General features: G+C 58.2%; 156 protein-coding genes, 2 tRNA genes, 1 other RNA gene and 62 pseudogenes (2 of these 221 running past the window's edge). 92 read left to right on the forward strand and 129 right to left on the reverse strand.

The genetic code is table 11. The features are described 5' to 3' along the window. On the reverse strand, window positions 1-1,017 hold the beginning of the coding sequence (gene lysX / locus MLPF_RS09110; RefSeq protein ID WP_082082372.1) for a bifunctional lysylphosphatidylglycerol synthetase/lysine--tRNA ligase LysX. The gene continues 2,340 nt to the left of window position 1, outside the view; 1,017 of the gene's 3,357 nt are visible here — the first part of the coding sequence; it begins with the start codon at window positions 1,015-1,017; the stop codon falls past the left edge of the window. A gap of 477 nt (window positions 1,018-1,494) precedes the next feature. Between lysX and infC the strand changes: the two genes are divergently transcribed. Genes infC through MLPF_RS09130 form a run of 4 tightly spaced genes read left to right on the forward strand, consistent with a single transcriptional unit; the run spans window position 1,495 to window position 3,627 of the window. Further along, window positions 1,495-2,103, forward strand: a complete 609-nt coding sequence (gene infC, locus MLPF_RS09115) for a translation initiation factor IF-3 (RefSeq protein WP_082082373.1) — start codon at window positions 1,495-1,497, stop codon at window positions 2,101-2,103. A 50-nt stretch (window positions 2,104-2,153) separates the two neighbouring features. Next, the gene (gene rpmI, locus MLPF_RS09120) at window positions 2,154-2,348 is read left to right on the forward strand and encodes a 50S ribosomal protein L35 (RefSeq protein ID WP_045843124.1); all 195 of its coding nucleotides are present in this window, start codon (window positions 2,154-2,156) and stop codon (window positions 2,346-2,348) included. Between the two features lie 55 nt (window positions 2,349-2,403). Further along, window positions 2,404-2,793 carry a 50S ribosomal protein L20 gene (gene rplT, locus MLPF_RS09125; protein WP_045843125.1) on the forward strand — a complete coding sequence of 130 codons (390 nt, stop codon included), beginning with the start codon at window positions 2,404-2,406 and terminating at the stop codon, window positions 2,791-2,793. 54 nt (window positions 2,794-2,847) lie between these two features. Next, window positions 2,848-3,627, forward strand: coding sequence for a TrmH family RNA methyltransferase (locus MLPF_RS09130; RefSeq protein WP_045843139.1), 780 nt, complete (start codon window positions 2,848-2,850; stop codon window positions 3,625-3,627). Window positions 3,628-4,003: 376 nt separating this feature from the next. Here the strand turns inward: MLPF_RS09130 and MLPF_RS16335 are convergent, their stop codons facing one another. Beyond that, window positions 4,004-4,204 carry an oxygenase MpaB family protein gene (locus tag MLPF_RS16335; protein WP_337588822.1) on the reverse strand — a complete coding sequence of 67 codons (201 nt, stop codon included), beginning with the start codon at window positions 4,202-4,204 and terminating at the stop codon, window positions 4,004-4,006. A gap of 40 nt (window positions 4,205-4,244) precedes the next feature. Next, window positions 4,245-4,676, reverse strand: a pseudogene (locus tag MLPF_RS16340) (oxygenase MpaB family protein). Between the two features lie 249 nt (window positions 4,677-4,925). Between MLPF_RS16340 and MLPF_RS09140 the strand changes: the two are divergent. The 5 genes and pseudogenes from MLPF_RS09140 (at window position 4,926) to MLPF_RS09160 (ending at window position 10,677) form a co-directional block, all read left to right on the forward strand. Then, window positions 4,926-5,897 (forward strand): annotated as a pseudogene (locus tag MLPF_RS09140) (adenylate/guanylate cyclase domain-containing protein). Between the two features lie 438 nt (window positions 5,898-6,335). After that, the gene (locus tag MLPF_RS09145; RefSeq protein WP_045843126.1) at window positions 6,336-6,752 is read left to right on the forward strand and encodes a hypothetical protein; all 417 of its coding nucleotides are present in this window, start codon (window positions 6,336-6,338) and stop codon (window positions 6,750-6,752) included. Continuing rightward, window positions 6,745-7,797 carry a phenylalanine--tRNA ligase subunit alpha gene (gene pheS / locus MLPF_RS09150; protein ID WP_045843127.1) on the forward strand — a complete coding sequence of 351 codons (1,053 nt, stop codon included), beginning with the start codon at window positions 6,745-6,747 and terminating at the stop codon, window positions 7,795-7,797. The genes MLPF_RS09145 and pheS overlap by 8 nt, the downstream gene beginning before the upstream one ends. Further along, window positions 7,797-10,304 carry a phenylalanine--tRNA ligase subunit beta gene (gene pheT, locus MLPF_RS09155; protein WP_045843128.1) on the forward strand — a complete coding sequence of 836 codons (2,508 nt, stop codon included), beginning with the start codon at window positions 7,797-7,799 and terminating at the stop codon, window positions 10,302-10,304. Before pheS ends, pheT begins: the two co-directional genes overlap by 1 nt. Before the next feature lie 151 nt (window positions 10,305-10,455). Next, window positions 10,456-10,677, forward strand: coding sequence for a PE family protein (locus MLPF_RS09160; protein WP_045843129.1), 222 nt, complete (start codon window positions 10,456-10,458; stop codon window positions 10,675-10,677). A 1,186-nt stretch (window positions 10,678-11,863) separates the two neighbouring features. Here the strand turns inward: MLPF_RS09160 and MLPF_RS09165 are convergent. Beyond that, a pseudogene (locus MLPF_RS09165) lies at window positions 11,864-13,082 on the reverse strand (IS256 family transposase); the annotation flags it as partial. Window positions 13,083-13,291: 209 nt separating this feature from the next. Between MLPF_RS09165 and argC the strand changes: the two are divergent. From argC to MLPF_RS09220, 12 genes and pseudogenes are all read left to right on the forward strand, one after another. Then, a complete protein-coding gene (gene argC / locus MLPF_RS09170; RefSeq protein WP_045843130.1) occupies window positions 13,292-14,335 on the forward strand; it encodes an N-acetyl-gamma-glutamyl-phosphate reductase in 1,044 nt (347 codons plus the stop codon). After that, a complete protein-coding gene (gene argJ, locus MLPF_RS09175; RefSeq protein ID WP_045843131.1) occupies window positions 14,332-15,546 on the forward strand; it encodes a bifunctional glutamate N-acetyltransferase/amino-acid acetyltransferase ArgJ in 1,215 nt (404 codons plus the stop codon). The genes argC and argJ overlap by 4 nt, the downstream gene beginning before the upstream one ends. 7 nt (window positions 15,547-15,553) lie before the next feature. Beyond that, on the forward strand, window positions 15,554-16,447 hold the full coding sequence (gene argB, locus MLPF_RS09180) for an acetylglutamate kinase (protein ID WP_045843132.1): 894 nt from the start codon (window positions 15,554-15,556) through the stop codon (window positions 16,445-16,447). A gap of 50 nt (window positions 16,448-16,497) precedes the next feature. Further along, window positions 16,498-17,724 carry an acetylornithine transaminase gene (locus MLPF_RS09185; RefSeq protein ID WP_045843140.1) on the forward strand — a complete coding sequence of 409 codons (1,227 nt, stop codon included), beginning with the start codon at window positions 16,498-16,500 and terminating at the stop codon, window positions 17,722-17,724. Window positions 17,725-17,785: 61 nt separating this feature from the next. Further along, window positions 17,786-18,706, forward strand: a complete 921-nt coding sequence (gene argF, locus MLPF_RS09190; protein WP_045843141.1) for an ornithine carbamoyltransferase — start codon at window positions 17,786-17,788, stop codon at window positions 18,704-18,706. A gap of 2 nt (window positions 18,707-18,708) precedes the next feature. Further along, window positions 18,709-19,209, forward strand: a complete 501-nt coding sequence (locus MLPF_RS09195) for an arginine repressor (RefSeq protein WP_045843133.1) — start codon at window positions 18,709-18,711, stop codon at window positions 19,207-19,209. Between the two features lie 16 nt (window positions 19,210-19,225). Continuing rightward, window positions 19,226-20,422, forward strand: coding sequence for an argininosuccinate synthase (locus MLPF_RS09200; protein WP_045843134.1), 1,197 nt, complete (start codon window positions 19,226-19,228; stop codon window positions 20,420-20,422). A 70-nt stretch (window positions 20,423-20,492) separates the two neighbouring features. Continuing rightward, window positions 20,493-21,905: an argininosuccinate lyase gene (argH, locus tag MLPF_RS09205; protein ID WP_045843135.1), complete on the forward strand. Its 1,413-nt coding sequence runs from the start codon at window positions 20,493-20,495 to the stop codon at window positions 21,903-21,905. A 168-nt stretch (window positions 21,906-22,073) separates the two neighbouring features. Continuing rightward, window positions 22,074-22,361: a PE family protein gene (locus tag MLPF_RS17530; protein WP_050039115.1), complete on the forward strand. Its 288-nt coding sequence runs from the start codon at window positions 22,074-22,076 to the stop codon at window positions 22,359-22,361. Between the two features lie 339 nt (window positions 22,362-22,700). After that, window positions 22,701-22,946: a beta-ketoacyl-[acyl-carrier-protein] synthase family protein gene (locus tag MLPF_RS17535; RefSeq protein WP_052696446.1), complete on the forward strand. Its 246-nt coding sequence runs from the start codon at window positions 22,701-22,703 to the stop codon at window positions 22,944-22,946. 488 nt (window positions 22,947-23,434) lie between these two features. Then, window positions 23,435-24,586 (forward strand): annotated as a pseudogene (locus MLPF_RS09215) (beta-ketoacyl synthase N-terminal-like domain-containing protein); the annotation flags it as partial. Window positions 24,587-25,026: 440 nt separating this feature from the next. Beyond that, window positions 25,027-25,817, forward strand: a pseudogene (locus MLPF_RS09220) (CDP-diacylglycerol diphosphatase). A 355-nt stretch (window positions 25,818-26,172) separates the two neighbouring features. On the opposite strand, the gene MLPF_RS09225 reads toward MLPF_RS09220, so the two are convergent. The 4 genes and pseudogenes from MLPF_RS09225 to MLPF_RS09240 form a co-directional block, all read right to left on the reverse strand. Continuing rightward, a complete protein-coding gene (locus MLPF_RS09225; protein ID WP_045843136.1) occupies window positions 26,173-26,721 on the reverse strand; it encodes a thioredoxin family protein in 549 nt (182 codons plus the stop codon). Between the two features lie 1,010 nt (window positions 26,722-27,731). Further along, window positions 27,732-28,477: pseudogene (locus tag MLPF_RS09230) on the reverse strand (SAM-dependent methyltransferase); the annotation flags it as partial. A gap of 95 nt (window positions 28,478-28,572) precedes the next feature. Continuing rightward, window positions 28,573-29,355: pseudogene (locus tag MLPF_RS09235) on the reverse strand (SDR family mycofactocin-dependent oxidoreductase). Window positions 29,356-29,409: 54 nt separating this feature from the next. Then, window positions 29,410-29,724 (reverse strand): annotated as a pseudogene (locus MLPF_RS09240) (putative quinol monooxygenase). A 92-nt stretch (window positions 29,725-29,816) separates the two neighbouring features. On the opposite strand from MLPF_RS09240, the gene MLPF_RS09245 reads away from it, so the two are divergent. Further along, window positions 29,817-32,384, forward strand: coding sequence for an FtsK/SpoIIIE family DNA translocase (locus tag MLPF_RS09245; protein WP_236684920.1), 2,568 nt, complete (start codon window positions 29,817-29,819; stop codon window positions 32,382-32,384). Between the two features lie 50 nt (window positions 32,385-32,434). Here the strand turns inward: MLPF_RS09245 and MLPF_RS09250 are convergent, their stop codons facing one another. Continuing rightward, complete coding sequence (locus tag MLPF_RS09250; RefSeq protein ID WP_045842820.1) at window positions 32,435-32,959, reverse strand: amino-acid N-acetyltransferase; 525 nt, start codon at window positions 32,957-32,959, stop codon at window positions 32,435-32,437. A gap of 84 nt (window positions 32,960-33,043) precedes the next feature. Between MLPF_RS09250 and pgsA the strand changes: the two genes are divergently transcribed. The 4 genes and pseudogenes from pgsA (at window position 33,044) to pspM (ending at window position 35,916) form a co-directional block, all read left to right on the forward strand. After that, window positions 33,044-33,625 carry a CDP-diacylglycerol--glycerol-3-phosphate 3-phosphatidyltransferase gene (gene pgsA, locus MLPF_RS09255; protein WP_045842823.1) on the forward strand — a complete coding sequence of 194 codons (582 nt, stop codon included), beginning with the start codon at window positions 33,044-33,046 and terminating at the stop codon, window positions 33,623-33,625. Window positions 33,626-33,816: 191 nt separating this feature from the next. Beyond that, entirely contained in the window at window positions 33,817-33,957 is a 141-nt protein-coding gene (locus tag MLPF_RS09260; protein WP_236684922.1) for a hypothetical protein, read from the forward strand. A 240-nt stretch (window positions 33,958-34,197) separates the two neighbouring features. Continuing rightward, window positions 34,198-35,028, forward strand: a complete 831-nt coding sequence (pspA, locus tag MLPF_RS09265; RefSeq protein ID WP_045842821.1) for a phage shock protein PspA — start codon at window positions 34,198-34,200, stop codon at window positions 35,026-35,028. A gap of 37 nt (window positions 35,029-35,065) precedes the next feature. Next, window positions 35,066-35,916, forward strand: a pseudogene (gene pspM, locus MLPF_RS09270) (phage shock envelope stress response protein PspM). A gap of 6 nt (window positions 35,917-35,922) precedes the next feature. On the opposite strand, the pseudogene MLPF_RS09275 reads toward pspM, so the two are convergent. Together MLPF_RS09275 and MLPF_RS09280 are read right to left on the reverse strand one after the other, a co-directional pair. Next, a pseudogene (locus MLPF_RS09275) lies at window positions 35,923-36,243 on the reverse strand (DUF5313 family protein). An 84-nt stretch (window positions 36,244-36,327) separates the two neighbouring features. After that, window positions 36,328-36,726 carry a limonene-1,2-epoxide hydrolase family protein gene (locus MLPF_RS09280; protein WP_420329587.1) on the reverse strand — a complete coding sequence of 133 codons (399 nt, stop codon included), beginning with the start codon at window positions 36,724-36,726 and terminating at the stop codon, window positions 36,328-36,330. 104 nt (window positions 36,727-36,830) lie between these two features. Here MLPF_RS09280 and MLPF_RS09285 point away from each other — a divergent pair, with 104 nt between their 5' ends. The 6 genes and pseudogenes from MLPF_RS09285 to MLPF_RS09310 all read left to right on the forward strand — a co-directional run bounded on the left by MLPF_RS09285 (window position 36,831) and on the right by MLPF_RS09310 (window position 43,218). Continuing rightward, complete coding sequence (locus tag MLPF_RS09285) at window positions 36,831-37,997, forward strand: glycosyltransferase (RefSeq protein WP_045842825.1); 1,167 nt, start codon at window positions 36,831-36,833, stop codon at window positions 37,995-37,997. Between the two features lie 22 nt (window positions 37,998-38,019). Then, window positions 38,020-38,214 carry a DUF3046 domain-containing protein gene (locus MLPF_RS09290; protein ID WP_045842843.1) on the forward strand — a complete coding sequence of 65 codons (195 nt, stop codon included), beginning with the start codon at window positions 38,020-38,022 and terminating at the stop codon, window positions 38,212-38,214. A gap of 153 nt (window positions 38,215-38,367) precedes the next feature. Then, complete coding sequence (gene recA / locus MLPF_RS09295) at window positions 38,368-40,500, forward strand: intein-containing recombinase RecA (protein WP_045842826.1); 2,133 nt, start codon at window positions 38,368-38,370, stop codon at window positions 40,498-40,500. After that, window positions 40,466-40,981 (forward strand): recombination regulator RecX, encoded by a 516-nt coding sequence (gene recX, locus MLPF_RS09300; protein ID WP_045842827.1) that lies wholly within the window; start codon window positions 40,466-40,468, stop codon window positions 40,979-40,981. Before recA ends, recX begins: the two co-directional genes overlap by 35 nt. 78 nt (window positions 40,982-41,059) lie before the next feature. Next, the gene (gene miaB / locus MLPF_RS09305) at window positions 41,060-42,592 is read left to right on the forward strand and encodes a tRNA (N6-isopentenyl adenosine(37)-C2)-methylthiotransferase MiaB (RefSeq protein ID WP_236684926.1); all 1,533 of its coding nucleotides are present in this window, start codon (window positions 41,060-41,062) and stop codon (window positions 42,590-42,592) included. After that, a pseudogene (locus tag MLPF_RS09310) lies at window positions 42,589-43,218 on the forward strand (Rv2732c family membrane protein). The gene miaB and the pseudogene MLPF_RS09310 overlap by 4 nt, the downstream one beginning before the upstream one ends. Here the strand turns inward: MLPF_RS09310 and MLPF_RS09315 are convergent. Further along, window positions 43,215-44,391: pseudogene (locus MLPF_RS09315) on the reverse strand (DUF349 domain-containing protein). The pseudogenes MLPF_RS09310 and MLPF_RS09315 overlap by 4 nt on opposite strands. A gap of 1,471 nt (window positions 44,392-45,862) precedes the next feature. Here MLPF_RS09315 and MLPF_RS09320 point away from each other — a divergent pair. Continuing rightward, window positions 45,863-46,228, forward strand: coding sequence for a hypothetical protein (locus MLPF_RS09320; RefSeq protein ID WP_162196902.1), 366 nt, complete (start codon window positions 45,863-45,865; stop codon window positions 46,226-46,228). 68 nt (window positions 46,229-46,296) lie between these two features. Further along, window positions 46,297-46,449: a hypothetical protein gene (locus MLPF_RS09325; protein ID WP_156147034.1), complete on the forward strand. Its 153-nt coding sequence runs from the start codon at window positions 46,297-46,299 to the stop codon at window positions 46,447-46,449. 74 nt (window positions 46,450-46,523) lie between these two features. Here the strand turns inward: MLPF_RS09325 and MLPF_RS09330 are convergent, their stop codons facing one another. Further along, a complete protein-coding gene (locus tag MLPF_RS09330; protein ID WP_162196903.1) occupies window positions 46,524-46,715 on the reverse strand; it encodes a hypothetical protein in 192 nt (63 codons plus the stop codon). A gap of 321 nt (window positions 46,716-47,036) precedes the next feature. Between MLPF_RS09330 and MLPF_RS09335 the strand changes: the two genes are divergently transcribed. From MLPF_RS09335 to MLPF_RS09355, 5 genes and pseudogenes are all read left to right on the forward strand, one after another. After that, entirely contained in the window at window positions 47,037-47,735 is a 699-nt protein-coding gene (locus MLPF_RS09335; protein WP_045842830.1) for a class III extradiol dioxygenase subunit B-like domain-containing protein, read from the forward strand. Further along, on the forward strand, window positions 47,732-48,667 hold the full coding sequence (miaA, locus tag MLPF_RS09340; protein ID WP_045842831.1) for a tRNA (adenosine(37)-N6)-dimethylallyltransferase MiaA: 936 nt from the start codon (window positions 47,732-47,734) through the stop codon (window positions 48,665-48,667). Before MLPF_RS09335 ends, miaA begins: the two co-directional genes overlap by 4 nt. A 60-nt stretch (window positions 48,668-48,727) precedes the next feature. Further along, window positions 48,728-49,618: a diaminopimelate epimerase gene (dapF, locus tag MLPF_RS09345; protein WP_045842832.1), complete on the forward strand. Its 891-nt coding sequence runs from the start codon at window positions 48,728-48,730 to the stop codon at window positions 49,616-49,618. A 52-nt stretch (window positions 49,619-49,670) separates the two neighbouring features. Then, window positions 49,671-51,137, forward strand: a complete 1,467-nt coding sequence (hflX, locus tag MLPF_RS09350; protein ID WP_045842833.1) for a GTPase HflX — start codon at window positions 49,671-49,673, stop codon at window positions 51,135-51,137. A gap of 155 nt (window positions 51,138-51,292) precedes the next feature. Next, window positions 51,293-52,450: pseudogene (locus MLPF_RS09355) on the forward strand (acyl-CoA dehydrogenase family protein). Window positions 52,451-53,413: 963 nt separating this feature from the next. On the opposite strand, the gene MLPF_RS15810 reads toward MLPF_RS09355, so the two are convergent. Beyond that, window positions 53,414-53,545, reverse strand: coding sequence for a hypothetical protein (locus MLPF_RS15810; protein WP_282435807.1), 132 nt, complete (start codon window positions 53,543-53,545; stop codon window positions 53,414-53,416). 1,066 nt (window positions 53,546-54,611) lie between these two features. Between MLPF_RS15810 and MLPF_RS09360 the strand changes: the two are divergent. Then, window positions 54,612-54,917: pseudogene (locus MLPF_RS09360) on the forward strand (type VII secretion protein EsxI). Between the two features lie 167 nt (window positions 54,918-55,084). On the opposite strand, the pseudogene MLPF_RS16345 reads toward MLPF_RS09360, so the two are convergent. From MLPF_RS16345 to MLPF_RS09370, 3 genes and pseudogenes are all read right to left on the reverse strand, one after another. Then, window positions 55,085-55,261, reverse strand: a pseudogene (locus MLPF_RS16345) (ATP-binding protein); the annotation flags it as partial. Continuing rightward, on the reverse strand, window positions 55,203-55,412 hold the full coding sequence (locus MLPF_RS16350; RefSeq protein ID WP_050039025.1) for a hypothetical protein: 210 nt from the start codon (window positions 55,410-55,412) through the stop codon (window positions 55,203-55,205). The gene MLPF_RS16350 and the pseudogene MLPF_RS16345, both read right to left, overlap by 59 nt. 1,155 nt (window positions 55,413-56,567) lie before the next feature. Next, window positions 56,568-56,873 (reverse strand): hypothetical protein, encoded by a 306-nt coding sequence (locus MLPF_RS09370; RefSeq protein WP_045842835.1) that lies wholly within the window; start codon window positions 56,871-56,873, stop codon window positions 56,568-56,570. Between the two features lie 371 nt (window positions 56,874-57,244). Between MLPF_RS09370 and MLPF_RS09380 the strand changes: the two genes are divergently transcribed. Next, window positions 57,245-59,296 (forward strand): LGFP repeat-containing protein, encoded by a 2,052-nt coding sequence (locus MLPF_RS09380; protein WP_175266375.1) that lies wholly within the window; start codon window positions 57,245-57,247, stop codon window positions 59,294-59,296. A 38-nt stretch (window positions 59,297-59,334) separates the two neighbouring features. On the opposite strand, the gene lexA is transcribed toward MLPF_RS09380, so the two are convergent. Then, window positions 59,335-60,054 carry a transcriptional repressor LexA gene (lexA, locus tag MLPF_RS09385; protein WP_045842837.1) on the reverse strand — a complete coding sequence of 240 codons (720 nt, stop codon included), beginning with the start codon at window positions 60,052-60,054 and terminating at the stop codon, window positions 59,335-59,337. A gap of 279 nt (window positions 60,055-60,333) precedes the next feature. Here lexA and MLPF_RS09390 point away from each other — a divergent pair, with 279 nt between their 5' ends. The 3 genes and pseudogenes from MLPF_RS09390 (at window position 60,334) to MLPF_RS09400 (ending at window position 61,935) form a co-directional block, all read left to right on the forward strand. Further along, window positions 60,334-60,828: a LysM peptidoglycan-binding domain-containing protein gene (locus MLPF_RS09390; RefSeq protein WP_045842838.1), complete on the forward strand. Its 495-nt coding sequence runs from the start codon at window positions 60,334-60,336 to the stop codon at window positions 60,826-60,828. A gap of 162 nt (window positions 60,829-60,990) precedes the next feature. Next, window positions 60,991-61,449: a transcriptional regulator NrdR gene (nrdR, locus tag MLPF_RS09395; protein ID WP_045842839.1), complete on the forward strand. Its 459-nt coding sequence runs from the start codon at window positions 60,991-60,993 to the stop codon at window positions 61,447-61,449. Window positions 61,450-61,459: 10 nt separating this feature from the next. Next, window positions 61,460-61,935: pseudogene (locus MLPF_RS09400) on the forward strand (heme-binding beta-barrel domain-containing protein). Between the two features lie 92 nt (window positions 61,936-62,027). On the opposite strand, the pseudogene MLPF_RS17540 reads toward MLPF_RS09400, so the two are convergent. From MLPF_RS17540 to MLPF_RS09410, 3 genes and pseudogenes are all read right to left on the reverse strand, one after another. Continuing rightward, window positions 62,028-62,694 (reverse strand): annotated as a pseudogene (locus MLPF_RS17540) (PhzF family phenazine biosynthesis protein). 54 nt (window positions 62,695-62,748) lie between these two features. Beyond that, a pseudogene (locus tag MLPF_RS18210) lies at window positions 62,749-63,784 on the reverse strand (alpha/beta fold hydrolase). Between the two features lie 22 nt (window positions 63,785-63,806). After that, complete coding sequence (locus MLPF_RS09410) at window positions 63,807-64,784, reverse strand: proteasome assembly chaperone family protein (RefSeq protein ID WP_045842840.1); 978 nt, start codon at window positions 64,782-64,784, stop codon at window positions 63,807-63,809. A 592-nt stretch (window positions 64,785-65,376) separates the two neighbouring features. Between MLPF_RS09410 and MLPF_RS09415 the strand changes: the two genes are divergently transcribed. Then, on the forward strand, window positions 65,377-65,886 hold the full coding sequence (locus tag MLPF_RS09415; protein ID WP_050039026.1) for a hypothetical protein: 510 nt from the start codon (window positions 65,377-65,379) through the stop codon (window positions 65,884-65,886). On the opposite strand, the pseudogene MLPF_RS09420 reads toward MLPF_RS09415, so the two are convergent. Continuing rightward, window positions 65,839-67,257, reverse strand: a pseudogene (locus MLPF_RS09420) (FAD-dependent oxidoreductase). The gene MLPF_RS09415 and the pseudogene MLPF_RS09420 sit on opposite strands and share 48 nt — an antisense overlap. 118 nt (window positions 67,258-67,375) lie before the next feature. Here MLPF_RS09420 and MLPF_RS09425 point away from each other — a divergent pair. Continuing rightward, window positions 67,376-68,336 (forward strand): annotated as a pseudogene (locus tag MLPF_RS09425) (DUF4192 domain-containing protein). 44 nt (window positions 68,337-68,380) lie between these two features. On the opposite strand, the gene MLPF_RS09430 reads toward MLPF_RS09425, so the two are convergent. From MLPF_RS09430 to MLPF_RS09440, 3 genes are all read right to left on the reverse strand, one after another. Beyond that, entirely contained in the window at window positions 68,381-69,073 is a 693-nt protein-coding gene (locus MLPF_RS09430; RefSeq protein ID WP_045842841.1) for an iron-dependent transcriptional repressor DtxR, read from the reverse strand. Window positions 69,074-69,226: 153 nt separating this feature from the next. Continuing rightward, the gene (gene sigB, locus MLPF_RS09435) at window positions 69,227-70,186 is read right to left on the reverse strand and encodes a sigma-70 family RNA polymerase sigma factor SigB (RefSeq protein ID WP_045842845.1); all 960 of its coding nucleotides are present in this window, start codon (window positions 70,184-70,186) and stop codon (window positions 69,227-69,229) included. 190 nt (window positions 70,187-70,376) lie between these two features. Continuing rightward, on the reverse strand, window positions 70,377-70,790 hold the full coding sequence (locus MLPF_RS09440) for a DUF3099 domain-containing protein (protein WP_236684928.1): 414 nt from the start codon (window positions 70,788-70,790) through the stop codon (window positions 70,377-70,379). 67 nt (window positions 70,791-70,857) lie between these two features. Between MLPF_RS09440 and MLPF_RS09445 the strand changes: the two genes are divergently transcribed. After that, the gene (locus MLPF_RS09445; protein WP_045842863.1) at window positions 70,858-71,097 is read left to right on the forward strand and encodes a DUF3039 domain-containing protein; all 240 of its coding nucleotides are present in this window, start codon (window positions 70,858-70,860) and stop codon (window positions 71,095-71,097) included. Here the strand turns inward: MLPF_RS09445 and MLPF_RS09450 are convergent, their stop codons facing one another. The 3 genes from MLPF_RS09450 to ppgK form a co-directional block, all read right to left on the reverse strand. Continuing rightward, the gene (locus MLPF_RS09450; RefSeq protein WP_156147037.1) at window positions 71,098-72,075 is read right to left on the reverse strand and encodes a YihY/virulence factor BrkB family protein; all 978 of its coding nucleotides are present in this window, start codon (window positions 72,073-72,075) and stop codon (window positions 71,098-71,100) included. It abuts the gene before it with no gap. Between the two features lie 2,040 nt (window positions 72,076-74,115). Next, complete coding sequence (locus MLPF_RS09455; RefSeq protein ID WP_237817278.1) at window positions 74,116-75,726, reverse strand: RNA polymerase sigma factor; 1,611 nt, start codon at window positions 75,724-75,726, stop codon at window positions 74,116-74,118. 177 nt (window positions 75,727-75,903) lie between these two features. Further along, window positions 75,904-76,725, reverse strand: a complete 822-nt coding sequence (ppgK, locus tag MLPF_RS09460) for a polyphosphate--glucose phosphotransferase (protein WP_045842866.1) — start codon at window positions 76,723-76,725, stop codon at window positions 75,904-75,906. Window positions 76,726-76,833: 108 nt separating this feature from the next. On the opposite strand from ppgK, the gene MLPF_RS09465 reads away from it, so the two are divergent. Beyond that, window positions 76,834-77,706, forward strand: coding sequence for an inositol monophosphatase family protein (locus MLPF_RS09465; protein ID WP_045842847.1), 873 nt, complete (start codon window positions 76,834-76,836; stop codon window positions 77,704-77,706). Between the two features lie 3 nt (window positions 77,707-77,709). Here MLPF_RS09465 and cei read toward each other — a convergent pair whose 3' ends face one another. Then, window positions 77,710-78,360, reverse strand: coding sequence for an envelope integrity protein Cei (gene cei / locus MLPF_RS09470; protein WP_045842848.1), 651 nt, complete (start codon window positions 78,358-78,360; stop codon window positions 77,710-77,712). Between the two features lie 171 nt (window positions 78,361-78,531). Here cei and MLPF_RS09475 point away from each other — a divergent pair, with 171 nt between their 5' ends. Further along, the gene (locus MLPF_RS09475) at window positions 78,532-78,834 is read left to right on the forward strand and encodes a DUF4193 domain-containing protein (protein ID WP_045842849.1); all 303 of its coding nucleotides are present in this window, start codon (window positions 78,532-78,534) and stop codon (window positions 78,832-78,834) included. Window positions 78,835-78,838: 4 nt separating this feature from the next. Here the strand turns inward: MLPF_RS09475 and MLPF_RS09480 are convergent, their stop codons facing one another. Further along, entirely contained in the window at window positions 78,839-79,312 is a 474-nt protein-coding gene (locus tag MLPF_RS09480; protein WP_045842867.1) for a DUF3093 domain-containing protein, read from the reverse strand. Window positions 79,313-79,337: 25 nt separating this feature from the next. Here MLPF_RS09480 and dut point away from each other — a divergent pair, with 25 nt between their 5' ends. Beyond that, window positions 79,338-79,802, forward strand: a complete 465-nt coding sequence (gene dut / locus MLPF_RS09485) for a dUTP diphosphatase (RefSeq protein ID WP_045842850.1) — start codon at window positions 79,338-79,340, stop codon at window positions 79,800-79,802. Between the two features lie 46 nt (window positions 79,803-79,848). Then, a complete protein-coding gene (locus MLPF_RS09490) occupies window positions 79,849-80,613 on the forward strand; it encodes a DUF3710 domain-containing protein (protein WP_045842851.1) in 765 nt (254 codons plus the stop codon). A gap of 46 nt (window positions 80,614-80,659) precedes the next feature. On the opposite strand, the gene MLPF_RS09495 is transcribed toward MLPF_RS09490, so the two are convergent. Continuing rightward, window positions 80,660-81,358 (reverse strand): hypothetical protein, encoded by a 699-nt coding sequence (locus MLPF_RS09495; RefSeq protein WP_045842852.1) that lies wholly within the window; start codon window positions 81,356-81,358, stop codon window positions 80,660-80,662. 157 nt (window positions 81,359-81,515) lie between these two features. Here MLPF_RS09495 and MLPF_RS09500 point away from each other — a divergent pair. Further along, window positions 81,516-81,809 (forward strand): annotated as a pseudogene (locus MLPF_RS09500) (OB-fold nucleic acid binding domain-containing protein). Between the two features lie 709 nt (window positions 81,810-82,518). On the opposite strand, the pseudogene MLPF_RS09505 reads toward MLPF_RS09500, so the two are convergent. Both MLPF_RS09505 and MLPF_RS09510 read right to left on the reverse strand, forming a co-directional pair. Then, window positions 82,519-83,200: pseudogene (locus MLPF_RS09505) on the reverse strand (potassium channel family protein). A gap of 50 nt (window positions 83,201-83,250) precedes the next feature. After that, window positions 83,251-83,935 (reverse strand): annotated as a pseudogene (locus MLPF_RS09510) (potassium channel family protein). Between the two features lie 135 nt (window positions 83,936-84,070). Between MLPF_RS09510 and MLPF_RS09515 the strand changes: the two are divergent. The 4 pseudogenes from MLPF_RS09515 to MLPF_RS09530 all read left to right on the forward strand — a co-directional run bounded on the left by MLPF_RS09515 (window position 84,071) and on the right by MLPF_RS09530 (window position 89,096). Further along, window positions 84,071-86,064, forward strand: a pseudogene (locus MLPF_RS09515) (APC family permease). A 62-nt stretch (window positions 86,065-86,126) separates the two neighbouring features. Then, window positions 86,127-87,168: pseudogene (locus MLPF_RS17555) on the forward strand (class I SAM-dependent RNA methyltransferase). A 275-nt stretch (window positions 87,169-87,443) separates the two neighbouring features. Next, window positions 87,444-88,300, forward strand: a pseudogene (locus MLPF_RS09525) (ATP-binding cassette domain-containing protein). An 89-nt stretch (window positions 88,301-88,389) separates the two neighbouring features. Then, window positions 88,390-89,096, forward strand: a pseudogene (locus MLPF_RS09530) (ABC transporter permease). 31 nt (window positions 89,097-89,127) lie between these two features. Here the strand turns inward: MLPF_RS09530 and MLPF_RS09535 are convergent. Both MLPF_RS09535 and MLPF_RS09540 read right to left on the reverse strand, forming a co-directional pair. Beyond that, a complete protein-coding gene (locus MLPF_RS09535; RefSeq protein ID WP_045842855.1) occupies window positions 89,128-90,417 on the reverse strand; it encodes an ArsB/NhaD family transporter in 1,290 nt (429 codons plus the stop codon). Between the two features lie 52 nt (window positions 90,418-90,469). Then, window positions 90,470-90,913: a CBS domain-containing protein gene (locus MLPF_RS09540; RefSeq protein ID WP_045842856.1), complete on the reverse strand. Its 444-nt coding sequence runs from the start codon at window positions 90,911-90,913 to the stop codon at window positions 90,470-90,472. Window positions 90,914-91,104: 191 nt separating this feature from the next. Between MLPF_RS09540 and dxs the strand changes: the two genes are divergently transcribed. Continuing rightward, window positions 91,105-93,036 carry a 1-deoxy-D-xylulose-5-phosphate synthase gene (gene dxs, locus MLPF_RS09545; protein WP_045842857.1) on the forward strand — a complete coding sequence of 644 codons (1,932 nt, stop codon included), beginning with the start codon at window positions 91,105-91,107 and terminating at the stop codon, window positions 93,034-93,036. Between the two features lie 1,129 nt (window positions 93,037-94,165). Continuing rightward, on the forward strand, window positions 94,166-94,354 hold the full coding sequence (locus MLPF_RS09550; protein WP_050039031.1) for a hypothetical protein: 189 nt from the start codon (window positions 94,166-94,168) through the stop codon (window positions 94,352-94,354). 786 nt (window positions 94,355-95,140) lie between these two features. Here the strand turns inward: MLPF_RS09550 and MLPF_RS09555 are convergent. From MLPF_RS09555 to MLPF_RS16355, 3 genes and pseudogenes are all read right to left on the reverse strand, one after another. Beyond that, window positions 95,141-96,430: an HRDC domain-containing protein gene (locus tag MLPF_RS09555; RefSeq protein ID WP_045842858.1), complete on the reverse strand. Its 1,290-nt coding sequence runs from the start codon at window positions 96,428-96,430 to the stop codon at window positions 95,141-95,143. Window position 96,431: 1 nt separating this feature from the next. Further along, window positions 96,432-97,066: pseudogene (locus tag MLPF_RS09560) on the reverse strand (DUF3000 domain-containing protein). A gap of 134 nt (window positions 97,067-97,200) precedes the next feature. Continuing rightward, window positions 97,201-97,976, reverse strand: a pseudogene (locus MLPF_RS16355) (enoyl-CoA hydratase-related protein); the annotation flags it as partial. Window positions 97,977-98,136: 160 nt separating this feature from the next. Between MLPF_RS16355 and hemE the strand changes: the two are divergent. The 5 genes and pseudogenes from hemE to MLPF_RS09590 all read left to right on the forward strand — a co-directional run bounded on the left by hemE (window position 98,137) and on the right by MLPF_RS09590 (window position 102,392). After that, a complete protein-coding gene (gene hemE / locus MLPF_RS09570; protein ID WP_045842859.1) occupies window positions 98,137-99,210 on the forward strand; it encodes a uroporphyrinogen decarboxylase in 1,074 nt (357 codons plus the stop codon). Beyond that, the gene (locus MLPF_RS09575) at window positions 99,207-100,562 is read left to right on the forward strand and encodes a protoporphyrinogen oxidase (protein WP_045842860.1); all 1,356 of its coding nucleotides are present in this window, start codon (window positions 99,207-99,209) and stop codon (window positions 100,560-100,562) included. Before hemE ends, MLPF_RS09575 begins: the two co-directional genes overlap by 4 nt. 5 nt (window positions 100,563-100,567) lie before the next feature. Continuing rightward, complete coding sequence (gene hemQ / locus MLPF_RS09580) at window positions 100,568-101,263, forward strand: hydrogen peroxide-dependent heme synthase (RefSeq protein ID WP_045842861.1); 696 nt, start codon at window positions 100,568-100,570, stop codon at window positions 101,261-101,263. Continuing rightward, a pseudogene (locus tag MLPF_RS16360) lies at window positions 101,260-102,040 on the forward strand (class I SAM-dependent methyltransferase). The gene hemQ and the pseudogene MLPF_RS16360 overlap by 4 nt, the downstream one beginning before the upstream one ends. A gap of 91 nt (window positions 102,041-102,131) precedes the next feature. Further along, the gene (locus MLPF_RS09590) at window positions 102,132-102,392 is read left to right on the forward strand and encodes a hypothetical protein (RefSeq protein WP_045842862.1); all 261 of its coding nucleotides are present in this window, start codon (window positions 102,132-102,134) and stop codon (window positions 102,390-102,392) included. 41 nt (window positions 102,393-102,433) lie between these two features. On the opposite strand, the gene MLPF_RS09595 is transcribed toward MLPF_RS09590, so the two are convergent. The 3 genes from MLPF_RS09595 to MLPF_RS09605 all read right to left on the reverse strand — a co-directional run bounded on the left by MLPF_RS09595 (window position 102,434) and on the right by MLPF_RS09605 (window position 106,575). Next, window positions 102,434-102,586 carry a hypothetical protein gene (locus MLPF_RS09595; protein ID WP_237755961.1) on the reverse strand — a complete coding sequence of 51 codons (153 nt, stop codon included), beginning with the start codon at window positions 102,584-102,586 and terminating at the stop codon, window positions 102,434-102,436. Window positions 102,587-103,110: 524 nt separating this feature from the next. After that, window positions 103,111-103,248 (reverse strand): hypothetical protein, encoded by a 138-nt coding sequence (locus MLPF_RS09600; protein ID WP_175266300.1) that lies wholly within the window; start codon window positions 103,246-103,248, stop codon window positions 103,111-103,113. A 1,611-nt stretch (window positions 103,249-104,859) separates the two neighbouring features. After that, entirely contained in the window at window positions 104,860-106,575 is a 1,716-nt protein-coding gene (locus MLPF_RS09605) for a diguanylate cyclase (RefSeq protein WP_045843144.1), read from the reverse strand. 838 nt (window positions 106,576-107,413) lie between these two features. Between MLPF_RS09605 and MLPF_RS09610 the strand changes: the two genes are divergently transcribed. Then, complete coding sequence (locus tag MLPF_RS09610) at window positions 107,414-107,830, forward strand: beta-ketoacyl-[acyl-carrier-protein] synthase family protein (RefSeq protein WP_050039117.1); 417 nt, start codon at window positions 107,414-107,416, stop codon at window positions 107,828-107,830. Between the two features lie 1,346 nt (window positions 107,831-109,176). Here the strand turns inward: MLPF_RS09610 and MLPF_RS09615 are convergent. Together MLPF_RS09615 and MLPF_RS17560 are read right to left on the reverse strand one after the other, a co-directional pair. After that, a complete protein-coding gene (locus MLPF_RS09615) occupies window positions 109,177-109,491 on the reverse strand; it encodes a hypothetical protein (protein ID WP_156147111.1) in 315 nt (104 codons plus the stop codon). 654 nt (window positions 109,492-110,145) lie between these two features. Beyond that, window positions 110,146-110,268, reverse strand: a pseudogene (locus MLPF_RS17560) (alkaline phosphatase family protein); the annotation flags it as partial. Window positions 110,269-110,686: 418 nt separating this feature from the next. Between MLPF_RS17560 and MLPF_RS17565 the strand changes: the two are divergent. Continuing rightward, the gene (locus MLPF_RS17565; protein ID WP_427901935.1) at window positions 110,687-111,034 is read left to right on the forward strand and encodes a hypothetical protein; all 348 of its coding nucleotides are present in this window, start codon (window positions 110,687-110,689) and stop codon (window positions 111,032-111,034) included. 340 nt (window positions 111,035-111,374) lie between these two features. Here MLPF_RS17565 and MLPF_RS09625 read toward each other — a convergent pair whose 3' ends face one another. The 14 genes and pseudogenes from MLPF_RS09625 to MLPF_RS09680 all read right to left on the reverse strand — a co-directional run bounded on the left by MLPF_RS09625 (window position 111,375) and on the right by MLPF_RS09680 (window position 130,322). Then, entirely contained in the window at window positions 111,375-111,545 is a 171-nt protein-coding gene (locus tag MLPF_RS09625) for a copper amine oxidase (RefSeq protein ID WP_337588824.1), read from the reverse strand. 454 nt (window positions 111,546-111,999) lie between these two features. After that, window positions 112,000-112,254 (reverse strand): hypothetical protein, encoded by a 255-nt coding sequence (locus MLPF_RS09630; RefSeq protein WP_236685031.1) that lies wholly within the window; start codon window positions 112,252-112,254, stop codon window positions 112,000-112,002. 816 nt (window positions 112,255-113,070) lie between these two features. Next, the gene (locus MLPF_RS09635) at window positions 113,071-113,451 is read right to left on the reverse strand and encodes a universal stress protein (protein WP_050039118.1); all 381 of its coding nucleotides are present in this window, start codon (window positions 113,449-113,451) and stop codon (window positions 113,071-113,073) included. A 416-nt stretch (window positions 113,452-113,867) separates the two neighbouring features. Then, window positions 113,868-114,648 (reverse strand): annotated as a pseudogene (locus MLPF_RS09640) (DUF3097 family protein). 96 nt (window positions 114,649-114,744) lie between these two features. Continuing rightward, on the reverse strand, window positions 114,745-115,743 hold the full coding sequence (locus MLPF_RS09645) for a patatin-like phospholipase family protein (protein WP_420329605.1): 999 nt from the start codon (window positions 115,741-115,743) through the stop codon (window positions 114,745-114,747). Between the two features lie 68 nt (window positions 115,744-115,811). Beyond that, window positions 115,812-116,882 (reverse strand): ABC transporter ATP-binding protein, encoded by a 1,071-nt coding sequence (locus tag MLPF_RS09650; RefSeq protein ID WP_045843149.1) that lies wholly within the window; start codon window positions 116,880-116,882, stop codon window positions 115,812-115,814. A gap of 2 nt (window positions 116,883-116,884) precedes the next feature. Next, window positions 116,885-117,736 (reverse strand): carbohydrate ABC transporter permease, encoded by an 852-nt coding sequence (locus tag MLPF_RS09655; RefSeq protein WP_045843150.1) that lies wholly within the window; start codon window positions 117,734-117,736, stop codon window positions 116,885-116,887. Beyond that, window positions 117,723-118,586 carry a carbohydrate ABC transporter permease gene (locus MLPF_RS09660; protein ID WP_175266416.1) on the reverse strand — a complete coding sequence of 288 codons (864 nt, stop codon included), beginning with the start codon at window positions 118,584-118,586 and terminating at the stop codon, window positions 117,723-117,725. The genes MLPF_RS09655 and MLPF_RS09660 overlap by 14 nt, the downstream gene beginning before the upstream one ends. A 92-nt stretch (window positions 118,587-118,678) precedes the next feature. Then, the gene (locus MLPF_RS09665) at window positions 118,679-120,016 is read right to left on the reverse strand and encodes an ABC transporter substrate-binding protein (RefSeq protein ID WP_045843181.1); all 1,338 of its coding nucleotides are present in this window, start codon (window positions 120,014-120,016) and stop codon (window positions 118,679-118,681) included. Between the two features lie 742 nt (window positions 120,017-120,758). After that, window positions 120,759-121,640, reverse strand: a complete 882-nt coding sequence (locus MLPF_RS17570) for a PEP-utilizing enzyme (protein ID WP_420329603.1) — start codon at window positions 121,638-121,640, stop codon at window positions 120,759-120,761. Then, the gene (locus tag MLPF_RS17575) at window positions 121,603-122,064 is read right to left on the reverse strand and encodes a hypothetical protein (RefSeq protein ID WP_420329604.1); all 462 of its coding nucleotides are present in this window, start codon (window positions 122,062-122,064) and stop codon (window positions 121,603-121,605) included. The genes MLPF_RS17570 and MLPF_RS17575 overlap by 38 nt, the downstream gene beginning before the upstream one ends. A 422-nt stretch (window positions 122,065-122,486) precedes the next feature. Continuing rightward, window positions 122,487-123,359, reverse strand: a pseudogene (locus MLPF_RS17580) (NAD-dependent epimerase/dehydratase family protein). 19 nt (window positions 123,360-123,378) lie between these two features. After that, a pseudogene (locus MLPF_RS09675) lies at window positions 123,379-129,635 on the reverse strand (type I polyketide synthase); the annotation flags it as partial. Between the two features lie 308 nt (window positions 129,636-129,943). Beyond that, window positions 129,944-130,322, reverse strand: a pseudogene (locus MLPF_RS09680) (hypothetical protein). 240 nt (window positions 130,323-130,562) lie between these two features. On the opposite strand from MLPF_RS09680, the gene rbpA reads away from it, so the two are divergent. Continuing rightward, a complete protein-coding gene (rbpA, locus tag MLPF_RS09685) occupies window positions 130,563-130,898 on the forward strand; it encodes an RNA polymerase-binding protein RbpA (protein WP_045843157.1) in 336 nt (111 codons plus the stop codon). On the opposite strand, the gene MLPF_RS17585 is transcribed toward rbpA, so the two are convergent. The 7 genes from MLPF_RS17585 to MLPF_RS17610 all read right to left on the reverse strand — a co-directional run bounded on the left by MLPF_RS17585 (window position 130,855) and on the right by MLPF_RS17610 (window position 135,448). Then, window positions 130,855-131,688: a polyprenol monophosphomannose synthase gene (locus MLPF_RS17585; protein ID WP_045843158.1), complete on the reverse strand. Its 834-nt coding sequence runs from the start codon at window positions 131,686-131,688 to the stop codon at window positions 130,855-130,857. The genes rbpA and MLPF_RS17585 overlap by 44 nt on opposite strands. Further along, window positions 131,685-133,616 (reverse strand): apolipoprotein N-acyltransferase, encoded by a 1,932-nt coding sequence (gene lnt, locus MLPF_RS09690; RefSeq protein ID WP_045843183.1) that lies wholly within the window; start codon window positions 133,614-133,616, stop codon window positions 131,685-131,687. The genes MLPF_RS17585 and lnt overlap by 4 nt, the downstream gene beginning before the upstream one ends. Window positions 133,617-133,618: 2 nt before the next feature. Further along, complete coding sequence (locus tag MLPF_RS17590) at window positions 133,619-134,083, reverse strand: amidohydrolase family protein (RefSeq protein WP_236685034.1); 465 nt, start codon at window positions 134,081-134,083, stop codon at window positions 133,619-133,621. Further along, window positions 134,080-134,289: a hypothetical protein gene (locus MLPF_RS17595; protein WP_236685035.1), complete on the reverse strand. Its 210-nt coding sequence runs from the start codon at window positions 134,287-134,289 to the stop codon at window positions 134,080-134,082. The genes MLPF_RS17590 and MLPF_RS17595 overlap by 4 nt, the downstream gene beginning before the upstream one ends. 444 nt (window positions 134,290-134,733) lie before the next feature. After that, the gene (locus MLPF_RS17600) at window positions 134,734-134,916 is read right to left on the reverse strand and encodes a hypothetical protein (protein WP_237755985.1); all 183 of its coding nucleotides are present in this window, start codon (window positions 134,914-134,916) and stop codon (window positions 134,734-134,736) included. Window positions 134,917-134,999: 83 nt separating this feature from the next. After that, window positions 135,000-135,191, reverse strand: coding sequence for a hypothetical protein (locus MLPF_RS17605; RefSeq protein ID WP_050039129.1), 192 nt, complete (start codon window positions 135,189-135,191; stop codon window positions 135,000-135,002). 20 nt (window positions 135,192-135,211) lie between these two features. Next, on the reverse strand, window positions 135,212-135,448 hold the full coding sequence (locus tag MLPF_RS17610; RefSeq protein WP_236685037.1) for a hypothetical protein: 237 nt from the start codon (window positions 135,446-135,448) through the stop codon (window positions 135,212-135,214). A 63-nt stretch (window positions 135,449-135,511) separates the two neighbouring features. On the opposite strand from MLPF_RS17610, the gene MLPF_RS09720 reads away from it, so the two are divergent. Beyond that, on the forward strand, window positions 135,512-136,210 hold the full coding sequence (locus tag MLPF_RS09720) for a dienelactone hydrolase family protein (protein ID WP_045843159.1): 699 nt from the start codon (window positions 135,512-135,514) through the stop codon (window positions 136,208-136,210). 779 nt (window positions 136,211-136,989) lie between these two features. On the opposite strand, the gene MLPF_RS09725 is transcribed toward MLPF_RS09720, so the two are convergent. Together MLPF_RS09725 and MLPF_RS09730 are read right to left on the reverse strand one after the other, a co-directional pair. Then, window positions 136,990-137,376: a PPOX class F420-dependent oxidoreductase gene (locus tag MLPF_RS09725; protein ID WP_045843160.1), complete on the reverse strand. Its 387-nt coding sequence runs from the start codon at window positions 137,374-137,376 to the stop codon at window positions 136,990-136,992. Continuing rightward, window positions 137,373-137,762, reverse strand: a pseudogene (locus MLPF_RS09730) (cobaltochelatase subunit CobN); the annotation flags it as partial. The gene MLPF_RS09725 and the pseudogene MLPF_RS09730, both read right to left, overlap by 4 nt. A 93-nt stretch (window positions 137,763-137,855) precedes the next feature. On the opposite strand from MLPF_RS09730, the pseudogene MLPF_RS17615 reads away from it, so the two are divergent. Both MLPF_RS17615 and MLPF_RS09735 read left to right on the forward strand, forming a co-directional pair. Then, window positions 137,856-138,389: pseudogene (locus MLPF_RS17615) on the forward strand (precorrin-8X methylmutase); the annotation flags it as partial. Between the two features lie 72 nt (window positions 138,390-138,461). Beyond that, window positions 138,462-139,944, forward strand: a pseudogene (locus MLPF_RS09735) (SAM-dependent methyltransferase). Between the two features lie 27 nt (window positions 139,945-139,971). On the opposite strand, the pseudogene bla reads toward MLPF_RS09735, so the two are convergent. Beyond that, window positions 139,972-140,847: pseudogene (gene bla / locus MLPF_RS09740) on the reverse strand (class A beta-lactamase); the annotation flags it as partial. Between the two features lie 272 nt (window positions 140,848-141,119). On the opposite strand from bla, the gene sigC reads away from it, so the two are divergent. Beyond that, a complete protein-coding gene (gene sigC / locus MLPF_RS09745; RefSeq protein WP_045843184.1) occupies window positions 141,120-141,674 on the forward strand; it encodes an RNA polymerase sigma factor SigC in 555 nt (184 codons plus the stop codon). An 806-nt stretch (window positions 141,675-142,480) separates the two neighbouring features. Here the strand turns inward: sigC and MLPF_RS09750 are convergent. After that, window positions 142,481-143,218 (reverse strand): annotated as a pseudogene (locus tag MLPF_RS09750) (SAM-dependent methyltransferase). A 100-nt stretch (window positions 143,219-143,318) separates the two neighbouring features. On the opposite strand from MLPF_RS09750, the pseudogene MLPF_RS16375 reads away from it, so the two are divergent. After that, window positions 143,319-145,584 (forward strand): annotated as a pseudogene (locus tag MLPF_RS16375) (MMPL family transporter); the annotation flags it as partial. On the opposite strand, the pseudogene MLPF_RS09770 reads toward MLPF_RS16375, so the two are convergent. The 12 genes and pseudogenes from MLPF_RS09770 to MLPF_RS09825 form a co-directional block, all read right to left on the reverse strand. Next, window positions 145,570-146,238, reverse strand: a pseudogene (locus tag MLPF_RS09770) (DegV family protein). The pseudogenes MLPF_RS16375 and MLPF_RS09770 overlap by 15 nt on opposite strands. Before the next feature lie 146 nt (window positions 146,239-146,384). Then, window positions 146,385-147,128, reverse strand: a complete 744-nt coding sequence (gene octT, locus MLPF_RS09775) for a diglucosylglycerate octanoyltransferase (protein WP_045843164.1) — start codon at window positions 147,126-147,128, stop codon at window positions 146,385-146,387. Next, a complete protein-coding gene (gene gpgP / locus MLPF_RS09780) occupies window positions 147,118-147,792 on the reverse strand; it encodes a glucosyl-3-phosphoglycerate phosphatase (RefSeq protein ID WP_045843165.1) in 675 nt (224 codons plus the stop codon). The genes octT and gpgP overlap by 11 nt, the downstream gene beginning before the upstream one ends. Next, window positions 147,792-148,181: a ribosome silencing factor gene (gene rsfS / locus MLPF_RS09785; RefSeq protein ID WP_045843166.1), complete on the reverse strand. Its 390-nt coding sequence runs from the start codon at window positions 148,179-148,181 to the stop codon at window positions 147,792-147,794. The genes gpgP and rsfS overlap by 1 nt, the downstream gene beginning before the upstream one ends. Continuing rightward, window positions 148,178-148,852 carry a nicotinate-nucleotide adenylyltransferase gene (nadD, locus tag MLPF_RS09790; protein ID WP_082082375.1) on the reverse strand — a complete coding sequence of 225 codons (675 nt, stop codon included), beginning with the start codon at window positions 148,850-148,852 and terminating at the stop codon, window positions 148,178-148,180. Before nadD ends, rsfS begins: the two co-directional genes overlap by 4 nt. Window positions 148,853-149,596: 744 nt before the next feature. Further along, complete coding sequence (locus tag MLPF_RS17620) at window positions 149,597-149,917, reverse strand: VWA domain-containing protein (protein ID WP_236685040.1); 321 nt, start codon at window positions 149,915-149,917, stop codon at window positions 149,597-149,599. 765 nt (window positions 149,918-150,682) lie between these two features. Beyond that, complete coding sequence (locus tag MLPF_RS17625; RefSeq protein WP_236685041.1) at window positions 150,683-150,838, reverse strand: hypothetical protein; 156 nt, start codon at window positions 150,836-150,838, stop codon at window positions 150,683-150,685. 119 nt (window positions 150,839-150,957) lie between these two features. Beyond that, window positions 150,958-151,802, reverse strand: a pseudogene (locus MLPF_RS09805) (AAA family ATPase). 128 nt (window positions 151,803-151,930) lie between these two features. Continuing rightward, window positions 151,931-153,002 (reverse strand): annotated as a pseudogene (locus tag MLPF_RS09810) (aldehyde dehydrogenase family protein). A gap of 1,358 nt (window positions 153,003-154,360) precedes the next feature. Beyond that, on the reverse strand, window positions 154,361-154,786 hold the full coding sequence (locus MLPF_RS09815; RefSeq protein ID WP_236685042.1) for a hypothetical protein: 426 nt from the start codon (window positions 154,784-154,786) through the stop codon (window positions 154,361-154,363). A gap of 660 nt (window positions 154,787-155,446) precedes the next feature. Then, window positions 155,447-155,617, reverse strand: a complete 171-nt coding sequence (locus MLPF_RS09820) for a hypothetical protein (protein WP_156147114.1) — start codon at window positions 155,615-155,617, stop codon at window positions 155,447-155,449. Then, window positions 155,607-156,125: a hypothetical protein gene (locus tag MLPF_RS09825; protein ID WP_237755986.1), complete on the reverse strand. Its 519-nt coding sequence runs from the start codon at window positions 156,123-156,125 to the stop codon at window positions 155,607-155,609. Before MLPF_RS09825 ends, MLPF_RS09820 begins: the two co-directional genes overlap by 11 nt. Window positions 156,126-158,692: 2,567 nt before the next feature. Here MLPF_RS09825 and MLPF_RS09830 point away from each other — a divergent pair. Continuing rightward, complete coding sequence (locus MLPF_RS09830; protein ID WP_045843169.1) at window positions 158,693-158,887, forward strand: hypothetical protein; 195 nt, start codon at window positions 158,693-158,695, stop codon at window positions 158,885-158,887. A gap of 570 nt (window positions 158,888-159,457) precedes the next feature. Here the strand turns inward: MLPF_RS09830 and MLPF_RS09835 are convergent. The 17 genes and pseudogenes from MLPF_RS09835 to clpX form a co-directional block, all read right to left on the reverse strand. Next, a complete protein-coding gene (locus MLPF_RS09835) occupies window positions 159,458-161,500 on the reverse strand; it encodes an NAD(+) synthase (RefSeq protein ID WP_045843170.1) in 2,043 nt (680 codons plus the stop codon). 217 nt (window positions 161,501-161,717) lie between these two features. After that, the gene (proB, locus tag MLPF_RS09840) at window positions 161,718-162,821 is read right to left on the reverse strand and encodes a glutamate 5-kinase (protein WP_045843171.1); all 1,104 of its coding nucleotides are present in this window, start codon (window positions 162,819-162,821) and stop codon (window positions 161,718-161,720) included. 6 nt (window positions 162,822-162,827) lie between these two features. Further along, window positions 162,828-164,264, reverse strand: a complete 1,437-nt coding sequence (gene obgE / locus MLPF_RS09845; protein ID WP_045843172.1) for a GTPase ObgE — start codon at window positions 164,262-164,264, stop codon at window positions 162,828-162,830. A 111-nt stretch (window positions 164,265-164,375) separates the two neighbouring features. Beyond that, on the reverse strand, window positions 164,376-164,642 hold the full coding sequence (rpmA, locus tag MLPF_RS09850) for a 50S ribosomal protein L27 (protein ID WP_045843173.1): 267 nt from the start codon (window positions 164,640-164,642) through the stop codon (window positions 164,376-164,378). Window positions 164,643-164,653: 11 nt separating this feature from the next. Beyond that, window positions 164,654-164,965 (reverse strand): 50S ribosomal protein L21, encoded by a 312-nt coding sequence (gene rplU / locus MLPF_RS09855; RefSeq protein ID WP_045843174.1) that lies wholly within the window; start codon window positions 164,963-164,965, stop codon window positions 164,654-164,656. Window positions 164,966-165,192: 227 nt separating this feature from the next. Next, window positions 165,193-167,949, reverse strand: coding sequence for a ribonuclease E (rne, locus tag MLPF_RS09860; protein ID WP_045843175.1), 2,757 nt, complete (start codon window positions 167,947-167,949; stop codon window positions 165,193-165,195). A 339-nt stretch (window positions 167,950-168,288) separates the two neighbouring features. Then, window positions 168,289-168,699, reverse strand: coding sequence for a nucleoside-diphosphate kinase (gene ndk / locus MLPF_RS09865; RefSeq protein WP_045843176.1), 411 nt, complete (start codon window positions 168,697-168,699; stop codon window positions 168,289-168,291). A 57-nt stretch (window positions 168,700-168,756) separates the two neighbouring features. Further along, the gene (locus MLPF_RS09870) at window positions 168,757-169,134 is read right to left on the reverse strand and encodes a DUF4233 domain-containing protein (protein WP_045843177.1); all 378 of its coding nucleotides are present in this window, start codon (window positions 169,132-169,134) and stop codon (window positions 168,757-168,759) included. Next, a complete protein-coding gene (gene folC / locus MLPF_RS09875) occupies window positions 169,131-170,588 on the reverse strand; it encodes a bifunctional tetrahydrofolate synthase/dihydrofolate synthase (protein ID WP_045843178.1) in 1,458 nt (485 codons plus the stop codon). Before folC ends, MLPF_RS09870 begins: the two co-directional genes overlap by 4 nt. Continuing rightward, entirely contained in the window at window positions 170,585-173,245 is a 2,661-nt protein-coding gene (locus tag MLPF_RS09880; RefSeq protein WP_045843179.1) for a valine--tRNA ligase, read from the reverse strand. Before MLPF_RS09880 ends, folC begins: the two co-directional genes overlap by 4 nt. Before the next feature lie 338 nt (window positions 173,246-173,583). Beyond that, on the reverse strand, window positions 173,584-173,727 hold the full coding sequence (locus MLPF_RS09885; protein ID WP_156147116.1) for a hypothetical protein: 144 nt from the start codon (window positions 173,725-173,727) through the stop codon (window positions 173,584-173,586). Window positions 173,728-174,001: 274 nt separating this feature from the next. Continuing rightward, window positions 174,002-174,196, reverse strand: a complete 195-nt coding sequence (locus MLPF_RS09890; protein ID WP_237817155.1) for a hypothetical protein — start codon at window positions 174,194-174,196, stop codon at window positions 174,002-174,004. A 216-nt stretch (window positions 174,197-174,412) separates the two neighbouring features. After that, window positions 174,413-174,784, reverse strand: a complete 372-nt coding sequence (locus tag MLPF_RS09895) for a hypothetical protein (protein WP_050039138.1) — start codon at window positions 174,782-174,784, stop codon at window positions 174,413-174,415. Between the two features lie 297 nt (window positions 174,785-175,081). Beyond that, on the reverse strand, window positions 175,082-175,309 hold the full coding sequence (locus tag MLPF_RS09900; RefSeq protein WP_175266417.1) for a hypothetical protein: 228 nt from the start codon (window positions 175,307-175,309) through the stop codon (window positions 175,082-175,084). Between the two features lie 1,630 nt (window positions 175,310-176,939). Continuing rightward, a pseudogene (locus tag MLPF_RS09905) lies at window positions 176,940-177,945 on the reverse strand (thiamine pyrophosphate-dependent enzyme); the annotation flags it as partial. Window positions 177,946-178,096: 151 nt separating this feature from the next. After that, window positions 178,097-179,929 (reverse strand): annotated as a pseudogene (locus MLPF_RS09910) (2-oxoacid:acceptor oxidoreductase family protein). Window positions 179,930-180,242: 313 nt separating this feature from the next. Beyond that, entirely contained in the window at window positions 180,243-181,523 is a 1,281-nt protein-coding gene (gene clpX, locus MLPF_RS09915; protein ID WP_045843185.1) for an ATP-dependent Clp protease ATP-binding subunit ClpX, read from the reverse strand. Between the two features lie 277 nt (window positions 181,524-181,800). Here clpX and mmuM point away from each other — a divergent pair, with 277 nt between their 5' ends. Further along, entirely contained in the window at window positions 181,801-182,676 is an 876-nt protein-coding gene (gene mmuM, locus MLPF_RS09920) for a homocysteine S-methyltransferase (protein WP_162196927.1), read from the forward strand. On the opposite strand, the gene clpP2 is transcribed toward mmuM, so the two are convergent. From clpP2 to MLPF_RS09940, 4 genes are all read right to left on the reverse strand, one after another. Then, entirely contained in the window at window positions 182,673-183,317 is a 645-nt protein-coding gene (gene clpP2, locus MLPF_RS09925) for an ATP-dependent CLP protease proteolytic subunit ClpP2 (protein WP_045843187.1), read from the reverse strand. The two genes, mmuM and clpP2, sit on opposite strands and share 4 nt — an antisense overlap. Next, window positions 183,314-183,916, reverse strand: a complete 603-nt coding sequence (gene clpP1 / locus MLPF_RS09930; RefSeq protein WP_156147118.1) for an ATP-dependent CLP protease proteolytic subunit ClpP1 — start codon at window positions 183,914-183,916, stop codon at window positions 183,314-183,316. The genes clpP2 and clpP1 overlap by 4 nt, the downstream gene beginning before the upstream one ends. Before the next feature lie 119 nt (window positions 183,917-184,035). Continuing rightward, entirely contained in the window at window positions 184,036-185,436 is a 1,401-nt protein-coding gene (gene tig / locus MLPF_RS09935) for a trigger factor (RefSeq protein ID WP_045843188.1), read from the reverse strand. 32 nt (window positions 185,437-185,468) lie between these two features. Continuing rightward, window positions 185,469-185,545, reverse strand: a tRNA-Pro gene (locus MLPF_RS09940). A 135-nt stretch (window positions 185,546-185,680) separates the two neighbouring features. Here MLPF_RS09940 and MLPF_RS09945 point away from each other — a divergent pair. Further along, a tRNA-Gly gene (locus MLPF_RS09945) sits at window positions 185,681-185,751 on the forward strand. Between the two features lie 658 nt (window positions 185,752-186,409). After that, window positions 186,410-186,768 (forward strand): annotated as a pseudogene (locus MLPF_RS17630) (esterase); the annotation flags it as partial. A 75-nt stretch (window positions 186,769-186,843) separates the two neighbouring features. Here MLPF_RS17630 and MLPF_RS09955 read toward each other — a convergent pair. The 3 genes and pseudogenes from MLPF_RS09955 to MLPF_RS09965 all read right to left on the reverse strand — a co-directional run. Continuing rightward, a pseudogene (locus MLPF_RS09955) lies at window positions 186,844-187,633 on the reverse strand (Fpg/Nei family DNA glycosylase); the annotation flags it as partial. A 37-nt stretch (window positions 187,634-187,670) separates the two neighbouring features. Next, a complete protein-coding gene (locus MLPF_RS09960; protein ID WP_045843191.1) occupies window positions 187,671-188,150 on the reverse strand; it encodes a ribose-5-phosphate isomerase in 480 nt (159 codons plus the stop codon). Window positions 188,151-188,199: 49 nt separating this feature from the next. Next, entirely contained in the window at window positions 188,200-188,823 is a 624-nt protein-coding gene (locus MLPF_RS09965) for a mycothiol-dependent nitroreductase Rv2466c family protein (RefSeq protein ID WP_045843189.1), read from the reverse strand. Between the two features lie 134 nt (window positions 188,824-188,957). On the opposite strand from MLPF_RS09965, the gene pepN reads away from it, so the two are divergent. Both pepN and MLPF_RS09975 read left to right on the forward strand, forming a co-directional pair. After that, the gene (gene pepN, locus MLPF_RS09970) at window positions 188,958-191,537 is read left to right on the forward strand and encodes an aminopeptidase N (protein ID WP_237817162.1); all 2,580 of its coding nucleotides are present in this window, start codon (window positions 188,958-188,960) and stop codon (window positions 191,535-191,537) included. 146 nt (window positions 191,538-191,683) lie between these two features. Then, window positions 191,684-191,854 carry a hypothetical protein gene (locus MLPF_RS09975; RefSeq protein WP_237817104.1) on the forward strand — a complete coding sequence of 57 codons (171 nt, stop codon included), beginning with the start codon at window positions 191,684-191,686 and terminating at the stop codon, window positions 191,852-191,854. On the opposite strand, the gene MLPF_RS09980 is transcribed toward MLPF_RS09975, so the two are convergent. From MLPF_RS09980 to fdxA, 4 genes and pseudogenes are all read right to left on the reverse strand, one after another. Further along, window positions 191,851-192,081, reverse strand: a complete 231-nt coding sequence (locus MLPF_RS09980) for a hypothetical protein (RefSeq protein WP_237817102.1) — start codon at window positions 192,079-192,081, stop codon at window positions 191,851-191,853. The two genes, MLPF_RS09975 and MLPF_RS09980, sit on opposite strands and share 4 nt — an antisense overlap. Window positions 192,082-192,628: 547 nt before the next feature. After that, a pseudogene (locus MLPF_RS17635) lies at window positions 192,629-193,053 on the reverse strand (hypothetical protein); the annotation flags it as partial. A 143-nt stretch (window positions 193,054-193,196) separates the two neighbouring features. Beyond that, window positions 193,197-194,282, reverse strand: a complete 1,086-nt coding sequence (gene dapC / locus MLPF_RS09990; RefSeq protein WP_045843193.1) for a succinyldiaminopimelate transaminase — start codon at window positions 194,280-194,282, stop codon at window positions 193,197-193,199. 53 nt (window positions 194,283-194,335) lie between these two features. Continuing rightward, window positions 194,336-194,662 (reverse strand): ferredoxin, encoded by a 327-nt coding sequence (gene fdxA / locus MLPF_RS09995; protein ID WP_045843202.1) that lies wholly within the window; start codon window positions 194,660-194,662, stop codon window positions 194,336-194,338. A 238-nt stretch (window positions 194,663-194,900) separates the two neighbouring features. On the opposite strand from fdxA, the gene MLPF_RS10000 reads away from it, so the two are divergent. The 3 genes and pseudogenes from MLPF_RS10000 to MLPF_RS10010 all read left to right on the forward strand — a co-directional run bounded on the left by MLPF_RS10000 (window position 194,901) and on the right by MLPF_RS10010 (window position 197,004). Then, entirely contained in the window at window positions 194,901-195,089 is a 189-nt protein-coding gene (locus MLPF_RS10000) for a hypothetical protein (RefSeq protein ID WP_045843194.1), read from the forward strand. A gap of 109 nt (window positions 195,090-195,198) precedes the next feature. Continuing rightward, window positions 195,199-196,609: pseudogene (locus tag MLPF_RS10005) on the forward strand (FAD-dependent oxidoreductase). Window positions 196,610-196,812: 203 nt separating this feature from the next. After that, window positions 196,813-197,004, forward strand: a complete 192-nt coding sequence (locus tag MLPF_RS10010; RefSeq protein ID WP_045843195.1) for a hypothetical protein — start codon at window positions 196,813-196,815, stop codon at window positions 197,002-197,004. Window positions 197,005-197,149: 145 nt separating this feature from the next. Here MLPF_RS10010 and MLPF_RS10015 read toward each other — a convergent pair whose 3' ends face one another. Beyond that, window positions 197,150-199,711: a bifunctional FO biosynthesis protein CofGH gene (locus MLPF_RS10015; RefSeq protein WP_045843196.1), complete on the reverse strand. Its 2,562-nt coding sequence runs from the start codon at window positions 199,709-199,711 to the stop codon at window positions 197,150-197,152. Window positions 199,712-199,956: 245 nt separating this feature from the next. Between MLPF_RS10015 and MLPF_RS15820 the strand changes: the two are divergent. Continuing rightward, a pseudogene (locus MLPF_RS15820) lies at window positions 199,957-200,392 on the forward strand (PE family protein). Here the strand turns inward: MLPF_RS15820 and MLPF_RS10025 are convergent. The 3 genes from MLPF_RS10025 to mshB all read right to left on the reverse strand — a co-directional run bounded on the left by MLPF_RS10025 (window position 200,369) and on the right by mshB (window position 202,368). After that, window positions 200,369-200,590 (reverse strand): hypothetical protein, encoded by a 222-nt coding sequence (locus MLPF_RS10025; RefSeq protein ID WP_156147123.1) that lies wholly within the window; start codon window positions 200,588-200,590, stop codon window positions 200,369-200,371. The pseudogene MLPF_RS15820 and the gene MLPF_RS10025 overlap by 24 nt on opposite strands. 313 nt (window positions 200,591-200,903) lie before the next feature. Continuing rightward, window positions 200,904-201,389 (reverse strand): hypothetical protein, encoded by a 486-nt coding sequence (locus MLPF_RS10030; RefSeq protein WP_045843203.1) that lies wholly within the window; start codon window positions 201,387-201,389, stop codon window positions 200,904-200,906. Between the two features lie 52 nt (window positions 201,390-201,441). After that, complete coding sequence (gene mshB, locus MLPF_RS10035; RefSeq protein ID WP_045843197.1) at window positions 201,442-202,368, reverse strand: N-acetyl-1-D-myo-inositol-2-amino-2-deoxy-alpha-D-glucopyranoside deacetylase; 927 nt, start codon at window positions 202,366-202,368, stop codon at window positions 201,442-201,444. Window positions 202,369-202,645: 277 nt separating this feature from the next. On the opposite strand from mshB, the gene MLPF_RS10040 reads away from it, so the two are divergent. Further along, on the forward strand, window positions 202,646-202,954 hold the full coding sequence (locus tag MLPF_RS10040; RefSeq protein WP_052696449.1) for a hypothetical protein: 309 nt from the start codon (window positions 202,646-202,648) through the stop codon (window positions 202,952-202,954). Window positions 202,955-202,980: 26 nt separating this feature from the next. Here the strand turns inward: MLPF_RS10040 and MLPF_RS10045 are convergent, their stop codons facing one another. The 7 genes and pseudogenes from MLPF_RS10045 to MLPF_RS10110 all read right to left on the reverse strand — a co-directional run bounded on the left by MLPF_RS10045 (window position 202,981) and on the right by MLPF_RS10110 (window position 214,391). Beyond that, window positions 202,981-204,807 (reverse strand): ABC transporter family substrate-binding protein, encoded by a 1,827-nt coding sequence (locus MLPF_RS10045; protein ID WP_162196928.1) that lies wholly within the window; start codon window positions 204,805-204,807, stop codon window positions 202,981-202,983. Window positions 204,808-204,912: 105 nt separating this feature from the next. Next, on the reverse strand, window positions 204,913-206,787 hold the full coding sequence (gene typA, locus MLPF_RS10050; RefSeq protein WP_045843198.1) for a translational GTPase TypA: 1,875 nt from the start codon (window positions 206,785-206,787) through the stop codon (window positions 204,913-204,915). A 180-nt stretch (window positions 206,788-206,967) separates the two neighbouring features. Further along, window positions 206,968-207,643 (reverse strand): annotated as a pseudogene (locus MLPF_RS17640) (respiratory nitrate reductase subunit gamma). A gap of 49 nt (window positions 207,644-207,692) precedes the next feature. Further along, a pseudogene (gene narJ / locus MLPF_RS10060) lies at window positions 207,693-208,230 on the reverse strand (nitrate reductase molybdenum cofactor assembly chaperone). 43 nt (window positions 208,231-208,273) lie between these two features. Continuing rightward, a pseudogene (locus MLPF_RS10065) lies at window positions 208,274-209,958 on the reverse strand (4Fe-4S dicluster domain-containing protein). 7 nt (window positions 209,959-209,965) lie between these two features. Continuing rightward, window positions 209,966-213,563 (reverse strand): annotated as a pseudogene (locus MLPF_RS16390) (molybdopterin-dependent oxidoreductase). A gap of 493 nt (window positions 213,564-214,056) precedes the next feature. Further along, window positions 214,057-214,391: pseudogene (locus tag MLPF_RS10110) on the reverse strand (NUDIX domain-containing protein). Between the two features lie 53 nt (window positions 214,392-214,444). On the opposite strand from MLPF_RS10110, the gene MLPF_RS10115 reads away from it, so the two are divergent. After that, on the forward strand, window positions 214,445-214,729 hold the full coding sequence (locus MLPF_RS10115) for a 4a-hydroxytetrahydrobiopterin dehydratase (RefSeq protein ID WP_045843199.1): 285 nt from the start codon (window positions 214,445-214,447) through the stop codon (window positions 214,727-214,729). Here the strand turns inward: MLPF_RS10115 and MLPF_RS10120 are convergent. Next, window positions 214,689-215,990, reverse strand: a complete 1,302-nt coding sequence (locus MLPF_RS10120) for a mannosyltransferase (protein WP_045843205.1) — start codon at window positions 215,988-215,990, stop codon at window positions 214,689-214,691. The two genes, MLPF_RS10115 and MLPF_RS10120, sit on opposite strands and share 41 nt — an antisense overlap. Before the next feature lie 118 nt (window positions 215,991-216,108). On the opposite strand from MLPF_RS10120, the gene MLPF_RS10125 reads away from it, so the two are divergent. Next, a complete protein-coding gene (locus tag MLPF_RS10125) occupies window positions 216,109-216,651 on the forward strand; it encodes a hypothetical protein (protein ID WP_237817165.1) in 543 nt (180 codons plus the stop codon). Between the two features lie 49 nt (window positions 216,652-216,700). Beyond that, complete coding sequence (locus MLPF_RS10130; RefSeq protein WP_156147124.1) at window positions 216,701-217,744, forward strand: Rv1157c family protein; 1,044 nt, start codon at window positions 216,701-216,703, stop codon at window positions 217,742-217,744. 119 nt (window positions 217,745-217,863) lie between these two features. On the opposite strand, the gene MLPF_RS10135 is transcribed toward MLPF_RS10130, so the two are convergent. The 4 genes and pseudogenes from MLPF_RS10135 to MLPF_RS10150 all read right to left on the reverse strand — a co-directional run bounded on the left by MLPF_RS10135 (window position 217,864) and on the right by MLPF_RS10150 (window position 219,384). After that, window positions 217,864-217,971: a DUF1059 domain-containing protein gene (locus MLPF_RS10135; protein WP_082082380.1), complete on the reverse strand. Its 108-nt coding sequence runs from the start codon at window positions 217,969-217,971 to the stop codon at window positions 217,864-217,866. Further along, a pseudogene (locus MLPF_RS10140) lies at window positions 217,940-218,521 on the reverse strand (HhH-GPD-type base excision DNA repair protein). The gene MLPF_RS10135 and the pseudogene MLPF_RS10140 overlap by 32 nt, the downstream one beginning before the upstream one ends. A gap of 217 nt (window positions 218,522-218,738) precedes the next feature. Next, the gene (locus MLPF_RS10145; RefSeq protein ID WP_162196929.1) at window positions 218,739-218,885 is read right to left on the reverse strand and encodes a DUF5302 domain-containing protein; all 147 of its coding nucleotides are present in this window, start codon (window positions 218,883-218,885) and stop codon (window positions 218,739-218,741) included. Between the two features lie 55 nt (window positions 218,886-218,940). Further along, window positions 218,941-219,384: pseudogene (locus MLPF_RS10150) on the reverse strand (pyridoxamine 5'-phosphate oxidase family protein). 92 nt (window positions 219,385-219,476) lie between these two features. Between MLPF_RS10150 and MLPF_RS10155 the strand changes: the two are divergent. Beyond that, window positions 219,477-219,941, forward strand: a pseudogene (locus MLPF_RS10155) (DUF1697 domain-containing protein); the annotation flags it as partial. Between the two features lie 294 nt (window positions 219,942-220,235). On the opposite strand, the pseudogene MLPF_RS10160 reads toward MLPF_RS10155, so the two are convergent. Further along, window positions 220,236-220,605: pseudogene (locus MLPF_RS10160) on the reverse strand (GntR family transcriptional regulator); the annotation flags it as partial. 39 nt (window positions 220,606-220,644) lie between these two features. Here MLPF_RS10160 and MLPF_RS10165 point away from each other — a divergent pair. Further along, window positions 220,645-221,358 carry an NAD-dependent deacylase gene (locus MLPF_RS10165; RefSeq protein ID WP_045843207.1) on the forward strand — a complete coding sequence of 238 codons (714 nt, stop codon included), beginning with the start codon at window positions 220,645-220,647 and terminating at the stop codon, window positions 221,356-221,358. A gap of 823 nt (window positions 221,359-222,181) precedes the next feature. Continuing rightward, on the forward strand, window positions 222,182-222,319 hold the full coding sequence (locus tag MLPF_RS10170; protein ID WP_175266300.1) for a hypothetical protein: 138 nt from the start codon (window positions 222,182-222,184) through the stop codon (window positions 222,317-222,319). 1,556 nt (window positions 222,320-223,875) lie between these two features. On the opposite strand, the pseudogene MLPF_RS17645 reads toward MLPF_RS10170, so the two are convergent. Beyond that, a pseudogene (locus MLPF_RS17645) lies at window positions 223,876-224,306 on the reverse strand (DUF4267 domain-containing protein). Between the two features lie 61 nt (window positions 224,307-224,367). Continuing rightward, window positions 224,368-225,253 (reverse strand): annotated as a pseudogene (locus tag MLPF_RS10180) (DUF808 family protein). Between the two features lie 98 nt (window positions 225,254-225,351). Between MLPF_RS10180 and MLPF_RS10185 the strand changes: the two are divergent. The 4 genes from MLPF_RS10185 (at window position 225,352) to MLPF_RS10200 (ending at window position 229,319) form a co-directional block, all read left to right on the forward strand. After that, the gene (locus MLPF_RS10185) at window positions 225,352-225,600 is read left to right on the forward strand and encodes a hypothetical protein (RefSeq protein ID WP_237817170.1); all 249 of its coding nucleotides are present in this window, start codon (window positions 225,352-225,354) and stop codon (window positions 225,598-225,600) included. A gap of 1,689 nt (window positions 225,601-227,289) precedes the next feature. Beyond that, a complete protein-coding gene (locus tag MLPF_RS10190) occupies window positions 227,290-227,865 on the forward strand; it encodes an RNA-dependent RNA polymerase family protein (protein WP_237817177.1) in 576 nt (191 codons plus the stop codon). A gap of 507 nt (window positions 227,866-228,372) precedes the next feature. Next, the gene (locus MLPF_RS10195) at window positions 228,373-228,546 is read left to right on the forward strand and encodes a hypothetical protein (protein WP_237817179.1); all 174 of its coding nucleotides are present in this window, start codon (window positions 228,373-228,375) and stop codon (window positions 228,544-228,546) included. A gap of 272 nt (window positions 228,547-228,818) precedes the next feature. Continuing rightward, window positions 228,819-229,319 (forward strand): hypothetical protein, encoded by a 501-nt coding sequence (locus MLPF_RS10200; protein ID WP_045842637.1) that lies wholly within the window; start codon window positions 228,819-228,821, stop codon window positions 229,317-229,319. 519 nt (window positions 229,320-229,838) lie between these two features. Here MLPF_RS10200 and ssrA read toward each other — a convergent pair. After that, window positions 229,839-230,207: a transfer-messenger RNA gene (gene ssrA / locus MLPF_RS10205) on the reverse strand. Between the two features lie 299 nt (window positions 230,208-230,506). Then, window positions 230,507-230,686: the 3' portion of a hypothetical protein gene (locus MLPF_RS10210; protein WP_156146978.1), read on the reverse strand. 30 nt of this gene lie beyond the right edge of the window; the window shows 180 of its 210 coding nt (coding positions 31-210); its start codon lies beyond the right edge, outside the window — the gene reads right to left on this strand; it ends in the stop codon at window positions 230,507-230,509.

Here is a 230,686-nt window from a genome sequence, read left to right on the forward strand (position 1 = left end):
TGCGCCCTGCGAACTGGCCCCCATCACACCGGGCGCCCAACCATAAGTCTGGCAAAGCCCTAACCACGCGTCGACGGCCTGCGGCCACGCCCTGGGATCGCCTACTGGGTCGCCGCTGGCTAGGCAGACTCCGATCTCAACTCGATAAGTTATGGCCGCGCGGCCATTGTGCGCGAAAACCACCGACTTATCGCGCCGGGTGGCGAAGTAGCCCAGCGAGTCGTTCTTGCCATACAGCTCGAGTAGTCCGCGGATGGCGGACTCATCCTCGCCGGTCAGGGCGTTATCCGCACGCTGGGACTGAAACAGTACGATAGTGGTCATGATCAACGCGAGGGCGCCGAACAAGCCGAAGATTGCGTTGAGCAAGACGTGCGGTTTGCCGCTGAACAGGTCGGGATCGGCAAGTGCGAATCCGACCACCCGATTGGCCACATACGGCAGGCGGTCCTGCCGCGCTAGCGATCCGGGGAACAGCTCGACCAGTCCCAAAGACAACAGGATCCCGATCACGTCTCCGGCAATCAGCACAGCAGCCGCTTTGAACAGCGCGCCTCGGCGGACTTTGGCCCAGAATTCCCGATAGCTCAAAATCAGCAGCACGATCGCGATAACGTGCATTGCGAACCCGAGATTTTCGCCGAACGTCTCGGCTGGAGTGTTGCCATCCGCTGCCATATCCACCGCGTTTAACACGGCGGCGATCACCATATTGCCGAGCAACAGCAGCCAGGCGATGCGTTTGCGCGTGGTTAGCGCGGCAGCTAACAGCGCCAGCACGAACGACCAGGCGATGCTGGTGTCTGGAAAGTTAAAAAGGTAGTCATTGATGAATTCACGCGGGATCCTGATGAGCCACCTGATCAGGGGTGACACACTTGCTATCAGTGACAGTGTGGCGATCACACCGACAGTCCAGCCAGCTGCTGCTGGTACCCAATGATACCGGGAGTGCGACCGGCTGCCTGAATAAGGGCCCGAACGAAGTGTAGCCGCTGTCACAGACCGCGAGGATATTCCTTCAAACCGTGAAATGCCTGGTGAATCGTCCACAGTGGTCAAGAGTGATTATCTACCTGCCGGGCTTAGTGTAACTCACGCGCCAGAGGCCGGTTGACCTGGCCCTCGCTTCGAAGTGTCGGGCGACGCTTCGTGGCTGCTAGACTAATTTCTGCGATCATACCGGCGAAGGTCGGGAACAGTTAAGTGGAGTCCCACTCCCACCGCTAGCCACGAGGTTATTTCAAGGCTGAGCGGTCCGGTCACAGGCATATCGTAATGCCTGCTCCGCACGTGACGCGGACGGCTTGCATTGTTTCAAGCCGTGATCGGTCGGCATTGGGCCCTGCTTGTGTGGCAGGGCTTTTTGCCGATGTTGTGGCTTCTACTGCTGACTCCCTGATCAGCCAGGACCTGGTCGCGGCTGGAAGACAACCTGGAGGATGGCTAAGTAGATGGCTAGTACGCCCACCATGGCCCAACGAGGGAGGCCCCATCAGCACTGAGACCCGTGTCAACGAGCGCATACGCGTACCTGAAGTCCGGTTGATTGGTCCAGGGGGGGAGCAGGTAGGCATCGTGCGGATTGAGGATGCACTTCGCGTGGCTGCGGACGCCGATCTCGACCTTGTCGAAGTTGCCCCAAATGCCAGACCACCGGTCTGCAAGATCATGGACTACGGCAAGTACAAATACGAAGCGGCACAGAAGGCGCGCGAATCCCGCCGCAACCAGCAGCAGACCGTCGTCAAAGAACAAAAGTTGCGACCAAAGATCGATGATCATGATTACGAGACCAAAAAGGGCCACGTGGTCCGTTTCCTGGAGGCTGGATCCAAGGTCAAAGTCACCATCATGTTTCGCGGACGCGAGCAATCGCGACCCGAGCTAGGTTACCGATTATTGCAGCGGCTGGGTGCGGACGTCGCCGATTACGGATTCGTCGAAACATCAGCCAAACAGGATGGGCGCAACATGACGATGGTGCTGGCACCGCATCGCGGCGCGAAGACTCGCGTCAGCGCGCGGCATCCAGGAGCACCGGGGGCTGGGGCAGAGCAGGATCTCGAGGGAACCGGCGACACAGACGGTTTACCGTACTAGCGCGCTAGCCGGCGCAGCTAGAACAGTAGAAACAGCAGAATTGAGGAAACATGCCCAAGGCCAAGACTCACAGTGGGGCGTCGAAGCGGTTCCGGCGCACCAGTACCGGGAAGATCGTCCGCCAGAAAGCCAATCGTCGGCATCTGTTCGAGCACAAGCCGAGCACTCGTACCCGGCGACTGGATGGCCGCACGCGGGTTGCCGCAAGCGACACCCAACGCGTCAATTCGCTGCTGAACGGCTGACCAGATTGCGCCAGGCCCATGACTAGATACGTAACGAACGAGAGTAGGAAACACCATGGCACGCGTAAAGCGGGCAGTCAATGCCCATAAGAAGCGGCGCACTATCCTAAAAGCTTCGGAAGGCTATCGCGGCCAGCGTTCCCGGCTCTATCGCAAAGCCAAAGAACAGCAGCTGCATTCGTTGGGCTATGCTTACCGCGACCGTCGCGCGCGTAAGGGCGAGTTCCGCAAGTTGTGGATTTCGCGAATTAACGCGGCTGCGCGCGCCAATGACATCACTTACAACCGGTTTATCCAGGGCTTGAAGGCTGCGGATGTCGATGTGGATCGCAAGAATCTCGCCGATATTGCGATCAACGATCCGGCGGCGTTCACTACGCTCGTTGAGGTAGCCCGGTCGGGGCTACCCGAAGATGTCAACGCACAATCCGGAGAAGCTGCTTAGCCCACCAAGATGCGTATCGATGAGCGGGTAAGTCGAACCTTGCCGGGGCCTGCCGTGCTCACTGAACGTTCCGCCCGGGTGGTCGCGGCAGTCAAGTTGCATCGCCAAGTCACGCGGCGGCGTGTCAGACGATTTCTCGCTGAAGGCCCTAACCTCGTCGAAGCCGCCACAGTACGCGGGCTGGTTCGAGACGTATTCGTCACAGAAGTCGCGGCCCAACGGCATGCCGCAGTGCTAGCTACGCTGAAGTGTCCGGTCCATCCCGTAAGCGAACGTGCCGCAAAAGCGCTTTCCGACACGATCACTCCGACAGGTTTGATCGCGGTGTGCGAAATGCCGACGACCCGGCTAGCGACTGTGCTGGCTGGCTCACCCCAGCTGGTGGTGGCCGCTGTCGAGATCAGCGAACCGGGCAATGCGGGTACTGTAATCCGCATCGCCGATGCCATGGGTGCTGCGGCTGTGCTCTTCGGCGGGTACACCGTGGACCCGTACAACGGTAAATGTCTGCGCTCCTCTGCCGGCAGTATCTTTTCGATAACGGTTGTCGTGGCGTCTGATGCCTACGCCGCCGTGACCGAATTGCGCGCCGGCGGGCTGCAAGTGCTAGCCACCACGGTCGACGGTGAGACATCCCTCGACGAAGCCGAGCCGCTGCTTGGCAAGCCGACAGCTTGGCTTTTTGGGTCCGAACCACACGGTTTGTCAACCGCAATCGCAGAAGCGGCGGACTATCGGGTCCGTATTCCGATGGTCGGCGGTGCGGAAAGCCTGAACGTGGCTGCGGCCGCAGCGATTTGCCTCTATCAGAGCTCGCGTGCATTGCGTCTTTAGCCATCTGGCGGTGACCTCGCCGCTCCCGGCTTCGCCACGCTGGCGAATCACCATTAGCGCGCCGATTCTCGGCCTTAGGCAGCTCTTTCTAGGGCTTCGCCCCAGCCGTAAGCTGGCCAGCGAAAAGGTGGTCCGCACGCAGCGACCCACACCGCTCCATCAGGGTCCGAGCGGGGCTGCGCAAGGGATGGCCAAAGGTGTGGCGACAGAGGTGGTACTGAGGAAGAAAATAATGCATCGGTAGCCCGCGGCGGTCATGTGGTGGCGTCATGAAGCCCGGTGCTTCGATCAACGGAGCGTCGACGGGTAAGTCGCCCTTGTGCCCCGGCGGTAAGCCAGCCAGCGCGCGGGTGCAGTCGGATTTCGTCGGGAACCGCTAAGAACGCCACTTCGACAAACTTGCCGATAGCCGCAGCAACATCTCGTCGCTTGGCTTCCAGTGCATTCCCACTTTTTCGTTAACGACCGGGTCAAATAGTCCAGCCGCGATCCAGCATTGACCCGACATCAACGGCTTGAACAGTTCATCCCAGATCGGTGTTGGCATGAGCACAAACTTCGGTTTGGGAATCCGCATCTGGAGAATGCCCAGGGTGGCCTGGTCAGTCTCTAGCTTCTCACGACCCGGTACTCAGTACTGTTTGAAACTCCTTCCATGATTCGGGCACCGGCCGCATGCTCATCCCATACATCGGGTACCACCGGACGTTCTTGTCGAACAACTGCCGCTCCTCGGCCTTCTGTCAAGCCGCCACAACAATATTCGGCCACCTTAACTTAACGACCAGCATGAAAAACGTTGTGTGCGCCCAGTAAAACGTCTTCAGATTCAGCGCGTGATAACGACGCTCAGAGGTATCAACGCCCTTGATCGCGTTGTGGTATTTTTCACCGGTCTGAGCCGCTCGATCGTCGTCGTAGACCACGCCCATAATGGGATCCACTGACCGAGCCACCTGCTGCAACGGCTCGCGCAGTAAGATCGAATGCTCTTCCGACCCCAGCGCCGAGCTCTGGATACATGTTCTGGATCGCACTGATCCACACACTCATCATTCCGATACGCAAATCATCGAAATACTTCCAGGTGAGCGCATCAGGCCCGAGCGACTCAGCGGATGTCTTCGAAGTGGCAGTCATCACGGCTTCCTACGCAATGATTGTGCCCAAAAGCAATGTTGACAACACACGTTGTCTACATTTTCGGCACCTAATGATATGGGGGGGTATCGATTGTTCACATTGGTGGCGCAACGGTATGATCAACTCGTTTATTGTGCGTTGTGACATAAAAGTCATTGCCCCCGTCCGCAAAATCTACCTACCACTGGCCAAGTGGAGGGCGCGCCTCCCGATGGAATCCCTTCCGCGGCTAGGGAACCAGACGAGGACACGGTCACCGTGCCGGCCTTGATACGACGTTATTCGGTGTCGATGCACAGCGCCGCGCAGTGGCTACACACCACAAACCGTAGCCCCAGGCTAGTGGTGATGGTCCGGCGGACACGACGACTGTTGCCCGGCGATCCTGACTTCGGCGATCCTCTGTCCACCGCGACACGCGGGTGGCCCACGTGTCGCGGCGCGAGCTGCCGACCGGTTGCTAGGGGATCGCGGTGCGGCGTCGCGTGGAGGTGAGCCTGAGTGTGCTACAGGTGTGGCAGGCATTGAATGAGGCCATTTCCCGACGGCCGGCAAATCCATGAGGTGACGCTGGTATTCACCGACCTAGTCGGCTTCTCCGGTTGGTCATTGCAAGTTGGTGACGAAGCGATCCTGGCACTGCTGCGCCAGGTGGCGCGCGCTGTTGAGTCGCCGTTGCTCGATGCCGGTGGGCAGATCGTCAAGCGGATGGGGGACGGGATCATGGCCGTGTTTAGCAATCCTCCAATCGCCGTACAGGCCGTACTGGCTGCCACGGAAGCGATGAACTCAGTCGAGGTCGAAGGCTACACACCGCGAATCCGTATCGGAATACACACTGGCCGGCCACAACGACTGGCCGCGGACTGGCTTGGTGTTGATGTCAATATCGCCGCGCGCGTTATGGAGCGCGCGACAAAAGGGGGGTATCAGGATATCTGGCCCTACTCTGGAACTGATACCGCAAAGTGAGCTGAAAGAGCTGGGCATATTACTAGGCGCGTCCGAAGACCCATGTTCACCAGCAAACTCACTGGTCTTCCCCCGGATATGGCAATTTATCGCATCAAGACTCGTAGGGCATGACAACTTCAGATGAAACAGCTCAAACAAATTCCCTGCCGTAGTGGATGTCTATAATTTACACTATTGTAGTCTTGGTGCTCCGGGCCGGTTCACTGTTGGGTAGGCGACCATTTTGGCCACAGTCAGCTTCGCAATCTTGACACCGGGTCAGCACGCGCAGGCAATTGGTCATTGTGCGCTCCAGCACCAATCTGCACAACCCTGTCCCACGGACACCTGGGGGCCCCTTTTAGCCAGCCTTGTCTACACGACATTTAGGGGTGGTCGCTGCTCTTGCGACTGCGGTCAAGTTAGGTTAGCTGCCCGTGTCGATCTACCCAGGCCAGTGCCATCGGGGTGTGTTATGATGCCCTCGGTGCGCTAGCAGCAGTGATTTCGCGGTGGTGGCCGAGCAGCTTGGATCAACTGGTGGATATCTGCGGCCGTTGTCACTGGGGTCATGTGTGTTCATCTGACCATATGCAGGGCACGCCGTAGCTATGATTCTGGGGGGTGCTGGTGACGGTCCGGTTCCGTCGGCTGATCCGCTTGACACCGGTGCGGTGTCTGATGTTGACGGCATCGTTGCGGTTCGGATTCCTGAGGCTAGCCCCCCATTGGGGTCAATGGCTGCTGAGCTGGTATTCAGTGTGCTGGGCTCCGTACTGGCCTACTGGTTAGTCTGGCTGATCGCAGCGCGTAACTTCATTGCCGGCGGACACGCTGACCGGTCTTCAGCCGGTGGTCACTGTCTGACCTTGCGGTCGGCGTTTGTCGGTCTCGCCGTTATGATCGGCACTTGCGTCAGGCCGATGCAGCGGACCGAAGAGAAGCCGCGCAAGTCCAGCCCAACCCAGCGCCGATATGGGCCAGTCCGACCAGCCTCGTCAGCAAGGAGAGTGTCGCCGCGTGGGTGATCAACCCGTTGATCTGTCGATGTTATCGTCGGAAGCACTGGCCAAGGCAGTTAACGCTGCCCGCCAAGCCATCGCGCTCGCCGTCGATCTCGATGCGTTGGCGCGCACCAAGGCCGAGCACCTCGGTGACCGCTCGCCGCTGGCGCTCGCACGACAAGCGCTTGCTAGCCTGCCCACGGTTGACCGAGCTGACATCGGCAAGCAGGTCAACTCTGCCCGCAGTGAGGTCCAGCGCGGCTACGACGAACGACTGGCGACGTTGCAGGCCGAGCGCGACGCGGCCGTGCTGGTCACCGAACGTATCGACGTCACCCTGCCGTCAACACGGCAGCCGACCGGCGCACGGCACCCGATCACGATATTGGCCGAGCACATCGCCGATACCTTCATCGCGATGGGATGGGAACTGGTCGACGGACCCGAAGTCGAGACTGAGCAGTTTAACTTTGACGCTCTCAACTTTCCTGCAGACCACCCCGCGCGCAGTGAACAGGACACCTTCTATGTTGCGCCGGACGGTTCACGGCAGCTGCTGCGAACCCATACCTCACCAGTGCAGGTGCGGACTTTGCTCGAGCGTGAGTTGCCGGTCTACGTCATTTCGATCGGCCGGGTCTTCCGCACCGACGAACTCGATGCCACCCACACGCCTGTCTTTCATCAAGTCGAAGGCCTGGCAGTGGACCGCGGTCTGTCCATGGCGCATCTGCGGGGAACGTTGGACGTCTTCGCACGCGCCGAGTTCGGGCCGTCGGCGCGCACCCGGATCCGGCCACACTTTTTCCCATTCACCGAACCGTCGGCCGAGGTCGATGTATGGTTTGCGAGCAAAAAGGACGGCGCTGACTGGGTGGAATGGGGCGGTTGCGGAATGGTGCATCCAAACGTGTTGCGGACAACAGGAATTGACCCGGATATCTACTCCGGTTTCGCATTCGGGATGGGCCTGGAACGCACCCTCCAGTTCCGCAACAGCATTCCTAACATGCGCGACATGGTCGAAGGGGATGTTCGGTTTTCATTGCCGTTCGGGGTGGGGGTCTGATGCGCGTTCCGTATAGCTGGCTGCGCGAAGTGGTCACGGTTGGTGCGCCGGATTGGGATGTCGCCGCGGGCGATCTCGAGCAGACGTTGGTACGCATCGGCCACGAGATCGAGGAGATGATCACGGTTGGCCCGGTCGATGGCCCGCTGACTGTGGGGCGAGTCACCGATATCGAGGAACTCGCCGGATTCAAAAAGCCGATTCGGGCCTGTGTGGTCGATGTCGGCGACGGTCAGCAGCACGAAATTATTTGTGGTGCAACAAATTTCGCTGTTGACGATCTGGTCGTGGTGGCATTTCCAGGAACCACTCTGCCTGGCGGGTTCGCCATCACGGCGTGCGAGACCTACGGTCGTTATTCTGCTGGAATGATTTGCTCAGCGGCCGAGCTCCGTTTGAGTACAGATCATTCGGGGATTTTAGTATTGCCACCTGGAACCGCCCTACCAGGTGCCGACGGCGCCGACGTGCTTGGGTTGGGCGATGTGGTTTTTCGTTTGGCGACCACTCCCGACCGCGGGTACTGCATGTCGGTGCGGGGCTTGGCCCGTGAGATCGCATGCGCCTACGACCTAGCCTTCGTTGACCCGGCCAGCGACCAAGTGGTGCCGCCGTTGCCGGTTGAGGGGCAGGCGTGGCCGTTGACGGTGCAGCCCGAAACGGGAGTTCGTCGGTGCGCCCTGCGTTCGGTCACTGGGATCGACTTTGCCGCCGTGTCGCCGTGGTGGTTGCAGCGCCGGCTGCTGTTATCCGGAATTCGTACGACCTCACCGGCAGTGGATGTCACCAACTACGTGATGCTGGAACTCGGCCACCCGCTGCACGCCCACGACCGCAATCGCATTACCGGAGGCTTCACAGTACGATTCGCTCGGCCCGGCGAGACCGTCGTTACCATCGACGGGATCGAGCGTCAGCTCGATCCCGTCGATGTCCTCATCGCCGATCACGTCGCTACCGCCGCGATCGGCGGCGTGATGGGTGCCGCAAGCACCGAAGTGCGCTCCGATTCCACCGATGTGCTACTCGAGGCCGCGGTATGGGACCCCGCCAAGGTATCACGCACCCAGCGGCGGCTGCACCTGCCTAGCGAAGCAGCCCGCCGTTATGAACGGGCAGTGGATCCGGCTGTCTCGGTAGCTGCTTTAGATCGGTGTGCGATGCTGCTTGCCGATATCGCCGGGGGAACGGTTTCAGAGACTCTGACCGATTGGCGGGGCAGCTCGCCGCGAGCTGACTGGTCGTTGCCGCCGATCCAGATCGCCGTCGACCTGCCGGACCGGATCGCTGGGGTGGCCTATAACCAAGGCGCAACCACCAAACGGCTGACCCAAATCGGTGCTGTAGTGGTCGACACGGTGTCCTCAGAAGGTCACACGCTCACCGTCACGCCACCGAGTTGGCGCCCCGATTTACTGCAGCCTTCCGATCTTGTCGAGGAGGTGCTGCGCCTCGAAGGGCTAGAGGTCATTAGATCGGTGCAGCCGCTCGCACCCGCGGGTCGGGGACTCACCGCAGTACAGAAGCGCTACCGTGCAATTGGCAAGGCGCTGGCACAGTCCGGTTACGTCGAGATCTTGCCAACACCGTTTTTGCCGGCCGATGTGTTCGACCTTTGGGGCTTGCCGGCCGATGACCCGCGACGGACGACGACGCGAGTGCTCAACCCGTTGGAGTCCAACCGTCCACAACTCGCCACCACACTGCTGCCGGCGCTGCTGGAAGTCTTGGGAAGAAATGTATCTCGAGGTCTCATCGATATCGCTTTGTTTGCCATCGCGCAGGTTGTCGAACCGACCGAGCGAACTGGCGGTGTAGGGTCCATCCCCGTCGACCGTCGACTGACCGATGCTGAAATCGCCTTACTGGACGCATCCTTGCCTCGGCAGCCACAGCATGTCGCCGCGGTGTTGGCTGGGTTGCGGGAACCGCGGGGTCCGTGGGGTCCTGGCCGTCTAGCCGAGGCATCCGACGCTTTTGAGGCAGTGCGTATCATCGCCCGAGTCAGTGGAGTCGACGTGGTTTTCCGGGCTGTCCAATATTTGCCTTGGCATCCGGGTCGGTGCGCTGAGGTGTTTGTTGGTGAAATGCCTGTCGGCCATGCAGGGCAGCTGCATCCGGCCGTGATCGAACGTGCCGGTCTGCCGAAGGGTACCTGTGCTCTCGAGTTGGACCTTGCTGCCATTCCTATCGTCGAGGAGTTGCCCTCACCTCAGGTGTCGCCGTTTCCGGCTGTGCTGCAGGACGTCAGCCTGGTGGTGTCCACGCAGGTTCCTGCTCAAGAAGTGCAGGATGCCATTCGTGATGGGGCCGGGGAATTGCTCGAGGAAATTCAATTATTCGACGTCTTCACCGGTTCGCAGGTTGGCGAGGACCGCAAGTCGCTGACATTTGCGCTGCGGTTTCGCGCACCTGATCGCACGCTAACTGAAGACGACGCCAGCGCGGCTCGCGATGCTGCGGTACGACACGCCGCCGAGCAGGTCGGTGCGACATTGCGCACTTAAATCACCCCAATTGCGGGTTCGCGTCGCTCGTACATCGGCATGATGTGCTCGGGCTAAATCGCAGCCTAAATGCAGGTTTTCCTGCGAGAAGTGAAATATTTCATATTGTCGGTCTGCCTTAATTGTCGTAGTAAGTCGAGGGGAACTAGATATGTCGTTCCTGAGTGTGCTGTCGGAGCAGATTGAATCTGTGGTTCAGGGTTTGGCGGGTATTCGCTCGACGCTGTTCGGTGACTTCGGCTGGAGTTTGCAAGTTTTCAACGCCCAAGTGACCGTGTTTCATGACGAGTTTGTCACCTTGCTATGGCCGATATGGACAGCGTATCTCAGCTCCGAAGCGGTCAACGCTGCAGCTGAAATCGCTGTGCAGTAGAGTGACGCTGTCCACCTCGTTCAAGGTACTGTAGTCATTATACTGACTCAGGAAGTGCGTTGTCTGGACCTGGTCTGCCGGGTAGTGCAGTTGTGCAGCTTTTTCGCCTGTCGTTTGCGTCGGCTAGACAGAATGCCCTAGGAGGGCCTGGTCTGCTTGGGACCACCGGTGTTGAGTTCGTGCCTGGTGTTAACCATCTGATGTTTGGTTGCGTCGGCTGTTATTATGGGGTTTGCTGTTTGTTCCGGCTGTCCGCGACGTCAAGATCGCCGCAGATGATACTGGTGCAGCGATTAGGGTTATAGGTCGGCAATTGTCCGCGTGTGGCACGCGTACCGGATTGTGCTTGGCGGCTCGAACGGCGAAATGACGCAATACCGCTTCTCCGGGACCATCCGATACGAGGGGAATTGTGAAATCCTGTCGGTTGGATGTTAATGCTTATGTGCAGCCGATTGATATTGATGGGTCATTGAACGTTGTGGGAAGTCTTGGCGGGTGGCTGTTAACGCGAGTAGAATTGGCTTATTGAGGCACCAGACGTGGCTGAGGTTGTGCAGGAGTGAGGTTAGCCACCAGTGTTAATCGTTACTCGAGTTTTTGCGTTGATTACCAGGCCAACTGGGTTGGGTCATTAACTATGTTGTCAAATGTGGTGAAGCCGTCCGATTGCCTGAGTGTGAAGGACACTAAATATCTGACCAATCTTGCGATAGTAGCGATATGAAATTAACTGTGTCAGTTGGGTCAGTTCAGTTCCCTTGCATCACATACGTCCCGTAGTAGTGTTCACTTTCGGACAATATGGCATACATTCCGTTGTCGTAATACAGCAGCACCGAGTCGAAGAATGGCTTCTTCTCGTATAACTGTGTGTACTCGAATTATTGTAATTTGGTGGGCTTCCCGAACCGGACTATCACAGCACCCACGGTCTTGGCTTTCCATGACGTGGACCGGGTGGCAGTAACCACAGTGATGACGGCAGCATGCAGAACGAGAACGCAAATCCGGCCAAGCCATGTCGTCTTGAACTCGGGCTAGGTGCGGCAACAGCACGGACCGGAAACACTCCATTCTGGGGGTATCTCACACCGCTGGTTTTCAGCCAAAAGACTGTTAATCGGGTAGACTTGTTATTAGCTAGGAAACTCCTGATCCGGTGTTGTATGGTTTTGGCGACTAATGTGATGTTGTGGGGCCATTCGAGTAGCTTTGCTCTGCGGAAGGACAGCGTTGGTGCGGGCCAGGGTGGCCTGGTGAACTTGTAGCTTGTAGGCCATGGCGATTCCCGCGGCGCGGGAGCCAAGCGCTTTGGTGACCTTGGTCCATACACGGACAGTGGCGAAGGTGTTTTCAAGGGGGTTGGTGGTTCGTAGATGGATCCAGTGCTTGACAAGGTATCTGCAGAATTCCAAGAACACGTCGCGTCCTCGGCTACCGCTTTGGGATACTTACCGTCGTAATCTATGGCGAAGGTCTTGATCGCGATGTGCGGTTTTGTCGATGTCTTTCGGCGTTGTAGATATTTTTGAACGCCGCCGACGTTGTCGTATGCGCTGACTTGGATAGGGCAGCAAGGACGTTGGCCTGTTTGTGAAGCCAGCACCGCTGCTCACGGGTGGCTGGGAACACTTCGCGCATCACTTTCCAGAACCCTAACGCCCTGTCGCCGACCGCCAGTACCGGTGCGGTTATCCCACGGAGGCGGTAATCGCGCAGCAGATCAGCCCATGATTCCACTGATTCCCGCAACTCATCGGCCAGAGCAACCGGTTTCTTGCGGCCACCAGTACGCACTCCATGCATAACCAACAGGCTAGAGTTGTCCTGTTTCAAGCGGACTTTGAGGTGGATTTCATCGATTGAAAGCTAGAGATAGTCAGCCCTGGAGAGATCGCTGTCGGAGAATGGGTGGTCTTCGGCCTGCCAATAGGCCAATAGCTGGTGAGCCGAGTGATCGGGACAACCGACACTCCCGCTCCCGTACCCAGGAACTGCTTTAGCACTGGGACGAAATCGTCCGTGGACAAACCCATGCAAGACCACAGTGGCAGCACTTCCCTGGTCTGCGGTGACTTACAGCCCCATGCCGGCAGGATCGTCTAGGAAAATCGTTGATGTTCAACGTTTTCAGGGTCAACATGTTTGTCGCCGACCCACTGGCGCGGTCATGACCACTGCACCAGCAGCAGTCAATACGGTGTGCTCGTTGTGGTAGCTGTTCCGCACCACTAATAAAATCTATTCTATGTCCGTCTTCGGCGTAGGCATCGATATAAGCCTCAACCTAAGACGGTCAACGCTGCCGCCAGCATCTGGCGCACAATCTCATCCAACAGCGACCCAGCCGCAAACGCACAGCCCGTATTGGATACGGCGACGTCCTGAACTACCGTGAGCATGGGGGATTGCTTTATCGCCAGCGTTGGCTCCGCTGGACTTGATCAAAACCTGCTTACGGATCACCTGGGAAGGTATTCTCTTCCAACCATCAACAGCTTTCGATCATTGTGATCCGATATCATGCTCACTCATCCAGTAAGGCGGAGCTTAGTTGAACTGGTGCGGAGTGGATTTGCAAGATGATGCATAATCATGCATCATCTACAAGGTGGCCTACGCGATAAGAGTGGCGGTTGTCGGTGCCAGTGGTTACGCGGGCGGCGAGATCCTTCGGCTGCTACTTGGGCATCCGGCGTACGCCGACGATCGGCTGACGATCGGCACGCTGACCGCCGCGGCCAGTTCGGGTGACACGCTCGGCGAGCACCATCCGCACCTGACGCCGCTGGCTCATCGAGTACTCGAATCTACTGAGTTGACCGTTCTGGCTGGCCACGACGTTGTTTTTCTTAGCTTGCCGCACGGACATTCGGCAGCGCTGGCCGAAAGACTGGGTCCAAAAACCCTGATCATCGACTGCAGTGCGGACTTCCGACTCACTGACGCCGGTGCCTGGAAGCGGTTCTACGGATCTCCATATGCCGGCAGCTGGCCGTACGGGTTACCAGAGCTGCCTGGCGGTCGAGAACGGTTACGAAGGGCACGCCGGATAGCTATTCCCGGCTGCTACCCGACTGCCGTCCTACTGGCGTTGCTACCCGCAATGGCGGAGGACCTTATAGAACCCGCCGTGACGGTGGTCGCGGTGAGCGGCACTTCCGGAGCCGGTCGAGCGACCAAGTCCGAGTTGCTCGGCTCGGAAGTCATCGGGTCGGCGCAAGCCTACAACATTGGTGGCACCCACCGACACATCCCTGAGATCACACAGGGGCTGCAGACGGTGACCGATCGTTCCATCACTGTGTGCTTCACCCCAGTGGTCATCCCTACTTCCCGCGGCATCCTGGCCACTTGCACTGCGCGCACTGCTTCGTCGCTATCGCAGCTGCGCGCTGCCTACGAGAAAGTATATCACGTAGAGCCTTTCGTCTACCTGATGCCGGAGGGGCAGTTGCCTCGCACCGGCGCGGTGATCGGCAGCAACGCGGCACATATCGCTGTTGCGGTGGACGAAGCTGCTGACACGTTCATCGCGATCTCGGCGATCGACAATCTCGTCAAGGGCACCGCTGGCGCTGCTGTTCAGTCGATGAACCTAGCGCTGGGCTGGCCGGAAGCAGAGGGTCTTTCAGTGGTTGGGATGGCACCGTGACCGAAATAGTCAATGAGACGCAGCTGCTGCGCGCACAGGGCGTCATCGCCCCTGCGGGCTTTCAGGCCGCTGGTATCACTGCCGGGATCAAGGTATCGGGAGCCCCGGACCTTGCCTTGGTTTTCAACGAAGGGCCCGACTATGCAGCCGCTGGAGTATTCACCCGCAACAAGGTCAAGGCTGCCCCGGTGCTGTGGACACAGCGGGTGCTGAGCACCGGTCAACTGCGTGCAGTAATTCTAAATTCCGGTGGCGCTAACGCCTGCACTGGACCCGCGGGCTTCCAGGACGCCCACACCACCGCAGAGGCGGTCGCCGCAGCATTGTCGGATTGGGGAACCGAAACCGGGGCGATCGAAGTTGCCGTCTGCTCCACTGGGCTGATCGGTGACCGGCTGCCGATGGACAAAGTACTCTCCGGTGTTCGTACGATCGTGCGCAAGATGGCTGCTGGGCTGACCGGAGGTGACGATGCCGCCCACGCCATCATGACCACCGACACTGTGCCTAAGCAGGTTGCTGTGTACCATTGTAACAAGTGGACGGTTGGCGGAATGGCCAAAGGCGCGGGTATGCTGGCGCCGTCCCTGGCCACCATGTTGTGTGTGCTCACCACCGATGCGGTCGTCGAGCCAGGGGCACTTGATCAGGCGTTGCGCCGCGCCACTGCCCATACATTTGATCGACTCGACATTGATGGCTGCTGTTCCACCAACGACACTGTGCTGCTGCTGGCATCCGGCGCCAGCGGGATCACTCCGCCGCAGGCAGATCTCGACGACGCTGTACGGCATGCCTGTGACGACTTGTGCGCACAGTTACAAGCCGACGCTGAGGGCGTTACCAAGCGCGTCGCCGTGACCGTCATCGGTGCCGCTAGCGACAACGACGCGCTGGTCGCCGCTCGGATGATAGCCCGCGATAGCCTGGTCAAGATCGCGGTATTCGGTTCAGACCCCAACTGGGGGCGGGTGCTTGCTGCCGTTGGCATGGCACCGGTCACACTTGACCCTGATCGAATCTGTGTGTTGTTCAACGGCGCTGCGGTGTGTATAGATGGAGTCGGTACTCCGCGCGCACGCGACGTGGACCTCTCAACGGCTGATATCGATATCACTGTCGACCTCCGCGTCGGCAACGCCTCTGCCACTATCCGGACCACCGACCTGTCGCACACCTATGTCGAAGAAAATTCGGTTTACAGTTCGTGACTGTCTGATGAACCGCACCGGCGACGTCGAAGCATTGTCGACTCAAGTTAAGGCGGAGGTCTTGGCCGAAGCCCTGCCGTGGCTGAAGCAGTTGCACGGCAAGGTGGTTGTGGTTAAATACAGCGGCAATGCCATGACCGACGACACGCTGCGGCGCGCGTTCGCCGCTGACATGGCGTTTCTGCGCAACTGCGGTATCCATCCGGTCGTTGTGCATGGCGGCGGACCACAGATCACCGCCATGCTACGTCGGCTTGGCATTGAAGGTGACTTCAAGGGTGGCTTCCGGGTCACCACACCGGAAGTGCTCGATGTCGCGCGGATGGTGTTGTTCGGGCAGGTGGGCCGTGAACTGGTCAACCTGATCAACGCGCACGGTCCTTACGCGGTAGGCATCACCGGCGAGGACGCACAACTTTTCACCGCTGGTCGGCGCAGTGTCACTGTCGAAGGTATGGCGACCGACATCGGCCTGGTTGGAGACATCGATCAGGTCAACATTGCCGCGGTGCTCGATCTGATTTCTGCCCGCCGTATTCCAGTGGTGTCGACGCTTGCGCCGGATCGCGACGGCGTGGTGCACAACATCAATGCCGACACCGCTGCAGCGGCTCTAGCCGAAACGTTAGGAGCCGAAAAATTGTTGATGCTCACCGATGTCGAAGGTTTGTACACCCGCTGGCCAGAACGAGATTCGCTGGTCAACGAAATCGACTCTGCCGCACTCGCGCAACTGCTACCTACGCTGGAAGCGGGCATGGTTCCCAAGGTTGAAGCGTGTCTGCGGGCCGTCACCGGCGGCGTGCCCAGCGCGCACGTCATCGACGGGCGAGTCAAACACTGCGTGTTGGTGGAGTTGTTCACCGACGAGGGCACCGGCACCAAGGTGGTGAGCGTATGACGCGCGCCGGTGACGATGCAGAGAAAGGTGATGGGGGAGGAACGGCGCCCATGACCCAGACACAGACCAACACTGCGACTATGCGGCAGCGCTGGGAAACCGTGATGACAAACAACTATGGCACCCCACCGATCGTGCTGGCCAGAGGTAACGGCGCCGTAGTCACCGATGTGGACGACAATACCTACCTGGATCTGCTTAGCGGCATCGCGGTCAATGTGCTCGGCCATTGCCACCCCGCGGTTATCGAAGCCGTCACACATCAGATGGCCACCCTGGGCCACACGTCCAACCTGTATGCCACTGAACCGGGTATCACGCTAGCTGAAGAATTGGTCGCCCTACTGGGTGCTGACACACGAACGCGGGTGTTCTTCTGTAACTCTGGTACTGAAGCCAACGAGCTGGCGTTCAAACTGTCTCGGCTCACGGGCCGCACAAAACTGGTTGCTGCGCAAGCAGCTTTCCACGGCCGGACGATGGGCTCGCTGGCGTTGACCGGGCAACCCGCCAAGCAGGCGGCGTTTGAGCCATTGCCCGGCCATGTCACGCATGTACCCTACGGTCAGGTCGATGCCCTGGCCGCTGTGGTCGACGATGACACCGCTGCCGTGTTCCTGGAGCCGATCATGGGGGAGAGCGGTGTCATCGTCCCTCCTGAGGGCTACCTCGCTGCTGCCCGGGATATAACGACACGGCACGGCGCCTTGCTGGTAATCGACGAGGTGCAGACCGGAATGGGTCGTACTGGTGCCTTTTTCGCTCACCAACACGACGGCATCACCCCGGACGTGGTGACACTGGCCAAGGGCCTCGGCGGCGGACTGCCGATCGGGGCGTTCCTGGCCACCGGGCCGGCGGCGGATTTGTTGACGCTGGGGCTGCACGGCAGCACCTTCGGCGGCAACCCAGTCTGCACCGCGGCGGCACTTGCAGTGCTGCGAGTACTGGCGACCCAGGACCTGGTCCGGCGTGCCGAGGTGTTGGGCGATTCACTACGCAGCGGCATCGAATCTCTCAGGAACCCGCTGATTGACCAGGTACGTGGCCGCGGCTTGCTATTGGGCATTGTGTTGACTGTGCCCCGGGCCAAAGAGATCGAAACAGCCGCGCGCGACGCTGGGTTTTTGGTCAACGCCACAGCACCAGGGGTCATCCGGTTGACCCCGCCGCTGATCATCACCGAATCCCAGATTGACAGCTTCATCACTGCTTTGCCAGGCATTTTGGATGTCACCGTAGCTGAGCTGGGGAAAAGGGCAGGGCAGCGCCGGTGACGATGCAGAAAGAAGCGATGTGGAAGGCGCTTCCCGCTTGCGGGGGAGAGGAGCGGCGCAGTTGACTAGGCATTTTTTGCGTGATGACGATCTGTCGCCGACTGAACAAGCCGACGTTCTGGCGCTCGCTGCAGACCTGAAGAAGGCCCCGTTCAGCCGCCGTCCTCTTGAGGGCCCGCGTGGGGTTGCGGTCATCTTCGACAAGAACTCCACGCGAACTCGGTTCTCATTCGATATAGGTATTGCGCAGCTCGGTGGGCATGCCGTTGTTGTTGACGGGCTCAGCACTCAACTGGGTCGTGACGAGACCTTGCAGGACACGGCAAGGGCGTTGTCCAGCTACGTCGATGCCATCGTCTGGCGGACCTTCGGGCAAGACCGGCTTGATACTGTGGCCGCGACCGCGGCGGTACCGGTGGTCAACGCGCTTTCCGACGAGTTCCATCCGTGCCAAGTGCTGGCCGATCTGCAGACTATCGCCGAGCGCAAGGGCTCATTGAACGGCTTACGACTGTCCTACTTCGGCGATGGGGCCAACAACATGGCTCATTCGTTGATGCTCGGTGCGGTCACCGCAGGTATCCACGTCACCGTCGCGGCCCCAGTAGGTTTTACACCAGATCCGTCGGTACTGGCTGCGGCTAGGAAGCGTGCGGAGACGACTGGCGCGTCGGTGACCGTTACTGTCGACGCGGACGCGGCCGCTGCGGGCGCCGATGTTTTGGTCACCGACACCTGGACGTCGATGGGACAGGAGAACGACGGGTTGGACCGAGTCAAGTCGTTTTGGCCGTTCCAGATCAATGCTCGACTCATGGGATTGGCAGACTCTGAAGCTATTGTGCTGCACTGCCTTCCGGCTCACCGCGGTGACGAGATCACCGACGAGGTGATGGACGGACCGACCAGCGCGGTCTGGGATGAGGCCGAAAACCGGCTGCACGCGCAGAAAGCACTGTTGGTGTGGCTGCTGGAACGGTAACGATGACCCACGGCGCTTCGAAGACCACACACGAGACCACTCGGGCGGGGCGACAGGCTCGCATTGTGGCGATCTTGTCGTCGGCATCGGTGCGCAGTCAAAGCGAATTGGCGACGCTACTCGCCGATGACGGCATCGATGTCACCCAGGCCACGCTGTCACGAGATCTCGAGGAGCTCGGCGCTGTGAAACTGCGCGGTGCAGATGGTGGCGTTGGGGTCTATGTTGTTCCCGAAGATGGCAGCCCGGTGCGTGGCGTGTCCGGAGGTACCGGGCGACTGTCCCGGCTGCTAAGCGAGCTGCTGGTATCCGCCGACTCCAGTGCGAACCTCGCCGTGCTGCGCACTCCACCTGGCGCCGCAGACTACCTGGCCAGCGCGATTGACCGTGCAGCACTACCGTACGTGGTCGGTACCGTCGCTGGTGACGACACCGTCTTCGTGGCCGCCCGTGAGCCGATGACTGGCTCCGAGTTGGCCACTGTTCTCGAAAGCCTGAAATAGATAAGGGAGTTGGTTGATGCCAGACCGCATTATCTTGGCGTATTCGGGGGGGCTGGATACCTCGGTGGCGATCCACTGGATCGGTAAAGAGACCAGCCGTGAGGTCGTGGCAGTGTTGATTGATCTCGGCCAGGGCGGCGAGGACATGGAGGTCGTACGTCAACGGGCGTTGGACTGTGGCGCCGTTGAGGCTATAGTTGTGGATGCCCGTGACGAGTTCGCTGAGGGCTATTGCTTGCCCACTGTCTTGAACAACGCACTGTACATGGATCGGTACCCGTTGGTGTCTGCGATCAGCAGGCCGCTGATCGTCAAGCACGTGGTCGCTGCCGCGCGTGCGCACGGTGGCGGCATCGTCGCTCACGGTTGCACCGGCAAGGGTAACGACCAAGTCCGATTCGAAGTCGGATTCGCCTCGCTGGCACCGGATCTCGAAGTATTGGCGCCGGTACGCGACTACGCATGGACACGAGAGAAGGCGATCGCGTTCGCCGAAGAGAACGCCATCCCCATCAATGTCACCAAACGTTCACCGTTCTCGATTGACCAGAATGTGTGGGGCCGCGCAGTGGAAACCGGCTTCCTGGAACACCTGTGGAACGCGCCTACCAAAGACGTCTACTCCTACACTGACGACCCCACCGTCAATTGGAACACGCCCGACGAGGTGATCGTCGGGTTCGAGCACGGAGTGCCGGTGTCTATTGACGGCAATCCGGTGTCAATGCTGGGCGCCATCGAGGCACTTAACCGACGCGCTGGTGCGCAGGGCGTCGGGCGTCTCGACGTTGTCGAAGACCGGCTGGTAGGCATCAAGAGCCGTGAGATCTACGAGGCGCCCGGAGCGATGGTTCTCATCACCGCGCACGCCGAGCTCGAGCACGTCACGCTCGAGCGCGAGTTGGGACGCTTCAAGCGTCAGACCGATCGACGCTGGGCCGAACTGGTGTATGATGGATTGTGGTATTCGCCGCTGAAAGCCGCACTGGAAAGTTTTGTCGCAGCTACGCAACAACACGTTACCGGTGAAGTCCGAATGGTGTTGCATGGCGGCCATATTGCGGTGAATGGACGGCGCAGTGCCGAATCCCTATACAATTTTAATTTGGCCACCTACGACGAAGGGGATACCTTCGATCAGTCTTCTGCTCGTGGCTTCGTCTACGTGTACGGGTTACCGTCGAAGCTCGCAGCAAGTAGGGACTTGCGGTGAGGTACGAGTGTGAATTGAGCACCCCGACAGGGCGTCGCCAGATCCACATTTGGGGTGGAGCGACAGGCCAATGAGTACCAAGCAGGGTTCATTGTGGGGCGGGCGGTTCGCCGCCGGCCCTTCGGAAGCTCTGGTCGCTCTGAGCAAGTCGACCCACTTCGACTGGGTGCTGGCTCCCTATGACATCATCGCGTCCCGGGCGCACGCGAAAATGTTATTCCGAGCCGGATTGCTCAATGAAGAGCAGCGCGACGGGTTGTTAGCGGGGTTGGACAACCTCGCTGAGGACGTTGCCGACGGCAGTTTCCTGCCTCTGGTCACCGATGAGGACGTGCACGCCGTGTTGGAACGCGGGCTGATCGATCGGGTCGGCCCCGACTTAGGCGGCCGGCTGCGAGCCGGCCGGTCGCGCAACGATCAGGTGGCCACGCTGTTCCGGATGTGGCTACGCGACGCGGTGCGGCGAGTCGCTGCCGGCGCGCTCGAGGTCGTCGATGCGCTGGCCCACCAGGCAGCCGAGCACCCGAGCGCCATCATGCCTGGTAAGACCCACCTGCAGTCTGCCCAGCCGATCCTGTTGGCACACCATTTGTTAGCGCATGCGCATCCGTTGCTGCGTGATGTGGGCCGGATTGTCGATTTCGACAAGCGGGCCGCGGTGTCCCCATACGGTTCGGGAGCACTGGCTGGCTCGTCGTTAGGCTTGGATCCGGATGCGATGGCCCAGGACCTGGGGTTCGCGGCCGCAGCCGACAATTCCGTCGACGCGACCGCCGCCCGCGATTTTGCAGCCGAGGCAGCGTTCGTCTTCGCCATGATCGCCGTCGACTTGTCGCGGCTCGCCGAAGACATTATTTTGTGGAGTTCGATCGAATTCGGCTATGCCACGTTACATGATTCGTGGTCTACTGGCAGCTCGATCATGCCGCAGAAAAAGAATCCGGACATCGCTGAACTAGCTCGCGGCAAGTCTGGGCGACTGATCGGAAACTTGGCTGGGTTGCTGGCGACACTGAAAGCTCAACCGCTCGCCTACAACCGCGACCTGCAAGAAGACAAGGAGCCAGTGTTCGATTCGGTGGCCCAGCTGGAGCTGGTGTTGCCGGCGATGGCTGGTCTGGTAGCCAGTTTGACTTTCAATGTCGAGCGGATGGCTGCCTTAGCTCCTGCTGGCTATACACTGGCCACCGACATCGCTGAATGGCTTGTGCGCCAAGGTGTTCCCTTCCGGTCCGCACATCAGGTCGCGGGTACCGCGGTGCGGGTGGCTGAGGATCGCGGCGTCGGACTTGAAGAGCTGACTGACGACGAACTGGCTGCTATCAGCGCCAATCTGACGCCGCAGGTTCGCGAGGTGCTAACGATCGAGGGCTCGGTGTCGTCGCGAGCGGCCCGTGGTGGCACCGCACCTAGTCAAGCAGCCAAGCAACTGACTGTGGTCCGCGCGAGCGCAAACCGGTTGCGCCAGCTCTTAATGCGCTAGAGCTGCATCCTCGGCCAGGAAAATAATGGCCAGCGCATGTTTATCAAGGAAACCGACAGACGTGCTATTGCGATCGCAAATATAATCCGGCTCATTGTGGTGGTTCAGCGGTGATGATCGGCAAAGTTTCTGGTGAGTTGTCGGGAAGACGGCGATGTTGCTTGTATCGTGGCACTGTACAGGCTGGCAGTAGCAACTGACGATTGGGCGAGTATCGGATCAGTAATAAACGCTGCTAGCCTGGCGACGGTTACTGCCATAACGGGGATGTTGGCGCTTGCTGCTGACGAGATGTCGGCAACAACAGCGTCGCTGTTTGCCGAATCCGCCTTGATACATCAAGCGGTGAGTGTGCAGGCAGCGACGTTTCATAACCAGTTCGTGTGCGCTATTAGCTGCCAGTGGAGGGGGCGCGGTATGCGGCCCACGAAGGCCGCCAATGCCTTGCCGTTGTAGGAAGCGCCCAACCTAGTTAACGTGCCAACCTAGGAGCTGTTAAGTCGTTCACTCATCGGCGATGGCGGGAAACGACGGTACGAATGGCTTCGGCGACATTGCCGAGCAGGTGTTTGGAAAGCCCGGCGCGCAAGGGGGCGTCCAGCTAGGCTTGAGTGACACGCCGGCCGACTGTTGCCGGTTAAAGTGTGAGGTTTCGGCATCGTGAGATCACTATTCTGCGTGAGCAGCTGATCTGCCACTGTTTGCCGAGTAGGTCTAGGCAGGCTGCGAGTTTCAGCTCTAAGCGATCGGGTCAAACCGTTCTTCCTGGGTTTTTGTGACCGAAGAGGTGGGACCATGAGCGTCATCTCAGGTGTTTTCGGTGCGTTGTCCCCATACCGCTATTCGCAGCGAGAGTGCACAGCATTGTTCCTCAACATAACGGATTTCGCGGGTTACAAAGATATAGTTCGGCAGCTACTACACGCCAGCACGGAGGTGAATAGTCGTCACCTGCCCGTGCCGCTAGAGAGGTATCCGAGGCTGACCGATTTCGGCGCGGCAAAACAGATTATCGTCGGGCATGCCGTGGATCTTGCCTGAGAGAAGCTACTTGCTGGCACGCTTGACGATGTGAGTCTGCAACCACAGAACACCAACGTGATAGTGAAGGCAACGGTTACCGGTCTCGCGGTCCCGTTCTTGGATGCAAAGGGCGTCGGATGCCGTCGCGGTCCTCATCGCGATCGAGTTTTGTTCACTCACCTACTCGGGGGTACAAGTCATCTCTGGCAGGTCTAGTCGGCAGTGCGTTCTTTGCTAACGGAGGTAGTCACGGTCGGAGAGCGCCGCCCAGAACAGATTGGCGCCGGCAGGTCGGACATTGTTGCTTCGCACCAGCTATAGCCTGGAGGTTGATTATGGTGACGGGTCCCGGATTCTGTTTTGTTCTGTAGCGCATTTTCTAAGGAAATGGCGGCATGGGACGACGAAAGTTTTGGTGGCGAGTGGCGGAGTCGAGGTTATTCGACCTCCGTCTTGAACTAGATTAGCTTAGCTGTTAGCTTGAACGGCACGAAAGGTCAGTTCCGATGAACAGCAATCAAGAAGAGCTCGTCAGAACCGTCTAAGAGCATTCAAGGAAAACGAGCGGCTCAAACGTAGAGAACCCGCGAGTACCTAGCTATCTAGAACGCTGAGCCGGTGGCAATAGTGGGATGGGTTGCCCGTATCCGAGTGTGGTGGACTCACCCGACAGGTTGTGGGAGGTGGTCACTGCGAGTCGCGACGTCGTGTCCGACTTCCCGGTCGATCACAGCTGGGCTTTGATGTAACTAATTAGCGCGGATCCCGGCACTATAGGATTAAGTCATATACTCACTGCGGCGAGTTCTGGACGGATGTTGCTGATTTCGACAACACGTTTTTTGGCGTTGCGCCGAGCGAAATGCTGGATTCTCAGCAGCGGTTGATGCTGGAGGGATCGTTGGAAACCTTTGGAGCACAAGGAAATTGACTTTAATTTCTTGCAGGGGTCAGCGACGGAAGTGTTAACCGGTGTGTTTCCTGGTTCCTACGGAGAGCAGAACAGGGCGCCCGGAGAATTGGAGTGCTACCGACTGCGTAGTTCAACGTTGAGTATGGCGTCCGGGGCGGGTGGCGTATGTATTGGGTTTAGAAGGCCCGGCGGTGTAGGCGGATACGGCATGTTCGTCGTCGTTGGTGGCGTTACATTTGGCGGTGCAGTTGTTGCGGTCGAGGGAGTGTGATTCGGTGATGCCCCCGCGGCATTCATCGCGCCGCCGGCGGGACCGCACGGTTGGGGCATCCGGTGGTGCGGGGCTCGGCGGTTAATCAGGTGATGGTGCCTCCAACGAATTGGTGATACCGAATGGTTCGTCGCAGCAGCGAGGTATTCGGGTGGCGTTGGCTAGTTGCGGGGTTTGAGTGCAGCGAATGCGGATGTTATGGAGGGATATGGGAATAGGCTACTACCTACGTTAGAAGATCCATTTGAGGAGCAAGCTCGTTGAGCTCCTTCTGGGCGAGATCGGCCGTTCTGGTTGGAGTCGATCAAATCAATATCGGTCATACGTCGGTGGCGGAAGCGGTGGCCGGGGTTTATTAAGACTATGTAGGCGAGACGGCATGTGGATTGACTGTCGGGGGCGGTGTCGGTGCTGACTAAATCTCGATCGTGGCCGTTTGAAGGTCGGCCGCGGCAGCCTGAGGTGTCGTCGTTTTGTATTAGCGGCACGAATACGCATGTGATTCTGGAACTGGGCTTCCGCCACACACGTCACGGCGACATAATGAGCAAGCGTTGACAACCACCCGCCGCTTGCGCACTTCACACGTGGTTGAGATGTCACACAAAACGGTGACATCTCAACACACTATGTACACTGCCATCAAGGATTGAGCTGGCGCCATGGAGGATGCGGCTCTTCCTTTCCTTCGGTGTGCGAGTCACCACGCACTCGTCCGGATAGGTATGTAGTGTAGTGTCGCGCTACAAGATGACGAAGGTGGGCTAGTCACTTTGCCTAGGCGGTTTGGCAGCTTTACATCGGAATGGAGCGACACAATACGTAATGACACGAACGATCCGCACTACGTTCGGGGCCCCCGTTGGTTACCGATAAGGGCGGCCGGAACCAAGCTAGCGAGCAACGGTCGGCTATTGCGTCGAAGTATCTTACTGTGTGCGGCCATCGCGATGCTGACCTGTGCGTCAACTGCTGAGGCCGAGCCGATGCCGCCGAATAACCCGTTTGCAGCCAGTCGCGATGCACTGTGGAAAATTGTGCACGACCATTGCGAACTCGGCTATCAACGTACCGGCACTTACGCTCCTTGCACATTGGTCGATAAACGGAGCGGAACGGCTTTGTTTAAAGCAAGCTATGATCCGAACCAATACCTCCTACTCCCGCTTGATCGTGTCACGGGAATTGAGGATCCTGCCTTGCAGGAGTTCGCGAGCCCCAACTACCTTTACAACGCGTGGGCCGCTCGAGCCTTCGTCAGTTCGCGCCTAGATAACTCACTGCCAGAGCCTGACATATTCCTCGCAATCAACCCGAAGAACGCACGTACACAGGATCAGCTACATATCCACATATCATGTGTGTCACCGGCGACAGCGGAGGTCCTTAAGCAAGTTAATTCGGATGACTACGTTGACTGGAGGCCACTCTCTTTTACTCTACATGCTCACACTTACCAAGCACTAGCGGTTAACAGGAACACGTTCGAGTCCAAGAGCCTGTTCCGGGACGTCCACAAGAAGGTAACTGCTGACGGCAATACGATGGATCACGCGTCGGTTGCGGTTGCAAACATCGCACCGGACCAATTCTTGCTGCTCGTGGCCGAGGGAACAGAAGACCAGCCTATCGCAGCCGAAGAGCTCCAGGACCACAACTGCTCCATCGTTAGACAGGACAGTTAGACATGGAGGGCCGAGGGTAGAGTACGCGCCGTCCGTTTTGCATAGTACAAAACATATGGCCTGAGGACGAAAAGCATTACCGGTTTGTTGATAAACCAGCTCCCGAGAACCACCACCTGAACTAAGTCAGCCGCCTAAGCATGCACCAGGATCCAGGCACCTTTTAGCATTCGGCCGATCATGACAAGGCAGGAGGAGATAAGAAAGAGCGGAAGATATTGCCCCACAAGCCTATTGACCCGATTCATCTACCCTCGAACATCCTGCCACCCCATGCTGCGAAGTTTATCGGACCTGCCCAGAGGAGTCTTCTTTCGCGCAAGACTTAACGGGGCGTATAGTTCGAGGAGCTCGCGTCGTCGCGGCCAGCTCGGCTCAACGCCACTTGATGCCACACCCGATCGACGGCCTCTGGTCGGGGTCTACCGGCCGTCTTGCGAGCACTGCGTCGACTGCCGCTCGGACGTCAGCCGCCGTCACTGGGAGGTTATTGCTAGGGCGGGAGTCGTCGAGCTGGCCCCGGTAAACAAGTCGACGCTCGCTATCGAAGACGAATGTATCGGGCGTACAGGCCGCGGCGAAGGCGCGGGCCACATCCTGGGTCTCGTCGTAGAGGTACGGAAAGGTCCAGCCGTGGCGACGGGCCTCGGTGACCATCTGATCGGGTCCGTCCTGCGGGTAAGTGATCACGTCATTGCTGGAGATACCGACGATCGCGACGTCTTGATCGGCAAGGTCCCGACCGAGAGTAGCAAGCCCAGCAGCGACGTGCTGAACGTATGGACAGTGGTTACAGATAAACGTGACGACAAGCGCCTGACCCTTGAGCTCGTCGAGACTGATCATGGCGCCGGAGGCTGGTTCGAGCAGTATGAACGACGGCGCTGGAGTGCCGAGGGCGGGCATGGTGGACTCGATGGCCATACTTGCCAGAGTAGCTCCACAAGCTGGACTTCCTCGATTCGTCGAGCGCGGCTATGAAGTTCTAAACCGCGTACGCGGGAGTCCAGGCTACCCAAGTTGGTATACAGCTCTTCACAAGCCTTTTCCCAGCTTCATCTGTTCTTTGTGTTTGCGCGCTTTGAATACTTCATACCGACGGCACCGTCACCGCAAAGAAAAAGGGAAGCGCAGATGCCTTCACCGCGCTGGCTTTACTGACCTAGCCCCGTGTGGGGGCCAAGCGCTGCCCTCACGATGAGCTACGGCGATTGTGGGCGATTGTGGTTGCTGGACAAAAAGCACTGATGGACACATGCATCGACCAGATGCACAACCTTGACTTTGCTTGGCCTTTGGCCGACGACCCCAAATCATCGTGATGGAGCACCAAATCTGCGTTAATCGCATGGCTGACAAAACGTCAGAAGCGATTCCCTAGGACATGCACAGTACCTTGGGCTTGACAAGCATCACGCTCGCCGGATGTGTCATCCATGGTCGGTGCCGTAGAATCAGACTACTGCTTGGATGAGTTGATACTAGAGCTACCGGTTTCCTAGGCGACAGGCTTAAGCGGAGCTTAACCCAAGGGTGATAAATTATTTGATAGTGGCGAGTACCCGTTACTAAGGAACGCGGTCTCAATTACCGGTAACACGTCAGTAAGTACACCGGACTTCTACGCTTCCCAAATACGAAAGGGAAGTACCAGTGGGCATCACGGTTCCGTCAAGTCTGACCTGGATTGCTACCAGGACACTTTGTGACGTGACTCAGGTTGATCAATCCGTCATACGCAATGTAAAGATTAGCGAGGGAGAGTAGGGGGTCCGGCTGTGCTCGTCGGTTGGTCCTACTGCAAATACCTTGTCAGTGTGCTCGACGCCTCCTTGGCCGGAGCTTCTTAGGCCCACAAAACTTTGTCCACAAATGAAATCCACAAATGAAATGAAGTCACGACGAACTCTTACTATTACTATATTTGTTGTCACGGTGGGCTCAACATAGTGCTGGGCAAGCTCACCGGGTCCGGTCTGTTCTACCTAACTGCCAGCCGTAATCGACGATAGACCCCGCGACCTCGTCAAGCTGTAAGCTAAAGTGCCATAATTGCTGCCACTGAAGGACAGTGCGATACAGCGTGCGGCTGCCAACCGATTTGTCTCATCGATGAAGTCCCGGCGAACATAGGTAAACTTTAATCGGTTGCCCGGTGTGGTCACGCGTAAACTTTTCCATGCCCGCCGGACACCGTCTTCGGTAGGGTACTCGGGTCACGTCTTCAGAGATGAAAAACGCTCGGTACTCAGGGAGATAGATAGCTGTGCTCGGCCAACGAGGTTAGCAAGTCGTCATGTTCGAAGTCCAATGCGATCAAACGAACTGACAGCAGTAGCGTGCCCAGCACGCGGTGGACCGTCTTGGCTGTCCTGGCGACGTTGACCGGCAGGTTTACCACGAAGCCCGGGATGCGGACATGCCGCGTCAACCGGTAAGCGCGGGTGTCCAAGCCGGCGCCGAGGCTGGCAACCGCGTCGATATCTGTATCTCCATGTTGGAGCTTGTTGCCGATGAGACGTTTACAGCAGGCCAGATTCAGATTGGCCCACAGCCTGGGACCCGACCCTTCCGATGAGCTGATCAATAGGTTATGGAACACGTCCGATCGGGTAGCAGCATCGGAGAGCCATCGCAGTGGCTTCGGCACAAACAGGTCCGCGAGGTCGTCGTCAACCAGGTGGTTTATTATGTTCGACGGCTACCTATATCATCGGGCCAAGAGCCTGCCAAGAACCTTCTGTGTCGCGAGTTTCACCCCCCCTTCCGGGGGTCCTACCGCCTATTTGCAAAGCCCGCATTGACCAACAGGGTGACGCCGGTGACATAGTGAGTCTGATCGAACATCAGCTATGCTGCTGCATTGGCGATGTTGTCGGGCTGCAGGATTTGCATGGGAAGCGCGTTGCTCATATCTGACAACGAACCAAACTCGGTGGCTATGGTGGCAAGCCACTGTCGTGGACTCATTGCTGATCATCGGGGTGTAGACACCGGAAGGATACGCCGAGTTAACCCACATGTTTGCTGTGCAAGCTGATTGGCTTACAGTCGAATCAACCTGACCATCCCGTGCTTGGCGGTGGTGTAGCGATAGCGCCGGCATCGGCGCTGCCTATCCGCCACAGTCTTGCGGACAAACTGATCAACACGATCGATCCGCTGGTGTGCCCTGTTCGATCATGGTCGGTATCGCGACTTATACGGTTTGGAAGACGCCGGTGAGGTTGACGTCGATGACATTGCGCCAACCTCAGCACCTGTCTGCAGGGGAGTGACGCAGGCATTGGTGACGACGATGTCAAGCTGGACGAACTCATTTAGACCTGCTTGCACTGCGGCAGACAGCGACACGCGATCGCGGGCGTCGCTTTGTTTGGCCACGATGCGTGCGCCGGCGTCCTTGACGAACTTGATCGTGGCCGCGAGATCTTCAGCGATGCCCAACGGGTAGAGTGCGTTGGCGATCTGATCGCACACGGTGGCGGCAATGTGCGCCCCGCCGAGTTCGATTCGAACCGCGTGCGCACGGCCTTGGCCACGCGCCGCCCTGGTAATGAGTACGACTGCCTGTCGAGCGGACCCGTCATGGGCCGTCCAAGAGCCGGTCGCTCACCGGCGTAGCTGTCCTTTGCTCGGATTCCCCGCGAAAATGGCCTGCGGCATTTTGATATCTGTTGCTCTGGCCAGGTGTTTGCAAGCCGCGGTAACCATCGTGGTTATCGCGGGAACGTTGCTATGTGTCTGGAGCGCTCCAGCATTGGCCCAGTGTTTGACAAACATGTAAGGTTTCGTCAGTGTGGTGCAGTCCATAGAGCTGGCAGCCTTGTTCGCCGTGCACATCTTTGCGGGCACGGGGTGAGGGTAGTCGCGGACGGTGTCTATCGACTCAGGCTTAAACGTGAGGCTGGCGACGACAACGGGCATTTTGTGGTCTCCTGACACTCTGCGGACGGCGGAGTGACTTTTGTCTGTCATCCGTTCGTCATTTTACCCACGCATGCTGACAATCGACTTGGATGCTCGGGAAGCAGCAGAGTGTTGCCAGTGTGGCGGGTAGTACAGATGATGGAGTTGCGACTAGGCTCGTTGTTATGGCTAGTAAGACCGTTGTCCGCTCCGGCAACCGAACGAGCAGGTTAAAGGCCACCTCGCGTGGTGTATCCCAAAGCCGACGGTCAGTACCGCTTCGCCCCAGAGGGAACAGGTCCGCCGAACGACGTAATCAGTCGCTGCTCCTGGCTACGGGGTTGACCTGCGGCCGGGCCATGCGCGCGACCTGGCTGATGGCGGCCAAGGGCGTCGGTAGTGCGGCACGCTCAATCGGGCGGGCTCGCGATATCGAGCCTGGACATCGCCGCGATGGAATCGCACTAGCTCTGCTGGGTCTTGCTGTCGTCGTCGCCGCCAGCTCATGGTTCGACGCTGCCCGGCCGATCGGTGCGTGGGTGGACGCCGTGTTGCGGATGTTCATCGGCTCGGCTGTCGTCGTGCTCCCGCTGGTCATCGCTGCCGTGGCAGTGGTGTTGATGCGAACTCAACCCCATCCTGACACGCGGCCCAGGCTGATCTTAGGCGTGACCTTGATTGCTCTCTCGTTTCTCGGCTTACGGCACCTGTGGTCGGGTTCTCCGGAAACCCCCGAGGTGCGGAGGGGTGCCGCAGGTTTCCTGGGGTTTGCCATCGGGGGACCGCTGTCGGACGGGTTGACAGCCTGGATCGCTGCGCCATTGTTGTTTATTGGAGCGCTATTCGGCCTGTTGCTTCTGACCGGAACCACGATCCGCGAGGTGCCCGAAATGCTGCGCGGCATGTTCGGTACCGGGCTTTTCCAACGTGACTATGACAATCAATACGATGCCGAGTATCGATACGACGACATTCCGGGCGCCCCGCCAGAAGACGTTTCCGATTACTACGACGGCTCTTTAGCCAGGGATTTCGACGCTGAACAGGAGGCGCAGGGGTGGCCGGCGACCGAACTCGCCGAGGTTTCGTTGCAGGACGACGTTCCCACCACTACGGAGTCTGCCGTGCAAGCTGGCACCGCCAAGGGTCACCGTCGTAACCCCCGATCCGCGGAGGAACACCAGACCCAGGCGCTGGATCGAGTCATCGCAGGTTCCTATACGTTGCCGTCCATGAGCTTGCTGGTGGCCGGCGATCCGCCCAAGAAACGTAGCGCTGCCAATAACCACATGGCCAGTGCGATCGATGCGGTTCTCACCCAGTTCAAGGTCGATGCGGCCGTCACCGGCTGCACCCGAGGACCGACTGTCACCCGCTACGAGGTGGAGCTAGGTCCTGGTGTCAAGGTGGAGAAGATTACCGCGCTGCAGAAGAACATCGCCTATGCGGTAGCCACTGAAAGCGTCCGCATGTTGGCCCCGATCCCCGGTAAGTCCGCTGTCGGCATCGAGGTACCTAACACCGATCGCGAAGCGGTGCGGTTGGCCGATGTGCTCACCGCACCCTCGACGCGTCGTGACCACCATGCGCTGGTAATCGGGTTGGGCAAGGACATTGAAGGGAACTTCATCTCGGCCAACCTGGCCAAAATGCCGCACCTGTTGGTCGCGGGCTCCACCGGATCGGGTAAGTCGAGCTTCGTCAACTCCATGTTGGTGTCGCTGCTGACCCGGTCCACTCCGGAAGAGGTCAAGATGATCCTGATCGACCCGAAGATGGTGGAACTGACGCCGTATGAAGGCATTCCGCACTTGATCACCCCGATCATCACGCAGCCGAAGAAGGCGGCAGCCGCACTGGTGTGGCTGGTCGAAGAAATGGAGCAGCGTTACCAGGATATGCAGGCGTCGAGGGTACGCCACATCGACGTGTTCAACGAGAAGGTGCGGTCCGGAGAGGTCACGGCTCCACTGGGTAGCCAGCGGGTCTACCGTCCTTATCCCTACATTTTGGCTATTGTCGATGAGCTGGCCGACTTGATGATGACTGCGCCACGTGACATCGAGGACGCCATCGTGCGGATCACGCAGAAGGCCCGCGCCGCGGGGATCCACCTGGTGTTGGCCACCCAGCGCCCGTCGGTCGACGTGGTCACCGGGCTCATCAAGACTAACGTGCCGTCCCGGCTGGCGTTTGCGACCTCGTCTCTCACCGACAGCCGGGTGATTCTGGATCAAGCGGGTGCGGAAAAGCTGATCGGCATGGGTGACGGTCTGTTCCTGCCGATGGGTGCGAACAAGCCGGTCCGGTTGCAGGGTGCGTTCGTCACCGACGAGGAGATCCACGCCGTCGTCATGGCCTGCAAAGACCAGGCTGAACCCGAATACACCGAAGGGGTCACCACCGCTAAGATCGCCGGTGAACGCACTGACGTCGACTCCGATATCGGCGATGACATGGATGTGTTCTTGCAAGCCGTGGAGTTGGTGGTATCTAGCCAGTTCGGGTCCACTTCGATGCTGCAGCGCAAACTGCGGGTGGGTTTCGCCAAAGCCGGCCGGTTGATGGATTTGATGGAGACCCGAAGCATCGTGGGACCCAGCGAAGGATCCAAGGCCCGTGAGGTGTTGGTGAAGCCAGACGAGCTGGCAGCCACGTTGGCGCTGATTCGACGCTGATTTGAGGCGGTGCCGACGCCGATGGGTTTGATAAATAATAGTTTACAAGATCACAGCACCAGCAACATGCGGGAATTGCCCAGTGTATTCGGTTTTACATAGCTTAGGTCCAGGAATTCGGCGACCCCGATGTCGTATGATCGGCACATCTCTTCGAACACCTCGGCCGTTACCGGGGTGCCCTCTATCTCAGTGAACCCGTGTTGGCTGAAGAACTCGGTTTCGAAGGTCAACACGAATAACCGCTCCAATTGCAGCTCGCGAGCGACTTCGAGTAGTTGATTCACGATTGTGCTGCCGACACCGTGGCCGGTCATGGTGGGGTCGACGGCGACGGTACGGATTTCGCCGAGGTCGGACCACAACACGTGCAGCGCGCCGCAGCCGACCACTTTGCCCGGCATGTCGGGGTGTTCGGCCACCCAGAATTCCTGCACGGCTTCATAGAGCGTCACGAGGTTTTTTTCCAGCAGGATTTTTCCTGCATAGGTGTCGACGAGTTGTTTGATCGCCGGGATATCGGAGGTTCGTGCGCGCCGGACCACCGGCAGGCAATTATGTGAATTTTTAGTCACGGTTAACAGTATCGACTTCAGGGACGCACGAGCTTGTCAACCGTTATTCTGTTTGCTGTGTTGGGGCAGCCTAAAGCGGGTTCGATGGTATACTGGACCCGTCTAACCAACCTCGCCAATATCCTGACTGGCTTGCGGCTGGTGTTGGTCCCCATTTTTTTGGTCGCCTTGTTCGCTGGGAATGGCCACGAAATCGTCGGGCGGGTAGCGGCTTTTGTGATCTTCACGGTTGCCTGCGTTACCGATCGGTTGGACGGCTTGCTGGCCCGCCGTTACGGCATGGCGACCGAATTCGGCGCGTTCGTCGATCCGATAGCGGACAAGACTTTGATCGGGGCAGCGCTGATCGGACTGTCGCTGCTTAGTGACCTGCCGTGGTGGATCACGGTGCTGATAATGACTCGCGAGCTTGGGGTGACTTTGTTGCGGTTGGCTGTTATTCACCGCGGGGTCATTCCGGCAAGTTGGGGTGGCAAACTCAAGACCGTGATTCAAGCAGTAGCGATCGATCTGTTCTTGCTGCCTTTGACGCAGCTGTCGGGGCCGTTCCACCTGGCAGCATCGGTGGTGATGGCCGCCGCGATCGTGCTTACGGTGGTCACGGGTGTCGACTACGTGGCTGGGGCAATCCGGGCTGTTCGGGGAGTTCACCAGACAGCCAGCTGATCGCGGGAGCCGTAGCATGGCCATCTGCGTTCATCTAGTGACTGCCCGGACGAGAGAGTGATGGCGTCATTATTGCATGAGATTATTGGGTGACGTTTTGTGCCGGGTCAGGACCGCACAGGGTCGCACGCTGCGTGAGATGTTTGGATTCCGCGTGCGCGAAGCCTCGGTCATCTATATCGGAAGGTTGAGTGATATTGGAGGTTGAGCGCGCCCGCAAGGAGCTTTTCAGTAAGTTGCTCAACGCGATTTGCGACGCTTTGGAGATGCTGTTGTCAGAGCTGCTTATCGACGTCGGCGAACGAATGGCGCATACGGTACGTGCAGCTTAGACCGCACCAACAGCCTGGACCGCACTAGGTAGCTGTGCCAAGCGGCGTCACCATCGGCGTCAGAACCAAGGTCGTTATTCCCCAGGTGGGGTTGTTACGGTGGCGCGAATGCGGCCAATGTGCCGGTCCGTAGGATCGGAGTTGCCCAGGGTGGGGAGATCCGCGCTGAACCGATAAATTGATCGTCAGGAGAAGCGCGGGGTCCATCCGGCACAAAAGAAACGAAGGCGGAGCTAAGTCATGGCCAATCCGTTCGTGAAAGCGTGGAAGTACATTATGGCGCTGTTCAATGCCAAGCTCGACGAGCATGCAGACCCCAAGGTGCAGATTCAGCAGGCCATTGAGGAAGCACAGCGCACCTACCAGGCGCTGACCCAACAGGCTGCGCAGGTGATCGGCAACCAGCGGCAACTAGAGATGCGGCTCAACAGGCAGCTGGCGGACATCGAAAAGCTTCAGGTAAACGTGCGCCAGGCGCTGACGTTAGTGGACCAGGCCACTGCTACCGGGGACGCATCTAAGGCTGCTGAGTACAATAACGCCGCCGAGGTGTTCGCGGCTCAACTGGTGGCCGCCGAACAGAGCGTCGAGGACCTCAAGACGTTGCACGACCAGGCGCTTCGAGCGGCGGCTCAAGCCAAAAAGGCTGTCGAACAGAACGCGATAGTGCTGCAGCAAAAAATCGCGGAGCGCACAAAACTGCTAAGCCAACTCGAGCAGGCGAAGATGCAGGAGCAGGTTAGCGCTTCGCTGCGGTCGATGGGTGAGATCGCGGTGCCCGGCGATACCCCGACGCTCGACGAGGTTCGGGAAAAGATCGAACGTCGGTACGTCAACGCACTCGGTGCGGCTGAGTTGGCACAAGGTTCCGTGCCGGGTTGCATGATCGAGATCGAACAGGCCGGTGTGCAGATGGCCGGCCATTTGCGGCTAGAGCAGATCCGCGCGTCGATGCGCAACCAAGCTTTGCTGACAGGCGGTACAGTTGCGTTTCCCGGAGGTACACCGGCTAGTATCGTGGCCAACCACGCTAGCGACGTGCACGTTGCCGACAAACCTCTCGGTCGGTAGGCAACGCAGGCGGTTTGAGATTGTGCCGAGGTGACCCGTGAACGGAGGCCAACGTGCGCAATGGCGCGCGTTGTTGGTGCGGCGTGGACTGGACATCGCCACCGATTTGTTCGAATTGGTCGCCCAAAAGACTAGTGTCGTGTTGGATCCGCGTGCTCGCTTGCTTCGTCGTCGCCGCCGCGCGCTGCGGTGGGGCTTGATCTTCGGTTTCGGATGCCTGTTTTGGGGCGTGGTGACTGTGTTCCTGGCAGCCTGGGGTTGGTTCGCGTTGCTGCTGCAGATCACCGGTTTCATCGCGGTTTTGCAGGCCGTTCCTGCGACGTTGCTGCTGCTTCGCTACCGCTGGCTGCGGTTGGAGCCGTTGCCGGCACGGCGGCCCACCGGAGTTCGTCGGTTACTGCCACCCGGCTAGGTTGCTCGACCTTCGATGTCGGAGCTGGGCGTCTCCTGAATCTGGTTTTTTTCGTTGTTGGGTGTGATGGAGCGGGGCGGGATATTGCCTGCGGTCGAAATGCTTGATTCGATCCCCGCAGCTAACAAAACCTTAGTGGCAATGGAGGCCACTGTTCCCAGGTGGTGTCGATAGAGCGGGTGGTGCGCTATTCTTGAGTTATCGGTGTTTTCTCTGATCCCCACCAAAAATAAATAATAAATTACTAAATAATTACTGCGTTTACTGCACAGTTGAGCGCCGGTTTCCGTAAGTACAATGAAATGGTCACCTTCGCAGCCAAATTTGTTTCTTCGGCGAGCAGTGCCGGTGGTTCCGGGGCAGGGTCGGCATCGGGTTCGCAGCGGCTCTACCGTGAGAAGCTGGCCGGCGCTGCTGATTGTCTGGCCGGTTGGGCGCAGGCGTTCGACGAATTCGGCGGAATGCCGCAACGTTAGACAGGTTTAGTCCTTGGGGCGCGGGTTGTAGCGCTCGATGTATGGCCTGGTGGATATGGACGTCGCACTTGTGCGTGAGTTCGTCGACGGACTTGGGGTCCAGGTTTTGCACGTTCAGCATGTAATGTCGCCATGTGTTGTTCTGAGTGCATGCGAGAAGTAAACGAACGGGATGAGGATCGGCAACGGCATGCTTAAGTGGACGTCGAGCGTCTTTTGGAGCAACTAGAACGGTGTGAGTGTCAGCGCAGCCAGGACCGTGACGCGGACCATCATTTAGGCGGCAGCACCCTTGCCGGCCGGATCGTTGCATACCTAGTCTCGCATCGAGTCGGGCAATCCCCATAAACAGTGATAGTGAACGTATTACAGCGCGTTGGGCTTCGTGTGGGTGGGCTTGTCGCTCAATTGTTAGAACGCTGCTTTTAGCGACGGGATCCCCAGCGCAACCAGGCCTCGCACGGTTGCCTTGAACAAGTCGAAGAAATCAAAGGAGTGACGCCACAACGTGATTCGTCCACTGCGCACTTCGAAAGCACCACAAACCCAGAATTGAATCCGTAGCGGGCCGACGATCACCGTGTCGGCGCGTTCACAGAGCACCGCGTCGCCACCGGCGGCAATTTGGTGAATCTTTATCTCGAATCCGATACGGCCCTCCATCTTACGCCACAGTGTGATCGTTCTGCTACGGCCATGGATTGTTGGCAGTCCGACGTTCTGATAGATGGGGTTGTCGTCCAACGTTGTGTACGCGGTTTCGTAATCCTCGTCCTGCAGGGCGGCCAAGAAAACCTCGACCGTGCGCATGTTCTCAACCTTAACACTTTGGACAGATACCTCGGTCAAGCTCAGACATGCCTGCCAGCTGAGGAGAAACATGGCAGTAACGGTGCTGTGGCATGGTAGGCTAAATGCGTATAGCCGTGGTTGCCGGGCCAGATCCGGGGCACTCTTTTCCCGCGATCGCACTGTGTCAACGTTTCGCCGAAGCGGGGGACACGCCCACTTTGTTCACCGGAGTGGAGTGCGTCGACATTGCTCGGGCCGCCGGCATTGAGACAGTCCTGTTAGATGGGCTCGTGGCCGCTGATGACGATGACGATGCCGGGGCCAGGATCCACCGGCGTGCAGCGCAGATGGCTGTGCTTAACGTGCCAGCGCTGCGTGACTTGGCACCTGACCTGATAATATCCGACGTCATCACCGCGGCCGGTGGTATGGCTGCTGAGCTGCTGGGGATCCCATGGATTGAACTCAACCCGCATCCGTTGTACCTGCCGTCCAAGGGTTTGCCGCCGATAGGCAGCGGATTGGCGTCCGGTGTCGGCATTCGCGGCCGGATGCGAGATGCCACCATGCGGGCACTTACCGCACGGTCTTGGCGTGCCGGCCTGCGAGAGCGGGCGACGGTCCGGGTGCAGATCGGATTGTCGGCCTGCGATCCAGGGCCGCTACGACGGCTGATCGCCACGCTGCCCGCGTTGGAGGTCCCTCGTCCAGACTGGCCGGTTGAGGCCGTGGTAGTGGGTCCGTTGCACTTCGAGCCGACCGATCGGGTGTTGCAGATCCCTTCCGGCTCCGGACCTGTGGTGGTCGTGGCACCGTCTACGGCGTTGACTGGGGCTTCGGGCGTGGCGCAGACTGCCTTGGACGCGCTAGTGCCCGGTGACACGTTGCCATCGGGGTCGCGCGTAGTGGTGTCTCGGCTGAACGGTGCCGATTTGACGGTGCCGCCCTGGGCGATAGCTGGGTTGGTACACCAGGCGAAGCTGTTGACGCATGCCGACGTGGTGATCTGCGGTGGCGGTCACGGGATGGTCGCCAAAACGCTATTGGCCGGGGTGCCGTTGGTGGTGGTTCCTGGTGGCGGGGATCAATGGGAGATAGCCAATCGGGTGGTGCGGCAGGGCAGTGCGCAGTTGATTCGGCCGTTGACCGCTGCGGCATTGTTAGCTGCGGTTAATAAGGTGCTGTCGTCGCCGGACTATCGCGAGGCCGCACAACGAGCCGCTGTCAGCATCGCTGGGGTCGCAGATCCGGTTCGAGTATGCCACGAAGCGCTAGCGCTCGCTGGGTAACTGTTTGGGTAAGTTGGCCGCTGTGCGGTTGACGGAATTCCACGAGCGAGTCGTACTGCGATTCGGCGCTGCATACGGCGCGTCTGTGTTGGTCGATCACGTGCTGACTGGCTTCGGCGGTTGTACCGCTGCCCAGGCGATCGAAGACGGTGTTGAGCCTCGCGATGTCTGGCGGGCATTGTGTGTCGACTTCGACGTGCCCAGCGATCAGTGGTGATTTCGTGGATTGCTGGGACGGCGTGTCGAAACTTCAATCGAACAATCGTTCGGATACTGTGGTGTTTATTCGGCGATGTCGGCTTGTCGGTGGCCCTCTCTAGTGTCACGGCTAACCGACCGGTATCCGGTCACCGACTACAGGAGAAGTAACATGGCACAAGTACTCGACCGTGAGAAAGCTCTCGAGCTGGCAATGGCCCAGATCGAGAAAAACTACGGTAAAGGTTCAGTGATGCGTCTCGGTGACGAGATGTGTCAGCCAATCTCGGTAATTCCGACCGGCTCCATCGCACTGGATGTGGCTCTGGGTATCGGCGGTCTGCCACGTGGTCGGATCGTGGAAATCTACGGCCCGGAGTCCTCGGGTAAAACTACTGTTGCACTACACGCGGTGGCCAATGCCCAGGCGGCCGGCGGTGTCGCAGCGTTCATCGACGCCGAGCACGCGCTGGAACCGGAGTACGCCAAGAAGCTCGGCGTTGACACCGATTCCCTGCTGGTCAGTCAACCTGACACCGGTGAACAAGCCCTCGAGATCGCTGACATGCTGATCCGTTCTGGCGCGCTCGACATTGTGGTCATCGACTCGGTTGCTGCGCTAGTGCCGCGCGCGGAACTCGAAGGTGAGATGGGGGACAGCCATGTCGGACTGCAAGCTCGGCTGATGAGTCAGGCACTGCGGAAAATGACTGGTGCGCTGAGTAATTCGGGAACTACAGCGATCTTCATCAACCAGTTACGCGAGAAGATTGGGGTGATGTTCGGGTGCATGAATTACTCGGCCCGGGTGACTCTTGCGGACGGTTCCACCGAAAAGATCGGGAAGATCGTCAACAACAAAATGGACGTCGAAGTGCTGTCTTACGACCCGGTAACCGACCGGATTGTGCCGCGCAAGGTAGTGAACTGGTTCAATAACGGGCCAGCTGAACAGTTCCTCCAGTTTATTGTTGAGAAGTCTGGTAGTAAAGGCAGGTCACAGTTTGCTGTGACGCCCAATCACCTCATTCGCACACCTGGCGGCTGGACAGAAGCTGGTAACATTACTGCCGGTGATCGGGTGCTTGCCGTCGAACCACACATGCTGAGCGATCAGCAGTTCCAAGTGGTGTTGGGCTCACTTATGGGTGACGGGCACCTCTCGCCCAATTTTTGCGATCGCAACGGTGCCCGGTTCCGGTTTGGACACAGTTGCAAGCAGTTGGAATATCTGCAGTGGAAGACGGCACTAATGGGCAACATTCGGCATACGGTGCGGGAGAACGCCATGGGTGCGAGCTTTGTCGACTTCACCCCATTGCCAGAGCTCGTTGAGCTACAGCGCGCGGTCTATCTCGGGGACGGCAAGAAGTTCTTCTCCGAAGAGTATCTCAAGGCGCTGACGCCGTTGGCTCTGGCTATTTGGTATATGGACGACGGTTCACGCACAGTGCGTTCCAAGGGGGTGAAGGAATGTACCGCCACTGGCAGCGGGCGGATTGAGATCTGTGTCGATGCCATGACCGAAGGCACACGTGCACGGTTGCGCGATTATCTGTGCGACACACACGGCTTCGATGTGCGCTTGCGAGACGTTGGTGCGGCCGGTAAGGCTGTGCTGGTGTTTGCCACTGCGGCCACTGCGAAGTTCCAGGCATTGGTCGCTCCATACGTGGCGCCTTCCATGGAGTACAAGTTGTTGCCGCGGTTCCGTGGTCGAGGGAGCGTGACGCCGCAGTTCGTCGAACCCATGCAGCAGTTGGTGCCGGCCCGCGTTCTCGATGCTTATGTCAAACTGTCTACCCGATCAATGAATCGGTTCGATATCGAGGTTGAGGGCAATCACAACTACTTCGTTGACGGAGTTATGGTGCACAATTCTCCCGAAACCACCACGGGTGGAAAGGCGTTGAAATTCTATGCGTCGGTGCGCATGGACGTGCGTCGGATTGAGACCCTTAAGGACGGTACCGATGCGGTCGGCAGCCGAACCCGGGTCAAGATCGTCAAAAACAAGGTGTCGCCACCTTTCAAGCAGGCTGAGTTCGACATTCTGTACGGCAAGGGCATTAGCAGGGAGGGCTCGCTGATTGATATGGGCGTGGACCAGGGCTTTGTCCGCAAGTCCGGGTCTTGGTTCACTTATGAGGGCGAACAGCTTGGACAAGGCAAGGAGAATGCGCGCAACTTCTTGTTGGAGAACGCCGATGTGGCCAATGAAATCGAGAAGAAGATTAAGGAGAGACTTGGCATTGGCGCGATCGTGACCGATGATGACATCCTGCCCACCCCCGTCGATTTCTGATCGCGAAGAGCAGGCACGGATATTGTGCCTGCGCCTACTCACTGCGAGATCGCGAACGCGAGCTGAGCTATTCGGCCAGCTGACGAAACGCGGATACGCCGATGACGTTAGCGACCGGGTATTAGATCGGCTGGCTGCTGTTGGTTTGGTGGATGACACTGACTTTGCTGAACAGTGGGTGCGGTCTCGTCGGGTGAACGCGGGAAAGAGCAGGCGTGCGTTGGCTGCTGACTTGCACGCCAAGGGTGTAGACAATGACGTTATTGCCACGGTGCTGACTGGGATCGACCCCGCTGCCGAGCGGGAGCGAGCTGAGCAGCTGGTGCGTATCAGACTGCGGCGAGAGGTCCTTGGCGCGGATGACGCACGGGTGAGTCGCCGACTGATGGCGATGCTGGCCCGCCGTGGATACAGCCAGACCACCGCATGCGAAGTGGTTGTAGCCGAGCTTGTTGCCGAACAGAAACGGCGTCGGGTTTAATAAGCTGCTGGTTAATCCGGTGGGCTCCGGTCGCCTTACTATTACCCCGTGACTTCGGTGGTGACGCGTGACGCGGGCATGGCGGATAATGCTGTGACTCGATCGACACGCACTTATCAGGTCCGTACCTACGGCTGTCAGATGAACGTTCATGATTCCGAGCGGTTGGCGGGTTTGCTCGAGGCCTCCGGTTACCAGCGGGCGGCTGACGACGCAGATGTTGGAGACGCTGATGTGGTGGTCTTCAACACCTGCGCTGTTCGTGAGAACGCCGACAACAGGCTCTACGGTAACCTCAGCCACCTGGCGCTGCGCAAGCGGCAAAATCCCGACATGCAAATCGCGGTAGGTGGCTGCCTGGCTCAGAAAGACCGACACGCGGTGTTGAGCAAGGCGCCGTGGGTCGATATTGTTTTCGGCACTCACAACCTGGGATCACTGCCCACGCTCCTCGAACGGGCTCGCCACAACAAGGTCGCCCAGGTGGAAATCGTCGACGCGCTGCAACAGTTTCCGTCAGCGCTGCCGAGTGCCCGCGAATGCGATTATGCTGCTTGGGTGTCCATCTCTGTTGGATGCAATAACAGCTGCACCTTCTGTATTGTTCCGTCGCTACGAGGTAGGGAGGTCGATCGCAGTCCGGAGGACATCCTGACTGAGGTGGGAGCACTGGTTGCTGACGGCGTGATAGAAGTAACCTTGTTGGGGCAGAATGTAAATGCTTACAGGGGCTCTTTCGCTGACCCGGCGCTTCCCCGCAATCGTGGTTCCTTCGCCGCGTTGCTGCGGGCCTGCGGGCGTATCGATGGACTCGAACGCGTGCGGTTCACCTCTCCGCATCCTGCCGAGTTCACCGACGATGTCATCGAGGCAATGGCGCAGACGCCCAATGTGTGTCCCGCCTTGCATATGCCGTTGCAGTCCGGGTCCGACCTGGTGCTACGTGCGATGCGGCGGTCCTACCGTGTCGAGCGTTATCTTGGCATCGTCGGCCGGGTTCGGGCGGCCATGCCACACGCCGCCATCACCACCGATCTCATTGTGGGATTTCCCGGTGAGACCGAGGAGGACTTTGCGGCCACGCTTGACGTGGTGCGCCAGGTTCGGTTTGCGACGGCGTTTACCTTCCAGTACTCCAGCCGCCCCGGCACCCCGGCTGCTGAACTTGGCGAGCAGCTGCCGAAGTCCGTTGTGCAGGAACGCTACGAACGGCTAGTTGAGCTGCAGGAACAGATCTGTATGGAGGAAAATCGTGTGCTGATCGGGCGGACTGTCGAATTGTTAGTCACCACCGGCGAAGGACGCAAAGACGCCCGCACCGCGCGCAGGACTGGGCGCGCACGCGACGGCCGGTTGGTGCATTTCGCCTTGGACAAGCCGTGGGACGCGCAGGTGCGGCCCGGTGATATCATCACCGTGGTGATTACTGAAGCAGCACCGCACCATCTGATCGCCGATGCGGGCATATTAACTCACCGCCGTACCCGTGCCGGGGACGCACACGCAGCCAGGCAGTGCTCACGTAGCATTGGGCTTGGCCAAATTCCTTTGGGCATGCCGAGTATCGGGCAGCATTCGGCTTCGATGTGGTCTGCCGGATGTGCCCGATGAACGAAGAACACAATATCGTGGACTTCCCGGATTCGCATGCCCTCTGGGCTGCGCTTGAGGCAGAGAAGCGCCGGGTCGCACGTGAGATCGATCCTGGAGCAAAGGTTTTCGTCGTAGTAGCGGTCCTGGTGTTGGTGCTGCTGGGATCGTTCATCTTGCCACACACCGGTCAGGTGCGGGGTTGGGATGTGCTGTTCGATAGCCACGGCACCGGAGTGGCCGCGATGGCATTGCCTTCGCGGATATTCGCCTGGCTGTCGCTGGTATTCGGTATCGGTTTCTCGATGCTGGCGTTGATGACCCGGCGTTGGGTGCTGGCCTGGGTTGCGCTGGTGGGTGTGGCGATAGCCAGCATCGTTGGGCTGCTGGCTGTGTGGTCGCGCCAGACCGTGGTTGCGGGTCAGCCGGGTCCTGGGGTGGGGCTCATCGTGGGGTGGATAACGCTGATCTTGTTGACGTTTCACTGGGCCCGCGTGGTGTGGTCGAGTACGGTCGTGCAACTCGCTATCGAGGAGTAGCAGCGTCGGGTTGTTGCGCAGCAGCAGTCAAAGACACTACTGGACGGCTTGTACAGCGCTAGTAACCCGGACACCAGGACACCATCGGATCCCCAAGTCGGTCGCTAGGGTCTACGGGTCGACGCTTCAGCTGCGGCTTCAGTCCACCGCCGCACTGTTCGGCCTTGGTCTCTTAGGTTTTTTGATTCGGGCGGCCGCCGCTGCCTTGCGGGCCTGCCGTTCTAACTGCTCAGCCCGGGTTCGGAATTGCTCGGCGCGCGCCTGAGTCTGGGGATCGCACCAATCCGATTCACCGGCTTTGCATACCTTTTCTTAACGGCGTGCAGCCGTTGCTCCAACTTAGCGGACCTTATCTAGGAGGACCCGATCGATCGCGTTCCATTTTTTGGTGATCGAGTGCGGCGTTGTTCTCGCGGCTTCGTGGTTGGCGGTGTCGAGTTTTTCTGCCTCAGCCAGCAACGGCCTTTTTGGCGGTGGCATTGGCCCGCAACTCGGCGTCTTTTTCCGCTGACGCGGCATTGCGAGCCGTGAATAAGCAGTCCTGGGCCGTTTTGAAGCGGCGCCACAGGGACGTCGATTTCTTGGGTTGTTTGTCCAGCAGTCTTCCATTCGGCGAGCAGCTTTCGGAATTCTGCGCTCTTGGTAGTCCACTCGGTGGAGTTAGACAGCTCTTCGGCGCGTTCGCAGAGCCGTTCTTTGGATTGCCTGATGCCAGAACGCTCCCGGTCGAGCTTGGAGAAATGTGATCCCCGTCGCCGGTTGGAGGTTTCTCGGGCCGCCGAATAGCGCTTCCCCAGCGTGTCGTTGACCTTTCGGTCTAAGGCCTCTGATTGTCTTCCATTCTTCGAGGATCGCGTGTAACCGTTAGCCGGCGACTTTCCAGTGGGTTGAGTTGGCGGCCAGATCTTCGGCCTCGGCGGCCAACGCCTCCTTGCACGCGGTCTACGTGACCCGACGCTCGTCTCGTCGGGAGCGATCCGCGACGACGATAACGTCGACGTTTGCCAGCAGTTTCGCCAACCGGGTGGCGGGCGCGTCGATGTCGCCCAATACGCATGCCGTAGGCAACGTTTCGGCCAGCGCTGCTGCATTGGCCTTGATCTTGTGGGCATCGTCGGTATTCTATGCCAGCTGCTCCTTCATCAGCGTGACCTCGGTGCTCAGATCGTCGAATCGGCCACCGAATACGAGGGAATCACCGCCCGCGTTGATAAGCTACACTGTGCCGTCGTTATCCACGCGTCCGAATCGGTGTGGGTCGCTGGGCGGGAATGTTGCCATCGGGTGGGTGGTGGGGCGGGGACTAGGATGTGGTCATGGACGTGGCACCGGCTTGGGCGAATCGTTGTCCGGGATTCGTCGGTCGTCATGTGTTGGTCAACCTAACCCTTTTGACCACCCCTTTGCGCGATCGTTGTTTCGCGCTCCTGCTGCGTGTGGCGGCACCTTGGCACGGTCGGGGACGCCTGGTGTGGCTTGGTAGCTGTCATCTCGACTCTTATACCATTCCCAACAGTATTGAAGCAGCTTGGCGGACTATAAGTCGTCACCTGTTTTCGGTGTTGGTCCGGGTTCCTGGGTCGGCGGCTTTCGCGAAAGGTTCGAGTTGCGAATAGCTCAGGCTTTTCCGACCAGCCGTAGAGCTGGTTGAGGTTGGGTCCTGCTGGATCTCCTTGGCCAGAACGGTCATCAGGTTCGTCCGCGTTGGTCCATACCAGCGCCGGGCTACTATCTTGGGCCACGCAAAAGACCATGCAGCCTAGTTATGGGGTTGCCGGGGCAGTGCCAACTGGTTGGTGACCTAGGTTTTCCGGGACAGTTCACCATGATGTTCGGTGCGCAGGATCTCATCGAAGAAGTGGCGCGATGTGTAGGTAGCCCCAAACACCGTGTAGATTGCTCTAGACTGGCTGCCGGCATGCACGCGTTCTTATTGCATAAAACTCTAGCAGTTCTTTCGACCAGGTGTATGTCCAGCAACTTGCCGGCGTTGCGGGGCTTCGTGTTGCATGCGAAATGCTGGCTTGCGGCTGAGCGTCTCCGACATCAGCTATAGCTCCACCACCCACTGTCGGACGGCGCCGAATGGCCTAATAGATCTCGCCTATGCCGTCTTGACTCATTCGCCGCTTGAGATAGTAGGGCCCAATCGGGCCCCCATTCGCGAACCACGCACGGTGGCGCTCATCGCTTCCTACTTAACTAATAGGCAATCGCACCAATAAGGCACCCTTGCCGGCCGACCTACCGACCGCAATATCCTGGCCTAGTAACATAATGGTAATTTTTCATTAATCTGGGCACACGAAAATTTCTTATCCGAAAAAGTTTCGTTAGCTGTGTCAAGTGAAACCATGCTCGGTCAAAGCCGGTGCGGTGATCCAAGGAGTTGACCTGTCGGATTCTCTTGTCGCGACAAGATTTCTTCAATTAAGGCATTCACGCGTTGTAGCGCAAATTTTTTTCAGATTGATCTGAGTGGCCGGCACCAACGCCCCCAGCCGGTTCCTGCAGTGGCTAAACGCGATTGACCTGAAGCTGTCGGATCCCGCTATGCATTACATGGTGTATCTGGCCGAGACGAGCACCGCTTGCATTAGCCGGGATCATTTGCGTTGTAGGGGCATTGCCAAGGGTCAGGAAAGCAGGACTGGTTGAGCACCCTAGTGGTCGCCGTCATGTCAATCAGCGGTTTGCGGGCCGTAAATCTTACGCCGGTGGCAAAGCAGTCCAATTTGGAAGGAAAGTTCCGTTGTGTCCCTTATCCAGCGCGCAGGAGTCATTATTGGACGGTTGCTTAACCGAAGCGTTATCTGGCGGCTTCGGGACGGATGTCAGTGTGAGGTCGCCGATAGCCAACGTGCACATTGCAGCGTTGCTCGCCTTGGTGGCTGCGCTGATCGTCGGTGTCGGGTATGTGATTCTCCGGCAGGTTACCGACAAAGAGGTCGGCTACCTCGTGCTAGTCTATCTTCCGCTACTTCTAGTGGTGGTTGTCGTGAATGTGGCCCTGGCCCGCGACGAAGCTGCCATGATCGACGCCGAAACCAGCGGAATGGGGCCGCCGGCTAGCTCGCTGTCTCCTAGGAGCCCGACGGACGCTGATCTCATGGCTTGACTGAGTTAATAACAAATCGATTCTGACCGTCTCACGGTTAGTACGACGACTTCGCTGAGCCCGGTACCGTGTCCGAGAACATCGTGTTACTCGGTTTTTCGATGTCCTGGGGGGCGGACGGAGAGGGAGCCCCACAGCGAAGGGATATGTCGGCGTTGCTCGCCCTGGCTGCTGCGCTGCTATCGGACATCGGTGACGTGGTCCGTCAGCAGTCCGCGTAGGAGATCACCGAGAAACAGATTGGTCAATTTGAGCTCTTCCGCTTGTCAGTGCGCGACGGCCGGTAGTTGCAGGGCTATCGGCAATTACGCGTTGCAGGCAGCAACACTAGTGCCGGGGTCGGGAGGCTGCTGGCAGTGATGATCTTTGAGCGGTCGTCATTCTGGGCCGGTTTGTTGACCGCCTCATTGCCGATATCGGTCGTGGCCAAATCGTTGGTCGGATCGATGCTGAGCATTGTCGTGCTCGGCGAGTCGATGAAACACACACACACACGTTTGTGCTTGTTGCGGGAATTTTGCTGGTTATCATCGCGACCGTGGCGTGGCCCATGGCGAGGGTGCATCTATATCGAGGAAGGTTGCAGAGAAACTCTCCAGAAAAACGTTGGGGGATAGTGTTTGGGGGATAGTGTATTGTGGGATGGGGCGAGGGGAAAGCCATCGACCTGCGTAGCGCACTTGATTTTCGGTTTGGGCTAAGATCCCATTGCGGGTATCGCAGGGCAGTCGACCTCGTTTATGGTGTTCGAAATCCGCGGTACCAGTGGCGTCGATTCGTTGTATCGCCGAGAAGTTAGTTTGGTTGCGTGCTGAGCGCTATCGCTATCGTTCCGTCTGCCCCGGTGCTTGTTCCTGAGCTTACCGGGGCAGCGGCTGCCGAAGTGGCCGACCTAAGGTCCGCGGTGCTGGCGGTGGCCGCTTGCCTGCCCCCGTGCTGGATTGTTGTCGGAACGGGTCGTGCAGACGACGTCGTGGGCCCCGGAGGCCGCCCAGGCACCTTCGCGGGTTTCGGTGCTGACGTGCAGGTTCGACTGTCACCACAGGTCGGTGACGAGGCTGAGTTGCCGGTTGACTTCCCGGTGTGTGCACTGATCGCCGCCTGGGTGCGGGGCCAGTCCCAGCTGGACGCCAGTGCGCAGGTGAGGGTGTATTGCGGCGACTACGATCCCGACGTGGCGTTGGCCTGCGGCAGGCAATTGCGCGTAGAGATTGAGCAGGCGCCCGAGCCGATTGGAGTATTGGTCGTTGCTGACGGCGCTACCACCTTGACGTCGAGTTCCCCCGGCGGCTATGACCCTGCTGCCGCCGATGCCGAGCTAACTCTCGATGACGCCCTGGCAAGTGGCGACGTCGCGGCCTTGACCCGGCTGTCTCGTCAGATCTCGGGGCGAGTGGCATTCCAGGTGTTGGCCGGGCTGATCGAGACAGGGCCGCGGTCGGCGAAGGAATTGTATCGGGGAGCACCCTACGGTGTGGGATATTTCGTTGGTGTCTGGCAGCTATGAGGCCACTCGCGATTGTCGGTCCGACGGGTGTCGGTAAGTCGGAACTGGCACTCGACGTCATCGAGCGACTTGGCGGCCAGGTTAGCGCGGAGATCGTCAATGCTGATGCTATGCAGCTCTATCGCGGTATGGACATTGGCACAGCGAAGTTGCCTGTTGCGGCGCGTCGAGGGGTCCCGCACTATCAACTTGACGTCCTGGACGTCACCGAAACTGCGACGGTTGTCAACTATCAGCGGGCTGCCGCCGCCGATATTGAGACGATCGTGGCCCGTGGAGTGGTGCCGGTCGTGGTGGGTGGTTCGATGCTTTATGTACAGTCGCTGCTCGACGACTGGTCGTTTCCGGGGACCGATCCGGCCGTGCGCGCGCGGTGGGAGCAGCAACTTGCCGAGGTCGGGGTGGGTAGGCTGCACGCGGAACTGGCCCGTCGTGACCTGGAAGCAGCCGCGGCAATCCTGCCTACCGACAGCCGGCGCACCGTGCGGGCACTCGAGGTAGTCGAGCTCACTGGAAAGCCCTTCGCCGCGTCCGCGCCGCGCATCGGTGCCCCGCGGTGGGACACCGTGATAGTCGGATTAGATTGTGACAGAAAGATTCTCAGTGAGAGGTTGGTGCGGCGCACTGACTTAATGTTCGGGCAAGGTCTGGTCGATGAGGTACGCATGCTGTTACGCTGGGGTCTGCGCGACGGGGTCACCGCTTCACGAGCGCTGGGATACGCTCAAGTGCTCACGGCACTTGACGCTGGAGGGGACGCCGGCCATCTGGATGAGGCGCGCCATCAAACCTACTTGGGCCATCGACGTTACGCGAAACGACAGCAGTCGTGGTTTCATCGAGACCACCGAGTGCACTGGCTCGACGTTGGTACAGTCGATCGCGTCGGAGTCGTCGACGACGCTTTGCGGTTGTGGCGGAACGCATCTTGACCTGGGTTATCCCCGCTGGCAACGATACAGAGCGCAGCGATGAGTAGGAGAGCGGCGCACATGATCTTCGCCAAGGGGCACGGCACCCAAAATGACTTTGTGCTGCTGCCTGACGTCGAGGCTGATGTGACGTTCACCGCCGCCCAGGTGGCTGCATTATGCGACCGGCGCCAAGGACTGGGTGCCGACGGCGTGCTCCGGGTTACTACCGCGGGGGCAGCAGTGACGGCCGGTGTGATCGAGCGCCTGCCTGACGGTGTCAGCGGCTCCGACTGGTACATGGATTACCGCAACGCCGACGGGTCGGCGGCGCAGATGTGCGGCAATGGTGTGCGGGTGTTCGCGCATTACCTGCGTGCCAGCGGCTTGGAGTCCCGCGATGAATTCGTCGTTGGGTCATTGGCTGGCCCGCGATCGGTTAACGTACACCATGTCGACCAGCTCAACGCTGACGTCACCGTAGACATGGGTAAGGCTAACTTGCTGGGCAGTGGGGGGCCGGCCTTTGCGGTTACTGTCGGCGGGAGGCGATTTTCCGGTGTAGCGGTAGACGTGGGTAACCCACACCTGGCGTGCATGGATCCGCAGCTGAGTTTGGAAGAGCTCGCAGCTCTGGACGTGGGTGCGCCGGTGCACCTCGACTGCGTGCAGTTCCCAGACGGGGTCAATATCGAAGTGCTCACCGCACCGGTCGACGGAGTGGTCCAGATGCGAGTCCACGAGCGCGGGGTGGGTGAAACCCGGTCGTGCGGTACCGGAACTGTCGCGGCTGCGGTCGCTGCGTTGGCAAGTGCCGGCGCCGACACTGGGACGCTTACCGTCAGGGTGCCGGGTGGCGACGTTGTCATCACCATCACCGACTTGACCAGCTACTTGCGTGGACCATCGGTGTTAGTGGCGCACGGCGAACTCGCGGACGCCTGGTGGTGCTCGTTGGCGCGCAGATATTAGAATTTATTCGGATGCGCGCCCAGCTACGAAGTGCCGCCATCGGATACTGGCTATGACATATCCAGATTCGTCCAATAGGGATTCTGCAGACTTTCCGGATCGCTGGGACTTGCTGGACTCGGTGCCTAGCACCGGTGAGCTTGCCTTTCATGACCGATCAGCGCTACGCCGGGTTGTCGGGCTGTCCACCGAACTCGCTGATGTTTCCGAGGTCGAGTACCGCCAACTGCGGCTGGAACGGGTGGTATTGGTTGGTGTGTGGACTGAGGGCAGTGCGGCCGACAATCAGGCCAGTATGGTCGAACTTGCAACCCTGGCCGAGACCGCTGGTTCGCAGGTTCTCGAAGGCCTCATCCAGCGCCGCGATCGGCCCGATCCGTCGACCTACATCGGCTCTGGCAAAGTGTCTGAATTGCGTGAGGTGGTGTTGGCCACCGGCGCTGACACCGTCATTTGCGACGGTGAACTGTCTCCCGCGCAGCTGACCGCGCTGGAGAAGGCGGTCAAGGCGAAGGTCATAGACCGCACCGCGCTGATTCTTGACATTTTCTCTCAGCACGCGACAAGCCGAGAGGGCAAAGCGCAGGTGTTGTTGGCTCAAATGGAGTATATGCTGCCGCGGTTACGCGGCTGGGGTGAGTCGATGTCACGGCAGGCTGGTGGTCGAGTCGGCGGCAGCGGCGGAGGAGTGGGCCTGCGCGGTCCTGGTGAGACCAAAATTGAGACCGATCGGCGCCGCATCCGGAAACGGATGGCCAAGCTGCGTCGGGAGATCGGCGCTATGAAGCAGGCCCGCGACACCCAGCGAAGCCGCCGGTTGCACAGCGACATTCCTTCGATCGCCATCGTCGGCTACACCAACGCCGGCAAGTCCAGTGTGCTGAACGCGCTGACCGGGGCGTGGGTGCTAGTGCAGGACGCGTTGTTCGCCACACTAGAACCCACCACCCGGCACGCAGAATTCGATAACGGTCAGTCGTTCGTGCTCACCGACACTGTGGGGTTCGTTCGCCATCTGCCTACTCAGCTGGTCGAAGCATTTCTTTCCACACTTGAAGAGGTCGTTGACGCCGACCTGTTGTTGCATGTCGTCGACGGCTCAGATGCCAACCCGTTGGCCCAGATTAATGCTGTCCGTCAGGTGATCTTTGAGGTTATTTCCGATCACCAGGGCGGTGGTGTGGAGGCGCCGCATGAGCTGCTGGTGGTCAACAAGATCGACGCCGCAAGCGCTCTGATGCTGGCCAAGCTTCGTCACAGGTTGCCAGGCGCCGTGTTCATTTCAGCTCGCACCGGAGACGGTATCGACGTGTTGCGGCGACGGATAGCCGAGCTCGTTGTGGCCACCGATACCGCTGTAGACGTGGTCATCCCGTATGACCGCGGTGATCTAGTGGCTAGCCTGCACGCCAACGGGCGAGTTCAGCACGCAGAGCACAACTCGAACGGCACCCGGATCAAGGCCCGGGTTCCCGTGGCATTGGCCGCCCGCTTGCAGGAGTTCTCGGCCGACCGATAGTTTTGGCCGGTCAGATGTCACTGAGGTTGTAGTCACCGCCGGTGTGCGGCGCATCGCTTGATTGGTTAGTTGGTGGGTCGGGCGGCAAGCTGTTGACCAACCATCCGGTTGATGCATTTTGGGCGGCGAAGTTCCTGTTCGCCGGAGGTCGTGTCATGAGTGGTGCCATCAACTACCAGCGTACTTTTCCACCTTGAGCATGAATTGTTTCGTGAATCCTACTGGGGTTTTTTCGATCGCTACGTTGCGCCGTACTACGGCGCATGGAGGAAAGTGAAGATCGTCGATAAGGAGGGTGTGGCTCGAGGCTGGCAAACAGGGCTTTATCGGGATGGCGGCGTCCGAAGAGTACGATGGTGGCGGTAACTCGATTTTCGATACAACACGATCATCACCAAGAAAACCAACGTCGGGGGCTACAGCGGTATCGTGTTCGGCTTACACAACGACATCGTGTCCCCGTACCTGTTGTTCTTGGCCACTGAGGAGAAAAAGCAGCGCTGGTTGTCTAAATTCTGCACCGGGAAACTGATCAGCGCGATGGCGATGACCGAACCGGGGACTGGCAGTGATTGCAGGGTATCGCGACCCGCGCGGTCAAGCAGGGGGATCACTCCATACTTAATGGAGTAAAGATGTTCATCACCAACGGAATCAATTCGGATCTGATGGTCGTGGTAGTGCAAACCGACTCGGACAAGGGTGTGCAGGGCTTTTAGCTTCTTGGCGGCATGGAGGGCTTTGAACTCGGCCGCCATTTAAACAAAATTGGACTGATTGCGTGGGACGTCGCGGAGTTGTCATTCACCAACGTGCAAGTTTCGACGGACAATCTGCTTGGCCAGGAGGGGATGGAGGTGCATCTATCTGATGCAGAACCTGCCGCAGGAGAGGATCTCGATCGCCATCATAGCAGCCTTGGCGATGGATGGGATGCTGGAAAAGACATTGCATTACACCAAAGAGCGCAAAGCTTTTGGCAAGACAAGTGGCCGCTTCCAGAACAGCAATTGCCCACTGGCCGAGTTGGCGATCGAGGCCATCGTGATGTGCATGATGGTTGACGAATTCATCCATCTGCACTTCGAGAAGGCGCTAACCGAGGAATAGGTCACAATGGTGAAGTGGTACGTTGGCGAGCAGCAGCTACCACTGGTCGGCCTTTGCCTTCAACTGCACGGCAGGTACGGCTACATGCGCGAATCGCCTAGTCTCCCGTGCCTATTTCGATTTTCGATGTCCTGGTTCAGACGAACTATAGAAGGATCATCGAGATGATGAAGGAGATTATCGACCGGAGCCTCGGTGTCTAGCGTAAGCCAGTTGTAATTTCAACTAGGTGATCAGCCTTCCGTTGCTATTAATCATGAAATAAATTATTGCGCAATATTTCTTGTCGTTAGTCCCGACTTCCACAGATAGTTGGAACATAGACCAAAAGAATTTCTGTCTTGGTCAGTGTAGATGTGGGATAAGAAGATTTGGGTCGCGTTATTGTATGGCTCGGTGATTTGGGCGGGTTTGGTGAAGCTAACTGCTTTTGATGCACGCTTCGTTACGTTGTGATTCAGTATGTTTTCCGGACCGGAGTTGATCGTAGTACCGGGCTCGGATCCAATGGGCGGCAGTTGGCTCAAACGGTGCATAAGCCTACTTTGATGGTACCAACTGGCCCATGCGGAGGTGGTATCTGTCAGGTTGGCCAGGGTTTGGATTGGTACGCTACGAAATGGGTTTTCGTGGAGGACGTACTCGGTCTTGTAGAGCTCTAGCGTGGTCGCGCGCAGCGCGTTGTGGTAGACGTCGCCGACGTTACCCGAGCGACGGAATCGGACCAGTAGTTATCAGTGTATCGACGAAATGTATTGCAAAATATTGGCTTCCGTCATCCTATCAGTGAATTGCGTTGTTGAAAGCGCGGCTCTGTCGGGCAGGGTAGGTGGTTGCATGGCGCAATGCACGCTCCACGAACGCGGTGTTTTTGGTCCACGAGCATTCCCAGTCGTCGGATCAACACACGGTGTAGGCGTTGATGACGAATGCGGTACAGCCACTCACCGAATATTCATCGGCACAAAGATGCGATCGCTGGCTGTCCAGCGATCGCACTCCCAGCGAAAGTGCTTTCCACTATCTACAAGAAGTCTGCTGCATCGTCAACACGCTTGCTTGTCACCTCTTGGCCACCAAAGTGTAGCAGCGGTTCTGGAAGGCGTGGGTGCCTAGTTTGAACTGCCGCATCTTCCCAACAGCCCGCGCAGCAAGACAATCATCGATCAGAACGACTCATCGTCGCCGACGTCATAGACGGGACTGGGCCATCGTGAGTTAGCACCTGTGTCCTTTGGCGTCACCGTCATCGTGTAGGCCAGGTTCTGGAGTTCTTCAGTGTTCACCTGATGGTCCACCCTCCGATCCGTTGCAGGGCTAGTGATTGAGTTTGGGCGCAGAATCAAAGAACTTGGTGACGGATATTCGTCGGTCAGATGAATCTAGTGAGGTGATGATAAAGTTTAGATACCATCACTGTAGTAAAAATCAAGATGGTGGAGTTTGCTAACTGTGTTTCGACAGCCAAGACCTATAAGGTCACGGGTGACCACCAAGGTGCCTCCGTCGAGAGCCTGTCAGCTCTGTTAGCTAGATTTTTAATGCCCGTGGGCAGTTGTACCAAATGCATACAGGTAGGGGTGCGGATGGCGGGCAAGGCGGATCGGTCAGGATGTGATGGCTGCCGCAAAAGACTTATGAACACCCTGATAAGGGCTTTCAAGAATCTGATTACTGGGGGTTTTGAAGAAACTGACAACGACCTCCAAGCCATCTTAGCTATGGCTGGTCACGGATTGCTAACGGCGAATAGATATGCTAGCGATATAGTTTCGTGGCCAGAATTTGGGCCCGCTACGGGCCGTTCAAGCGGCATGGCGTGGTTTTCCGGAAGACTAGCCCAGTTGGCGGAAGGAGCGGGAAGCCAAAATCACCACCAGTGAATGAGTTTTTGCGCGGTGATACGGCGGATCCGATTTCAGACGTGGCAAACCGGGTAAAGGAGCTGGCTAGTGAAACACGCTGCGGCGGCCACTAGGGCCGCCGATTAACTCGTTGAAGTGGGGTGGCCTACGACAAGACGGTCAACTCGATGGTATCGGTGGGTGTTGGCGAACTGCCTGAAGGGCACAGCGCGTAAGGAAGCCGACCTGCTCGGGGCTTTCACCACCGTGATTGCGTAGGAGGAATGCCGCCCAAGAGATGTGGGTCAGTAACGCGGACGTGATGACGACCTACAAGCTTGAGCTCTTCACGGTAATGGGGGAGAAACGCCGACTGTGCCAGTGCTGCTGGTGCACTCGCATGCGGCACCGAGTCCGTTGTGGGAGATCTACCAGTTCACCCCGCCTGTGCCACCGACACCGAGTTTGCTGCAGGCTATCACCAATGGTTCCACAACGACCACAACAACTGTACCTTTTTATCACCACCCAGACCGACCGTGGAGGGGCGAGTTTGAACTACCAGTTGGGGGATATCAACGTGCATGACGCGACCAGCCGTGCTCTAGCGGCGTCGCTGGAAGCCACGCGTCAGGTCATCCTGGCAAGTGTGTAAAACGCCGCTGCCTTTCGGGATGGACGAGGCTCGGCAGCAGGCGAGCAGTTCGTCAGTGATTTGGGCCGCAACTTCCAGATGATTGATGAGCAGGCCAACATCCACGGCCAAAAGGTGCAAGGTGCCAGCTCCTCAATGGCTGACACTGATCGCCTTGTCAGTTTCCGCTAGGACCTGACTCTATAAACCGGCTGGTACGTAATTCTTAGAGTGCATTGATGAGTTTAGTGGAGTGAGTCGCTGTGGGAGTAATGAACGAACGGTAGTAGTGCCAGTGGCCATGTAAATGTCACCGCTGGCGGCCAGGAAAGGTCTCTACCACGGACCCGGGTGATTGGCTAACTCGGTTTGGCAGCTCTTTTCTCGTGGCCGGTGTGGCACATCCGGTAGGACTCACCGGAGGTGACTACGATGGTGGCGTGGTGCAGTAGGTGGTCGAGGATGCTGCTGGTGTGTTCAGGCAGGAACCGTTCCCATTGCTCGAAGGGCCGATGTGAGGCGATCGCCAATGAGCGATACATGGAGCTGGCGGCTACCAAGCGAAAAAGTAGTTAGGTGCCCGGTGTCATCGAATAGGGTGAAGCTAATTTCATTGAGGATCACGATGTCGGAGCGAAGCAGGGTGTCGATGATTTTGTCGGCCAGCCCTGCGGTAAAGAGCTTCAATGGGGTTAACGGTGGTGAAGTAGCGAACCGTGACCCTAATTGACATAGTGGTGTGTCCGTAGCTGATCAGTAGTCGATTCTTGCTTGTGTCGGGAGTGATGGTGGTAAACCGCAACAGTTGCATGCGGTGCTACCGCGTGAAGCGCGGGTTGTAGCGGAGACACATCCGTTGTTTGGGCTTGTGCGGGCGGCGCGGTTGTTTCAGCGCTGGAACAGGGCGTTGCGGCTAGTGGTGGAGCTGACCTAGAGTTCGCTAGGAATTATACTTGCGGCTGCGACGGATGTATTTTTGGTGCCGGAGAACGCGGTGTCGGTGTTGGGCATGAAGGTTTTGTTGGAGCTGCACTCCCCGTCGCAGAGGTTTTTCGAGTCACGCGTTGTGTGGCTAGTTGATAAGGATATGTGCGTCAATCAACTCCGACTCAGATAGTTCAGCACACTGAATACCTTCTCCGCCAAATATGAATCACGCAAACGTGCTTTTAGGTTGAGCTGAGCAAGGCTAGGATTGCGTTGGGCATCGAGGTATCGCGACTGGTCCGCAACAACGCCGATTAGTATATAACCTGCTGGACTTGTGCGCGATCACCGATACGCTAATCACCGGCAGAGTCTATCATCCGGCCGATGTCAACGACCGACTGGTGCCGGGGCGCAAGGCACCATGTCGGAGGCAGAGTTGCAACTGATCAAAGCTTGTCTCACTGTGAGATTGAAAAACAAGTAAAGCCGAAGTCGAACCTCCTGGCTCAGGGTCTCAACCAACACTTCATCACCGCGGGAAGGCCCCTAAACCCAAGCAGCATGTCAAGTTTAGACGCCAAAAGGGTGTTGTCGATGACAGCGGTACCTACTAGGAACTGCCCGGCTTCTTCCCTCGAGACAGTAGAATTGTCTCTCTGTATCTGCAATATTATTTTTGGTCCTGGGCCTGTCGTAGGGCTCATCGACAGTGGCGGCCTCCCCGAGGCTGCGCAGTTCATGCTCAGTCACGACCACCCCAGTGGCAGGTTCTAGGATCGTCACAGTGCTGTGTTGACCACGACCGCCACATGTAGTGCCGATTAGGCGCGTGGGTACCGAGTAGCGGAGTTTGGAACCGGGCCCGGTTCATGGGGTCGTTGGCGGCGGTGACGTCGATGCTGGGTGTGAAGTCTAGGGGTCTAGGTATTTGATGGGTTCGGGAAGGTCGAGCGCGGCCAGTTTGTTGGGCACGCCGACCTCCCAGTAGGTGGAGGTGTTGTCGACGAAGACGATATCGACGTCTACTGAGGGATGGCCGGCGAGATAGCCAATGCGTACGCACGGTGACATGGTTGGGCTGCCGTCCCCGACCGCTGAGCAGCCGGGGACGGCGACGTCGAGCTCGATAGTCGAACCATCATGGCTAACGTTAAAGTCCTTATCGTGTACGGGGAAAGTTGTGTGGAAAGCAGAACTGGGCAACAAGCCGGTGCCCACAACGTTGGAACGTTGGTGAGTGCCCAGGTAACTCTGGAAACACTCACGTTAACTACGGTTTTTGTGTTTTTGTGCCGCATCCGCAGGGCGGTAAACTCGAGCTCGCTAATCTTAATCTCGCTAATCTTAATATGGTGTGGGTTGCTGCGTCATCGGTCGCTCCACCGGTATGGGACAGCACCATTTCGACATCGACTCAGTATCTGTTCTCGTAGTATTTTTGATTTACCTTCGCAATTGTCGTTCGCCGGAGCAAAGTCATCTGTGCTCGGCGATAATACGAGTCTTACTGGGAGAACCCGCTCGTTGGGTGGGCAGGGTACGGGCATGACCACAGAGTCGGGCGTGTCTGTTAGCTGGAAGACACTTTAGTGAACGAGCAGAGAGGTCAAGTGGGCAAGCGGGTAAGGAAGGCGCTGGCCAACACGGCGACCACAGCGGTGGTCGCCGTGTTGTTGGCGCCTGTTGTGACTGCGTCTCCCACCGATGACGCCGACGATGCTATTACGGCCGCATGGAACAAAGCCGGTGGCGATAATTCGGTGCTTGGCGCCAAGAAGAGCGAAGTGTATTCTGTCGGTGACGGTTTCGCCCAGAACTTTGCGTCAGGTAAACTATTCTTCACCACGGCTACCGGCGCGAAGTTGATGTACGGGCCAGTTCTGGGTAAATACGAGTCACTCGGCGGTCCGGTCAACAGCGATTTGGGGTTCCCAACCATCGACGAAGTTCCCGGTCTAGCTGGGCCCGATAGCCGAGTTAGTATATTCGCTGCCAGCGACAAGCCGGTGATTTTTTGGACACCCGACCACGGTGCGTTTGTCGTGCGTGGTGCGCTCAACGCGGCGTGGGACAAACTCGGCAGTTCAGCCGGCGTCCTCGGCGTCCCGGTCGCGGATGAAAGCTTCGACGGTGAGGTTATCTCCCAGAAGTTCAGTCGTGGTGCAGTCTCGTGGAACAAGAAAAGCAACGAGTTCACCACCGAGCCGACGGCACTGGCCGAACAGCTAACCGGCCTGTTGGTAGCGACCGATCCCACCGCGGCCATCAGCATGGCCTGGCGCGCGGCTGGCGGCGTTTCGGGTCCGTTAGGTCCCAAGCAGGGCGGGCAGCATCCCATCGGCGACGACGGAATTATCCAGGACTTCGCGGGTGGCAAGGTGTTTTTCAGCAAAGCCACCGGTGCTAATGCGGTCGAAAGCGACATTCTGGCTAAGTACGAGTCTCTAGGCGGTCCGGTCGGCAGCGACTTGGGTTTCCCCGCCGCCAACGAGGGTGACGGTGGCATCGTTCCCTCCAGCCGGATCGCCATATTCTCCGCAGCCGATAAGCCGGTGATTTTTTGGACACCCGACCACGGTGCGTTTGTTGTGCGCGGAGCGATGAAGGCGGCGTGGGACAAACTCGGCGGTTCAGTCGGCGTCCTCGGTGTCCCGGTCGCAGACCAAGCGGTGGATGGTGATGTGATTTCGCAGAAGTTTGTCGGCGGCAAAATTTCATGGAACCGCGCTAATAACACCTTCACTACCGATCCGACTAACCTGGCGTCGCTGTTGTCCGGTCTGCGGGTGTTCGGGCAGAGCCAACCGAGTGTGTCGGCGATGCCACTCCACGCCAAGAAGGCCACTTGGAATTGGTGGTGGTTGGTGGCTGCGATTGCGGTGCTGTTAGTGATCGTGATGTTCGTCTTGCTAGCACTCGGATGGCGTCGGCGTCGCACCGCTCACGACATCGTTGCTGACGTTCATGACCACGATATGGACGTTGGCTACGATGCCGCAGTTGATGGGCAGTGTACCTACGATGCCGAATCCGGTACCGAGCATCCGGCACGCGATATCGAACGCGGACCGACGGTAAGCTGGTTGCGTGGAGCACAGGACGCTACCGGCCAGGTCCAGGATGCTACGCTTGACACGGCGTTCGGCAGCGAATTGCCGTCCGGGCCCGAAGAGCCTTTAGGCCTTGAAGAGGACGATCCCGCCGCGGTGGATACGGATTCTATGTCGGTTCTGTATGATGTCGACTCTCTACATGCTGCTTGGTCGAATGCAGCGCACTGGGATGCTGATGCCGTGGAGGTTGTCGCCACTGATAGTAGTTTGTTGGAAACTTTTGCCGCTGACACTGAGGTGAGTACGGGGCGACACGCGGCCGTTGATATGGCGGATGCGCTAGATGCGTCCTTCCCGGGGGTCAGTGTGCTGAGGATGCCATTTCGGCCAGGCCCGACTCTCCGGCCGACAATCCACCTGCCGTTGGATGACCCTTATCAGGTGCCTGACGGTTATCCTATCAAAGCTAGTCCGCGCTTCGGTCTGTATTACACTCCGGAGAGCGAACTTTACCACGACACACTCGCCGAAATCTGGCTAGCCAATGAAGAAATCGCCCAGTTCAACGGCTTCATTAAGGCCGACTAGCGGCGGTCCGGTCGGCTACGTACGGGACTTTTCGGCGGTTATATCTTGCGGATTACCGTGACGACTTTGCCAAGCACCGTCGCGTAGTTGCCGGGAATGGGATCGAACGCCGGATTGTGCGGTATCAGCCACACCTGACCGCCTGCGCGTTTGAACGTCTTCACGGTGGCCTCACCGTCAATCATGGCTGCGACGATATCGCCGTTATCGGCGACGTTTTGTTGCCGAACGACCACCCAGTCACCGTCGCAGATCGCGGCTTCGACCATCGAGTCGCCGATCACCTTGAGTAGAAAGAGCGTGCCCTCGCCGACCAGTTCACGGGGCAGCGGAAAGACGTCTTCGACAGTTTCCTCGGCGAGGATCGGACCACCGGCCGCGATGCGTCCGATGATCGGGACAAAGGTGGGTTCCGGTAAGACGTCCGAGCCAGCGATCTCGGTAAGTACAGCGGGCCCGGCTGCCGGAGTCTCTTCGGCGTCGCGGACATTAACAGCTCGCGGGCGATTCGGGTCGCGGCGCAGATAGCCCTTGCGTTCAAGGGTGCGCAGCTGGTGAGCCACCGAAGATGTCGACGTCAGACCGACGGCATCGGCGATTTCCCGGATGCTGGGTGGGTATCCGCGGCTAGTTACTGAGGCCCGGATGACGTCCAGGATGGTGCGTTGCCGCTCGGTGAGTACTGAATCCATAGAATGATCCATAGAATGCAAGCGGCCGTCGACGGTGATGCCTGATGTGTCGCTGCTGTCGCTCATGGCACTGAATGTAATCCGATGTCAGTCGAAAACCAAACGTGTGTTCGACAAATGTGTCGCGGGACCGGGATCGTCCGCCGGCCTAGAACCGTATTGCGGCGGATAGGACGACTGGATTCCCTGCTGCAGCCTGGGGTGGGCGCACCAAGTCTAAATGTCGGTGGTCTGGATTAGCGTGCACACATGCCTGACACGCTTCGATCAAATGTTCGTCTATCGAACACATGATCGACTAGTGTCGAACACACGAGCGAGAAATTGTCGATCGGAGGAACGCACATGCTAGTCATCTACGCAATACCGTTGCGTACCGGGAATGTCCGGCGCCCGATGAGCCGACCGATTCCTGGACCTCGTTGTGACCGCGTTGAGCTGGTTGGGTTTCGCAGGCCGGCCCCATCGCGGCCAGCGAGTGCGCCGATGCGCTACTCCGGTAGCGGAGTAGCGATGTCGGTCGCCCCACATCGTAGGCGTACCGTTTCACTCGCGAAAACGATCGGGCTGGCCTTGCTCGCCGGGATGATCACCCTGTGGCTCGGTTTAATGGCCGATTTCAGCCAGGTGATCAATGGCGACGTTACCGGTTCTGTCACTCACATGCCAGACAGGCTAGCCGTGGTGCGAGTTGAAGCCGGAGAGTCGCTTCAGGACGTGGCTGCTCGGGTAGCACCCGACGCACCGGTTCGCCAAGTGAGCGAGCGCATCCGTGAACTTAACCTACTGGACTCGCCGACGCTCGTCGCGGGCCAGACCCTGATCGCGCCGGTCGGCTGATGGCCTCGCCGTGTATTGTGGAAACCGCCCAAAGGCAAAGCTGCCTGGTGTTTGCGACGATGAACGCGGATGTGTGGCGGCAGCATTCGTTGTTTGGTTCAGTAACAGGTACATCTCGGAGCGTCTGCGGTACCTCGACGTCAGCCCAGCAAAGGAGCGGTCATGCATTGCCCGTTCTGCAGGCATACCGATTCTAGGGTGATTGATTCGCGAGAAACTGATGAAGGCCAAGCGATTCGACGCCGTCGGTCGTGTCCAGAGTGCGGGCGGCGGTTCACCACCGTAGAAACTGCGGTGGTGGCCGTCGTTAAGCGCAGCGGTGTTACGGAGCCCTTCAGCCGGGAGAAGGTCATTTGCGGCGTCCGTCGGGCTTGCCAAGGTCGTCAGGTAGAGGACGACGCGCTGAACCTCTTGGCCCAGCAGGTGGAAGACACCGTGCGTGCTGCGGGGTTGCCAGAGGTCCCAAGTTACGAGGTTGGCCTGGCGATCCTTGGACCTTTACGCGAACTCGACGAAGTGGCTTATTTGCGTTTCGCTTCGGTATACCGGTCCTTTTCGTCGGCCGACGACTTCGAGCGCGAGATCGAGGCGCTTCGCGCGCACCGCAAAGTATCCACTTAGGCATGGCTGCATGCCCTCCGATCTGTGCCCTGATCTTCAGACACTGGCACCGCTGCTTGGTTCGTGGGCCGGGCTAAGTACCCGACGATCCAGCCGTTCGAGTACCTCGAGGAAGTTGTGTTTTCCCATCTGGATAGAATCTTCCTGACTTACGCGCAGAAAATCAGGACAGTAACCGACGGGAAGCTGTTGTACGCCGAGACAAGCTAACTTCGCGTGCTGCAGCCGGGTCGCATTGAGCTGGTTCTCGCCCATCCCAGCGGTATAGTTTAAATCGAAGTGGGTACATATTTGGTGACCGGCGATCTCATCGAAGTCTAGTTGGTCACAACAATGATCGGCTTGGTTCTGACCGCCAAACAGGTGACTGCGCTTGATCGTTTTTTCTGCATCTATGACGACGAGCTTTCATACTCAGTGCAGATGGGCGGAGCTGGGCAATCCCTACAGGATCACCTCGCCGCCGTGTTGCACCGAAATCAATGAACTCTCGCTGGTCGGGCTGGGGTCGCTGCACTCGCCACAATCGGTCCAAAGTATGTCACATCGTTTTTGACGACTTGGTCAGCTACCTGAGCTCAGCCCTCGGGGTTCCGGGTGGTTGCTATCATAAACCCCTTACCCTGGTTGATGAATCAGGTCGCGGCTGAGGTGGTCTGGTAATCCGCTATCGCCGCCGAGCCCGTAGTTTTGTCTTCTGGTACGCCCAGGTGGGCGGCAAACACTCGCGCAGGCAGTATCCTGGCGGGTCGTCGGCCCAGGCCACAGGTGGTGTGTGTCATTGCGTGACGTTGTTGAGAAAATCGGCTGGGTTGTCCTGGGTTGGCGGAGCCAAGGGCGCCGAGTGAGTCGAGGTTGTAGATAGCGAATTCAGGAGCTCATTCCGTGCGTGCCCTGATTCCGGTAAGGTTGCTTCGTACACCGATAATGTAGTTTCCTGCGCGATGTCAGCCGGGATCTGCAGAGTGTTGATTGGCATGCCGTTGGCACGCAGCTACCAAGACCGACGCTCCGACCGTTGGACGACTGGCGAACTGGAGTTCGTTTTGGAGATGTGGATAGACCTGTGCGCGGTAGTCGAGTCGGCGTTGGACAGATCGACAAATATTGTTTCGCTGTAGAGTCCAATTGGGTTGCCAGATGTTGCCGGTCTCCGGTTTCGCTTTGGCTAGTGTCAACCACACCGAGTGGATTCCCGAACGTTACGTCTGCGTCGGTGAAAACCTGCACTAACGTAACGTTGATACCAACAGCTCGGCTGTACGGTCCTGCAGCACGACGAGCGTGCGGATGGGTTGCTTAGGTAGCACTGCGTTTGTCGGAAACGATGGTGTTTAGCATCGTTACGTGGGTGTTGGCCGAGTTGGTCACGGTTAGCTCGCCGCCGCCGGTGTGGAGCAATTCACGCAGAGCGGCCTGATTGTATTCGGCGGGTTCGGTGTCGTAGAGGAAGCTCTGAACGACGTCGATGAAATGACGCGGGTCGTCGTGAAACGGGTAATGGCTAGCGCCCTCAAAGATCTCCAGTAGGGAACCAGGGATCGCGGTGTGTGCTATCCAAGGGTGACGGACTGGTACCATACATATCTTATGCACTAATGATCTGCACTGGGATGGCCTGGGTCAAATGACATCGATCGAGCATGGTTACGATCTGGCCGCGCCAATCCACTACTGCATGCACGGTGCGGCCGAACGCCGATGAGGTCGTCGGTTTCGGTAGATCATCTAAAATCTGCAGCACATTTGGTAGCTCGCGACTCAGGCTGGTCGTTCCGATCGCCATGCCTAACACCGGCTGACTAACTATGCCGCTGACAGCACCAGGGGTAGCCGCAGAAATGCTAGAGCCCCGCTGCCCATCGGTAACGACGCACACCGGAATACAAAGAGGAGACATCTTTGGTGACGCCGCGGGGTGGAGACCAGGATAAGCTTGTTGACCACCTGAGGGAAGTGGTAGGCGAACTGCATCGCCACCCCGCCGCCGAGGTTAATAGACCCACTAGGGTTGCTCGATCGAGCTAATTACGCTGAACAGATCACGCATCTCGTTGGCGTATAGCCCGCTACGGAGTAGTCGGCGCGTGGCGTATCTATCGGACTGACCAGTTGCCCAGATAGATTCTGGGTAATGACCGTGAACTGCTGGGCGAGTTTGGCGTGCATGAAGTCTAGCTAGTGGAATTGTTGCTAATGCCGTGGATCAGCAGTATTGCCGGGCCAGAACCGGCGATGCAGTAGGCCTGCTTTATAATCGCGGATCATGTGGAAACGCAACAACAGTTAAGTGACTTCTCGCACCGCGCGAAGATTTGCGTTTTCGCTCGGTCATGTCGTAAACTTCGTCAAAGAGTTTAGGTTAACTCGCCGTCGTCACGCTTCTTTTCTGCCTGCTGAGCGAGGAAACGCTCAAACTCTGCTCCAAGTTCGTCGCCGCTAGGCAGGTCTTCGTCGCGCTTCAAAAGCGACCTGTTTTCCTGAGCATCGATGAACGCATCATACTGGCGCTCAAGAGCTGCCACCACTTGAGCGACTTCGGTGCTTGCCTGCACCTGCTCATCGATTTTAGCTCGGATTTCTGCTGCTGCTTCGGCTAGTGCCGATAGCGGAAGCTGCAGCGCCCCAGTCTTGGCCACTTGCTCCAGTAGTGCCTGAGCAGCTGCTGGGTAGTCAGTCTGGGTCAGATAGTGCGGCACGTGCACGGTGAACCCGACAACCTCATGACCATGCTGGCCCATTCGGTATTCCAGCAAGTTGGACGCACTGCCAGGGACTTGGATCTCGGTTATCCAGGGTGTGAAATCGGTAATTAGCTCCCCGTTGTTGGAGTGCGCGGTCAGTGTGATTGGCCGCGTGTGTGGAACCGCCATAGGGACAGTGCCTAGGCTGATGGTCTGTCGAACCCCCAAGCGCTCGGCCAGCAGGCGCACCGCCGTGATGAAACGCTCCCATTTCAGATCCGGTTCCATACCGGCCAGCAGCAGGAATGGTGTGCCGACGCTGTCGCGCAGCGCGTACAAGCTGAGCTCCGGATCATCGTAATGGGTGAAGTGATCGGTTTTGAACGTCATCAGCGGTCGCCTCGAGCGGTAATCGAGTAATTCGTCGATCGCGAAGGATGCGACCAGTTCGGTGTTTAAGGCAGCTTTCAGGTGGGCAGCGGCGAGCCGGATCGCGTGACCGGCGTCGGAAAAGCCTTCCAAAGCATGTATCAACACCGGACCGCGGCCATCGGACGCCAACAACTGTGGTGCCGGGAACTCAAGCTCGTACATGCCGGGCTGCCCTGGCTGGTAGTGCTGCTCGTCATCTGGATCTTGATAGTGGGACATCGGTGTTGCCTTCTCTCGTGCGTCTGTCCAGGGTGCCGTAACTAGTGTCCCTCAAAATCGACGGCGACCCGATAAGTTGGGAACAATCAAGCCTACCTGACAACTTTTTTCGAAAGCGCGTAAGCGCGAGACTGCAGCCATCGTTGACCAACGGGCGGCGCCCAATTTGCCGGCAAGTTCTGTTGACGTGTTGGCCAGCGTCGATTTCTGGCTGCTGGCTCGCAGTCAGGCATGGTAAGAGCGATGCGGGTTAGGAAGATGTGGATTTGCCTGCTTTTCAGGCTAGTGACGTTGCAGACGTCGTGTGGCCAGACGGCTCATCGCGCAGTTGTCGCTCTCGCACCAGTGCAGCCGAGTAGCGCGCCAACACCATAGGTTAGCCAACCCGAGCCCGAGCAGGTGGCGGGTCCGGTGGGCCCCGACCCGCGTTGGTGCAATCTTCGTCGACAGAGGCGCCATGCACGTTTGCGCGGACTCGGTGGTGCACCTCGACGGGCAGCGACTTTGTGTTCATGGCCAGCCAACTGCGTGTCCGGGAATTCTCAGGCAACGTTCGTTCCTGGGTTGACCGGATGATGCCGCGCCCAACGACTTGTGGAAGGTCGACCAGTTCTACTTCGATCCACGTTGGATTGCCAACAAGGATCCGCGTGCCGACTACGTTATTGCCCGAGTTAGTGGTGCGATGGAATCGCATGTCGGCTCCGCGCTTTCACTGGGCACAGCGCCTGCCCTGGACAGCCGGGTCTGCGTGACGGGATATCCTTTGGCCGTGGGCAGCATACCTATCGGCTGTGAGGCTAGAACCGGGATCACCGAGAGCGGGTTTCCCTCGTTGGCGTGCGAGGGGCTAGTCAACGGCGCTCCATGGGTGAGTAGTTCGGCGGTTATCGAATTGGTTGGTGGTCTCCAAGGTGGTGGGTGCGCGCAGAACAGGTTGTACTCGGCACCGTTCGATGAACACACCGCGCAACTGCTGGTGCGCGCCCAAGCCGGCGGGTTCGGTGATTCCACGCCGTGCGAATTCGATGATTTCTGTTCGGGGACAGCATGGTCAGCGGCGGAACTGGTTGAGCGCACGCATCTTGTTCATCACCTCTAATGCTGTGTTCTTGTAGGCCTCGGAGAATGTTGAGTAGTTGAATACCGTGTCGACCAGCTACTCGACGGTGCTTCCCCACACACCATCACGGCCTGCTCGATGTGCACCATACTCGGTGGCGCTGGTGCCGAAGATATGCATGTTGAGCAGCTTGAAATCTTCGGTGGATAGCAGCCTTGCGCATGCCGTAGGAAAGTCGCCAGCGATCTGGCTGAGAACCAGCTTCTGATACCGAGCTATCCCCCCTTCGTAGGGGATCGAGTTTTGCATGAATTCCACCTCGGTGCTGCCGACGTAGGTCACCTCCGGGATCGAATACATGCCGACCGACTGACTGTAGTTCGGTGATGTCTATCCGTCAGCTCGCCGAATGCGTGATAGGTGGCCAGGCACCTTTGTTCCATCAAGGTCGCGGCGAGTGCAGGTAAGCCGATGACTTCGCCGACGGCATAGAGTTAAATGTGGCTCACTTTGGTCGAGAATTTTTCGTCGACGAAAATCTGTCCGCTATCCACGGTTTGTAGGCTAGCCTTTTCCAGGCCGAAGTGATCGGTCTGACCCTGCTGCCCCGCGGAGTAAATCACTGTATCGGCGGGGATCTGCTTGCCGCTGACCAGAATGGTTACGGTGCCTGCTGAACCGCCATCGACCGCGGTGACTTTCTCGTCGAAGCGAAATGTCACTGCTAGGTCGCGTATATGGAACGTCAGCGCTTCGAGGACTTCGAGGTCGCAGAAGTCCAGCATGTCGTTAACGTTTTTCCACCACGGTCACCTTAGTGACCACCGCGGCAAAACATCGAAGCGTACTCAATGCCGATCACACCGGCACCGAACAGGACCATGACTTGAGGTCGAGGATCCCATCGGAGTCGAGAACTCTTTTCTCGTCACACTCGACCCCAGCAGGCCACGCAGATGTGGTGCTGGTAGCTGATGACGACGTTATAGCCGCGCTAACAGTGGTCTTCTTGCGGCGGTCATGGTCTTCATCGAAGACTGTGTGGGTCGAGGAAGCGGCCGTGTCTGAGCAGCAAGTCGACCAGGTTGTACATCACCTGGTTGCGTATTACGTCGATTTCCTTGCCTATCACCTATCAGGTGTTGGGTTCAAGCCAGCAGGTCGGCCGGGGGGTGCTCCGGTCTTTTACCCGATAGCTTGCTCCTTATAGTTCAAGCTGATGCGTTCCGGTGAGGTAGTAACGGCTTTAAGCAATGTCTTTGATGGGATGGTGCCGGTGTTGACACACACACACTGCCGACTATTCGGCCATTTCGATGCTTGCGATGGATTTATCTAGCCTAGCTTAGGCGACCGCCGTTTTTCTGTTCGCCAAGGACCCGAACCAAGAACCACTATAGTTTTACTCACGTATTGACCCTATGAAATAGACAGTAGAACTCACAATCAGGACTTCGTCCATAAGCGGACAGCTCCACTAGGCTGCATGAGCACCGATTGACGGTGGCGACCGTCAGTGTTGATGCTTATGACAAAGCATCGACTCGACTTTGAGTTGAAGCGTCCTCGGCACATCGATCGCCGCGCTACTGGCCGTCCTTGGCTCCGTTCCGGAAAAGTCACTGGTCCTGGTGTCTTTGGGGGTAGCGGACTGGGTTCGGTGATGCGTGTCGATCTGTTCGGAAAGCTTGTCGACCGGTTTGGACATCTAGTTGACGTTGCCGCCGCGGCGTTTTCACAGCACGCCATCGTGCTATGGGCAGCGTATGTGGTAGATCGGGTGGCGGTGTGGGCAGGTGACTAGCACTGGCGTGGATGGCTGCCGGCTCAAGCGGTGTGATTGACTGACGGCTCGTCGGCGTCGTCGTTGGCCGTAGAGGCGGTTCTGGACGGCCGGCGTCTTTACCCGCGGTGAGCTAGCTAATCTGCGGGTTGTCAATCGCGGTCGAGGACCTGACGCGCTGCGCGGAGAGTTGGCCATCAAGTCGATTAACAGACGGCCACACGTGAGCTCTTACATCGCGCCGATCTTCTCGCTTGCTTCCGCCGCGATGTGGAAAACGCTATGGTTGCTGCTGTCCGGGTCGCCAACTGCGAATTGCTTGCCGACACTGAGCTCGCCGAGTTGGGCTGCGCACTACGCGACACGCTTTGTGTCCTTGCTCTCGGCGAGAGCGCTGCCGAAGCCGAATCATTGTGGGGCTGTATTGGTACGCATCTTGCCGCAGCCATGGTGGGTCGAAGCTTTAGTTTTGCTTGCGTTTAGCGTTTACGCCAGCGGCGACAGACTGCTGGCGGGGATGTCGCTGGGGGCTAGCGTTATGTTGCAATCCGGGTTATCTGGATGGTGGACATGCCGGAGACGGCGTTGCAGTCCGGTCTGCAGCCGTCAGGACATACGCAAATTCGCCTTCACCGGCTCCTGGCTGGCTGAGCGACTCGGTGTGTGGCTACCGCAGCGCCGGACATTTGGCCAGCGCGCGGGTTAGGAGCCGGTGCGGCCGTTCGAGCCGTATTGGCCCGAGCAAATGAATCAGACCTTCTCGACTTTGACCGCGTGCGCCATCTCATTTGGCAGGGTGACATTTTCGTGGCCGGGGATAACGATGGTCACGCTGCCCGCTGGGCTTGTCTCCACCGTCACACGTGCGTTGGGCACGACGCCGGTGTCTTTAAGCCGCGTGATCAGATCGATATCGTCCTGGACATGTTCGGTGAGCTGGCGGACGACCACTGCCACCGGTGACCCGGACGGCAACTCAGTCAACCGGACAAGGTTGGCGTCGTCGGCGTTGGAATCCGGGCCAGCACCGAGGTCTAGTAGACCTGGAATCGGGTTGCCGAACGGCGATGTCTTCGGGTTGTTTAGCACCTTAACCAGCCGGCGTTCAACATCCTCGCTCATTACGTGCTCCCACCGACATGCCTCGGCGTGAACTTCTTCCCAAGGCAACCCGATGACATCGACCAGCAGTCGCTCCGCGAGGCGGTGCTTACGCATCACCGCGATGGCCATCGCGCGGCCTTTGGCCGTGAGCTCTAGATGACGGTTGCCAGCCACCCGGAGTAATCCGTCTCGTTCCATTCGGGAAACAGTTTGGCTCACTGTAGGACCGCTCTGCTCGAGCCGTTCGGCGATCCGGGCGCGCAGCGGTGTGACGCCCTCTTCCTCGAGGTCGTAAATGGTCCGCAGGTACATCTCGGTGGTATCAACCAGGTCGTTCATTCAGCATCCCTCATTGCTGGCGAGTCTACTTGGCCAGCTGTGTCGATGGTTCGCCAAGCCAGGTAGCAGCAGTATGCCCGCCGTAGGCGGGCATACTGCTGCTACCTGGCTTCGGCTGGCGGGGGCTTGACCTAGGGTGGCCTCAGTAGCGTCTTAGCTCGCGTACGAGCGCAGCCGATCAGCGCGCTCACCGTTGCGGAGCTTGCACATCACGTCTCGCTCGATCTGGCGGACCCGTTCGCGGGACAAACCGAACAGTTTGCCAATCTGATCCAGGGTGCGCGGCTGGCCGTCGTCTAGACCGAAACGCAGCCGGATCACCTGGTGTTCACGTTCGTCGAGAGTGGCCAGCACACTGCGGATATCCGTGTGCAGCAGCTCGGCGATGACCGCGTTCTCCGCGGACATAGCTTCGGCGTCTTCGATGAAGTCGCCCAGCGGGGCCTCCTCTTCGGAGCCGACCGGCATATCTAGGCTAACCGGGTCACGACTGTGCTCCAGCAGGTCGTTGATCTTCTCGATCGGAATGCCCGATTCAGCGGCGAGTTCTTCGTCGGTAGCTTCCCGTCCCAGGTTCTGGTGCATTTCCCGCTTGATCCGGGCCAGCTTGTTGACTTGCTCAACTAAGTGAACCGGCAGCCGAATGGTGCGGCTTTGGTCGGCCATACCGCGGGTGATGGCCTGACGGATCCACCAAGTGGCATACGTTGAAAACTTGAATCCCTTGGTGTAGTCAAACTTCTCCATCGCGCGGATCAACCCCAGGTTGCCCTCCTGGATTAGGTCCAGCAATGGCATTCCCCGACCCGTGTACCGCTTGGCCAGCGAAACAACAAGGCGTAGATTAGCTTCCAACAGGTGGCGACGCGCTGACTCGCCGTCACGCGCCACAGCGGCTAATGCGCGTTTGCGACCCTCACTGAGGCGCTTGCGGGTTTTGAGCAGATGCCCCGCGTACAGCCCAGCCTCGATGCGTTTGGCCAATTCGACTTCGTCGGCGGCATTAAGCAACGCTGTCTTACCGATGCCGTTCAGATACACACGCACCAGGTCCGCGGCGGGGCTTTGAGCATCCAGATCGCTGTCAACCCGGCTTGTGGTGGCTTCGGTCATGACGCCCTCCCAATCGGCTCGTTCTGTCGTTTGTTTTAACGACGGGTCTCCCCTGAGAGTTCCCGTCCGGTCGTCATCTCACACCCTTTGACGTGCGGAAATGTGCCAAAGACCTGAGAATGTCCTGAGAAGTGCGGTGGAGGCTAGCCAGTCGGAAACTCCCCGGCTAGCTTTGGCCGTCTGTGGCCAATTACTTCGGTTCAGGCGGCGGTCGTCGTAGCGACTCGAATGCTGGTCGCTCGGCAGTCAGCAATAGTGAGGTGCGCCGTCGGCGGTTGTCGAATCGTCGTGGTTCTTCTGCGCGGCGAGGGGGTCGGTCGTTAGCAATCAGCACGGCCACCCACGGTAACGGCACCGAAGCCGTCGCGATCAGCAGTGAGATCAGACCGTTGTGCCAGGCGCCGTAAGCGACGATGGTCAAGATAAGTGCCGGAATCCGGAAAGCCATCAAGGTCAGATATTTGCGTACCCGCGTACGACGCTCCTCCTCGTACGACGGGGCAGCGGTGGTGATGAGCACCGGTCGGCTATTATCGTCGAACGTGTTGTTGTACCTCGACTCGGATCCGTACTTACTTTCCCCACTATCCCACACAAAAATCAACCCCGGCGTGTCCGGCTTTTGGTTCGGTGTGGGGCGAGTGCGGAGGCACAATGTCACAATGCTAGGTATGCAGACCCAGACAATCGAACGCACTTATACCGACGAACGCGTCGACAACGGTACGGGCAGCGACACGCCCAAATACTTCCACTATGTCAAAAAGGATAAGATCGTCGAGAGTGCGGTCATGGGCAGCCATGTGGTCGCGTTGTGCGGTGAAGTATTTCCCGTGACGCGTGCGGCTAGGCCCGGTTCTCCGGTATGTTCGGACTGCAAGCGGGTCTACGACATGCTCAAGAAGGATTGATCAGTTCGCCGGCTCAGCCGTTGCGGTATTGTGTTGTTTGGGCGGTGACGGTGTTTCGGCCGCGCACGCACGCATACGTGATGTCAGCCAGTTATGCAGTCGGTGTGTATGTGTTTTCGGTGCGGGGAATTTCTCCTGGATAGCGGCATTGAGTTCAGCGCCCAGCATAATCGCAAAACCACCGAAGAACGCGAACAGTAAGAACGCGATTGGCGTCGCCAACGCACCATAGGTATAGCCAGTACCGGTGATCCACTTAAGGTAAATCCGAAGGCCCAGTGTGGTGATTACGAACACCGCTGTGGCCAGGATCGCGCCAAAGACCAGCCGGTGCGTCGGCAGCGGTATCGGCAGCGCTATCCGGTAAAGGATCATGACAGTGACCAGCAGGCCCACAATCACCGTCGGGTAGTAGCCCAAGTGCAACATGTTGGCCCAGCTATGGGGAATGAGTTTCGCCACCTTGCGTAGGCCCACCACTACCAACGGCGCGGTCGCAACCACGAATGCCAGCGTTGCGATGTAAAGGAACAGCGCGAAGAGCCGCTGCTGTACCGGATGACGCAACAGTGTCTGGTCATGCGCTTCGACGACCGCATCGACAAACGCCGAGATCGCCGACGATCCCGCCCACAGCGAGATCAGAAAGCCCAGTGATATTACCTCGCCGCGGGAACCGTTGTTGACGTCGCGGATTGTGGGTTCGATGATCTCGTTGACGACGCTGGGGGAGAAGAAGCGGTGCGCCATCGAGATCACGCGCCGCTCGATGGTGGGTAAAGTATCCTCGCCGAACAACGGCGCGACATAAGCCAAGCTTCCCAGCATTCCTAGCACCAGTGGCGGCAGCGACAAAGCCGACCAAAAAGCTGCCTGTGCTGACTCCGAGAAGATCGAGTCGTTCCAACTTTTCGAGAGAGTCCTCAGACTGATTCGCCAGATATGGTGACGAGTCGGCTTGGATACCTGGTCGCTCATACCATTACAAAATTGCCGATAACTGCTTGCGTAGCCGGCATGGGGTGTTGCTCATTGCGGTGTCGCTGTGGCCTGATTCGGCAGGAGAATGCTGGCCATATCCGCAGTTGCCACTGCCCAACCGCAATCGATCGGGTGTTTCGTGTTTGAAGTGATTGTTGCGCTCCTACAGGTAACGTAGGCCAATAGGCGGACTCCGCCTGCATCAACGGATCGTCGTAGGTCACGGCTCACCTGACTCCTATCGGTGTTGTATGTAGCTGGAATTCGGGCTTTGTCGATTCCTTGCTTTGCCGTTCGTCGTCGAGTTTAGTTGCCCGATGGTCTTATGAGTAATCGATGCGACAGGGGGAAAGCAAGTACTCGTGATCGGCCTGTGGTTTCGGTGTCGTCACGTGAGTGCCCTGGCCGTTTAATGATTTGCATTGACGAGCGACGGCTTGGTGCTGCTATTTTCTTGGATAGCGACACCTTTTAGAAATCAACACTAAGTCCTCGCGGAAGGACACCATGCTGTCGCAGATTTGGGTCTGAGAATATTGCCCAGTGCCATTAAAACATCGTTGCCTCGTGATTAATGAGTATTTGCTGTGGCTAAAAATTAACCCATGTGGACCTGCCTTCTCGCGTGTTCTAGACCCGAGTGTTCTAGAGTGGGTCGATTTCAATCACGAATGCTAACGTGCTGTCGGCTTCGCCGCGTGTTTGTTCGCGTGAAACTAGTATGACGGGCAGTTCGCCTCCTGAAGGGGTTTGGCGCGCGTATGCGCTCCTGCGCCGCAGTGTCCTGCCCTGTTCAGAGCTGTGTTCATGGCTCCTCCGTTCTGACGTGCCTACACTGCCTCAGACGTCAGCGGTTTTCACCTGGTTCCCCAATGGTTATTGGGTGTGTCGTTTCTCACGCATTTCGCCTTCCCCAGGGGGCGTGGTTGCTCGCTTGGTCTCGGTTCTCGGCGTATTGGTACATTTCTTGCGGTGCAGAGGAATGGTTGCGTGCCCGCAGCCGCAGGGGGATTCATCCTGACCCGTGTGGGCGCGGCGAGCAAGGCCACGTTCATCCGTCTATCGACGCTTGAGCAAGTACAGCTTGCCTGCTGTACCGCGACCGCGATGACCTGATTTTGCTGTATACTGATTCCGGTGAGCTCGACTCACCGGTGCGTTGGGAGCTTGGAGTTGCCGCGGATCCCGAGTCAACGCTCTGTCCCGCACCTGTACGGCCCGTTTTCAGTGTGCGATGTGATATGGAGTGCCTCCATACTTGCCGGGGTCCGATGACACCTTCCCGTCGATAGCGGGATTTCAGAACCCCAAGTAAGTGTGAACTTCTACCTCCACTAACAGGTTATTTCCATCAATAGGTCAGGTGCGATCAGCGTGGACACTTCAACCATAGTGGCTCCCGGACGTATTTGACTGAAAAGTTGTGTGCACTTCTCTAGCCTTGCGCTAGCGTGGTATATTCGTTGGATGGATGCGAGTATGTGATGACGTCGGTGAGTGCCGACCCTGCCTGTTCGAAAACAACTTTATTTATGCGACGCAAAACGTCTCGAATTTGGTCGGCCATATCACCGGCATTTCTGGCGCTGGTATTCCCGGACACAGCGACGTGAGGGCTCACTTGCTTGTACTGTGCGTGAGTAATCGACCACTGATTCGAAATCCTATCTGGACGAGACACTGTTGCGGTTGACAGGCATGCGATCACAATAGTCTGAGGTGTGGAGCCTACGACGGCCAGCTCGCGAAACGAAATATGTTCGATTCCAAGCGGTTGTGGTTACACGGATCTGCTGGCAAAGGAAGTACGGAAGACGAGCTGCTGTTAGGCGTGCTTGTTCGACAGGACGCTGGTATCCGGGTAGCGGTGTGTCTTGAAGATCAAGGCTTAAGCTGCCAAGAAAGTAGGTATCGATGTCGGTCGAGGACACGTGAGTGCGGAGTCAGCCGTGGACCACGAGCTGGCGGTTCCTGGCTCTGGGCCCCCTTATGGCAACGCCTCGAGCAGCCGTTAGGAACGCGTTCTACGCGGTGTTCCTAGTCAAGGTAGTCGCGCAAGATCTGGGAACGGCTGGGGTGGCGTAACTTCGACATCGTCTTGGACTCGATCTGGCGGATGCGTTCGCGGGTCACGCCGTAGACCTGGCCAATTTCGTCGAGGGTGCGCGGCTGGCCGTCAGTGAGGCCGAAGCGAAGCCGCACTACGCCGGCCTCGCGTTCTGAGAGTGTCTCCAGCACCGACTGTAGCTGGTCTTGCAGCAACGTAAACGATACCGCATCTACGGCCACCACCGCTTCACTATCCTCGATGAAATCGCCCAGCTGGCTGTCGCCCTCATCGCCGATGGTCTGATCCAATGAGATTGGTTCACGAGCGTATTGCTGGATCTCGAGTACTTTTTCAGGCGTGATGTCCATCTCTTTTGCGAGCTCTTCAGGCGTGGGCTCGCGGCCCAGATCCTGTAGTAGTTCGCGCTGAATACGGCCGAGCTTGTTAATCACCTCGACCATGTGGACTGGGATGCGGATGGTGCGGGCTTGGTCGGCCATGGCGCGGGTGATGGCCTGGCGGATCCACCACGTCGCGTACGTCGAGAACTTGTACCCCTTGGTGTAGTCGAACTTTTCGACTGCCCGGATCAGGCCCAGGTTGCCTTCCTGGATCAGGTCAAGGAAGGCCATCCCGCGGCCGGTGTAGCGCTTAGCAAGCGAAACCACCAGCCGCAGGTTGGCTTCCAACAGATGGTTTTTCGCACGATCGCCGTCGCGACAGATCCACATCATGTCGCGGCGTTGGGTGGTTGGCAGTTTGGCGCCGCGCTCAGACAGCTCGGTCATCAGCTGCGTGGCGTATAGGCCAGCTTCGATCCGTTTCGCCAGCTCCACCTCTTCCTCGGCGTTGAGCAAGGCCACCTTGCCGATCTGTTTGAGGTACGCGCGAACTGAGTCCGCCGATGCGGTGAGCTCGGCATCCTTGCGGGCCTGACGCAACGCCTCGGATTCATCTTCGTCCCAGACGAAATCGCCCGAAGCCTTGTCTTTTTCGGTCGGTTCAGCGATCTCTTCGTCATCATCCGTGGAAGCTTCGTCGGTCTTGGTGGCTGCGGTAGCTTCGCCATCCTCGGTTTCACCTGGTTCGATGTCTGTGACTACGTCGTCGTCTTCGAGGTCATCGAGACTGAGGTCGGCGGCGTCGATGTCGATGTCGATGTCGATGTCTGCGCTGGGCTCAACGTCGAGGTCCGGTTCGGCATCGAGGTCGTCGGCAGTGCCGTCGGAGTCGAGGGTGTCCAGGGTAGCTTCGGGATCGTTCAGGGTGTCTTTAGCTGCCGAGGCTTTAGCTGTGCGGTCCCGCGCGGACGGCGCCTTTGTATCGGCGTTTTTGGCCGAGGTGCGGGTCTTCTTCGCAGCGTCGCTTGCCTCGGCGGCTTTTTTGGGTGGCGTCGCTGATTTGGTGGCTCGAGATGCTGTATTGGTGGCTCGAGATGCTGTATTGGTGGCTCGAGATGCTGTATTGGTGGCTCGTTTTGCGGGGGCGGAGCCATTTGGTGCCTTCGTTGCCGATCGTTTGGCGGGGGTCGCGGGCGTCTTGGTGGCGGTACGCTTCACCGGCTGACCGGTTGCCGGACTTGTCTTGGTCGCTGCCACGTACACCCCTTCGGTTGGACTCACTTCCGGCGGGTTTGGGCATGGGTAACCGAAAGTGTCTGCTATGTCGAATGTGTCGGCGTTGATATCAGCGTGAGTACTCGCGCTACCGGTCGGGCGACCGCCGATGACCATTGTAACGGTGGTACGCGCCTGGACTGTCCTACCGGGCCAAATTCAGTGCGTCACATCTGTGGTGGAAGCCATGGCAGCGCCAACTATGCCGGCCGTGTTCTGCAGGGCGGCGGCCACCATCGGGGTGCGGTTTTCGAGCAATGGTATCCATCTGTTGGCCTTGCGGCTGATGCCCCCGCCAGCAATGAACAGGTCAGGCCACATCGTGTTTTCGATGGCGACCAGCACCCTCGTTACTTGCTTGGCCCATGTTTGGTAGCTCCACTCGTACTTGTCTTTGACGGACGACGCCGCTCGTTGTTCGGCCTCCTTACCGCCGACCTCCAGATGCCCGAACTCGGTGTTAGGAATCAACTTCCCGTTGTGGATGACTGCTGACCCTATCCCGGTACCGAAGGTGAGCAGCACAATCAGGCCAGAGTTGTTTTTGCCCGCTCCATATCGCCCTTCAGCAAGCCCAGCAGCATCCGCGTCGTTGAGAATTGCGACTTCCTGGCTGTTCAGCTCAGCGCTGATGATGTCGCGGGCGTTGGTGTCAATCCAAGAGTCGTCCACGTTGGCAGCCGTTCGGACCACGCCTTGGGTGACGACGCCGGGATAGGTCACCCCCAGGGGGGCAGTCCATCCGAATGCGTTGACGACCTCGGCGATGGTCTTGGCGACTGCTAATGGGGTAGCCGGTTGCGGGGTGCGCAGTTTGATGCGGTCACCAATCAGCTGCCCGATGTCGAGGTCGACGATGCCGCCTTTGATGCTGCTGCCACCAATATCGATGCCGAATCCACGGCGCCACGATGTTGTACCGGCGGTGCCGCTCGGCGGGGAGGTTCTGGGAGTATCCACGGTCGCGTCGGTGCTTGTCATCGCAATCTCCTCGGCGAGGCTTGAGTTGTTCACTCACCTTAGCTTGGCAATATAAATTATGCGGACTGACTGTCTGGTATCTGGCGGCGATTGTGATGCGATAGGCCAGTGACAGGACCTGACAACGATCCCGCGCGGCTGCGGTGCGTAGCCGAATCACTAGCCGCTGAGGCCGCCGTGTTCGTGCGACGTCGCCGAACTGAGGTATTTGGTACTGACCTGGCCGCCGCTGCCGGCGCGGTACAGGCGAAGAGTACCCCGACTGATCCGGTGACCGTCGTTGACACCGAGACAGAACGCTTATTGCGTGATCGGCTAGCTCAACTACGGCCTGGTGACTCTATTCTTGGAGAAGAGGGGGGTGGCCCCGCTGATCTGACCGCCACGCCTGCAGGCACGGTCAATTGGGTGCTTGACCCTATCGATGGCACGGTTAATCTTGTCTACGGAATCCCGGCTTACGCGGTTTCGGTCGCAGCTCAGGTTGATGGTGTGTCGGTGGCCGGCGCGGTTGCTGAAGTTGTTTCCGGTCGGGTGCACTCGGCGGCGAGCGGTCTCGGCGCGCAGGTCACCGACGAGTATGGTGTACACGTGCTGAGATGCAGCGCTGTCGATGACTTGTCGATGGCGCTGCTAGGCACTGGCTTTGGCTATTCGGTAGTGCGCCGCGTCGCCCAGGCGGCGCTGTTGGCCCAGATGCTGCCGGTGGTACGTGATGTACGTCGCATCGGTTCGGCGGCGTTAGACCTCTGTATGGTTGCGGCGGGCCAGTTAGATGCTTATTACGAGCATGGGGTGCAGGTGTGGGACTGCGCTGCTGGCGCGTTGATCGCGGCGGAAGCGGGGGCCTATGTGCAGTTGCCTACGCGGAACGGGCCCGTGGGCGGCTCCGGATTGGTGGTAGCTGCTGCGCCTGGAGTCGCCGATGCATTGTTGGCTGCCTTGCAGAGATTCAATGGCCTGGCGTCGATCCCGGACTAAGGATCAGCAGCTGTTGGCATGGATCTTTTGCAGCAGTGCAGGATCTGACGGCTCGGTGGCGCCGGGGCGCAGGCCGGCCAGCACGGCGTCGATGTCCTCGTTGTGCGCCAGCGTGGTGAAGTCGGTGCCTAGTGCAAGGTCAACTGAGTCGTCAGTGCGGTTGTCGTGTAGTAACTCGGTACACGGTGCCACCAGCCACACGGCGGCCACGGTGGCTTGCCCGGCAGTACCGAAACGGACCTGACCTTGGCAGTTCAGTAGGGTGTCGGCGTAAATCGGGTCGTTGGCGGCGGTTGGCTGGGCGAAGCCTAGATCCCGTAGTGCGCCGGCGATGTCGGCGGCTTGACCGTCCCGGCCGCTGGCATTGAGCACGTGGACCTTGGTGTCGCTGAGTTTGGCGGGCGTGACGTCAGTCATCTCCGTCCGTGGCACCCGTTTGCCCAGCTGGGTCGGTGTCGACCCGGCTGATTGCGTAGGTGGGTTACACACTTTGGGCTCACGAACCTTCGCTGGTCGGGTGAATGCAATAGTCCATGCCGCGCCTGTCACTATGACCAAGAATAACGCCACAAAAATAGCAGGACGGGCATTGCGTCGCCGAAAGGGCCGACCGTGCTTGTCGAAAGCGGTACCCTCAGTGATTTGTGTTACCACAGTTGCACTCTAAAACGCACTGTTCGAAACTGAGTACAAGAGCAAATATAACGATGTGGCGCAAATCACACTTTAATGGGCAAGAATAAAGGCACGAATCGTTTGGTGGATGCGTTCGACGCTGGTACAAAGCGTTGCTTGAGGTTATGAGGGCATTAGAGGGGATTGGACATGCCTACCGACTATGACGCTCCACGGCGGACTGAGGCCGACGATGTCTCAGAGGACTCGCTGGAGGAGCTGAAAGCGCGACGGAATGAGGCGGCGTCGGCGGTAGTCGACGTGGACGAATCCGAATCCGCTGAATCTTTCGAGCTGCCTGGAGCCGACCTTTCTGGCGAAGAGCTGTCGGTCCGCGTTATACCGAAGCAGGCTGACGAGTTCACCTGCTCAAGCTGCTTCCTGGTACAACACCGCAGCCGGCTAGCCAACGAGAAGAATGGCGTCATGATCTGCACCGACTGCACGGCTTGATCAGTCAGCTTCGTAATGCCGACAGGACCTGCTCCGGGTGACGGCAGCTCACCAGCCAGTATGGCGTCGGGTCGTCCGGGTCATCGAGGACTAGCAGAATCATCGGCCCAACCCACGCTCGATGCAGCACGTAGGCCGCCGGGTCCAGTTGGCGGCCTAGCGCTGCCGACTTGGCCGAGCGTGAGATTGCGGCTGACTGGGCGATCGCAGTGATGGGCAGATGCGCGTCTCCCGCCCACAGTTCGACGCTGCCTTCAAGGGCAGCGTCCGCGATGACCTGGATCTCAACTCGACCTAACCACAGCAATGTCCCAGCCGCCGCCGCGAACGTTAGCCAGCTGGGTAGGGCGGCAACACTCCAGTTGACTTCGAATGCGATGAGCCCTGCCACCGCGAAGGCCAATGGCCACCACCACCATGGCACCCATAATCGCTCGCGATATCGCACGTTGTGCGATGCGACTGAGGTACCGGACACACGGTCAAGGGTAGTCTGTGGCCCCGTGTCGATCAGTCTGGCCATTGTCCGCCTCGATCCCGGGCTTCCGCTCCCCAGCCGTGCCCATGACGGCGATGCCGGGGTTGATCTCTATAGCGCCGAAGACGTCAAGCTGGCAGCCGGGCAACGCGCCCTGGTTCGGACGGGTTTTGCGGTTGCCATCCCGTTCGGAATGGTCGGATTGGTCCACCCGCGTTCGGGATTGGCTGTGCGGGTAGGGCTTTCCATCGTCAACAGTCCGGGAACCATCGACGCGGGCTATCGTGGCGAGATCAAGGTCGCGCTAATTAACCTGGACCCAGTGGAACCCATCGTGGTTCATCGCGGCGACCGTATCGCCCAATTGCTTGTGCAGCGGGTCGAGTTGGTCGAGCTGGTTGAGGTCTCGTCGTTCGACGAGGCTGGGCTGGCCGAGACATCTCGTGGCGATGGTGGTCACGGTTCTTCCGGCGGACATGCGAGTTTGTGACCGCCGACGACGATGTAGAGCGAAGCGATGAGGAGGAGCTGCGGTGATGGCCACATTCGGTAAATGCACAGGTAAAGACGACAAAGACGGTGCGAGCCGCACGTTGACCGAACCCGCAGATACAGAAGACAATGAGCTACCAGCTTACGAAGAGGTGGATGAGTTGGAAGGCCCGTTCGACATCGACGATTTCGAAGATCCCGCGGTCGCTGTGCTAGCTCGGCTTGATCTGGGCTCCGTGCTGATTCCTCTGCCGGAGGGGAGTCAGTTGCAGGTCGAGCTGACCGATGTTGGGGTGCCGAACGCGGTTTGGGTCGTCACATCCAACGGTCGTTTCACCATCACCGCCTACGCGGCACCTAAGACGGGTGGTCTCTGGCGTGAGGTGGCCAGCGAACTCGCTGACTCGCTGCGCAACGACTCGGCCAAAGTTACAGTCAAAGATGGCCCATGGGGGCGAGAAGTGGTTGTCACCACCACTGGCGTGGTCCACTTCATCGGGGTCGACGGCTATCGCTGGATGATTCGCTGCGTGGTGAACGGTCCGCTGGAGACCATCGACGTATTGAGCGAGGAGGCCCGTGCAGCGTTGGCGGATACTGTCGTTCGCCGTGGCGATACGCCCCTACCGGTGCGGACGCTGTTGCCGGTGCAGCTGCCCGAGCCGATGGCCGCGCAGCTGCGGGAGGTTTCTGTGGCGCAGCAGAGTGCGCAACACGCCGACGCGCGACAGCAATCACGCGAACCGACCTCACGTCGCGGTGCTGTGGGATCAGCGATGCAGCAGTTGCACAGCATTACGGGCGGTTAGCCCCGCTCTTTAACGCGGCCGCTAAGTAGCGCGCATCGTCATAGGGTTAGGTGAGAGCGAGCGCAGCCAGGCACGCAGTACCCAGCGCAGCGGCGTTCGTGCCGATCTGGTTGAGTGTCACCGTCTGCAATGCGGCGTGTGGCGCGGCGGTCACCCAATCGCAGCCGACTTGCAGCGGGTGGATCGGATCATCGACCGCGGCGGCCACCCCCAGTGGCGTGGCTAACCGGGCTAGCTCGGCGCAGCTCGGTGCGACGTATATCGCCGCTTCCTCCATCGCGTCGGGCAGCAGTGGCCACTGGCTGCGCCACGAGCGGGCCAGTTCGTCGGCCAACCAAGGCGGGCTTGATGCCTGCATCTGTGTCGTGGTCGCCGCCAGGCCGTCGCGACGCAGATGCGATGCCGAATACCGTGCCGCGAGAGCGGCGGGCGCTGATTCTGGTGCCCCGGTCCAGGCTGGCAGCGCGGCTAGGACGGCGACGGCGCGCCCGGGATGAGCGAGCGCCCACGCGGCGGCCACCGCGGCACCGATCGAGACACCACCGACGCCGATCGGGCCTGCGCGCGCAGCGTCGTCCAAGGCGGACAGATAGCCGTCGATCAGCCGATCCGGCTGGGGTGGTGGCGTCAGTACAGCCGCGCCCACCCTGTGCAGAGGGCCCGAAAACGCCCGATAGACGTAGTCGTCGTCGGATCCGGTTCCAGGTAGCAACACGGTTGTCACATCACGTAAATCGACAGCCACCCCTTAGATAATGCCCGACTGTTCACAGGTGCGCCAAATATCAGCCAAATATCATCACCGGTTTAGTCTTTATGATACCGGGGAACCAACGAGTCCACGGTGGCCGTTTGTATAGATCAAAGCGTCTATAGCGGGATGAGTAGCGTCAGGAGTGGCCATGCGGGCCCGAGGTTATCTGCGTCGGCTGACCCGTCGGTTGACGGAGAACCTGGACACCGCGATTCCGAGATTTTATCTGACGAGGTACTCGGTACCTGATGCGCAACGTGTGATTGATTGTCAACGTGCCCAGGAGGTCACAATGGTGAGTACGCTGCGCAGCGTGGAAACCAACGGCTACAATACCCGGCATCGAGTCGGGGCGTATGTTGCGGGTGGAGGGTCGGCTGGGCAAGCCCGACAACGGGGGGGCAAGGTTATTTATAACCCGCATTACGAAATTCAACGATGACGGCTGGCAGCGATTCGAGAGTACGGCCGCGATTCACACCGCCGCTGGATTCTTGGTTATCTCGTCTCGGATGATCGTGCCGGCTCTGAACGGGTGTTGGCGCAGGTAGGCGGGGTGACCTATTCACAGTATTATTTTTACTTGTGGTTGTCTGTGGTGGCGTCCGTGTCTGGTTTGTCTGCCCGCGATCGCAAGTTAGTTGAGCGTGGCCATGCTGGTCTTGTTAAGCGGCTAATTCGCTGGGAATCAATGCAGCGGGCAACCGGCACCCCGGATATTTTGGGGTCGCGTCTGGTCGCTGATCGGCCTACATAGGGCGGTCCAAGGCCTATTTCCTGTTGGGCATCTGGATATCGTTATTGTGGTCGGTGGTCTTCGCGGTGTAGATTTGATTCGTCGGTCCATGGTCGCCGATCTCAGGGGGGTGGCCAGTAAGCGTGGTCATGGGTGGCGCAAGATGCTATGTATATATGATGCTATATAGCATCGCTATGCTTGGCCGGATGTTGGTATTCGCCGCACCGCTTTGGTGTTCCAGACGGTAATCTCTACGATTCTGACTAGACTGGTTGGCTGGGGCCAGTGCGGATCGGGATTGACCCTCCGCGGACTGTGATGGCCGCACTGGTGATTTAGCGCCAATCGAGGCCGTTCAGTGTGTCATATCGTTCATCATCGCCGAGCTGAATATCGACACGGCTACGATTAGTTAGTTGCCGGTAGGCGAGCTATTGGGCAGCAGCACCTTGCGCAGATCGTCTTCGACTTCGACAACCGTGATGCAGACCAACTCGTTGCCCCCTTCCAACGGCTCGTCGGCCTCCGGCACGATGGCCCGCGATCCGCGTGGGCTGGTGACCAATGCAGCATCCCGTGGTAGTTGCAGTCTGCTTACCGGATTGCCGCTCCACGGCGTGTCGTCGGGCAGGGTGATCGCTAACAGGTTGGCTTGGCCCTTACGGAACTCCATCAGTCGAAATCAGTCGAACGAGGTCGCCGATAGCGACGGCCTCCTCGATCAGCGAGACCAGCATGCCCGGGGTTGACACTGCCACATCAACACCCCCAACCATCGGTAAACAGCCATTCGTTACGGAGATCGTTGACTCGGGTCACCACCCGGAGTACCGCGAATTCGGTTTTGGCGAGCAAGCTTAGCACCATATCAACTTTGTCATCACCGGTGGTGGCGAAGACGACATCAAACTCTCGAGATGTATCGACTCAAGCAGACTCAGCTCGCAGGCGTCGCCTAGTTGCGAGTTTGCGGCTGGAATGGTGTCGACTTCGACATGGTCGGCGTTGCGTTCGATCAGGGTCACGTCGTGACTGTTCCCCACTAGTTCGCGGGTGACCGAGTGGCCAACAGTCCCAGCTCCGGCAACGACTATTTTACGTTTGAGCTACTCTTCGACCCTGATTGGAATGTGTGTCCTCGCCTTCATTGCCCTGCACTCGCCTTGAAGTCTTCACTGGGCGGCAAGGCCGGCGATGGCTACCGCCTCGGCGGCACGACCCGCTATCGAGGCGACGTAGACTTGATCGCCAGCCTGGATGACGGTTTTGGGTTCTGGCAACACACCGGTTCCGAATCGGATCAAGAAGGCTATGCGGGTGTCGGTGGCCCGCTCTAGGTCGGTGGCTCGGTGCCCTACCCAATCTTCATGCAACATGACCTCGACAACGGCGATGGTACCGGTTGGATCGCGCCATTTGGCGGTCTCAGTCTCCCGGGTCAGTGCGTTGAGCAGGCGATTGGTGGTCCAGAGCACGGTGACAATCGTGGGGATGCCTAGGCGTTCATAGACTGCAGCGCGCTTGGCATCATAGATGCGAACGACCACCCGCTGCACACCGAAAGTCTCCCGGGCCAACCGTGCCGAGATGATGTTGGAGTTGTCTCCCGAGGATACTGCGGCGAACGCGCCGGCCTCTCCGATGCCTGACTGCAATGGCACATCGAGGTCGAACCCCTGGCCCAGTACCTTTTCGCCGGCGAACTCTGGGCTGAACCGATTGAAGGCGACACTTTCGCGATCGATCACCACGACGTCGTGACCGATCCGGGACAGATTGTCAGCCAGCGAAGAGCCCACCCGGCCGCACCCCATCACAACCACCCGCACCCGAGGTCCTTTCGGCTGATTCCTGTGCGTCTTACACAATCGGCAACCCACGTTGGCCAGCCAATTTCGGGGTCCGGGCCATTCCCGCCTACGGAACGCTACCGTCAAACCTAGGTGGGCTTACTCTTGGTTTTCGTGTCCCAACTTTCCACTGCCGTGCGTCGGTTGCTTATTGGTCGGCCGTTTCGTAGTGATCGGCTTAGTCACACGCTGCTGCCCAAGCGGATCGCATTGCCGGTTTTTGCCTCCGATGTGCTGTCTTCGGTGGCCTATGCTCCCGAGGAGATTTTTGATGCTCTCGGTAGCCGGCGTGGCAGCGTACTCGTTGACGTTGTGGATAGGCCTGGCGGTGGCCGCGGTGATGCTGGTTGTGGTGGCCAGCTATTGGCAGAATGTGTATGTCTACCCGTCGGGTGGTGGCGACTACGAAGAATGTAGTGACTACCAACCTCGACGACAATGCCGGCCTCACGGTGGCGAGTGCTCTGATGTTGGATTACGTACTCACCGTGGCCGTGTCGACGGCGTCGGCAATGTCGAACATTGGTTCTGCCCTCCCATTCGTGGCTGCACACAAGGTGTGGTTCTGTGTTGCTACGATCCTGGTGGTGATGGCCTTGCACCTGCGTGGTGTCCGTGAGTCCGGGGTGGCGTTCGCCATCCCGACCTACGCGTTCATCCTAGGAGTTTCGATCATGATCAGCTGGGGGGTTGTTCCGAATCTTTGTGTTGGGTGATCCGCTGCGGGCCTAATCCGCCGGCTTCGAGATGCGTGCCGCGTACGGCGAGGTCGTCGTTTTCGCGTTAGTGTTTCCCGTGGCTCGATCGTTCTCTTCGGGCTGCGCAGTATTGACCGGTGTTGAGGCGATCAGCATGGGGTGTCAGCGTTTAAGATACCCAAGTCGTGCAACGCGGCAACGACCTTGCTGATGCTGGGCGCAATCGCGGTTAGTTTGCTTGTGGGCATCATCGTGTTGGCCCAGCATATCGGGGTAAAGCTGGTGGAGGATCCCGAAAAGCAGCTTGGTGGTATCCCAGCGGACTATCTGCAGAAGACTCTGGTAACGCAGCTAGCAAAGACGGTATTCGACAGCTTCCGGATAGGGTTCCTGCTCATCGCCATCGTGACTGCCCTTATCTTGGTGCTGGCGGCAAACACTGCCTTCAACGGCTTCCCGGTCCTTGGCTCGGCGCTGGCATAGCACAGTTACCTTCCTCGCCAATTACACACTCGCGGAGACCGCCTGGCGTTTTCCAACGGAATCCTGTTTTTTGTCGGCCGACTCTCTCTGCAATCATCGCGTTCCGTGCCGAACCGACCGCGTTGATTCACTTGTACATCGTCGGTGTGTTCATATCGTTCACGTTAAGCCAAATCGGCATGGTCCAGCACTGGACCCGATTGCTGCGTACCGAGACCGATCCCACGGTGCATCGCCAGATGATGCGCTCACGGATGGTCAACACAATCGGTTTCCTATTCACCGGTGCGGTTTTGCTGGTCGTTCTGGTCACTAAATTCCTTGCCGGGGCGTGGATCGTGATGTTGCGATGGGTTTGTTGCTCATCTTGATGAAGCTGATCCGCAAGCACTACGACACCGTTAACCGAGAGCTCGAAGAGCAAGCCGCTGCTCAAGGTGACGTGGTGTTGCCCAGCCGCAATCACGCCTTGGTGCTGGTGTCGAAGTTGCATTTGCCGACCTTGCGTGCACTAGCCTACGCACGGGCGACCCGTCCCGATGTGCTTGAGGCTATCACGGTGAGCGTAGACGACGTGGAAACCTGTGTGCTGGTATGTGCCTTGCAGGACAGCAACGTTTAGTGTGCCGCTCAAGGTTATTGAGTCGCCGTATCGCGAGGTCACCCGTCCGGTACGAATATGTCAAACGAGTCAGCCAAGGGTCTCAGAGCACTGTGGTGACGGTATTCATTCCGGAGTATGTGGTTGGTCGCTGGTGGGAGCAATTGTTGCATAACCAGAGTGCACTGCGGCTCAACGGTCGGTTGTTGTTCATGCCTGGCGTGATGGTGACTTCGGTTCCCTGGCAATTGCATTCGTCGGGGCGAGTCAAGACGCTGCAATCGCACGCGGCTCCGGGCGATGCGCGTCGCGGAATATTTGAGTAAGCACCGAACCAGCTCCTGACTACGGGAAACGGGAGGCGCCGGTATCATCCACTCTCGGCACGCTGACGTTGGTCACCGGTATCCTCGCTAACAGCGGCAGCCGCGTTGCGCACCATGAAGGGCCGGGTTGTACCGGGTTGTATTTGTCCGCTATGAATTGACTGGTGCGCGGGTATGGGTGCAAGTCGCCGCCGGGTTCCGAACTAGCATTCGCTGACCCGTAAGGTGGCCCGGGTACTGGAGCGCAAGTCGTGGTCAATGAGTTGGAACGGCCTGGTGGGCATCACTGGACTGACTCAGACACGGGAGTCGAACTGCTATCGGCTGCTAGCCAGACCACCAGACCGGGTGGCGAACCCGTGTTCGACTGGACGGCGGGCTGTACCGTAATCTTGGCTTTTAGCGCTACTACAACGCACAGCTGGCGACTGTGAGCTGTTACCGGCCGGAATGTAGGATGGGTCTGGCCGACGTCGATTGGCTGCCGACCGCTCAACTGGAAACGTTACGGTCGACGATGGTTATAGCGCCATGTGGTGCGAGCGGGCCGCCGCAACGCGGCCAAAAACGTGACTAAGGTTGTGTAGGGTAGCTTTCACGCTACGCATCTGGTGAGTACCGGTGATCGCCTTTTGGCAGGAGCACCGGGATGCCGGGGGCTACAGCAGCCTAGCCCTCCACTGGGCACAGCCCGGTGCCGGCATGGCTGCTTGGGATCCAGGCGGTGACGCGGTCGGGCACTCCGGATGGGTGTTGGCCATCGATATCGCTTCCGCGGCATCACGGGCAGCTCGAGCGGTGTTAGTCGATCTGCACGCCGTGGATGCCATAACTGATTCGGTTAGGCGAGTGCTGGCTGTACGACAAGTCGGCGCCGGCGTATCGGTGTTGGAGGCCTCCTAGGTCAGGTGCCGTACGCGATGTTGTCGACTTACTGTCCTCGACCGAGGTTCCGCGAGTGGTGCATATCGGTTGTGAGGCTGCCTCTTTCGTTGGCGATATCAGGTTCTACCGTGGCCATGGCTACGTCGTCGAGAAGACCAAGGTCTTCGATGCATCCACTGGGCCAATCACATCGAGTGCGTTGCATTGTTGCTCCGCTAACCTGCTGCCGCCGGCGTTGCAGAGGTGTGGGGATCTCGCCCAGTAGAAATGCGTAGAGGTCATTGTATCTGGGTCAGTCGATCCCGGGATGCTGCCTGGCTTGATGCTGATCAGCGTACTCGTTCACCGCACCTCCTTGTTGTCATCGTGTGAATGAGAAAATACCGTCGTATTCGGGACTGTCAAAAATTTTTGAAAGTTCATGCCCTTGCTCTACGCGGGTGAGTATATGCAGAATCTGATAGGCACATCGCAGAGTTTGTGTAACTTCGGTTATCGAGGTCCGCGAGCCGACTTTCACGTATTCGAAGGCCGTTGCACCGACGATTCGTGGCATGAATTTCGCTGTCGGATGGGGCGAGGTTTTCGGTTTTTTCGGTCCCGACTACACCTGGAAGTTGACTGCGCAAAAGCTGCTGACCGAGCTGTTGTGCGGTCATGATGGTCAGGTCATAGTGTGGGCCTGCGCCTCACTCGATTGGGGGGATTCGACTACTATGAGCACATCGGTGTGTCGTTCGAACTGTCCAGCTTTGGCAAATACTACCAAAAACTGATCGACCTCGAGAACTTGCGTTTCTTCCCGTCGCTGTACGGTCGCTCGACGGCCGACCCGATGCAACTGCCGGACGCTCGGGCCTGGTCCAAGCTGTTCACACCCGAGTGGTTCGGTACTCCAAGGGCATGCAGATGCGGCTCACGTTCGCCCGGTCCCTAAATCAACCATCCTGAATTGTTATTCCTGGACGAGTCCACCTCCGGCCTGGATTCGATGAGTGCCCGCACCGTCAAAAGTATGATCCTGGACTTGAGGGCGCAGGGGAACAGCGTATGTTTCACCACCGACGACATGGCTACCGTCGACGAGCTCTGCTACCGGGTTGCCTTCATTGTCGACGGGACACTTATCTCCTGGAACTCTCGCGTGGAGTTGCGGATCGCCCGCAGTCAGAAGGTTTAATATCTCCGCAAAACAGGCGCTCTGAGGGCATCCGACTTTTCGATGGACACGCGGTCCGATAATATGGCGTTCCACGTGTTGATGCGTAACCGGCGCATGGAGACCATTCACAGCCGGGAAGCCAGCCTCGATGATGTCTTCGTTGAGATCCACGACAGGCAGCTAACATGATCCGTCTGGCCAGTGCGTTACGTCTTGAGAGGCCTGTTAAAGTGCAGCAAAGTTTTTTTGTTAGGTAACTATGTACTGGCGAAGTCTGGATGATTTTGCTGGTGACAGCATGCGCATTGGTCGTTTTTGGTTGCAAGGATATTTTGCGCCTCCTATCGAGACCCCTTGCTAGTCATGGCTGTCCAGCTTGCCAGTAATATGTACTATGCGCGCTGCGGTATTGGCCAGCGCTGCTGGCGCGTCGCAACGAGTTTGACCTTGTTCCTGAATACCCACTGATCCTGACCACATTCTTGTTATTGATCTAGTACTGATTAGCATCGGCGCGGCGTTCCTGGTGCTGGATGAAGTTGACTCTGGCGCTTTAATTGCACTGCGGGGTTACCGTGGTACACTTGACAGTGTTTGTGCCTACCGGCTAGCCGCTGTGCTCGTGGCGCCGACGGTCTATGTCGTCGCGGCGACATCGTTCAGTGGTCTTCCAAAAACTGGCTTGGTTCCGATCGGATTGCTGGCCGGGTTGTCGGCGTTGGTGACTCTGCCGCTGACCCATCGCCTTGGCCAGCAAGAAGATTCAAGGTTTGGCAATGTTGTGTGCGCTTAGCAATGCTGATCGCCGGACTGCCTTGTTTACCATGATTAATCAACTTCGGCTGGGACTTCGCCTTCGGCGTCTTGCCACTTTACTGGGCCGCCAAAGTGTTCTGAGTGGCCTGTGTCACTGGCATGTGATGGCCTTATCTGGCTGCTGGTTTTCGGTTACAACCTCGCTATCGCCTGGCTACTGTTTCGGTGATTTCGTGCTAAGCACATCTGAATAACTGAGCTCACCTCACCACGAGATAACGCAGCCATAAGTAGATTCCTGCGAGAGCGATCGAGACCACAGTGACTGCAATGCCTTTGCGGGTGAATTCCCAGAACGATATGGGAGTTCCTGCGCTCCTAGCGATTCCAAACATAACGACATTGGCACTGGCGCCGACGGCAGTAAGGTTGCCGCCGAAATCAGCTCCCAACGCCAGTGCCCACCATAGAGTTTCGTTGTGGCTTTGATCCGGCATAGATGCTACCAACTCCGAGACAATGGGTGTCATCGTGGCGACGTAAGGAATGTTGTCTATTATGCTGGATACTAGAGCTGAGACGCCGAGAGTCAGTACGACGGCGAGTAACTCGTGGCCACCGGTCAAGGTAGTTGCCGCCCGTGCCATCTGATTGACCACGCCGGTTTTCACCAAAGCCCCGACCATGATGAACAGGCCGGCAAAAAACAGCAATGTCTCCCACTTGACGCTGGACAGGTAATCGGACTGTTCCACCTTGGAGATCACGATCAGAATGCCGGCACCCAGCATCCCTACCAGGGACGGCTCGGTGTGCAGCACCGGATGGGCGACGAAGGCGACGAATACCAGCAACAGGACAACGCCGCATTTGATGAGTAGCCAGCGATCGCGGATTGCTTCACGCTCGTTCAGTGACATGATATCGGCGACCCGCTCGGGATCGACCTTGAATGCACCGGGAAAAAGGCGTGGCAGCGATGCGCAGAGCACTACTGTCACGATGATCACGATCGGTGTCAGGTGGATCAGGAAGTCGTTGAAAGAGAATCCCGCCCGACTGGCGATGATGATGTTGGGCGGGTCGCCGACCAACGTCGCCGCTCCGCCGATGTTGGAGGCGAAGACTTCGGCCATCAGAAACGGCGCCGAGTTGATTGCCAGGCGGTCGCACACCAACAGCGTGACTGGAACAATCAACAGCACTGTGGTGACGTTGTCCAGTAAGGCCGACCCGAACGCCATCACTAGCACCAGCAGGAGCAGGATGCGCAGCGGGGAGCCATGTGAGCGTTTGGCAGTCCAGATTGCGACGTATTCGAACACACCGGTTTGGCGCAGCACACCGACGATGATCATCATGCTAAACAGCAAAAAGATGACTTCCCAATCGATTCCGGTCTCATGAGAGTAGAAGATGTCCTCGGAATTGATAATGGGCAAAGTGACCATGATCGCTGCACCCGCCAGGGCCGCCAGCGTCTTGTTGACCCGGTCGCTGGCGATCAGTGCATAGGTGACGATGAACACAGTGACCGCAATGACACTCATCGAGCTTCCTGCGCTGTTGTCCCCAGTTCACTTGTCACTGCATCGGTCGGGTTCAATGTTTTAGCGCCGCTCTTAGCAGGCGCGATGCTGTGATTACACCGAGCAGCTGTCCGCCTTTGACCACGGCCAGCAGCGGGCTGCGCCGCCGTGACATAGTGGCGGCCACCTCGATGATGGTGTCGTCAGCATTGACTGGGGAAACGTTGACGAGGTAGTCTGGTAACACATCGCGGACCTTTTTGCTGCTCAACTTTTCCGCCGCCTGGTCGGCCGTCGACTCGTTGAGCACGCCAGCCAGCGAGGGATCATCCTGAATATATCGGGGCACAATGAATCGCACCACCTGGGATGCAGGCAGCACTGCATAGGGCTTATCAGACATATCGGTGACCAAGAGTCCAGGAAGGCCGTGCTCCGCGAGCATACGAGCAGCATCCAGTGCGCTCGAATCGATGCTGATTGCCGGAAAGTCTTCGGCAATGTCTTCTGCGCGCATGTGGTGACGATACGTCTGTGTGGTTCGTGGAGTGTGGACGACATCGAGACGAACAGTGTATTTCTAGGATTGCAGGGACACCGCTGTCGACCAGTATTCCTCCCTCACCGCAGACTGACACTGCCAAAGAGGTGGTTCAGTTATCCGTTCTGGTGGTCCCCACCCGTGTGGTACCTGAGTACACTAACTGAATGCTGGAACAGATCCGCAGGCCCGCTGATCTGCAGCATTTTTCTCAGCAGCAGCTACGGGATCTGGCTGCCGAGATCCGTGAGCTCCTCGTTCAAAAGGTGGCGGCCACCGGGGGACACCTGGGGCCTAACCTGGGTGTTGTCGAACTCACGCTGGCGCTGCACCGAGTGTTCGACTCACCCCATGATCCGATTATCTTCGACACCGGTCACCAGGCGTACGTCCACAAAATGTTGACGGGGCGCTGTCAGGACTTCGACAGTCTGCGTAAAAAGGCCGGGCTGTCGGGGTACCCGTCTCGCACCGAGAGCGAACACGACTGGGTGGAGTCCAGCCACGCCAGCGCCGCGTTATCGTACGCTGACGGCCTGGCTAAGGCATTCGAGCTGACAGGACACCGCAACAGACACGTGGTCGCGGTGGTTGGGGATGGCGCGCTTACCGGTGGCATGTGCTGGGAAGCGCTGAACAATATGGCGGCAAAACCGCGCCCGGTGGTCATCGTAGTCAATGACAATGGCCGCAGTTACGCGCCCACGATTGGCGGTGTCGCCGATCACCTTGCCACGCTGCGGCTGCAGCCGGCCTACGAACGTCTACTTGAGAAGGGTCGTGATGTACTGCACTCGTTGCCGCTGGTCGGCCAGGTCGCTTACCGTTTCATGCACAGCGTCAAAGTTGGTATCAAGGATTCCCTATCGCCGCAGCTGCTGTTCACCGACCTCGGGCTAAAGTACGTTGGCCCGGTTGATGGTCACGATGAACATGCGGTGGAGGTCGCGTTGCGTAAGGCTCGCGGCTTCGGTGGACCGGTGATCGTGCACGTCGTTACCCGCAAGGGCATGGGTTACCCCCCGGCCGAGGCCGATCAAGCCGAGCAGATGCATACCTGCGGCGTGATGGACCCGACGACCGGGCAACCCACGAAGATTGCCGCTCCTGGCTGGACGGCGATCTTTTCCGATGCCCTCATCGGTTATGCCATGAAGCGACGCGACGTTGTAGCTATTACCGCGGCTATGCCGGGCCCTACCGGTCTGACAGCGTTCGGTCAGTGTTTTCCGGATCGGTTGTTCGATGTCGGGATCGCTGAGCAACATGCGATGACGTCGGCGGCCGGGCTAGCGATGGGCAGGATGCACCCAGTGGTGGCGATCTATTCGACATTTCTCAACCGGGCGTTTGATCAGATCATGATGGATGTGGCGCTACACAAGTTGCCCGTTACCATGGTGATTGACCGGGCCGGCATTACCGGTTCGGACGGCCCCAGCCATAATGGCATGTGGGATTTGTCGATGCTAGGCATCGTACCGGGGATGCGGGTGGCCGCGCCTCGGGACGCCACTCGGTTACGTGAAGAACTCGGTGAGGCGCTTGACGTCGACGACGGTCCGACGGCGATACGATTCCCTAAAGGCGAGGTGTGCGAAGATATTCCGGCTTTGAAGCGCCGATCGGGTGTGGACATACTCGCGGTGCCGGCTGCGGGGCTGGCCCAGGACGTGCTGCTGGTGGGGATCGGCGTTTTTGCGTCGATGGCGTTGGAGGTGGCTAAGCGGTTGCACAACCAGGGAATCGGCGTAACAGTCGTTGACCCGCGTTGGGTGTTACCGGTGTGTGACGGTGTTCTCGAACTGGCGCATACGCACAAGCTGATCGTCACGCTGGAGGACAACGGGGTCAATGGCGGTGTGGGCGCAGCTGTCTCTACCGCGCTGCGTCAAGTGGAGATTGACACGCCTTGCCGCGATGTTGGATTGCCACAAGAGTTCTACGATCACGCTTCGCGGGGTGAGGTGCTGGCCGATTTGGGGCTGACCGACCAAGACGTCGCCCGTCGGATCACTGGTTGGATTGCCGCACTCGGCCACTGCGGTTCCGGTGACAATGCATGTCAGTACGGTCCGCGGAGCAGCCAGACCATGTAGCTTGGGCCTGGCGACGATGCCGATCGCCATATTCATTCTTGTATAAAATTATTGACGGCCAAGTACACTATTGCCCACCGGATACGCGGAATCCCGTCCTGCCTTCAGTGCGGAGTTGTCGTTTCATTCTTTCGCATAAGATCGTACTCTGCCTAGTTTGCGGTATATCGGTACGGGTGTTAATGCCCGATGACCGTGAGGACACGAGATCAGCGATGTGTGCAGGACCGAGCTATACATTGATAATTTTGGAGCCAGACCAATTTTGACTGCGAACTGGACATTATTTTCTGAGGTAGATACGTGAATTTTTTGAGTCGGATGTATTTGTCGCTGGATTTACTACTCGCCTTTCCTTATGACGACATGCACTGTGGCATCTGAAAGAGATCGTATGAAACCGTCAAAGCCAGCCAGAACTCAATTTTTTATTGCCGGGGGTGGAATCTCCGGTATAATTGTAGCCATTATTCTGGCCTAAGCCGGCGTACGGATCATGTTATGCGAAGCAGCACCTGAAACCAGAGGTAAGGTCGAGAGTCTGCGCTGTAAAGTAAGGTAACCCGATCGAGCACAGTTTGCAAATGTATTGGTTCCTATTATCCAACGCTGCTAACGTTGCTCTCACGCATACTCACCGATAACAGTATGACCGTTCTCAACAATCTGGTTGGCGTGAGTCAAATTTGTCTTTACGGGAACCTCGTTATTGGTCGGTATGCACGCGGAAGGTGGGTAAGGTATTCGAACCGCTTCAACAATATGGGCTGGATCGCGTTGCGCAGCACAGTGCTGATTGTCGATCTGGCCTACCAGGGAGTGGTGTCTCCTACGGATCATCCCATATTTTACGTTCATATGCTACTGTTGTGGATGTGTCGGGTGTGACTAGTTGCGGAGCTGGGCACCACTTCATGTGCGGACTGTATGCAACTGAATTGCCAGTACCCCAGGTAAAGAATTTTTTCTGAGTTTCCGGAAAATTTTCGTTGTGGAGCGTCCGGAATCATCAGCAGCGATCGCGGACCTGGTTCTTAAGGAGCTGTTTAATTTTACGAGTCGACCACCTGACCTAAACTATGTAACGCTGCCCTCAGTTATGATCGTCGATTGACCTACGAGCTAGCGCATGATCGAGCCTGTACTCATCCACTTGCATAACCTCGGTGTCGATATACATTTCGACTTGTGTATTAATGATACCGACTTCCATGATGGCCGGCTAACCGGATTGATATCGGTCTATGGATTCCGGTTTAGTTGTGACGATGCCATTATCGCCTTACCCTATCTGACATTGCTCGATATGGCCACATAGGATCACGTCAAGCAACGTTTTCCTAACCTAAAGCAGCAGCATAGAATTGCACTCGAATTATCGAGTGTGATCCATTTTCTACGTGAGATCCCGGCAACATGTTCTCATTTATACTTCCCGGAGTCTTCACTGTGTACTTAGACAGTGACTAGTCCCATGGTTTTTGTGGTTTAGGGCGCGGGCTTCTGGAAAATATTCGCTTACCGGAGGGAACCAAAGTACGTTCTATTGGTAGCCTGGGGTGATATGGATAGGCCTGGTTGGGTTGTCTATCGACCGGTGAGCCAATGCACACTAGATGAGATCTTGACTGAGTGCTTGGCGCAATGCGATTTCGATGATCGGTTGCAGATTCAGGGCTGGGAGAACGATTACCAGCTGAAAGCAGGTAAGTTAAGGTCGACTACAAAACGTTGGTGGGTGATCTACCGCCACATCTTACCCTGACGCCTGCGCGTGGTATGCGCATGGTCAATCGATTTGCCATTAGCCATATCGATAACGGGTGCGTACCATCGATCGCTTCGTATTCGCACAGAAGTGCCTAAATTCTTTATTGCCGGCGAAGTGGTCTCTTCACCGGAGCCGATTTTGTTATTTCTGCCATGGAGAAGGCGGCCCGCTTCGGGTATGTGGCCGTCAGCCAGGCAGTCAACATTGCCGCTCTGCACGGCTGTGTCTGACCTGCAAATGGACTTGCGGGATCCTGTCCTTTTGCTGTGCCGCGGTTGCGCGGACCGATGTGTGGTGGTGGAATCGTCACCGTCCGACCCTCCCACATGGGCGTTAGACAGCCGACGACTGCACTGCCGAGGCCAGAATGGTCACCACGAGTTCTCGCTGCCATAGCCGTGCTTGGCCGACACGCAAATACTCCTCGACTGCATTGACCGGGTCGATCGAGCTTTTCTGCAAGACTTCCCAGTCCCAGCACAGTCGTCGCACCAAGTCAGGCGAGACGAGATTTTCCGTCGGTACCCCAACCCGCTGCGACACCGCTGCCAGTGCCGCTCTGGCCGCCTCCAGCCGTGCGGCGGCATCTGGTTTGCGCCGGGCCCACCGCCCGGGCGGCGGTGGTACATTAGATAATTCGGTCTCGTCCGGTAGATCTTGGCTCTGTCGTGCTGTTTCCAGCGCTGCCAACCACATCGCAGCGCTGCGACGCTGATTGCCTCCGCCGAAAGCCGGCAGTGCGGTCAGCTCGTCGATCGTTTTGGGGTCGGCGATGGCGGCGTCGATGATGGCGGCATCGGGCAGGATGCGGCGTGGTGCGATATCGCGACGTTGGGCTATACGGTCGCGCGTTACCCACAATTCGCGAACGGCGGCCAGGGCGTGCCGGTCGCGCACCCGGCGGATGCCTGACGTGCGTTGCCAGCGGTCCCGGTGGGTGGGTGGGGCAGTCTCGGTGGTGTTCCCCCTAGTTTCATAGGTCCGCAAGTAGTTGAATTCCTGCGTTGCCCAATCAGTTTTGTCTTGTTCGGCCAGCACCTTCGAGATTGCCACGCGCAGTTCGATCAGCAGCTCCACGTCCAGAGCCGCGTAGTTGAGCCAGTCCGAAGGCAGCGGACGTTTCGACCAATCGGCAGCACCGTGGCCTTTGGTTAACTCGAAACCCAGCAGCCGCTGAACCATTGTTGCGAGGTTCACCCTGTCAAATCCGGCCAGGCGTCCGGCAAGCTCGGTGTCGTACAACGCTGGCGGCCGCATGCCGACTTCGGCCAGACACGGCAGATCTTGATCGGCCGAATGCAGGATCCATTCGTCTTTGCTGATCACGTCGGCGACGGGTCGCAGCGCGGTCAGCGGATCATTGCCGTGGCTGACCGGGTCGATGAGGACGGTGCCGGCGTTAGCTCGTCGGATCTGAATCAGGTAAGCCCTGTTAGAGTAGCGAAAACCCGACGCCCGCTCGGTATCTACCGCGAACGGGCCGTGCCCTTGGTCCAGGCGTTCTGCGGCCGCTGCGATCTCGCTCGGGGTTACGGAGAGGTTCGGTATCCCGCCGGCCGGGTGGTGTAGCGGGGTGGGGTCGGGTTCAGTACCGCCCGGCTGATTGTCCGCCGGTTCGTGCATATCAGGCGCGTGAGCGCGAGCTCAGATCGATGACCCCGGCCGGCGGTAGTCCTGCGGCGTGTTCCAGCACCTCGCAGAATGCTTTGACGTGGACGCCGACCGCGGGGGTGGTTGCTGTCCACGATGCCCGCAGCTCTAGCTGATGGGCGCGTGGCGGTCCAGAGATATCTCCGTAACGCACTGACGTGGTGGCGGTGACGGTGCCGCCCAGCGCGGTGACGTGATCGATGCGCGATTCCAGCGCCTCGATCAGCCAGCTCCACGCCACTTCAGGCAGTAGCGGGTCAATGGCTTCGTGCGAGTCCAGGTCAGCCTGGATATAGGCGACCAGGCGGATGGTGCCGTCCCAAGCGTCGGAACCGTCGGGGTCATATAAGAGAATCAGTCGACCAAACGCGTTTCCCTCGGATCGCTCAGGGAGGATGTCAAGTTCGGGATTCTTGACCTCAGCTCCCAGTGCGTAGCTGTATGGCGCGAGCCGCTGCGGCGGTCGAATGGGGCCGAGTTCAATTTCCGGTCGTACGGTAAAAGCGTTCATTGCCGCGACTGCTTCGCGAAAGGGAGTTGGTTCGGCTGCGGTCACGAGCGCCACTCCTCTTCGTCGCTTCGCTCTGCATCGTAGCCGGCGCGAATCATAAAGCTTGACGGTAGCCCCATCGGCCCACACGTCGTGACAGGCGCGCCGTGTTGTGCTGTTTGAGCTGGTGTGAGCCTCTCCGGATATTTACCGGGATTGCCTCAGGAGGTATCGGTGTTGGCACCAAATAGCGTGGGGCGCTTTCGCGGTGCGCCACGAGCCCTTCAGCGACGTCGGAGCCGCTGAACCCGATGCAGTCTAGGCCGAGCGACGTTTCGAAGGCCGGCCAGGACATGCGGTACCAGTAATTCAGGCTGTATTTGGTCCATGCGGATCGTGTTTTGCTCCCTTTGCATCCCGTTCTCGGCGAGGCGGGCGGTGGTCGGGAGTATCTCAAGTTATCTTCGACGCATGTTGAGACCAGGACGATACGTTCGGCTTCCTCTTCGAAGAGCGCCTCGTAGGTGAGCAGGTAATCTGTAGTCTTGGCCATGCCAACCAGCAGCGGACAGCAAATTGCGGCATAGGCACCGGCCGCCACCCGAGTTCGGTGTTCCCATCGATGATTGTTGCGGTTCGTCTTGCCACCGATATGTTGGCAAGCAGCGCCTTCACCAGACCCGCTCTCACGGCTGGGCCTCGAATCGCCTACACCACCAGCTTGTCGAAGTCGGCCAGATTGAGCCCCCCAAGTCTTTCGGCGGCTGTTAGCCGCTGCTGGTCGGTGTCGACCATAGTCGACGTGTACCCCAAACGTTGCCGCATACAGCCCGATCGACAGCTGACCAACCGCCAGAACACGGCGATCGAGCCGGTCGAGACTGGCCAGCTCCACTGCGGATCAAGACGATGCCGCATGACGGGGGTCGTGATTTGATCACCGGCCAGATTTCAGTGCATTTGCGGTCCCGTAGAATTCAGCTCAGGTGTGTCAAGAATCAGGTTCAACTCGCTTTCTTGGCCTAGGATTGTCGCCGAGTTCGCAGCGAAGGATTAAGAAACTCTTCCTAGTGGCCTGGTTTCGACATTTCTGGGCGCTCCTGATGGTCATGATGTTACAGAGAGCGACGTCGGAGATGTGAGACTGGTCGGCCGGGTCTCAACCAGCCCCGTGGCATTATTGAGCTTGATGAGTACCCGTCGCGAGCTTCTCGAATCGCCGTATCTGGCCGCGGTCAGTGGACGCAAACCCTGCCGGGTTCCGGTGTGGTTTATGCGGCAAGCCGGCCGCTCGTTGCCTGAATACCGGGCGCTGCGCGAACGATACAGCATGCTGGCGGCGTGCTTCGAGCCCGAAGTGACCTGCGAAATCACCCTGCAGCCGTTACGGCGTTACCACGTCGATGCCGCGATCTTGTTCTCAGACATCGTGGTGCCGCTGTGCGCGGCAGGCATCGATCTGGACATCGTGCCAGATGTCGGTCCAGTGATCGGGGACCCGGTCCGCACCGCCGCCGATATCGACGCTATGAAGCCTCTTGATCCACAAGCGATCCAGCCTGTTTTCCAGGCTGTTTCGCTGCTGGTCACAGCGCTGGGTGATGTTCCGCTGATCGGTTTCGCCGGTGCGCCGTTTACGTTGGCATCCTACCTGGTCGAAGGCGGTCCTAGTCGTAATCATTCCCGAACTAAGGCCATGATGTTGGCCGAACCTGCTAGCTGGCATGCGCTGATGGATAGGCTGACCGATCTGACTCTCGAGTTCTTGCGCGGTCAAATCGACGCCGGAGTCGATGCCGTCCAGGTCTTCGATTCGTGGGCGGGAACACTGTCGCTGTCCGATTACCGCCAGTACGTGTTGCCACATAGCGCGCGGGTTTTCGCAACGGTGGCCGAACACGGGGTGCCGATGACGTACTTTGGGATCGGCACTGCCGACCTGCTGGGTGCGATGTCAGCGGCTGTGCGGTCAGGCCAAAAGCCTGGGCACCAAACCGTTGTCGGTGTGGACTGGCGAACCTCGTTGACCGATGCTGCTGCCCGAGTGGAACCCTGTACCGCGCTACAGGGCAACCTCGACCCGGTGGTGCTGTTAGCGGGCTGGCCAGCTGTCGAACGTGCCGCACGGACTGTCGTCGAAGACGGGCGCCGTGCCGTCGATGCTGGTGCGGCTGGCCACGTTTTCAATCTCGGCCATGGAGTGTTGCCGGAGACCGATCCCGGCGTGCTGACCGAGTTGGTATCGTTCATCCACTCGCTATGACGTCCCGCTCGTATTGTGTTGTGGGCGGAGGAATCTCGGGACTGACGGCGGCGTACCGGTTGAGGGCGGCTACGGGTGACGACGTTGCTATCACGTTGTTCGATCCCGGAGACCGACTCGGCGGGGTGTTGCGCACCGAGCGCGTAGGCGGACAGCCGATGGACTTGGGCGCCGAGGCATTCGTGCTACGCCGCCCCGAGGTGCCGGCGTTGCTGGCCGAGTTGGGCTTGTCAGAGCGCCAACGCGCCACCACCGGTGCCCGACCATTGATCTACAGCCAGCAACGGTTGCATTCGTTGCCACCGGACACCGTCGCCGGCATTCCGTCCTCGGCGACGTCGGTGGTCGGCCTGGTTGACGACGCTACAGTCGCGCGCATCAACGCCGAATCCGCCCGCCCGCTGAGCTGGGAATCCGGCAGCGATCCCGCGATGGCCGAATTGGTGGCCGACCGGTTTGGTGAGCAGGCCGTGGCACGGTTGGTGGACCCGCTTTTGGGCGGGGTCTATGCTGGCTCGGCAGCGACGATCGGGCTGCGCGCGGGCGCCCCGAGTGTGGCTGCTGCCCTCGACTGTGGTGCCACTAGTTTGATGGAGGCGGTTCGACAGGGATTGCCGCCGGTCGCGGCCAGGCCGGTTTTTGGAGCGCTAGACGGCGGCTACCAGGTGCTAATAGACGAGCTCGTTCGCCGCAGCCGGCTGAAGTGGGTAGCTGCCACCGTGGCGGGGCTCGATCGTGGGACGCGCGGTTGGACGTTGGTGGACGACACCGGTGCTTGCTGGTCCGCCGACGCGGTGATCCTGGCCATTCCGGCCCCACAGCTCGTGCGCCTGCTGCAGCAGATCGCCCCGCGCACAGTCGCCGCCGCAAGCCGGATCGTGAGTGCCTCGTCGGCGGTGGTGGCGCTGTCGGTATCACGAAACACCACATTCCCGCAGAATTCTGGTGTGTTGGTGGCCAGCGACGAGCGGCTGCGTGCCAAGGCGATCACGTTGTCCTCACGAAAGTGGGGGCTTCAAGGGGACACGCAGCTGGTGCGGTTGTCGTTCGGGAAGTTCGGTGATCAGGTGGCTTCGACTGCCTCGGACGATGAGCTGCTGGCTTGGGCGTTGTGCGACCTGGCCACCGTATTCGATGTGACCGTTGACCCCGTCGATGTATGCGTGAAACGGTGGATCGACGCGATGCCGCAGTATGGCCCCGGTCACGCCGATCTGGTCGCCGAGGTGCGTGCCGGCTTGCCGCCGACGCTGGTCGTGACTGGCAGCCACATGGACGGTATTGGTGTGCCTGCGTGTATCGGCGCGGCCGGGCGCGCGATCGAGGCCCTCCAATCGGAAGTGGCACGATAAGTTTCATGGCCAAACTTGACTACAATGCCCTGAACTCAACGCTTCGTTACCTGATGTTTTCGGTGTTCTCGGTGCGGCCTGGTGTTCTCAGTGCTCAGCGCGACACAGTGATTGACGACGCCCGCGCCTTTTTCAAGCACCAGGAGAAACGCGGTGTCGTGGTGCGCGGCCTCTACGATATCGCCGGACTGCGGGCGGATGCCGATTTCATGATCTGGACGCACGCCGAACGTGTCGAAGCGCTGCAAGCGACTTACGCCGATTTCCGGCGCACTACCACGCTCGGACGAGCTTGTTCGCCGGTATGGAGCAGTGTGGCGCTGCATCGACCGGCCGAATTCAATAAGAGCCACATCCCAGCTTTTCTGGCTGGTGAGGAGCCCGGCGCCTATATCTGTGTGTATCCGTTTGTACGGTCCTACGACTGGTATCTATTACCCGACGATGAACGCCGGCACATGCTTGCCGAGCATGGGATGGCCGCTTGTGGCTACAAAGACGTCCGCGCTAACACGGTACCGGCGTTTGCGCTCGGCGACTACGAATGGGTCCTGGCTTTTGAGGCTCCGGGGTTGGACCGCATCGTAGACCTGATGCGTGAATTGCGCGCTACCGAAGCACGGCGGCATACGCGCGCAGAGACACCGTTCTTCACTGGGCCACGCGTACTGGTCGAACAGCTCGTGAACTCGCTGCCATGACGGCCCAGTTCGACTCGACGGACCCACCCGTTTCGGGGAGATGTATCGCGACGCTCAGTTGTTGCATGGCCTACCCACCGCCACGCCACGGGATGCCGGTGGTCCGCAACCGCTAGTCCAGCAACGGGTTGCGATGGGGGCGCGATCCAGGTGAGGTGCTCGACCCGGGCACTGGGCTCCTATCGCCGCGTGATTTATTACGCCGCTAAGGGATACTCGGCCATCGGCGTCGACGGGTCGGCAGGAGCCACCGACTGCTTGCGGGACAACGCGTGCAAAGCCGGGGGTGTCGGTGGATTTCCGGGTGGCCGATGTGACGAAGCTGGACGGATTGGATGACCAGTGTGATACTGTACATCGACTGGACCTTTTACCAAACCTTAAGCACCGAGCCTGAACTGCAGAATTTTTCTGTAGTTCAGGCGCTACTGCTCGGCAACGAAGCCGGGTGCACGCCTATAGATATGCTTGAGTTCGGCGCACACGATGTCAACGGCTTGCTATCCCGCTGTTGTTATCCGAGGATGATTTGCGCCAGATGTTTTCCGTCGATGGTTGGGAGATCATCTACTTGGGAACGATGATCGAGTAGGTCGACCTCGGTGTCGAGACTTTCGAGATGATGGCTAAGCGACACCCGGATATGGCCGATTGGTGTGGTTCGTATTGGACCGGTGCCGAGTCATGGAACCATGGCTGACCAGCCGGCAGGTTGCATGCGTAGTTCTGGGAAGAGAACGGCTACTAGAGCGTACTGGGAGGTCATTAAGAGTTTAGCGTTTGGGCCACGAGACTTAAACTGTGGCGGTGTTTAACGGTCGGGTGGTTGCAACCGTTTAGGTGTCGTGTGTCGCGGCAGTTCTGACGCATGAGTGTGTTGCGCTACGTCCTCGGGCTCATCTTCAGTGACCATCTGGATGACGATCCAGCCGAGTTCTTTGAGATCGCGAAGCCGGTCCTGGTCGCGGGCGTACTGACTGGCGGTTGGTGCGATGGTGGTAGCCCGTCAATACTCGATAACCACCTTGCACTTTTCCCAGCCCATGTCAACCAACGGCAATCAGTCGCCAGTTTGACTGCACAGGTATTTGCGTGGGGGAATGGGCAGATAGGCCTCGATGAGCAGTAAGCGCAGCTACGTCTCCTTGGGCGCCGTGGTGCCCGGATCGGTTAGTAGAATCGTTGCGCGTAACCTTCGCCGGCCTCGCGCACCCGAGGATCGCTTGGCGGGTAGCATCTTCGCTCGAATACGTCGTTGCCCGCATCAGGGTGTCGAGCTGCGTCACCGCCTTGCCGGTAGACAGTTATGGCTAAGTCAAACACCGTTCTTGCGTAAGTGGTCACCAGCAGTCCGACGATCCGGGTAATCTCCCGACTCGACTAGCTGATTATGGGTGGTCACGCCGATCGGGGATGTGGGTTACGCCAGGTCAGTTCGACGGACTCATCGTCGTCAATACAATCCGAACCGTGCAGCGCTGCCGCGGCGCAATCCTGCAAATAAATAACGGGTTAGATCACAGGTAACTCGGCTACATAGTTGATACGTGCTCGGTCTGCCCCGCCACACAAGTGGTCTAGCGTACCACAAAACTTTGTCCACAAATGCAATCCACAAATGAAATGAAATGAAGTCACGACGAACTCGTACTATTTTGTTGTCGCGGTGGTTTTGGTGGGTGAGTTGTGATTGTGATCGGTGTAGTGCCGGTCTTGGTGAGTTGATCGGGCGGTGCATTTTGGGAAGTAGGTGGTGTAAAAGATCGCTGGTGTTCTCGTTGCTGCCGCGTTGTGGTGGTGAGTGAGGTCGCAAAAAGTAGATCGGTTGTGCTTGACAGGTGATGCGGCTATGAGCAGCCGTCTTGAGGCCCTGATCCCAAGCCGGGGGTTTTACCGAGGTTCTGCGGTAAAGCGTTGAGTGTGGTGATCATGGCCGCAGCGACCACATCAGTGCTGCGGCCCTTAGACAGGTGGCGCAGCTGCACGAACCCGATACTGTGTTCGGCCAGGGCGTTGATGTGGGGGGGCCTGGTTTTTGCCGATGATTAAATCGCCCGCCCAATGTTTTAGAGCACCGCACGGTCGTGCAGCTTCGGCGGCACGCTCACCGATGGTGACCATACCCAGAATATGGCGATGCCCGGTTTTGGTGCGCTGTGCCCGTAGTGTGCCTAACGCCCACCCAGTGTGCACACATGCCGGCCAACACCTGATGTCGTTTCCCGCGTCCTTGCACGAAGAACGCCTTGTACAGCGTTTCGTGAGGTACCTGCATCTTCGGGCCGGTCAGGAGAGGTCGTTGGCCAACACCCCAGCAATGTGTTCGGGACTGTACTTTTTGACTTTTTGGCCAGCAACGCTTCCACCACCGTACGCAACTGCCCACCGCGGCCAGCTGGCCGGCCTTTTCAGTCGCTGGGCCCGCTGCTCACTGCATAGCTAGGCACGGCGCGCTAAATAACCCGATTCAGCTTGTGCACCAGCACATGAAAGGAAAGCCTTTACTTGACATAATGTTGCTTATCGGCAAACGGCCAACGTGGGTGGCATTAGATAAAAGGGGTCGCAACTTCCAGTGACTATTAGCTGATCTACGAATGTCACGACACCGATGTTGGCTATTCATTCCCGGCTGGTCTGCTCACATCGTTTTATGTATGCGGCACGGTTGCCGTACAGTTCAATAATTCAATGAATAATTCGGGTGTTCGATACATCCTTGAGGATGTCTCTGCCGGCGGGCCTTACGGCCGGTGATCGAACATCCTATCTTCCTTTAAATTATATTTATTATATTTTTGTGGTACTATCAGTGATAAGTCACTATGACGAATCTGCTTGTGAAGCCGGGACTCAAGAGGCTATTGATTACAACGCGTCGAGTTGATAGTCGGCCAAACTCCAAGCGGTTGCCGGCAAAAATGGGTTGGGAACTATACCCGGCTGCATGCCATCTATTCGGCGCCACAATGACGTTTCGTTGCTTTCGAGCTGACGAGACAGTGCTCAATGTGATGGTTTATGCTTCTAACGCGCGAAATTACTCCAACTATTGGGTCCGCAGATGAATGATCGCTGGGTGTGATTCATGGAGGGGACGGTTGTTTGCGGTGGCGCTGGAGGGCGGCTTAGTATCGATTGTGGTGCGGCTCCTGTGGGCACGTAGGAGCCGGTGATGGCTTCTGATCGGGGCGCCAGCACGTTGAGATTTGGCTGGGACCACCCGTAAGTCGTCAACGGGGCGGCCTGCGGGACGTTGGTGGCCATCGGGCGGTTTTCCTCACTCGAATCGTCGCTACCCAATACGGAGGAACGCGCACCTATCGAGCACGCACCAGCTACCACTCACTCGGCCAATTACACCGGCTGAGAATTCTCGCTCCCTTGGCAATAAACCACTTCGGCAGCTAAGCACGGGATTCGACACTACACCTCTTCCGTTTAATGAATAATTCGCGTGTTGGGTGAAAGCCCGTGCCGCCCACCCTCGTGAGCTGTACGGGATGCAGTGGACCACCCTGCACTCCCCTCTTTTTGGCTGATGGGGGCTGCATATCATCAATACGTCTCGGTGACAAATTGTGTTATCAGACGTGTTAAGTGATCTCTACTGACTTCGTTCCGCTAGGTCGCTGGCTGAACGTGTCGGTGTAGTAGCTGGTCCCTTCGCCTGAGAGTTTCGCCCGATACATTGCGGTGTCGGCGTCGCGCAGGATCTGACCCACGTTGCGGGAGTCGTCGACTTCGATCGCAACGATACCGATACTCGCACTAAGGTGTAGTACAGCGTCGGCGACGTAGGTCGGCTCAAACAATGCTGCGTGCATCCTGTCTACGACTTTGCTCAATTCAGTATGTGTGATCTTTCCCAGGATAAGAGCGACGAACTCGTCACCTCCGAACCGACCCACCACGTCGCGTGATCGCAGTCCCGCCCGCAATCGTTGTGCTGCAGTCTGCAGCACAACGTCGCCAACATCGTGCCCCAGCGAATCGTTTATGCCCTTGAAATTGTCCAGGTCGATGAACAGCACCGCTGCCAGCAGCTGGTCGGAGGCGCCGCAGCAACGTTGTTCATCGATACGGGCGAGGATAGAAGTGCGGTTAGGCAGTCCGGTCAGCGTGTCGTGCGCCGCTTGATGGGCCAGGTATTGGCTGGCTTGGCGCTCGGCCGTGACGTCGGTGAAAGAAATCAGCAACGCCGCGTCTTTGGGATCGATGGGGTTGAGCGGTCGGCTGTTAACTGACAGCCAAACCCGTGTCCCGTCGCTAGGACGATCGATACCGATGATGAAGCCAGTTTTGAGGGTACCAGTCTGCAAGATCTCGAGCACAGCCCCTCGACCGCAGTCAAGCAGCCGGCCTTGGGAATCATACAGCGGAAGCGTCGCTGCCCGTTGGACAGGATCATCGAGAGCACTTCGGTCACTGACGCCAAGGATGCGCAGGGCGGCAGGGTTCACTGATTCGACGTAGCCGTCGCCGTCCAGGACAATGACTCCTTCCTCCAACAATGCCACGATAGTTTGAAAGCGGCGCTCGACTTGGAGCAGTGTGGTGTGATCACTGCACACCAGCACGAAGCCGTTTTCCATCGTGGCCGCAGATACCCGCATGACCATAGCCACGCCATCCGAGGCGTATTGGGTAGTGTGTAGTACCCCGCCCTCGGTGATGATGGCGCGCGGATCCAGCGGCGCGCCGACAGCTTCACTGATCGGCATGCCTAGGGCGTCTGATGCGGAGCGACGGTAGATGGCCTCCGCGGCCGGGTTCCAACTGGTGATGATGCCGGTCGACGTGGTGGCTATGATGGCGTCACTGACGTGGTTGACCAAACCCGCTTGGAAGCGCAACATTTCTTCCGCGGCTTTCTGGGTAGTAAGGTCACGAAAGATGACCTGGTAGGCGGGTTTTCCTTCCCATACGGTGAACACCGACACCGCTTCGACCTCAAGCATAGTGCCGTCGAGGCGTAGCAGCACCGCCTCCGATGGCTGGGATGCGTCGCCAACCTCGCGCAGGCCCGCGATGCGGGACATCATTACCGGCACGAAGTCGGGGTGGACAAACTCGATCAGCGGGTGCCCGATGATCTGCTCGGGCGACTGTGCGGCCATCCACTTGACACCAACGGGATTGAGGTAGATAACCCGACCACTCTCATGCACACAGGTCATGTTGGGGCTGTGGTCGATAAGCCGTTGGTATCGCTGCGCGACAGTATCATGGTGGCGGTGTTCGTTGTCGGCAGTTGACCCAGCTGAACACTCGCCGCTCTGAACCATGACGCTGCGCACCGTCTCCAACACTTGATTCCTGATTAATTTTAATTTCAACGCATCGTTTCCTTGGGCTAAGGTAGTGCATCACAGCAGGAGTACCGACCAACCCCGTAGACAGTTTTGCATAAAATCTGACGGTGGTGTCGCCGGTTGCTCCGTTCTTCCTTCCTGGAATGACCTTATTGCGTGAACCGAGCGAAATGAGGCACAAAAAAGGGAAAATCTTATCCTAAGGCGGGTGTCATTGGGATGTCCACGAGATGACAAAAAGTAAGGCGCAGGGAATAGAACGTGCGTGAACAGGCTATGGCGATGACCGAGATCGGAGCAGTAACTGGGTACGGCTGGGCACCAGGTATCTATAGGAGGGTTTGTTGAGCGGGAAACCAGCCGCCACCCTCTCGGGAGATACGGGCAGAACCGTGACGAGAACGTGAACGTGTGGTTGGTTCGGGTTAGCGATGACGGTGATCCCGCCGACGGAGCCAGCTTCGCAGCGCGCGAAGCAATCAACGATACGTTGGAGCGCGGATGGACTCCCGGGCTAACAGGTGGGCGTGGTACAAGCAGTTGTCGTTTCTGAGTTCGAATCTCGAGTAAGTACTGGGGTTGCTTCCAATGCCAGGACGGTGGACGGCGGCTAGTCCGCGATTACCTCGCTCTGATGCTTTTCAGATTGGTGTCGCTACCGATGAAGGAATACGACTTCCGTGGCCCCGCAATGAATTGTGTCAACGATGTTTGCCTCCGGCAATGCAGGGATATTCACGGCTGAGGTACGGCTGGATTGCGGCGTCGTTGACGATATGGTGTTTCTGCCCACCGGCTTGTTAATGACCCCGAGACGGTCGATCACTTCGTGCGGATGGGGTCGGCGTTATGGAATATCGAGCTGTTAAATGCGTACAGGCCCTTCCAGGAAGGCAGCCGGGGATTTCCGATGGGAGAAAAAGCTGCCGTGGCGTTCTTGTTGTCACGCAACTCCGGGCAGGTGTATGCGAATGTGTTAGGTGGCGTCATGTCGCACGACATGTACCATGTGACCTCCATCGACCTGGTCCACACCCAGACAGATAGAAAACGTGCGTGCGCCAGGCGCTCCTCTACCAAGCAGGTGTTGACCTCCAGCGCAACTCGGTACATGAATGCACACGGGCCTGGCACCCAACAGTGTGACCGTGCCGAGGCGGCAATCCTCGACGCGATCCTGAACAGGCGGCCGGAGATCTATTCCAGTCAAGCCCCTGATCGGTCACTGCCAAGGTGCAGCGTCAGCCGTTGAACTGGCTACCGCGGCATCTGCATACGAGTATGGGTCCCATCCCCGCCGCGTGTCGCTCCGAGCCATCCACAGCTGTTGGGCGGCCCCACGCCGATGGTTGAGGGACTCAACTCTGAAGACATCTTTGGGCATTGGCGGTTACAACGCTGTAGTGGTACTTGCCAGCCCCAATTAGTGATTCACCCATCGTCGGGCAGCCGGAAGTCGGACCCCGAGTCTGAGTCATTGGCTCAGCCTTGATCCAGCAGCAGTCGGAAAGCCGGCGACCTTACACACCGTACGAAACTAGGCTTTCCACAGCCCGTATCGCCATTATCAACCCGGTCAGCAAGCGCCATGCCCAGCCTTAATCGTCGGTCGCGTGTAACGGCCAAATGCATCGTTGCATGAAATTGAGAGGCAAGGTTAAAATGCTATTCCCCGAGTGGGGCGACACGCTCTGTGAGCCGACTATTGGCGGCATCAATCAACCTGGTAGCGTGCGGCTGCGTGGCAGCCGGCAGTGTACCACTCCTGGACGACAGTTCGGCCGTTGACCGGCACCCCAGTCGATATCGCCTGGTGGTCACTTCACTTGCATGATGGTTGAGTCAACCGAGGTAATAACGGGTCGCAAATGCAGTCAATCGTTGTGCAGCAACATCAGATCAGCAGCTTTACCCACTTCAATCGGTCCGCATACCGATGACTCAAGACCTAGCGCCCTTGCACCCGGCAGGGGTGCGGCATGCAGGACTTGGCAAGTGATCACAGGCAACTCGTCAATAACGCTAAGAAACCGATTGCTCGAGCACCGGCTGCAGTGTGGTATCACGCTCATGCTGCCGCAATATCCGCATGGCGGTAAAGCGGATCGCCGTTATTGTTTGACACAATGTCGGCACCGATGCTAGTGGCCCAACCGAGGGAGGTGGCGCACCGAAACGCGGGATATCCGCAGCCCATCTGAAGCTCCATATCCGAAGTTGTAGCGATGGAGCAACCCGCATCGATCAGCATGATAATCTCGCAGTCATTACACATAATTAACTTGTGCACTGCACCCCTTTTAGTTTTTAGTTAAAGCTTGAATCTATATTACTTAAGTATGCATGGTGATCGGTACGTCGAGATCGTTTACGGCATGGATTTCGCGAACGGTTTCAACTAATAGGGTACATGCTGAGTTTAGTCGGGACGACGCCCATACGGCCGAGACTGTCACGGGACGAGAAATGGGACTTGCGCACTTTACGGGCGTCGAAGAAATGACCATCTGGGGTGGTCGAAATCAGGGCGTTGCTGCGGAGAAGAGTAGAAGACGTAGCACTACAATGTTCGAACCTCGCTGTCTTTAATCCCTGGTACTACCGACCGCGTCGGCGTTGTTGCAACTTCCGCAAAATAGCTACGAATGCGCCCAACATAGTTGTTAAGGTTCCAATTGTCAGTGACCCGTGCATTGTGGTCTGCCATAGGTAGTCGACGGCTATAGACAAACTCAGTAATAACCCATCGATTCGCAGCATCGATGACTTGATGACTTCGACATCGATACCGAAAAAATACTCATCAATCACACCCATACGCCCATCCTCGATTAAGACGTCGGCACGTTGGAATTCCGTAGTCAACGGCTCACCGATAACCATCCACCCCCGATGACAACCGAGCATACACACAACAACCTTATCCTTCCTATGTTGCGAAAGAACATCAAAAGAGGATTCGGTGCTGCCACCAACAACAGCCTATTTTTCATCATCGATGATGCTGTGGAAATTTTACTTTTCCGACATATAAATCGCTTTCCTCGGGTTGTTTGGTGGGCAATGACTAGGGCGTCACAGTGGTGGGCTGAATAAACCGTGTCAAATATCGAAACCCAAATGTAAGACCAGTCCGATGACCCCAATCGATGTCCCGCTGCCGTGACACGGGTCCACAATACTAGTAGATTGAGAATCACGAAGACGAGCTACCAGAATGACCTTGTCGAGCAGCGGAAGAAGACATTAAACAGCGCACCGTGGAGCCTGTGCATATGCTATCCGAAAATGCCACAGGAAAGCACATGCATATGGTTTGCTACCGTGCCAGACACACTGGAATGCCGTAAAATGGCAATGATATCCAGCAGAGTTCGCTCGGACAGTAACTTTACTATGACGTAGAAAGTGCTAGTAGCGAGGTTCGCTACGAAGGGTGCGGAAAGCCAGTCACCCTGGTGTGCCGGTTCACTCAGGCGAACCTTGGGAAACGCCTAATAGGCGAGCATGTGCCGTGTGGTCGGCAGGAACGTTGTCTGCAAACTGTTCCTCGCTGCAATCATTTAGTAGGTAGCGCATGCGCGGCTCTCCGGAGACCACCCGTATCCTTTCGCTCAATCTTGGGTCAGCGTTGACGTCGATGCGTGCGTCGTCGGGGACGTTGAGGCCGCCATGGCTGGTGGCCACCATGCACAGCACCCCGGCGCAGCCCGGAAACTTTTACAGGTCTTTCCCCTCCTCGCCCAGCGTGAGAAAGGTGTTCCAGCCCTTAGTGGATCACGTAAACGACGCTCCACAGTCAGGAGCATCGGAGTTCAGTTCACAGTAGGCCGAGGCAGTCAAGAAACATCGGGATGAACCCTCCGGTAAATACGACCGGCATTCGACTCCGACCGCGGCGACGATCATTCTGATTTTGAATGTCAATGCGTATCCCGTTGCTATGCAAGCGATACCAAGGATAGTATCAGAAAATATGCCCACTGTTTCCGCCGCTAACCACTTGGGCACAAATCCGCCATACCCAGCGACGTCCCCAACGCTGGCTGGAGTTGTTAAAGTTAACGGCTAACGGCGCTGGCCACCCGTTGCTGCGAGGCCTTTAGCCATGACCGTAGCGTCACAAATCACTTCTACTGTCACGATGGCATTGCGCAGACGATGGCGGTGCGACATCCACAGCGGAGTTACGGTTGAAGAAACCGACCGGTTTCAAACAAAAGAACGCCATATCGGCGGGCATGATCGGCCAATCCTCGGGATGGGTGATGTGGTTTATACCGAAGGTGTACCACACCACCACATTGGTGTTCTCGATCAAACGGTTGGCCAAGGTCCATTCCGGCAGGGCCAGCCTGGGACCGCTCTAGTGCACGAACTACCCAGCTGGCGAGTGCTCCTCCGCATGCTTTGGGATAGCCCTTACGATTTGGGCGATGATTTCGGCGCGCCGTAATATTAGGTAAATCGAGATCAAACAGGGACAGGATTGCCGCACCCGGGACGAGCATGTAGGACGGATTAGGCGCCGATCCCGTTAGTGCCGTTCTCGTGGACCACACGCTAGGCCTACTGAGCCTCCCAGCATTAGTCGCTTGCCCTCTTCTTCGGCGGGCAGTGGTGTGTTTTTTGCCGTACCGATAGTCGGTGCAGGTTATCCGACCCCGTCGGGACTATTGCGGTATCGCTCACATACACCGTGTGTTCGGGTACCGTCTATATCGCAATCAAGCCGCACAGTGAAGAAATGCTTATAAATATGATGCATAGGTTCGCTGGTCTACCGACGTCCCGTACTAGTGTTGCTCACCGTCGTCAAGATGCGTGGTCACCATCAAACCTGTTACGCGAATTTCGCATTCGATGTTGCCGTCCTGATAGAATCGCCAGTAAATCAGGTATTCGTAGTTGGCGACGGTAGCGTGAAAGGATACTGTGCACCGGTATCGAGGTCGACGTGCTTCCACAACACCGTGTGATTTTCTTCGTGGATGCAAATGATGTTTTGATTTTTAGGGCTCACCCTTGCTGTCGTACAAGACCTCACTCACCGATATCAAACGCTGTAAAACGGTAGTGGTCATCGCAGTGATTGCGGTACGCTATCTCCGTATCGATGAATGACATGCGGTGGGCGATAGGACGTATTAGGGCCGTGATCATTGCAGATGGCCGCATGCGGCATCATCCCCTCGCGATAGTTGAAATCGACTCGCAACAAAAAGTTTTGCTATTGCAACCGATTTTTAATGATAGTGAAACGACGGATCTTTGGGCTGGGTGATCTGCAGCGGCATCCTGGTGCTCGATTCGAGCAAGGGTTTGAGATTGTCCCGAGAAGGGTTATTCGGCCACCACCTCCGGTGAGCTCCTGTGGTTCACCTTCCTCGGTTTCGAGTAGTTCCATCGTGTTTAAATCGATCACGCAGTGAAATCCCGTGAGATGGTTTCATAGGGATTGGCGTAGCCCGACGACTTGACCCAGGTGTTCGCCCAGGCGAGCCGATGACTTCGGTAGGGTTCGGTGATCATGATGTTTCTATAAGTCGACACATTCATGAGCACGTTGTCCATGTAGGTGATACCGCATCTGCGCAATGCCACTACTACGACAAAATGGTTGTGCAACAGCTCGCCCACCTTGTGCCACTCGTCAAACGGCGTGTTTGCCTGCACCCCTGGCTATATTAGGTATAGGTCAACAATGCAACCGAGTCATCGAACAGCGAAGCCAGTACTTTGGTATGTGCGGTTCGCATCGCGGTTGAAGCAAACGATGACCGCGCGTCGATCCGATACCGATCCGGTGTCATCGAAATTCGCGACTTCTACAATTTGTTTAGCTCTTCGAATTCTATCAAGGCGAAGCCCACTTGGTCGCCTACCCCCTGAGTTGAGTCGCAGAATCACGACCGCCTACCGGAACCCATGCTCTGCGAGGGGTTCCACGTGGGTGAAACGTTCGGGTGAGGAGGTCGGTCATACCTCTCTTGGCAAGAACTATCAGTCTCTGGTACCTCGGCATGTTTATGAGCTGCTAATAGCCTACCCCGCACGCCAGCCCATCCGTGTCGGAAACCACTTTAGACAAAGTCGAACTGCGCTCCCTTGTCATCTAAAACCCGTTGTTATAAGAGCTTGCACCACCGTGATCCTGTGCTGCTAACACTTACGCAGATGTCGTATCATACCATTTATTTAGATAGCTTAATCCAACTGAGACGATGTGCTAGGGGCTATATATAGCTTGTCCGAAAGCTGCTTTCTCTTGGTGACATCCGACACTTGCGATTGCCGCACCACCACAAGCTATGTGGATTCTGACTTTTCGACGAGCTATCATGCCGGCTGATCTCATACGAGTAGTCGGTGCGTCGTCACGTCGGGATACCGCCCTCGCCAACCGGCCAACCATTCGGTTAGATGGCGCTCCGCCGCCGAAACTACCCCGAGTCAGTCCAAGCCCGGAAGTTCAAATACTGTTAAGTCGCTTTACGCGTGCAAGTGCAAGGCGATCAGGTCGATGCCCCGACGCGACACTTCGTTGAACGCGATTGCCGTGGTAAAATCTGAAGGTGGTGAGCTTTCGACTGCCAACCGGACGGGAGGATGCTGTAGATTCGGCATCAATAGATCTTCATTACGGATGATGGCGACTGCACAATTGGTGTGCCAAACCACGCTGGGGCTAACGGAACCCAGTACAACCCGGGCTAATGCACCCTGGTCAGTGAAGCCGAAGACCATCACTTGTGACTTATTGGACATGTCGACCAGCGTCGGCGTTGGAGTTGAAAATACGGCCTCACTTTTGACGATGGCCCTCCGTTTCGCCAACATGGCACCTTCGGGTATTTTGGCTACGTGTGCCACGATGTTGCGATCTTCGTCTTCCAGCCAAATCCTGAAAGAGTCCGGGTATGGTAATGGCGGCTAAGTCGAGGCGGTGGTGGTAACCACGTTGACCACAATCAGGGACATGCTTCTCTCCTCCGCTAATAAGCAAAGACGAAAGCCGGCACACTCAGCGTGGTGAGGCTTTGGTCCTCAACCATACAGACTAGAGGGCCTTCGGCTGGATCCGGTTGGGATCACTCGAAGTTCGTGGTGTGGCCTTGTTTTGTGAGACATATATGCAGACTAGTTGCATGTTTGTCCGCAACACAATCTCCGTCCCGTATCATGCACCCAATACCCGTTGCTGACCAACGCCTTTCGCAGTAAATCACCCGCAAGACGGGTACTTGAGGACGGGAGGAGCCTCTTAGCCGACCGTCAGGGCGACTGTATCACGAAGTCGATAGATCTTCAGCCCGGTTGGTCAGCGTCGGCGCCGGATCGTTCCAATCACGCACCAACGAATCCACCGCCAAGCGCTGACGATGTTTTGCCTGGTTATGGTGCGGCAAGCCTAGGGCCTGACACGCGCCGTGCTGCCACTCAATATGCCGCGACACGTTGGACCAAGCCGTCAGTACCGGTCGCTACAATTTCATGACCTGCCAGATGTCGATATACGGCGACCGACGACGAAGGTGTCAGGACCGCCTGGTCCCCGGCGCACCGCATCGGTGACCGCACCTCCTTCGACCCTGCCACTAGGTGGTCAACGAGAATGCCGAGCTAGCGTGCCGTACTGGGTCGGAACTCTGCCACGACATTCACCAAAGTCATCTCACGCCACCGAGGTGCTCGACAACGACGTCTTCACTTCGCAGATCATCGCTCCACACCTGCGCAATGAGTTTGGTGTAGTGGTTACCCTCAAAATAGATTCTACTGGCAAGGGCAACCCAGGCACAGGCATCCAACACTGCAACCGAGCCAGATGCCTTTCCGGCCCGCCGCAACCGGCGAGACTCGGTCAGGATCACCAGACAACCCTCCGACAGAAACCCCCACCCAGCGAAAAGCTACAGGGGTGCTCGGTGTCGTTCTTCGAGGTCGACGCGACACCTATGTGACTCGGACTACAGCGCCAACATAGCCAAGCACGACATCCTCCAAGTCTACACCCAGCTCCACGGTGTGCTCAGTCAAGCGGAGTCGAAGCCGACCCCCGGCAAGCACACTTGTTACATAACGGTCAGCTACCTGACGATACCTAGGAAACGTTGCGCGCCATCATCTTTAGTAATGCGTCGTTGTGCAGCCAAGAACTGCCTCTTAATCTACAGAAGAGCTTCTTTGCGGGCCACCCGACTGCGTAGCCGGACGGCCACAAGCCGTCAGATAATCAGCGTAGTTCCACTTCTTCAAAAAGTGTTGGCCTGCTTGTAGTCCGCGTTGGTAGAGCTCTTGCCGTTGTTCGACGGTGATGTTGAAGTCTATCGGACTCACCTCGTCTGCAGGCACAAAGATAGTACGGAGCATGGTACATTGATCATCAATGTATGCGTTGTCTTGGTTACTCACCAAGGTCTCTATTGCAGCCATTCCCAACGACAGCGGTCCACGCACCGGGTGAGTAGGCGGAATGCCAGGACGAGCCGACAAGCGAATCCCGAATGTCGGCCATCGCGCATCACCGTCGGATCGGTCGAATAACTCCACCGGAAAAGTTGACAACAGTCCGCCGTCGACCCAGGTCGCGCCGGCTACCTGAACCGGTTCGAACACATACGGAATTGCCGACGAAGCGTGTACTGCGCGTGCCACCGAAAAGTCGTCCGGGTTGATGCCGTAGGCAGCAAGGTCCCACGGGATGCGAACCAATCGACGCCGCGACAAATCACTGGCAGTCACGACCAGCGACCAGGCAAACTGTTCGGGCTCCTCTCCGGTGCGCAAGTCACCGAAGGTGTGCACGCCTAAGTCACCGAGCAAACCGACGAGCAACTCCTCGAGATAGGCCCCTCGGTAGACTCCATCCGACACTAGTAACGACAGCCCGCCACCGATTAAAGGCACCCGTCCAATCAAACTGCGATCAAGGAACTTATGATAGTCGATGGTGCGCATCATTTCCGCAAGCCGGGTCAGCGGCTCACCAGCAGTTTGCAAGGCGGCGATCAATGAGGCAACAAGCGCGCCCGCGCTGGTCCCCGCCACACGAGGAAATCGGTAGCCGGCCGCGACCAGCGCATCTACCGCTCCAACCAGGCCGATTCCGCGAATTCCACCACCTTGACACACCAAGTCGGCATGCACAACGGTCACAGCTATGTACTATAGCACTATCATGTCGGTTTACTGGTGCGTAGTACGCCGACTAAGTCCTATCGACGGGATGCTCAGGAAATTCGATGCCCATCAACGCCGAAGAAATGCACATTCCCGGGTTCTGAATGCAGACGAACGCGGCTGCCCTTTTCCGGCGGGTTTCGGCCATCGACGCGTGCAACGATAAGTTGGTCGGTTACTTTGCTGGATCCTGCGATTCGACCATACAGGTAGGCATCGGCTCCGAGCTCCTCGACCATGTCGATCTCCACTTCGACACCGACGCTGCCCAGCTCGAAATGTTCTGGACGGACGCCGACGATGACATCGCTTGTGGAGCAGGCGATTTCACGTGGTATGCGAATCGGCCAATCCCCCAGCAAAACAGAGGAATCGACGATCGAGAGGGTGGCTAGGTTCATTCCGGGAGACCCAATGAATCCTGCGACGAAGACGTTCTCGGGTTTATGATAAAGTTCACGAGGAGTAGCGAACTGTTGTAACACCCCGTAGCACAGCACCGCGACGCGATCCCCCATGGTCATAGCTTCGACCTGGTCGTGGGTGACATAGACGGTGGTGGCGCCTAGTTGACATTGCAGTTCCGCGATGTGATTGCGAGTTTGCGCCCGCAGTTTGGCATCGAGATTGGACAGCGGTTCATCCATCAAGAACACCTGTGGACGGCGTACGATTGCCCGTCCCATCGCTACCCGCTGACGTTGACCACCAGAAAGGTCTTTGGGTTTGCGATCCAGATACGGTTGCAGGTCAAGTAATTTCGCAGCGACGAGTATCCGATCGCGAATCTCGGTCTTAGAGGCTTTAGAGATCTTTAGCGCAAACCCCAGATTCTGCGCGACGGTCATATGCGGGTAAAGGGCATAGTTTTGAAAGACCATCGCGACGTTGCGATCCCTGGGGTCGACGTGGGTGACATCGCGGTCCCCGATGCGAATACACCCGGAATCCAACGTTTCTAATCCGGCCACCATCCGCAGCAAGGTGGTCTTGCCGCATCCAGATGGCCCTACCACAACCACGAACTCGCCATCATCGACGTCGAGGTCGAGGCGAGCCAGGGCCGGTCGAGCTGTGCCCGGGAACTGGCGTGTCGCTTGCTCGAAAGTCACCGAAGCCATGACTACCTGCCGATCCTGGTGACAGTGATACCGCGAACGAAGGAGCGCTGTGCGATCATATAGATGATGACTAGTGGCAGCATGATTAGCAGCGAAGTCGCCATTATCACCGGCCAGCAGGCTCCGTACTCTCCCCGCATCCGGAACAGGCCCAATGTCAGTGTGGCTAGGCTGTCGCGCTGGATCATCAGCAACGGCCACAAGAAGTCGTTCCATACGTTGATCCAGGTGAGGACCGCAAGCACAATCGCTGCGGGCCGGGCGTGAGGCAACAAGACCCGCCAATAGATCTGCCACGGCGAGCAGCCGTCCAGGATTGCGGCTTCCTCGAGATCGTTCGGCAGCATCCGGAAGAACTGCCGCATGAGATAGGTGCCGAACGCACTCCCGAACAAGCCTGGCACGATCATGGCCCACGGTGTGTCGGTCCATCCTAGGACTCGCATCAGAATGAACTGTGGGATCACCGTTACGGTTAGCGGCATCATTAACGTGCCCAGGTACAGGACGAACAACGCATCGCGCCCGCGAAATTGCAGTCGTGCAAAAGCATATCCAGCCACTGAGCAGAAGAAAACCTGGCCGGCCGTGACGGATCCAGCATACAACACGGTATTGAAAAACATTCGCCAAAAAGGGATCAGAGCAAACACCTCGGTGTAGTTCGACCATTGCGGATGGGCTGGCAAGAGCGTGGGTTCGCGTACCTCGCCTCCCTTCTTCAACGAGCCCGATACCGCCCAGACAATGGGAAACAGCGCGCACCAAGCGATACTGCTCAGCGCGGTGTACACGACGACCGCGCGCAAGACACTGCGCTTAACTATGTGGTCAGTTCGCTCAGCTAAGCCCACTAGAAGCCTCCCACGAATACCGTCGGGTCAGCCGCAACTGCAGCACGGTTAACACCAACAAGATTGCGAACGTCACCCACGCCAGCGCCGACGCATAACCGAATTCTAGGAAAGAAAACGCGTGCTGGAACAGCATGATGCCTAACACATAGGTCGCCGATTCTGGCCCGCCGTTTGGGCCAGTGAGCACGTAAACCAGGTCAAATGTCTGAAACGCGTGAATGACCGAAATGACCACCACAAACGAAATCGCCCCGCGGATCAACGGCACAGTGATGGACATGCATTGTCGTATCTCGCCTGCACCATCAATTTTGGCCGCTTCGTAAACCGTCTTCGGAACCTCCTGCATCGCCGCCAACAAAACGATGGTGGCAAAAGGCACGCTCCGCCAAACGCTGACAATGCAAAGCGAGGCCATCGCCCATCCGGGGTTCACCAACCAGGGGATTGGGCCGATGCCAATCCAGCCGAGCATGATGTTGAGTAGCCCGTTATGAGTATTGAAGATGAACTGCCAAACGACCGCCGTCACCACCGAGGAAATGGCCAGTGGCAAGAAGATAATCGTTCGAAAGATCCCGATGCCCTTGACTTTCTGGTTAAGCACACCGGCAACTACCAGACTGATAAGGACGGTCGGTATGACCGTCCCAACAGTGAAAACCACGGTGTTGCGCAGCGCGATGAAAAACAGCGGATCCGAAGTGAAGAGATTGCGAAAATTCGCCAGACCTACGAACACCGGCGGGGTGAACACGTCCCACTTCTGAAAGCTCATATACAGCGAGAACCCGAGCGGAAACAGCATAAAGACTGCGACCGAAGCCATATTAGGTGCGACGAACATGCGACCGGCCCACGCACGCCGGTGCAAAGGCCGCAAGCTAGTGTGGCTTTTAGCGATACTAGGTCCGGGTACCGCTGTGGTCTCGAACGATGTCATGGACTACGCAACACCTCGTCGACAGCTTGTGCGAGCCCGGCCAGCGATGTCGCCGGCCTGAATCCTCGCAGCACAGGTCCGAAGGCACGGTTCATCAAGGCGTTGATCTTTTCCCACGCTGGTGTGATCGGCAGGCCCGCTGAATGGGCTGGCCCCTCAGTGAGTACAGCGAGGTTAGCCACTCTGTGATGAGCTTTGGCGAATCCCGTCGAATGGATCGCGGATTGCAGGACTGGGACAAAGAGACAGGATTCACCGATCAACGCTTGACCGGCGGCGCCGGTCGCGAATTTCACGAACTCCCATGCCTGTTCCTTGCGTGGGCTGCTGGCCGCGATAGCCAGTCCGGTGACACCGATATCGGAGCAGGCACCGAATCTCGTGGCGGGCACTGTGCCCACCGAAGGCCCGATAGGCAATGACGTAACATCAAAATCCAGCTCGTCGGCTCGCATGAATGTTTGGTAGCGCCAGTGCCCACCCAGCGCGATCGCTGCCTTGCCCAGCGAGAACAGATCGGTCGCAGCCATCCATTGTTGTTCGGATGCGTCTGGCGCCACCTGGTACTTGTTGGTCAGATCGCAGTAGAACTGCACCGCCTCGATAAACGCGTCGTCATCGAAATTGAGATGGGTCGGGTTCATTCGCGGGTTGGACCACGGTACGCCGTTGTTGAGGGCGAACAGTCCGGCCGTGTAGTACGAGAGCCAGGTGTTGACAAAGCCCCACTGCGTGACCCGACCCGATGAATCCCGCTTGGTGAGCGCGCGCGCGGTATCCAGGAATTCGGTGAAACTCCACGGTTGTTCCCAGGTGCAGGGCGGCGGCTGCACCCCGGCGTTTGTGAACAACTGTTTGTTGTAGAACAAGTAGTTTCCGGACCATTGCTCGGGAAAGGCGTACTGGCCTCCGTTGAACGTGAAGGTCTCATACAGCGGCCCGATACTGTCGGACTTCAGTTCCGCGGCAAACGCCTTGTCCTGTCCCAACAACGTGTTAAGGTCCAGCAAAACTCCCCGGTCCGCCAGTTCGGCATAGGTCAAATCCCACGCCATCAGCACATCCGGGCATTTACCGCCAGCGCAAAACGTCGATAGCTGCTGCATCACACCTGGCCCGGACAACACCGCCCGAATCTTGATATCGGGATGGCCGCGTTGAAATTCACCGATAATGCGCATCCGGATATTGGTCTCCTCCGGATTGGCGGCGAAAAAGAAGGTTAACGCGTCGTCGTCGGAACTACAACCAACGGCTCCGGGTACCAGTGCTGCCGCGGTGAGCGCACCGGCACCCCGCAGCAGGCTTCGCCGCCCGAACAGCTTATCGTGCATACCGCTTTCGACCTCGACGCCTTGCCGACCTACCCCGCAGTTGTTTCTTAATATCCTTGGCACCCGATCAGCACGTGGTTTTGCCCGAGACAACCTACGCGGCAATGTAAGAACAGCCCGACGCAAACAATTAGGTTGGCTGGTAATGTCGATCTCATAGATGCGATTATTGTTGCCGATGTCAATCTTTAACAACGCACGCATGCGACCACACAGCGTACTGATAATACCCGAGATTTCATCGATTAGCAAGACGGCACCGGATTGCGCGCGTAGTGCAAATCGACGAGTTTCCCCGGTGACTTTTTTGGCTCCACGCATTTCGATCGGCACCCCGGCGGGAACCAGCACGCGACTGACTGTCCGCCCCGCCTCGGGTACCCACAGATCCAGTAACGTGGCGATATCACCGTCGCAGGAAGCCGCCAGAAACGCCTCTACGATCCCGGGTGTTAGTCACACGGTGGAGTTGGGCTACAGGGTCGCTATGCAGCCGGCCACAAGCCCAGCCCCAGCTGACGAGTTTCTTGACGGCTGCCGGTGATCGTTTCAACAAGTTGGCGATCTTCTCGAACGACACAGCAAACACGCTGTGCAGCACGAACGCAACACGAGGCAGCCGGCAGTACGCTTGCCTCTACCGCGAGATACCTGCCTGGAGATCTGCATCGCTATTACTATTACGGGATACTCTAGTTCTGATAATTGGCTTGAGGTGGCGAGATGTCTTCTGGAGCTATGTCTAGTATGTGGATTTCCCCCCTACGTTGCCGTCGACCTCGACTAGCGCTCCCGGCGGCAAGCACCGTGTTGCTCCCTGTGCATCCGCCACACAGGGAAACCCGAACTCGCGTGCCACCACGGCGGCGTGTGACATTGGATTACCGAGCTCGGTTACAACATCGCGGCGTAGCAGAAGACCGAAGTATAAGCCGACATCAGTGACCTCCGCGACAAGAATCTCGCCGGGCTGGAGGTCGTCGATGATCTCAGGTCGCAAGATCAGCACTCGGCCGCAGGCCCGCCCGCTGGAGACTCCGACACCGCGCAGGATGTCCCCGGCGCCCAACGCGCTCGACGACGTGGTCAACGGCTGCCAGCTGCCGCTGAATACCGTCGGCGGGACGATGGCTGCCAACCTGTGGTGTTCGACTCGACGTCGGGCGATCAGTCCCGAAACGTCCACCGGGAGCCGGTCAAGTTCGTCAAGCTCGTCGACCAACAGGTAGAACACGTCATCTGCGGTGTCGAAAACACCGGCGTCGGTCAGCCGGCGTCCATATTCACGCAGTAGACCACGCAGCACCCCAATGGCGCGCACCACCCTGTCCGGCGAACTTCGCGGTCGCGCAGTTGGCGGGCAGCTAACAGCGCAACAGGCATGGCCCACCGTGGAATCCGCGGATGCTGGGGCCGGTGGCGCAAGAAGAGCGCTTAACGCTTTGGTGATCATCCGGACCAGCAACTCGGGATTGTCGGCGTAACTGGACGACAGCATCTCCACTTCTGCTGGACCTCGATGCTCGGTCAATGCTAGTTCAGCTCGCACGGTTGCATGAAACTCCGGCGCTTCGATTGCCAGTTTATTAAGGTGCTCCCCCGGTTCGGCCAGCAGGCGTGTCACATTCGGGTCGCGCCACGCCGCGCTGACCAGTCGTTGCACCGCCTCTACCAATCGCGCACTGACCAATTCCGTCCCCGCGGGAGGTGTGGCCGCTCGCCCACACAGACCGCGCAAACACGTTGAACATGGCGCACAACATGAATGACCCCGACGCCAACACCCAGTCGTGCACGACATGATCACGCGCCAAAAAGAGCAGACTCAGCAGCCGGCGATCGTCGCGTTGGGTGACATCAACGCCAGCAAGATGTTCCAGACGATCGACATCGTCGATGTAGGCGCTGGTATCTCGGAGAGAACCGACGCTTAGGTCAACGAGGTTGATACCGAGTACCCCAATATTGCGGAAGATGCGCAGTTGCCTATGTACGCGGTTGGATTCCGACGGCGGAAGTTGCTTACCAAAGATCGGTAGGGAGCCCATACTGGGGCCAAAGAATCCACTGTTGCTGACAATGGTTACGGGTTTCACGAACGGCACGGTTTCTGCCATAACATGCCCCGACGTGATGCCCCCCATACAGTCGGTGGGCGAATACCGCGACTGTACGCATGGCGATTTCGCGCTGAATAATCCCGCTGGGCTGCAACCGCTCGGCGATGTACACACCTACCGGCACGCAGGCCCCGCACAGTCACCGATGAAGACGACGGCGAGAACGGACCAGGCAGCGCCTCCGGCAAATTGGTGGCCAGGAAAGTAGGGAACCGCGGATCGATTGGAGTGTCCAATGCGCCGTTAATTCCTTCTGGCCCAGCGATCTGGGTACCACTCCGTCTTTCAGAAGGCGCGTCAACGGCAGGCAAGTGTTGGATATTAGCCAGTCGCCAGGGCGCTACCATCAATCACCCAACCAACGAAACCCGGCCGCGGATCGCCAGTGTGAAGTCGTCGATACATTCATCGAAGTTCCAGACCGGTACGAATTCCCACTTATCGCGTGGCCGTGAGGTATCTATCAATGGCGCGCTCTGCAAAAGTTTTAGTTCGGCTAAAAAGCCGAGGCTTCGTAGCGCCGCCAACCGCGAGCCCAGCGGCACGATCGGCCGCCCGAGTCTAGCGGCGATCTGACGAAATGTCTTCTCTCCTAGTGCCGCGAGATTGACTGGACCAGTATTTATCTCGGTGTCCATGATTGCGCGGATGAACAACCGAAGCGCGTCGTCGGTGTGGATAACCTGCAGGGCGTGATCGGCGCCAATATCGGGAAGCACGAGCAAGGCCAACTCCCGGCGCACCCAATTGTCGACTCCTCGGCCGACGACCAACGCGGATCGAATCGCGACCCACTGCATTCCAGAATTGGCCAACATTTTCTCAACACGAGCTGTGTGAAGGCCGTCAGTACTGGCCGACGTCATAGCGTCGTCCTCGGTTGCTGGAGTAGTTGCCTCACTGTACAAGTGCGCCGAGGAAGCGAAAACGACACGTCCGGCTCCTGTCTTGGTCATCGCATCCAGGACGTTGCGTACACCCTCGATATTGATCTGGTTCTGTGGGCGCCGTGCCCAGGCACAGTGAGCGACCACCTCGGCGCTCATGACAGCGCAGCGGACGGCAGCAGTGTCTCGGATGTCCGCTGCGACGAAATCAGCTTCACTCGGTCAGCTTTCGGGACGATGGCGGGCGATACCGACGACAGTGTGTCCTTGGCTGAGCAGTTTGGCAGCGAGGCTGTGGCCAAGTACTCCACTTGCTCCGATAACCACGATTCGCACTGCTAACTCCTACTCATGCCTAGTCGTCGTTCATAAACGCCGCGTTAACTAGATTATCGAGATCCATGTCCGTGATGTTTTTCCGTGGTCTGCTCGCTGGTCGCAACCTTCGTCGTGCCCTCGGCTTCATTTGCCAACCCGAGCAACAAATCTAACATACCCGCCTGCCGAAGATGCTTGACCGGAATGGCTGCCACGACCCGCTGGATTTCGACTTCCTCGGGCACCGCGGCCGGGGTGCCTTGCTGCACGACGCCGACAAGTTCGGTTCGCATGTAGCCGACCAGTGCGGCCGAGTTCGGGTAGTCGAAGATGAGTGTGAGCGAAAGGGATAGATCGGTGGTGGTTTTGATTCGGTTGCGCATTTCGACCGCCGTCATCGAGTCGAAGCCCAACTCCTGTAACGCCTTGTCCGGGTCGATTGCTTCGGACGTGGTATTACCGAGAACGGTGGCGATGTGAGATCGTACCAGGTCCACCAGAACGGCATGTTGCTCGTCTTCGGGAAGCCCGAGCAGCCATTGCGCCAAAGCAGATTTCGATTTCATGGTGGCCAGCGAGTCGTCGACCTGACGCCGGGTCGGCACCATTGATTAAGTCGACGAAAATCGGAGACAGCTTGCCCCCATTGAACTTTGCCCGCAACGTAACAAAGTCGATGTAGGCAGGGAGCAGGACCGGTTGGTCGGCAATCAATGCGGTATCCATCAGTTCCAGCGCCTGATCCGAGGACATCGCCACAATATATCCCGACCGAAGCGGGCCCGGCCGGCGACGCCTAGTTCCCCGATCATCGCGCTGGCCTGATCCCACAGACCCCACCCCAGCGACATCGCCGGCAATCCCTGGGCCCGCCGATGCACAGCCAATCCATCAAGGAACGAGTTCGCCGCCGCATAATTACCCTGACCCGACGAACCCACCAACCCGGCCATCTACGAGAACATAACAAACGCCGACACATCCAAGTCGCGGGTCAACCCATGCAGGTTCCAGGTCGCATCCACCTTGGCCCGCAACACCGCATCCACCCGCTCCGGCGTCAACTAGGAAATCGCCTCATCGTCTAGCACTCCGGTTGCGTGGATCACCGCCGACAGCGGCCGCTACACTTCGATATCGGCAATCACCTTGGCCAATGCTGTTCGATCCGCTACGTCACAGGCCACCACCTGGACCTCCACACCGGTTGCAGCAAGCTCGGCCATCTACTTCACAGCGCCCGGGGCATCCGGGCCACGCCGACTCACCAGCAGCAGATTACGTACCCCATGGCGGGCCACCACGTGACGAGCTAACACCGAACCCGCCATCCCGGTACCACCAGTGATCAATACGGTTCCCGCCGCCCACGCATCCAGCATCATCATTACGACCTTGCCTACATGGCGTGCGTGACTCACATAGCGCAACGCGGCGTGCGCACGTCGCACGTCAAACGTCTTTACCGGCAATGGCCGAAGCACCCCGACATCAAATAGTGCGACCGATTGAGCGAGCATCTGCGCAATGCGCTCTGGCCCGACTTCGAGGAGATCGAAGGCGCGGTAACGCACACCTGGGTATGCCCGGGCGATGACATCGGGATCACGGATATCAGTCTTGCCCATCTCCAAGAACACTCCACCGGGGGCAACCAGGCGCAACGAAGCGTCCACGAAATCGCCCGTTAGTGAGTCCAGCACCATATCCATGCCGCGCCCGCCGGTGACCGCACGGAACTTGCCCTCAAACTCCAAGCTGCGTGAATCAGAGATGCGATCGTAGTCAAAAACCATAGCCTGCAAGGTGTCCCACTTACCTTGGCTGGCAGGGGAGAACACCTCCAACCCCAAATGCCGGGCCAACTGCACCGCCGCCATCCCCACACCTGCCGGTGGCAGCGTGCACCAACACCCGCTGGCCTGGCTTCACGTCGGCAAAGTCCATCAGCGCGTAATAAGTGGTGGCGAAAACCACTGACATACTGGCTGCTTCTGCGTTCGACCAATCAGCGGGTATTGACAGTAATAGCCGGACGTCGGCAGCGACCAACGTGCCGGTGCCCTCGGGAAACAGGCCCATTACTCGGTCACCAACATCACAATCGGTCACTCCCGGGCCGACTTCCACCACCACGCCGGCTGCTTCACTGCCGAGCGACGCATCATGAGTAAACATGCCCAACGTGATCATGATGTCGCGAAAATTAGCGGCGATGGCACGAATGGCTACCCGGACTTGGCCGGGACCCAACCGCACATCGGCATTGGGAACAGGCTCCAACTGCAGATTTTCGAAGGTTCCTGCATTGCTGATACCCAACCACCAGGGTTCCTTGCCCGTCGGCACCAAGACACTGTCAACCGCGCGGCTGCCATACACTCTGGCGGTATGCACCGTTCCACCGCGTAGCAGTATTTGTGGTTCTCCGGCTGCCAAGGCCACAGCTACCGCTTCAGCATTCATGGGCAGTTCAGCGTCAACCAGTATGATTCGCTTGGGATGTGCGGTCTGTGCCGACCGCACCAACCCCCACGCCGCCGTGCCCGCCAAATCGATAACGTCCTCCCCCGGCAACCCGACAGCTCCCCGAGTCGCCACCACCAGCACTCCAGAGTCGCGCTTAGTCAACCAAGACTGGATGGCGGCCAGAGCTCGGTGTGTGCGCTCATAGGCGGAGATCACCGGATTTTCTTTTTTTCAACAGATTCGAACAGTTCGTACAACGGCGCCTCCTCGGAACCCGCCCCCAAGCAATCAGTCGCCGGTGACCAAACCACCTCAAACAACCGATCCGGACCTGAGTTCGACACCGCGGCCAACAACTGCTGACCGGTTACCAGCCGGGCCATCATCGAAGCTACCGAGATTACTGGCAGCCTTAACCCATCGGCCAAATCAATCGACACCGATGAAAGTCCGGTCGGACCCACCGGAGCGATCCGCGCCCATACTGCCGACGCACCGGGGGCATGCAACGAAACACCTTGCCAGGAGAAGGCACCAGGACCGCACTCTCGGCAGACTCAGCACTATCGGACGCTAGTATTAACGCAAGCAAAGCCGCATCTAAATAATGCCGGGTGCGCACCGAACCCGCTTACAGCGCCGGCGGTATCGGGCAACTTCACTTTAGCAAACACTTCATCGCCAGGTCGCCACATCGCGGTCAGCCCGCGATGTGGCGGGCCGTACTAGCATCCACGAGACGGCAACTGATCATAGCCGTCGCCGATGTCCACCTAGACCGCACCCACCGGTGGCCACACAGACAAATCTGCAACCAATGCTGGCGCCCCGGCACGGAGTACGCCTTTGGCGTGGCATACCCATCCGGAACCGGAATCGGCCCGCGAAAAGATCGAAATACTGCGATGGCCTGACTCGTTCGAATCTTGAGGCGGCTCCACGACGACTTGCATTGCAACCGAACCCAGCCCAGAATTCCCAGCCGACAATATCAATGGCGTCTGGAACGTCAGATCATAGACCACTGAACAGCCGACTGCGTCGCCAGCACGAATCGCCAACTCGACAAATCCCGCCCCAGGAAACAGCACCACACCACCAACGACGTGGTCGGCCAACCACCCCTGCATATTGGGCGACAATCGTCCCGTCAGCATCACACCGCCTGAGGCCGGCAGTTTCACCACCGCGCCTAACATTGGATGCTTACTAGATCCCAGACCCAAGCCGATAGCATTAGCCCTCACACCATCGCTGACAAGCCAAAACCGCTTAAGATCAAGGGAATAGGTGGGCAACTCGACGAAGTTATCCTGGCCCAGCACAGCGCGCCAATCCACATTCATGCCAGAGACGAACGCTTGCGCGACGGCGTTGATCAGCGTTGTCGGCTCAGGACGTTCCTTGAGCAGTGCAGACATCGTGAGCACCCGTGCATCGGACAACGACTCTTCGATCGACGCGGTCAGGCCGCTGCTCGGCTCAACTTCGAGGAATCGATTTCCTCCAGCTGAATGCACGAAGCGTATAGTGTCGGCGAATCGCACCGCTTCACGAAAGTGTCGCTTCCAGTAAGCCGCTGACGCGAAGGCTTCGCCAGCTAGCTGCCCAGTCACATTCGACACGATGGGGATGGTGGGGCCGCTCGATCGCAAGTCCGGCAGCAACCGCTCCGAATTCGTCGATCATCGGGTCCATACACGGAAAGTGGAACGCGTGAGAGACGGCCAGTTGGTGCACTCGGTGGCCGGCGGGCACGGAGTTCGTTAGTTACCGCAGCCACAGCATCCTGGGCGCCCGAAAGCACCACCGAGGCTGGTCCATTGACTGCCGCTATATCCAATCGATGCCCAGTAGCGGTCGCACCTGCTCTTCGGAGGCCTACACGGCACTCATCGCCCCTCTTGCCGACAAAGTCGGCATCAACCTGCCGCGGGCGGCCACTAGTATCGCAGTGTGCTCCAATGAGAGCACACCAGCTACATGCGCGGCGGACAACTCTCCCGCCGAATGACCCATCACGAAATCGGGATACAAACCCCAGGATTTCAACAACCGGAAAAGCCATTTCCACCGCAAACAGTGAATGCTGTGCAAATTCTGTTGTTATCAAAAGATTTTCGTTATTGCCCCATATTACTTCACGCAGCGGGCGCAATAGGTGCCGGTCTAGTTCGTCCACCACGGTGTTAAACGCTTTAGCGAACACCGGGTATCCGGCGTGCAATCCCATTCCCATGCCGAGTCATTGAGCTCTTTGGCCGGGGAAGACGAATACGGTCTGGCCCCGGGTGTGGAGGTACCCCGAATGACCGACCCGAGTTCATTAGCTGCCAACTCGTCTAACCCAGCCAGCAACCGGTCCCAATCACCACCAACCACAAACGCCCGATGCTCAAAAGGCCGAACGACCCGCCAGAGTCCACCCCACATCGGCAACATCAAGCTCGCCATAGGTACGCACATGCTCGACTAACCGCGCCGCCTGTTGGGTCAGCGTCGCTTGGCTTTTCGCCGACACCACCCACGGCACCACGGGGATTTCAGCGACCCGTCGCGGCTCGGCCGGTACGGACTCGATGATCACATGCGCGTTGGTGCCGCTAGTCCCGAACGACGACACCTCGGCCCGACGCAATCGACCATTGGCCGACTCATCTTTCCAAGGCCGCGCCTCGGTCAACAACGACACCGACCCCGCCGACCAATCCATATGCAACGTCGCTGGCAACACCTCATGGCACATCGCCAACACCATCTTGGTTACACCAGCAACCCCCGCAAAAGCTTGCGTGTGACCCATATTCGACTTAATCGAACCCAACCACAAAGGCTCACCCGAACCGCGGTCTTGCCCATAGGTCGCCACAACAACGCCTGCGCCTCAATCGGATCACCCAACGTGGTTCTATTCCCGTGGCCCTCCACTACATCAACATCAGCCGCTGACAACCCCGCATGAGCCAAAGCCGCACGCACCACCCGCTGCTGTGACGGGCCATTTGGCGCCGTCAACCCGTTCGACGCACCATCCTGATTAACCGCCGAACCCCGCACCACCGCTAACACCGGATGCCCCAACTGCTGCGCATTCGACAAACGCTCCACTACGAGTATGCCGCCGCTTTCAGAGAATCCGACGCCGTCGGCAGCCCCAGCGTAAGCCTTGCACTGACCATCCGGGGCCAACTCGCGATGCCGACTGAACTCTACAAAGACTGTCGGCGTGGCGTTGACAGTCACACCGCCGGCCAGCGCCAAATAGCACTCGCCGGAGCGTAGCGACTACACCACCATATGCAACGCAACTAACGACGACGAACACGCTGTATCCACCGACACCGCCGGGCCCTCCAGCCCCAGCACATACGACACCCGCCCCGACGCCACGCTCGTCGACTGTCCAGTCAGTCGGAAACCGTCTACGACTCCGACGGCGCCCAGGCCGTAGCCTTGAGTGAAACACCCCGGTGGCACTGCCCCCGTAACTCGGCAGGATCAATCCTAGCCCGCTCTAACGCTTCCCAACTCAGCTCAAGCAGCATCCGGCCGCGGATCCATCGCCAACACCTCACTAGGCCCTATGCCAAAGAACACAGGGTCGAAGTCGGCAACACCGTCGACAAAACCGCCGGTACAGGTGTTGCACGTGCCCGGAACGTCGGGATCGGGGTTATACAGACTGGCCAAGTTCCAGCCACAATCGGTCGGAAACTTTGACATCACACCCCGGCCATTGGCGACTATTTGCCATAGGGCCTCTGGGGGATTCACTCTACCTGGGAAGCGGCACGACATACCGATGATCATGATCGGGTCGTTGGACCGCTCCAGCAACTCCCGGTTGGTGCGCTTTAAGCGTTCAACCTGGACCAGTGCTTTGCGCAACGCTTCAGTCGCATGTTCATGTGTTCATGTTGGAGTTGATCAACCATTACAAACCTCGCCTAACATTTAGTTGTCTCTAAACGCCGAATGCGGTCCTCGCCGAGTCACAAATGGTGCTGCATGAAGCGACGTCGTTGTTTTTTCGACTGTTATTGATTTTCGACCAGCTCGTTCTGCTCTCTGACCCAAGAATGTCGCTGGTGAGTATGGCCAACTCCGGCAGGATTTCAAAACGTCGGATACTCTCAGTTTTCATGCATCAAATTGCCGCAGTGCCAACGCCGCCGCAAAATCGCGAGGCCAGGTATATTAGACATCCACAAGTCGGCGGCCCTGGCAGCCCGGATCAACACATCACACAGTTCGATCGCGCCGGCTTCTTCATAGAGTGCTATGGTAACAGCCTCAGCTGCGCACCGCACCTGATACACGCGGTCCAACAAGTCAGTCAACAACACGACGACATCCGCTGGCAAGGCCCCAGCCTCCCCGCGGTTCATCAAGGCCCCTTGCTCGTATGCGCGCTGCCGGCAAGACGGCCGACAGTACCTGGCGGCGCCGACCCATCCCGACATCGGTCACATTTCGACCACACCAGCGGCATGGTATGGAGCCGGAAACGATGCGTCACGCTTTGTCGACTTTAGTCCGCTAGTCCGTTAAATTGTGCGACCCCAGGTATCCTTGCGATGGTCACATCGCGGACCTTACGTGCCAGCACGGGAACTACACGAATCCTCGTAACGTTTGGCAAGCGGAGAGAACCATCCGCACAGAAGCCAAGAGCACTATAGCACTATAAGGGCAAGAACTCACAGCACTATAAAACACTATGACTTAGTTAAGGTTAAGGAGAGTACGCCGATGGCTGATCGAGTGCTGAGAGGCAGTCGTCTCGGTGCCGTGAGCTACGAGACCGATCGCAACCATGATTTAGCGCCACGTCAGACAGCGCGGTACCGCACCGACAACGGCGAGGAGTTCGAGGTCCCCTTCGCTGACGATGCTGATATCCCCGGTACCTGGCTGTGTCGCAACGGTATGGAAGGCACCCTGATCGAGGGTGGCCTGACCGAGCAGAAGAAGGTCAAGCCCCCACGTACGCACTGGGACATGCTGTTGGAGCGCCGCTCCATCGAGGAGCTCGAAGAGCTACTCAAGGAGCGCCTGGACTTGATCCGGTCCCGCCGCCGCGGCTGACCGAGTTATGCGCACGCGCTATTCGAGCACGCTGGAGTCGTCCATCGATGCCCCATCGAGTGACTCTGACCAGTGCCTCGCGAATGTTGGATCCGCTCATTTTAGACACACCAAACTCACGTTCTGTAAAAGTAATAGGCACTTCGATGATGGTGAACCCGCTGTTCACAGTGCGCCAAGTGAGATCGACCTGGAAACAATAGCCCTTTGAGGCCACACCGTCCAGATCGATTGCCTCGAGCACTTCGCGACGATAGGCACGATAGCCGGCGGTGATATCGTGAACGCCGATGCCGAGCGCCAACCGCGAATATGTGTTGGCCGTTTTAGACAAAGCCAGGCGCTGCCACGGCCAGTTCCGCACCGTCCCCCCATTGACATAGCGCGAACCGATGGCAAGGCCGGCTCCGGCGTCGACGGCATCGAGTAAACGGTGTAGTTGTTCGGGCGCATGACTTCCGTCCGCGTCCATCTCCACCAACACCGAGTAGTCCCGACTCATGCCCCAGGCAAACCCTGCTAGGTACGCCGTGCCCAGACCATCCTTGGTGGTACGGTGCATCACGTGGGTACAACCCGGATCGACCTGTGCGAGTTCGTCGGCAAGTTCGCCAGTGCCATCGGGACTGTCGTCGTCCACAATGAGCACATGTATCCCTGGGCATGCATCCTTTAGTCGCCCATGGGTCACCGGCAGGTTCTCCAACTCGTTGAATGTGGGGATGATCACCAGGACGCACTGACTGGGACGATTACCCAATATTTGGCGCGCAGGCTGGCCGGTGGTCATTTAGCTCCTTTGTGTCGCCCGAAATAACGTTGCTGTTGGCCGTCCCTATAAATAGAGCGGAGTGTAGTAACCACCCGGCTCGGGTGGATTGCCGGTCGACATCCCCCCAGGCGGAGTGTCAACGCCTCCCTCACATTCGCCTGACGCACCCGAGTCTTCATACTCGCCGGTGACCCTAGACCTAAAACGATCCGGGCACGCAAACCATTATTGTGCCGCATGGCAACGAGTACGACCGCTCCAGCCGCTCCGACTAGGATCCACTGTATGGTCAGCCCCCAGCAAGTTGCTGGAGTCAGCTTCGTCTTAAGGCGCACCTGCATGTCCAGATAGGCGGGCGCAAAGAAATCGGTGCGGACCAATTCGCTGCCGTTCGGTGCGATCACCGAGCTGATCCCGGTAGTGCCGGCAACCACCGCATATCGGTCGTGTTCCACGGCCCGGACTTTGACGAAGGCCAGCTGTTGCTCACTCATCGTTTTGTTGAACGTGGCGTTGTTGGTGGGCGCCGCCAGCAATTGGGCTCCATTGAGGACCGCTTTTCGCGCAGCACGATCAAAGATCACTTCCCAGCAGGTGGTCACTCCGATAGGTACCCCCCCTATATGCACGACACCACTGCTTTGGCGGGGCACGATGTGGCTCACCCGATCGGCATACCTGGAAAGACGCTTAAACAGCCACGGCATCGGCAAATACTCGCCGAACGGCTGCACAATTTCCTTGTCATGGCGATCGGCCGGTCCAGTGCCAGGATTCCAGACAAGCACCGTATTGGTGTACTCGGGGGCTCGTGATACGGGGCCTGGGGCATCAAGCACGGTGCCTACCAGGATCGGCGCGCCAATCGCCGCGGCCGCCACCGCGATCTCTTGCCCGGCTTCGCCATTAACTAGTGGATCGATATCCGACGCATTCTCGGGCCAGATCACGAATTGAGGTTGCTGGACGATTCCAGCACGCACATCCTCGGCTAGTCGCAGCGTCTCATGAACGTGGTTGTCCAACACAGCTCGGCGTTGCGCGTTGAAGTCAAGACCGAGCCGCGGCACGTTGCCCTGTACCGCCGCGACAGTAATCACAGTTTCGTCGCCCGATCCCGCACCCGCGTGCCGCACCTGGGGCCAAACAACGACGGCAGCCAGCAACACCAGGCACATGCAAACACCTGGCAGCACCACCGCCGGCGGTGGATCGCTTTTACTCGACCGGCCACTGCTTCGCCACCATTTAACGACTTCCAATGCGATCGCAGTAGTGCTACATCCCACCAGCAAGACCGCCATCGAGAGCAGCGGAGCGCCACCAAGTTGAGCCAATGGCAGTAACGGACCATCGGCTTGGCCGAAGGCCACCGACCCCCAGGGAAAGCCACCGAAGGGAACGACCGACTTCAACCACTCCTGCGCCGCCCACACCACCGCAAACCAGATCGGCCAACCCGGCAGCGGGCCCACTACGACAGCGAGCAAGCCGAAGAAACCGGGCAAAAGCGCGGCCGCTATCGCCAGTGCCCACCAGGGCATGGCACCCACAAGACTGCTGATCCACGACAACAACGGCAGATAGAACGCCAACCCGAACAGAAATCCATAGCCCAGACCACCCACGGGTGTCGTGGTTGGGTGTGTTAAGACCCAAGCCAGCAGTGCGAAGGCAACAACGGCGGCCCACCACCAGTTCAGCGACGGGAAGCTGGTGCAAAGCAGCAAACCAGCCACCACCGCGACAACCAGCCGTGGCAGACGCGGCACCAGCTTAGCCCAGTTAGCGTGTATCAATGCTAGCGTCGCAGCACCCATTTTCGCGAGTGCGTGGCGCACTGCGGCGCGCAGCTGAACGACCCGGCTGGGTACGGCAACCGTAGCCAAGGCTCCGTTCACCGGGCCGTCATCGACTAGGTCGATATCGATGATCTCATCAACCATGATCACAGCACCCCAGGGCACGGTTTGGCGGCAATGCGGTACGGCGTCGGTCGAGCCCAGCCACGGTAAACGGGCACCCGCGAACATCGGTCAGTAGACCAGCACTGGACGGCGTCGCGCGGCGCACCGATTTCAATGGCCCAGACGTCCCACACAGCATAGGAGACCGGCTTGTGAGGAACCAAGGTGCCAATCTTGCCGTCGGGGGCACCACCTGCCCACCAGCCACCTCGGGTCGCGCCAGCGAATGCCGCTCGCGCCGAGACTGCGCGTCCAGGAGTGTAGTGATTGACCGCTGCCTGCACGCTGACCCACGGACCAAGACGTATTACCGGGGTGTCGAAACCTAGCGTAAGGAGCATGCCGTGGGATGCTAACAGTGCTAGCGGGTTGAGTTCGCTGCACCGCTTTACACCAAGGTGAAAGGCGTGCGTGCCGTTGCCGCCCCCAGAGCGCATCAAATTCATTTGCACGCCGACGATGCCAGCCCCGATGCGCCCAGTTTGGCAACCTGATCCGTGGTCACCATATCGATGTGCTCCAAACGGTGCCCACACCGGGCCACCGCACCCACCCTCAGGTCAGCGACGACGCTTTCGAAGGCGGCGACCGCTGCATCGCAGATGATGTGACACTCCGCCGTCACCTGCGCTGTTCGTGAGAACGCCGACAACAGGCTCTAAGGTAACCGGATTACTTCGACACCATGATTGGGGACACAAACCTGCAGCCAGCCGTCGAGCCCACCGATGTTGGAGCTGGCCCATCCGTGAACCGAGACGATGCCTGCTGCCGCCGCTAGCGTCCCGGGCCGGGCGTAGGCTAACTGCGGGGTGTTTCGTTAGGGCACGGGCAGCGGGCCCACACCAGGTGATGAAGGTTCGCCGGTCAGCGGTTGCTGAGCCGCGAAACCGGCCGCCGTAGCCCAGTAAAGACCAACGCGGAATGCGCGTACACGCGTGCTAGATTAGGTGGGTCGCTCACCGAGCACCGCATCTAGATAGTTGGTGCCCGGCGCAGTGTGATTGGGTCACGCCGATTCGTACCACCTGTGCCCCCACACCGGCTGCTTCCAGTAGGCGACTGTGTAATCGGCGACTATCTGAATGCAGTGCGTTCACGAGACACCCGGGCATAGATCCAGTCCACTGAGTATCAGACCGGTAGCGCTCAGGTGAATACGGTTCTCCACGAACTCCAGCTCCATGAATACCCCATCGTGATCCTCCACGTAAGCGTCCGGAAACTGGCTGCGACCGACGTCGTCGCTTCCTAGCCGGGCTACAACATCACCACGCACCAACATCGGTCATCTGTGTGGTTGGGGCTGTACACACAGCCGTTCACCAGCAGCTTGGTGGAAGTCCGAGTCACACCGCAAAACTACATGGGGCCCACAGTTGTATGTTGCGGCAAAATCGGCGTTTCGACGTCTACCACGTAAATGACCTCACTCTCGATGAAATCGTGACTATCGCCGGGTGCTATCGTGTCTGTGACTAGTGGCACCCGTTGCTGGAAACTAAGCACAGAAAGTGCAGTCAATCCGGGAATCAGCACCAGAACCGTGGCCACGGTAACCCCCGCGCCGTCATTTAATGCGGTGCACGGTTCAGCGAGGCTCGACCGCAGTTGCACCAGTCGAGCACGAACCTGCGACCCGCCAAGCAGGCCCACAAGACCCCATCCCAAGCACGACGGAAGTCACACAGCACCAGCAGGGCCCAGCCAAACCCGATAATCGACACCAACGCAACGATCGCCGCCAGCTCGACAACCACGTAAATGCGGAACAACCGCCGCACCATGTGATGCCAATGTGGGCAGAACACGCTCGAGTTCCTTGTAAGGACATCTAAGCGCTACACTGACGCACGATGCTATGAAGATGACGTATGAGCGCTATTAAGATCGACACCCCCGACGGACCGATCGATGCGCTTCTGAGCGTACCATCGGGTCCTGCGCCATGGCCAGGCGTAGTTGTAATTCACGACGCTATCGGCTACGAACCCGATAAGGAGTCTACTAACAACCACATCGCCACGGCGGGCTACCTGGCGATTACGCCGAATTTGTACTCACGCGGTAACCGTGCCCGTTGCATCACCCGAGTCATACGTGAGCTACTGACCAAGCGAGGCCGCGCCATTGACGACATTCTGGCTGCCCGCGATTACCTGTTGGCCATGCCGAAATGCTCCGGACATGTCGGTATCGCGGGCTTCTGCATGGGCGGTCGGTTCGCACTCGTTATGTCGCCTAAAGGTTTTGACGCCTCTGCGCCGTTCTACGGCACTCCATTGCCTCGCAACCTCGGTGAGACGCTGAACGGAGCATGCCCGATTGTGGCGAGCTTTGGCGGCCGTGACCCGCTGGGTATTGGCGCACCCAAGCGATTGCACCAAGCGACTCAGACCCGGCACATCACCGCTGACATCAAGGTCTACCCCGGCGCCGGGCACAGTTTCGCGAACGAGCTTCCCGGCCAGCCACTACTGCGTATCACAGGCTTCGGCTACAACCAGGCCGCCACCGAGGATGCGTGGAACCGTGTCTTCGCGTTCTTCGACAAGTACCTGCGAACCGACTGAGACGCCGCACGGGCCGCCTATCCCGGTTGAGCGCCCAGCTTCGCAACAACAACAACATATTCGCGAAGGTGTGTTAAGTATCACCTCGCCAGCGCGCCGAAAAGTAACTGCCGCCGTGGACGACGAACACCGGCCACGAATCGGTCGCCGTATCCACACCACCACCATGCCGGAAGTCTTGAGCCAACAGTGCGACGTTTCTCGGATGACGTCACAGAAAGCCGTTGGGCCTTTGAGGGCGCGGATAACCTCCGACTGCACCGACCTGTACCCGCGTGGTTGACCACCTCCTCGACGTAGATGCGGCAGTAGTTGGGATCCCAGCAGCGTGTGACACAGGTCAGCCGCTAGCCGGTGCGCTCCACAACCTACGTCACGGCTGTGTCCGGCGTTCGTACAAGATCACTCTACCGGGCCGCCAGGCGGCAGCAACGCATTGATGCCGTCGACGGTGGCCTGGGTCCAGCGGGCGAGATTCTGTAACTCAACCGATCGCAACATGTCTTGATATGCACGGCGGCCATCCTTATTCGCCCGCGGCGCAAACCCGATAACCGGGATGGCAACCCGACACCGGACAGCACCGACCAGACACCCGCACCCTGGCCAGTGACCATGCTGTCGTCAGCCATCCCGGGCGTGCCGCTTTCGGTAACAAAACCACCCAGTGACCGTTGGTCGCTCACCCCCCACCTAACCACAACCCAAACCGGATCGAAGTCTCGAGCGGGAATCGGGACTTCGATCCGGTGCTCATCGGCGCTGCCGACTGGCCGGGGTCAACTTCCAGACACTCTGAGCTCGAGACCGACATTGTTTTGCATACCACCGCGCAGCTTGCTGACGAAGTTGAACAGCCGGCCCTGGATGCCATACTGCTTGCCGATTGCGTCGTAGACGCTGCCCGTGTGCAACTTGTCGAGGATGGTGGCGGTACCATCGACAGCCTCGCTCGTCGCGCAACCACGTACGTTGCAAGTGGCCAGCGTAATCCGGGGGGTATTGCGGATTCTCTTGACCTTCCAAGCCTTTTCCGCGGATATACCTAGCAGCCGGTCGCCGTCAGCGGCGGCCCAGATGGGAGTCGGCTTGGGTCGGCCATCCTTGGTGAATGTGGTCAGCAGGATGTACTGTGCCTTGGCCAGGTCGGCAAATGTGGGCGTCACAGCCCCAAACCTACCTGCGGCAAACCGCCCAGATCGCCCTCGGTTTCCAACAGCACCTTACGCAACTGATTGAGGGCGCTCGGTTGCGAATCGACCCACATGCTACGGCCGGTTACCTCCAGCAGATGTTCGGCCATACCGTGCAACGCCCACGGGTTGGACTCCGCCATACGCTTCCGGTTCTCCGAGTCCAGCACGTAGCGCTAGGCAAATTGTTCATACATCCAGTCGGCAATTATCCCGGTGGTGGCGTCCAACCGAACAGGTAATCGACGATCGCCGCCATTTCGAACGCCCCCCTTGTAGCTGTGCCGACGCATTGCAGGCATCCGGCGGAAATTGACCACTTGGGCACAAAATACCCGCGCGGTCTTCTCCGAAAAGGATACTGGCTGCTGCGGACACAATCCGTGGCGATCACCAGCGTGGCGAAGCTGGATGCAATGGGTCACCACCCGAGCAAACCCGAGGGTGAGTATGTGCTCAACTACCTACGCTACGCGGCTGGAATCTATCGTCAATCGTTCGCGGTTATCCAGGCCGAATGAGACCTAACCCGTTTCCCGGCCAACATCGTGCGCGTCGTGTTCCGATACCTGCGAGCAGGTGAGCGTCGTGAAGCATGTTGCCTGCACCGACAACGTGGTAGCTCGGGTCCGTGCCGCCTTGCGCAATGCCGTCCCAGTGTTGTGCAATTCGTCAATCTAAGCCACAGAGATCACTATCGCGCGGAGGCTACCCGCCAGCAACCAGATAGTGGCGCCAATCGTCGATCCGCGTGCGGACGAGCTGGCCGCCCGCTGGCACACCACTCGCTCGGTGGCCAGTGTGGAGTTGTGCGTGATCGACTGGCCGGCACGGCACTCACTATTGACAACAAGTCCACCGCGCTGTTCCAACTGTTCGAATTGATCGATGACGGGATTCCAAGGTGCTGAGAGAACCTATCGGATTCGTCCGCTCCGCGCCGACCAAGCAGTAGCTTATCGACTTCCCCGCGCAGGATGTCCTATTGTTGACGGCCGCTGTTGCCGCTACGGCAGCGGCCGTCAAGGCAATCGTGACCAACCACTAAATAACGACTCGTGGCATATTATAATATTTATAGGGCGTCGACTTTGGGGCCCGGCAACCCGGAATTAGTGACCGTCAAAGCCACTCGAGTGATCGGTGCAGTCGATGTGGTGGCCTATCACAACGCCCAGCACGGCAGCAGCATCACACGGGCAATCGCCGAGCCTTACCTGCAGCCAGGCCACATCGAGTATCACTCGATGTGGCCGATGACCACCGAGAAGCTACCAACCATCCCAGCCGCTCTGTTCGGTGGGCTAGAAGATTCTGCAAAAGATACCACACGACGAATTGCGGCGTATCTCGAAACCGGTCGCAGTGTCACTCTGCTAACCGAGGGCAACCCGTTGTTCTACAGCTCGTACATGCATTTGCACGCCCAGCTCACGCATCGGTACGACGCCGTCGTCGTGCCAGAATTGACGTCAGTGAGCGCCGGCTTGGCGGCCATTGCGACCCCGCTGGTAACTGGTGACGAAGTGCTCACGGTGCTACCGGGCACGTTGCCGATGACCGAGTTGTCCCACCGACTCATCTAACACCGACGTAGCCGCAGTGCTTCAAACTAGTCTGTTGGTATCACGTTGTGCCGGAATTTCTCTCGGATTCCGAGCAATTTTAAGACGCCTTCTATGCGGAGAGGACCAGGACCGAAGGATAGCACGTCCTGCCAGCCGCTGACGTCGACGAAACCAGCGTTCCTTACTCCTCTCTGGCCATGTTGCCGGGCGCCCGGCTGCAGTGACGCTCCTCGCTAGTTGGTGCTGCCGCAGTGGGGGGTTGGTGCCCGGCAGCAATGCTTGGATGACGTAGCAGAGTCGACGCACGCTAGTCGCCTTGACCGATTTAATCGGTTATGGTTGCTATCTGGGCCGCGTCCCAGTCCGAGACGGTCAGCAAAGCCATCCAGCGACAACACCGACTAATCCGCTTGTGCGCTACTCGCGTGCGCGCTGACCGAGCAAGGCCACGCGGTGGCAATGATGTCCTAGGGTGATCCGGGAGTGTTCTCGATAGCCACCGTCGTTCTGAGAGAGGTGAAACAGTTTCTGGGCGTGCGGATCCTGGTGATTCCGGCAATGACCACCGATCAAGCCGTCGCCAGCCGGGTTAGTGTTCCGCTGATATATGACTACGCGGTGATTTCGTTGTCCGATCGGCTCCAAGCCGTGGCAAGTGGTCACCGAGTACCTCGCCGCTGACTGCGTGCTGGCCATCTACAACCCAGATTCAAAAACGCTTACCTGGCAAGTGAGTACGATGTAGAAGGTGCTGTTTTCCTATCGGGATCACGGCACACCGGTGGTGATCGGCCACGACGTATCCGGCCCTGTGCCGTTCCCTGACAAAGATATCCGCATGATTCGGCTAGTCGATCTAAACACCACTAACATCGACATGCACTGACTAATGATCGTCGGATCTTAGTAAAGCTGTTGTTAATTAACCGATTCCGAAGATAGAGTATTCACCTCGCAACACTATCCCAGTTAGTGGCCCAGCTGCGGCACTTAAACGGGGAACCTGGGCAAAACCTTTGGCCGCACTGGCAACCAGCGCTTCACTTGGTTGGGTGTCATATCCACCAAAGGAACGATCGGACAGGATCGCCACGACGCGCAGCACGCCCCTAGACGACCACATGACCGTAACGTCGTTGGCACACCCATAATCCACCCGATCCCGGTCTTATCGACTATTTTACCAACTAGCGGGAAATCTCGCCCGAATCCGCTTAGCGCCAGTGGTGGTACGCACCAGACAATCGGCAAATATTGCGCTTGTCCGGTGACAAGGCATCGCCGAGAACAAGCTGCCGGATGTCGGCTCCACCCCACGAGGTGTCGTCTGTCTCGCTCATCTCCGGGCGTATCTCGGTTCAACTCCGGCTCCAATTGGCCCAACCGGCCCAGAGTGTCCCCTAGGCTGGCAGGTTTATAGTCAGCGAAAACAATCGCACACCCAGGTCGGCCAACAAAAGATTGGCAGCAGTGCTGTCGCCATAGCGAACGACCGCATCACACAACTGCCCTAATGGCCATTCCAGTCTGAAAGTGTTGCTCGGTAGATCGGTGAGATCGGCCGAATATCATTCCTAGTGTACCTGATCACCTTGTCCAAGTGGGTCAGCGGATTTGTCTGTAGAATCACCGCGGCCAGCGGCCCCTTGACTGTGGAGCAGAACGCGAACCGTTCATCGGCACGGTAAGCGATCTTGGCTCCTGGTCCGGTTGGGCACATACACGTCAAGGCGAGCCTAATACTTTACACTTCAGTTCGGCAAAACGGATCTCCAAGTCCGCTTCCGCTGAAGCTGTCGTCAACACAGCATATCCGCCAGTCTGACCGTATGCACAAGCAATAAACGGGACCATCGTAGCTACCGGCCAGCAACAGCTCTCGACGACCAAGACTACATCAATTTTCTGTCATCGTTTCGGGCATACCGCAGATCATGGCCAGTCTCGGCGGAGGTTCGCCCATAGTTGCTGGCTGCGCACACTGCTGTCACACTACCGGCGATGCGAGCTGGTGTCGTCCCCCTCCGGCCACGGGGCAACAAGCGAAACGAAACGTACCTGCTGCACGAATCGACCAGTGCGGCCATCAACCGGTCTACGACAACTGGTCGTAGACCGGTTGAGCTCGCGCATTTAAGGTGGATCCCTATGATCGCGTCTAGCGACGACGAGGCCGTTACTGACCTCGCCTTAGCAGCTGCACGCGGGAGCAAACGAGCGCTAGAGGCGTTTATCAAAGCCACCCAGCAAGATGTGTGGCGGTTCGTCGCCTACTTGTCGGATGTGGGCAATGCCGACGACTTGACTCAGGAGACGTTCCTGCGAGCCATCGGAGCCATCGAGAGATTTTCCGGACATTCCAGCGGCCGAACCTGGCTGCTGGCCATTGCGCGCCGGGTGGTCGCCGACCACATCCGTCGCGCTCAAACACGGCCCCGCACCACCTCCGACGCCTACCCCGAACGCATGCTCAACGCCGACCGCCACGCCCGCGGATTCGAAGACCTCGTTGAAGTGAAAACGATGATCGCCAACCTCGCCGCCGAACAACGCGAAGCCCTGTTGCTAACTCAGCTTCTCGGGCTGCCCTACGCCGATGCCGCCGCGGTGTGCGGTTGCCCGGTGGGCACCATTCGATCCCGCGTCGCCCGTGCCCGCGACGCGCTGTTGGCCGACACCGAGCACGACCACCTGACCGGCTAGAAGCTACACACAGCAAGTCAATTTCCCAGGCAACGGCCTTGCTGGGCGCAATAACTACCCAAAACATCGCTTCGTGCCTTAATTACTCCTCGCCGTGCAAGGAATTTCTGCTTGCTCGATTCGGGCTATCCATTCGGTGGCTTCATCGACGGTGCCGATGTTTGTCGCCCTCTTCCAAGTAGCAGCGACCGCCGCACTATCCCCACCGTTATATTCAGGGCAGCAGCATTGAACTTGGCTCAGGTCATGTCGCCGCCGCTATTTGTGTTTTGATGACCAACGCGTCAATGCAGTGTGCACGCAGCAGCTAGAATTCATCATCGTAGCGATACACCCCCGAGACAGCAGCGCCTGGTGATTACACAGCAATAACGCATCGTCCGATGCGGTAATTATTTAAATCAAAAAACCATGCCTCACTGTCGGTGAACGCCTTTACGCCGGGAGCGATCCTTTGTGAGAAAAGTTCTAGAATGTGTTGCTCTACAATTATTTATGACATCTCAGCGTCTGATGCCATAACGACAGCGTCACCCGGGTACCACGGCAAATGAACTAGCGCCAAATGGGGGCACGGGTAATTCGCGATACACCTCGGCAGCTTGTGCTGTGATGGTCGCCGTAAACGGGTGAATAGTGTTGACGACGGGGTCAATTGCCTCGTCACACAGCTAAGTCCGTAAACTGTCGACGTTGCCGAACCCACCGATGCGCACCGCACCGCCCGGCAGTGACAGGTTTGGCACCCGGCCAGCGAGCTGATGAGCTCAACCTCAGAGTCCAATTCCTTCGCCAGCGCGCTGCCCTCAGAGGTGCCGCTCAGTAGCAACTTCCGCATCAATGGGCGCTCTTTTGCAGGGCGCAGTCAAATATAGGTAGCGGTCCGCGAACCCTTCGGCGGCCAGTAAGTCGCTTATAATAATCTTGGCCTCATGCATCTGGTCGGCGATATCGGCCAGCGTACCGCGTAACATGGTCTGCTGCGGCCAGCTCACGAAAGCAGCAACAGCTGCGGAGAGTTCGGGCCAGCAACTGCGGGATTATTGCGTCGATCTGAGTGGAAGCTAGGTAAAGGACCAGGCCAGGTTGGACAAGGCTTCGTCCGTCGGCATGGAGGTCAACAGGGTCGCCACCAGAAGTGACAGCACTGTCTTTGCCCCTCCCGGGGGGATGAGGTCACTTTTTAGAACGGCCACTGCCGTAGCGAAAGCAGGCACACTAGGCATCATGTAATAGCTGATGCCCCGTGCGTCGAGCCAACGACACTGCTCAATCAACCCATTATACAGCAGACGGATTCCCTGAGTGCAAATGCGCCACGTCGTGGCCGGCAGCTAGTCGGGCGAGCTCGATGACGATCCGTTCAAGCGTCAATGGACCGGTGTCGACGGCTTTTGCACCGGGTAAACACTGCACCAGCAGATCGTCGGGAATGATCTAACCTAGGTAGAGGCATACCCTGGCATCTTTTCAGAAGCCGTTGGCCGCGGACGATGATCATGTCGGTGGTTGCCCGGGACCGCGTCGATGCAATACACCGTCAGTCTTAAAATTACCGCCCATCGAGTAAGCGGCATCTGCGGGCGCCAACCAGCGAAGTCGCCCAGCGGTTCGCGATGATAACGCTGAACATGGCGTAGCTAGGTAAAGGCCTATGTGACCGGTCCCTCCGCGCTCTAGCGATGACATAAAGACCATTAGGGTAACGCGAGTCTGGCCAAAAAATCACACTGTTAACTTGCACACCATTGCAATGATGTTGCTGCTGGGCTACCGCTAAATCGCCACCACACTCGTCCGGTTGTTCATAACCGGTATAGCGTTGGCTTCGTCACGAAGAGTCATCGCGGTTCGCGTATACCACGACGTATTCGGACTTACCACGTTCGTCGCGAACACCCTCATGTGTTGGCGATCGTCGCCGCAACGGAATACGGGATCTTCCTCGCCGACTGGTATCCAAAAGCACATCAAGTCAGCTACGATCAAGAAACGATATACCACATCACATTTCGTAATGTGACCTCGGTTGTGTTAGAGCCAAGTTTAGCCATCGCCAAAGTAGCGTATTGCCCGAGCTTCGCCAAGCTAGCCTGGGTTCAAGTGGCAATCGTAATGTTGGCTGTGGTGTTCGCCGGACTCACGCTGGGTCCGGCTGTCATTTTCGCGGGCAGTTGTTTCGGTCTTTTCGAACGCAAGTGAGCGACCAGAGGCCGGCTGTGGCGGCGGATCGGCACCGATTTTGGCTGTCAGTACCGCTATCGCCCTGATCGCGCTACCGGGATATGTGATGAGTTGCAACGACCGGTTACTACCTGTCCGCCAAAGCCCCGGCCAATTTTGGCTACCAGGCTGCCGAACGGCATTTCTCTCAGACAAGGATGAACCCGAGCATACTTATGTTCGATGCCAACTACGACATGCGGCCGACATTCTGGTGCTTGATCAAGTTGTGAAAAACATCATTCGCGTGGTGGGAACCGTCATGATTCAAGACATGAGCAGGCCTCTAGGCATTTCCGGTTCAACACAGCTTGATGCCGTTTCAGAACAGCACAGAGTCAAACGACCATGCAAAATATGAACTTTCTGAAAGATAGATATGGCCCACATTCTCGAGACAGTCGAGGAAATGCAGTTCATGATCGACAGTATGCAGCGCATGTATATCGTCACGCAGGACCTGTTCAACGCCGCTGACGACAGTGCAAAATCACAACGAAAACATAAGATATTACCGATAATTGGCGGAAACAAATCGCTGATTTAAACGACTTCTGATGACCGATCAGAAATTTTTTGGTATAGGCACTGGTTCGACATAGCCATATGTTGTTCGTTGCTATCCCTATTCGACTCGTTGAATGAATTTGACCAACTTGCCAAGCAGTTCCATAACATTACGGCTGATATCCAGCACACTGCCGCGGCCACACACGAGATGCTGCTGTTGATTCCGCCGATGATCGACATAATGAAGACCACAAAAGTCCTCATGCTAAGGATTTACGCTACTTTCTTGGCGATGATTCATCGAATGGAGGTTATGAACGATACCGCCATCGTCATAAGGCAAAGCGTCGACAACTCCAAGAATGACGACTTCTTCTACTTGCCCCCTGAGGCGTTCGATAACCCGGACTTCATAGACGGTTCTACGAATATTCTTGTAGCCAGACGGCAAGTCGGAGCGCTTTTCATTTATCCATCAAGTCGATCCGATGACACCGTAAGGAATCTCGCGTGTCGCTTTGGAGCGAACCTACGCACAAGAGGGACTGACACAATCCCCCTGGCGGAGGCCAAGGGGTTGTTACCTCGGAGGTACTGCCGCAAACTTCAAATACATACACAACGGCGCCAAATAGGACCTGATGATCGTGGTGGTCTCGGCGCTCACGATGCTCTTTATGATCATGCTGCTACCCACCCGACACCTGGTGGCCGCGTTGGTGATCGGTCGGCACCGTGGCCAACTCAATTGCCGCATCCTTAAGGCTGTCTGTACCGGTATGGCAGGACCTCGTCGGCGCAAAATCCACTAGATCGTCATGGCGCTGTCCGTCATCAGCTTTCTGGTGGTCGGATCCGACTACAACCTACTTCTGTTCTCCCGATTCAAAAAAGAGATCCACACCGGACTCAAGATGGCGATAATCCGATCGATGGCAGGCACCGGTGGGGTGGTGACGGTCACGGTTCTAGTGTGCGCCTTCACTATGACTGCCATGCTCAACAGCGAACTGCAAGTTATCAGCCAGTTCGGTACCATCGTCTGCATTGGTCCGCTGATCGTGCGCACGTTGCTAGTGCCTTCGATCGCCACACTGCTGGGCCGCTGGTTCTGGTGGCCGCAAAAGTTGTCCATCCGCACAGAGACACTGCCCGGCAGAGTCTAAGTCCCAGTTAGCTCCCCGCAGACCTCGACAGCTCCGGCACCGACATGCAGCGCCAGCACCGGACCCAAGGGCGTTACGATCACCGGTTCGCACGCTAGCAAGCGCTGCGCCAGTACCGGTCGCCACCTCGCTGGCGCCCGCTGGATTGGCGATGTGGTGCACCGCCAGAGCCGCGGGGCGCTCACCCGATCACTTCGCAAATCCGATCGATCATCGCGGCCGTAACCTGACCAGCGGTGCGCACCCGTTGGACCAGAACAAGTTTGCCGTCCTCGATACGCAACAGCGGCTTAAGCGCCAGTGCGGTACCCAACCAAGCTTTGGCATTACCGATGCGCCTGCTACCACGCAGGTTGTCTAATCGATACACCACGATGAACGAGTGACCACCGACAGCTTTCCGGTGGCCGGCAACGGCGTCTACGTCACCACCAGCCGGCCGCAGCCCGTTCAGCGACGGCGCAAGTTCCCGACAGCGCCGACGAACATATGTACTGCCACCACCCCCCGCTGTCAGTCAACGCCTGCTGATAGGCGGCACAGAGTTCAGCCGGAGTCGCCGCCACGGTCGTGGCGTAGTGCGCGTACACGTCGTCGGGGATATCGTCCACACCGTCGGGCAGATCGACATCGTCGAGCAAAATGTGCAGCGGAACCAAGGGTATCGCTCACTTTTCGCACATATCGTGCGGTAGAAGCGACGACACGTCAGTCACCACCACGACGGTCACGGGCGCCGTTCCTCCTCATCGCTTGGTCTCCTGCAAGCGGGCGGTTCCCCCACTACGCCGTCGCCAGCGCGGGGCATACTCTAGCCGCGAGATTCCTCTTTTGGCACCCCGGCTTCGGCCAACGCCTTGATCATCAGTTCCGCGACCGCCTGGTGCGCCTCAAAATTCCAATGAATGCCGTCGGGATTACAACGTCCGCTTAAAATGTACTCAGCAACAGCTGCTTTGAGATCCACCAAGGGAATAGCATGGCGCTGCGCCCATTCTGTGATCGCCGCCACAGTCCTCGCCCGGCCGTGGTGAGCCTTGTCGTAGGTATCGGCGATGTGCACCGATGGCAGTGATGCCACAATCGGGATTCCTGGACGGTTGAAATCGATTGCACCACGGGTCCGTTCAAGGTACTTAGCGGTCAAGTACGGCGGCAACGCAGGTTTAGCCACTGGGGACAGCCGCGGCTGCACCCAGCCATATCCGCCGCGGATCCAACGCCGCAGCCAGGGCGGCCGCACGTAGCGGATCAGCTCACGTAGCGCGGTCGGTAACACCGAGGGCAGCGAATCCATGCCTCCGGTGGCGAAGATTACCGCGCCTGCTCTCGGCAGCGCCGCCCAGGACCGCGGATCCTGGATTGCCGCCCACCAAACATCCCGGCACGTCCAGCCGATTCGACCCACCAGCTCTAAATCCCAGCCTAATTGCAAAGCAACAATATTGGGCCAAATACGGGGATCGTCAGCAGGCAAGCCTCCGGTAGGCCCATAGTAAGCCAGCGAGTCGGCAAAGACCAGCAATACAGGTCTTGACACTACCTCAGAGCACATCGTTAGAGACCTGCGCCGAAGCGTTCCACACGTCTAGACGCCACCGAATTAGATCCAGTTCGCTGTCTGACTCATTAGAATGGCCGGACAGTTGCACCCAACTGGCATTACCCATGCTGCCCAAAATCGACCAATTGGCGACCGGGAGCCTTAACAACGCAGCCGACAAGGCGGCGATCAAGCCACCGTGAGCCACCAGCACCACCGGTCGATCCGGCTCATGAAGGTCACCCCACTCCGGGGCACCGGACACCACCTCAGTGACCACCGGCAAGCTGCGGGCCGCCACGTCAACCCGGCTCTCCCCGCTATGCGGTGCCCACGTTGCATCTTCGCGCCATGCCAGCCGGGCACCCGGGGCATCGGCATCGATCTGGCTGTGGGTTAGGCCCTGCCAGTCGCCGAGGTGGGCCTCGCGTAACCGGTCGTCCACCCGGACCGTCAACCCGGTCCGCTCCCCCAGTTTGATCGCCGTGTCATAGGCGCGCCGCAGATCCGACGACACGATCCGCAACGGCTGCAACTTACCCAGTACCTCGGCGGCAGCGACCGCCTGGGCGCGCCCCAGTTCACTAAGCTCGGTGTCTAGCTGGCCCTGCATCCGGCTACCGAGGTTGAAGTCCGTCTGCCCATGCCGCAACATCACCAAACGACGCGTCTTCATCACGGGCTCGCTGACTGCCCGGAATTTTGAGATATGTCCACTGGTACCACCAGGCAATCACCCCACAGTCGATCCAGGGCATAGAAGTCACGATCGTCCTGATGCTGAATATGTACAACGACGTCGTGGTAATCTAGCAGCGTCCAGCGGCCTTCACGAGCCCCCTCACAGCCCGCCGGCCGGTAGCCTGCTCGGCGCATTTTCTCCTCGACCTCATCGACGATGGCATTGACTTGTCTTTCATTGGACGCCGAGGCGATGACGAAACAGTCCGTAATGCCAACTAGTTGCTCGGAGACATCGATGACGACGACGTCGTTGGCTAGCTTCGCGGCGGCCGCTGCGGCTGCCACCGTCGCCATATCGATCGCCTCCTTTGTGGCACTCATGTGTCGTTTCCGATGACCAGGCTGGGGATCGTTAAACGCCCGGTTCCAGTCACGCCGCAAGGTCCACGATAGAGTCGGCGCTTAAACACGTACTGCACGACACCGTCGGGCATCAGGTACCACAGCGGTTGACGCTGCTCGACACGCTGCCGACAGTCGGTCGACGAGATCGCCAACGCTGGGATCTCGATCAATGTCAACGCTTCTGCGGGGAGCTCGCCCAGAACCCCGGTAATGTGCTCATGGCCCAGCTCATAGCCGGGTCGGCTGACCCCGACGAACCGCGCCAAGTCGAAAAGCTCATCCCAACCTTGCCAAGACAGAATGGAAGCCAGCGCGTCGGCGCCGGTGATGAAGTACAACTCGGCGTCAGGGTGGAGGGCGTGCAGATCGTGCACCGTATCCCTGGTGTAGGTGGGGCCGGTACGGTCGATGTCGACTCTGCTCACCGAGAAACGCGGATTGGATGCGGTCGCGATCACCGTCATCAAGTATCGGTCCTCAGCAGCGGAGACGTGGCGGCCTTTTTGCCAAGGCTGTCCGCTGGGCACAAACATCACTTCGTCGAGTTCGAACAGGTGCGCCACCTCACTTGCAGCAACTAGATGACCGTAGTGGATAGGGTCGAACGTCCCACCCATGACTCCCAGCCGACGGAGGTGTTTTTGCACAATTTGCTAGTCTACTTGAGTAGATTGCGAAGGTCGTGATCACGCTAGTTAGCCTCGGCAGTCAAGCTGTAACCCCTAAGCATGCGTGCAACCATTGATAAAGCAGGCGGTTTAGTTATCCCGTCGCCTCTACACGACCATCTCAGGCTGTGACCGGGTAAGGTTGAAGCAACCGTTGAAGGGGATGGACTCCGCATAGAGTCACTAAACCGGTTACTCTCTCGACGAGCGCTTTGTGCTACCGACAGGCGAAGCGGAAATCACCGACACCGTCCCCCGGACATTGCGCTATGTCTAGTCAATGCTAACATAGCCTACATCGCTTGTGGACACTAGCATCGCCGCCATACCGGTGGTTGCCGATCACAACCCACCACGAGGACACCTTCCGGACTCTACACAGCCGGAGATTGGGTCTAATCGGCCACGCCGCATTATGAGATATTCTCTCTCCTGGCCCAACTGCTACCGTCAGACCGCAGGACTGTGATGACCATTGCGCAAGGTACTGGCCACAAAACCTCTCCGGAGACCAGGTTTCTCGGGACTCTTGCCATCACAACAATATTGGCAAAATCCGAAACGGCCGAAACGCACCAGTGACCCAGTTCATGACGCCCTAGTCTGTGCCACGGCAAAAGAATATTCACTCAACCCTAGTGACTTCGTGCTCGGCGAGCAGTGGAGGTCTATCGCACCTCTCGACGTGGACATCGAACTCTAGCCTGAGCAATCGTGGCGACCTCAAACCGGTAACAGCTGGTTTATCGCCGCGGCAAGTAGCTTGGCGGAGCAACGTTCGTGCATATCGATCAACCTCTTGGTAGCGTGGCACCGCTGAGCGCCGCTGCCCCATAGGTGTTTAGGCTCAAAGTTCAGCCAGTGCGCATGCTGGTTGTCGGTCACGATGTAAGATAGGAAGTTAATGGCCGGATCGCGGTAGTTGGTGCGCCCGTCCTTTAGCACCAGCAGCGAGCTGTGTGACGACAGTGCATTCGGGTGAACCCGCATGAACGAGATGAATGCGTTGCCGTCGTAGGAGCGTTCGTCGAGAGCTGTAGACACCGACCTCCCGGATGATCCGCTGGATCGCCACAGTCAGGTTGGCATCTATGGGTCACCTCATCGGTGGTGTCGATAAATGCGAAGACACGAACGCGTGAGCACTGTTATCTCAGAGCGTGTACCAGCAAGCAAAGTGAAGTTGCTAAATCCAGCGATTGAACCGGACACGTAGCGCAAGACGACTCATTCCGAGCGTGCGGGACGAGGTTTGGTCAACGTTACTTCGATTAGCACCCCGATTAGTCGACATCGACTTGCACAGCTTTTTAAGCAGATCTACCGACTCGGCGCGGGCGTGCCACCGACGGGCTTGCCAGCCGAGATGCAAGCGTGCGAGTCAGCAGGGCTACCACACGGCGCATCTGGTGTAGCTGATCATCTGAGACACGCAAAAAACTCGACTTTGCCGAAAGCTTTTGTATCCAATACATTTGAACATGGCAGTGACCAAGTCGCTCAGTAACGTGCCGCTTGGTATCGGATCCGTCATGCTACGAAGCTTCATGATACTTTATTTTGCAAGGTATTTGGCGCTCTTCTACTGGGTGGGTGTGGGCTCTTCACTGTAACGGGTTAACCGCCCCGCGAGCAACTTGCCTTCCAGTTCATTCAGCGCCATTGCCTTAACCGCCTGACACGATGAGACCTGCAGACCGCGAACGGAGTTGCATTTACCTTACACCTCCAGATCCGCACGCTTATCCCCATAAACCACTCATCTATCCCAGCGAGATCTGCATTGTCCGTTAGTAGGTCCAGAAGCAGCTAGCGCATTGCCTCGAACGTCGTCAGGCGGCACACTGCCGTAATCGGACCCTGCTGCTTCTTCGTTTTTGACCACGGCGGCGTGCGCCCAATGCTACCGAAACCCATAGAGATAATATTGATGTCGTCGGTGTCGCTCTTCTCAGAAGGGCACAACGAAATCCCTTGCTGGAGAGTCGCTCCCACGAAACCAGCCAAATGGACGGACAGCCTGTGCGGGGCGAGCTGCTGGGTGGTGCAGATATGATGGGTAGCCATTAGATGGGTTTTATTATTTAATTCAACCCCAGCTTCCCGATGGCACGTTGCTGGTCGGATTGACGCTGGATAACCACGCCGAAATATGACAGCAACAACCGCGTCTTCGATGGTGTCTAGGCCCAGTGCGAGTATCGCACGACCCCAGTCGATGGTCTCAGCGATGGACGTACACTTTCTTGAGCTGCATCTCACGCAGCACGCCGATGATCCGTACCCGCTCCTTGGCGAAGCGCTTAGGCAGCTCGGGGACTCGGGACAACCGAATCCGGCGTTCCCGTTCAGGGCTGGGGAAGTCGATGTGTAAGAACACGCACGGCGCTTGAACGCATCAGACAGTTCGCGGGTGGCGTTGGAAGTTAACGCCACAAACGGCGCCCGGACCGCGGTGAGGATAACCAGTTCTGGGATCGTAACCGCGACGTCGGACAGCGACTTTAGCAACACGCCTTCACTCTCGATGTCGGCTTTGTTAGTTGCGTCGATCAACAGCATCGTCGGTTTGATGTGCCGGATCGCAGTCAGCAACGGACGCTGCAACAGAAACTCCTCGCTGAACGCATCATTTTTCGTACGGTCCCAATCGCTGCCGTCTCCGGAGCCGTCCTGGATGCGCAGAATCTGTTTTAGCGTAATTCCACGCAATACAACGTACGAGATACAGTGCACGCGCCTAATAGACCCCCTCAGAACACTACAGCCGGACCAGATCAGAGTTCAGTGGCCTGAGCGACTGCGCGGGCCAACTCGGTCTTGCCGACTGTCAGCGAGGCCTGCCACCAGCAACGACTTGCCCAACCGGTCGGTGAGAAACACCACCGTAGCGGTGGCAGTGTCTAGCAGGTGGGACGGTCTCGGCCAGTCACTGCGAGACATCAAGGATATCGACAAACAGCGGCATGAGCCGAGCTGGCACGGTCATAATCGGATGCTTCCAAGCTGGTTGTGCCCGGCGAAATAGCGATAGGGTCAGGCCAGTCGGATCTGACCTTACCCCCATGCGACCCACTTGGTCGAGGTCATTTCCGACAGTAACATTGGACCACGGGAATGCAATTTCTGAGTGAAGGTACCGATCTCGGCGCCAAAACCGAACTACTCACCTTCCGTGAATGCCGTCGATGCGTCGACCACCGTCACGGCGATGTCCATCGACAAGTATTCGCGACACAGGTCAGCCTTGTCCGGGCCTCCCGAAAGACCACCGTGTACCGCCGCTCCGACATCTTGCAAGGCAGCCACCAACCTAGGCATGGTGTGATCGACAATCGCTGCGTCGATCAACAGCTTCTCAGCGGCATTGCAGTCACTGGGCCGACGGGTCTTGGAGTGCAGCAGGATCCATTCGTCAACCTCCAGGTCGGCAGCCTGATGCACGTAGACGTGACAGTTGCCGACACCGGTTTCGGTAATAGGCACTTGCACGTCACGGACCACCATGTCGATCAGGTTCGCTCTCCCGCGCGGGAGCACTACGTCCACCAGGCCGTGAGCTTGGATCAAGTGGGTGACCGTGGATCTGTCGGCAGCTGAAAGCAGCTGGACTGCGTCGACGGGCAAGTCCTCGCTAACCAACGCGGTGAGCAACACTTCGACGAGCACTTAGTTGGACTTCGCCGCTGACGAACTGCCACGTAGCAACGCCGCATTACCTGACTTGAACACCAACCCGAAAGCGTCGACGGTGATGTCAGGCCGGCCCCTTGTAGATCATGCCCACTAGGCCGAGTCGAACCCCCTGCTGGCGAAACTGCAGCCCATATAAAGTATCATGAGCCGCGTAACACTTCCCCGACCGGGTCGGGCAACGCCGCCACTTGATGCACACTGGCCGCGATTCCGTCAATGAGTTGCCTGTCCAAAGCTAACCTGTCGAGCATCGCGGCCAGTGCGTCGGCGGCCCGAGCCGCCCGCAGGTCCTCAGTGCTGGCCTTTAGGACCTGCTCGGTGTGGTCCGTTGCCGCGGCCCATAGTGCGTGGTCTTAGCCACCGTCAGCATAACTGCGCAGGAGCGCGCAGCGGCCCGGGCTCGCCGGGCAACGTTATTTACTTCTTGGCGCACGTCGGGACGCGATGGTGCTTTAGTACTGATCAAGTAGGTTATCGGGCTTTCCTTGGCCCGCCACGATCACCCGTTCATCGGTGCCAGTATCGGGATCGATGCAAAAAGCCTGCCGGCCCTACAACGCCATGTCCCGATTCTACCACCATCATAGACAGATAGCCGTCAAATTCAGGTTATGTTCCAAATTCCCAGAATTGCAGGCCTTATAGAAAATCGCCGATCGACTTGGATTCGATGCATTTGGGGTTACGGCCATTTCTACGAGACGACGTTTGAAGGCTGGACCACAAGGGCTGCTATGGCAGTGACCGTTGAACGGGAGCAAATCAGCCTCACGGTGTCTAGCATGCCTTATCGGAGTCCGGCCACTCTCGCAATACCGACGGTCAGAGTCGACCACATTTCCGGCGGACATGTGAATTTCCGGACCGGTGCCGGATAGCATGAAGACTAGCACCGCGGCTACGAATCGATTTGCCGAGTATCGGGCAGCCGGGTCGCGATGCTCGATGAAGCGCTGACCGCGATCCGCAAGCTCTGGACCGAAGAGTCAGTGACCTTTACCGGACGCTTCCTTACCCTCCGATAACGCGTTGTGCTACTCCAAACCACTTAAGGTCCCACACCCGTCGATTGTGATCGATGGCTCAGAACCAAAGATTCTGCGGGTCATTGCACACCATGCCGACGAATGGAACATTCTTAGCTACGACGGGCCCGAGAATAGGACGTTGCAAACGCTAGCTCGAACACCGCATACGCTGAAATCGATGGCGACCCTTCCGAAATCCTGCACTCCGCACAAGTGCACCTGACCTCGATGGTGGCAGACCAAGGCGATGAGAACCTGGCGATGTTGCCGGAATTCAAGCGACTCGACTGCGAGCGCATGATATTTTCATTTCCCAAGCCACCAACGGTGGAGCTACTCGAACGCTGCACCGCACTCAAATGAACACTGCTAAAGGGAAGAGCACTGCTAAAAGCACCGATTCCCGCTCAACTCACCTATTGCTCTGGGCCGCTCGTAGATCGGCCGGCCCAAGTCCTGCATTGGCAGAGGTTTACGCATCACAATCTGTTCGAGGTGGTCACGATCGGCCTCCAGCGTTGTCCCCTCTTCTAGCACGTATGCCCCGGATTGTGTTCACGTGTCAGTGTGGTCACGCCCAGGAACGTCCCTCGATGAGCATACCAATCGACATGAAGGCGTCATCGTAGCCGATTGCGGTCAAACGGACACTGCTGGTGCCCAAGAACAATCATCGCCTTGAGCACCGCACCCGTGTATTGCACGGTTGCGTCAGCCCCATAGTGCACCACCTTGGCATTCGGAATCAGCGCCTACTAGATCGCTAAGATCCAGTCGCAGTTCGGGGTTCATCACTGTGCGCAAGGCGCCCTACGACACGACGCGCGCTAGTTGTCGAGAAGTCGTCATGCGCGTCGTCAAGATGAAGCTGTTCTGGGCGAGCAGCATACCCGACCCACCGCAAGAACATCACCAGCGTGGCAGCGTAGTAGGTGGGCGAATTCAGCCTGACCGTCGTGCAGTATTCGGCATTGCCAGGCCAAACCCCGATCAACACGAACCATGCAACTTCGAGAAGATCCCGAGCAGTCGTTTGCGCCAACTTCCCTTCCGGCGTTCCCTGAAGCACCATGATGTTGAGCCCAGGGAGCAACAGCACCAACACCAGGAAGCCGAACAGTATGGTGAAGATCCGTACCGAGCCTTTTCCGGCCAGAAACTCCGAATCTGTGACAAGCAGCAGCAACAACACGCCGAGCGGCAGCAGATAGTTGCGCAGTAAGCCTACTTACCTAACCAGGTGACTTTTCCTGCACGGCAGTACATGCTGCATTTCGGTGAGAGGGATGATCCGGACGGGCAAGCCGACAGCGATACCAACGGCTCGGTAGAACCACGACGAATGGAAGGTGTTCATCACCGCTTCGATGCCCAATAGATCACTTCATCAGTTTCATCTATCGACATCGCACCGACCGGCGTGAAGTGTCAAACGTCCCGAATCGATTTGTATACCTGCGAGCGGACATGGATGCCGAGCTGCTGTGAGCCACTGTGCATTCGATAGGCTAGACTTACCGCACAATCGCACATGTCACAGACAGACCGGATCGATTCACCAGCTTGCTGACGACGTTGCCGATGTTAATATCAATTCAAAGACACGGCTAGTGGCCAGCTTGGCTGTTGAATCCATCGATGATTTACCACATTTCCACCGCACACCCGACGCTTCGCTGAATGTTATCCAATCGTGGAATTGTTAAACTCCAACTAGCAAGTTAGCCATTGTGGAACATGCGCATACGTTCGATGCCGAAGGTTCAGCGAACGCATCAAACTTTCGTAATAATCAATCCAAAATCCCGACCAATTCATCACCCGATAGATTTTGAAAATATCATCAATCTCAACGCTGTAGGCAAAATGATGGCAACGTCCTGGTTTTTTGTTCAATGGTCTCCTGATCCTCACGATACCGTTGCACAACCGACTCGGGCATCAGTGCCAACAACAGCTGGTCTTTTTCGTACACTGCCCGTTGTGAGCAGCTCTTCCTGATCACTAGATCAGAACTCATCTCGTTGAAAGTAGCAGTGATAGAATAGATTTCGTCGCGTGAAAATACCTGGTATGTCGACCACGTAGTCGCCGGAATTGATCTTCTGCATGCGGTCCTCTAGCCTCCGGATAGACAGCAAAAGTATCTGGGCAAGCAGCATCGAAGCGACATAGATGACAAAAATCACCGCGACTGTCAAAACCGGTGTCTTGTTGAATTTGCTCAGAGGCGCAGAAGCATCCGAATCGTCTCGGGTTGTCAGAATCGACCAGTGCAGATCGGAGTTCGGTACTGTCAAAAGGGCTTGGTGTTCCATTTCTTTATTGTCTCGATAGTGGGTGGCGGTGAAGGTTCCGGTCTGTCCGCGTTGGGCAGCGAGAAGACTCGCACCTGGAACCAGCTGCACCAGTGTTGAGCCACCCAACTCGATCACTGTGTCTACGACGTCGAGTGCAATGCCGGTAGCTACCACCTCGAGCCGGTATTCTTGCGGGTCTTCTAGCAAGAGCCGTGAATCCGAACGCATCAAATTGTCTAGTCCAGCCAAATATGTCTCGGTCGATGGGACCATGCAGGCAGCTTCCCAATGAATGTTTGTCGGCAGTCATAATCTTATTAGTCTTCGAAATCGACAGCGGCAGAGCCATGACACCTTCGATCTTGCCGTTCATTCCGACTGGCGACACCACCCACACGGTGGGCGCAGCAAGTTGAGGCTGATACTGCTGGAATTCGGTGATCCAGAAGAAATCGAAATCTTTGAACCGCAACACTTTTGGTACACATCTCGTAGGTTAGATTCGCTATAGGGGCCAGTAAGGATATTGGTTACGAGGCCGAGGACCGTGTCGACCGAGTAAACAGCGTTGCCCTGCATTTTCAGCCAACAGCACACTCCGATTATTCAAAGCAGGCGACAATATCGCGAAGAAAAAATTGCAGCGGGAATCAACTGCTAACCATGCATAGCCAGCGGTGGCGGCTTCATACACCCACCGAATCAAATACCGACGTGAACGGTGTCGTACAGTATACTTGAAAGTATTTCTGGGAATTAAAAATTGGCAGAATCTCGTTAGGATCGATTGTTTCACAAGTCATTTGACTGATCATCTTACTTATTGTAGTAGTTCACAATCGCCTGTTGCGGAGGAGAATTGATCGTCGTGTTAGTGACTTGGGCGAAGCCCACGCTGAATGCGATCCTCATGTCGAGGATACCGAACCCATTGTTCGTAGATGATCAGCGATCCTCCCCAACACGCAGCGCCTCTACCGATCGTTTATATCACTCATGCAATTCGACCAACCGCTCGGATTCGACTTGCCGTAATGCATTGCGACCGGATAAAGCACCGATGACACCAACCATGCCCACCTACAGCACACTGCAGACCAACAGCTTGGACAGACACCCACCCGGAAAACCGGCGCCTACCCTTGCGGTCCTGCCGCATCGTTCCCTCATTGGCCGCAACGGTTTCTGCCTAGGGATCCTATAGTATGTTAGGTTACTCGCTGTCAATCGCCTTCCTGCATCCTTCTGGCCAAACTCAGCATCGACTAACGGAACAGACTAGCGCGCGGACTTCAGGACCAAAGAGCCAAACGCGGGTACTGTTAAAGTCACCCTTGGTCGACGTCTTTACGTCGAAGATCGCTGTGATACATATTTCGATTACATGCCCTCGTATCAGACGATGATCGAAATATCCCGCATGTATCGTTGCTGCGTATTATTATCGCTATGCTGATCATAGCATATTGCTGGTGTATGACACCACCGATCTGGGTAAGCAGATCCGAAGAGCCCTTTCAAAAGAACTTTTAGCAAGATAACCTCACCGAGCGTAGTGCAAGGCAATTGTCATGAACCGGTATGAAAGCAAACTAATGAGCGAACGACTACATCGGTAAAGCTCCTGCCAAGCACCGGGACTTGATCCGTAAGTCAAGCATGAAAAAATCAGCAAGACAAAATTTTTTAGGAAAACTGCTGCGAAGGTTAGCATGTGGCAGCATCCAGGGTTCACGATCCGGAGGTGTTCCAACTGGAGCTGTTGCAAGCGATCACGTTTAACATCGTAATCGACAATGACGATCTTCACCCGAAGAACTAGTCTGCGAGATGATTGATAGCAACAAAAACGTTTCTATGACGCGGCGCTCTTAGTGCATCTGGATCCTTGGTTGACGGAATGGGGCAAGTAATTAATGATAAGAATAGCATTGACACGATTAGTCTCGAAGACCTGGCGACTGAAGCGGAGTCTTGGAATATGGGGCCGGGCACGTAACTGCGTGATAGGGAGTGTAAACATGGATCTGAAGTTAAACGTTGCTCGGCTTCCCCCGAGCGAGACCGTATTGACGTCGTCAGTAACCTGCACACCCGGCGGCAAACGCGGCAAATTAAACTCTAGCGGCAGGCGCGTGCGAAAGGACAGCTGGTCGGCAACCACCTTGCCACTGGGTAATTGGCGAGCACACCTCCTGACCAACGGTGTTGGCCTAGAGGGAACTGTCAACGTGCCCGGACCGAGCGGCACAGCAGTTATCTCGTAGTTGACGCCAGTGCCGAAAACACCATCGTGGTAGCGCTGGGCGTGAACAGCCAGCTGACACTCGTTTATGCTGCCATACAGCAAAAGTCCGGTCACCCGGAGCGGTCTTCATGCCCAATGCCTCACCGGCAGGACCGCATCCAGGGCCGCTAACTGAACTGTCGGCCCTCGCCGGCGCCGTGATCGAAAAAACCTGAGGAGAGCAAATGACCTTGTTCGCCAAGCTACTTCGTGACTACTCTAGGCACGTTGGGTACGCAATATATTGGTGCGGGTGATGGGTTCGCAATATACTCTCCGGCAATTGCCCCTGTGGATACCAGCCGGGGCCGGCAATGTGTTCACCAGAGTCCTAGCCACGAATTGGTGACGCAAACCGGGCCCGCTGAGTCGAGCTTTAAGGCTCACCGGTTGCGCACCGTGTAGCCTGCGCCTACAGGGCAGGGCGCACTCACTATACCGCACGGTACTGCTACCCGACTCCGGTGACTGCACACCCAATGCCGACTCGCTCGAAAGAAGCCAGCCAATGAAAACCACCGCAGCCGATATTGCTCTCGTGCTGTTTGCGGTTTTTATCGTGCTGGAATTTTTCTGGCATAGTTGGTTACAGCGCCAGCGTACTGGATCGACCGGATTGTGTAGCACCAACAGCTACATTGGTTCACTGGAATCGATGGTCGGGGTGAGCTTTGTCATCACACTGGAGATGCCAGTGATCTAACTAATGATAGAGCAGAACAAGGTTTTTTAAAATTTTCAGTGTACTGCGGGTAGCTTAGACGCAGGTCACCGAGACCCTCGTCGCACTTACCAGGCTAGTATCGATAGTTTATGCACAACTGTAGATGGGCGATTCCTGGCCAATTGGCGTGGACGAACAGGAAACCACGATGTTGGCGCACATCGGCGTATTCGGGCTTGGGCGCAATCCTATCGACATCGTCATGTGCATATTTGTACTAGAGATTGCTTTTTTGACAAAGCATTTCGATTCCATCGCAGGGTCAATCGTGCTTGTCTCCACGACCAAGGTACAAGTCCACCGGTGTCTAAGAACCTTGCCGGCTGCGGACGCGAGACGACGCTTATCGCTGCTAGACCACCATCGTTGGCCGGTTCATCTCTGGTGTCAGACTGATCAGCTAACGACACTTGGCGCACATAATGTGCGATGACCAGAACGGTACCGGTTTCACGGCTGCGGCTCGCCGCTAACAGCACCGACAGACAGCGACCAGCGGTGAACCCGGTCAGGAAAGCCCTCCTGATCTGGAAGACGCGCCGTAACCGGCTACTTTTCAGGAACCTCGCGTTCGATCTCATCGAGCCAGATCCGTGCGGACATATCTGACGGGGCTCGCCAATCACCACGCGGCGATAGCGCTCCTCCATGAGACACCTTGGGGCCATTGGGCAAGGCTGATCGTTTGAACTGACTAAACGAATAGAACCTTTGCACAAAAATCTGCAGCCAATGCTTAATTTCCTTAAGCGAGTAAGACAGTCGTTTATCCTCGGGGAACTCTGGAGGCCACTTACCGCAATCGGGATCGTTCCAGGCGTGCCAGGTCAGGAAAGCGATCTTCGATGGACGAAATCCGTACCGCAAGACCTGAAACAACGAAAAATCTTGTAAGGCAAATGGACCAACCTTTGCTTCGCTGCTCTGAAGTTCTCCTTCACCACCGCTTGGAATAAGTTCCGGAGTGATCTCGGTATCGAGCACCGACTGCAGTACATCATCGACCTGCTCCTCGAATTGACCCGAGGCAATAACCCAGCGGATCAGGTGCTGCACCAAAGTCTTTGGAACACCAGCATTGATGTTATAGTGAGACATTTGATCACCCACACCGTAGGTCGACCAACCCAGCCCAAGCTCTGACAGGTCACTGGTGCCGAGTACGATGCCACCATGCTGGTTGGCCAGCCGGAAGAGGTAATCGGTGCGCAGTCCCGCCTGGACGTTCTCGAAGGTGACATCGTAAGCCGCCTCGCCTCGTGAGAACGGATGACCGATCTCTTTCAGCATTAACGTTGCGGTGTCTCTGATGTCGATTTCCGTAAAAGTAACACCCAATGCGCGACACAGCTCGGTGGCATTGCGTTTGGTGCGATTGCCGGTCACGAATCCGGGCAGCGTGAATGCGAGAATGTCGCTGCGCGGGCGGCTTTCCCGGTCCATCACGCGCGCAGCGACGATCAGCGCATGTGTCGAATCTAGCCCGCCAGAAACTCCGATAACAACCTTTGGGTAGTCCAATGCACGCAACCGTTGGTCAAGCCCGGAAACCTGGATGTTGTAGGCCTCGCAGCAATCCTGCTGTAACCGCTGCGGATCGGCTGGGACGAAAGGAAAACGCTCAACCCCCCGCAGCAATCCGATGTCGCCGACCGGCGGCTCGAGCCGAAACTCGATGCGCCGGAATGGCTCAACTAACGTCCGGTGATGGCGACGGTTGTCATTGAAGGTGCCCATGCGCAATCGCTCGGATCGAAGCAGTTCGGTGTCGACGTCGGCGACCGAGCGGTGCTCCCCTTTGGGGAAACGCTCGGACTCCGCTAGCAGCACCCCGTTCTCCCAGATCATCGTCTGGCCGTCCCAGGCCAAGTCGGTCGTGGACTCACCCTCCCCCGCGGCGGCATAGATGTAAGCGGCTAGACACCGCAACGACGCCGAGCGGGCCAGCAGGCGGCGGTCTTCGGCGCGGCCGATCGTGATCGGGCTGCCCGACAGATTCGCCAACACCGTCGCGCCTGCCAACGCGGCTTCGGCACTGGGCGGTACCGGCACGAACATGTCCTCACAGATCTCAACGTGCAGCACCAAGCCGAGCAGATCGGCCGCGGCGAACAGCAGGTCGGGACCGAACGGAGCCCGCAAGTTACCGATACCAATGATGCCACGTTCGTCGTCTCCAGGTGCGAGTTGACGCCGCTCGTAGAACTCCCGGTAGGTGGGCAGGTACGACTTGGGTGCCACGCCGAGCACCACACCGCGGTGGATGATCACTGCGGTGTTGTAGATGCGATGCCGGTAGCGCAGCGGGGCACCGATGACCAAAACCGGCAACAGATCCTCGGAGGCCACGACGATATCGAGCACGGCGTCCTCGACAGCCTCGAGCAAAAGGTCTTGGAGCAAGATGTCCTCGATCGAGTACCCAGACAATGTCAGCTCCGGGAAGACGGCCACGGCAACGCCGTCGTCGTGACACTCGCGGGCCAACCGCAAAACCGATGTGGCATTGGTCGTCGGATCGCCGATGGAGGCATGATGGGTGCACGCCGCGACGCGGACAAAACCCTGACTGTAGGAGTTGTAGAAATCCATTGCCCTCTATATTGTCACCCGACTGGTGTCACCAAGCATTTGCCGGGTTGACACAATGAGCTGGCAGTGCGGCGCAAGCGTCCGCATAATGCCAGAGTTATCGGCGTGTCACTGTACAAACTACGCGCCCTCAGGTAGCGGTATTGGTCCCGCAAACACGCCGAGATCATCTGAAGAGCAGATGTATCTCGATGCAACGAAGACATCCTGACCCGCATCACATCGAGACGAGGTCGTCCGCGTGCACCGCGGGCCGGCGCAGCTCGCAGGGCAGTTCCGAGGTCGACCGGCCCATCATGGCGGCCAGCTCGGTCGCATCATAGGCGACCACACCGCGGGCGACCATCGTCGCGTCCGGTCCACGCAATTCCACGACATCACCGCCGTAGAACCGGCCTGAAACCGCGGTGATACCCGCGGCCAGCAGCGAGCGGCGTTGCTGTACGACTGCCCATACCGCACCCTCGTCGAGAGTTAACGAGCCGACAGAGTCGGCAGCATAGCGCAACCAAAACCGCCGGGCGGACATCCGGTCCGGCCGCGCGGCGAATACTGTGCCGACCGAGGCATCGGTAAGAGCAGTTGCGGCGTCAGCCGCGGCAGCCAGCAGCACCGGCATGCCCGCGTCGGCGGCCAGTAGCGCCGACGACATCTTCGATACCATCCCACCGGTTCCCAAGGAACTACCCCGGCTGGCGACCACACCATCGAGATCTGCCGGCCCGTTCACCTCGGGAACGAAGCGCGCACCGGTATTCTTCCGCGGATCCGAATCGTAGAGCCCGTTGATATCGGAGAGCAGCACCAGAGCTTCGGCACCGACCAGGTGCGCCACCACCGCCGAAAGCCGATCGTTGTCACCGAACCGGATCTCGTTGGTAGCCACGGTGTCGTTCTCGTTGACAATTGCCACCGCATGCAGCGCGCGCAACCGATCTAGGGTGCGTTGAGCGTTGGTGTGTTGGGCTCGTATCGCAATATCCTGCGCAGTCAGCAGCACCTGCCCTACCGTGCGACCATACCGGGAGAACGCTGCACTCCACGAGTTCACCAGCGCAACCTGCCCGACGCTAGCCGCGGCCTGTTTGGTCGCTAAATCTTTTGGGCGAAGTGATAATCCGAGCGGCTCAATGCCGGCAGCGATGGCACCCGAAGACACAATGACCACGTCGGTACCAGCTTTCATCCGCGCCTCTATCGCGTCGACCAGTCCGGCCAGCCGACTAGCATCGAATACCCCGGACGGTGTGGTGAGCGCGTTAGTCCCAACCTTAACGACCAAACTCCGAGCAGCCCTGATGGCGTCGCGATGTATACTCACAGCTCATCACGGTGTTTGCCGGCGCTGATGCCGCGCCGCCTTACGCTCTGCGGCACCAACGCGGTAGTTACGTTCCAGCCTCGCGTCGGTGCCTCGACCCGACATTGCGACCGGTTGCCCCGCAGGCGTTTGTGGCTCCCAGTCGAACATCATCCCACCAATGGTCACTGTACACCCCGGCTGCGCACCCATCCGCAGCAGTTCGTCCTCTACACCGAGGCGGGCCAGCCGGTCGGCGAGATAGCCGACCGCTTCGTCGTTATCGAAGTTAGTCTGGTGAATCCAGCGTTCAGGTCGCGTACCGGTAACCGCAAATCCGCCCTGTCCGTCCGGTTCAACGGTAAAGCCGCTGTCGTCGACAGGCACCGGACGAATCACTGACCGTCCCGGCACCAGCTCCGACCGCGTGGCGTGGTATGCAGAGACCATCTGCCACAATCCCAAAATCAACGGCTGCAGGTTTTCTCGGGTGACCGTTGACACACTAAACACCGGCCAACCGCGTTCGGCAGCAATGTCGTCGCGAACGAATTCCGCACGCTCACGGGCGTCCGGCACATCGATCTTGTTGAGCACCACCGCCCGGGGACGCTCAGCAAAGTCACCCAACGTCGTATCTCCTTGCAGTGTAGGGGTATAAGCTGCGAGTTCGGCCTCCAGCGCGTCGATGTCGCAGATCGGATCACGCCCCGGTTCTAAAGTCGCACAATCCACCACGTGCACCAGCACCGCGCACCGTTCGATATGCCGTAGAAAGTGCAGGCCCAGGCCACGACCCGCCGAAGCGCCCGGGATTAAACCAGGCACATCAGCGACGGTGAACGCATGCTCGTCGGCCGAGACCACGCCGAGATTGGGAACAAGCGTAGTGAACGGATAATCGGCAATCTTGGGTTTGGCCGCCGAGAGCACGGACACCAACGATGACTTTCCGGCCGAGGGAAACCCGATCAGACCGACATCGGCGACGCTCTTGAGCTCCAAGGTGAGATCACGAGACTGGCCTTTCTCACCGAGCAGTGCGAAGCTAGGCACTTTGCGAGTACGCGACGCGAGCGCTGCATTGCCCAAGCCGCCGCGACCGCCGGCAGCAGCTTGGAAACGAGTGCCGGCGCCTACCAGATCAGCCAACAACCGGCCGTCTTCGTCCATAACGACGGTGCCGTCGGGGACTTTGACTTCCAGATCCGCGCCGGCCGCACCGTCACGGTTGTTGCCCATCCCCTGCTTGCCGGACGGCGCGGTGATGTGCGGCCGGAAATGAAAGTCCAACAAGGTGTGCACCTGAGGATCGACGACGAAGACCACGCTGCCGCCACGGCCACCATTGCCGCCATCGGGGCCACCTAACGGCTTGAACTTTGCGCGATGGATCGAAGCGCAGCCGTTACCGCCAGAACCCGCCCAGGTGTGGATTACAACGCGATCGACAAACCGAGGCATCGGGGGTCCTCTCACCAGCTAACGAACACGTGTGTCGAAATCTACGTTTTGCAAAAACGCGAGAGTAACTACCTACAAAACGTCGATTTCGCGCGAAGGGCTCAAGGCGTTCTAGTCGGTGGTTACCCCTGCAGTGACAATGCTGACGGTCTTGCGTCCACGTTTGACGCCGAATTCGACGGCTCCTGCCGACGTGGCGAATAGTGTATCGTCGCCGCCGCGCCCGACGTTAACGCCAGGATGGAACTTGGTGCCACGCTGGCGGACCAGAATCTCACCAGCCTTGACGACCTGGCCCCCGAACCGTTTGACTCCCAGCCGCTGAGCGGCGGAATCGCGACCGTTACGCGAGCTAGAAGCTCCCTTCTTGTGTGCCATCTGTTTGCTCCCTACTTGATGCCAGTGACCTTGAGGACGGTCAGCTGCTGACGGTGTCCTTGGCGCTTATGGTAGCCAGTTTTGTTCTTGAATTTGTGGATACGGATCTTGGGACCCTTGGTGTGCTCGAGAACCTTACCGGTCACAGCAATTTTGGCCAACGCTTTGGCATTGGTGGTTACGGTGGCGCCATCGACGACCAAGGTGACGGGAAAAGATACCTTGGCTCCAGGCTCGAAGTCGAGCTTTTCGATCTTGACCACGTCTCCCACAGCAACCTTGTACTGCTTGCCACCAGCCTTGACGATTGCATAGGTCGCCATTGTTCTCCTGCCTCCGTCTTTCTAGCCTCTTATGGGCACTTCGCGCGCAGTACCACCGGCTATGCACGTAGCTAGGTCTGGGGTGCGGGCTTAAACCCGATCACTGAGCTGAGTCCCGCTGTCTCCGAGCTAGTTTAATCGCCGGCCTGTCGACGACTGCCTGAGGGTACTTGACCAGAAGACTACAGGGCAAACCGGCGCTGACCGCTGCTTGATCGGGTGCAAGGTCAATCCACGTGGACCGGCGGCCCGGCTGGACGGCCCGCCGCGCGCCGCCGTCGCGGACGGGCATATCCTGATCCGTCGCTGATCAGGATATTAGAGCGATCAGACACGTCAGCGTTGTCGATGTCGGCCTCGGCGTCAGACTCGTCTTCGTCAATGTCAAGATCGTCGTCTAGATCGAGTTCTTCCTCGTCGTCGAGGTCTTCCTCGTCGTCAAGCTCCTCGTCATCGTCGAGGTCGTCTTCTTCGTCGGTGTCGAAATCTTCCTGATCAACATCCTCTAGGCCAGTAACAGCCTGCTCGTCGATCTTCCCGGTGAGTTCTGTACCAGACTCGTTGGATTCATCCTCGCCACCAACAACCACCGAGGACGAGCCCGCGGCCATCGCCTTAAACATCGGATGCTCACCCGGAGCATGCACCGGCACCTTGACCACTGCAGGCTCGTCCGATCGGTTCTTTTTCGATCGCTTACTACGCCGACCGCCTGATTCGGACTTGCGCCCAACCACCGGGACCGAATCGGCCGGGTCGGTGTGCAGCAGGATCCCGCGACCTGTGCAGTTCGGACACGATGTCGAGAACGCTTCGACCAACCCGGTGCCCAACCGTTTGCGGGTCAATTGCACCAAACCCAAAGACGTCACCTCGGACACCTGGTGACGCGTGCGGTCGCGAGCAAGCACCTCGGTCAGTCGACGCAACACCAAGTCGCGGTTGGACTCGAGCACCATATCGATGAAGTCGATCACCACGATGCCGCCGATGTCACGCAGCCGCAGCTGGCGCACGATCTCCTCAGCCGCCTCAAGGTTATTCTTGGTGACTGTCTGCTCGAGGTTGCCCCCAGAACCGGTGAACTTGCCAGTATTGACGTCGATCACCGTCATCGCCTCGGTCCGGTCAATCACCAGTGTGCCACCCGATGGTAGCCACACTTTCCGGTCCATTGCCTTGGCCAATTGCTCGTCGATGCGATGTACAGCGAAGACATCTGGCCCTTGCTGCCCGTCCGGACCGATCGGGGGATCATACTTCGTCAACTTCGAAATAAGTTCGGGAGCAACAGAATTCACATACTCATTGATGGTATTCCATGCCTCGTCGCCGGAGACGACGAGGCTGGCGAAGTCGTCATTGAACAGGTCGCGGATAACTTTGACCAATACATCCGGTTCTTCATAGAGGGCCACCGCAGCGCCAGCGGCCTTTTCCTTGGTCTGGGTTGTCTTGGCTTCGATTTGTTCCCAGTGCTCCTGCAGGCGGGTGACGTCTTTGCGGATGTCGTCCTCTTTGACACCCTCTGACGCGGTGCGGATGATCACACCCGCGTCGGGCGGCACTACCTCACGCAGGATCTCCCTGAGGCGCTGGCGTTCGGTGTCAGGCAGCTTACGGCTGATACCAGTCGACGACGCCCCTGGTACGTAAACCAGGTAACGACCGGCCAAAGACACCTGCGTGGTAAGTCGCGCGCCTTTGTGCCCGACCGGGTCCTTGTTGACCTGGACAACGATATAGTCGCCGGGTTTGAGGGCCTGTTCGATCTTGCGATCGGCTCCACCCAATCCGGCCGCTTCCCAGTTCACTTCTCCGGCATAAAGCACGCCGTTGCGACCGCGACCGATGTCGACGAAGGCGGCCTCCATCGAGGGCAGCACGTTCTGCACGATACCGAGGTAGATGTTGCCGACCAGGGAAGTAGATGCCGCCGACGTCACGAAGTGCTCGACAACGATGCCGTCTTCGAGCACCGCGATCTGGGTGTATCGGGTGCCAGGGTTGGGCGGCTCGGTGCGGATCCGATCGCGCACCACCATGACCCGCTCGACAGCCTCGCGCCGAGCCAGGAATTCGGCCTCGCTCAACACCGGTGGACGGCGCCGTCCGGCGTCGCGCCCGTCTCGGCGGCGTTGTCGTTTGGCCTCCAGTCGAGTCGAACCGTCGATACCCTTGATCTCGGCGCTGCCCGTGCCGTTGACCCCACCGTCAAAGCTAGCAGACCTATCAGTCGAGCGGGGTAACCGTTCGTGCACGACCGTGTTCGGCGGATCGTCAGGCGCGCACCCCTCGTCGTCACCTGCCTCCGACTTACGCCGTCGGCGCCGACGGCGGCGTCGGTTGCTAGCTTCCGGCGACCCACTATGGTCGTCATTGACTTCGGTGTTTTCGGAGTCGTCGAAATCTTGGCCATCGAGGTCCTCAGACTCGGTTAAGTCGATCGCGCCGTCGACACCGTCGCTCTGGATGTCGGATCCACCCTGCTCACCGCGACCCCGGCCACGACCCCGACGACCACGACGCCGACGACGGCTTGCCAGTCGATCGGGTTGCTCTTCATCGTCAATGTCGGAGTCGTCACCGGATTCCACATCATCGTCAGCGCAGGCGTCATCATCGACCTCTATCGGCTGCGGCGCAACGAACAACGGCATGTAGTGCGGACGCTCTACTGCGGTTTCTAGCATCAGCCGAGATTCGGGCCCTCCGAGCGCGACAGGGTTATCAGGTACGGTGACGAGCTCGTGAGGCGGGTCGGGTTGACTGGCCAGCAGATCACGGACCCGGACCGCGTCGACGCGGTCGACACTGGAATGTGCGCTACGGATCCGGCCATCGAGAGCACTCAGCACGTCCAGCACTCGCCTGCTGGTGGTTCCCAACGTTCGTGCTAGCGAATGGACTCTCAAGCGGTCCGGCAATTCCACATGCTGCACCGGCTCTTTTGATGGCTCTGAAGGGGGTGCACCGTCTATCACGTATTCTCCTCAAGCCCCCGGGCGCGTCCGATCGACGCGGCCACGCGAGGGCCTTCGCTATGTGTCCGGGTCACTTCTCCCGGACTTGTGATGGCCTCGCCTCGAGCAGTTCATCTAAAACTCACTCGGCGGCATGCTGAATGACGGCTTGACATGCCGCGCTACGTCGCGGGATCGCGATGGTCGCGCTTGTCTAAGTCTTCATTCGGGTGTCTGACGCCGGTACGACGACGTTCACCCGCTACCAGTATCCCACCACCGCCGGGCGCGTCCACTCGCCCCTGATTTGGCTACAACCACGGCCTTTTCAGGAACCCGGCAGGCCCCCTCGTCCTCACGCTACACGCCGGGAAACCACAGCGCGATTTCGCGCTTTGCCGAAGCAGGCGAATCGGACCCGTGCACCAAGTTGAACTGCGTTTCCAACGCGAAATCGCCCCGGATTGTGCCCGGTGCCGCTTTCTCCACCGGGTCAGTGCCCCCGGCGAGTTGGCGAACCGCCGCAACGGCACGTGGTCCCTTCACGATCGCCGCCATCACCGGACCCGAGGTGATAAACTCGAGTAACGATCCAAAAAATGGTTTCCTCTCGTGCTCGGCGTAATGCTGGCTGGCCAGTTCCTCGCCGACCTGTCTGAGCTCCAACGCCGCGATGGTGAGACCTTTCCGTTCGATGCGGCTGATGATCTCTCCAACTAATTGCCGTTCGACGGCATCCGGTTTGATCAACACGAGAGTCCGTTCGGTCACGGCGCACAGCGTACCTAACGGCTCGCCGATCAGCTCGACGGCAGCACGGGAGTATTCTTAGCGCCGACTGACTTCGGTCCGGAAGTATGCAATCAACGCCCACAGTCCGGTGAACAACACACCGACGAATCCCAGTTCAGGGGACACGGCGCCGCCGACCAGCACCACCACCACCTGTACGCCTAGGTTCATCCAGATCGCCCAAGCCCTGCGTTGCAGTCCGGCCAGGACGATTAACAGCCCGGACAGCCCAATCAGACAAACCAGCGCAGGCAACGTCAACCCGCCGCCGATCGCACCCACCACCGGTAACGCCAGCAGTACGACGATTACCTCAAGGAAAAGTATCGTAGCCATCACCCCGGCAAAGCTCTTCCAGGGGTCGACGGATAGCATAAGCCCTTGCGGGCCTTGTTCACCCGTGCTGTCTGTCATTGCGGGTCACGGCCAAACAAGGTTCGTGCGGCGCCGGCGGTGACCACCGAGCCGGTAATAACGATCCCACGGCCGGAGACTCCGAGCCCTTCGGCTTCCTCATCGGCAGCAGCGTCGTCAACCAGCGCAGTCGCTACGTCAATGGCGTCACGCAGGTTCGCCGCGCTGATTACCCGGTCGGGGCCGAACCGCTCCCGCGCCACCAACGCCAGCGACTCAACATCCAACGCCCGCGGCGAACCGTTGTCGGTCACAACGATGGAATCCAGGACCAGCTCCAGTTCGGCCAGGATGCCATCAACGTCCTTGTCGGCCAGCACGCTGAGCACCCCGACCAGGGTGCGGAAATTAAATTCGTCAGACAGCGTGCGCGCCAACACACCCGCTCCGGCGGGATTGTGTGCGGCGTCGATGAACACCGTGGGGGCGCTGCGCATGCGTTCCAACCGGCCGGGGCTGATGACGGCGGCGAAACCGGCCCGCACCGCCTCGACATCTAGCTGACGTTGCACCCCGGCGCCAAAAAACGCCTCGACCGCCGCAAGCACCAAGACCGCGTTGTGCGCCTGGTGTTCGCCATGTAACGGCAAGTAAATGTCATCATAAACCCCACCAAGCCCCTGCAGCTGCAACACTTGACCACCGATTGCGACTTGGCGATCCAAGACCGCGAACTCCGAATCCTGCCGGGCGACTAGAGCGTTGGCATGTACCGATTGAGCCAACAGCACCTCCATCGCCGCAGGTAACTGACGGCCGATTACCACAACGGTGTCTGGCGCACCCTCGGGGGCTTTCGCGATAATGCCCGCCTTCTCGCGGGCGATCGCTGCAACGTCATTGCCAAGATACTCGACGTGGTCGATGCTGACCGGGGTAATCACGGCAACCGATGCATTAATCACGTTGGTCGCATCCCATCGCCCACCGATGCCCGCCTCGACCACAGCGATGTCTACGGGCGCATCCGCGAACGCAGCGAATGCCATCGCGGTGACTACTTCGAACTTGCTCAGCGCCGGTCCTCCAGAGGACTGCGACTGCGCATCGATCATCTGTACAAACGGTTCAATCTCACGGTACGTTGCTACATACTGCGCCGGGCTGATCGGTTTTGAGTCGATCGCGATGCGTTCGACTGCCGACTGCAGGTGAGGACTGGTGAAGCGGCCGGTGCGCTGGTGCAGCGTGGTCAGCAGCGCGTCAACCATCCTCGCCACCGAGGTCTTCCCGTTGGTGCCAGCGACGTGTATCGACGGATAACTGAGTTGCGGTGAACCGAGCACGTCCATTAACGCACTGATCCGGGTCAAACTCGGTTCGATGCGGGTCTCTGGCCAACGCTGGTCCAGCAGGTGTTCAACTTGCAACAGGGAGGTGACCTTGTCCGGTGTGAGAGCCGCGACGTTGGTTTCAAAGTGCTCGGATCCCCAGTCGGACGGCTTTGCGGTCATTGCAGCTCAGCCAGCCTAGTGGTGATGCGGTCGGTTTCTTCCTTAGCCACCCGCTGACGATCGCGGATTTTGATAACGACTGCCTCCGAGGCTTTAGCTAGAAAGCCCGCATTGGCCAGCTTTGCGGCGGTCGATGCCAGTTCCTTTTGCGCTGCAGCCAAGTCCTTTTCCATGCGACGGCGCTCGGCAGCCACATCGATGGTGCCCGAGGTATCGAGTTCAACGACGATGGTGCGGTCTTTGCTAGGGCCGAGACGAACCTCCAGCGACGCTGACGGGCGAAAGTCGTTGCTCGCAGCGGTAAGCAAAGCCAGTGATGTCACGGCACCCACCTGAGTGGCCAGGTCGGAGTCTTCGACACCAGACAATCGAGCCGGCACCTTCTGTCGACCGACCAAACCCTGAGCACTACGGAACCGACGGATCTCGGTCACCAGCTTCTGAGTATCGCTGATCCTCTGCGCAGCAACCAGATCCAGGCTGATACCAGAAGGCTCCGGCCAGTCGGCAATCACTAGTGACTCTAGTTGGGTCAGTGCCTGCCAAAGCGTTTCGGTAATAAACGGCATCACCGGGTGCAGCAACCGCAGCAACGTATCAAGCACCGCGGCCAGCACTGCTGTGGTGTGCGTGAGTCCGTCGGCAAGCTGCGCCTTGGCCAATTCGACATACCAGTCGCAGAATTCGTCCCACGTAAAGTGGTAGAGCGCCTCGCAAGCGTGGCTGAACTCGTAGCTGTCGAAGGCTGAATCAACTTCGGCGCGAACCTGTTCCAGCCTTCCGAGAATCCAGCGGTCGGCGTCGGTCAGTACCGCCAGCGCAGGCAAAGGTGCCAGCGCAGCACCATTGAGCAGTGCGTACCGGGTGACGTTGAACAGCTTGGTACCGAAGTTACGCGACGCACGGACATGATCCTCGCCTATAGCCAGATCACCACCAGGGTTGGATCCACGTGCTAACGTGAAGCGCAGCGCGTCAGCTCCGAACATATCCATCCAGGCCAGCGGGTCGATGACGTTACCCCTGGACTTACTCATCTTGCGGCCGAATTCGTCGCGGATCAGGCCATGCAGGAAGACATCGGTGAACGGCACCTGCGGGCCACGGCAGCCGCCTAGTGTGATGGCGTCGTCCCCGCCGACGAAGATACCGAACATCATCATCCGCGCGACCCAGAAGAACAGAATGTCGTAGCCGGTAACAAGAATACTTGTCGGATAGAACTTTTCCAGCTCCGGAGTCATTTGTGGCCAGCCTAGCGTGGAAAACGGCCACAACCCAGACGAGAACCAGGTATCCAGCACGTCGGGGTCCTGTTGCCAGCCCGCCGGGGGCGTCTCATCGGGACCGACGCACACCTGTTCGCCGTTGGGGCCGTACCAGATCGGGATGCGATGACCCCACCACAGCTGTCGCGAGATGCACCAATCACGCATGTCGTCTACCCAAGCGAACCAGCGCGATTCCATGCTGGCAGGGTGAATCACTGTGTCCCCGTTACGCACCGCGTCACCAGCGGCCTTGGCCAGCGACTCCACCCTAACCCACCATTGCAGCGACAGGCGTGGCTCGATGACTTCGCCGCTACGCTCCGAATGTCCCACGCTGTGCAGGTAGGGTCGTTTCTCCTCGACAATGCGGCCCTGCACCGCTAGCGCTTCGCGCACAGCTATGCGGGCTTCGAATCGATTCATGCCGTCGAACTCGGTTCCGGTGTCAGCAATAAAGGCCTTGACGTCCATGACGTTCGGCATCGGCAGGTTGTGCCGCAATCCGATTTCAAAGTCGTTGGGATCATGAGCGGGTGTGACTTTGACGGCGCCGGTGCCGAATTCGGGGTCGACCTGTTCATCGGCGACGATTAGGAGTTCGCGGTCGATAAACGGGTGCGGCAGCGTAGTCCCGACCAGATGCCGATAGCGCTTGTCATCGGGATGCACGGCAATCCCGGTGTCGCCGAGCATCGTCTCGACCCGAGTGGTGGCTACCACGATGTGTGGCTCGTTGTCGTCGAGTGACCCGTAGCGGAACGAGATCAGCTCGCCCTCGATCTCGTCGTAGATAACCTCGATGTCGGAGAGTGCTGTCTGAAGTACAGGCGACCAGTTGACCAGCCGTTCCGCTCGGTAGATCAGCCCGGCGTCGTAGAGCCGCTTGAATATCACTCGGACCGCCCGCGACAGGCCGTCATCCATAGTGAAACGATCGCGGCTCCAATCCACCCCGTCACCGAGCCGGCGCATCTGGCCAGCTATGACACCGCCTGATTCATATTTCCAGTTCCACACCTTATCGACAAACAGCTCCCGACCAAAATCTTCCTTGGTCTTACCGTCGATCGCAAGCTGTTGTTCCACTATACTTTGCGTCGCGATGCCTGCGTGGTCCATGCCCGGCTGCCACAACACCTCATATCCCTGCATCCGCTTGCGGCGTGTCAAGACGTCCATCATGGTGTGCTCCAGCGCGTGGCCCATATGCAGACTGCCGGTCACATTCGGTGGCGGAAGTACGATCGAATAACCGGGTTTTGTGCTGGCGGGATCCGCGGCGAAGTAACCAGAATCCAACCACTTCTGGTAGATTATGCTCTCCATCGCACCTGGGTCCCACGACTTGGGCAGCAGGTCAGCAGAGGAGCTAGAGCTGGCGGTCACCGGTCAATTCTAGGGAGCCCGATTAGTGCGTGCGAAAGCACCCGAAGTGGCGGATGATAGGCGCACGATCGAGGAATAGTAAGAACCTATCCAGGTATAGATAATATCGGGTTGGGAACACACCGCCGGCATCGACGTACCACACGATAATTGCCGCAATCGCCGTAGAAGCGCTCCGCGATGCCCACAGGGTGGCCACCAGAGACATGTAGTATATTTCCCGGGAGGAGGATTCTAGGGACGGCTCCGGAGCGACTTCCGCGACTGGCTGCCAGGTAGCACCGACAACTTGCTGCGCAGAGGGCTCGCCGACGCTCGTTACCTCCATCCCAGTAAGCTCAGTCACCGGTGGCGGTCGGGGCATCGGTCTCCGTATGCGTCGCCCACGTCGACCCGTCAACGGCGTAAATCACCAGGTTGTCATCGTCTTGCAGGGTGAGGGTAGAGGCGCCGTTGTGGGAGCCGAGCCACTCGCTCCGCACCACACTTCTGTCCCTCATTAAGCTTGTCTGGCATGGCATTTCCTCTACGTTATCCAGTCCGACCGGTTGCCGTCAGCTGTCGTTGTCAGCCCCCGATAAGCGGGCATCTAATCGATCCTGACTCGACCTGAGTATCTACGCTTATCGACGGAACCGAAAGCCCCAACAGCTGGCGCTGGCTACTTCTTGCCACCGAGGATGCCGCCAAGAGGTTGTTGCGGCATGTTGCCCGCCGGCACCTCCCTTGGCCAGCGCCGATGCGACCTATTCGGTGTCATTGCCCACGAACAGCGTCGTGACTGCTGGCGGGTAACTCGATTCTGTTGGCCTGCTCGGGATCTTTCGAGTTGTGCACCAATCCGCTGACCAACACCAACGTATGAACCGCGCTGTCGACTTCGTCTTTATCGACGCCGAACATGGCGGCGATTTCCCACGCGGGAATCTGCGTCTTGAGCATAGAGATCATCAAGACCGGCCGTCGACGTGTCCACCTGCATCGCAGATACGTCAGATTCTGTAAAGCCAAATCGTTTACGACACTAGCCCAATCCAATTTCCGGCTATACTCCTTCAGCAACGCTTAGGCAACCGCCGAAATCACGAGTGCACAGTCAGATCTGAGGGGAAAGAACCGAATCCGCAGCCGTGATCGATGCGATTTACCGTAAACTAGCGGCAGGTCTCAGTTCAACCGCTCGGCCTGCAGGGACACACCCGCCGGCAGGGAATCGCAACAATAGAACATCACCCATCGCGACCCATCGCGATCGCGGGCAGTAGGCATGCCCCGCAGGCCGGAGAACTTGTCACAGTCGAATGTCAGCGCAATACCACATTCTCCGAGCCGCACCGACGTCGCCCGGTAACCGGGGTCGCCGTCCTGTGCAATACGCACCACGTACAGGGCACCACTGATCGTAGCAGTGTATTTTTCGATCCAATGAAAGTCGCACCCCCGAGTCGCCACACTTGGGTCGGTGCCGTGTTTGGGAACGAGTCGTTCCACCAGTCCAGGCGGCAGGAGCCGGAAGTAGCGGCTGCCCAGCTCGGACATAACGTTTCCTGCCCCGCCGACGACTTTAGACTCATGCTTTCGCGATCATAGAAACGTGTGCTATACATCCAGCCCCCATAACGCGTTGCTGAACCGCACGATCCGCGTGTGAGTCGGCGGCATTATGAGGTCCCCTTATACAAACCAGCCAGTTCTGGCGCAATCTGACGAGCATGACGCCACGGCAAATCCAGTTGCGAGCCGAGTTCGAGCTCGGCACCGCAGTCGGTGCTTAGTGTGTGTGGATCCGCGAATTGACAAAGCACAGCGGGAGCACTGGAAACGACGTGCAACACGTCACGGAAGCGACGCGATGGTTCTTCCGGAAAGCCCGCCGACCACGGCACGCACCACGAAATCGGTGCCAACCAGCTCGCCAACAGTGTTCTCCCTAGTCGTGCGTACAGGGGCGTGGACGATGCGAGCACCGATATCGTCCGGCCTGCTTGTGATATAGAGGTCGACGCTGCTGCGGACGAACGGCGGCTCCCCGCTCAGATCAGCATAAGTGCTCCGTACCAGCACCAAACACATGCAGCAACTAAAGGAAACCGTAGCGGTTGTAGGGCCCAACCTCCGTAACGGCGATTCGGGTCCTGGCAGCCATTTCATTCAGAGTCGATGGCAATGCCGTACCGGCAGCCAGAATCGGCCGGGACTGTGCGGATCTGTGGATTATTTTGTGACGCCCGTATCGGGCTGTGTATTCACACTACGAAACCAGATTGCGTGCGTCATTTTGACTATATATAGATCCTATCTTGGCCTGATAGCGGAACAAGTTTAGATTTTATTTCCGCAGGTCATCAGTGCCTTTTAAGCTGACGGCAATACGTCGCCACCAAAGCTATTTTATGAGCAGAATCATGCAAATGTTGTGAGCTGGAACAAAAATTTTGTTCTTACGTGACGCAATCGCTCGGACTCGGCCACCGGGTCGTCAAAAATAGCAAGGTGGGCAGGATACAGGTCTCAGGAACCAGAAATAAGCCGATAAATAGCAACCCTACGTTGAAAACATAGGCAAACCAATAGTATTTGCTGATTCCACAAGTAGCCTAGCAACATCGCACACTATCCGGCACCGACGTAGCAGGAGGCTTCGCACTGTTCACCAAATATTTCCTAATTAAATTGTTTACCAACAGATTTAGATATCACCAACAATTTTTAACGAATCAGCAATGGCCGCAACAGCTTCCCATTGGACTAAACCGCACCCTATAGGACGCAGACCTGGCTGGTGATCTGCGTAAGCCGATTTGCCACAAAAACCTAGGGCTCGGGTAATGCTACACTTGACCAAAACCCGCGTGTTCAATGTTCCGAATCGTAGCTGCTCCAGAGTATAATATTGGTGTGCACTCAGGTAAGTCGGACGTATCTATCGAAAGTAAGCTCGCACGAATATTACACACCACTATAAATATTTAAAAATAAAAATCAATACTGCCTGCTCTCGCAAAATAACTATAAGAAATATTCAACAATTAATTTTGATAGAAAATTGAAACATTCCCGTTGTGTAACTACCTTGGGATCCCGGCAACACGAAAGCACGCAAGCCAGTAGCCGTATTGACGAACGTCAATACGGACGCGAATCCGACATCACGATCCGGCTGAGTGTCCGACGCGTCGACCAAAGGCACATATCTTGCGCTAACCGACAGGCTACCGGAACATCAGCTCGTTCAACCAGATCCGTGCAGTACACGGCGGAGAGCGTAGTGATCCTGGCCGTTCCGCAGTAACACAACCTCAGCGTTCGTCGCACAGGGCCTTCACACGAAGCAATCGATCGATTCTACGGTAGAGAAATAATAGTCTGACAGCGTAGACGAACGCAAACCGAACCACCCGCCTCCGTCGGCTGCATGCAATGTGCACCCAGTCGCCGACAGCGATCCTAGTCCTCAGACCTCGCCGCGCATGATGTGGGCCTGCAGCTCAAGTAACGATGTCTTTGGGATGGCCCATCACAAAAACCGGTTTGCAGCGCTGGGCGACAAATACGAAGGACAAGCTCGACTATTGTGCTGGGTCCTCCAAGCACCACCATGCTGGCCTTGTCAGACCCTTGCGTTGCGATTTGACCCCGGCGAGTACGCCGCTAACCAGCCAGCAGGACCGTGTCAAGCATCGGCTCAGCTACGTCAGTCGACGGTCCCGGTGTCGTGCCCGCGCACTAACGATTGCAGTGCGGCGCTTGTCGGACGCGGTCGAAGTCTGTGCAGAGCAGACCTGAAAACGGGCCGCGTAATCATAAGTTGGCCGGCTGATCTGGCGGACAATACCCAGGACGAGGTGGTCAAGGCTCTGATCAGATAGCCGCGACAGCGCAAAAGCATAAGCTACGTCGTCGTGCGCATCATGCCCGACGATCTCTTCAACAGCAACGTCGGCGGTCTTAGCCACCTCGAGGGAAAAATCGGACTTCACTACTCGGTATTCGCGTATTCGCTGCTTGCGCCGAAGACTATCGGCTAGCCATGTCAGACATTGATCACCCGCTCTTCGGCACCCTCTTTACGCAGTGCGGCAAACGAACCGTCGTTGAAAACGGGGCAATCCCGCAGAATCCCGACTAGAGTAACGCCACGGTGCTAGGCCGCAGCACGCAGCACCTCGGTTAGTCCGCTGCAGTCCCAGTCGAGCGCGCGGCCGATGAAGATCGTTTCAGCACCCAGCGCCAACAACACCGGGTTGAACGGGTGATCCAGCGAGCTCATCGGGGTCGACTTGGTGGCTTTGCCCACCTCTGAGTAGGCGAATACTGGCCTTTGGTTAACCAGTAGATCCGATTGTTGAATAGCAGAATTGTCATGTTGATGTTGCGGCGCAGCGCATGTATCAGAGGGTTGCCGCTAATCGACAACGCGTCACCGTCACCGGTGACCACCCATATCGACAAATCTTCGCAAACCAACGCCAAAACCAGCCGCGATCGCCAGCGCGCAGCCGTGGATTAAGTGGAACCCATAAGGTCTCCAGGTAGTACGGGAACCGGCTAGAAGCATCCAATGCCGCTGATGAACACAATGTTTTTTCGCGGTGTAGTCCCAATGTGGGCAGAAAGTTACGGACGTTGTTGAGGATGACTTAGGTCACCACAGGACACCAGCGGACCTCCTGGTAGCTAATAACGTCCTTGGACTTCTGCTGCTGTTCCCCGGGAGACACAATAGGGCACACAAACGTGTTTCTTCGACGTCGGAGTCACTCCACGGTCGGGGCCCGTCAGATGGCTGATCCCACTAGTCATGAGCGCCGCTCTTCCTCATCGCTTCGCTCTGCATCGTCGTGGCGCAGCTCATGTGTCGACTTCCGCTCCAACCGTGGCCGCCGCCAATCTAGTGAACATCGTCTTATCCTGTTCAATCTCGGCCAGTGTGCCGCCCAAAGCGGAGCGGATAACACGGCCCACCTCGTCGACCAAGAACGAAACACCCTGAACTTTGGTGACCCGACTGCACATCAACCAAACCAAATACTTGCCACACAGCACAATCGCCAGTTGACCAAGTTTCATCTCCGATGCCACCACCATAGGGTAACGCCGCAGCACGTCGCCCAGGTTAGCCGGGAACGGACGCAAATGCCGCAGGTAGGTATGCGTGACCTTGACGCCCTTGCGCCGTGCACGTCGACAGGCTTCACGGATCGGGCGTACGGAACTGCCCCACCCAAATCAGCAGCAGCTCAGCATCTCCGGTCGGATCATCGACCGTCTAGGTCGGAAACCCGGATTCCGTCGATCTTGGCCTGGCGCAATCTGACCATGAGGTCATGGCTGGACCGGTTCGTAGGAGATGTTGCCGGCGCCATGCGCAGCTTCCAACCCACCGATGCGATGTTCTAGACCGGGAGTGGCCGGGACAGCGAATTGCGGAGCCAGCGTTTCCGGGTCGCGGACATAAGGCTGGAAGGGCGCATCGAGTTTGGCGAAGGTGTGCTCGATGCGCACCAACGCGCTGACGTCCGAGATTCGCCGCGGCTCCGCGCCATTGGCGATGGCGCCGTCGGACAACAAGTTACTGGCGTGTGGTACGACACCGCGATACGCACCACTTCAATGGAAGTCTCAAAGCAGTCCGACGGAGACTGCGGCACCAATACCGCCACTGGCAATTCCCCCATTGCGGCCGTACAACGCCTGCAGCAAAGGCTGCCTGCTCGATCTTAGTCGGCAAACCAGTCGAAGATCCGCACCGCTGCACATCGATTTAACAATAGCGGCAGTTCGGTCATCACACGGAGGCCTAGCGCCTCGGACTTCAGCGAAAGACCTGGACCCAATGTGCTCGTAACTCCCAGCGCACCAACGTAAGCGGCGCAAACGCCGCCCATCTCGTCTTTCGCTTGCAACGTGATCACGTTGAAGTTCTTATGCTTGGACAACTCGTGCAAGATGTCCGCTGTCAGCGGAATCGGATAGCCGCCGAGCACAACCGAAATGTTGGCAAGCTGGCTGGCCACAACGATGCCGTAGGCCAGAGCAATGTTGCCTAAGATCTTCCGGTATTCGCCGGCCGGCAACATCCCTGGCGGGACCTCGAACATGGTGCCGAATTCCTCGGTAGTTTCACCATATTGACAGCCTGCCTTTCAAGGCTAGGATGTTGGCCTCCGAGACATATCGAGCTTACACGCGACCTTCTCTTTGATGATGGTTTCGCCGGTCAGGATCGGCCGCCCGTACATCCATGACAACAAACTCGGCGTAAACATGTTCTTAACGCGCTGGCCGTCTTTCTTGGACGCGCCGATCGCCTCGACTGCTCCAAGGGTCAGCATGGTCATCGGGACGGCGTGAACAACGTATTTCTCCAGCTCATCGGATCCCAGCAGGTTGGCTACGTAACCCACCTTCATCAGGTTGCGTTTGATGAACTCGTCAGAGTTCGCGATCACCATTCCGCCACGCTGCAAATCAGCAATGTTGGCCTTTAAAGCTGCTGGATTCATCGCGACAAGCACGTTCAGTCGGTCCCCGGCCAGCTGAATACCGTTGCCGGAAATCGCCCGCTAAACAGATAGTAACCCTTTCCAAGCATCGTCGGTTGAACCTGGCATGAACAGCAGCTCCAGCATTAACCTCTGCCCCAGTGCCGTTGCCATTCGGATCCAAGTCCCCGCCTTCCATCTGCTCTCCGGACAGGCACTCCGCGCTACAGCTTCAAGTTATGCGCCGTCGGATGACTCCCCCCGCCCTCACGCTTTATGTCACTGGTGGTACCCCAGTTATGGCATTGCCTCTATATAGCGTACCCCCAAAAAACACACGGCGAGTTCGCCATTAAAAACTCACGTCAGCGTGGGATAGCTGAGACGAAGGTGTGAAACCGTGGCATAGATCACGTGCGCTGGGTACAGGACCACATCGGAGCAATGCCGCTCGTTGAACACATTCGTTTTCTGCTGCCGATCCCGACTTTCCAGCCGCCGTCGTCGCAAGACTAGGCACTCTTATCGCGGCGCTCAGTGCGCGACGGCTTGCGCGGCACGATCGTTGGCAACACGTTGTCCTGCACCGTCTCCTTGGTCACCACCACTTTGGCGACGTCGTCGCGGCTAGGAATATCATACATCACTGGTAGCAGGACTTCTTCCATGATAGCCCGCAGGCCACGAGCTCCGGTGCCGCGGTGGATCGCTTGGTCGGCAATCGCTTCTAGCGCGTCATCAGTGAATTCCAGCTCCACACCGTCCATTTCGAAAAGCCAAGTGTACTGCTTGACCAAAGCATTCTTCGGCTCGGACAGAATCTTGACCAACGACTCCATGTCCAGATTGATGACCGAGGCGATCACCGGGAGCCGGCCAATGAACTCAGGGATCAAGCCGAACTTGATCAGATCTTCGGGCATCACATCGGCGAAATGATCGGTGGTGTCGATCTCGGCTTTGGAGCGGACTTCGGCGCCAAAGCCTAAGCCGCGTTTGCCGACACGCTCGTAGATAATCTTATCCAACCCAGCAAAGGCACCGGCGACGATGAACAACACGTTGGTGGTATCGATCTGAATGAATTCTTGGTGCGGATGCTTGCGGCCGCCCTGCGGGGGAACCGACGCCTGGGTACCTTCTAGAATTTTCAACAGGGCCTGTTGAACGCCCTCGCCAGAGACATCGCGGGTGATCGAAGGGTTCTCGCTCTTACGAGCGATCTTGTCGACCTCGTCGATGTAGATAATGCCGGTCTCGGCACGTTTGACGTCATAGTCGGCGGCCTGAATCAGCTTAAGCAAGATGTTCTCGACATCCTCACCGACGTAACCGGCCTCGGTCAGTGCAGTGGCGTCGGCGATGGCAAACGGGACATTGAGCATCTTGGCCAACGTCTGAGCCAGGTAGGTCTTGCCGCAGCCAGTAGGCCCCAACATCAAGATGTTGGACTTGGCTAACTCTACCGGTTCGCGCTTAGAGTCACGGCCCTTATCTCCGGCCTGAATCCGCTTGTAGTGATTGTAGACCGCGACAGCTAACGTCCGCTTGGCGGTGTCCTGCCCGATGACGTAACCCTCAAGAAACTCCCGAATCTCAACGGGCTTAGGCAACTCATCAAGCTTTAAATCGTCAGCATTGGCCAGTTCTTCTTCGATGATCTCGTTGCACAGGTCGATACATTCATCACAGATGTACACCCCAGGGCCCGCAATGAGTTTCTTGACCTGCGTCTGACTCTTCCCGCAAAACGAGCACTTCAGCAAGTCACCACCGTCTCCGATACGCGCCATGGTGTAAGGGCCTACTTCCTGTTCGCCGTTCGTCTTGCTGTGCCGCGTGTATTTCGCGACGCTACCTGCTAGTTTGGGGCCGACGCGACCGTTAGCGCCAAATCGCGTCAGTGGTATTTATGACTCTTCCGTCTGGCATGAAACATATAGTCCGACTCTGCCCACCACCCGTCGAGACCCACAATCCATGTCTCTGGCGTGTCGTGGTCGTTACGTGACCGCCGCCCCCCTGAGCCTCCGAGCCTTCGCGTAATCACCTTACAGTGGCCAAGTGGTACTGGCTGTTCACAGCGAATCCGTGCTGATAAACGACGGTGGGCTAGCCACCGCGCTCGAAGAGCGCGGAAACGATCTATCCGATCCGTTGTGGTCGGCTAGACTGCTGGCGGATGCCCCGCAAGAAATCGTTGCTGTGCATGTCGCGTACTTTCGCGCTGGTGCGACGATCGCGACAACCGCGAGCTACCAGGCATCATTTGAAGGTTTGGCGGCACACGGGATCGACCGCAATGAGGCCATTCGGCTACTGCGCCGCAGCGTCGCACTCGCCAACGCCGCGCGTGATAAGGTCAGCAAGGGTGGTCTTTACGTCGCCGCCTCGGTCGGACCGTACGGCGCGGCGCTGGCCGACGGGTCGGAATACCGCGGACGCTACGGCCTGTCCGTCGCAGCTCTGGCACGGTGGCATCGCCCGCGGCTGGAGGTACTGGCCGAGGCTGGTGCGGACATACTTGCCCTAGAAACCGTCCCCGACATCAACGAAGGCGAAGCTTTGGTCGACCTGGTACGCTCGGTTGGCGTGCCGGCGTGGCTCAGCTACACCATCAAGGGAACGCGGACCCGCGCCGGACAACCGCTTGCCGAGGCGTTCGAGGTAGCCGCCGGCGTACCCAATATTGTCGCGGTCGGCGTCAATTGTTGCGCACCCGACGATGTTCTGGCGGCCATCCAGATCGCGAATATCGGCAAGCCGATCATCGTCTACCCGAATAGTGGAGAACGCTGGGACAACCGCGCTTGGACAGGACCGCGTAGGTTTTCCGCGCAGCTCGCCCTGCAGTGGACGGCGGCCGGGGCACACATCGTCGGTGGATGCTGCCGGGTGCGGCCAGCCGATATCACCGAACTAACGAAGGCACTGGCGAGCCGTTAAACGGTCTGCGCGGAGAGCTTGCGGTACTCCAACACAGTGTCGATAATCCCGTAGTCCTTGGCTTCTTCGGCGGTCAGGATCTTGTCCCTGTCCGTGTCCTTACGGATCACCGCGGCATCCTTGCCGGTGTGCCGGGCGAGCGTCGTCTCCATCAAGGTGCGCATCCGCTCGATCTCGGCAGCCTGGATCTCCAGATCGGAGAATTGACCTTGGATCACACCAGACAACGACGGCTGGTGGATCAGCACGCGGGCATTAGGTAAGGCCATCCGCTTACCCGGGGTTCCAGCAGCCAACAGCACTGCCGCCGCCGAAGCAGCCTGACCCAGACACACAGTCTGGATGTCGGCCCGTACATATTGCATCGTATCATAGATAGCCATCAAAGACGTGAACCCACCGCCCGGCGAGTTGATGTACATAGTGATATCCCGGTCCGGGTCCAACGACTCCAACACCAGCAGCTGGGCCATGATGTCGTTTGCCGACGCGTCGTCAACTTGGACGCCTAGAAAGATGATGCGTTCCTCAAACAGCTTGTTGTACGGGTTGGACTCTTTGACGCCAAAACTGGAGTGCTCGATGAATGACGGCAGGATGTATCGCGCCTGAGGTTTGACCTGAGAATTCTGCAGTTTCACTGCACTTCTCCGTTGACATGGGCGCGGGTGATGATGTGGTCAACAAAACCGTATTCCAGGGCTTCCAAGGCCGTGAACCAGCGGTCGCGGTCGGAATCAGCCTCAATGCGTTCGATCGGCTGGCCGGTGAACTCGGCGTTGAGTCGGAACATCTCCTTTTTGATGACGGCGAACTGCTCAGCCTGGATGGCGATGTCGGCTGCGCTGCCGGTCACCCCGCCCAACGGCTGGTGCATCAGGATTCGGGCGTGTGGTAGCGCATACCGCTTGCCCCTAGTTCCAGCCGCCAGCAAGAACTCCCCCATCGACGCGGCCATGCCCATCGCGTAGGTGGCGATGTCACACGGCGCCAGCACCATGGTGTCGTAGATCGCCATCCCAGCGCTGATCGATCCGCCAGGGGAATTGATGTACAGGGAAATGTCCTTGAAGGCGTCTTCGGCAGCAAGCAGCAGTATCTGTGCGCAAAGCCGATTGGCGATGTTGTCGTCCACCTCCGACCCCAGGAAAATGATTCGCTCGGAGAGCAAACGCTCATAGACCGAGTCCGTGAGGTTGAGACCCTGCGCATTCGAACGCATGTTAGTCACGTGGCCCACAGTGGGATACCTGCTTTCTGGAGTTCTGTATGCACCCGACAGTAACGAACCGAGCTCGCTGTTTGGCGATCACGCACCCCCTGAAAGGAGCACGTTCGTTTACAGCGTCATAACCCAAGTCATTCCACGGCCTTCGTCATCGACGGCACCGCTGTCGGATCTGCTTCTTCGGTCTTCTGGTCAACCTGATCCCTTTGGGCATGCTTGCCGAAGAATTCACTGGTGTCGATCGTGTTTCCGTCAACATCGGTGACCGTAGCTGCCTCAACCACAGCTGCGACCGCCAGCCTGCGCCGCATATCAATAACCAAGGACGATAACTGGCTGTTTTCCCGCAAGAAGCCAAATAGCTGCTGTGCATCGACGCCGTATTGCCGAGACGTGGCGAGCAAGCGTTCGTTCAGGTCATCCTGGCCCACCTGGATCTTCTGCTCTTCGGCCACTACATCCAACAGCAATTGCCTCGTTACATCCTTCTCGGCGGTGCTACGCGTCTCAGCCTCAAACTCCTCGCGCGACGACCCACGCTCAGCGAGGACTTCGGCGAACTTGGTTTCGTCATGACCCACGCCGCTAAGCGCGGCGTGCAGGACACTATCAAACTGAGCTTGCACAATCCCTTCCGGCAATGGCACATCCACCCGCTCAAGCAAAGCGTTCACGGCCGCGTCACCAATTTTCTCCGCTTGCTGGGCGTGCTTAGCCTGACGGATCTGATCACCAAGATCGGCCCGCAGTTCCGTCATGGTGTCGAACTCGCTGGCCAGTTGCGCGAACTCGTCATCCGGCTCCGGCAGTTCACGTTCCTTGACCGACTTGACGGTGACGATGACCTCTGCGTCTCGCCCAGCGTGTTCGCCGGTCACTAACTGGGTGGTGAAGACTCGCGACTCGCCGACGGACAAACCGACGAGCGCATCGTCGAGACCTGCGATGAACCGGCCGGAGCCGACTTCATGAGACAACCCCTCCGCGTCAACGTTCGGCACCTTCTCACCATTAATGGTGGTCGACAAATCAATCGAGACAAAGTCACCGAGTGCCACCGGCCGGTCCACACCGGTCAGGGTGCCGAACCTGGCACGCAACGACTGCAACTCTTCCTCAACATCGTCGGTGCTGACCTCGACTGGATCCACAACAACCGTCAGTGTGCTGAAATCCGGAAGTGCGATCTTGGGGCGTACCTCAACCTCGACGGTGAAAGCCAGATCCTGACCGTACTCCTTTCTAGTCACCTCTATTTCGGGCTGGCCGATCGGTTGGACCTCCGACTCCGCCAGCGCCTGCCCGTACCGGCTGGGCATAGCTTCGTTGACGACCTGATCTAGCAGTGTCTCCCGGCCAAAACGGGCCTCCAGCAACCTCGCGGGCACCTTCCCGGGCCGGAAACCGGGCAGCCGCACATGTCTGGCCAGCTCTTTGTAGGCCCGCTGAAAATCCGGCTCGAGCTCTGTAAAAGGCACTTCCACGTTGATACGCACTCGAGTAGGGTTCAACTGTTCGACACTGCTTTTCACGGGTATGCTCCTCAGTGGTCGTCCCTGGCGATTGGTCGGGGTGACAGGATTTGAACCTGCGGCCTTCCGCTCCCAAAGCGGATGCGCTACCAAGCTGCGCTACACCCCGCGCTGACCATGCAATCTTAAGGCCCGACGGCAACGGCTTTTGCAACAACCTATTTGCGTCACGAAGCGGCCGCAGAACAACTTGGATTAGAATTTGATGTCTGCCAACACATAAAATCGCGTTCGACTGATGCACGCGGGCGTAGCTCAATGGTAGAGCCCTAGTCCTCCAAACTAGCTACACGGGTTCGATTCCCGTCGCCCGCTCAAGTTGACTGTTTTGCTCAACGGAAAGGCGCCATAAGCGATGTTATCAAAGGCTCATGCGCGTCGGACTTCAGTCAGCGTACAAAATGCGTTCGAGCACAACTTTGCGCTGCATAACCAAGTCGGCGCAGCGTAGAGGTGCGAGTCAACGGAGATCTCGTCGTCCACCTCTGCGCAGCTCCGCCGACACCGCCGGTACCCGACCGTGGCAGCAGGAGACGCTATCCGTCGTACTCTCCGGCACCAAGCGTGCTACCAGCAACATGCGTGCAGCGAGCTGCCGTGCCGCACCGTGGTGGCAGCTAGGCCACCACTCACGGCTACCACACGGTCCGCTTCGGTGTCCTCCTCGGCAAGGTGATTCGCCGGATCACCGGCCGTACAATAGATCACTATCTGCACACCGAGACTGCCGAACCGCCAAGGATCAATATGGTGAACCACTCCAAAATCAGCATGGTGGTGTCCGACGTCCAGACATCCAACTAGCCCGTCATGCCGGCATAACATCCGAAAGCGGGGCTATCCGTCGCGATCGGGTTCGTGCCTTGTGTGCCCGACAACGAACTCGGCTCCAAAGCATCCGGCGCGGTGGCGAAAGATCGTAATGTCTCACCACCAACGGACATGCATCGAAGTCGGGGTCGACAACTTTAACTACAACGCACTCGCCCAGGAGAATCTGTTCAGTCGCAGCCATACGGACCTCGTCCAGGTGTCCCAAGATGGCTTTTACACCGATCCGGTGCTCGGCCCGCTGGTCGCCGATCGCGTATTGGGATTTGGGCTACATGCTCAACCAGCGTAGCAGCAACGGACCCAATCCGAGGATCTTCGACCACGGTGGCACATGCGGTTAATACACATAGCCAATCTGGAACATCGAATCGGCTAATGTGTATGTGATGAATCGCTTCGACACCACCGAGGTCAACGCAGACCCCTCGCAAACTCGCCCTTAGTAACCAGGTCTATGCGGCACTTGAAGTCACCAACGACGAGCTCTCAGTAGTCTGAAATTGCCGGTGGCTGGGCCAACCCGGTCCCCCCTCGCGGATTCGGCGAAGTATGATCCTTGTCACTGGTCATTAACGTCTGGCACTGAAGGCACCGAAACACATTGCGGTCCTCTAAGCACCACGGTACGGCCCCCCACACACACCCGGCAGAGTCCTCGCCGGCGCGCCGGTAAACGTACGTGCGGGACCGCTCTGGCCGATAGGACAGCAGACCGCGGTCGTGCTCGGGTACACCACGAAGATCTTGCCACGGCCCAAACCCACTTTTCACCGGCGCAACCAGATAGGTCCACTCTGCATCGAACGCTGTCTGGCTGATCTCCCCGGCCGGGCTGGAGTGGGTGGATGCGGTGGCGGAACAACAACTCGCTGCATTAGACATGCCCCACCCGGACCCCGGCGATATATGGTCTGGTCCATCAAGAGTGTGCGCTAATAAGCCTAAAGGACTTTGTGATCCGAGCCCATGCCCACCAGGGGTTGGCATCGCCACGTAGGGGATCGAGCCCAAGCCTCGCGACGACGTCTCCGACCTGGCCTTCGCCGAGCACCCGACACACTGTCGAGCCACGCAAGTCGGTGCTGTAGCCACCGCCGAACATCCACATCCGCACCTGCCCGACCGGTTATAAACAGCGATACATCGCTAAAGCGGGCCCATTCGGTGTAAGGTGCCATAGAGGCCAAGATGCACATGCACTATCGGGCCGTCGGCGTAGTGATGAAACAGATGCTTGCTCCAAAAGCTGGCCCTGCGCTAGCACCCGTCCGTCCGCCGTAGCCGCCGAACTAGCGAATCGTCGTTGTGAGCTGAACACTACGACGGGTGCACCGGCGAATCGATGCTGATGCAACCAGGCCAACCGGTGCTGGGGTACGCCTTCCGAGCACCGGTAAACCTCAGGCCTGAGCGCCGGGCACCGGCGGCGCTTGGTGCGTACGTTCGAACTCGGCAAGGATGTCGATACGCCGTTGGTGACGCTGCACTTTCGACCACGGTGTGGTCACGAAAGTGTCGACAATAGTCAGCGCCTCACCTACGGTGTGCATGCGGCCGCCGATACCGATCAACTGCGCGTTGTTGTGTTCACGCGCTAGCCTCGCAGTCTCGACGTTCCACGCCAGCGCGCACCGCGCGCCGACGACCTTATTGGCCGCAATCTGCTCGCCGTTGCCCGATCCCCCAAGCACGATGCCGAGGCTACCCGGATCGGCCACCGTGCGCATCGCGGCAGTGATGCAAAACGCCGGATATTCATCGTCTACATCGTAACTAAAGGCGCCACAGTCGATCGGCTGGTGACCAGATTGTTTCAGATGCTCGATAATCTGCTCCTTGAGCTCGTAGCCGGCGTGGTCGGCCCCCAGGTAGACACGCATGCCCGACATTGTGCCCGACGCGGTTACGACGCTCGCCAAGCCGCCTAGTCTAGGCGAATTGTGGCGGCTCGGTGCGGGTCCGTTTGAGCTCAAAAAAGTGTGGGTAAGCTGCAAAAGTCAGCGAAGCATCCCAGAGCTTGCCGGCCTCCTCACCGCGCGGGATTTTCGACAGCACCGGCCCGAAGAACGCCACACCGTTGACGTGGACGGTCGGCGTGCCGACATCGTCGCCGACCGCATCCATGCCGGCGTGGTGGCTCTCACGCAGCGCGTCATCGTAGGCGTTACTTTGAGCTGCCGCGGCCAGCTCCGCTGGCAGACCGACGTCAGCAAGCGATCCCTTGATGACCTCGTCGAGGTTTTTGTTGTCCTCGTCGTGAATCCGGATGCCCATCGCGGTGTACAAGGGGTCCAGTACGCCGACACCATGAGCCTGCTCAGCAGCAATCACCACCCGCACCGGTCCCCATGCCTTCGTCATGTTTTCGCGATAGTTTTCCGGCAGATCTTCGCGGTTTTCGTTGAGTATAGCCAGACTCATCACGTGAAAGTGCACCTCGACATCGCGAACCTTCTCCACCTCGAGGATCCAGCGCGAAGTAATCCAACACCATGGGCACAGCGGGTCGAACCATAAATCGGCTTGAGACTTGACAGACGCCTTCTCGGGCATGACGTAGTTCTCTCCAGAAAGTTCAAGGACAATGGGAACACTCTTCAATACAACCGTAGTTGCCCGCGCAGCTGTTCCCACCCAGAAGTAACCGGTACCCGGCTCATGTGCCGACAGGCTTTAAGTTGGACTTCGTGGCCCTTCCAAACCTCACCCGGGACCAGGCTGTCGAACGCTCCGCCCTGATCACCGTCGACAGCTACCAAATCAACCTCGATCTCACCGACGGCGCCCCCAGCGACCGCACGTTCCACTCCACCACCACGGTGGTGTTTGACGCACTAGCCGGCGCCGACACCGTGATTGACATTGCTGCCGATACCGTACACAGTGCCACACTTAACGGCCGCGAACTCGACGTTTCCGGATACGACGAATCGACCGGTATCCCGTTACCTGGACTGGCCGATCGCAACGTTGTCGTCGTCGACGCCGACTGCCGCTACTCCAACACTGGCGAGGGCCTACATCGCTTCGTCGACCCCGTAGACGACGAGATCTACCTGTACTCACAATTCGAAACCGCTGACGCCAAGCGTATGTTCGCCTGCTTCGACCAACCGGACCTGAAGGCCACCTTCAAGGTGCAGGTGACCGCATCCCAGCACTGGAAGGTGATCTCCAATAGCGTGTGCATCAACATCACCGAGGGGACACACACCTTCGCCACTACTCCGCGGATGAGCACCTATCTGGTGGCGTTGATCGCCGGACCATACGCCGCCTGGTACGCCAGTTACCAGGACGAACACGGTGAAATCCCGCTGGGCATCTACTGCCGGGCCTCGCTGGCACAATTCATGGACGCCGAGCGATTATTCACACAGACCAAGCAGGGATTTAGCTTCTACCACAAGCACTTTGGCCTACCGTATGCGTTCGGCAAATACGATCAGCTCTTCGTTCCTGAGTTCAATGCCGGAGCAATGGAAAACGCCGGCGCAGTGACATTCCTCGAAGACTACGTCTTCCGCAGCAAAGTCACCCGAGCGTCCTATGAACGACGTGCTGAGACAATGTTACACGAAATGGCGCACATGTGGTTCGGCGACTTGGTCACCATGACCTGGTGGGACGACTTGTGGCTGAATGAATCGTTCGCGACCTTTGCATCGGTGCTGTGTCAAAGTGAAGCCACCGAGTTCACCGAGGCTTGGACGACGTTCGCCACCGTGGAAAAGTCGTGGGCGTACCGCCAGGACCAACTGCCATCGACGCACCCGATCGCAGCCGACATCCCCGACCTGGCTGCAGTCGAGGTGAACTTTGACGGAATCACTTACGCTAAAGGCGCCTCCGTATTGAAGCAGCTCGTGGCTTACGTTGGGTTAGAGCAATTTCTGGCCGGGCTGCGCAACTACTTCCGCAACCACGCATTCGCCAATGCCACCTTTGACGATCTGCTTGCCGCGCTGGAAAACGCCTCCGGACGTGACTTGTCGCACTGGGGGCAGCAGTGGCTGAAAACCACTGGGATCAACATTCTACGGCCAGATTTCGACGTCGACGCCGACGGCAAATTCACCCGGTTCTCGGTGATGCAAAGCGGTGCCGCACCGGGTACGGGTGAGACCCGGGTGCACCGGCTAGCGGTCGGAATCTACGACGACTGCGGGGAAGCCGACAAACTGGTGCGGGTGCATCGGGAGGAACTCGACATCGAGGGTCCAGAAACGGCAGTACCTGCACTGGTTGGCGTTTCACAGGGCAAGTTGATTCTGGTCAATGATGACGACCTGACCTATTGCTCACTGAGGCTAGATGCCCAGTCGCTGCAAACCGCGCTGCAGAGCATCGCCGACATCGCCGAACCGCTGCCACGCACTCTGGTGTGGTCAGCGGCCTGGGAGATGACCCGCGAAGCCGAATTGCGTGCCCGCGACTTCGTGGCGCTGGTTTCAGGTGCCGTGCATGCCGAAACCGAGGTCGGGGTGGCACAGCGGCTGCTAATGCAGGCGCAAACGGCGCTGGGCTCATATGCCGATCCGGACTGGGCGCGTGATTACGGCTGGCCGCAGTTCGCTGACCGGATCTTGGAATTGGCGCGCGCTGCAGCGTCCGGATCGGATCACCAGCTTACCTTCATCAACACGCTGTGCTCATCGGTGCTGTCGCCCCGGCATGTGCAGACATTGGCTGCCCTGCTCGACGGTGACCCCACCGAGCTAGGATTGCCTGGTGTGCAGGTCGATACCGATCTGCGCTGGCGCATCGTGACCGCGCTCGCCACCGCCGGGGTTCTCGATGCCGATGGGCCGCAGACACCGCGGATCGACGCTGAGATGCAACGTGACCCGACGGCCGCCGGCAAGCGTCACGGCGCTCAAGCCGCAGCAGCACGGCCACAGTCCGACGTTAAGGATAAGGCGTTTACTACGGTGGTCGAGGATGACACCCTGGCTAACGCCGCAGGCCGGGCGATAATCGCGGGCATCGTCGCACCAGGACAAGGTGAGCTACTCAAGCCGTTCACCGCGCGCTACTTCGCTGCGATACCCGGTGTCTGGACACGGCGATCTAGCGAAGTGGCGCAAACGGTGGTGATCGGCCTGTATCCTCACTGGGACATCAGCGACGCCGGGATCGCCGCTGCTGAAGAGTTCCTAGCAGCCCCGGAGTCCGGGGTACCACCGGCCTTGCGCCGACTGGTGCTGGAGGGCCAGGCTACGGTGAAACGCGCACTACGAGCTCGCAAGTTCGACAGCGCTGACTAAAGCGTTGTTGTTGTGTGGTGGCCGGGGGTGTTGGTGTTTGTGGCAGGAATTGTTGGTCGGTTTCATAGGTGGCAGGTGAAGTAGTGTTCTGGTGTGCCATCGCTGGCCGATACGGTCGGGAGTTTGGTGGGCTAGCCTAGATCTTGTTGGCGCTGGGTGTTGGGGGCGCTTTCGGGTGCATGCTATGGCTGTGGGGTGTCTGTTTGTTCACCGGCCCTCGGCCAGCCGGTGTGCCCCCGGCTGTGTTGGTGCCGTGTTGGTTTCACAGTTCGTCGATGACCTCGCAGCCGGTGATGACGCGTACGGCGGTGCTCTAGCCTAGGGCAGTACTTGACTTTTTGTGGGGATCGACCGCGGAAGGAAGATAAAAGCCATCCACGGCGTGATCTGGTGACTTGTGCGCGTGGCGGGCTAACACATCACCAGAAAAGCGCAACTGATCCCCGGCCACCCGCCACACCAGACGCACCCCCAGCATCGCCAGCTTCGATGTCGCGGCCGGTGACCAACACCAACTACTCGGCGGCCCTTGCAAGCAGCCCACCTACGCCGCGACCAACCCTAAACCACCAACACAACCCACACCACCGATCCCCACCACATAACCCACCACACCCCTCAACCACACAAAACCAAACCAGCAAGAAATAACCACTAATAGCTAGCGCTGGGAATTCGTTAAAACTGGCGTTTGCATCGGTGAACAAAATGGCAGCCGATGCCATCTGGACGAGGCCATAGAAGATGTTGGCGATTACCCAGTTGTCAAAGACCACACGGACAACCTGCAACAAAAACCAGTGGATATTCATCGACATACGGTGTTGTGTGGGTAACAAACACCAGATACACAACACCAGCCAGCAAGAATCCAAGTACCGCATCAATGACAGTGAGAACGCAGCTCGCGTTGAGGACCTGTGTTTTTCGTCAGCAATCAACCGTATTGGAGATCGCCTCAACACTGGCCAGTTACGAACCTCTGTTAGCGAACTCACGCAACAAGGTCTAGATCGTCGCGCCCATCACCAACCCGCTCCCCTGCTGCACCGGTACCGTTACGACCAGCTGATGCGAATAGTTATGTCGGTAATTCCCCCTACTATTTCGCAGATGACACTGACCACGATTGTCAAGGTGTCCATAAAGATGAACGCATAAGTAGCTACCCCCGAACGGCGTTCACATTTCACGCAGGCCGTGCAGGTGCGCGTAACAGATGAAAAGCAGTACCGAACTGACGATGATGTCCAGGCTATAGGGACCCAACACAGAGATCGCAGGCACCACCGCAACCGTCCCTGCCGCTGAGTGTACCACCACTATGACCACATAGCCGATCGGCAGAGAGGCCGCTGCGATCTGCACCAGCAGGTAAAAGTGCCTCAAGCGCAAAATTGTTAGACAATTTCTTGGATCTCCAGTCCTCGGTTATTAGTGACTTGCCCAGGACGATACGCTCGGCTATATCACCAAACGACAGCAAGATGTGCAGCTTGCCAGCCGAAGATGTCACGACCATATTCCTCACCCAAGGTTGGGCATGACGAAACACCTCAGATGCATTCTGCCGTCTGCCCCCAGACTCTTTCAAAACAAAACGTCGAAAGCACTAAAGACAGATCGACAAGGCAAACATCACGGCGTTGCTCCGGTGATCTAGCTGAGCCGCGCAACGGCGGCGGCGATCCGCTCATCACTGGCGGTCAGAGCCACCCTCACATGCTGACAACCATCAGGACCGTAGAATTCGCCGAGCGCCACCAGGATTCCACGCTGGGCGAACCACGCAGCACTATCCCGACAAGATTCACCACGGCTGGCCCACAGGTACAAGCCGGCCTCGGAATGGTCGACGGTAAAACCGGCTGATGCGACCGCGGGCAGCAAAACATCCCTTCGACGCGCGTAACGGTCTCGCTGCTCGCGGTCGTGAGCATCGTCCCCAAGGGCGGCAACCATGGCTGCCTGCACCGGCGTCGGCACCATCATCCCGGCGTGTTTACGCACCGCCAGTAACTCGGCAACCAAGTCCGGATCGCCGGCGACAAAACCCGCCCGATACCCGGCCAACGACGAGCTCTTTGACAGCGAGTGCACCGCCAGCAGCCCGGCATGGTTACCGTCACAGACCAAAGGGTGCAGCACCGATAACGGCTCGGCGTCCCAACCGAAACCCAGGTAGCATTCGTCAGAAGTCACCACGACACCACGATTGCGCGCCCATTCCACCACCTTGCGCAAGTGGTCCACGCCGAGTACTCGGCCGGTCGGGTTGCTCGGGGAGTTGAGGTAAAACAACGCCGGGGGCTGCGGGCCCAGCTGGGTCAACGAGTCCGCACGCAGCACCTGTGCTCCAGCCAACCGGGCGCCGACACCATACGTCGGATACGCCAATTTCGGCACCACAACCACGTCGCTGGCGCGTAGACCCAGCAAGGTCGGCAACCAGGCGATCAGTTCCTTGGTGCCGATCACAGGCAGCACGGCCGCCTCAGTGAGTCCGGTGATGCCGTAGCGGCGGTCCAAGGCGGCCACAGCCGCCTCACGCAGCCGCGCGGTGCCGGCCGTAGCGGGATATCCCGCTACGGAACTCGCGTCAGCAAGAGCCTCTTGGATCAGCGGTGCTACGGGATCGACCGGAGCGCCAACGGACAGGTCGACGATGCCGTCGGGATGAGTTTCGGCAACGGCTTTCGCGTCGGCCAAGGTATCCCAGGGAAACACCGGTAGGGTAGTCGACACTCGCCCGCAGGAGGACGCACCGCTCCCTGCTAGCTCCTCCAGCGCCGCCCGGCTCAATCGCCTTCGCCTTGCGGCGCCAGGTCCTTGACTACTTGCGGGTCATGTTCGGCCATACCGACCTTCGCCGCACCGCCCGGCGAGCCCAACTCAACAAAGAAGTCGACGTTGATCTGCGTGTACTGGCTCCACTGTTCAGGCACGTCGTCTTCGTAATAGATCGCTTCGACCGGGCAGACCGGTTCACACGCCCCACAGTCAACGCATTCGTCAGGATGGATATACAGCATCCGAGCGCCTTCGTAGATGCAGTCGACCGGGCACTCCTCAATGCACGCCTTGTCCTTGATGTCAACACAAGGTTCGGCTATCACGTACGTCACAGACATCTCCTCCGCGTACTTTGGTGTGGGCTGCTGTTCGCCTCGCCACGGCATGTGCAAGCCACTTTTCCGGACAAAGCGTTCGGTTACTGATACTAGACGTTGCACATACACGTCAACCAATGGGCACAACCGTCACACTTCCCAGGAGTCTAGGTACTGTAGTTGCACAGCGCCGTTCGTTACGATTTGTTTATGCTTCCCGAGTGGGGCTGCCCTACGCGATTTTGAGCTAGTTGTGCGAGCACAGTTAGCCCAGGCTACGAACTGGCGCGTCGATTCGATCGTTTGCTACACACCTACAAAAGTCACCCAGCGCGACCAACCCGACATCAACAGAGACAAGGCCGAGATGGGCCGCTGGGTCGCCGTCAAACGGCGCAGCGACATCCGAGCTGAAAACAACATGATCGATCTGTTCGACTAGGTGGTTCAGGCACTCCGGACGACTCCAACGGACGCCATGAATAAAAATTCTCTCCCAGCAGTGGCATCCCTACCAACCTTGTTGTTTCGGTTGACCCTTGATCTTTAACATGTTGCGCAATTGGGTGGTCATGGGTCCGATGTATACTGGGCTGGAAAACCGAACTCGCCATATTGATCGATTCGCCGCACACTTAGCACGAATGAGGTCTGACTGATCATTACCGGGGACGACGCATCGAACCGCACCAGCTGGCTACTGCTGTTCGCGTCGGAAACGGTTTCCATCTCACAAGCCCGCCGGCATCGTCGTGTCACCATACCTACCCAGGAATCGGGCGCCGAAATCTTGCACGCAGAACGTTATGCTTACCAAGCATTTTCGGTCAGCACGTCGTCAATCGAGTCGCCGATCAACCCGTCCCGACCACGAGCGCCGTCGTGTCGAGGCATTGAAGCAATGGTCGCCTATTTCGCTCGCTGCGCATAACTGGCTCGCGAGGCCAGTTATGACGGAGTCGACATTATGGGCAATAGAAGATACCTGCTCAACATTCGCGTCGGGCGAAAAACGCAACTAGTGCTGTCCCTGGCCTGGCACGCCCGCTCAGTATCTGTCGTCGGGGCTGGTCCGGCCGGACTGGCCGCAGCCGTAAACATCGCCCAGCGCGGGCACCAGGTAACACTGTTCGAGGCCAATGATTTCATCGGCGGCCAGTTCGACATGGCCCGCCACATTACCGGCGAACAGGAATTTAATGAGACCAGCCCGTACGTCACAACAATGCTGGGCAAACACGGCATAGTGTTGCGGCTGAGCATTCGGGTGTCGGCCGGTCGACGTGACGGGGTACGAAGTTGTCGTGCTGACTAACGGATTGACGCCACGCATTCTGGCCATCCCCCTTAGCATCGACCCATCCAATGGTAATAACCCACGCCGAAGCGATTATGAGCAGCAAGCCGGTCGGACAAACTGGTACAGACTGTGGCGGTGGTCGGCCCCTGAAGCATCAGCTTCGACATCAGCGAACTCCTGGTTACCGAACAATCACCTACCCGAGACTCTAAAGACCTCAAAGCGTGGAAGGTCGAATGGACGCTACAGATCTGAAAAACACACGGCGCGCTGACTACCCCGGCGCCCACATAACCCGCTCATCAATTGTATCTGCTGCAACCCAGCAAAGTCTCGCAGGGCAAACAGCTCGGCAAAACCAACGGATGGATACACCGAGCATCGTTGACGGCCAAAGGCGTGCCACAACTCTCCAGTAAATTACGAGCGGATCACCGACGACGGCCTGTACATCCAGTTCCGAACCGAACCGGCAGCACCCACGACTGCTCGCAGTTGACAATGTGGTACTCCGGGCTGACCAGGAGTCGGTCCGCGATCTGGAAAATGCACTAAGAACTGCAGGTATCGACCTACACATCATCGGAGGAGCGGCCTTTGCCGCGGAGCCTAACGCAAAGCGTACCATCATGCAAAGCACAGAGCTAGCGACCCGCCTCTAGCGTAGGCGCCCATTCCGCTGACCACAAACCACGTCAACAAGCCACCGACCTGCAGATAATCACGTCCGGAGCGCGGGCGCCGATATTTCTTGCATTGGCAGTAAGTCAAGAGAGAGCTGGTAGCCATGATCACAGACGGCAACCACTAGGTAGATGCCCGTCGCCGTCTTGTTGGCGATGCACTACCTGGGGAAGGCGTCCACATGGGTAGGTCTTTAGCCAAATTGGCTGCCACTCTGAGCAGTGTGGCGCTAGCACTAGCTGCTAAGGCCGAGGATCGCATCCGCAGATCCACTGCAACACGCGCAGATCGCCCAGCAGATGAGAGTCATGCTGGGGCTGCGCAATACTTCGACCTGGTTGAGCAGGTAGCTGGTACCTGCAACAACTACTGAGCCACTCAGCAACCGCTTAGCAGCTGGTGGTCTCCCACTTCACGACGAAGGTGCGCCAAATATCGCCTTCACGTCACGTCGCCGGACTGAGACACCTCCCGCTTGCGGGAGAACACACGCCCTCACGGATAAAAGATTACGCCGCTCACAGAGCGTAAGTGGTGGTGCGCTGGCGGGCGGGGCGGCCGATGCCCTCCGCGATCGCGATCAACTCGGCGACGGTCTTGGCGGAACCGTATTCAGAACCGGCCATCCGCGAGATCGTCTCCTCCATCAACGTACCGCCTAGGTCGTTGGCGCCCCCGTTAAGCATTACCTGCGTGCGCTCCACGCCAAGCTTCACCCAGCTAGTTTGAATGTGAGAGATACGGCCGTGCAGCATGATCCGCGCCAGGGCATGCACGGCACGGTTGTCACGATGAGTGGGCCCCGGACGCGCTGCGCCGGCCAGATACAACGGCGCATTCTGGTGCACGAAAGGCAATGGCACAAATTCGGTGAAGCCACCGGTGCGATCCTGAATGGCGCGCAGGACCTGTAGGTGAGCCACCCAGTGGCGTGGCCCGTCGACATGGCCGTACATCATGGTCGACGAAGAGCGTAACCCCACCTCATGGGCCGTGGTGACGATCTCTATCCACATCGACGTCGGCAACTTACCCTTGGTTAGCACCCAGCGCACTTTATCATCCAAAATTTCGGCGGCAGTGCCGGGAATAGTGTCCAAACCAGCCTCGCGCAGACTGATCAGCCACTCACGAATACTAAAACCGCTCTTGGCCACACCGTTGGCGATCTCCATCGGGGAAAACGCGTGCACATGCATCGAAGGGACCCGGGTCTTGACGGCGCGCACCAGATCGACGTAGCCAGTGACCGGTAACTCGGGGTCGATACCACCTTGCATACATACCTCTGTGGCACCCTGGACGTGGGCCTCCCATGCGCGGTCAGCGACCTCCTCTCTAGACAGCGAGTAGGCATCGGCGTCACCCTTGCGTTGGGCGAACGCGCAGAACCGGCAGCCGGTGTAACAGATATTGGTGAAGTTGATGTTACGGTTCACGACGAACGTCACGTCATCACCGACCACATCACGGCGCAGCGAATCTGCCAGTGCGGTAACAGCTTCCAAGGCAGGACCGTCGGCGTTAGCCAACGCTAGATACTCGCCGTCAGTGCAACCGGCGGGATCACGCTCAGCTGAGCGCAGAGCGGCAAGCACATCGGTATCGATGCGCTCCGGAGCACGGTCGGCCAGCTCGTGCACGTGGGCACGGATTGATTCCCAATCACCGAATGCGCTGTCGCGGTCGCTACGAATTTCAGTGTTGCGCCCCTCGGTGTCGATCGCTGTATTGAGATCCATTCGACCAGCGGATTCTACATCGTCGGGCTCCTGCCAGGGCATGCCCACCGGATTGACGTCGCGAGCCAAGCCAGTCACCGGATCCGCCAGCGCCACAACATGACCCCGCACGCGCGGGTCGATCCATGCGGTACCTGCCTGCACATATTTGGGTTGGGCAGTCAACCGCTGCACCAGGGTGTAACCGGCTTCCGCGGTGACAGCAGCCAATTCATGCAAAGCAGGCCAGGGCCGTTCCGGGTTGACATGGTCGGGTGTCAGTGGTGAAACACCACCCCAGTCGTCAACACCGGCAGTAACCAACGCGAGACACTCGTCGCGCGAAACCAGGTTCGGCGGCGCCTGAATACGCATAGCTGGACCCAGTACCAGCCGCGCAACGGCCACGGTTGCCAGGTAATCCTCGATCCCGGCATCCGGAACCGCAGCCATAGCAGTGTGTTCCTTGGCCCGGAAATTCTGCACGATTACTTCCTGGACATGCCCGAACTCCTTGTGCGACTTGCGGATCTCATGCAAAGTATCAGCACGCTCGGCCAGCGTCTCGCCAATGCCGACCAACAGGCCGGTGGTGAACGGTATAGACAACCGACCCGCATCAGTCAGCACCCGCAACCGCACCGTCGGGTCTTTGTCCAGGCTGCCGTAGTGCGCGAGGCCTTTCGTTGCGAATAATCTTCGCGACGTCGTCTCCAGCATCATACCCATCGAAGGTGCCACCGGTTTGAGCCGGGAGAGCTCCGACCAACTCATCACTCCGGGATTCAAATGCGGCAATAGACCGGTCTCCTCCAACACACGAATCGCCATCGCCCGCAGATAGGACAACGTAGAGTCATAACCCCGTTCGGCGAGCCATTCACGCGCTTGCTCCCAGCGATCTTCAGGACGGTCACCGAGGGTGAATAGTGCTTCTTTGCAACCAAGTTCACTCCCGCGACGAGCGACATCGAGGATTTCGTTGGGTTCTAGGTACATCCCAGCACCTTTGGTGCGCAGCATGTCTGGAGCGGTGACGAAAGTGCAGTAGTGGCAGCTATCGCGGCACAGATGGGTGACGGGGATGAACACCTTCCGTGAATAGGTGATCAACAACCGGCCGTCTGCACCACGTCGCCCAGCCGTCTCGAGACCCGCGTCGCGTACCCGAGCCGCACTTGCGCAAAGGTCAGCCAGATCCTCACCACGTGCGGTCATCGCAACGGCCGCCTCATCGATATTCAGCGCTACGCCGTCTCGAGCCCGCCGCAATACCCGTCGCAGCGCCGACGTATTGAGCTTGGGCGGAACGACAGGGAGAGAAAGAGCGATGGGCTCTTGGCCTTCAGTCAGAGGCACGTTGGTGTAACTTCCCTACAGTCAAATTTCATCCGCAACGTACCAAACATATTCGCAACACTAGCGCCAAGCCATAGCTGGCACGCGGTTGAGTATCCCACTGTCATCACCGCGCAACGAGCGCTCGGTTAACCGTTTTGCGGATATCTCCGCTAAACAGCCGAAAATCGCGATACGATTCGGTCAATCGAACACTCCTTAGACGATAGCCGCGCAGTTGCGGAAGCACGAGGGGAAGGTACGGGATGTCTTTCGTACTCACCACACCAAATGCGCTGGTTACCGCTGCATCGGACGTGGGAGATATTGGTTCTACGCTCAGCGCTGTCAACGCCGCAGCGACGGCCCCAGGAACCAGAATACTGGCCGCCGCGGATACAAGTATCGACGCAGATCACCGCGCTGTTTTCTCAGCATGCACAGGGATATCAGCGGCTGAGCGCGCAGTTGGCCGCGTTTCATGAGCAGTTCGCGCAGGCCGTGAGCACCAGTGCCCGCACGTATGCGACGGCCGAGATCAACGCCGTGCAGACACTGGTAAATGCGGTGAACAGGCCCACCGAGCTGCTACTAGGGCACCCGTTGCTCGGCAGCGGCGATCACACGGTGGCCGGCGGCCTCTGGTCCAACGTCACGGAACGCATCAAGAATCTCCTTTTAGGCAACAGCGGGGCCGGGTGAACCGGCAACACCCACTTCGGTTTCCTTAGCGTTAGCGGAGCAGCCGCGCATCAGACTGGCGCCAGGCGAGCCGGGAAGCCGACCTACCGGCGGTGCCAGTGGCCCCGCCGCAGCCGCAAACGCCTTGCTAAAGCCGACAAATCTGACCAACGCTGCGGCAGCGCCGACAGCAACTAGACCGATCGGCAACACGATCAAGAATCTCTACCTCGTCGTTGAACCATGGGTGCAATACGGCGTCAATCTACTGTCTTATGTTGTGGGTTGGGTGCCCTGGATCGGCACCTTAGTACCGCGGATCAACTTCTTCTACTACCTGTTCGAGTCCATGGTACAAAGCGCCTTGTTAAACCCAATCGACTGGCTAAACGGAAGAATCACCTTCAGTCAAGGGCTGAGTAATTTCTGGACAGTCACCACGGAGTCAATCAACCAATTCCTCCAGGCTGAGATCAACTGGATGCTTAGTTTCCTCCCGCCGCTGCCACCACTCCATTTACACACCGATCCATTAGCCGTAGCGATTGCACCGCCAAAGTACACACACCGACGGCAAAACGCCCAACAAAATCAGCCACAGCGCTCCGTAGGCCATTACCCCTTGCCCCGAAACGACATCACCGCCGGGACCATCCAGGCTGAGTAACCCGACGGTGAGCAGCCACATCCACAAGGGCAACGCAACCAACCGCGGTGACCTCGTCCAGCGCGTGGCGACCCATACCAGCGTCGCATTGACCAATCCACTGATTAGCCCGCTGATGGGAAACGGAACAGAACCGATATAGAGAGGCATCAGCATCGCCCCGACTAATGCAGAGAAAATCCCATCGGCAGCCAAAAACACCAGGACAACGACGCGAATGACAGACTCTGACACGCTGCTGACGTCAACTGACGCGGCGGGTAGCTTGGTTTCGGTCAAGTCGGGACACTGTCGACGTGCGAGAGCACCGATGCGATTCCCACTGCCGACTGTCGAGTCGGTACTGCCAATGCTGCAGGTCGGGGTCCATACCAGTTCCTTCCGCGGATACCTGGGTGACAGCTTACCGGGCATCAGATCCATCCAGACCTAGTCCCGCAAGTAGATCAGTTTCCCAACCGCGCTCATCGCGATTCCCAGCGGAGCCAGCGGCAAGAACATAGTGCTCTTGCGCGAAAATCGGCATCACCATCTTATTAGACAAGGCGCAGGCCCGACCTGTCGGGCCAACTACGACTTGGGTAGCGTGTGCAGCCAACGCCGCCGTCTTGGCGGCAAATACATCTGAAGTTGCCTCGATGACAGCATCTATGTCTTCATCTGCGTATCCGAAATCGAACTCTTCACGCGGCGGGATCGTCCACTCGGGCCGCAAATCGCTGCCCTGCAACGCGTTCACCTCGATCTCAAATGCGCTGAGGGCGAAGACGGACCAGTAGAACTTCGGTACCCTCCAAGGCTTGCCCGGGTATTCATCGGCACCGACCTCTAAGCCGGTCGTAACGCCAGAAGAAGCCACCGCGGCTGCGGTGACAAGGTGGGTGTGGACATGATCGGGATGGCCGTACCCCCCGCGGGGATCATAGGTCACCACGACATGCGGACACAGTTCGCGAATGATCGCAACCAGGGCCCCGATGACCTCGTTTTCGTCGGCGTCTATGAACCGCTGACGACGCCGCGGCGCGGTGCCGCGCATGCCAGAGTCGCGCCAGCGACCAGCGCCACCAAGATAAATGGGTGCGCTGACCCCCAACGCTCGCAACGCCTCGGTGAGCTCAAAGATTCGGTAGCCGCCGAGTTGATCCGCATGATCAACGGTGAGCTCCGCCCAGCGATCCCCGATGACGTCGCCTTCCTCGCCGAGTGTGCACGTGACAACCTGCACCTGCGCACCGCGCGAGGTGTAGTGTGCGATAGTGGCACCGTTGCTGAGGCTTTCGTCGTCGGGATGGGCATGCACGAACAGTAGCCGCGGCGTCTCAGACATGGACGCACCCTAACCGGATTACTGAACACCGTCGAAAATCAACTTATGACTCGGTATACTCTTTTACCCACATTGACTGATGTCAAACGCTACGCGCTACAGCATCCGACAACAGCAAACAGGAACGTCAGCGGCTACTATCGAAAAATGGCCCAGCCCACCCAAAGACCCCCAAACGTCGGCCGAAGCCGCCGGCGAAACGAAGGTTCTTGAACTTGACCTCTAACACGAGGCGACGCTGGCCGAACTAACTGAAGCCGGGTACGACGGACTAATTATGGAGGGGTCTGGCGCACGCCCACACCGACACGGTGGTGTTGTACTGCCGCTGAGCCAGCAAACATGGCCTGGTGTACACCGTGTTGCGGTACATGCTACCGTCGTTGCCCGAACCGCGTGTCAGTCAGGTCGGCAAGGGGATAACCTGCGGGTGGTGTTTACCGCGCACAGTGACGTCTGGGCCAACCAAACTGACTTTCCCGGCCTGAACATCACAGACCAGTTCATTCACGAACCCGAGCTACGAGCCATATTCGCCGACGCCGTGATTCCCGCCAAAAGTCACAACGGTCGCGGCACGGACTAGCTGAGCTAGTTTTTGTGCGATTTTTTCTAAGACCCGATTTTGGTCCATTGGCCAGCGTCACCGACGATACCGATCGGCACCGCTCCAGAAAGGCTGATGTTCCGCACACTCGGGCCGGCCACAACGATCGTGGTGTCCTGCAAGATCGGCAACACGGTCGACATGTTCCACAATCGCGGCTCCACCGCGGTGATCACGTCGTTGATGTTCTTGCTGCCATTGAGCGCGGCATCGATAGTCGCCTGTATGCTATGATCGCAAATGCCGGTGAGATTCGATGGAGCCCGAACAAGCGCCCCGGGATCGGGCGAACGGCTGCTCGGCGTCGATGGCCGCATTGGCCCAGTAGGACCAACAAGACTGGTCGTCGGTGCATTGGAGGTCGATAATTCCGTTACCTGCAATGCGGGGCAGCCGTACCTCGAAGCCAGCAACGTCGCCAGGTTTCCACCAGCCTGATGCCAGCCAATGATCGCATCCACCAGGTTATCGTTCAATGCGTCGCGATAAAGCACCACCGGATCTAGCGCCAGCACCGTCGCTGCGATACCAACATTACGCAACTGGTCGGCGGCCGTGTTAGCCACGGCCACTGAAGTCGGGTCGTTCGACGCGACGCCAATGACCAACGAAAGTTGTTGGCCGTCCTTGCTGATCCGGCCGTGCATAACTTCCGGTGGTCCGGTAATCACCGATGCTGGCGAGTTGGGCATCGGCGAAGCCGACGTTGTGGGATCGATCTGGAATCCAGACGCGATCAGCAACGCCATCGCCGCCGACGTGGTCAGCGACGGTGGCGCGGTCGGTTCATAGCCGGGGTCGCTCGGCGATCGGGTCTGGGCCTGGTCCAACGTCACAGTGTTGTCGCTGCCAGCACCCACAGCGGCAAGCAGGTCAACGTCAAGCAATCCCAAAATCGCCTTGCGAACCCGGATGTCGGCCAACTTGGGCACGTTGGCGCGCAACGTAAATTGCATGACCCGAGGCGTCACAATCCGAGCAGTTCGCACCCCGGGAATTGCGGACAACTGGGCAAGGGCGGCGGAGCCGCCATGCACCTGGGCCAGCTGAGTATCACCGTTGCGCACCGAGTCGGCCAGCGTGGCTGGCGCACCAGCACGACGGAAAAGGATAAGCCCGGGCTTGGCGGGCGGTCCCCAGTAGCGGTCATTGCGGGCGATCAGGATTTCGTCACGCTGCGGGTCGATGTTCTCCACCCGAAACTGTCCGCCAGTGACCGGCAGCGCCCGGGCCAGCCCGGCCGCGAAACCGCCCGGTACGTCCTTAACGATGTGCGCTGGCAGGATATTGCTGAATAACTCCCGCCAAGCCGGATACGGTTGCGCGAAGGTGACGACCGCCTGCTTGCCACCTTCGAGCGACTGCACACCAGTGATCAGGTCATATCCGGCCGGATCGACGACGCCAGGCTGACTGACCATCTGCCGCCACAGGTACCAGAAGTCGTCGGCCGCGATTGGGGCATTGTCAGTCCACTGCGCCTCGGGCCGGATCTTGTAAGTCACCGTGAACGGATTTTGGTTGGTGACATCTGCGGACACCAGCACGGTCGGATCCATGTCCCAACGTAAGCCGGTGGGCGAGTTGGGATCGGGTGCCGGCCGAAATGCGCTCGGCAACACCAACGCACTGATCGCCGCGTTCACCGCCGACAGGTCGGACAGCAGATGCGGGTTGAAGCCAGCACCGATCGAGTCGATTCCCATGATGATCTGCGTTATCCGCGGCGGCGGTGGTGAGCTTTGCGGTGTTTCGGTGCTTTGCGGCGCCGGTGGCGGGCTGACGGTGCACGCCGCTAACGTCAGATCCACCAGTGAAATCAGCACGCTCATCGTAGTTACAACGCGGCGGGCTAGTCTCGGCACGCCCTTCAGGGTATCTAGCACCGATCCAGCGGACCCGGTGTGCTAGCACAGCGCCGGCTACACTGGCTGCTGCTAAGCTCGTGCCCGGCCGCGGTCCCGAGCGGTGGATTCCAGCTCGATTTTGCGCACCCGCACAATCTCAGGCGTTACTTCAACACATTCGTCAAATGAGCAGAATTCCATCGCCCGCTCCAGGTCCAGCTCGAGCGGCTTGACCAACGTCTCGATAACATTCGCGGTCGATGACCGCATGTTGGTCAGCTTTTTCTCACGGGTAACATTGATATCGAGATCTTCTGGACGCGAGTTAATTCCAACGACCATGCCTTGATAAGTGTCTTGGCCAGGAGCGACGAAGAACTGGCCCCGATCGGCAAGTTGAAGCAGAGCAAAAGAAGTGATGATACCCGACCGGTCGGAGACTAGCGACCCGGTATCCCTGGCTCGGATCTTCCCGGCCCACGGCCGGTAGCCATCGAACACAGCGTTAGCAATACCGGTGCCGCGTGTGAGGGTGAGGAAGTCGGTACGGAAGCCAATCAAGCCACGGCTGGGCACAATGAAATCCATGCGCACCCAATCCACAGCATGGTTGGCCATCTCCTCCATGCGGCCCTTACGGCCGGCCATCAACTGGGTGATCACGCCGACGAACTCCTTAGGACAGTCGATCGTCATCACCTCGAACGGCTCGTGCAGTTTGCCATCGATCGTGCGGGTGACCACCTGCGGTTTGCCAACCGTGAGCTCGAACCCTTCCCGACGCATCGTTTCAACAAGCACTGCCAACGCAAGCTCGCCTCGACCCTGCACCTCCCACGCATCGGGCCGGCCTATATCCACCACGCGGATCGAGACGTTGCTGACCAACTCAGCGTCCAATCGGCCACGAACCATCCGCGCGGTCAACTTGTGGCCCGACACCTTGCCCGCCAAGGGCGAGGTGTTGGTGCCGATCGTCACCGAAATAGCCGGCTCGTCGACGGTGATGCGCGGCAGTGCATGAGCATGCTCGGGATCGGCCAGCGTGTCACCGATCATGATCTCGGGCAGCCCCGCTACGGCTACAATATCCCCTACTGTCGCTTCCTCTGTGGCGCTGCGCTTGACACCTTCGGTGGCGAGCAACTCGGTGATCTTCGCGTCAGTGATGACGGACAGTCCGTCCACCTCACGCATCCACGCCACCCGCTGCCCCTTGCGCAGCTTGCCGTTATAAATGCGGACTAAAGCGAGCCGACCGAGGAAGGCCGAGGCGTCCAAGTTGGTCACCAACGCCTGCAACGGCGCCTCGGGGTCGCCCTTCGGGGGCGGGATGTTCTCCAACAGCACGTCGAACAAGGGATCGAGGTTGTCGCCCGAGGGCACCGCACCGTCAGCGGGCCGCTCGGTGCTGGCGATGCCGGCACGCCCGGATGCATACAACGTCGGCAAGCCCAGCGCACGCTCAGCGGCCGCGGCCGCTTCGTCGTCAAGATCGGATGCGACGTCAAGCAACAGGTCGTAGCTGGCTTCCACCACCTGGGCGATGCGTGCGTCGGGCCGATCTGTCTTGTTGACCACCAGAATCACCGGCAAAAGCGCAGCCAGCGCCTTGCGCAGCACGAACCGCGTCTGCGGCAGTGGCCCCTCGGAGGCATCGACCAACAGCAACACTCCATCAACCATGGACAGCCCGCGTTCCACTTCACCGCCGAAGTCAGCGTGGCCGGGCGTGTCGATCACATTGATCACCGTCACCGTACCGTCCGAATTGTGGCAATGTACGGCCGTGTTTTTGGCCAGGATGGTGATACCTTTTTCCCGTTCCAAGTCACCGGTATCCATCACGCGTTCCTGGATTTCACCGCGTTCGCGTAGCGCGCCGGACTGCCGCAGCATCGCGTCAACCAGCGTGGTTTTGCCGTGGTCGACATGCGCGACGATGGCGACATTGCGGAATGGCACGTCGGTGATTGTGGCAGGTACAGATTGCCGACTCTACCCCGCAGGCGGAAATCCCCCAATTCGGGCCGCTCGACAGGCCCCACACCACCACCCAGCGCAGAAGGCCCAATAGCGAACCTGGGCTATCCGCTGTCGCGGCTGCGATTAACAGTCGAGACGGACGACACGGCGCTGCACAGATCAAGTAAGTACTTCTGAGCCAACTCGCGACTGCAGTACAACATACAAGGCAGACAGATAGCTGATCTGCTTGCTAAACGCGTACACCAGCCGGGTATAGGCCACAGACGCACAAAGCGAGGGCGATTAGCACGTGCGCGTGTAAAGGACCAAGGCGCCTACTCCATCAGATCACTGCACGGGTCCAGGATCTAAATCGACCGTAAACCGGATCGACACTGTCTGGCGGCAGTCGTGCACCTCGCCATAGTGCGTGGCACCCAATCAGAGTGCAGCCCAGACCGGCCGCAAGCGCATACATCGGCACTAGGTACATCAACTTGTCTTTGCGGGTGGGGGCCATGAACACCGCGCCACGAATGCGGCGCCGGTCGACCAGCAGCGCAATACCGGTCAGAGCAGCAAATCCGGCGGGTGCGCCGAACAGCAGCGATCTAGATGGTAGAGGTGATAGCTCATCCCAAGCACCTCAATCCAAGACTCTGGAATAAACAGACCCATGACGTGGCCCATGCTCACCATCAAGCTGCCGAAATGAAACATCGGACTGCCAATCGACAGCAACTTGGACTCACCACGTTGAGACGAACGGATGGTTTAGCGAACTTGTCAATTTATCGTAGTGATAACACCGCCAGGTGGAAATCCCTGTGATCTCCAGCACAACGTAGAGCACGTCGTCTCAGAAGATCTTGAGTAACTGCGTGTGCATCAACGTTAGCCTCCTATCTGCGCTTCGGTGGCACACTCAAGGTCAATGGTTGCAACCCAACGGCTTCCGGCTTCCACCAAGCGCTACGCCCTGAACACCGCCTGATCGGTTGCGGCCGGTCAGGGTCTCGCAGAACTCGGTAATGGGATGTTCATAGAGCGAACTGACGTCAACTAGGCCGTCCCGCAGCACATCGATCGGAACCCGATGCTCGGTGAATAACCGGCACCCAACGTCGGAGTCGACAAGGGCAGTCAACTCCAGCACGAAAGGCAAGTGATCCGGAACCTCGGCGTGTGGCAGCACAACACCCGCATACCTTTAGGCGTTGACAAAATTCAACATTTCGTAACCTCGGTTGCGGAGCCTCCGGCGGTCCAGTACATGATGGTGCGCCGGCGCATGTCGAAAGTCTAGACGTAATCTGTCTCGGCGGCCATCGGCTCGATGGCAAGCACTGCCGCGACTGTCCGTTCCAGCACCTCCGCCGCAGGCCCGTTGATATGACCCAACAGTAACGAAGCTGACTGCCACACCAGCCGATCCCACATCGTGCAGACATTCGAACATTCCCGGACGCTTAGTAGCAGCTTCTCATGTGACCGCTTCGGTGTCGGGCTCGGGAGACAGGCCTGCGAGCATGCCGTTGCCGTCCCGGTTGAACAGTTCACTCGGGAATAACCGCCCTCACCCATGCCCAACTGTCGCTCCGGCTTCGCTAATCTGACGTTGTTGCAAAGGCATGAAAAGTCCCCATGGCGATTGGCACCGGGGCGCTGCTGCCCTCGCCGAAGGGATCGAATTCATATATACCCGGTCTGCCGTCAAACGATAATTGAGCACTTCATTTCGTTGGCCCCAAGCAGAATCAGTCGCTACCGGCAGTTTCGCTACATACGACGCCAAAATAGAATAACCTAGCGCTTATCATATTTCGCTATAATCAACAGCCGGCACATTTACCATACCTGCTCTTCGCACACGCCGACAGGGTGCGGCATGTGCGGTTGAGTTTCACAGCCCAGGTTGATGTGACGCATGTAGAATCACATCGCCGCCCGCCGTCGAAGCACCCGTTCAACGACAGCGGTGTAACCGGCAGTAAACAGTTCGACCAGGTACTGCATCAGGATGCGCAGTGCGTCCAGCGCACCGAACAAGCTGCCTAGATCCTCCCCGTCGTGGCTGTCCGCGTAGACCACCGGTAACAAGGCCGGGAAGTACCAGACCATCGGCATAAGCCCGGGACTCCGTGCAGTAACGGCGTCACACGGTAAGTGTTGACCAGTGCGTATAACAGCGACCGCTACGCAACCTCGACCCACTCGGCAGAGATGCTCTGGGCCCGCACACCGGCAATGGCCTCGGGACTGCGTGAGTTCATGAAGATCGGATGTTACACCTCAGTACAGTTCTTTGCCATTTTTCGCTGACGCCGCCTCAAGCGCCCAACCGACGTCATAGAGCACCGTCCAAGGTATCGGAACCGGCCCAGGCACTTCCCTCAGCACACCGCCGGTAACCCGACCGCAATGCGGCGGATAGCAAAACGTGGAATTTTCGACCTTGCCGGTCTTGTGGTTGAGATATCTAACTTACTTGTAAGGACACCCAGACACGAACATCCGCCAGCCGAGGCAGGGATCCTAGTCAACTAGCATAACACCATTCTCGATGCACTTGATACATCGTCCCCGACGGACACGAGGCCACGCACGACCAGTTCAGGCAGTGCTCGTCTATTCGCGGCAGGTAAAACATGAAGCTCTATTAGAGCTTAACTTTGACTTCTGCACTGACCTTTTCAGGATCGGGTCATGGAGCACGATCTACGGCGACCCCGCGAGATTATCGTCCCCGATAGAGCCTAAAGACACCTTCATCGTCCTGCCGGTGATCAGGCTGCGCGGTGGCACCGTCGGAAAAGTGTCCCCGGCCAGTGCCTGCGTCAGGTTTCCGTAGCGTAAGTCCACGACTCAATAGTAGTCGATAGTAGGCAAGCTGGGGGTTATCTAGATCCATAACAGCTTAGCAAGTGGCCGCCGTAACGTAGCCCCAGTCGGCCCTTTTGGTCGCGCACCCATCCCCCACACTACCCAGTCCTGGTCCTCGTAGGTGCGCGAATAGCCAACACCCAGCCGGGTTTCGACGTTGTTGAACCACACGTATTCGTTATGTTAGCGATTGGTACACGCCTGCTTACAAGTTACCGAGCAAGTGTGGCGGCCAATGCATTTGTCGCGGTTAACCACCATGGCCATCTGCGCCATAACCTTCACTAGTAGATTAAATCACCTCCTGGTTGCGGCTGCGCACCACAGTCACCTCATCGCGCTGGTTGCCCGTAGGTCCTAAGTAAGTTGAACCCGAACGCATCCTAGCTGAAGCCACCGGCCAGACGGTTGGACTTGATGCACACACCAATCAGCGCCTTGTTGTTGTCGCCGTGCTTGTTATCGTTCTAAGTACGTGGTGTATCGATGGTGCGTTCCTGCACGTGGTAAACGAACACCACACCATTAGGCACTCGGTGGCTGACGATCACTCGACACACATAGATGCCGTTGGCGTTAATCGTCTTAACCCAATCATTATCAAGCACTTTGGTTTTCGCAGCATCTGACGGGCTCATCCATATTGTCGGGACATCGCGAGACAACGACAGCATGCAGAGATTGTCCTGGTTAGACCGTAGAGGAACGACCACTTAACTAATACAGCGTAAGGTATCGCGCGATGAGCCCAGTACCCTCTCGTCGGTTGGGCCGAACTGTGGTTAGTTACACAGCAGCACCATATCCATGAGGTCACAGATAGGCGGGCCATTGTCCGCTAAACTCCTCAGTTCAGTCAAGGGCGAATACCTCCGGTCGACGTATGGAACGACTTGAGGTGCTCTATATTGATCGTGAACGGGGAGTAGCGACAGCCACCGGGGCGCACAGCCGGACACTCCGGGCTGGTCATCACCGGAACCGAGTGCACCTGAGTGTCGACGTAGGTGATACGCCTTTCCTCATTGCCCTTTGCCCGATGAGCCAGCCGTTGCACGGTGCGCTTATCGAATTCCAAGAAGCCCTCGACAACCACTCGAGCGTTGCACGTACCAGACAAAGCCAGTATCACGTCGGCCATCCGATCGACCGTGTTGGTCAACGAAAGTTGAACTTTTGCAACGAAACTAATCACTCCAAACTTGACAGCCAATTCGCTGATTTCACGGCAGAGATGGAACAATATAGCCCTTGATGGTCACCCCGACTTGTTCGATGAGCGGTCTCAGTGTCACCCATTTATCGTAATTCGCGGCATAGTAACGTTCCTCGGCAGTGAGCTTGCTCATCGGCGTACCCGGCACTGGCACCTGTCCAGTACAGATCCAATCACGTTGTTACCATCCGGACATGCCATAGCGTCGGGATAGTCACGTAACAGCACGGCCAGCACGACATCGCGTCGAATACCAAAGATGGCGCTTGGCCATCGCGCTAAAAGTGCGAGCTATGGTGGCGAATGCGTGAAAGCCCGAAAGAATTTCCCAGGGCGGGTCAATCACCGGGGTGAACACGTGTACACATGGCTGCATATCAGTGTTGGACAGGTCGTTCTTCTCATACCAAGTCGCGGCGGGCAATTCTACGTCGTACACCAACGTCGTCGACGTCATCCGGAAGTCGACCAACATCATCAGGTCGAGCTTGCCTTCTGGGATGCCGTCGTCCTGGGATTCAGCCTGCACGTTTGAAGTCGGCTTGAGCAGGTTCCGCGGGAAGTACTCGCTGACCTTGCCCGACGAGCCGATCATGCTGGCCTGCCAGACAGTTAACACTCGCGGTCAGTTGACCGGGTTGTGGGAGTCGGTGATCGCGAGCCTGCGTTAGACGAATTATCCGATAAAATATCTACATCGCACCTCGCGGCCTGTGCTTCCTGGGCGACGTCGAGTACCGGAACAGTCGAACTACAGGTAGAGCACGCTCCAGCCTGTAGCAAGGATCAGCAAATCCAGCATGTACTTGCCGGTGAACTGCTGTGAGCCCACCGGACTGGCCAGTTCATCGAAACCGGGAGTACAGTAGCGCCACTGGTCGGTGTGCGCATACCAGTACGAGGCGCCAGGTACCTGCCGCGGCGACCACACCCAGTCGGGAGCATTGGTCATGATCGGCCATCCGGTCAGTGGACGCACCTTCTCCTAACCGATGTAGTGACCCCATCCGTCGCCGTTATGTCCCATCGAGCCGGTCAGCAGCAGCGTGAGCACCAAGCGGTAGATGCCATCGCTGTGGCCATCGATGGCAGATGCCGCAGCCCACGATGACCATGGATCGCCCACCGGATTCCTCTGCATTACGGGCCGAAATCCTTAGAGATCCGGGTGGCTTGTTCAACGGGGATCTCGATGATCGCTTCCTGCCAGGCCGGAGTGTTTTGTTGGGTGGATCGCCGTAACCGGTGACCACTCGCCGAGTAACCCCGGGCGCACCACCCCGTAATAGTTCCAGCATGAGATCAAACACTGTACATACCACGACGCTTGCCGACTCGATATACCGGTACGCCACGCGACACAGCCTCACCATGGCCGTAGACGGTGTCAAAGCTGGGCAGATCAACCAATTCAGCTTCATCCGTACCGTAACGCTTAACGCGGGTACCACAGAACCCAGGTCACTAGTCCACTTGCCGAGACCATGCTCGCCAAACCGGAATCCCGGTGAGCCCTGTGGCACGACGACAACGTAGGTAACACCATCCAGAAATGCGGGTTTGAATACCCAGTTCTCGACTACATCACCAATATCAGCCGCGGTCAATAACTTTCCAAACACCAACCAATCAGTGCACTTCTCCAGCGTGATCGGAAAGAGCAGGGCGATGTAGTGGCGAACATAGGCCAACGAAGAACGGAACCTGTTTTTCTACATAGCATTACCGCAGGATCACGTCACCCATGTCCGTGACTAGCGCCGCATCGGTACCAGCGGAACATCGCATACACTCGTAGGAAAACTTTCTGTTGTCAGCGTAATCCTACGCTTACCATAACGATTTTAGTGTCACGGTAGCGGGCTTCAGCCATCCAGTGTGTGTTTCGGACATACGAGTGATCGGGACATTAGAGGCACACATGACCAAATACGGAGTTTCCCAACGATCTCCAGATTCGGGGACGTCGGTCTAGTCGCCAAATACCCGCTGCTCAACCACCAGCAAGTCTGCTTACTAGCCGTAGAAAACGTTATCACATCGCCGATCAGCTCAACACACCGCGACCCCGTGACAAGATTGACCAGCGACATCGTCGGGATCGGCGAGAATCCAACGACCCGGTCCAGACCATAGGTCTTAATAATGTGCACGTGGGCCGCGACTATCATTTAGCTGGCCTCGGCTCAACTCACTTGAACCAGCTCAACCGTACCCCCCGAGCCTGCTGATAGCGGCAGCGACGCTCGAGATCGGCTTGGAGATCGACCCACGCCAACACGAGAGTCTGTAAGCCGGGCTTTGTCGTCGCGAAGCATCTCGACCAGCACGCCGCGGGCATATGCGATAGCACACTTAGGCGGGTGAAGTGCTTACACTAGAGAACGACGCACCGCGGGGGCAATCACCGCAGCTCGTATTCAGGCAGGTCTGGAGTCTACAGACGGATAGTCGGTCTACTGGGTTTCCCGGTGATGATCCCATCCTTGACATAGATCTTCCACACACGCGCGATCCAATGCGGTTGACCCCTTAGGTGGACCGGGACCACCTTGTAGCGTCTCCACCGGTCGCGATGCAATGCGTCACCTTCGCGGCCACCGCGTCGAGTGACGATGCGCAGATCGACAGAGAACTCACCTAAGGTAAAGAAGCGCCCGCTGCGTTCCAACAGTTTTTCACGCCTTCCACCAAGGTTAGGTACTAGCCAACGAAGGACCCTCCTCGTCGCTCATGTCGTGCATCGTACTAGTTAACGGCTCGGTAGTGGCCCCATCGATCCGCCTGCCTGATATCCCATCCCCATCGGCATAAGGATGTACCTCACAGCCCACGCAGGGGGCCCCAACAATTCACCAGCATAGGTCCCGCAGTACCCGGCTGACCACACCCGCGACACACGACCTAGTTAACAAAATACCGTGTTCATCAACGTCAGTTTTTCCGCATGTAGATACGCCAATTCCCGGGGCAAAAGCCGTTGACCACGCCATTCAGATAATCATAGGAATCATTACCAGAATACCAATCCAGGTTAAGGTTTTGGGACGTTATTGCTGTCCAATTCACGTCGGTTAGCTCCGATAGCGCTGTGCGTTAGTTAAATAGTGACTGTTGACTTTCCCGGTGCCCGCTCAAAGCACCCGAGACAAGTCGGATAGCCAACCTCAATCGGCCGGCACCCAGTCCACATCGTCCAGTTCCGCCACCATAACCCAACACAACGCGCGATAGTCCCGCAGGTACGATGGCGCCACAAGCAGAAGCACGCGATAGGCTCGTAGTGCCGTCGTGGCATTCACTGCAATGTCGTAGACATAACCAGTCGCCTACTGCGATGTCGCTGATTTCAAAGCCTAGCCTCCTCAGCCAGCTCACGAGCCAGTGCCTCGCGCCCGGTGTAGCCGACCACAACCCTGCTACCAGGCAGTTCCCAACGACCCGCCAGCTCTGGCTATCGAACCCGTTGGGCCACCAACACCGTTGCGCTGCAGACGACCATCCCGGCAACAACGATCTAGTTCGAAATGGCCAGTAGCAGCGTACAGTCGATGTATGGCTGTGCTAACTGATGAGCAAGTAGACGCGGCATTGCTCGACCTCAACGGCTGGAAGCATACCGACGGCACACTGCGCCGCTCGATCAAATTTCCAACGTTTCTCGCCGGCATCGACGCTGTGTGTCGGGTAGCCGCGCACGCCGAAACCAAAAATCATCACCCAGATATCGATATCCGTTATCGGACAGTTACTTTCACTCTAGTGACGCATTCTGCTGATGGTATCACCAAGAAAGACGTCACGATGGCACACGATATCGACCGACTCGTCGGGGACTAGCCGGCACGGGCTGTTTCCCGATGACAACAACCCAGATCAACGTCACCAGCGCCGCCACGATATAGACCAGGCCGCCCCAGGCCAGATACCACGGTCGGCCCAATTGCCAGATGGTCGGTTGGGCAAAACTGAGCAACCACGGCACGCCGATGACACTCAGCGCCAACCAGCCCCAACCCACAATCCGGGCACCGGGGCGCTCGCCCAGTGGCCCGTGAATCAGCCAGATCATCAGTGGCACCAGCCATACCCAGTGATGAGTCCAGGAAATCGGCGAAAACAGCAGCCCGAACAACTCGACCACCAGCAACTTGCCCAGCCGGTCGGGCCGATCGAGCACTCGCCAGGCAACAGCAGCCACTACAGCGGTGATGGCGATCGCAGCGAGGACCAACGGGCCCAACCCAGCATCGTAGCCCATGATCCGCGAGATGCCGCCGCGCCACGATTGATTGAACGAGGTAGCGATTGGACCAACTCGGTGCGCGTCACCCAGCAGCTCAGTGAAATAGTAGCGGGCTTGGTCACCAACGACGAGAACCGACACCGCTACGGTGGTACCAAACACAGCCGCCGACAATGCGGCTGCGCGAACACGTCGGGCGCCGAGGAAATAGACCGCTGCGATCGCCGGCGTCAACTTGATTCCGCCCGCCACGCCGACCAGCAACCCCGATAGCCAGTTACGCGTGGTGTAGACCGCCCACAGCACCACCAGCATTGGCAGCACATTGATCTGCCCGTAGTCGAAGGCGCTGCGCAAAGGCTCGATCCAGATTGCGATTGCCGTCCACAACAGCGCAACGCGGTAACCGGTATTGGCGGAAACACCCAGTAAGCGCTGGCTGATCCTAACCGCGCCATATAATGCCGCGATCGTGGCAATTTGCCACAAAAAAGCCACCAAAGCAAACGGCAACAGATGCAGCGGGTAGAAGACCACCGCTGCAAACGGCGGATAGGTAAACGGGAGCGGAAAATCCGGCGTCTGGTCAACGTACACGTAGCGGTACAGGGTGCCGGGGCGGTCGATCGTGGCCGCGCCGCCCAGGTAAACGTGCAGGTCAACGAAATTTGCACCGTTAGGTGCCAGGTAGGTCCAAGCCAGTCGCGCCGCAACACTGAAGGCCAACAGCAACGGCGCGGCAGCATTCAACCGGCTAGTCAGCCATCGGGTGCGGGGTGCCGCCGTGGCGGCTGTGGTGTTGGTGGTGGTGTCTATCTGCCCGACTCTAGCGACCGCGACAGGCACCTTTGCCATGGTCACGGCCACCACTCATCTGGGTAACGATCGAATAAATGCCACATATGTCACTTGAGTCACATACGTACCACAGTAGTTTCGGGTCCGGATCTGTCGTCAATCACCAGGGAGAGTCATGGCAACCATCTGGACCTACTTACGTGCAACCGCCATCGTTGTCGGTTCATCCGCTGCACTACTAACGGGCGGTATCGCTCACGCTGACACGGCACCTGCACCTGCACCTGCACCTGCACCTGCACCTGCACTGAACATTCCGCAACAGCTGATCAGTTCGGCGGCTAACGCGCCGCAAATTCTGCAGAACCTGGCGACGGCCCTCGGTGCCACCCCGCCGGTCACGCCGTCGGCTCCCGGAATCAGCTTTCCCGGACTGACCCCGGCCGCGGCTACCGTACCCACCTCCTCCGCGGCGACACTCCCGTCTCTTCCCGGAATCATGACACCAGCCGCAGCCAGCGCCCCAACGATTCCGAGATTGCCGGCGTCCACCCCGGGAGTCCCGCAGGCCAGGGTTGATATGCCAGCGATGCCGTTCTTGCCAGTAAGTATACCACCGCAAATTTCACTGCCAGGTGACCTGCAGGCACTCGCCTCGAGCGCATCAGCCGCAGCCGCCCCGATCGCGGCTCCGACGCTACTGTCCGCCTTGCCGTAAGCAACCGGCTAGACGGCTAAGCCCATCGTTAAAGACCATAGGACATTAAATACCGGAGGATATCGTGGCAAGCGCTTGGAATCTGCCCAAGGGTTTAGTCGCTGTCGTCACGACATCGGCTGCCGCGTTCGGGCTGTGCCAGAATGCGGCAGCCGACCCGACCAACCCCTACGGCACACCGCCGAACCTTACCCAACAACTACCGGGTCTGCCAGCGTTGGCTCAGTTGAGTCCGATAGTCCAACAAGCGGCCAGCAACCCTCAGCAGGCAACACAGCTGCTCATGGCGGCGGTGTCAGCGTTCACCCGGAATCCGATCGCGCCCAACGCGTCCAAGAACCTGGCCGCGTCGGTAAGCCAGTTCGTGCAGGAGCCGACCAATCCGAATCCCGGGGCTTCGGCCTTGGACGTACCCACTTCGGGCGCACCCGCTCCAGCGGCCACTGGGGTCACCCCGCTGGACGCCGTCCTGGTGCCTCACCTATCATCGGCAGGTGCAGAGCCCGGCGCCCAGGCACACCTGCCTACGGGTATTGATCCAGCTCACGCGGCTGGCCCAGCGACCGCTGCTACGCTGACACCAGAAAACCCCACTACCCGAACCGCTGCACCACCCACGCCGGTAGCAACACCTGCACCGATCACTCCGGCACTGTCCGGTACGGCCCCGGCTTTTGGACCCGACGCTCCACCGACGCAGGACTTCATATATCCCTCGATAAGCACCAATTGCCTCGCAGACGGCAGTAGCTCGATTGCGACAGCGCTGTCGGTGGCGGGGCCGGCGAAGATCCCACTGCCCGGTCCCGGTCCTGGTCAGGCCGCCTATGTGTTTACCGCTGTCGGAACACCTGGACCCGCTGATGTCCAGAAACTACCATTGAACGTCACCTGGGTGAACCTGACCACCGGCAAGTCCGGGAGCGCCACGCTCAAGCCACGCCCAGACATCAATCCGGAAGGGCCAACAACGTTGACCGTGATCGCCGACACCGGCTCAGGCAGCATTATGTCGACGATCTTCGGGCAGGTCACCACCAAAGAAAAGCAGTGCCAGTTCATGCCCACGATCGGCTCCACGGTGGTGCCGTAACGTTCTGAGCCGCGAACGCGCGCAAATACATGTCTCTTACGACATGCCGTTATACCGACATGCGCACTCGCGGCAACGGAGTTCGTAAGCCATGAACAAATCGCATCGCGCTCGTACTCCTAAACCGGATGCACGCTCACCAAGTGAGTCCGGGTGAGTTCGACCAGGTCATCTTCGTCCTTACCTACGATGGCTTCACCGCACAGACACGTTATGTGGGTCTTCATATTTCCGCCCTCCCTTCGCCGCCGATTTCATCTGCTTTTTATGCGATCGCGTTCGCACGAACGAACGGGCGTCGACGACGATATCGGCGACAGATATCTGCATACCGGGTTGGCCGATCCCGTCGGCAACCGTCCAGCAGCATGTCGATGCCACGCCGTACTGCTTGCTAAGCAACGTCAGAAAGATCTGAACTTTACTGTCCGCCACAACTGGGTAATCCCTTGAACCGCCGTAGTAGCTCGCTGTTATCGGGCTCATCGGCCGTCCACAATACGACCGCGTCGCCGTCGTAGCGGTCCATGATGATCTACGCGAGGACCTGGATACACTTGGCCAATGATCCCAAAAACACTGTATCGCCGGTTTTTCTGACTACAACACGGCGAACTTGTCCGGGTTCTGGTCAGCGATGTCGCGGACGTCGAAACCGCCCATCCGATCTACGATCTTCTTGGGTCCCGCGCAGGCTGGTGCCATCGGCAACGCGAAGGGGTTAGCGTCCAACAGGGCGTCGGCGGCCACATCTTGGACAAGCTGCAGTTTCGGCACTCGGATCTTTTTAGAGTCGTATGCAAAGCATCTTGGCATTAGAGGCGGACGACATCCCTGGTTCGAGATGGTTCAGTAAGCCAGTTTCAGAATGGTCTCAAGCTAGACGAATTACCCTTTTTAGAAAAACTTTTCGCTAACTCAGCTAGTACGCCAGCGACAACATGACGAAATATGCCTTCCGCCAATGACTATGACCCAACAACGAGGTAGCCGCTCATTCCCGACAATTCTCCACCAGACCATGAACCTGCAACCGCTTGCCGCCGTCCTCGTGGTCGGATCCGCTTAAATATTGCATCATCCTGCGGTCGAGGGCTTCAAGAACCTTGCGCTTGGCGTCGTCCGCGGAATCCGACGACACAGAAGATTTGGCATCCTACGGAGAATTCGATTCAACTATACGAACAGCCTAACCGCTACCGCATTCCTGGCGGCAGGACATACACGTGCAAGATCGGCAACGTAAGCAACACCCGTCGATCGGTCACCATTGCCTGCCAAGATTCGTCCCAGTCCGGACGCTCACCGGCAATGTTGCGATATAAAACAATCAATGCTTCAACCGTGTCACCATAGGGTGTGGCCGCGGACGGCGTCAGCTCCGCTGTGCCCTCCGCGACGGCATATGACCATCCGTCGTCGACATCGACCAGGATAGAAGCACATGGGTACCAACGCAGATGACGAGTCTTAGCCCCCAGCTCGGTGATCAAAACCCGCAACGCCACGTCACACGGATCGAAATGACACTACACGTGAAACTGGGGACGTCCGTCACGTTTGATGATGGTGGCCGGCATCCCGATGGAGGTCCCACTAATCACAGCCAGAAGCTTGTCATCGAAGACTTGGCGTCCCATGCCAAAAGCTTACTTCACACACGTAGCAAGCCGGCCCCGAAGCGCATAGCCGCCCGGCTTCCTAATGAAATCGCAGATCATGACCCCAGGCTGCGGCGTTCCGTCATGGTGTCAGTGTCGGCGTCTATCTGACAATGGCCGAGATGGCCACCGTGCTGAAGAACGCCGAATTTGCCAATGTGCGCACCATCTTGAACAGCGGCAACGTGCTGTTGCAGTCGTCCTTCAGCGTTGCCGCTGTGCGAAAGAAGGCCAAAGCCACCTTACGCAAGCAATTCGGTTGTCAAGCTCGAGTGTTGGTCTACGACATCGCTACCGTGTGGACGATGTTCGAGCCTGACCCTTACGAACGCAAGGTCGACGGGTATCAGTCCTACGTCACGTTCGTCGCCGACGAAGCGATGCTACATGAGCTAGCCCCCAATCGCCGACAACAACACTTGAGCCTGGACCAGCAAGTCGGCCACGGTGACAGCGTCATCTAACTGGAAATTCCCAAGGGCAGCACCCTGAACAGCATCATCGGCAAGACGATGGGCAACCCGAACTACAAGTAGTTGACCACAACTCGTAATCTGCGCACACGCGTCAACGTGTTGCGAGGTCAAGCCAGACTAGGGTACCCGTCGGCCACCGTGTGACGACACCGGGTAGGGCCTACCGACCAATCGACGGCTGGACGCAACCGTTCCTAACGGCTAATCTGGTTGGAATTACAGTTCAGCTGCTAGCGACTGCTAACGTACCTCCAGTCCGAGGAATCGCTCGTTCCAGCTGATTCCCCAATGCGCCAGGAAATTTACCTGTTGCCAGCCCAGGAAGCACGGCTGACACTGGCCTAAGTCATCGGGGTCATCGGGCATGTTAGTGAGATAGCGGATAGCGTCGAAAGTGGTCAGACCCAACACTCGGGCCACTTCGACATAGTCGCTGCCAGCAGCCGCCACCGCAGCGTTTGGCCGGAGCGAAGCGGGAAATGAACGTGACGAAACACACTCCAGATTCAACAATCGCCCGCCGACTCCAGTGCACGGTAGGCGCGGGCCACAGGGGTAGTCGCTACACTGAGTTGACCGGCCATATCGCGCATATCACCGGAAGACGGGTGCCGGGCGGCAACGTACAAGCCCGGACGACTCCACCGATCACCTGGTTTCTGATCTGATCAAATAACAGTTTGCCCGCCTTTACGTCGACCCGCAACCAATACCGCCGCTCCACCCACCCGCGGTATCTCCCAAGCCCGGCTATCTTTGTAGGATGCGAGTGGCGGTGCTTAGCGGCGCGGGGATCTCCGCGGAGAGCGACGTGCCAACATTCCGCGACGACAAGAATGGACTGTGGGCACGCTTCGATCCTTACCAGCTGTCCAGCACGCAAGGCTGGCAGAGCAACCCCGCTCGAGTCTGGGGGTGGTACTTGTGGCGCCACTACCTGGTAGCTAACGTCAAACCCAACGATGGCCACCGCGCTATCGCCGCCTGGCAGGAGCAGATCGAGGTTAGCGTCATCACCCAAAATGTTGATGATTTGCACGAGCGCGCCGGCAGCACGCCGGTGCACCATCTGCACGGCAGCCTTTTCAAATTCCATTGTGCGCGCTGCAGTGTGGCCTACACCGGTGCACTGCCCGAAATGCCCGAACCCGTACTAGAGGTAGACCCGCCGGTCTGCTACTGCGGCGGTCTGATCCGACCCGCCATCGTGTGGTTCGGTGAGCCGTTACCCGATGAGCCGTGGCGACGCGCGGTAGAGGCGACCAAAGCCACCGACGTCATGGTGGTGGTGGGGACATCCGCGATAGTTTACCCAGCGGCCGGGCTACCCGAGCTGGCGCTGTCACGCGGTGCGGTCTTAATCGAAGTTAATCCCGAACCCACACCACTAACTAAGAACGCCACGATCAGCATTCGCGAGACTGCAAGTCAGGCATTGCCAGGACTGCTGCAGCGGCTGCCCGCCCTGTTGCAGTAGGCGGGGCGCTTTCTCGGCGCCGAAGTGTAGTTTATGTGTGCGTCCTGTTGTGGGTGGGTTGCGAGGTGGTGGGTGTCGCGGTGGTTTTGGTGGGTGAGTTGTGATTGTGATCGGTGTAGTGCCGGTCTTGGTGAGTTGATCGGGCGGTGCATTTTGGGAAGTAGGTGGTGTCGGGTGTGTCGCAGCGTTGTGAGTTGATGTGATCGATTGCTAACTGTTTGGGTTGGGTGCCGTTGACTATGATGCGTGAGGTCACCAACGAGGGGCGGCTCGTGCGGTTACGGATCGCTTTGCTGGGTGTTGCACCGATTCGACGCCAACTGTGCTGGTGCACAAGCTGAATCGGGTTATTTAGCGCGCCGTGCCTAGCTATGCAGTGAGCAGCGGGCCCAGCGACTGAAAAGGCCGGCCAGCTGGCCGCGGTGGGCAGTTGCGTACGGTGGTGGAAGCGTTGCTGGCCAAAAAGTCAAAAAGTACAGTCCCGAACACATTGCTGGGGTGTTGGCCAACGACCTCTCCTGACCGGCCCGAAGATGCAGGTACCTCACGAAACGCTGTACAAGGCGTTCTTCGTGCAAGGACGCGGGAAACGACATCAGGTGTTGGCCGGCATGTGTGCACACTGGGTGGGCGTTAGGCACACTACGGGCACAGCGCACCAAAACCGGGCATCGCCATATTCTGGGTATGGTCACCATCGGTGAGCGTGCCGCCGAAGCTGCACGACCGTGCGGTGCTCTAAAACATTGGGCGGGCGATTTAATCATCGGCAAAAACCAGGCCCCCCCACATCAACGCCCTGGCCGAACACAGTATCGGGTTCGTGCAGCTGCGCCACCTGTCTAAGGGCCGCAGCACTGATGTGGTCGCTGCGGCCATGATCACCACACTCAACGCTTTACCGCAGAACCTCGGTAAAACCCCCGGCTTGGGATCAGGGCCTCAAGACGGCTGCTCATAGCCGCATCACCTGTCAAGCACAACCGATCTACTTTTTGCGACCTCACTCACCACCACAACGCGGCAGCAACGAGAACACCAGCGATCTTTTACACCACCTACTTCCCAAAATGCACCGCCCGATCAACTCACCAAGACCGGCACTACACCGATCACAATCACAACTCACCCACCAAAACACACTAACGTTGATCTCGACACAACGCAGTAGGTAGCCACCGGTGACAACTTTCAACAATTAAATAAAACGAACTTCAGACACAGAACATTAACAGAAGAACGCGTCACAAAAAATGGCTGAGATCCGGCTAAGGTAGACCCACACTGACTTCCGCTGCGCAATCGCCTCACTGATGGCGGATATTGCACGATCAAGCGCATTACTTACGCATTACTTATCAGTCGGACTCACCCAGGAAATCCCTGGCCAGGTGCATCAGATCGATACCAACACCAGCAAAGTCAGAGTTGTAGTAGGGGCCTACAGACCACCGCACTAGTGCATGACTTTCAGTGGCCCGCTAGCGAACTCTATCTACATCCATCGCGCCTGCCTACCAACCCGTCCACGGCCCGGTGAGGTGCTGCCACGCATAGGCCTAGCGACGGAGTAGACCAGATGTACGGGAACCGACTCACCGTATTCTTCCGATATAGTAATTCTACTCCGACCATGTCAAACGCATCACGGCCCACCAGTCATCGGCTGGACCGAATCATGCAACAGTACCGGAAATGATCAGAAGCTTCGCCGTAACCGAGGCTAGGCCGAGCTGGCTAATCGCGGTACGTTGGCTGCTATCACAAGGATTCGAACCAACGATCTTCGATCAGGTATTAATGCCCGGAGGGCCATAGACGGGCATTTGTGTTCGCAGCGGGATGTGGCCAAATATGCATACCAACACCAGGCCGGATAATAACGGCCTTGAGCAAGGTTAGAACACGACTGCGACCTCGTCTACCCGACACACCAACAACATTTTCGACTACCTGGATCGGTATGCCGAATTGTGTCAGAGCTGGCTCAGCTCGGCGCAGCGCGCATCGCGGTGACCCAGCAGCAACAGAGATTATGTACTGTCAAAGTTCGCCGCCGGAACCCAACCCGTCTCCCTTTTCCACTAGGGGTAACCCCTAACCAGGGGGTATCTACCGCTCGTGGCCGAAGGCCGCATAACGGTACGTCCGTGGATGGAGTCCGTCAGGGACACGGCCATGCCCTTCGTCGTCGGGCATGCCGAGGAATTCGACAGAATTGTACTTGGCATTAAATTAGATCTGCATCTTCCGTTTCTGAATGAAGACGTTTGGGCGATCCTCAACTTCAACGCGGAGGAAACTGGTGGCGGTAACCTTCGCCCGAGCCACCGGAGTCGAGCCGAACCTGGACAACTGGCCGAGCCTGCGCCGCGCCCTGCTGTTTGGTCCCCCCGCACCGAGTTGTTTTGGCTCGAAGGTCCGGACGCATTGCCCGATACGCCGGCTCGGTTCGCGTGCGAAGCTGCCGCCTTTGGTGCGATCACGTCGAACGAGCGGACTCGAGCGCTAACGGGGCTATTGGCAGCTCGTGGAAACAGCTGCCCGCCCATTCGGCGCCCAACGTGCCGGCTGCACACCTGCATCGGTATTCTGACGCACCGCGCCCCACAGCCCAACGCCGTTAAAGCCGATGAATAAGATGAATAACTTGTGAGCGCTTCATTTCGTCATGAATGCCGAAACCGCTAAGTAGGTCGGATGCGTAGGCCGCCGTCGGAAGTAAGAAACCAGTCGCGGATATTTTTGCTACACAGCGCTGCCGTGGCGAGCAACGCATCGATTAATGCGTCGCGATAATCCATGTACCGCAACAGCAGTCGCACGGTCAGTGTCGGTTCATCCGGACCACCTCAAAGGGGGTGCGTACACAGCGGGGCAACGCGAAACGAGAGGACCGAGGCAAACAAGACGCTTACCGCGATCAGCTCGGCACGGTCGATCAACATGGGCCGCAGCATAGGACGAAGACAATTGATCGGTCTAAAAAGCCTATCGGCTAGCGCTTGTCTACGGCGAACAGCAGCTTCGACGCACCAAAGATAACAACGGCATGAGTGCCACAACTACGACTTCGATAACCAGACCAAGCACTGCAGCTAGCCTGATATCGATAAGTCAGGCCAGCCCGTCACCGACGGATTCGATTGCGTGGCGAACCCGATCCCGGTCAGCTATGGCGTTTGGAGCGTGCCAACCACGCTGGTCACTGCCCACCAACAGGGTGTGGCCACCCGCCCAGAGTATCGCCACCGTCCCGACTGTCGCCAACGCAGAGAGTAAATACGGGCATCCCGGCAACCAGGCCTCGCTCGACGTGTTGCCCGATTCGTGCTGCGACCACAGCCAGACGCAGGCCAACGTTATCAACCTTAACTACGGACCGCGGACCGCGACGATGCCATACACCACCGCGGTAAGGATCGCTGCAACGATGAAAAGTATGATAAGCTGCGGCGCGAACGCCTGTTCAGCCACTTAGTTGAGTACAATCGCCATGATTTCGGCTGAAAGGACCAAGTCGATCCGAATCACGTCGACCACTATGTCGTGCTCATAGGCCGCGGCGGCGTGAGCGCCATGCCAGCGAAGGCTGTCCCAAATCTTCTCGGCGCCTCCGTAATACAGGTATGTGGCACACGAGCATCAAGACTGGGGTCAGCAGCCATGGCATGAACTGCCTGAACAGCACTGCGGCGTTCAGAACCAACAGCAGCTTGTTGCGCAGAGATCCGATCGCGACATGTTTTGTGATGGGAAACTCGCGCGCGGCGGCGATGCCGTGGACGTATTGCGGTATGGTTAATGACCACTCCCGTGGTCGGTGGCCGCCGGCCAGCCTCGCGAGAAACGCGATGTCGTCGAGGAGTCTGAAAAAGACTCGCACTAATCCCATCTCTACCATGGCCGATGCAGGGTACCGCCTCGATCATCGAGGGCGCCGACAACTGAACGGAGCGGTCGGAAATCGAAACGATAGCTACCATGGCCCTCATGGCCGAGTCGGTCCAGGCCGCGGACGGCACCACCGTAATGGACGGTAGCGAAACCGCTGTGGTATCTAGTTCCGCGGCTACCGACACCGCGGGCCTAGCGTGGTCGCGCGACGGCGACCACGACATCCAGACTGAATTGACGGCTGTCCACCAGTCATGGAACACTAGGTGGGGTAAAGTAGATGGCGCTATTCATGGCTGGCCTCGTCATAGCAGGAGCGATCGTTTTGGGTCGTTGGGCATTTAGCAAATTGACGCCGCCACACCAGGCTGCTAGTGGGCACGACCGGTGCATCTTCAACGCCGAAGATAGGAGACACGCCCAGTCCGAACTGTTCCGACGACGGTATCATCGCCCGCCATCGAATCCACACCAGATCAATACAGTAGGTAAATGCAGGCCCTCAACGACCGAGGTATCTCGTTCAGCCAATATCGACGGCACTATCTACAACAGCAAGATCAAGATGGTGTGTAGAGAAATCCAACACGAGGTGCCGGTGCAGCACGATCGCCGACGCGGTTCAGGCGAGCAATCCCGCCTTTACTGACAGAGCCAATGTTTATGTGAATATCTCCATGCACACATACCGCCAGTAAAACAACAAGCTGGTTGCGGGGTTCTGATACCGAAACTACACCAAAGAAGAATCCCGCCAGACACCTATACACCGTATTCGAAAACCCAGACAAGCAAGGACCGAGCGGTGGTGAATGCCGAATCGCAACTCTCCATGAGCTCAAAGCAGACAGTGCCATGCGTTGTCCCAGCTGGATATACAGACCAAGTTCGGCTCGGGGGCGGGTAGGTGGCTAAGACGCTGAAAAAGCAGCAGAGGGAGGTCACATTGAAGGCATGACCTCTCGGGTCTCTATGCGTTCGAGACCCTACCCTCGACTTTGCCCTGATCGTTGGTCAGGGTCGTCGTTGACGAAGGCGATAATCCTGGCGACGTCGCGGGTTGGTTTGCAAAATCCAGTGTCGCGGATATGCACTCGCCTTTCAGCGATCAGCACTCTGGTTCACTGTGCAATCCCGGTATGAGCAATTGAACGCGTATCCCGGCCACGTCCCGACCAGCTGGCCGGGCTGGCCAATCACTCGCTGCTGACTGCCTTAACCCAGATGGGTAGCTATACCGATGCGGATGTGTGTCTTGAGGTGTTTGTTGATCGACTGGGGGTAAAAGAGCTGCACGGTCGTTCTGTCGCAGCAGGACTGCGAAGCTGAGGGCAGCCTGGTGCGGTAGGTATGAGGGAAAGTGGCAAGCGGCCCTAACAAGCTGGACGTTCTAGTACCCCCGGATGGGGCGGGTCCGGCGAGCGAGACGGAAAGGTATACGGAAGAAGCCGGCGTTAACTATGCCCCTCCGATGGTGTATCGCCTCAAATCTGAGCGAATAGGGGTCGGAGACTCTGCGCACTTACTTCCCTTAGGGTCGTAGGGAATTCTTTGTAGATTTGTTCTCGCTGATGAAAAGACCGTGTTGACGTGTTGCGGGTTGTAGCCACGGCGATGTTGTATGGGCAGAATCGGGTGCCTCCTTCGTCAAGCGATCAACACGTGAACACGAGAACCACCCGGTTCCCGCCTTGATGCCACGTTCCAGCGCGGTGCTGGGACTAGGCGCGCCGTCGGCCGATCGGTTCGGAGTGAGACGGAGCCACCGCAGTAGTAGTCCGAGGTCGGGAAAGGCGGCTACTGGTCAAGGAGAACAGCGGAATCCGCAAAGGTATAAGAGACTGTCATGCTGGAAGATTGCGCCGCTGAATGGTGGTGCTCCATACGAACAGACCCTGATGGGACCCTAGCGGCAAGGATCGGAGATGCAGGCCAAGCTTTACCGGTGGGCGGCAGCCGATCCCGACCGCTGGTGCGATGATCTGTTCAATTTCGTCTCCTCCCCAGTCACCATGGTGGTGGCATTTGATCGGGGTGCAACCAACCAGAGTGGCCCGTACAGCGGGATCGGACGGGCTGACTGTGGGCCGTATCGACTCCGAGGTCAAAGTCCCGGTGTTCCTAGGCGGGCTACGCACACCGCTCAAAAGTGGGCAGTGCCAACTTCAACCAGTGCAGGATACACAAATCCCCAAACTGAGCAGGGCGGGCAAGATGCTGTTGCTGGGGATTCCCACGGTGGCCGACCATGTCGTCCTCCAGGTGACGCTAAAATTGGTGCTGGAAAGCATCTTCGAGACCGACTTCGAGCCGGTATCGTGCGGGTTTCGGCCCGCACATCACACACACGACGCCATCGCCGAGATCCATCTGCTCACCACCCAGAAATACCGATGGGTGTTAGACCACAGATACGGTGGCGGCACCGATTCATGGAAGTCGCTATGCCGTACGACCGTAGCGCAAAACGTGCCCTTAGCCGGGGGGCGAATGATCAGCCACTTCGTGCATCTATACCTGTGGGTAATGAACACCCTTACCGAGGCAGTAATGACGGTCGGCAACCGATCCGCCAGAATTCTACAAGCTACGCGCCCAACATGTAATTGATCGACTCAGTCAATCAGTCAGAGTTTGTCGAGTTATGGGTGCTTGTCTCGAGAGACTTGCAGACGCCGTAACGCGTCTCAATTATTTCATTGATCTCCGGAATAAAACTTGCGAGAGAAAGAAATCTCGCTCAGGGGCAAAGCAGTTCCCATCCTCGGCGCCCCAACCACGGCCGACACGCGGCGTAAATTACTCCCTACCGAGGTAGCGAATCATATTAGTATATAGGCATTTCTACGGAAAATTGAGCTTGTTGTCAGCGTCGCGGGCCCGTTCTACACACCCGACAACGGGGCAAAGCGGCACGCAAAGGTCGAGGCGCTAGACAGCGATCGGAATCGCAGGTTGCCGTTCAAACACACCGCCGCACCGTCCGAGGCGGCGTTTCTTATGGTTGCCCAACTAGGCGACCGGTTCGCCAGAAGGAACTGTACGAATCAACGCTTTAAAATACACTTGATCCCTTGCCGATACTCATCGCGGGGCCCAGGGTTGGCGAGGCAGTGGTTGCGATGCTCAAGGATCGGGGGCGTCGGATTCCATCTCCGTAAGACCCTTAAACAGGTCAATTTCGCTGAAACGACGGTGCGCTTTGACGACGGCACCTTCGAACCGTTCGACCTGCTCGCCGTGGTTCCACCGCACGTGCCATCGGCTGCGGCACGGTCGCTACCCGCCTAGGCGAGGTCAGTTGGATCCCCGTCGATCCGCATGTCCTGTCCACTACGGTCGACAATGTGTAGATCATCCGTGATGCGGCTATACTGACAGTGCCAAATAGTAAAACCCCTGACCAAGCGGCGGTGTTCGCCGAGGATCAAACCAGGGTTGTCGTCCACAGCATCACCCGCCATCTCGGCTAGGATGATCTTGAGCGGCTGTTCACCAGAGAGAGCACCTAATTTAAAATATGTCAAGACCGGTGATGGCCAGGCCGCGAAGGACGCAGGCAAATGCCTGAGCAGCCGGGAGCCGTCAATGAAATTGCACTCGCCGTCGGTAGGGAGTTCTACAAGAAGAAGGTTACCCAGGAACGAGCTTGGCTGGACCGCTGTAATGCGTTACGCATCGACGCAATGATCGACGACCCAGACAGCTATACCCTGATTGAACCAAAGGACTTCGACGCACCTTCGGTGTTTCATCCCAAACATCTACTGCGCGATGCTCACCGCCAAAAATCGCTAAAAGCGGAATCTGTTCGACAGTGTGTGTGTTCTGGATCGCGATGGCGACATCGTCCGCCATCTAGCGCAAACCGGTACCGGCTACCGCCACTTAACTTAGGCTTGGCTTGCTACCACACCGACATGTGGGTTGCCCATGTCAACGACCTTGAACTCGGAGTTGTCGGCATGGCGTTCAGTGCGCCATTAGCGCTGCTAGTCGCCGAGCAGCGCTCCGCCTCTAACGGCGACGTTGGTTGTCAGTATCACGTCTGCAGGACGCATTAGTGTTGGCAAATAGCCACCGTGCTCATCGAACGGGAGCTACGTGACGAAGGAACAAGCTCTTACTGTGTTGCGCTCAGTAAATGGAGCTATCTGATTCCGTAGCTTGCGGAAAGAATCGGAAATACCTTAGAAGACAACGGCATAAGGGAATTAAAGGGAACTCATAGATGACAGATACATCCTGTCGCAAAACCGTGCTGGCAGATTAAGGAAGCACAGAAACACAAGATCGCATGTGTTGAAATGGAGGCCGTGGCACTCTATACATGGCCCATGGACAAACCACAACATCGCCATGCCTAGCGTATGTAACCGATACGATAGCCGTCAATGACGCAAATTTCGAGAAGGGCAACCGACAACAATGTCACGTTTCACTCGTGGTTGCTTCCACCATTGCCCACCGCAATGCTTGACCGTCCTTAGCAACTCAGTGGCATATCACCTGCGTTCGCCTATAGAGGGTGCCGCCGTATATCGGATCGATATCGACCGCGGGCATCCCAAACTGCCACTATTGGGTGGAGCTGCCGGGAATCGAACCCGGGTCCTACGGCATTCCCTCAAGGCTTCTCCGTGCGCAGTTCGCTATGCCTCTACTCGGATCTCCTGGTCACGCGCACTAGCCAAGATGACGATCCCAGTCGCGGTTGGTGTCCCGACGAGTCCCGCGACCGAACCCATCGGTAGATCCCTCTAGCTGATGCCAGGCTCCGGGGCGAGGGCGTTCCCGGTCTGACAGACTAGCTTATCGCTTAGGCAGCGAGAGCGTAGTCGCGCTGATGTGAATCGGCGCTTATATGGCTGCAACGACGCTTACGGTGGTCTCTTGCCTGCACCGGCACGCTTCCCTTGATTCGATGCGCGAAGTCGAAACCTTTCAGCCCCTCGCGTCCCTGCCGACTTTCGGCGGAGTCCACTATAACACGCTACTATCAACGGACAACGGGCGGCAATGGAATGACTTTCCCGATAACCAGAGCCAGGATGGGCTGGTCTCGCTAGCAGGTTTGGTGTGCATCGAAAGCTACACTACACGTAGTTTCTTTAGCGCTTTTTGCGCTGGCGTCGATCTCGGTGTAAACCGTTTGCGGGGAACCAATCGAGTGCGGGGAACCAATCGAGGTCAGACCACGAAATTCAGCCAGTCGACAATGTGGACGGCCAGGTCCTTATATCCATCCAGTTCAATGTCTCCGCTTAGCACGAGGGGCACATCGAGCGGACCCGTCGGCAAGCCTGGTGAACTGCAGCCCGTCCAGCTGGACAACCGCCATAGGCTGTAGCTTGACGAAGTCGTCTATCAGCTGAGCGCAACCATCAACACTGACCCGAATGCGACGCGCCAACGGACCGGTCAGGTCGAA

The organism is Mycobacterium lepromatosis (genome assembly GCF_000975265.2).
Classification (GTDB): Bacteria; Actinomycetota; Actinomycetes; order Mycobacteriales; family Mycobacteriaceae; genus Mycobacterium; species Mycobacterium lepromatosis.

What these genes read in the sequence shown, in the direction of transcription:
- lnt (WP_045843183.1), bottom strand. Translation starts at nt 133,616, where the DNA reads ATGGTTGATGAGATCATCGATATCGACCTAGTCGATGACGGCCCGGTG.
- MLPF_RS09200 (WP_045843134.1), top strand. Translation starts at nt 19,226, where the DNA reads ATGCCAGACCGCATTATCTTGGCGTATTCGGGGGGGCTGGATACCTCG.
- MLPF_RS09550 (WP_050039031.1), top strand. Translation starts at nt 94,166, where the DNA reads ATGATCGAGCCTGTACTCATCCACTTGCATAACCTCGGTGTCGATATA.
- MLPF_RS09870 (WP_045843177.1), bottom strand. Translation starts at nt 169,134, where the DNA reads ATGACAGACAGCACGGGTGAACAAGGCCCGCAAGGGCTTATGCTATCC.
- MLPF_RS09575 (WP_045842860.1), top strand. Translation starts at nt 99,207, where the DNA reads ATGACGTCCCGCTCGTATTGTGTTGTGGGCGGAGGAATCTCGGGACTG.
- MLPF_RS09720 (WP_045843159.1), top strand. Translation starts at nt 135,512, where the DNA reads ATGAGCGCTATTAAGATCGACACCCCCGACGGACCGATCGATGCGCTT.
- MLPF_RS17535 (WP_052696446.1), top strand. Translation starts at nt 22,701, where the DNA reads ATGAGCGTCATCTCAGGTGTTTTCGGTGCGTTGTCCCCATACCGCTAT.
- MLPF_RS09820 (WP_156147114.1), bottom strand. Translation starts at nt 155,617, where the DNA reads ATGAGTTCTGATCTAGTGATCAGGAAGAGCTGCTCACAACGGGCAGTG.
- sigB (WP_045842845.1), bottom strand. Translation starts at nt 70,186, where the DNA reads ATGACCGAAGCCACCACAAGCCGGGTTGACAGCGATCTGGATGCTCAA.
- MLPF_RS09145 (WP_045843126.1), top strand. Translation starts at nt 6,336, where the DNA reads ATGATTCTGGGGGGTGCTGGTGACGGTCCGGTTCCGTCGGCTGATCCG.
- pspA (WP_045842821.1), top strand. Translation starts at nt 34,198, where the DNA reads ATGGCCAATCCGTTCGTGAAAGCGTGGAAGTACATTATGGCGCTGTTC.
- MLPF_RS09540 (WP_045842856.1), bottom strand. Translation starts at nt 90,913, where the DNA reads ATGCGCGCAGAAGACATTGCCGAAGACTTTCCGGCAATCAGCATCGAT.
- rpmA (WP_045843173.1), bottom strand. Translation starts at nt 164,642, where the DNA reads ATGGCACACAAGAAGGGAGCTTCTAGCTCGCGTAACGGTCGCGATTCC.
- hemE (WP_045842859.1), top strand. Translation starts at nt 98,137, where the DNA reads ATGAGTACCCGTCGCGAGCTTCTCGAATCGCCGTATCTGGCCGCGGTC.
- mshB (WP_045843197.1), bottom strand. Translation starts at nt 202,368, where the DNA reads ATGTCTGAGACGCCGCGGCTACTGTTCGTGCATGCCCATCCCGACGAC.
- MLPF_RS09660 (WP_175266416.1), bottom strand. Translation starts at nt 118,586, where the DNA reads ATGTTCGTCGCACCTAATATGGCTTCGGTCGCAGTCTTTATGCTGTTT.
- MLPF_RS10165 (WP_045843207.1), top strand. Translation starts at nt 220,645, where the DNA reads ATGCGAGTGGCGGTGCTTAGCGGCGCGGGGATCTCCGCGGAGAGCGAC.
- MLPF_RS09285 (WP_045842825.1), top strand. Translation starts at nt 36,831, where the DNA reads ATGCGTATAGCCGTGGTTGCCGGGCCAGATCCGGGGCACTCTTTTCCC.
- MLPF_RS09245 (WP_236684920.1), top strand. Translation starts at nt 29,817, where the DNA reads ATGCTCGGGAAGCAGCAGAGTGTTGCCAGTGTGGCGGGTAGTACAGAT.
- MLPF_RS09490 (WP_045842851.1), top strand. Translation starts at nt 79,849, where the DNA reads ATGGCCACATTCGGTAAATGCACAGGTAAAGACGACAAAGACGGTGCG.
- MLPF_RS09160 (WP_045843129.1), top strand. Translation starts at nt 10,456, where the DNA reads ATGTCGTTCCTGAGTGTGCTGTCGGAGCAGATTGAATCTGTGGTTCAG.
- recA (WP_045842826.1), top strand. Translation starts at nt 38,368, where the DNA reads ATGGCACAAGTACTCGACCGTGAGAAAGCTCTCGAGCTGGCAATGGCC.
- MLPF_RS10125 (WP_237817165.1), top strand. Translation starts at nt 216,109, where the DNA reads ATGGCAACCATCTGGACCTACTTACGTGCAACCGCCATCGTTGTCGGT.
- rbpA (WP_045843157.1), top strand. Translation starts at nt 130,563, where the DNA reads ATGGCTGATCGAGTGCTGAGAGGCAGTCGTCTCGGTGCCGTGAGCTAC.
- pgsA (WP_045842823.1), top strand. Translation starts at nt 33,044, where the DNA reads ATGGTATACTGGACCCGTCTAACCAACCTCGCCAATATCCTGACTGGC.
- MLPF_RS10040 (WP_052696449.1), top strand. Translation starts at nt 202,646, where the DNA reads ATGGAGGGGTCTGGCGCACGCCCACACCGACACGGTGGTGTTGTACTG.
- rplT (WP_045843125.1), top strand. Translation starts at nt 2,404, where the DNA reads ATGGCACGCGTAAAGCGGGCAGTCAATGCCCATAAGAAGCGGCGCACT.
- obgE (WP_045843172.1), bottom strand. Translation starts at nt 164,264, where the DNA reads ATGCCTCGGTTTGTCGATCGCGTTGTAATCCACACCTGGGCGGGTTCT.
- MLPF_RS09965 (WP_045843189.1), bottom strand. Translation starts at nt 188,823, where the DNA reads ATGCCCGAGAAGGCGTCTGTCAAGTCTCAAGCCGATTTATGGTTCGAC.
- MLPF_RS09890 (WP_237817155.1), bottom strand. Translation starts at nt 174,196, where the DNA reads ATGATCTCTATGCTCAAGACGCAGATTCCCGCGTGGGAAATCGCCGCC.
- MLPF_RS09450 (WP_156147037.1), bottom strand. Translation starts at nt 72,075, where the DNA reads ATGAGCGACCAGGTATCCAAGCCGACTCGTCACCATATCTGGCGAATC.
- MLPF_RS09535 (WP_045842855.1), bottom strand. Translation starts at nt 90,417, where the DNA reads ATGAGTGTCATTGCGGTCACTGTGTTCATCGTCACCTATGCACTGATC.
- argB (WP_045843132.1), top strand. Translation starts at nt 15,554, where the DNA reads ATGAACCGCACCGGCGACGTCGAAGCATTGTCGACTCAAGTTAAGGCG.
- sigC (WP_045843184.1), top strand. Translation starts at nt 141,120, where the DNA reads ATGATCGCGTCTAGCGACGACGAGGCCGTTACTGACCTCGCCTTAGCA.
- recX (WP_045842827.1), top strand. Translation starts at nt 40,466, where the DNA reads ATGATGACATCCTGCCCACCCCCGTCGATTTCTGATCGCGAAGAGCAG.
- MLPF_RS10120 (WP_045843205.1), bottom strand. Translation starts at nt 215,990, where the DNA reads ATGGCAAAGGTGCCTGTCGCGGTCGCTAGAGTCGGGCAGATAGACACC.
- MLPF_RS10045 (WP_162196928.1), bottom strand. Translation starts at nt 204,807, where the DNA reads ATGAGCGTGCTGATTTCACTGGTGGATCTGACGTTAGCGGCGTGCACC.
- rplU (WP_045843174.1), bottom strand. Translation starts at nt 164,965, where the DNA reads ATGGCGACCTATGCAATCGTCAAGGCTGGTGGCAAGCAGTACAAGGTT.
- MLPF_RS09590 (WP_045842862.1), top strand. Translation starts at nt 102,132, where the DNA reads ATGAGTGTGTTGCGCTACGTCCTCGGGCTCATCTTCAGTGACCATCTG.
- folC (WP_045843178.1), bottom strand. Translation starts at nt 170,588, where the DNA reads ATGACCGCAAAGCCGTCCGACTGGGGATCCGAGCACTTTGAAACCAAC.
- MLPF_RS09895 (WP_050039138.1), bottom strand. Translation starts at nt 174,784, where the DNA reads ATGTCCGAGCTGGGCAGCCGCTACTTCCGGCTCCTGCCGCCTGGACTG.
- miaB (WP_236684926.1), top strand. Translation starts at nt 41,060, where the DNA reads ATGGCGGATAATGCTGTGACTCGATCGACACGCACTTATCAGGTCCGT.
- MLPF_RS17585 (WP_045843158.1), bottom strand. Translation starts at nt 131,688, where the DNA reads ATGACCACCGGCCAGCCTGCGCGCCAAATATTGGGTAATCGTCCCAGT.
- MLPF_RS09555 (WP_045842858.1), bottom strand. Translation starts at nt 96,430, where the DNA reads ATGCACGAACCGGCGGACAATCAGCCGGGCGGTACTGAACCCGACCCC.
- dxs (WP_045842857.1), top strand. Translation starts at nt 91,105, where the DNA reads ATGCTGGAACAGATCCGCAGGCCCGCTGATCTGCAGCATTTTTCTCAG.
- MLPF_RS09280 (WP_420329587.1), bottom strand. Translation starts at nt 36,726, where the DNA reads ATGCGCACGGTCGAGGTTTTCTTGGCCGCCCTGCAGGACGAGGATTAC.
- MLPF_RS09610 (WP_050039117.1), top strand. Translation starts at nt 107,414, where the DNA reads ATGGGGTCGGCGTTATGGAATATCGAGCTGTTAAATGCGTACAGGCCC.
- nrdR (WP_045842839.1), top strand. Translation starts at nt 60,991, where the DNA reads ATGCATTGCCCGTTCTGCAGGCATACCGATTCTAGGGTGATTGATTCG.
- MLPF_RS10010 (WP_045843195.1), top strand. Translation starts at nt 196,813, where the DNA reads ATGGGTAGGTCTTTAGCCAAATTGGCTGCCACTCTGAGCAGTGTGGCG.
- MLPF_RS09830 (WP_045843169.1), top strand. Translation starts at nt 158,693, where the DNA reads ATGAAAACCACCGCAGCCGATATTGCTCTCGTGCTGTTTGCGGTTTTT.
- MLPF_RS16335 (WP_337588822.1), bottom strand. Translation starts at nt 4,204, where the DNA reads ATGCGGATTCCCAAACCGAAGTTTGTGCTCATGCCAACACCGATCTGG.
- MLPF_RS09825 (WP_237755986.1), bottom strand. Translation starts at nt 156,125, where the DNA reads ATGCGTTCGGATTCACGGCTCTTGCTAGAAGACCCGCAAGAATACCGG.
- ppgK (WP_045842866.1), bottom strand. Translation starts at nt 76,725, where the DNA reads ATGACAAGCACCGACGCGACCGTGGATACTCCCAGAACCTCCCCGCCG.
- clpX (WP_045843185.1), bottom strand. Translation starts at nt 181,523, where the DNA reads ATGGCGCGTATCGGAGACGGTGGTGACTTGCTGAAGTGCTCGTTTTGC.
- rsfS (WP_045843166.1), bottom strand. Translation starts at nt 148,181, where the DNA reads ATGAGTGCCACAAAGGAGGCGATCGATATGGCGACGGTGGCAGCCGCA.
- MLPF_RS10135 (WP_082082380.1), bottom strand. Translation starts at nt 217,971, where the DNA reads ATGAAGACCCACATAACGTGTCTGTGCGGTGAAGCCATCGTAGGTAAG.
- hemQ (WP_045842861.1), top strand. Translation starts at nt 100,568, where the DNA reads ATGGCCAAACTTGACTACAATGCCCTGAACTCAACGCTTCGTTACCTG.
- lexA (WP_045842837.1), bottom strand. Translation starts at nt 60,054, where the DNA reads ATGAGCGACAGCAGCGACACATCAGGCATCACCGTCGACGGCCGCTTG.
- MLPF_RS09960 (WP_045843191.1), bottom strand. Translation starts at nt 188,150, where the DNA reads ATGCGTGTCTACCTGGGGGCCGACCACGCCGGCTACGAGCTCAAGGAG.
- MLPF_RS09410 (WP_045842840.1), bottom strand. Translation starts at nt 64,784, where the DNA reads ATGTCCCACTATCAAGATCCAGATGACGAGCAGCACTACCAGCCAGGG.
- gpgP (WP_045843165.1), bottom strand. Translation starts at nt 147,792, where the DNA reads ATGAAGACGCGTCGTTTGGTGATGTTGCGGCATGGGCAGACGGACTTC.
- MLPF_RS09195 (WP_045843133.1), top strand. Translation starts at nt 18,709, where the DNA reads ATGACCCACGGCGCTTCGAAGACCACACACGAGACCACTCGGGCGGGG.
- hflX (WP_045842833.1), top strand. Translation starts at nt 49,671, where the DNA reads ATGACATATCCAGATTCGTCCAATAGGGATTCTGCAGACTTTCCGGAT.
- MLPF_RS10200 (WP_045842637.1), top strand. Translation starts at nt 228,819, where the DNA reads ATGCCTGAGCAGCCGGGAGCCGTCAATGAAATTGCACTCGCCGTCGGT.
- argH (WP_045843135.1), top strand. Translation starts at nt 20,493, where the DNA reads ATGAGTACCAAGCAGGGTTCATTGTGGGGCGGGCGGTTCGCCGCCGGC.
- rpmI (WP_045843124.1), top strand. Translation starts at nt 2,154, where the DNA reads ATGCCCAAGGCCAAGACTCACAGTGGGGCGTCGAAGCGGTTCCGGCGC.
- octT (WP_045843164.1), bottom strand. Translation starts at nt 147,128, where the DNA reads ATGTGCTCTGAGGTAGTGTCAAGACCTGTATTGCTGGTCTTTGCCGAC.
- dapF (WP_045842832.1), top strand. Translation starts at nt 48,728, where the DNA reads ATGATCTTCGCCAAGGGGCACGGCACCCAAAATGACTTTGTGCTGCTG.
- MLPF_RS17575 (WP_420329604.1), bottom strand. Translation starts at nt 122,064, where the DNA reads ATGGGCTCCCTACCGATCTTTGGTAAGCAACTTCCGCCGTCGGAATCC.
- miaA (WP_045842831.1), top strand. Translation starts at nt 47,732, where the DNA reads ATGAGGCCACTCGCGATTGTCGGTCCGACGGGTGTCGGTAAGTCGGAA.
- MLPF_RS09445 (WP_045842863.1), top strand. Translation starts at nt 70,858, where the DNA reads ATGCAGACCCAGACAATCGAACGCACTTATACCGACGAACGCGTCGAC.
- MLPF_RS09835 (WP_045843170.1), bottom strand. Translation starts at nt 161,500, where the DNA reads ATGGATTTCTACAACTCCTACAGTCAGGGTTTTGTCCGCGTCGCGGCG.
- MLPF_RS09665 (WP_045843181.1), bottom strand. Translation starts at nt 120,016, where the DNA reads ATGCACGATAAGCTGTTCGGGCGGCGAAGCCTGCTGCGGGGTGCCGGT.
- MLPF_RS09475 (WP_045842849.1), top strand. Translation starts at nt 78,532, where the DNA reads ATGCCTACCGACTATGACGCTCCACGGCGGACTGAGGCCGACGATGTC.
- MLPF_RS09390 (WP_045842838.1), top strand. Translation starts at nt 60,334, where the DNA reads ATGCTAGTCATCTACGCAATACCGTTGCGTACCGGGAATGTCCGGCGC.
- MLPF_RS17590 (WP_236685034.1), bottom strand. Translation starts at nt 134,083, where the DNA reads ATGAATTTGATGCGCTCTGGGGGCGGCAACGGCACGCACGCCTTTCAC.
- MLPF_RS09650 (WP_045843149.1), bottom strand. Translation starts at nt 116,882, where the DNA reads ATGGCTTCGGTGACTTTCGAGCAAGCGACACGCCAGTTCCCGGGCACA.
- MLPF_RS09225 (WP_045843136.1), bottom strand. Translation starts at nt 26,721, where the DNA reads ATGGCCATCGAGTCCACCATGCCCGCCCTCGGCACTCCAGCGCCGTCG.
- pheT (WP_045843128.1), top strand. Translation starts at nt 7,797, where the DNA reads ATGCGCGTTCCGTATAGCTGGCTGCGCGAAGTGGTCACGGTTGGTGCG.
- MLPF_RS17565 (WP_427901935.1), top strand. Translation starts at nt 110,687, where the DNA reads ATGACCGTAGCGTCACAAATCACTTCTACTGTCACGATGGCATTGCGC.
- MLPF_RS09185 (WP_045843140.1), top strand. Translation starts at nt 16,498, where the DNA reads ATGACCCAGACACAGACCAACACTGCGACTATGCGGCAGCGCTGGGAA.
- MLPF_RS10185 (WP_237817170.1), top strand. Translation starts at nt 225,352, where the DNA reads ATGGCCGAGTCGGTCCAGGCCGCGGACGGCACCACCGTAATGGACGGT.
- MLPF_RS10115 (WP_045843199.1), top strand. Translation starts at nt 214,445, where the DNA reads ATGGCTGTGCTAACTGATGAGCAAGTAGACGCGGCATTGCTCGACCTC.
- MLPF_RS09430 (WP_045842841.1), bottom strand. Translation starts at nt 69,073, where the DNA reads ATGAACGACCTGGTTGATACCACCGAGATGTACCTGCGGACCATTTAC.